Origin of the sequence: Parasphingomonas zepuensis, from assembly GCF_036663735.1 — a bacterium.
Classification (GTDB): Bacteria; Pseudomonadota; Alphaproteobacteria; order Sphingomonadales; family Sphingomonadaceae; genus Sphingomonas.
In genome coordinates, this window is sequence record NZ_JAXOJO010000001.1 from 1 (window position 1) to 227534 (window position 227534).

General features: G+C 66.0%; 216 protein-coding genes, 1 tRNA gene and 2 pseudogenes (1 of these 219 running past the window's edge). 103 read left to right on the forward strand and 116 right to left on the reverse strand.

Translation table 11 applies throughout. The annotated features are described in order from the left end of the window. Positions 1–185: 185 nt before the first annotated feature. Positions 186–1451 (reverse strand): hypothetical protein, encoded by a 1266-nt coding sequence (locus U1769_RS00005; protein ID WP_332710585.1) that lies wholly within the window; start codon positions 1449–1451, stop codon positions 186–188. A 267-nt stretch (positions 1452–1718) separates the two neighbouring features. Between U1769_RS00005 and U1769_RS00010 the strand changes: the two genes are divergently transcribed. Next, positions 1719–2717 (forward strand): hypothetical protein, encoded by a 999-nt coding sequence (locus tag U1769_RS00010; protein ID WP_332710586.1) that lies wholly within the window; start codon positions 1719–1721, stop codon positions 2715–2717. Positions 2718–2813: 96 nt separating this feature from the next. Here the strand turns inward: U1769_RS00010 and U1769_RS00015 are convergent, their stop codons facing one another. The 4 genes and pseudogenes from U1769_RS00015 to U1769_RS00030 form a co-directional block, all read right to left on the reverse strand. Beyond that, positions 2814–2996 (reverse strand): hypothetical protein, encoded by a 183-nt coding sequence (locus U1769_RS00015; RefSeq protein WP_332710587.1) that lies wholly within the window; start codon positions 2994–2996, stop codon positions 2814–2816. Next, complete coding sequence (locus tag U1769_RS00020; RefSeq protein ID WP_332710588.1) at positions 2971–3522, reverse strand: hypothetical protein; 552 nt, start codon at positions 3520–3522, stop codon at positions 2971–2973. Before U1769_RS00020 ends, U1769_RS00015 begins: the two co-directional genes overlap by 26 nt. Positions 3523–3659: 137 nt before the next feature. After that, positions 3660–5786, reverse strand: a pseudogene (gene uvrA, locus U1769_RS00025) (excinuclease ABC subunit UvrA); the annotation flags it as partial. A 237-nt stretch (positions 5787–6023) separates the two neighbouring features. Then, positions 6024–6743: pseudogene (locus tag U1769_RS00030) on the reverse strand (excinuclease ABC subunit UvrA); the annotation flags it as partial. A 183-nt stretch (positions 6744–6926) separates the two neighbouring features. Here U1769_RS00030 and U1769_RS00035 point away from each other — a divergent pair. The 4 genes from U1769_RS00035 (at position 6927) to U1769_RS00050 (ending at position 9935) form a co-directional block, all read left to right on the forward strand. Then, complete coding sequence (locus U1769_RS00035) at positions 6927–7250, forward strand: hypothetical protein (RefSeq protein ID WP_332710589.1); 324 nt, start codon at positions 6927–6929, stop codon at positions 7248–7250. Next, the gene (locus U1769_RS00040) at positions 7247–8428 is read left to right on the forward strand and encodes a hypothetical protein (RefSeq protein ID WP_332710590.1); all 1182 of its coding nucleotides are present in this window, start codon (positions 7247–7249) and stop codon (positions 8426–8428) included. The genes U1769_RS00035 and U1769_RS00040 overlap by 4 nt, the downstream gene beginning before the upstream one ends. Before the next feature lie 131 nt (positions 8429–8559). Next, positions 8560–9549 (forward strand): hypothetical protein, encoded by a 990-nt coding sequence (locus tag U1769_RS00045; protein ID WP_332710592.1) that lies wholly within the window; start codon positions 8560–8562, stop codon positions 9547–9549. Further along, a complete protein-coding gene (locus U1769_RS00050; protein ID WP_332710594.1) occupies positions 9549–9935 on the forward strand; it encodes a hypothetical protein in 387 nt (128 codons plus the stop codon). Before U1769_RS00045 ends, U1769_RS00050 begins: the two co-directional genes overlap by 1 nt. 120 nt (positions 9936–10055) lie before the next feature. Here the strand turns inward: U1769_RS00050 and U1769_RS00055 are convergent, their stop codons facing one another. Next, the gene (locus U1769_RS00055) at positions 10056–10538 is read right to left on the reverse strand and encodes a cupin domain-containing protein (RefSeq protein ID WP_332710597.1); all 483 of its coding nucleotides are present in this window, start codon (positions 10536–10538) and stop codon (positions 10056–10058) included. Further along, a complete protein-coding gene (locus U1769_RS00060) occupies positions 10535–11458 on the reverse strand; it encodes an alpha/beta fold hydrolase (protein ID WP_332710599.1) in 924 nt (307 codons plus the stop codon). Before U1769_RS00060 ends, U1769_RS00055 begins: the two co-directional genes overlap by 4 nt. A gap of 116 nt (positions 11459–11574) precedes the next feature. On the opposite strand from U1769_RS00060, the gene U1769_RS00065 reads away from it, so the two are divergent. Beyond that, positions 11575–12501, forward strand: a complete 927-nt coding sequence (locus U1769_RS00065) for a LysR family transcriptional regulator (RefSeq protein ID WP_332710601.1) — start codon at positions 11575–11577, stop codon at positions 12499–12501. Here U1769_RS00065 and U1769_RS00070 read toward each other — a convergent pair. From U1769_RS00070 to U1769_RS00085, 4 genes are all read right to left on the reverse strand, one after another. Further along, on the reverse strand, positions 12476–13015 hold the full coding sequence (locus tag U1769_RS00070; protein ID WP_332710603.1) for a DUF6265 family protein: 540 nt from the start codon (positions 13013–13015) through the stop codon (positions 12476–12478). The two genes, U1769_RS00065 and U1769_RS00070, sit on opposite strands and share 26 nt — an antisense overlap. Further along, a complete protein-coding gene (locus U1769_RS00075; RefSeq protein ID WP_332710604.1) occupies positions 13005–14882 on the reverse strand; it encodes an alpha/beta hydrolase-fold protein in 1878 nt (625 codons plus the stop codon). Before U1769_RS00075 ends, U1769_RS00070 begins: the two co-directional genes overlap by 11 nt. Before the next feature lie 98 nt (positions 14883–14980). Next, on the reverse strand, positions 14981–15721 hold the full coding sequence (locus tag U1769_RS00080) for a LytR/AlgR family response regulator transcription factor (RefSeq protein WP_332710605.1): 741 nt from the start codon (positions 15719–15721) through the stop codon (positions 14981–14983). After that, a complete protein-coding gene (locus U1769_RS00085) occupies positions 15718–16878 on the reverse strand; it encodes a sensor histidine kinase (protein ID WP_332710607.1) in 1161 nt (386 codons plus the stop codon). The genes U1769_RS00080 and U1769_RS00085 overlap by 4 nt, the downstream gene beginning before the upstream one ends. Before the next feature lie 173 nt (positions 16879–17051). On the opposite strand from U1769_RS00085, the gene U1769_RS00090 reads away from it, so the two are divergent. From U1769_RS00090 to U1769_RS00110, 5 genes are all read left to right on the forward strand, one after another. Beyond that, positions 17052–18611, forward strand: coding sequence for a tyrosinase family protein (locus U1769_RS00090; protein ID WP_332710609.1), 1560 nt, complete (start codon positions 17052–17054; stop codon positions 18609–18611). A 158-nt stretch (positions 18612–18769) separates the two neighbouring features. Beyond that, the gene (locus U1769_RS00095) at positions 18770–19273 is read left to right on the forward strand and encodes a Rid family hydrolase (protein WP_332710611.1); all 504 of its coding nucleotides are present in this window, start codon (positions 18770–18772) and stop codon (positions 19271–19273) included. Beyond that, positions 19270–20832, forward strand: a complete 1563-nt coding sequence (locus tag U1769_RS00100; protein WP_332710614.1) for a flavin monoamine oxidase family protein — start codon at positions 19270–19272, stop codon at positions 20830–20832. The genes U1769_RS00095 and U1769_RS00100 overlap by 4 nt, the downstream gene beginning before the upstream one ends. Before the next feature lie 115 nt (positions 20833–20947). Then, positions 20948–22600 carry a hypothetical protein gene (locus U1769_RS00105; protein ID WP_332710615.1) on the forward strand — a complete coding sequence of 551 codons (1653 nt, stop codon included), beginning with the start codon at positions 20948–20950 and terminating at the stop codon, positions 22598–22600. Between the two features lie 68 nt (positions 22601–22668). Then, positions 22669–24045 carry a glycoside hydrolase family 47 protein gene (locus tag U1769_RS00110; RefSeq protein ID WP_332710617.1) on the forward strand — a complete coding sequence of 459 codons (1377 nt, stop codon included), beginning with the start codon at positions 22669–22671 and terminating at the stop codon, positions 24043–24045. A 3-nt stretch (positions 24046–24048) separates the two neighbouring features. Here the strand turns inward: U1769_RS00110 and U1769_RS00115 are convergent, their stop codons facing one another. Continuing rightward, positions 24049–24681 (reverse strand): trimeric intracellular cation channel family protein, encoded by a 633-nt coding sequence (locus U1769_RS00115; RefSeq protein WP_332710619.1) that lies wholly within the window; start codon positions 24679–24681, stop codon positions 24049–24051. A 100-nt stretch (positions 24682–24781) separates the two neighbouring features. On the opposite strand from U1769_RS00115, the gene U1769_RS00120 reads away from it, so the two are divergent. Further along, positions 24782–25438 (forward strand): YoaK family protein, encoded by a 657-nt coding sequence (locus tag U1769_RS00120; protein ID WP_332710621.1) that lies wholly within the window; start codon positions 24782–24784, stop codon positions 25436–25438. 124 nt (positions 25439–25562) lie between these two features. On the opposite strand, the gene lpdA is transcribed toward U1769_RS00120, so the two are convergent. From lpdA to U1769_RS00175, 11 genes are all read right to left on the reverse strand, one after another. Next, positions 25563–26954 (reverse strand): dihydrolipoyl dehydrogenase, encoded by a 1392-nt coding sequence (lpdA, locus tag U1769_RS00125; RefSeq protein WP_332710623.1) that lies wholly within the window; start codon positions 26952–26954, stop codon positions 25563–25565. Positions 26955–27033: 79 nt separating this feature from the next. Next, positions 27034–28299, reverse strand: a complete 1266-nt coding sequence (odhB, locus tag U1769_RS00130) for a 2-oxoglutarate dehydrogenase complex dihydrolipoyllysine-residue succinyltransferase (protein WP_332710624.1) — start codon at positions 28297–28299, stop codon at positions 27034–27036. 28 nt (positions 28300–28327) lie between these two features. Beyond that, positions 28328–31258, reverse strand: coding sequence for a 2-oxoglutarate dehydrogenase E1 component (locus U1769_RS00135; RefSeq protein WP_332710626.1), 2931 nt, complete (start codon positions 31256–31258; stop codon positions 28328–28330). A 67-nt stretch (positions 31259–31325) separates the two neighbouring features. Then, on the reverse strand, positions 31326–32210 hold the full coding sequence (gene sucD, locus U1769_RS00140; RefSeq protein ID WP_332710628.1) for a succinate--CoA ligase subunit alpha: 885 nt from the start codon (positions 32208–32210) through the stop codon (positions 31326–31328). Positions 32211–32273: 63 nt separating this feature from the next. Further along, positions 32274–32564, reverse strand: coding sequence for a GIY-YIG nuclease family protein (locus tag U1769_RS00145; RefSeq protein WP_332710629.1), 291 nt, complete (start codon positions 32562–32564; stop codon positions 32274–32276). A gap of 54 nt (positions 32565–32618) precedes the next feature. Further along, complete coding sequence (gene mdh, locus U1769_RS00150) at positions 32619–33581, reverse strand: malate dehydrogenase (RefSeq protein ID WP_332710631.1); 963 nt, start codon at positions 33579–33581, stop codon at positions 32619–32621. A 132-nt stretch (positions 33582–33713) separates the two neighbouring features. After that, on the reverse strand, positions 33714–34013 hold the full coding sequence (locus U1769_RS00155; protein ID WP_332710633.1) for a hypothetical protein: 300 nt from the start codon (positions 34011–34013) through the stop codon (positions 33714–33716). Continuing rightward, entirely contained in the window at positions 34010–34336 is a 327-nt protein-coding gene (locus U1769_RS00160) for a YbjQ family protein (RefSeq protein WP_332710635.1), read from the reverse strand. The genes U1769_RS00155 and U1769_RS00160 overlap by 4 nt, the downstream gene beginning before the upstream one ends. Before the next feature lie 59 nt (positions 34337–34395). Next, positions 34396–35508, reverse strand: coding sequence for a cell division protein ZapE (zapE, locus tag U1769_RS00165; RefSeq protein ID WP_332710637.1), 1113 nt, complete (start codon positions 35506–35508; stop codon positions 34396–34398). A gap of 25 nt (positions 35509–35533) precedes the next feature. Beyond that, complete coding sequence (locus tag U1769_RS00170) at positions 35534–35995, reverse strand: PaaI family thioesterase (RefSeq protein WP_332710638.1); 462 nt, start codon at positions 35993–35995, stop codon at positions 35534–35536. An 11-nt stretch (positions 35996–36006) separates the two neighbouring features. Beyond that, positions 36007–36792, reverse strand: a complete 786-nt coding sequence (locus U1769_RS00175) for a succinate dehydrogenase iron-sulfur subunit (RefSeq protein ID WP_332710639.1) — start codon at positions 36790–36792, stop codon at positions 36007–36009. A 210-nt stretch (positions 36793–37002) separates the two neighbouring features. On the opposite strand from U1769_RS00175, the gene U1769_RS00180 reads away from it, so the two are divergent. Then, the gene (locus U1769_RS00180) at positions 37003–38151 is read left to right on the forward strand and encodes an alpha-hydroxy acid oxidase (protein WP_332710641.1); all 1149 of its coding nucleotides are present in this window, start codon (positions 37003–37005) and stop codon (positions 38149–38151) included. Positions 38152–38281: 130 nt separating this feature from the next. Here the strand turns inward: U1769_RS00180 and creD are convergent, their stop codons facing one another. From creD to sdhC, 7 genes are all read right to left on the reverse strand, one after another. Then, complete coding sequence (creD, locus tag U1769_RS00185; RefSeq protein WP_332710643.1) at positions 38282–39652, reverse strand: cell envelope integrity protein CreD; 1371 nt, start codon at positions 39650–39652, stop codon at positions 38282–38284. A gap of 109 nt (positions 39653–39761) precedes the next feature. After that, positions 39762–40322 (reverse strand): ATP-dependent Clp protease proteolytic subunit, encoded by a 561-nt coding sequence (locus tag U1769_RS00190; RefSeq protein ID WP_332710645.1) that lies wholly within the window; start codon positions 40320–40322, stop codon positions 39762–39764. Between the two features lie 53 nt (positions 40323–40375). Further along, positions 40376–41263 carry a glycoside hydrolase gene (locus U1769_RS00195; RefSeq protein WP_332710647.1) on the reverse strand — a complete coding sequence of 296 codons (888 nt, stop codon included), beginning with the start codon at positions 41261–41263 and terminating at the stop codon, positions 40376–40378. 4 nt (positions 41264–41267) lie between these two features. Next, positions 41268–41732: a hypothetical protein gene (locus U1769_RS00200; protein WP_332710649.1), complete on the reverse strand. Its 465-nt coding sequence runs from the start codon at positions 41730–41732 to the stop codon at positions 41268–41270. A 70-nt stretch (positions 41733–41802) separates the two neighbouring features. Continuing rightward, positions 41803–43605, reverse strand: a complete 1803-nt coding sequence (gene sdhA / locus U1769_RS00205; RefSeq protein ID WP_332710650.1) for a succinate dehydrogenase flavoprotein subunit — start codon at positions 43603–43605, stop codon at positions 41803–41805. Then, a complete protein-coding gene (gene sdhD, locus U1769_RS00210; RefSeq protein WP_332710652.1) occupies positions 43605–43994 on the reverse strand; it encodes a succinate dehydrogenase, hydrophobic membrane anchor protein in 390 nt (129 codons plus the stop codon). Before sdhD ends, sdhA begins: the two co-directional genes overlap by 1 nt. Before the next feature lies 1 nt (position 43995). Next, complete coding sequence (gene sdhC, locus U1769_RS00215) at positions 43996–44412, reverse strand: succinate dehydrogenase, cytochrome b556 subunit (RefSeq protein ID WP_332710654.1); 417 nt, start codon at positions 44410–44412, stop codon at positions 43996–43998. A gap of 216 nt (positions 44413–44628) precedes the next feature. On the opposite strand from sdhC, the gene U1769_RS00220 reads away from it, so the two are divergent. The 3 genes from U1769_RS00220 (at position 44629) to U1769_RS00230 (ending at position 48192) form a co-directional block, all read left to right on the forward strand. After that, positions 44629–45972 carry a methyl-accepting chemotaxis protein gene (locus tag U1769_RS00220; protein ID WP_443030193.1) on the forward strand — a complete coding sequence of 448 codons (1344 nt, stop codon included), beginning with the start codon at positions 44629–44631 and terminating at the stop codon, positions 45970–45972. 20 nt (positions 45973–45992) lie between these two features. Next, entirely contained in the window at positions 45993–47363 is a 1371-nt protein-coding gene (locus tag U1769_RS00225) for a methyl-accepting chemotaxis protein (protein WP_332713554.1), read from the forward strand. Positions 47364–47637: 274 nt separating this feature from the next. Then, complete coding sequence (locus U1769_RS00230) at positions 47638–48192, forward strand: P-loop nucleotide/nucleoside kinase family protein (protein WP_332710657.1); 555 nt, start codon at positions 47638–47640, stop codon at positions 48190–48192. On the opposite strand, the gene U1769_RS00235 is transcribed toward U1769_RS00230, so the two are convergent. Then, positions 48173–48700 (reverse strand): GNAT family N-acetyltransferase, encoded by a 528-nt coding sequence (locus U1769_RS00235; protein ID WP_332710658.1) that lies wholly within the window; start codon positions 48698–48700, stop codon positions 48173–48175. The genes U1769_RS00230 and U1769_RS00235 overlap by 20 nt on opposite strands. Before the next feature lie 107 nt (positions 48701–48807). Between U1769_RS00235 and U1769_RS00240 the strand changes: the two genes are divergently transcribed. Both U1769_RS00240 and U1769_RS00245 read left to right on the forward strand, forming a co-directional pair. After that, on the forward strand, positions 48808–49506 hold the full coding sequence (locus tag U1769_RS00240; RefSeq protein WP_332710660.1) for an SDR family NAD(P)-dependent oxidoreductase: 699 nt from the start codon (positions 48808–48810) through the stop codon (positions 49504–49506). 184 nt (positions 49507–49690) lie between these two features. Then, entirely contained in the window at positions 49691–50668 is a 978-nt protein-coding gene (locus tag U1769_RS00245) for a 50S ribosomal protein L11 methyltransferase (protein ID WP_332710662.1), read from the forward strand. Here U1769_RS00245 and phhA read toward each other — a convergent pair whose 3' ends face one another. Further along, positions 50669–51544 carry a phenylalanine 4-monooxygenase gene (phhA, locus tag U1769_RS00250; RefSeq protein WP_332710664.1) on the reverse strand — a complete coding sequence of 292 codons (876 nt, stop codon included), beginning with the start codon at positions 51542–51544 and terminating at the stop codon, positions 50669–50671. It lies immediately after the preceding gene. Between the two features lie 23 nt (positions 51545–51567). Between phhA and U1769_RS00255 the strand changes: the two genes are divergently transcribed. Together U1769_RS00255 and U1769_RS00260 are read left to right on the forward strand one after the other, a co-directional pair. After that, on the forward strand, positions 51568–52263 hold the full coding sequence (locus tag U1769_RS00255; protein ID WP_332710666.1) for a TIGR02117 family protein: 696 nt from the start codon (positions 51568–51570) through the stop codon (positions 52261–52263). Next, positions 52260–52958 carry an esterase/lipase family protein gene (locus U1769_RS00260; RefSeq protein ID WP_332710668.1) on the forward strand — a complete coding sequence of 233 codons (699 nt, stop codon included), beginning with the start codon at positions 52260–52262 and terminating at the stop codon, positions 52956–52958. Before U1769_RS00255 ends, U1769_RS00260 begins: the two co-directional genes overlap by 4 nt. A 19-nt stretch (positions 52959–52977) precedes the next feature. On the opposite strand, the gene U1769_RS00265 is transcribed toward U1769_RS00260, so the two are convergent. After that, on the reverse strand, positions 52978–53250 hold the full coding sequence (locus U1769_RS00265) for a hypothetical protein (protein ID WP_332710670.1): 273 nt from the start codon (positions 53248–53250) through the stop codon (positions 52978–52980). After that, complete coding sequence (locus U1769_RS00270) at positions 53247–54275, reverse strand: glycerophosphodiester phosphodiesterase (RefSeq protein WP_443030194.1); 1029 nt, start codon at positions 54273–54275, stop codon at positions 53247–53249. The genes U1769_RS00265 and U1769_RS00270 overlap by 4 nt, the downstream gene beginning before the upstream one ends. Positions 54276–54392: 117 nt before the next feature. Between U1769_RS00270 and U1769_RS00275 the strand changes: the two genes are divergently transcribed. The 7 genes from U1769_RS00275 (at position 54393) to U1769_RS00305 (ending at position 64658) form a co-directional block, all read left to right on the forward strand. Beyond that, positions 54393–54914, forward strand: a complete 522-nt coding sequence (locus tag U1769_RS00275; protein WP_332710671.1) for a 2Fe-2S iron-sulfur cluster-binding protein — start codon at positions 54393–54395, stop codon at positions 54912–54914. Further along, positions 54911–55876: an FAD binding domain-containing protein gene (locus U1769_RS00280; protein ID WP_332710672.1), complete on the forward strand. Its 966-nt coding sequence runs from the start codon at positions 54911–54913 to the stop codon at positions 55874–55876. The genes U1769_RS00275 and U1769_RS00280 overlap by 4 nt, the downstream gene beginning before the upstream one ends. Next, complete coding sequence (locus tag U1769_RS00285) at positions 55876–58098, forward strand: xanthine dehydrogenase family protein molybdopterin-binding subunit (protein WP_332710674.1); 2223 nt, start codon at positions 55876–55878, stop codon at positions 58096–58098. Before U1769_RS00280 ends, U1769_RS00285 begins: the two co-directional genes overlap by 1 nt. A gap of 196 nt (positions 58099–58294) precedes the next feature. Continuing rightward, positions 58295–60499, forward strand: a complete 2205-nt coding sequence (locus U1769_RS00290; protein ID WP_332710675.1) for a molybdopterin cofactor-binding domain-containing protein — start codon at positions 58295–58297, stop codon at positions 60497–60499. Positions 60500–60573: 74 nt separating this feature from the next. Further along, positions 60574–61509: an XdhC family protein gene (locus tag U1769_RS00295; RefSeq protein ID WP_332710677.1), complete on the forward strand. Its 936-nt coding sequence runs from the start codon at positions 60574–60576 to the stop codon at positions 61507–61509. After that, entirely contained in the window at positions 61506–62087 is a 582-nt protein-coding gene (locus U1769_RS00300) for a nucleotidyltransferase family protein (protein WP_332710679.1), read from the forward strand. Before U1769_RS00295 ends, U1769_RS00300 begins: the two co-directional genes overlap by 4 nt. 123 nt (positions 62088–62210) lie before the next feature. Further along, positions 62211–64658, forward strand: coding sequence for a TonB-dependent receptor (locus tag U1769_RS00305; RefSeq protein ID WP_332710681.1), 2448 nt, complete (start codon positions 62211–62213; stop codon positions 64656–64658). Positions 64659–64698: 40 nt separating this feature from the next. On the opposite strand, the gene U1769_RS00310 is transcribed toward U1769_RS00305, so the two are convergent. From U1769_RS00310 to U1769_RS00325, 4 genes are read right to left on the reverse strand one after another with little or no spacing between them, the layout of a single operon-like run. Then, positions 64699–65907: an ABC transporter permease gene (locus U1769_RS00310; RefSeq protein WP_332710683.1), complete on the reverse strand. Its 1209-nt coding sequence runs from the start codon at positions 65905–65907 to the stop codon at positions 64699–64701. After that, positions 65907–66737, reverse strand: a complete 831-nt coding sequence (locus U1769_RS00315) for an ABC transporter ATP-binding protein (RefSeq protein ID WP_332710685.1) — start codon at positions 66735–66737, stop codon at positions 65907–65909. Before U1769_RS00315 ends, U1769_RS00310 begins: the two co-directional genes overlap by 1 nt. Beyond that, complete coding sequence (locus U1769_RS00320; protein ID WP_332710686.1) at positions 66661–68049, reverse strand: efflux RND transporter periplasmic adaptor subunit; 1389 nt, start codon at positions 68047–68049, stop codon at positions 66661–66663. Before U1769_RS00320 ends, U1769_RS00315 begins: the two co-directional genes overlap by 77 nt. A 2-nt stretch (positions 68050–68051) precedes the next feature. Beyond that, on the reverse strand, positions 68052–69470 hold the full coding sequence (locus U1769_RS00325) for an efflux transporter outer membrane subunit (protein ID WP_332713560.1): 1419 nt from the start codon (positions 69468–69470) through the stop codon (positions 68052–68054). Positions 69471–69523: 53 nt separating this feature from the next. Between U1769_RS00325 and U1769_RS00330 the strand changes: the two genes are divergently transcribed. Together U1769_RS00330 and U1769_RS00335 are read left to right on the forward strand one after the other, a co-directional pair. Beyond that, positions 69524–70177: a hypothetical protein gene (locus U1769_RS00330; RefSeq protein WP_332710688.1), complete on the forward strand. Its 654-nt coding sequence runs from the start codon at positions 69524–69526 to the stop codon at positions 70175–70177. Further along, the gene (locus U1769_RS00335; RefSeq protein WP_332710690.1) at positions 70174–70641 is read left to right on the forward strand and encodes a hypothetical protein; all 468 of its coding nucleotides are present in this window, start codon (positions 70174–70176) and stop codon (positions 70639–70641) included. The genes U1769_RS00330 and U1769_RS00335 overlap by 4 nt, the downstream gene beginning before the upstream one ends. Before the next feature lie 6 nt (positions 70642–70647). Here U1769_RS00335 and U1769_RS00340 read toward each other — a convergent pair whose 3' ends face one another. From U1769_RS00340 to U1769_RS00385, 10 genes are all read right to left on the reverse strand, one after another. After that, on the reverse strand, positions 70648–72678 hold the full coding sequence (locus U1769_RS00340; protein WP_443030195.1) for an ATP-binding protein: 2031 nt from the start codon (positions 72676–72678) through the stop codon (positions 70648–70650). Between the two features lie 197 nt (positions 72679–72875). Further along, positions 72876–73232, reverse strand: coding sequence for a lysozyme inhibitor LprI family protein (locus tag U1769_RS00345; protein WP_332710694.1), 357 nt, complete (start codon positions 73230–73232; stop codon positions 72876–72878). After that, positions 73223–74215, reverse strand: coding sequence for a biotin synthase BioB (bioB, locus tag U1769_RS00350; RefSeq protein ID WP_332710696.1), 993 nt, complete (start codon positions 74213–74215; stop codon positions 73223–73225). Before bioB ends, U1769_RS00345 begins: the two co-directional genes overlap by 10 nt. 266 nt (positions 74216–74481) lie before the next feature. Then, positions 74482–76623 carry a methylmalonyl-CoA mutase gene (gene scpA / locus U1769_RS00355; protein ID WP_332710698.1) on the reverse strand — a complete coding sequence of 714 codons (2142 nt, stop codon included), beginning with the start codon at positions 76621–76623 and terminating at the stop codon, positions 74482–74484. Further along, a complete protein-coding gene (locus U1769_RS00360; protein WP_332710699.1) occupies positions 76620–77159 on the reverse strand; it encodes a 3'-5' exoribonuclease domain-containing protein in 540 nt (179 codons plus the stop codon). Before U1769_RS00360 ends, scpA begins: the two co-directional genes overlap by 4 nt. A 43-nt stretch (positions 77160–77202) precedes the next feature. After that, positions 77203–77793 carry a histidine phosphatase family protein gene (locus U1769_RS00365; protein ID WP_332710701.1) on the reverse strand — a complete coding sequence of 197 codons (591 nt, stop codon included), beginning with the start codon at positions 77791–77793 and terminating at the stop codon, positions 77203–77205. A gap of 10 nt (positions 77794–77803) precedes the next feature. Further along, positions 77804–78586, reverse strand: a complete 783-nt coding sequence (locus U1769_RS00370) for an enoyl-CoA hydratase-related protein (protein WP_332710702.1) — start codon at positions 78584–78586, stop codon at positions 77804–77806. After that, on the reverse strand, positions 78586–79008 hold the full coding sequence (gene mce / locus U1769_RS00375; protein WP_332710703.1) for a methylmalonyl-CoA epimerase: 423 nt from the start codon (positions 79006–79008) through the stop codon (positions 78586–78588). The genes U1769_RS00370 and mce overlap by 1 nt, the downstream gene beginning before the upstream one ends. Then, positions 79005–79535, reverse strand: coding sequence for a hypothetical protein (locus U1769_RS00380; protein WP_332710705.1), 531 nt, complete (start codon positions 79533–79535; stop codon positions 79005–79007). Before U1769_RS00380 ends, mce begins: the two co-directional genes overlap by 4 nt. 69 nt (positions 79536–79604) lie before the next feature. Next, a complete protein-coding gene (locus U1769_RS00385; protein ID WP_332710706.1) occupies positions 79605–81131 on the reverse strand; it encodes an acyl-CoA carboxylase subunit beta in 1527 nt (508 codons plus the stop codon). Positions 81132–81349: 218 nt separating this feature from the next. On the opposite strand from U1769_RS00385, the gene U1769_RS00390 reads away from it, so the two are divergent. The 3 genes from U1769_RS00390 (at position 81350) to U1769_RS00400 (ending at position 84524) form a co-directional block, all read left to right on the forward strand. Beyond that, on the forward strand, positions 81350–82738 hold the full coding sequence (locus U1769_RS00390; protein WP_332710708.1) for a helix-turn-helix domain-containing protein: 1389 nt from the start codon (positions 81350–81352) through the stop codon (positions 82736–82738). A 46-nt stretch (positions 82739–82784) separates the two neighbouring features. Then, a complete protein-coding gene (locus U1769_RS00395) occupies positions 82785–83516 on the forward strand; it encodes a hypothetical protein (RefSeq protein ID WP_332710710.1) in 732 nt (243 codons plus the stop codon). Between the two features lie 84 nt (positions 83517–83600). After that, on the forward strand, positions 83601–84524 hold the full coding sequence (locus U1769_RS00400; RefSeq protein WP_332710712.1) for a DMT family transporter: 924 nt from the start codon (positions 83601–83603) through the stop codon (positions 84522–84524). Here the strand turns inward: U1769_RS00400 and U1769_RS00405 are convergent. Beyond that, positions 84514–85530, reverse strand: a complete 1017-nt coding sequence (locus U1769_RS00405) for an NAD-dependent epimerase/dehydratase family protein (RefSeq protein WP_332710714.1) — start codon at positions 85528–85530, stop codon at positions 84514–84516. The two genes, U1769_RS00400 and U1769_RS00405, sit on opposite strands and share 11 nt — an antisense overlap. 118 nt (positions 85531–85648) lie before the next feature. Further along, the gene (locus tag U1769_RS00410; RefSeq protein ID WP_332710716.1) at positions 85649–85915 is read right to left on the reverse strand and encodes a hypothetical protein; all 267 of its coding nucleotides are present in this window, start codon (positions 85913–85915) and stop codon (positions 85649–85651) included. A gap of 172 nt (positions 85916–86087) precedes the next feature. Between U1769_RS00410 and acs the strand changes: the two genes are divergently transcribed. Both acs and U1769_RS00420 read left to right on the forward strand, forming a co-directional pair. Continuing rightward, positions 86088–88028, forward strand: a complete 1941-nt coding sequence (gene acs, locus U1769_RS00415; RefSeq protein WP_332710718.1) for an acetate--CoA ligase — start codon at positions 86088–86090, stop codon at positions 88026–88028. Positions 88029–88074: 46 nt separating this feature from the next. Then, a complete protein-coding gene (locus tag U1769_RS00420) occupies positions 88075–89151 on the forward strand; it encodes an AbrB family transcriptional regulator (RefSeq protein WP_332710720.1) in 1077 nt (358 codons plus the stop codon). Between the two features lie 11 nt (positions 89152–89162). On the opposite strand, the gene U1769_RS00425 is transcribed toward U1769_RS00420, so the two are convergent. The 4 genes from U1769_RS00425 to pgi form a co-directional block, all read right to left on the reverse strand. After that, entirely contained in the window at positions 89163–89447 is a 285-nt protein-coding gene (locus tag U1769_RS00425) for a type II toxin-antitoxin system RelE/ParE family toxin (protein WP_332710722.1), read from the reverse strand. Next, complete coding sequence (locus U1769_RS00430; RefSeq protein ID WP_332710724.1) at positions 89434–89676, reverse strand: ribbon-helix-helix domain-containing protein; 243 nt, start codon at positions 89674–89676, stop codon at positions 89434–89436. The genes U1769_RS00425 and U1769_RS00430 overlap by 14 nt, the downstream gene beginning before the upstream one ends. A 37-nt stretch (positions 89677–89713) precedes the next feature. Beyond that, complete coding sequence (gene gor, locus U1769_RS00435; protein WP_332710725.1) at positions 89714–91066, reverse strand: glutathione-disulfide reductase; 1353 nt, start codon at positions 91064–91066, stop codon at positions 89714–89716. Between the two features lie 86 nt (positions 91067–91152). Further along, positions 91153–92652, reverse strand: coding sequence for a glucose-6-phosphate isomerase (pgi, locus tag U1769_RS00440; protein WP_332710727.1), 1500 nt, complete (start codon positions 92650–92652; stop codon positions 91153–91155). A 140-nt stretch (positions 92653–92792) separates the two neighbouring features. Here pgi and lepB point away from each other — a divergent pair, with 140 nt between their 5' ends. The 6 genes from lepB to U1769_RS00470 all read left to right on the forward strand — a co-directional run bounded on the left by lepB (position 92793) and on the right by U1769_RS00470 (position 100666). After that, positions 92793–93644 carry a signal peptidase I gene (gene lepB, locus U1769_RS00445; protein ID WP_332710729.1) on the forward strand — a complete coding sequence of 284 codons (852 nt, stop codon included), beginning with the start codon at positions 92793–92795 and terminating at the stop codon, positions 93642–93644. Next, positions 93641–94339, forward strand: coding sequence for a ribonuclease III (gene rnc, locus U1769_RS00450; protein ID WP_332710731.1), 699 nt, complete (start codon positions 93641–93643; stop codon positions 94337–94339). The genes lepB and rnc overlap by 4 nt, the downstream gene beginning before the upstream one ends. Before the next feature lie 464 nt (positions 94340–94803). Next, positions 94804–95094 carry a PilZ domain-containing protein gene (locus U1769_RS00455; protein WP_332710733.1) on the forward strand — a complete coding sequence of 97 codons (291 nt, stop codon included), beginning with the start codon at positions 94804–94806 and terminating at the stop codon, positions 95092–95094. 322 nt (positions 95095–95416) lie between these two features. Continuing rightward, entirely contained in the window at positions 95417–96073 is a 657-nt protein-coding gene (locus U1769_RS00460) for an Ig-like domain-containing protein (RefSeq protein WP_332710735.1), read from the forward strand. A gap of 106 nt (positions 96074–96179) precedes the next feature. Continuing rightward, positions 96180–98030, forward strand: coding sequence for a hypothetical protein (locus tag U1769_RS00465; protein WP_332710736.1), 1851 nt, complete (start codon positions 96180–96182; stop codon positions 98028–98030). Positions 98031–98053: 23 nt separating this feature from the next. Further along, positions 98054–100666, forward strand: coding sequence for an RHS repeat domain-containing protein (locus U1769_RS00470; RefSeq protein ID WP_332710738.1), 2613 nt, complete (start codon positions 98054–98056; stop codon positions 100664–100666). A gap of 643 nt (positions 100667–101309) precedes the next feature. On the opposite strand, the gene U1769_RS00475 is transcribed toward U1769_RS00470, so the two are convergent. After that, entirely contained in the window at positions 101310–101969 is a 660-nt protein-coding gene (locus U1769_RS00475; RefSeq protein ID WP_332710740.1) for an arylesterase, read from the reverse strand. Between the two features lie 18 nt (positions 101970–101987). On the opposite strand from U1769_RS00475, the gene U1769_RS00480 reads away from it, so the two are divergent. Beyond that, on the forward strand, positions 101988–102692 hold the full coding sequence (locus U1769_RS00480; RefSeq protein ID WP_332710742.1) for an ABC transporter ATP-binding protein: 705 nt from the start codon (positions 101988–101990) through the stop codon (positions 102690–102692). After that, the gene (locus tag U1769_RS00485) at positions 102689–105193 is read left to right on the forward strand and encodes an ABC transporter permease (RefSeq protein WP_332710744.1); all 2505 of its coding nucleotides are present in this window, start codon (positions 102689–102691) and stop codon (positions 105191–105193) included. Before U1769_RS00480 ends, U1769_RS00485 begins: the two co-directional genes overlap by 4 nt. Positions 105194–105493: 300 nt before the next feature. On the opposite strand, the gene U1769_RS00490 is transcribed toward U1769_RS00485, so the two are convergent. Next, positions 105494–105718: a hypothetical protein gene (locus U1769_RS00490; RefSeq protein WP_332710746.1), complete on the reverse strand. Its 225-nt coding sequence runs from the start codon at positions 105716–105718 to the stop codon at positions 105494–105496. A gap of 223 nt (positions 105719–105941) precedes the next feature. Between U1769_RS00490 and era the strand changes: the two genes are divergently transcribed. Next, positions 105942–106844: a GTPase Era gene (gene era, locus U1769_RS00495; protein WP_332710747.1), complete on the forward strand. Its 903-nt coding sequence runs from the start codon at positions 105942–105944 to the stop codon at positions 106842–106844. Between the two features lie 30 nt (positions 106845–106874). On the opposite strand, the gene U1769_RS00500 is transcribed toward era, so the two are convergent. From U1769_RS00500 to U1769_RS00515, 4 genes are all read right to left on the reverse strand, one after another. Further along, the gene (locus tag U1769_RS00500) at positions 106875–107573 is read right to left on the reverse strand and encodes an NAD-dependent deacylase (protein ID WP_332710749.1); all 699 of its coding nucleotides are present in this window, start codon (positions 107571–107573) and stop codon (positions 106875–106877) included. Continuing rightward, positions 107570–108010: a DUF7674 family protein gene (locus U1769_RS00505; protein ID WP_332710751.1), complete on the reverse strand. Its 441-nt coding sequence runs from the start codon at positions 108008–108010 to the stop codon at positions 107570–107572. The genes U1769_RS00500 and U1769_RS00505 overlap by 4 nt, the downstream gene beginning before the upstream one ends. 228 nt (positions 108011–108238) lie before the next feature. Continuing rightward, positions 108239–108562, reverse strand: coding sequence for a TraR/DksA family transcriptional regulator (locus U1769_RS00510; RefSeq protein WP_332710753.1), 324 nt, complete (start codon positions 108560–108562; stop codon positions 108239–108241). Beyond that, entirely contained in the window at positions 108562–108810 is a 249-nt protein-coding gene (locus tag U1769_RS00515; RefSeq protein WP_332710754.1) for an HP1242/YdcH family protein, read from the reverse strand. Before U1769_RS00515 ends, U1769_RS00510 begins: the two co-directional genes overlap by 1 nt. Before the next feature lie 227 nt (positions 108811–109037). Between U1769_RS00515 and dapB the strand changes: the two genes are divergently transcribed. From dapB to U1769_RS00535, 4 genes are all read left to right on the forward strand, one after another. Further along, positions 109038–109766 carry a 4-hydroxy-tetrahydrodipicolinate reductase gene (gene dapB / locus U1769_RS00520; RefSeq protein ID WP_332710756.1) on the forward strand — a complete coding sequence of 243 codons (729 nt, stop codon included), beginning with the start codon at positions 109038–109040 and terminating at the stop codon, positions 109764–109766. Between the two features lie 13 nt (positions 109767–109779). Then, a complete protein-coding gene (gene nth, locus U1769_RS00525) occupies positions 109780–110442 on the forward strand; it encodes an endonuclease III (protein WP_332710757.1) in 663 nt (220 codons plus the stop codon). 3 nt (positions 110443–110445) lie between these two features. After that, complete coding sequence (locus tag U1769_RS00530) at positions 110446–110820, forward strand: hypothetical protein (protein WP_332710759.1); 375 nt, start codon at positions 110446–110448, stop codon at positions 110818–110820. Positions 110821–110873: 53 nt separating this feature from the next. Further along, a tRNA-Arg gene (locus U1769_RS00535) sits at positions 110874–110950 on the forward strand. Positions 110951–111635: 685 nt separating this feature from the next. Here the strand turns inward: U1769_RS00535 and U1769_RS00540 are convergent. Next, positions 111636–114008, reverse strand: coding sequence for a TonB-dependent receptor (locus U1769_RS00540; protein ID WP_332710760.1), 2373 nt, complete (start codon positions 114006–114008; stop codon positions 111636–111638). Between the two features lie 454 nt (positions 114009–114462). On the opposite strand from U1769_RS00540, the gene U1769_RS00545 reads away from it, so the two are divergent. Both U1769_RS00545 and U1769_RS00550 read left to right on the forward strand, forming a co-directional pair. Further along, positions 114463–115467, forward strand: coding sequence for a LacI family DNA-binding transcriptional regulator (locus U1769_RS00545; protein WP_332710763.1), 1005 nt, complete (start codon positions 114463–114465; stop codon positions 115465–115467). A 102-nt stretch (positions 115468–115569) separates the two neighbouring features. Next, positions 115570–116658, forward strand: a complete 1089-nt coding sequence (locus tag U1769_RS00550) for an alpha/beta hydrolase (protein WP_332710764.1) — start codon at positions 115570–115572, stop codon at positions 116656–116658. 169 nt (positions 116659–116827) lie between these two features. Here the strand turns inward: U1769_RS00550 and U1769_RS00555 are convergent, their stop codons facing one another. Further along, positions 116828–118417 (reverse strand): tannase/feruloyl esterase family alpha/beta hydrolase, encoded by a 1590-nt coding sequence (locus tag U1769_RS00555; RefSeq protein ID WP_332710766.1) that lies wholly within the window; start codon positions 118415–118417, stop codon positions 116828–116830. A gap of 128 nt (positions 118418–118545) precedes the next feature. Between U1769_RS00555 and U1769_RS00560 the strand changes: the two genes are divergently transcribed. From U1769_RS00560 to U1769_RS00570, 3 genes are all read left to right on the forward strand, one after another. Further along, positions 118546–119814, forward strand: coding sequence for an MFS transporter (locus U1769_RS00560; protein WP_332710768.1), 1269 nt, complete (start codon positions 118546–118548; stop codon positions 119812–119814). Between the two features lie 244 nt (positions 119815–120058). Continuing rightward, positions 120059–121681 carry a tannase/feruloyl esterase family alpha/beta hydrolase gene (locus tag U1769_RS00565; RefSeq protein WP_332710770.1) on the forward strand — a complete coding sequence of 541 codons (1623 nt, stop codon included), beginning with the start codon at positions 120059–120061 and terminating at the stop codon, positions 121679–121681. Between the two features lie 32 nt (positions 121682–121713). After that, positions 121714–122229, forward strand: a complete 516-nt coding sequence (locus U1769_RS00570; protein ID WP_332710772.1) for a DUF3237 domain-containing protein — start codon at positions 121714–121716, stop codon at positions 122227–122229. A gap of 21 nt (positions 122230–122250) precedes the next feature. Here U1769_RS00570 and U1769_RS00575 read toward each other — a convergent pair whose 3' ends face one another. Continuing rightward, entirely contained in the window at positions 122251–123255 is a 1005-nt protein-coding gene (locus U1769_RS00575) for an alpha/beta hydrolase (protein ID WP_332710774.1), read from the reverse strand. A gap of 319 nt (positions 123256–123574) precedes the next feature. Between U1769_RS00575 and U1769_RS00580 the strand changes: the two genes are divergently transcribed. Both U1769_RS00580 and U1769_RS00585 read left to right on the forward strand, forming a co-directional pair. Then, entirely contained in the window at positions 123575–124783 is a 1209-nt protein-coding gene (locus U1769_RS00580) for a glycoside hydrolase family 68 protein (protein WP_332710776.1), read from the forward strand. 2 nt (positions 124784–124785) lie between these two features. After that, on the forward strand, positions 124786–125685 hold the full coding sequence (locus tag U1769_RS00585) for an ROK family protein (RefSeq protein ID WP_332710778.1): 900 nt from the start codon (positions 124786–124788) through the stop codon (positions 125683–125685). A gap of 17 nt (positions 125686–125702) precedes the next feature. Here the strand turns inward: U1769_RS00585 and U1769_RS00590 are convergent, their stop codons facing one another. The 6 genes from U1769_RS00590 to U1769_RS00615 all read right to left on the reverse strand — a co-directional run bounded on the left by U1769_RS00590 (position 125703) and on the right by U1769_RS00615 (position 133114). Then, positions 125703–126173 carry a hypothetical protein gene (locus U1769_RS00590; protein WP_332710779.1) on the reverse strand — a complete coding sequence of 157 codons (471 nt, stop codon included), beginning with the start codon at positions 126171–126173 and terminating at the stop codon, positions 125703–125705. A gap of 136 nt (positions 126174–126309) precedes the next feature. After that, positions 126310–127293 carry a diguanylate cyclase domain-containing protein gene (locus U1769_RS00595; protein ID WP_332713562.1) on the reverse strand — a complete coding sequence of 328 codons (984 nt, stop codon included), beginning with the start codon at positions 127291–127293 and terminating at the stop codon, positions 126310–126312. 258 nt (positions 127294–127551) lie between these two features. After that, on the reverse strand, positions 127552–129867 hold the full coding sequence (locus U1769_RS00600; RefSeq protein WP_332710781.1) for a TonB-dependent receptor: 2316 nt from the start codon (positions 129865–129867) through the stop codon (positions 127552–127554). A 99-nt stretch (positions 129868–129966) separates the two neighbouring features. Continuing rightward, positions 129967–131211, reverse strand: coding sequence for an MFS transporter (locus U1769_RS00605; RefSeq protein ID WP_332710783.1), 1245 nt, complete (start codon positions 131209–131211; stop codon positions 129967–129969). Beyond that, on the reverse strand, positions 131208–131969 hold the full coding sequence (locus U1769_RS00610) for a phytanoyl-CoA dioxygenase family protein (protein ID WP_332710785.1): 762 nt from the start codon (positions 131967–131969) through the stop codon (positions 131208–131210). The genes U1769_RS00605 and U1769_RS00610 overlap by 4 nt, the downstream gene beginning before the upstream one ends. Before the next feature lie 62 nt (positions 131970–132031). Beyond that, complete coding sequence (locus U1769_RS00615) at positions 132032–133114, reverse strand: LLM class flavin-dependent oxidoreductase (protein ID WP_332710787.1); 1083 nt, start codon at positions 133112–133114, stop codon at positions 132032–132034. A 162-nt stretch (positions 133115–133276) separates the two neighbouring features. Here U1769_RS00615 and U1769_RS00620 point away from each other — a divergent pair, with 162 nt between their 5' ends. Next, complete coding sequence (locus U1769_RS00620) at positions 133277–134359, forward strand: Gfo/Idh/MocA family protein (protein ID WP_443030160.1); 1083 nt, start codon at positions 133277–133279, stop codon at positions 134357–134359. A 15-nt stretch (positions 134360–134374) separates the two neighbouring features. Here U1769_RS00620 and epsC read toward each other — a convergent pair whose 3' ends face one another. The 3 genes from epsC to U1769_RS00635 form a co-directional block, all read right to left on the reverse strand. Next, positions 134375–135319: a serine O-acetyltransferase EpsC gene (gene epsC / locus U1769_RS00625; protein ID WP_332710789.1), complete on the reverse strand. Its 945-nt coding sequence runs from the start codon at positions 135317–135319 to the stop codon at positions 134375–134377. Further along, positions 135316–136002, reverse strand: a complete 687-nt coding sequence (locus U1769_RS00630; protein ID WP_332710791.1) for an RBBP9/YdeN family alpha/beta hydrolase — start codon at positions 136000–136002, stop codon at positions 135316–135318. Before U1769_RS00630 ends, epsC begins: the two co-directional genes overlap by 4 nt. Positions 136003–136162: 160 nt before the next feature. Continuing rightward, positions 136163–136918: a hypothetical protein gene (locus tag U1769_RS00635; protein ID WP_332710792.1), complete on the reverse strand. Its 756-nt coding sequence runs from the start codon at positions 136916–136918 to the stop codon at positions 136163–136165. A gap of 170 nt (positions 136919–137088) precedes the next feature. On the opposite strand from U1769_RS00635, the gene U1769_RS00640 reads away from it, so the two are divergent. From U1769_RS00640 to U1769_RS00675, 8 genes are all read left to right on the forward strand, one after another. Continuing rightward, positions 137089–137661, forward strand: a complete 573-nt coding sequence (locus tag U1769_RS00640; RefSeq protein WP_332710794.1) for a LemA family protein — start codon at positions 137089–137091, stop codon at positions 137659–137661. A 17-nt stretch (positions 137662–137678) separates the two neighbouring features. After that, entirely contained in the window at positions 137679–139616 is a 1938-nt protein-coding gene (locus U1769_RS00645; protein WP_332710796.1) for a DUF2207 domain-containing protein, read from the forward strand. 51 nt (positions 139617–139667) lie between these two features. Further along, positions 139668–140204 carry a peptide deformylase gene (def, locus tag U1769_RS00650; RefSeq protein ID WP_332710798.1) on the forward strand — a complete coding sequence of 179 codons (537 nt, stop codon included), beginning with the start codon at positions 139668–139670 and terminating at the stop codon, positions 140202–140204. 114 nt (positions 140205–140318) lie between these two features. Beyond that, a complete protein-coding gene (locus tag U1769_RS00655) occupies positions 140319–141548 on the forward strand; it encodes an MFS transporter (RefSeq protein WP_332710800.1) in 1230 nt (409 codons plus the stop codon). A gap of 185 nt (positions 141549–141733) precedes the next feature. Next, positions 141734–142273, forward strand: coding sequence for an RNA polymerase sigma factor (locus U1769_RS00660; RefSeq protein ID WP_332710802.1), 540 nt, complete (start codon positions 141734–141736; stop codon positions 142271–142273). Between the two features lie 107 nt (positions 142274–142380). Next, complete coding sequence (locus tag U1769_RS00665) at positions 142381–144156, forward strand: vWA domain-containing protein (protein ID WP_332710804.1); 1776 nt, start codon at positions 142381–142383, stop codon at positions 144154–144156. Between the two features lie 176 nt (positions 144157–144332). Next, positions 144333–145451, forward strand: coding sequence for a tetratricopeptide repeat protein (locus U1769_RS00670; RefSeq protein WP_332710805.1), 1119 nt, complete (start codon positions 144333–144335; stop codon positions 145449–145451). A 25-nt stretch (positions 145452–145476) separates the two neighbouring features. Next, the gene (locus U1769_RS00675; RefSeq protein WP_332710806.1) at positions 145477–148350 is read left to right on the forward strand and encodes a M16 family metallopeptidase; all 2874 of its coding nucleotides are present in this window, start codon (positions 145477–145479) and stop codon (positions 148348–148350) included. Positions 148351–148359: 9 nt separating this feature from the next. Here the strand turns inward: U1769_RS00675 and U1769_RS00680 are convergent, their stop codons facing one another. Then, positions 148360–148953, reverse strand: coding sequence for a hypothetical protein (locus U1769_RS00680; protein ID WP_332710807.1), 594 nt, complete (start codon positions 148951–148953; stop codon positions 148360–148362). A 22-nt stretch (positions 148954–148975) separates the two neighbouring features. Beyond that, the gene (locus U1769_RS00685; RefSeq protein WP_332710809.1) at positions 148976–149599 is read right to left on the reverse strand and encodes a murein L,D-transpeptidase catalytic domain family protein; all 624 of its coding nucleotides are present in this window, start codon (positions 149597–149599) and stop codon (positions 148976–148978) included. A gap of 246 nt (positions 149600–149845) precedes the next feature. Here U1769_RS00685 and U1769_RS00690 point away from each other — a divergent pair, with 246 nt between their 5' ends. The 4 genes from U1769_RS00690 (at position 149846) to U1769_RS00705 (ending at position 157991) form a co-directional block, all read left to right on the forward strand. Beyond that, positions 149846–150340 (forward strand): Lrp/AsnC family transcriptional regulator, encoded by a 495-nt coding sequence (locus U1769_RS00690; protein ID WP_332710811.1) that lies wholly within the window; start codon positions 149846–149848, stop codon positions 150338–150340. A gap of 466 nt (positions 150341–150806) precedes the next feature. Beyond that, complete coding sequence (locus U1769_RS00695) at positions 150807–153797, forward strand: TonB-dependent receptor plug domain-containing protein (protein WP_332710812.1); 2991 nt, start codon at positions 150807–150809, stop codon at positions 153795–153797. A 36-nt stretch (positions 153798–153833) separates the two neighbouring features. Next, positions 153834–155432, forward strand: a complete 1599-nt coding sequence (locus U1769_RS00700) for an amidohydrolase (RefSeq protein WP_332710814.1) — start codon at positions 153834–153836, stop codon at positions 155430–155432. A 93-nt stretch (positions 155433–155525) separates the two neighbouring features. Continuing rightward, entirely contained in the window at positions 155526–157991 is a 2466-nt protein-coding gene (locus tag U1769_RS00705; RefSeq protein ID WP_332710816.1) for a zinc-dependent metalloprotease, read from the forward strand. Positions 157992–158015: 24 nt separating this feature from the next. On the opposite strand, the gene U1769_RS00710 is transcribed toward U1769_RS00705, so the two are convergent. The 3 genes from U1769_RS00710 to U1769_RS00720 form a co-directional block, all read right to left on the reverse strand. Further along, complete coding sequence (locus U1769_RS00710; protein WP_332710818.1) at positions 158016–158396, reverse strand: c-type cytochrome; 381 nt, start codon at positions 158394–158396, stop codon at positions 158016–158018. 122 nt (positions 158397–158518) lie between these two features. Then, entirely contained in the window at positions 158519–159121 is a 603-nt protein-coding gene (locus U1769_RS00715; protein ID WP_332710820.1) for an alpha-ketoglutarate-dependent dioxygenase AlkB, read from the reverse strand. Beyond that, complete coding sequence (locus U1769_RS00720; RefSeq protein ID WP_332710822.1) at positions 159121–159747, reverse strand: YbhB/YbcL family Raf kinase inhibitor-like protein; 627 nt, start codon at positions 159745–159747, stop codon at positions 159121–159123. Before U1769_RS00720 ends, U1769_RS00715 begins: the two co-directional genes overlap by 1 nt. 73 nt (positions 159748–159820) lie before the next feature. Here U1769_RS00720 and xth point away from each other — a divergent pair, with 73 nt between their 5' ends. The 3 genes from xth (at position 159821) to U1769_RS00735 (ending at position 161705) form a co-directional block, all read left to right on the forward strand. Next, entirely contained in the window at positions 159821–160600 is a 780-nt protein-coding gene (gene xth, locus U1769_RS00725; protein ID WP_332710823.1) for an exodeoxyribonuclease III, read from the forward strand. Between the two features lie 32 nt (positions 160601–160632). After that, entirely contained in the window at positions 160633–160983 is a 351-nt protein-coding gene (locus tag U1769_RS00730; protein ID WP_332710824.1) for a DUF3147 family protein, read from the forward strand. A 194-nt stretch (positions 160984–161177) separates the two neighbouring features. Continuing rightward, positions 161178–161705 carry a ferritin-like domain-containing protein gene (locus tag U1769_RS00735; protein ID WP_332710826.1) on the forward strand — a complete coding sequence of 176 codons (528 nt, stop codon included), beginning with the start codon at positions 161178–161180 and terminating at the stop codon, positions 161703–161705. A 61-nt stretch (positions 161706–161766) separates the two neighbouring features. Here the strand turns inward: U1769_RS00735 and U1769_RS00740 are convergent, their stop codons facing one another. Both U1769_RS00740 and U1769_RS00745 read right to left on the reverse strand, forming a co-directional pair. Next, a complete protein-coding gene (locus tag U1769_RS00740; protein WP_332710828.1) occupies positions 161767–162486 on the reverse strand; it encodes a Crp/Fnr family transcriptional regulator in 720 nt (239 codons plus the stop codon). Then, positions 162483–162740 (reverse strand): DUF6894 family protein, encoded by a 258-nt coding sequence (locus U1769_RS00745; RefSeq protein ID WP_332710829.1) that lies wholly within the window; start codon positions 162738–162740, stop codon positions 162483–162485. The genes U1769_RS00740 and U1769_RS00745 overlap by 4 nt, the downstream gene beginning before the upstream one ends. 263 nt (positions 162741–163003) lie before the next feature. Here U1769_RS00745 and U1769_RS00750 point away from each other — a divergent pair, with 263 nt between their 5' ends. Then, the gene (locus U1769_RS00750; protein WP_332710831.1) at positions 163004–163753 is read left to right on the forward strand and encodes a Crp/Fnr family transcriptional regulator; all 750 of its coding nucleotides are present in this window, start codon (positions 163004–163006) and stop codon (positions 163751–163753) included. Positions 163754–164034: 281 nt separating this feature from the next. On the opposite strand, the gene U1769_RS00755 is transcribed toward U1769_RS00750, so the two are convergent. Further along, positions 164035–166254: a hypothetical protein gene (locus U1769_RS00755; protein WP_332710833.1), complete on the reverse strand. Its 2220-nt coding sequence runs from the start codon at positions 166252–166254 to the stop codon at positions 164035–164037. Positions 166255–166489: 235 nt separating this feature from the next. On the opposite strand from U1769_RS00755, the gene U1769_RS00760 reads away from it, so the two are divergent. The 4 genes from U1769_RS00760 (at position 166490) to U1769_RS00775 (ending at position 170744) form a co-directional block, all read left to right on the forward strand. Then, positions 166490–168724 carry a putative bifunctional diguanylate cyclase/phosphodiesterase gene (locus tag U1769_RS00760; RefSeq protein ID WP_332710834.1) on the forward strand — a complete coding sequence of 745 codons (2235 nt, stop codon included), beginning with the start codon at positions 166490–166492 and terminating at the stop codon, positions 168722–168724. An 84-nt stretch (positions 168725–168808) separates the two neighbouring features. Next, positions 168809–169414 (forward strand): DUF4142 domain-containing protein, encoded by a 606-nt coding sequence (locus U1769_RS00765; RefSeq protein WP_332710836.1) that lies wholly within the window; start codon positions 168809–168811, stop codon positions 169412–169414. A gap of 183 nt (positions 169415–169597) precedes the next feature. Further along, positions 169598–170110, forward strand: a complete 513-nt coding sequence (locus tag U1769_RS00770) for a nuclear transport factor 2 family protein (protein ID WP_332710838.1) — start codon at positions 169598–169600, stop codon at positions 170108–170110. Positions 170111–170120: 10 nt separating this feature from the next. Beyond that, positions 170121–170744 (forward strand): pyridoxamine 5'-phosphate oxidase family protein, encoded by a 624-nt coding sequence (locus U1769_RS00775; RefSeq protein WP_332710840.1) that lies wholly within the window; start codon positions 170121–170123, stop codon positions 170742–170744. Here the strand turns inward: U1769_RS00775 and U1769_RS00780 are convergent. From U1769_RS00780 to U1769_RS00800, 5 genes are all read right to left on the reverse strand, one after another. Beyond that, positions 170738–171745, reverse strand: a complete 1008-nt coding sequence (locus U1769_RS00780; protein ID WP_332710841.1) for a zinc-dependent alcohol dehydrogenase family protein — start codon at positions 171743–171745, stop codon at positions 170738–170740. The two genes, U1769_RS00775 and U1769_RS00780, sit on opposite strands and share 7 nt — an antisense overlap. After that, entirely contained in the window at positions 171742–172905 is a 1164-nt protein-coding gene (locus tag U1769_RS00785; RefSeq protein WP_332710842.1) for an acyltransferase family protein, read from the reverse strand. Before U1769_RS00785 ends, U1769_RS00780 begins: the two co-directional genes overlap by 4 nt. Positions 172906–172938: 33 nt before the next feature. Then, entirely contained in the window at positions 172939–173595 is a 657-nt protein-coding gene (locus tag U1769_RS00790; protein ID WP_332710844.1) for an SGNH/GDSL hydrolase family protein, read from the reverse strand. A gap of 63 nt (positions 173596–173658) precedes the next feature. Further along, on the reverse strand, positions 173659–174543 hold the full coding sequence (locus U1769_RS00795) for an NAD(P)H-hydrate dehydratase (RefSeq protein ID WP_332710846.1): 885 nt from the start codon (positions 174541–174543) through the stop codon (positions 173659–173661). Continuing rightward, the gene (locus U1769_RS00800) at positions 174540–175301 is read right to left on the reverse strand and encodes a histidine phosphatase family protein (protein WP_332710848.1); all 762 of its coding nucleotides are present in this window, start codon (positions 175299–175301) and stop codon (positions 174540–174542) included. The genes U1769_RS00795 and U1769_RS00800 overlap by 4 nt, the downstream gene beginning before the upstream one ends. A 100-nt stretch (positions 175302–175401) precedes the next feature. Between U1769_RS00800 and U1769_RS00805 the strand changes: the two genes are divergently transcribed. From U1769_RS00805 to U1769_RS00815, 3 genes are all read left to right on the forward strand, one after another. After that, positions 175402–175674 carry a type II toxin-antitoxin system VapB family antitoxin gene (locus tag U1769_RS00805; protein ID WP_332710850.1) on the forward strand — a complete coding sequence of 91 codons (273 nt, stop codon included), beginning with the start codon at positions 175402–175404 and terminating at the stop codon, positions 175672–175674. 71 nt (positions 175675–175745) lie between these two features. Beyond that, the gene (locus U1769_RS00810) at positions 175746–176267 is read left to right on the forward strand and encodes an FKBP-type peptidyl-prolyl cis-trans isomerase (protein ID WP_332710852.1); all 522 of its coding nucleotides are present in this window, start codon (positions 175746–175748) and stop codon (positions 176265–176267) included. Between the two features lie 402 nt (positions 176268–176669). Further along, positions 176670–176957, forward strand: a complete 288-nt coding sequence (locus tag U1769_RS00815; protein WP_332710854.1) for a hypothetical protein — start codon at positions 176670–176672, stop codon at positions 176955–176957. 154 nt (positions 176958–177111) lie between these two features. Here the strand turns inward: U1769_RS00815 and U1769_RS00820 are convergent, their stop codons facing one another. Together U1769_RS00820 and U1769_RS00825 are read right to left on the reverse strand one after the other, a co-directional pair. After that, on the reverse strand, positions 177112–177777 hold the full coding sequence (locus U1769_RS00820; protein ID WP_332710856.1) for a phosphoribosyltransferase: 666 nt from the start codon (positions 177775–177777) through the stop codon (positions 177112–177114). Then, a complete protein-coding gene (locus U1769_RS00825; protein ID WP_332710858.1) occupies positions 177777–178403 on the reverse strand; it encodes a DNA-processing protein DprA in 627 nt (208 codons plus the stop codon). The genes U1769_RS00820 and U1769_RS00825 overlap by 1 nt, the downstream gene beginning before the upstream one ends. Before the next feature lie 321 nt (positions 178404–178724). On the opposite strand from U1769_RS00825, the gene U1769_RS00830 reads away from it, so the two are divergent. Further along, a complete protein-coding gene (locus tag U1769_RS00830; RefSeq protein WP_332710860.1) occupies positions 178725–179243 on the forward strand; it encodes a hypothetical protein in 519 nt (172 codons plus the stop codon). A 136-nt stretch (positions 179244–179379) separates the two neighbouring features. Here the strand turns inward: U1769_RS00830 and U1769_RS00835 are convergent, their stop codons facing one another. Both U1769_RS00835 and U1769_RS00840 read right to left on the reverse strand, forming a co-directional pair. Then, on the reverse strand, positions 179380–179997 hold the full coding sequence (locus U1769_RS00835; protein WP_332710862.1) for an SOS response-associated peptidase: 618 nt from the start codon (positions 179995–179997) through the stop codon (positions 179380–179382). A 384-nt stretch (positions 179998–180381) separates the two neighbouring features. Then, complete coding sequence (locus U1769_RS00840) at positions 180382–180969, reverse strand: hypothetical protein (RefSeq protein ID WP_332710864.1); 588 nt, start codon at positions 180967–180969, stop codon at positions 180382–180384. 112 nt (positions 180970–181081) lie between these two features. On the opposite strand from U1769_RS00840, the gene U1769_RS00845 reads away from it, so the two are divergent. Together U1769_RS00845 and U1769_RS00850 are read left to right on the forward strand one after the other, a co-directional pair. Beyond that, the gene (locus U1769_RS00845; RefSeq protein ID WP_332710865.1) at positions 181082–181516 is read left to right on the forward strand and encodes a hypothetical protein; all 435 of its coding nucleotides are present in this window, start codon (positions 181082–181084) and stop codon (positions 181514–181516) included. A gap of 417 nt (positions 181517–181933) precedes the next feature. Further along, positions 181934–182692, forward strand: a complete 759-nt coding sequence (locus U1769_RS00850) for a hypothetical protein (protein ID WP_332710867.1) — start codon at positions 181934–181936, stop codon at positions 182690–182692. 148 nt (positions 182693–182840) lie between these two features. Here the strand turns inward: U1769_RS00850 and U1769_RS00855 are convergent, their stop codons facing one another. Further along, positions 182841–183536, reverse strand: coding sequence for a hypothetical protein (locus U1769_RS00855; RefSeq protein WP_332710869.1), 696 nt, complete (start codon positions 183534–183536; stop codon positions 182841–182843). Between the two features lie 20 nt (positions 183537–183556). Between U1769_RS00855 and U1769_RS00860 the strand changes: the two genes are divergently transcribed. From U1769_RS00860 to U1769_RS00870, 3 genes are all read left to right on the forward strand, one after another. Beyond that, positions 183557–184180 (forward strand): hypothetical protein, encoded by a 624-nt coding sequence (locus tag U1769_RS00860; RefSeq protein ID WP_332710871.1) that lies wholly within the window; start codon positions 183557–183559, stop codon positions 184178–184180. Positions 184181–184568: 388 nt separating this feature from the next. Continuing rightward, the gene (locus U1769_RS00865) at positions 184569–185501 is read left to right on the forward strand and encodes a transferrin-binding protein-like solute binding protein (RefSeq protein ID WP_332710872.1); all 933 of its coding nucleotides are present in this window, start codon (positions 184569–184571) and stop codon (positions 185499–185501) included. A 3-nt stretch (positions 185502–185504) separates the two neighbouring features. Beyond that, entirely contained in the window at positions 185505–186803 is a 1299-nt protein-coding gene (locus U1769_RS00870) for a surface lipoprotein assembly modifier (protein WP_332710874.1), read from the forward strand. A 72-nt stretch (positions 186804–186875) separates the two neighbouring features. Here the strand turns inward: U1769_RS00870 and U1769_RS00875 are convergent, their stop codons facing one another. From U1769_RS00875 to U1769_RS00900, 6 genes are all read right to left on the reverse strand, one after another. Continuing rightward, positions 186876–187556 (reverse strand): glycine-rich domain-containing protein, encoded by a 681-nt coding sequence (locus U1769_RS00875; RefSeq protein ID WP_332710875.1) that lies wholly within the window; start codon positions 187554–187556, stop codon positions 186876–186878. Between the two features lie 239 nt (positions 187557–187795). Continuing rightward, entirely contained in the window at positions 187796–188050 is a 255-nt protein-coding gene (locus U1769_RS00880; protein WP_332710877.1) for an ACT-like domain-containing protein, read from the reverse strand. Next, entirely contained in the window at positions 188047–189123 is a 1077-nt protein-coding gene (locus U1769_RS00885; protein WP_332710878.1) for a Glu/Leu/Phe/Val family dehydrogenase, read from the reverse strand. The genes U1769_RS00880 and U1769_RS00885 overlap by 4 nt, the downstream gene beginning before the upstream one ends. A gap of 317 nt (positions 189124–189440) precedes the next feature. Then, positions 189441–189695 carry a hypothetical protein gene (locus U1769_RS00890; protein ID WP_332710880.1) on the reverse strand — a complete coding sequence of 85 codons (255 nt, stop codon included), beginning with the start codon at positions 189693–189695 and terminating at the stop codon, positions 189441–189443. 105 nt (positions 189696–189800) lie between these two features. Then, positions 189801–190151 carry a hypothetical protein gene (locus tag U1769_RS00895; protein ID WP_332710881.1) on the reverse strand — a complete coding sequence of 117 codons (351 nt, stop codon included), beginning with the start codon at positions 190149–190151 and terminating at the stop codon, positions 189801–189803. Then, the gene (locus U1769_RS00900; RefSeq protein ID WP_332710883.1) at positions 190148–190675 is read right to left on the reverse strand and encodes a hypothetical protein; all 528 of its coding nucleotides are present in this window, start codon (positions 190673–190675) and stop codon (positions 190148–190150) included. Before U1769_RS00900 ends, U1769_RS00895 begins: the two co-directional genes overlap by 4 nt. 193 nt (positions 190676–190868) lie before the next feature. Between U1769_RS00900 and U1769_RS00905 the strand changes: the two genes are divergently transcribed. The 3 genes from U1769_RS00905 (at position 190869) to U1769_RS00915 (ending at position 193119) form a co-directional block, all read left to right on the forward strand. Next, positions 190869–191180 (forward strand): hypothetical protein, encoded by a 312-nt coding sequence (locus tag U1769_RS00905; protein WP_332710884.1) that lies wholly within the window; start codon positions 190869–190871, stop codon positions 191178–191180. Between the two features lie 29 nt (positions 191181–191209). Further along, on the forward strand, positions 191210–192442 hold the full coding sequence (locus tag U1769_RS00910) for an esterase-like activity of phytase family protein (protein ID WP_332710886.1): 1233 nt from the start codon (positions 191210–191212) through the stop codon (positions 192440–192442). 431 nt (positions 192443–192873) lie between these two features. Beyond that, positions 192874–193119, forward strand: a complete 246-nt coding sequence (locus U1769_RS00915; RefSeq protein WP_332710888.1) for a type II toxin-antitoxin system ParD family antitoxin — start codon at positions 192874–192876, stop codon at positions 193117–193119. Positions 193120–193200: 81 nt separating this feature from the next. Here the strand turns inward: U1769_RS00915 and U1769_RS00920 are convergent, their stop codons facing one another. The 3 genes from U1769_RS00920 to U1769_RS00930 all read right to left on the reverse strand — a co-directional run bounded on the left by U1769_RS00920 (position 193201) and on the right by U1769_RS00930 (position 196203). Next, positions 193201–193797, reverse strand: a complete 597-nt coding sequence (locus U1769_RS00920; protein ID WP_332710889.1) for a hypothetical protein — start codon at positions 193795–193797, stop codon at positions 193201–193203. Between the two features lie 89 nt (positions 193798–193886). Further along, positions 193887–194885 carry a M28 family peptidase gene (locus tag U1769_RS00925; protein ID WP_332710891.1) on the reverse strand — a complete coding sequence of 333 codons (999 nt, stop codon included), beginning with the start codon at positions 194883–194885 and terminating at the stop codon, positions 193887–193889. A gap of 19 nt (positions 194886–194904) precedes the next feature. Further along, on the reverse strand, positions 194905–196203 hold the full coding sequence (locus U1769_RS00930; protein WP_332710893.1) for a cation:proton antiporter: 1299 nt from the start codon (positions 196201–196203) through the stop codon (positions 194905–194907). 183 nt (positions 196204–196386) lie between these two features. Here U1769_RS00930 and U1769_RS00935 point away from each other — a divergent pair, with 183 nt between their 5' ends. Then, the gene (locus U1769_RS00935) at positions 196387–196929 is read left to right on the forward strand and encodes a GNAT family N-acetyltransferase (RefSeq protein WP_332710895.1); all 543 of its coding nucleotides are present in this window, start codon (positions 196387–196389) and stop codon (positions 196927–196929) included. Positions 196930–196939: 10 nt separating this feature from the next. Here U1769_RS00935 and U1769_RS00940 read toward each other — a convergent pair whose 3' ends face one another. After that, positions 196940–198568 carry a saccharopine dehydrogenase family protein gene (locus tag U1769_RS00940; RefSeq protein ID WP_332710896.1) on the reverse strand — a complete coding sequence of 543 codons (1629 nt, stop codon included), beginning with the start codon at positions 198566–198568 and terminating at the stop codon, positions 196940–196942. Positions 198569–198796: 228 nt separating this feature from the next. Between U1769_RS00940 and U1769_RS00945 the strand changes: the two genes are divergently transcribed. After that, entirely contained in the window at positions 198797–199285 is a 489-nt protein-coding gene (locus U1769_RS00945) for a protein-tyrosine phosphatase family protein (RefSeq protein WP_332710897.1), read from the forward strand. A 13-nt stretch (positions 199286–199298) separates the two neighbouring features. On the opposite strand, the gene U1769_RS00950 is transcribed toward U1769_RS00945, so the two are convergent. Both U1769_RS00950 and U1769_RS00955 read right to left on the reverse strand, forming a co-directional pair. Continuing rightward, entirely contained in the window at positions 199299–199712 is a 414-nt protein-coding gene (locus U1769_RS00950) for a thiol-disulfide oxidoreductase DCC family protein (protein ID WP_332710899.1), read from the reverse strand. Positions 199713–199716: 4 nt separating this feature from the next. Continuing rightward, positions 199717–200631 carry a LysR family transcriptional regulator gene (locus U1769_RS00955; protein ID WP_332710901.1) on the reverse strand — a complete coding sequence of 305 codons (915 nt, stop codon included), beginning with the start codon at positions 200629–200631 and terminating at the stop codon, positions 199717–199719. A gap of 109 nt (positions 200632–200740) precedes the next feature. Here U1769_RS00955 and U1769_RS00960 point away from each other — a divergent pair, with 109 nt between their 5' ends. From U1769_RS00960 to U1769_RS00970, 3 genes are all read left to right on the forward strand, one after another. After that, complete coding sequence (locus U1769_RS00960; RefSeq protein ID WP_332710903.1) at positions 200741–201349, forward strand: FMN-dependent NADH-azoreductase; 609 nt, start codon at positions 200741–200743, stop codon at positions 201347–201349. Between the two features lie 189 nt (positions 201350–201538). Continuing rightward, positions 201539–202729, forward strand: a complete 1191-nt coding sequence (locus tag U1769_RS00965; RefSeq protein ID WP_332710904.1) for an alpha/beta hydrolase-fold protein — start codon at positions 201539–201541, stop codon at positions 202727–202729. A 114-nt stretch (positions 202730–202843) separates the two neighbouring features. Continuing rightward, a complete protein-coding gene (locus U1769_RS00970) occupies positions 202844–203320 on the forward strand; it encodes a hypothetical protein (protein ID WP_332710906.1) in 477 nt (158 codons plus the stop codon). A 15-nt stretch (positions 203321–203335) separates the two neighbouring features. On the opposite strand, the gene U1769_RS00975 is transcribed toward U1769_RS00970, so the two are convergent. From U1769_RS00975 to U1769_RS00985, 3 genes are all read right to left on the reverse strand, one after another. After that, positions 203336–204781, reverse strand: coding sequence for a M6 family metalloprotease domain-containing protein (locus U1769_RS00975; protein ID WP_332710907.1), 1446 nt, complete (start codon positions 204779–204781; stop codon positions 203336–203338). Between the two features lie 71 nt (positions 204782–204852). Then, on the reverse strand, positions 204853–205176 hold the full coding sequence (locus U1769_RS00980) for a hypothetical protein (RefSeq protein ID WP_332710909.1): 324 nt from the start codon (positions 205174–205176) through the stop codon (positions 204853–204855). A gap of 128 nt (positions 205177–205304) precedes the next feature. After that, complete coding sequence (locus U1769_RS00985; RefSeq protein WP_332710911.1) at positions 205305–205709, reverse strand: MarR family winged helix-turn-helix transcriptional regulator; 405 nt, start codon at positions 205707–205709, stop codon at positions 205305–205307. A gap of 131 nt (positions 205710–205840) precedes the next feature. Here U1769_RS00985 and U1769_RS00990 point away from each other — a divergent pair, with 131 nt between their 5' ends. The 4 genes from U1769_RS00990 (at position 205841) to U1769_RS01005 (ending at position 210077) form a co-directional block, all read left to right on the forward strand. Beyond that, the gene (locus U1769_RS00990; protein ID WP_332710913.1) at positions 205841–207343 is read left to right on the forward strand and encodes an FAD-dependent oxidoreductase; all 1503 of its coding nucleotides are present in this window, start codon (positions 205841–205843) and stop codon (positions 207341–207343) included. 85 nt (positions 207344–207428) lie between these two features. Next, positions 207429–208175 (forward strand): NUDIX hydrolase, encoded by a 747-nt coding sequence (locus tag U1769_RS00995; RefSeq protein ID WP_332710914.1) that lies wholly within the window; start codon positions 207429–207431, stop codon positions 208173–208175. Between the two features lie 2 nt (positions 208176–208177). Next, positions 208178–209173 (forward strand): SPFH domain-containing protein, encoded by a 996-nt coding sequence (locus U1769_RS01000; protein WP_332710916.1) that lies wholly within the window; start codon positions 208178–208180, stop codon positions 209171–209173. 10 nt (positions 209174–209183) lie between these two features. After that, a complete protein-coding gene (locus U1769_RS01005) occupies positions 209184–210077 on the forward strand; it encodes a hypothetical protein (RefSeq protein ID WP_332710918.1) in 894 nt (297 codons plus the stop codon). On the opposite strand, the gene U1769_RS01010 is transcribed toward U1769_RS01005, so the two are convergent. The 4 genes from U1769_RS01010 to U1769_RS01025 form a co-directional block, all read right to left on the reverse strand. After that, positions 210067–210471 (reverse strand): group III truncated hemoglobin, encoded by a 405-nt coding sequence (locus U1769_RS01010; protein WP_332713568.1) that lies wholly within the window; start codon positions 210469–210471, stop codon positions 210067–210069. The genes U1769_RS01005 and U1769_RS01010 overlap by 11 nt on opposite strands. Positions 210472–210846: 375 nt before the next feature. Beyond that, positions 210847–211260, reverse strand: coding sequence for a GFA family protein (locus U1769_RS01015; protein WP_332710920.1), 414 nt, complete (start codon positions 211258–211260; stop codon positions 210847–210849). Between the two features lie 191 nt (positions 211261–211451). Further along, the gene (locus U1769_RS01020) at positions 211452–212597 is read right to left on the reverse strand and encodes an extracellular catalytic domain type 1 short-chain-length polyhydroxyalkanoate depolymerase (RefSeq protein ID WP_332710921.1); all 1146 of its coding nucleotides are present in this window, start codon (positions 212595–212597) and stop codon (positions 211452–211454) included. A 182-nt stretch (positions 212598–212779) separates the two neighbouring features. Then, on the reverse strand, positions 212780–214891 hold the full coding sequence (locus U1769_RS01025; RefSeq protein ID WP_332710923.1) for a nuclear transport factor 2 family protein: 2112 nt from the start codon (positions 214889–214891) through the stop codon (positions 212780–212782). A gap of 247 nt (positions 214892–215138) precedes the next feature. Here U1769_RS01025 and U1769_RS01030 point away from each other — a divergent pair, with 247 nt between their 5' ends. Further along, positions 215139–217634, forward strand: a complete 2496-nt coding sequence (locus U1769_RS01030) for a TonB-dependent receptor (RefSeq protein ID WP_332710925.1) — start codon at positions 215139–215141, stop codon at positions 217632–217634. A 152-nt stretch (positions 217635–217786) separates the two neighbouring features. Then, entirely contained in the window at positions 217787–219799 is a 2013-nt protein-coding gene (locus U1769_RS01035) for a GMC family oxidoreductase N-terminal domain-containing protein (protein ID WP_332710927.1), read from the forward strand. Positions 219800–219815: 16 nt separating this feature from the next. Here U1769_RS01035 and rarD read toward each other — a convergent pair whose 3' ends face one another. After that, the gene (rarD, locus tag U1769_RS01040) at positions 219816–220715 is read right to left on the reverse strand and encodes an EamA family transporter RarD (protein WP_332710928.1); all 900 of its coding nucleotides are present in this window, start codon (positions 220713–220715) and stop codon (positions 219816–219818) included. Between the two features lie 202 nt (positions 220716–220917). Between rarD and U1769_RS01045 the strand changes: the two genes are divergently transcribed. Continuing rightward, on the forward strand, positions 220918–221163 hold the full coding sequence (locus U1769_RS01045) for a hypothetical protein (protein ID WP_332710930.1): 246 nt from the start codon (positions 220918–220920) through the stop codon (positions 221161–221163). 41 nt (positions 221164–221204) lie between these two features. Here U1769_RS01045 and U1769_RS01050 read toward each other — a convergent pair whose 3' ends face one another. From U1769_RS01050 to U1769_RS01060, 3 genes are all read right to left on the reverse strand, one after another. Next, the gene (locus U1769_RS01050) at positions 221205–221522 is read right to left on the reverse strand and encodes a hypothetical protein (RefSeq protein WP_332710932.1); all 318 of its coding nucleotides are present in this window, start codon (positions 221520–221522) and stop codon (positions 221205–221207) included. A gap of 136 nt (positions 221523–221658) precedes the next feature. Next, the gene (locus tag U1769_RS01055) at positions 221659–221793 is read right to left on the reverse strand and encodes a hypothetical protein (RefSeq protein WP_332710933.1); all 135 of its coding nucleotides are present in this window, start codon (positions 221791–221793) and stop codon (positions 221659–221661) included. Between the two features lie 68 nt (positions 221794–221861). Then, positions 221862–222902 carry a potassium channel family protein gene (locus U1769_RS01060; RefSeq protein ID WP_332710935.1) on the reverse strand — a complete coding sequence of 347 codons (1041 nt, stop codon included), beginning with the start codon at positions 222900–222902 and terminating at the stop codon, positions 221862–221864. Between the two features lie 83 nt (positions 222903–222985). Between U1769_RS01060 and U1769_RS01065 the strand changes: the two genes are divergently transcribed. Then, positions 222986–223186 (forward strand): DUF6771 family protein, encoded by a 201-nt coding sequence (locus U1769_RS01065; RefSeq protein WP_332710937.1) that lies wholly within the window; start codon positions 222986–222988, stop codon positions 223184–223186. 118 nt (positions 223187–223304) lie between these two features. Further along, on the forward strand, positions 223305–223574 hold the full coding sequence (locus tag U1769_RS01070; RefSeq protein WP_332710939.1) for a GlsB/YeaQ/YmgE family stress response membrane protein: 270 nt from the start codon (positions 223305–223307) through the stop codon (positions 223572–223574). A gap of 48 nt (positions 223575–223622) precedes the next feature. Here the strand turns inward: U1769_RS01070 and U1769_RS01075 are convergent, their stop codons facing one another. Next, entirely contained in the window at positions 223623–223814 is a 192-nt protein-coding gene (locus U1769_RS01075; protein ID WP_332710940.1) for a hypothetical protein, read from the reverse strand. Between the two features lie 396 nt (positions 223815–224210). On the opposite strand from U1769_RS01075, the gene U1769_RS01080 reads away from it, so the two are divergent. Together U1769_RS01080 and U1769_RS01085 are read left to right on the forward strand one after the other, a co-directional pair. Continuing rightward, the gene (locus tag U1769_RS01080) at positions 224211–224840 is read left to right on the forward strand and encodes a retropepsin-like aspartic protease family protein (RefSeq protein WP_332710942.1); all 630 of its coding nucleotides are present in this window, start codon (positions 224211–224213) and stop codon (positions 224838–224840) included. Between the two features lie 59 nt (positions 224841–224899). Further along, the gene (locus U1769_RS01085; protein WP_332710944.1) at positions 224900–225394 is read left to right on the forward strand and encodes an SRPBCC family protein; all 495 of its coding nucleotides are present in this window, start codon (positions 224900–224902) and stop codon (positions 225392–225394) included. Positions 225395–225437: 43 nt separating this feature from the next. Here the strand turns inward: U1769_RS01085 and U1769_RS01090 are convergent, their stop codons facing one another. Next, the gene (locus U1769_RS01090) at positions 225438–225572 is read right to left on the reverse strand and encodes a hypothetical protein (protein ID WP_332710946.1); all 135 of its coding nucleotides are present in this window, start codon (positions 225570–225572) and stop codon (positions 225438–225440) included. Positions 225573–225666: 94 nt separating this feature from the next. Further along, positions 225667–227534, reverse strand: partial view of a DEAD/DEAH box helicase family protein gene (locus U1769_RS01095; RefSeq protein ID WP_332710947.1) — the 3' portion only. It continues 883 nt past the right edge of the window; the window shows 1868 of its 2751 coding nt (coding positions 884–2751); the start codon falls outside the window, past its right edge; its stop codon occupies positions 225667–225669.

Consider the following 227534-nt stretch of genomic DNA (forward strand, 5'->3'; position numbering starts at 1 on the left):
GTCAGAAACATCCAATCCTGCATAAATCGTCATCGGTCATCCTCCTGCCGTGGAGCACCTGCCAGGCGACTCCGTACTCTGCAGGAGGATGGCTAATTCAATTACACAATGTCCCCGAATTCCTAGTGTCCCCGAATTCCGAGTGTCGCGGCCACGCCTTGAGGTTGATGCCTATCAGAACCCCCTCACAAAAACCCCTTCGCCCTCAGCTCCGCAAACGCTGCATCCAGGATCTTCCGCGACCGCGCCTGGGCGTTCTCGCTGTCGCGCATCATCACCAGATGCTTCCCGCTATAGGTGTATTCCAGCAGGCGCTTGTTGGTGGCGGTGTCCATCAGGATGAAGCGGATGTCGTAGAAGCGCCAGGCGCCCGACAGGGTGAAATTGGCGGGAAAGACGATCAGGCGGAAGCGCGCCTTGGTAGTGCGCTCGTCGGCCAGGTTGCCGCCGATGGTTTCCGCCACCGGGACGGCCCTTGAATCATCCCCCACCTGAGTCTTCGCGGCGACGAATTCGTCCTTGCCCTTGGCGCTCTCCGTATAGCGGAGGATCTTGCTGGAGATGCCGGCGGCGTTGAGCCGGGTGGTCAGATCGTCATCGAACTGATCGAGCACCTTCGGGGTATATTCATTCTGCCGAACGTCGAGGAACGAATAGACGTAGACGAAGGAGCCCGACAATTTGGCGGGGAGCGGATCGGTGCCCGGGGGCGGCGCGACTTCGGCGAGGGCGGCGGGGCGCGGCGGAATCGGGGCGTCCGAATAGAGTTCCAGCAGGTCCTTTTCCTGCGCGTAGAGATTGGCCTCGCGGTGGGCCAGCTTGTAGCCCTGGTTCGCGATATCGCGGATCGCCGTCTGGTCGAGATTGAGCAGCGGCTTCATCGACAGCTCGTAAGCGTGGACCCTGTTGATGAGGGCAACGCCGCCGGGCGTTCGCGCGAAGGCGACCTGAGCGGCTCTGAGGCGCTGTTCCTGTTGTGGAGTAACGCTCACCTGCGCGACGAGCTGCTGCATCGAATCGCCGGGGCGCACCACAAGCTTGAAGTCGCTCGCTTCCTGGACGGAAGGGGCGAGCAAACGGGCCAGGCGCGCCAGTTCGGCGGGGCTGAACTGAGCGGCCATATAGGTGCGGACCTGATCCTGGCGCGCCTCCACGATCTTCTTCATCTCGACATCGCAATGGGCGGAGGATGCCTTGACCATGCGATCGACGATGCCGGGCAGCGCCTTCTCGATTTCGGGCATGCCGGGGTCGCGGGCCAGTTGCGTGCGGAAGGCGGTGTCGCACAGCTCCCGGCTGATCGGGAGGATCACAGGACGCGGCACGAAGAAGTCGGCCATGATGTCGAGCTGCTCGGCGCGGGTGAGCGGGGCGGCGGCCGGGCGTGTCTGCGCCGGCGAGGCCACCGGCAGCGCGAGAAGAGCCCATGCTGCGAGATGCGCGAATTTCATGTGTGACGTCCCCCCGGTGGGGACTTTAGTTGAATTGGGCGCGGGCTCAAGAGGTTGGCGGGGATTTCGGGACGTTACTTGGGCGTTATGGTTTTGGTGGAGGGCTGGCCAGCTTGACGTGTTTCACCCCGCCGCCAGCCAGGGTCGTCGCCTGCTGGCCGACCTTGCGATGAAGTGACCCTCACCGTAATTCTCCTGGGTCTATGTTGCTGATTTGTTCCGATCCTGCTATCGCTTGTGCCCAGCTTGGACGGACGGGAAAGCGCAATGAAGCTAGCTTGGGCGATGTGTCTGCTGGTGTTGCTGTCGGGCTGTTCTAGCGCAGTGAAGCCGACAGCCAAGGCGACCACAGCGTCGTCGCCGTCGCCGTCAGCATCATCGCCCGCAGAGGGCGTGATCAACATTCCGGACGAATATCCCGATCCACCGATCACCATCACACCGAAGCCGGGGCACATCGCCGTGCGCTCGACGGTCCGCCGCTATGCGTTGATCGCCACTGACACCCTGCCGCGGATCGAGCCGGGAACCAACACCAGCGAGAAAATGTGGGATTGCGATGGGTGGGGTCTGATCACGCCCGCAACAGCGGGCGGCAAGGCGGCCAGGGCGCTGGGCTGGCGCGTGACGGGCGAGCAGCCGCTGGGCAGCCTCACCGCGGTGACGATCCTGCGCCATTATTATTCCATGCCCGGGGTGCCCTGCATGCCGGCGACCATCAATATCGTGTTCTACGAGGGCGATGCCGTCGTGGCGATGCTGCATCCGGCGCGCGGCTTCTGGTGGCTGGTGCCCGACGGTCTGCAACCCATGAAGGGCGGCGCGTTGCGGGTGGCGACCAGCTTGCCGGCCCCGCCGATCGGCGACCTGACCCTGTCGGGGAACGTGCTGCGTCTGGACGAGACGGCGCCGTTCGACACGGTGTGCGACGGCCATGTCCGCTTTCCGAACCTGTTTCACAAACCGATCGAGGAGGCGCGGGCGATCCTGCTGCAAGGGGGGTGGAGGCCGTATCGTCCGAACGGCCCGATCGACCGCGAGCGCAACAGCCACGAATATGTGACCTATTATCGTGAGGGCATTACCGAGATCGACACATGCGCAGTCGATAGCGTGGGACAGTGCCTGTTCTATTACAGATCGCCCCGCGGCGTGCTGCGGCTGATGACCGGCCAGATCAACGGTGAATATGGGGACCGCGTGATCGATTATGGACTGCAATGCCGCGACCGCGCCGGCAAGCTGGCGCGTGCCCCCTGGAGATGAGCGGCCGCCGCGTCTTCGGACCGTCGCGCGTGATTACGGGGGCGAGTTACTTCACCTCTGAAACGTGTGCGCCAATCGCCCCGCGCCCTTCCGCTCTCACCATTTGCCGCCAGCGTCTTCGATCGCCACGAGCAGCGCGCGCTTGCTGGCGGTGCGGCGGGTGCCGGCATTGCGGGGCATGACGGGGTTGCCCGCGGCGGCGCGGCGCAGCAGGACTTCGCGGCCGAAATCCGCGAGCGGTGTGGCGGCCTTTTCAGCCCTGGAGGATGTCGAGGCCATGATCGCCGCCGCTTTCGTATCTGATGCGGCGTTCAAGATACTCCAGATCGGCATCGGGAAACAGGCGAAGCAATATGCGTGCCTGTTCGAGCATGTCGGGCGCAGTGCCGGAAGCGAACTGACCGATACGATCTGCGATCATGTCTTCGAGCGACAGGACCGCAGCAATGCCGTCCGTATCGAGGGAGAAAAGGCGCACGCGTTCGCGCTCGGCCATCCCGTCGAGAAGGCTCGCGGACACGATCTCGAAGCCGAGATGCAGATCGGGATGAATCCAGCCACGCGTTGCCTTGCCGGGGCCGGACGGGCGGACGAAGCCGAGGCTGCGCAGTTCTTCCTCGAATTCCTCCTGTCGCGCGGTAACGATATCGAAATCGCCGGTGGCGATGGCGCTGGCCGAGTAGAGCTCTACCGCTGCGCCGCCGACCAGCACCGGGGCGGCGAAGCCACGGGCCTTCATGGCTTCGCTGGCGCGCGCGAAGAGGCGGAGGGCGGCTTCGAATTCGGGTCGGTATGGACTGGTCATCCGCTGCTTGCCCCTGCCGTTCCAATACGTCGCGTAGCCAGTACCTGAGTTCGTGTGTCCCCCTCACCCTTCCCATCGCTACGCGATGGGCCCCTTCCCTCTCCCACAGGGGGAGAGGGAGATTTTGGGAGATACTTTTACTCCGCCGCGACGCTCTGCCGCCCACGCTCCAGCAGGGGCGCGAGATAGTGACCGGTGAAGCTGCCCTTGGCCTTGGCGACCTTTTCGGGCGTGCCTTCGGCGACGATCTCGCCGCCTTTCACGCCGCCTTCCGGCCCAAGATCGAGCACCCAGTCGGCGGTCTTGATGACGTCGAGATTATGCTCGATCACCACGACCGTGTTGCCCTGATCGACCAGCGCGTGGAGCACTTCGAGCAGCTTGCGCACGTCCTCGAAATGAAGCCCGGTGGTGGGCTCGTCCAGGATATAGAGCGTCTGGCCGGTGGCTCTGCGCGACAGTTCCTTGGCCAGCTTCACGCGTTGCGCTTCGCCGCCCGACAGAGTCGTCGCCTGCTGGCCGACCTTGACGTAGCCGAGGCCGACCTCCGCCAGCATCGCCATCTTGTCGCGGATCGGGGGGACGGCCTTGAAGAATTCGACCGCATCCTCGACCGTCATGTCGAGCACGTCGGCGATGCTCTTGCCCTTGAACTTCACCTCGAGCGTCTCGCGATTGTAGCGGGCGCCGTGGCACACATCGCACACGACATAGACGTCGGGCAGGAAGTGCATCTCGATCTTGAGCAGGCCATCGCCCTGGCATGCCTCGCAGCGGCCGCCCTTGACGTTGAAGCTGAAGCGGCCGGGCTTGTACCCTCGCGCGGCGCTTTCGGGCAGGCCGGCGAACCAGTCGCGGATCTGGGTGAAGGCGCCGGTATAGGTGGCCGGGTTGGAGCGCGGGGTGCGGCCGATCGGCGACTGATCGATGTCGATCACCTTGTCGAGATATTGCAGGCCAGTGATCTTCTCATACTTGCCGGCGAGCATGCGCGCGCCGTTGAGCTCGCGCGCGGCGGCGGCATAGAGCGTGTCGATGGTGAAGCTCGACTTGCCCGAGCCCGACACGCCCGTGACGCAAGTGAAGGTGCCGAGCGGGATGCTGGCGGTGACGCCGCGCAGATTGTTGGCGGTGGCGCCGACGACGGTCAGCTTCTTGCCATTGCCCTTGCGCCGCGTCGTGGGCACCGCGACTTCGCGCGTGCCGTTGAGATAATCGGCGGTGACGCTGCCCTTCGCCTTCAGGATATCGTCGAGCGTGCCCTGGGCGACGATCTCTCCACCATGGACGCCGGCGCCGGGGCCCATATCGATGACGTAATCGGCCGAGCGGATCGCATCCTCGTCATGCTCGACCACCAGCACGGTGTTGCCGAGATCGCGCAGGCGGCGGAGCGTGGCGAGCAGCATGTCGTTATCGCGCTGGTGCAGGCCGATGCTCGGCTCGTCGAGCACGTAGAGCACGCCCGAAAGGCCGGAGCCGATCTGCGAGGCGAGGCGGATGCGCTGGCTCTCGCCGCCGGACAAAGTGCCCGAAGTGCGATCGAGGTTGAGATAATCGAGCCCGACATTGTTGAGGAAGCCGATCCGTTCGAGGATCTCCTTCAATATGCGTTCGGCGATGGCGTTTTGCTGATCGGTGAGCTCGGCCGGAATCGCGGTGAACCAAGTGAGCGCATCGACCACCGAGAGATGGGTGACCGACGAGATGTCGCGCATGCCGATTTTGACCGCCAGCGCCTCCGGCTTGAGGCGGGCGCCGTGGCACACCTCGCACGCGGCGCTGCTCTGATATTTGGACAGCTCCTCACGCATCCAGGCGCTTTCCGTCTGGAGCATGCGGCGGTTGAGGTTGCCGATGACGCCCTCGAACGGCTTGCGCACGTCGTAGGATTTGCGGCCGTCGACGAAGGTGAGCGTGACCGGCTTGCCGGCGGTGCCGTGGAGGATGATCAGCTTCACTTCGCCGGGGAGTTCCTCCCACGGCGTATCGAGGCTGAAGCCGAATTCGCGCGCCAGGCTGCCCAGCACCTGCATGTAATAAGGCGAGGGCGGATTGGATTTCGCCCAGGGCACGATCGCGCCCTTCTTGATGCTGAGCGCGTGGTTGGGGACGACGAGTTCCTCGTCGAACAGCAATTTCTCGCCGAGGCCGTCGCAGGCCGGGCACGCGCCCTGCGGCGCGTTGAAGGAGAACAGGCGCGGCTCGATCTCGGCGATGGTGAAGCCGGAGACGGGGCAGGCGAATTTCTCGCTGAAGACGATGCGGTTGTCCGGGATGCCGGTGTTCTTCATGCCGCCTGAGGGCTTCTCGGCCTGGACGAGGCTTGGGTTATCAGACGCGGCGGCCTGTGCTTTGGTCGCCCTCACCCTCCCAGCCTTTGGCTGGGCCCCTCCCTCTCCCGCTGGGAGAGGGGTTGCGCCTTCCGCGACGAAGGTTTGCGGCATTTCGCGCAGCGCGTTGTTCTTGCCCCGCTCCCCTTCGCTTAGATTTGCCACCGTCGTATCGACCAGGTCGACATAGGCTAGCCCTTCGGCCAGCTTCAGCGCAGTCTCGAAGCTGTCGGCGAGGCGGGTGGCCATGTCCGGGCCGACCACCATGCGATCGACCACGACTTCGATGTCATGCTTGTATTTCTTGTCGAGCGCGGGGGCTTCGTCGATCTCGTGGAGTTCGCCGTCGATGCGGACCCGGGTGAAGCCGGCCTTCTGCCACTCGGCCATTTCCTTGCGATATTCGCCCTTGCGGCCGCGCACGACGGGGGCGAGCAGGTAGAGCCGCGTGCCCTCGGGCAGGGCCATGACGCGGTCGACCATCTGGCTGACCGTCTGCGCGGCGATCGGCAGGCCGGTGGCGGGCGAATAGGGAATGCCGACGCGCGCCCAGAGCAGGCGCATGTAATCATAGACTTCCGTCACGGTGGCGACGGTGGAGCGCGGGTTGCGGCTGGTGGTCTTCTGCTCGATCGAGATGGCGGGCGACAGGCCTTCGATATGATCGACGTCCGGCTTCTGCATCAGCTCGAGGAACTGGCGCGCATAGGCCGAGAGCGACTCGACATAGCGGCGCTGCCCCTCGGCATAGATGGTGTCGAAGGCGAGGCTCGACTTGCCCGAACCGGACAGCCCGGTGATCACCGTGAGCGTGTCGCGCGGGATGTCGATCGAGACATCCTTGAGGTTGTGCTCGCGCGCGCCGCGCACGGAGATGTGGGTCAACATAGACCGATATGTTCCATATTTGTTCGGATGGGGCAAGAGGATGCTGCGGCGATATAGGAGCTCACGGCCCGGGTTTCGAGCGGCAGCCGCGTAACGATTTCGCGCACGGGCGTGATGGCCGTCACGCGGTGGGGGGCCCGGTCCGGTTCATGGATGGCCGTCAACCCATGACAGGAGGAATCCATGGCCGACGTTAAACTCGATGTGAAAGTCTCGAACCTCGAAAAGGTGAAGGGATATGCGTTCGTATTCCGCGGCAAGCCGGTGAGGATCACCAGCGGTAAGGGCACCATCACCTGGGACGACACGGAGACCGAATGGCTGAGCTGGCATATGGTCGGCGACCCGGGCGGCACCATGGACGTCGAGGTGTTTCGCGATGGAACGGTCATCAGCAAGCGCATCGGGTCGAAGATCCCGAATTCCCGTCCTGCTGGTTTCGACGAGATTCCGATCCCTCAGATTTTCGCAGGCGCTGCCACTTCCGCTCCGGATAGCGAAAAGTGAAGGCCCGGCTCGGTATCGCGGCGTGTGCGTTGCTGTGCATGCCTGGTCAGCTCCCCGCACAACAACGTTCAAGTGGCGAGGCTCAGGTCGCCGCGCGCGACAGCGACGGCGTGACAGGCTCACAAAAAATCGCAGGCGGTGTCGCGAACGGGCCCACCGACCGTGCACTGGGCAGCAGCATTGTGCCACAACTTCAACTGACCGCGAGCGCGGACGAGAAGCGCGTGGAGTTCGCCTGGAGTTTCGCCCGTTCGGAAACGGCGACGACGGATCGCCTTTTCTACGACCAATTCACGTTCAAGGTCGCGACCGAACTCGACAAAGACGATACCAAGACCACCCTGCTCGACCTTGACGGGTTTCCCGGCGGCACCGAACTGAAGTTGAACTACACGCGATTCAGCGGCGCAATTTCGTATCCGAAACAAGGTTTGCAGCGGCAGTTGGACGACGAAGCAGTCAAAATCGCGCAAAAACGTTGCGAAGAAAAATATTCGGGCGGCCCGCCCGCCACGATTGCCAAGAACTGCGACTTTGCCGGCGGCCGCCTCCAAAACGAATCCAAGAGCTCGCTTATCGAGACATACGCGCCTGAGTTGTTCGACCGGACGTACGCCTTTTACTATCCCAACACGCCCTTCCGCTTCTACGGCGTAGAAGCTGGCGCCAATCAGGACATCTACAAATATCTCGACCGGAACACCTTCACCGTCAAGAAGGCTTCAAAATACGGTTTCAGCGCAACCGTATTCGGAGGGTTCTTGTGGATCAACCATTCCAGCTCGCTCACCGCGTCGTTCACCTACGCCCGACGCTATGAAGCTCAGGCCCCGGTTTCTTTATGCCAGGCGATCAACGCGACCCAGACTCAATGCCTGACTGCACCGGATGGCGCGCCCGCAACATCGCGTAGCGCCGTTTTCACGGTCGACGGCCGGAAGAGCTTCGGTTTCGAGCCGGGCGCGCGCCACTACGCCATCGCGCCCAGTGTCAGTTATGATGTCAAAAACCGCGTGTTCGGGGTGGATGTACCCTTTTATCTCGCGAGCGATGGCGAAGGAAAATTGCGAGGCGGAGTGCGTGTTGGCTATGTCAACGCTCCCAAGATCGGCGGCGGCCGCGAGGACGACGCCACGATCGCGCTATTCGTGGGCGTGCCTTTCTCGCTTTTCCGATAATCCCCGGATCCTTCAAAATACGGAGTTGTACCGCCGATGCCGCCAATCCGGTGGCATCGGCACACCGCGACCCTAGCCCGGCGGCGGATTTTGGATCAGCCTGAGCGCCTCATCGGGGGCGGGGGAGAGTCATGGACGCATTATGGGCGCATCACCGGACGGTACTGGCCGTCGGCATCGCCGCCACCCTCACCGGCTGCATCAACACCGCCTATCGCGATTCCATCGGTGAGTTCGGCACGCTGACCAAGGCGTCGGTCGCGGTGCAGGATCAGCGGCTGACGGCGCTGGCGGCGGCGGAGAGCGAGCGCATCCATCAGGCTCTGGCGGACAATCATGTCGATCTGCGCCTCTCGCCGCAATGCGCGCAACTGCTGCTTGCGCCCGATCCGAGCGCCACGGCACCGCCCGCGCCGTGCACGCTGATCGACGCAACCGGCAAGCCGATCGAGAAGATCCCCACCTATTCCAACATCAAGGCGCTCGACCAGGCGCTGTCGGACTATGCCGACAACCTGATCCTGCTCGCCGCGGACACCACCGAGGACCAGGCGGCGTTTTCCGACTCCGTGAACGGGCTCGCCACCTCGCTCGGCAATCTCGACGGCGCGATCCGCAAGGCGACGGGCGCGGCGCCGGGCAGTTCAAGCGCGAAGATCGGCGCCATCGCCGCGGTGGTGGCCAAGGCGGGCGGTCTGCTGCTGGCGGCGGAACGGGGACGCGTGCTGAAGAAGATCATCATTGCGGGCGACACGCTGGTGCAAGAGGCGACCGCGATCCTGTCCGACGTCGACGACCGGCTGAACCTCTATGACGGCACCGCGCTGCTGCAGGCGGCGCTGGCCGCGCAGGCGGAGGCATCGCGCCTTGCCGCAACCGGTGCGCCGCCCGATCAGGTGCGGGCCTCCCAGGACGCGCTGTTCGCGCGCGTCGCCGACTTCAACGCGCGCAGCATCGAACAGCAGCGCTATCTCGCGATCGGCAAGGCGCATGCCGGGCTCGCCCAGGCAGCGCGGACCGGCAACACGATCGATTTCGAAGCGGCGATCAGCGCAGTGATCGATCTGGCCAGCGTCACGCACGGTGCCGTCCAGGCGCTGAAGACGAAGGAGGGCGAGTGATGGCGACTCAGCTCAAGACGCTCGGCGCCTGGGCGCAGACGCGCAACACGCTGGTGCAGGACCTGACCATGTCGATGCAGGTGCTGCAATCGGCGCCCTTTTCGGACGACCCAGACTCCGATTTCCAGAAGGCGACCGCGACCGATACCCAGATCCTCGAAGCGTTGCGGCGGCATGCCGTGCTGGGCATCGAGCAGATCGACGACGCGATCGCGGCGGGGCCGCTGGTGGAGCAGATCAACGCACTGTCCAAGGCAGCGAAGAAGGAGGCCGACCGGATCCAGGCGATCGCCCGCACGATCGACGATATCGCAGGCGCGGTGGACAAGGTGACGGGGGTGGTGACGAAATTCGCCGCCCTGCCCTTCATCGGCGGTTCTGGCTGAGCCGTCAGGCTGCGGCTGATGGCATCGAGCGGCAGTTCTCTACTGTCGAGAAGAACGGTGCTTCGACAAGCTCGGCACGAACGGGAGAGGGGACCATCCGCAAGCCTCGGGGCACAGGATTCAGGGTGTGGCAGACGCCTCGACATAGCGCGTGTCGGTGGGCCCGATGCCGGTGATGTAGAGCGTCACCGGCGTGGCGCCGGTGTGGGCGAAATGGGGCGCGTCGGCGGCCTCGGCGTAGAAGCTGCCGGGCGGGAGCGGCTTGAACGCCGCATCGTTCGCCACCTCGCCATAGCCGAAATACCAGGTGCCGGAGACGACGGTGGCGGTGCGATCGTCGCGGTGGCGGTGGGCGGCGATGCGGGTGTTGGCGGGGACAGTCAGCGCGATGGTGTAGAGGCCGGGCCTGGTCGGATCGCCGGACAGGATGCGGGTGCGGATGCCGGCCACGCCGGAGGTGCCGGCGCCCGCCTCGATCGCGGGCAGCGCGGCGATGTCGGCGGGCGCGAGGCGGAGTTGTCCCTCCCCCTGCCCCGCCCCGTTCTGGGCCGCGGCGGAGAGCGGGAGCAGGGCCGCGGCGAGCAGGAGGAGGCGCGGGATCATTTCGCGGGGGCCAGGAAAGCGCGGACCGCGGTGACGGTGGCGCCGGGGTTTTCCTCCATGATCCAGTGGCCGGAGCCGGGGATTACGCCTTCCGTGACGTTCTCGGCACCGGCGCGCATCACCACGGCCATGGTCAGGCCGAAGCTCTTCTCGCCGCCGAGCGCGAGGACCGGCATCTTGAGCTTGCCGTTGGCGGCGAGCCAGGCGCGGTTGTCGATCGCGTCCTGATCGAAAGCGGCGAACTGGGCGAAGCCGGAATGCATTGCGCCGGGCAGGGCGTAGAGCTTCGCATAATGCGCGCGCGAGCCTTCGGTGAAATGCTTCGGATCAGCGGAGAATTCGTTCCAGAAGCGATCGAGGTAGATGCGCTCGCGCCCGGCCACCAGCCGCTCCATGTCCGGCCCGCCGAAGCGGAAATGCCAGAGCAGCGGGTTCTTGAGGATCTCCTCCCACGGGCCGACCCCGGGCACCGGCGCGTCGATCAGCACGAAGCGCTTCACCCGATCGGCATGAAGCTCGGCAAAGGCATAGCCGACCATATTGCCGATATCGTGCGTGACGAGATCGACCTGGCCGGTGACCTTTAGCGCATCGAGCACGCCGAGCACGTCGCCTGCCTGGTTCTTCTTGTCGAAGCCGCCGGCCGGTTTCGAGGACAGGCCGAGGCCGCGCAGATCGGGCACGATCACGGTGTGGTCGCGCATCAGATCGGCAGCCAACGGCGCCCACATGTCGCCGGTCTCGCCATAGCCGTGGAGCAACACGACCGCGGGGCCCTTGCCGCCGACGCGGACGTGGATGGTGGCGCCGTTGCTGGCGATTTCCTGGGTGTGGAAAGCGACGGGATAAGGCGGCACCTGCGCGGCGGCAGGCGCGGCCATCACCAGAGCTGCGCCGGCGAGCATCAAGGAACGAAGCATATATTTTCCCCTGTCGGGAGCGCCGGTGGCGCCCCTCTTCGAGGGTGAAAATGATGGCAATCTATCGTTCGGACTAGTAGGATTAAGCTGACTCTTGTGTCCGGGAATCCCGAACGATGCTGAAGCTTGACGGCCTTGCCGCGTTCACCGCGATCGTCGAGGCGGGATCGATCAGCGCAGCGGCGCGGCAGCAGGGCCAGGCCAAGTCCGTGGTGAGCGAGAGGCTGGCCGAGCTGGAGCGGACGCTGGGCACAAGGCTGATCCAGCGAACCACGCGCAAGCTGACTTTGACCGAGGACGGCAACACCTTCCTGCCAAGAGCGCAACAGATCCTGTTCCAGGCGCGCGAGGCGACGGCCGAGATGGCGGCGCGGCGCGGCACGCTGGCGGGGCCGCTGCGGATCTCTGCGCCGGTCGGGTTCGGCATCCTGCATCTCGGACCGGCGCTGAACCGGTTCCTGCGCGACCATCCCGAGATCGACCTGACGCTGGAGCTGGACGACCGGTTCGTCGATGCGGCGGCCAGCGGGTTCGATGCGGTGATCCGGCACGGGCCGGTGGGCGATACGCGGCTGGTCGCGAAACGGCTGGCGCGGACGCGGCGCGTGCTGGTCGCCGCGCCAGCCTATCTGGCGGAAAAGGGGCATCCGACCGCGCTGGCCGAGCTTTCGGGGCACAAGGGCATCCTCTACGCCTATCGCGACGCCGACTGGCGCTTCGCTGGCGCGCAGGGCTGGACGGTGCTGCGGCCGCGCGCGGCGCTGCGCGTCAATAACGGGCTGGTGATGCGCGACGCGGCGCTGGCCGGGCTGGGCATCGCGCTGCTGCCGACCTTCTTCGTGCACGAGCAGCTGGCGAGCGGCGCACTGGTTGAAGTCGCGGTCGGATGCGCGGCGGAGGGCGCCGAGCTGTTCATCGCCTATCCGCGCGACCGCAGCGCCTCGACCAAGATCGCCGCGCTGACCGCGAGCCTGAAGCGCAGTTTCGGCGATCCGCCTTATTGGGACCGGGCTAAGATCACCCCTTCCGGCGGAACGGGATGACCAAAGTGGCGCGCTCGACACTGCCCGAGCGATCGAGGAAATAGACGGTGAAGCTGTCCGGCCCGGTGCGCAGGAAAGTGATGCCGTCGAAATAATAGCCGGCGCCGTCGCGGGCGAGCAGCGGGCGATCGACATAGGCACTCTGAGCTTCCCATCCGGCGAGCGCGGGCGTGAAATGCTTGACCCGGACCGAGAGCGACCCGCCGGTTTCGACGAACACGCTGATCTCGTAGAAGAGCACGCCCTGCGGATTCACTGCCCGCACGAAGCCGGGCATATGGCCGAACGCCGCCGACAGGATGACATGCTCGACCGGCCCTTCCGGCATCGCGCCGATCCAATGGCCTTCGATCCATGCCATGTCGGCGATCGTCGCGGGCGGCGGCGACCGGCGCGGATCGCGCAGGCGGATCATCGCCCGCGGATCGGTTTGGGCGAAGGCGGACGCCGGCGCGGCAAGCACTGCGGCGAGACCGCACAGGATCGTGCGCCGTGCGAGACCGTCAGCCGACATGATCGTGCGTCCCGATCTGGCGCAGCATCCTGAGCGAGCCGTCAGCGCCCTGGCGCCACAGCCGCAGCCCCCCGCCCTGCGTGACGCCGGAGGACCCGCCGGCCCGCCAGGCGACGCTGAACTTGCCATATTCCAGCACATAGCCGCCGAAATCCTCGAAGCCGGTATTCCAGACGCGTACTGAATCGAACGTCACGCCGCGGCCGGCATTCACATAGCCAGCCAGATACGGGCGGATCTCTTCGATCCCGATCCTGGGCTTGTTGGCGAACGGCATGAACACCCCGTCATCGGCATAGAGCGCGAGCTGCGCGGCCACGTCATGATCCTGCACGGCGCGTGCATTGGCGCGGTTGCGGGTATCGAGCCGGGCGGCGAGCGCGCTGGCCGGCGCCGTCGGGGGCGCTTCAGCCGGCATCGCGACCACGAAGGATGCCGGATCGGGCAGCGGCCGGAAATAGCCGCGGACATCGGCCTTGAGCTTCAGCAAGCCATCCGGCCCGGGGCTCCAGACATTGATGTACTTGCCGCGCTCCTCCTCGAAACCGCGCCAAGCAATGGTGAAGGTGCCGGTCTCGACCAGGACGCCCCGGCCGAGATCGATCACGTCTTTCATCACCGGCACATAGTCCGTCACCCGGCGGCGGCCGAGCATGGCGCGCTGATAGGTGGCGATCCGGGCGCTGCCGTACAATGCGGGCTGATATTCCGGCATGCTGATCGCATCTGGCAGGTACAGGGCGGCGAGCGCGTCTGCATCGCCGGCGATCATCGCCGCGCCGAGCCGCCCATGCGCGGCAACGACGCGATCGCGTGGCGTGGTCGGCGGGCCGAACAGCAGGTGCCGGGCGAAGAAGGGCAGGACGTCGGTATAGACGCGCCCGTCCTCGCCCCAATGCCGGTCGCGAAAGCCGCCGGCATGCTCCTCCGCTTCGTGGGGCACGCCGAATTCGGTCAGCAGGTGCGACAGCGCCTGGTTGCCGGCGATGTGATCGGCGATGGTATCGCCGCGGCCCCAGTCGATCTTCAGGGCACGGAGCGACTTCAGATTGTCGGCATAGGCAGGGACGAGGGACGTCAGGTCCATGCGTTCGTGGAACCGCGCCATGACGGCGCTGTCCACCACGAGCCGACCATCCACACGCCGCGCCGGCGGATCGAAATAGAGCGGCGAGCGATCGGGGTTCGGCGAGAAGGCCTGGTAGATCGACGTGAAGATCCGCGAAAAGCCGTCATCGCCGAGATCGTCGAGCGACCGGGCGCGGGCAAGCAGATCGAAGTTCGGGCGGCTATAGCTGGTCTGGACGCCGGGCCCAGTACCGACCGCCTGCAGCGCATAGACCGCGCCGAAGACTTCGGGGTGGCGCATGCCGAAACGGATCGCACCATAGCCGCCGACGCCGTCCCCGACGACGCCGCGCGAATCCCGGGCGGCCAGCGTGCGATATGTCCGGTCGACCCAGGGCACGAGCTCGCGCACCATGAAATCCTCCCAGTTCCCAGTCGCGGAGGAATTGACGTACCAGGAGCTCCCCGCCGGCGTGGCGAAATCTGCCGTCACCACGATCACCTCGCCGATCACGCCGGCGCCGATCGCCTGGTCGAACAGGGCGCGCGCGTCGTGGCTGGCGAAGGGCTCGCGATGATCCTCGAAGAAGTGGTTGAGGTAATAGACCACCGGGAAACGCCGCGATCCGTCCGCATAATGCGGCGGCAGATAAACGGTGACGTTGCGCAGCGGGGCTATGCCGATCCGGCTCGCGGCGAAGCTGGTCGAGGGGAGCTGGGCCGTAACCAGCCGGCTCTGGGCGTGGGCCGGAGCCGCGAACAGCGCCAGCAAGAGGCAGAGAAACAATCGAACACGCATGGCCACCCTCCCGCTATGATGCAGCGCCACTGGGCAGGGACGAGCGTTCCGCGGCAAGGCGTCGTCGCCAGGCGGGACCCTGGGCTCGCCCGGCGGGATCAGCGCGCGAGGTAGCGGTCGATCGGGGCGCGATAGCGCCGGCTGAGCCGCAGCTCGGCACCGCACGTCAGGCGCAACAGCGCATCGCCGTGCGTGGCTGGGCGGAGCTCGGCCAGCCGGTCGAGCCGCACGATCGCCGAACGGTGGACGCGGGCGAACGCGGCCGCCGGCAACCGCGCCTCGAGCGAGGCGAGCGATTCGTTGAGCAGGGACGCCCGGCCATCGGCATGGACCTCCGCATAGTCGCCCGCCGCCGCAATCCAGTCGATCCGGTCGAGCGGGATCAGCCTGATGCTGCCATGCGCACGCACGACCAGGCCGGGCGGATCGGGCAGCCCGCCCAGCATCGCCCCGAGCCGGGCGGCGCGCGGCGTGTCGCTGGCGAGCCGGCGGCGCACGCGCTCCAGCACGCGGCCGATGCGCAGATCGTCGAACGGCTTGAGCAGATAATCCAGCGCCTCCACCTCGAACGCGCGCACGGCATGTTCGTCATAGGCAGTGACGAACACGGTGAGCGGCATTGCCTCGAGCCCAACCGCCGCGATCACGTCGAAGCCCGTCATCTCCGGCATCTGCACGTCCAGGAACACGAGATCAGGCCGCAACGCCTCGATCGCCGCGACCGCCGCGGCGCCGTGCCCGGCCTCTGCCACCACCTCGAACCCGCCATGCGCGGCCAGCGGCGCCGATACGGCGCGGCGGGCGAGCGGCTCATCATCGACGATCAGCGTGCGGATCATCGCGGGACCCGGATCGTGACGCTGAAGCCTGCACCCGGCGCCGTTTCGACGGCGAGCGACTGACGATCGCCATGGAGCTGGCGCAGCCGGCGGCGTGCATTGCCGAGCCCGACGCCCTCGACGATCTCCCCTGCCCCCTTGCCGTCGTCAGCGACGACCAGCCGCAAGTCCGCGCCATCCAGCCCGGCCTTGATCGTCAGCGTGCCGCCGGCGACGAGCGGCGCGATGCCGTGCCGCACGGCATTCTCCACCAGCGGCTGGAGCAACAGGCTCGGCACCGGAACCGCCAGCGCCTCGGGTGCGATGCGCCGGACGATGCGCAACCTCGAGCCCAGCCGTGCCTGCTCGATCGCCAGATAGGAGTCCGTGAATTCAAGTTCCTCGGCGAGCGCGCCGCGCTGCGCCCGGTGCTGATCGATCGACAGGCGCAGCAGATCGCCAAGCCGCGCGATCAGCCGCTGCGCCATCACCGGATCGTCGGGCACCAGCGCCGAAATCGCGTTGAGCGCGTTGAACAGGAAATGCGGCTGGAGTTGCGCGCGGAGCGCCGCCGTCTCGGCCTCGGCCAATTGAGTTTCGAGCCGGGCGGCGGCGACCTCCCGGTCGCGCAGCGTGCGATAGGCGCGGGCGCCGAGCACGATGCCGACGATGATCGCGTAGATCATCAGCTGCACATGCACGCTGCTGGTGAGCTTGAGCAGAAGCAGATCGCTGCTCCACGGCGCCCAGGCCGCCCGGCCATAGACCATCGCGTTGAGCGAGGCGTAGAGCGCCGAATGCAGCACCGCGACGCACAGACCAGCGCCGAGATGGATCGCGAAAAGCAGGGGAATGCGCCGTTCGTTCGCGAAACGCCGCGCCACTGCGACCACCAGCGGCGTCAGCACCGCCCAGGCGGAATACCAGGCGATGCCATTGCCGAAGGCGGGCAGCCAGGGTTGCGGCGTGCCGGCGGTACGCCCGGCGACATAGCTCTGCACCGAGGTGATCAGCGCGATGACCAGCCAGATGAGCCAGATGCCGGCGAACCGGACGAGGCCCATTGCCTGGGGCCCAAATCGGTTGGCCAGCGCGGTCATGGGCGAATGATGCCCGATCGGCCGGGCACTGGATAGGCCCGCGCCGAGCCCGGCACCGATCATGAGGCGAACGGCCATTTCCTTCGATATGGGTGCAGTTGATGGCGACCGATTTCCCCAACGGGCGTAGCATTGATCGGCATATTCTTGAACCGGCGAGTCGTCGTTCAAGATAAGCCGTCGTCCCCAATAATGGACCTGACGGCGCGCGTCGGCGTGTGTTCAGAACATAATAGAGGGAGTGTCGGGAAATGTCTTATATGGTAAAGGCTCGGCTTACGGCTCTCCACGGCGGCGCCGCGATGTTGCTCGCCATCGGTAGCCTCGCGCAACCGGCCGCGGCGCAATCCGCGGCTCCAACGGGCAAAAAGATCCAGAAGGCGCGGATCACGCCAGGGCGTTTTTTCATCGCTCAGCGCAAATCGATCCTGCAGCTGACCGCGCACGAACTGGCCAGCCTGCGCAAGGGCGTGGCGCAGATGAAGGCGTGGAACAGCGAACCGCGCGGCAGCGCCAATTACCGGCGGAGCTGGATCTACTGGGCGAACATGCATGCCTATTTCGGAACCGGCTGTGCCAATGTCTCCGGGCTGAGCGCCGCGGGCATGAGCGGGCTCACCGCCCAGGCGAAGAGCAATGCCGACGAGAACGCGACCTGGTGCACCTGCCAGCACGGCACCGTCCAATTCCTCACCTGGCACCGCATGTACCTCTATTATTTCGAGAAGGTTCTCCAGTCGGCGGCGGGCGACCCCAATTTGCGGCTGCCCTTCTGGGATTACGAAGGCAATGCGCAGATGCCGGCCGCCTATCGCGAGCAGAAATACATCAACGCCAATGGCCAGAGCGTGGCGAACCCGCTCTACATCCCCAATCGCCAGGCGCAGCTGAACGCCGGCACGAGCAATCTCGCTGCCTCGGTCGTATCGACCACCAACGCGATGCAGCAGACCAGCTACAACCCGTTCAACAGCGCGATCGAACAGACGCCGCACGGCGCGGTGCATTGCGCAGTCGGCGTCGCCAATTGCCCGACCGGTTACATGGGCGCGGTGCCGGCGGCCGGAAACGACCCGATCTTCTACACCCACCACACCAATATCGACCGGCTGTACGAATGCTGGCTGAAGGTGAACCAGGCGGCGCGGCTGCCGAGCAATCCGTCACAACTTGCCCAGACCTTCAACTTCATCGACGGCACCGGTGCGCTGGTGACGCGGAAGGTGGGCGACATGCTCACCACCGCGCAGCTCCACTATAGCTATGCCGCCGGCGGCGGCTGCCCGGCGACGCTGAAGATCAAGCTTCCGACCCTCTTGCTGCAGGAGCGGCCCTTGCGCGTCTATCAGGTGACCGGCGCCACCCCGCTGCGGCTCGGCACGACCGTGGTGCCGTTGAAGATCGCGCCTGATGTCCGCAAGGACATGCTGGGGGCAGCGCCCCGCAACGGCGAGACGCCGCGATCGGTGCTGGTGATAGACGGCCTGGCCTATGACGAGGCGCCGGGCGTGCTCTACGAAGTCTATATCCAGGGCAGTGGCGGCAAACGCGTGCTGCTGGGCGTGATCAATTTCTTCAACCTGACGGCACCGCATGCCGGCCATGACATGGCCGGCATGGCCGCCAATGCGCCCGACGACCAGAAGACGTTCGACGCGACCGAGGCGCTGAAGGCGCTGGGCGGAACCGACACCGCGCTGGTGATCGAGCCGAGCAGCGGCGTGACGGGCACCAGCCCCGACGCGGCCGCCAAGCAGATCAGCCCGCGCGCCAATGTCCGCTTCCGCTCGGCGCGGATCGAATTGCGGTAAGACGCCGAATTCCGGCGGCGGGCGGCCTTTTCCGGCTTCCGCCGCTGGTTTTTCCAATCACTGCGCCCGTTCCGGCGGACGATCCGGCAAGTTTCGCCGCCCTCTTGTGAATGACGCAGTGCAGCATACACTGTTTCAGGCGACTCGGGGGACAAGACATGGCGGGATCGATCTTCAGGCGTTGTTTGGCGAGCGGAGCGGGCGGACTGCTGCTGGCGGCATCCCCGGCCACCGCGCAAATCGTCCATGACGGCGCACCGACCGCGGCAATCGCCGGTTCGGTTACGGTGCCGCCCGGCGCGACCACCCTTTATGTCAGCGGCCTGCTGCCCGATCCGATCGCTGGCATGGCGGAGAGCGATCCGGGCCGCTGGGGCAATACCGAGGTCCAGTCCCGATCCGTCTTCGCCAAGATCAAGACAGCGCTCGCCGCGCACGGCATGGCGCCGGGCGATGTGGTGATGATGCGGGTCTATCTGGTTGCGCCGGCCGGCGCGACGACCATGGATTTCGCCGGGATGATGACGGCGTACAAGGAAGTGTGGGGCACCGCCGACCAGCCGCTCAAGCCGGCAAGGGTGACGGTTCAGGTGGCGGCACTCGCCGCCCCGCAATTCCTGGTCGAGGTGGAAGTGACCGCCGCCAAGCTCCCCGCGAAATGACAACGCGCCGGGCCTTCCTCCACGCGATGGGAAGGGCCGGCGGTTACAGCGCAGTGTTCCTGTCGATGCAGGCGATGGGCCTGCTGGCGACGCGCGCATCGGCCGAAACCAGGCTCGTCGCGCTGCCGCCGGGATCGGGCAAGGGAAAATCCGTCGTCATCCTGGGTGCGGGGATCGCGGGGCTCGTCGCCGCTTACGAACTGGGCAAGGCGGGATACACGGTGACGGTGCTGGAGGCACGCGGGCGCGTCGGCGGGCGCGTCTGGTCGATCCGCGGCGGCGACCGGATCGAGCAGATCGGGCGCGAGGACCAGATCTGCACCTTCGAGAACGGGCATTATTTCAACGCGGGCGCGGCGCGCCTGCCCACCGCGCACACCGTGATCCTGGGCTATGCCAAGCAATTCGGCGTGCCGATCGAAGTGATGGTCAACGTCAACCGCTCGGCGCGGCTCGATTTCGGCGGGCGCACGGTGACCGAGCGCCAGGCAGTGAACGACACCAAGGGCCGTTTCGCCGAGCTGATCGCCAAGGCGCTCGACCAGGGCGCGCTCGATGGCCAGGTGACGCTGGCGGACCGGGCCAAGCTGCGCGCCTATCTGGAGCAATGGGGCGCGCTCGATCCCAAGGGCGTGTACCGCGGATCGGACCGCTCCGGCTTCTCCGACAATCCCGGGGGCTATGCCAATCCCGGCGTGCCGATGGACCCGCTGACGCTCGACCAGATCATGGCCGACGGGTTCTGGGGCGGCGGGCTGACCTTCGAGGAGACGTTCGACCAGCAGGCGCCGATGTTCCAGCCCGTCGGCGGCATGGACCAGATCGCCCGGGCGATCCATGAGCGGGTGAAGGATGCCGTGCGGCTCAACACGCCCGTGAAGGCAGTGCGACCGACCGCCAGGGGCGTGCGCATACTGCTGCAGGATGGCGGCGCGGTGACGGCACATTATTGCCTGTGCACCCTGCCGGCGACGATGGTGAAGCAACTCGACATGCCGCTGTCGGCGGCGAAGAAGGCGGCGCTGGCCAACACCGTCTATATGCCATCGGCGAAGGTCGCGTGGGAGAGCCCGCGCTTCTGGGAGGAGCAGGGCATTTATGGCGGGCTGGCCTTCACCGACGCGCCGAGCCAGCTGATCTGGTATCCGAGCGGCGGGTGGAACAGCCCGACCGGCATCGTGATCGGTGCTTATGCGGCGGGTGGGCTCGGCGATGCATCGGCCTTTTCGAACCTGCCGCATGCCGAGCGGCTGCAGGTGTCGCGCGCGGTGATCGAGCGGATGCATCCGGGCAAATCGGCGCTGCTGACCAAGGGCGTGACGGTGGCGTGGAACGAGACCCCGTGGAGCGGCGGCATCGCCGCACGCTGGACGCCCGAACAGCGCAAGACCGATTATGCGGAGCTATGCCGGCCGGAGGACCGCATCTTCTTCGCCGGCGAGCATCTGAGCTATATCGGCGCGTGGCAGGAAGGCGCTGCCCTTTCAGCCCATGAGGCGATGGCGCTGCTCCACACGCGCGTCGTCGCCGACCGGCTGACCGAACGACAGGTGGCCTGAGGCTGGCAACTGGCCCCGGCCGAGCCGAAACCTCCGATGAACCACGCACCCAGAGCAGGTTAAGGCGCGTTGTGCGACTTCTGGCGCAGATTCACTGCCAGAGGAGGCATTCGCCATGGCTGGAAAAACCCGTATGTTGCTGGGCGCAGCAAGCGCCGCCGCACTGACCCTTTCGCTCGCCGCCTGCGGCCAGCAGGGGCGGCAGGCGACCATCGACGACCAGGCTACGGCCAACCAGACGGTCGCCGCCTTGCCGCCGCTGCCCGACGTGCAGCCGCTCGCCGCCGGGCCGGCTGCCCCCGTGCGCCGGGCGCCCGCGCTTGCCGCGCTGCCGCCCGTCGAGCGGCTCGGCTATGCCGATGCGCCGGACGATCAGCGCTATGCGTGGATCGACCGCGCCGACTGGATCAGCGACACGATCGGCGATGCGCCGCCCGATTATTATTTCGACTATGACGGCGTCGAGCCCTGGGCATGGGAGACGGGCAACGACTATTCGACCTATGCCGAGCCGATCGACGGCGGATATCGCTATTATTATTACGAGCCGGATGCGGACTATCCGTATCTCGTGCGCGATCCCCAGTACAGTTACGGCTATCGCGGCGGGCGGATCACGACCGTCTATGGCCGCGACGGCCGGCTGATCTCCGGAGCGGACGCTGCCCGACAGGCCGAGGCAGCCTCGCGCTATTATGCCCGGGCTCGGGCACTGCGCCGGGCGGCGGCCGAGCGCCCGCGCCGCGGCGTGGCGGCGGCGCAATGGGCGCAGCGCCGGCCTGAAATCGCGGCGGCCCGCACCGATTGGCGCGACGCGCGGCAGCGCGTGCCCGACTGGCAGGCCTATCGCCAGCGCAATTCGGCCGAGGACAGCCAGCGCCTGCAACCCGAGCGGGCCCTGCGCGAACGCGCCGCGCAGCGCTTCGCCACCTGGCAGCGTGAGGGCCAACCGGACCGACCGCCCCAGCTTTATACGCCGGAGCGGACCGGGCGCGACGAGCGGCCTCGCCAGCAGCAGGCGCGGCAGATAGCGGAACAGCAGCGCGCTCAGGCAGCGGCCCAGCGCGATGCCGCGCTTCAGCAGGATGCGGCCCGGCAGCAGCAGGACGCAGCGCGGCAGCAGGCGCGCCAGGCCATTGAGGCGCGCAACGGGCAGGTGCGCCAGCAAGCGCAGCAGCAGCAGCAGGTCCAGCGCCTGCAGCAACAGGCCGAACGACAGCGGGCGCGGCAGCAGGTGGCGCAGCGGAGCGCGGAGCAGCGCCAGCAACAGCTGAACCAGCAGCGCGACGCCCAGCGCCGGCAGGCCGAGCAACGCCTGAACCAGCAACGCGTCTCGCGGGAACAGCAGGTGCAGCAGCGTGCGACCCAGCAACGTGCCCAACAGGCGGTGCAGCAACGGCAGCAGGCGGAGGAGCGCGCGGCCCAGCAGCGTGTCGCTCAGCAGCAGCGGGCTGCACAGCAGGCGCAGCAGCGCCAGGCCCAGCAAGCCACGCAACGTGCGGCGCAGCAGCAGGCCACGCAACGCGGCCAGCAGCTGCAACAGCAACGCGAGGCACAGCGCCGACAGGCCGACCAGCAACGCGCCGTCGCCCAGCAGCAGGTGAAGCAACGCCAGCAGGCGCAGCAGCAAGCGGCGCAGCAACGCGCGGCACAACAGGCCGCCCAGCAGCAACAGCGCGCTGCTCAACAGGCTCAACGGGCGCAGCAGCGCGCGGTGGCTCAGCGGCCGCAGCCGGGCCAGGGCAACGGCAGGGATCACAATCGCTGACGTCCGCCGCAGTTGAAGGAGGCCCGTAACGGTGTAGAGATGGCCACCCTTTCCCAGCGGGGTGGGCCGTGATCGATCGTCGCCATTTCCTGGGCAGCGCCGTCGCATCGGCGGCGCTGTCCGCCACCCCCGCCCTCACCCTTGCCGAGCGCGCCGACTGGCACGCCCTGGCGCAGGACGTCCGCGGCGAGATGGCCTGGGCATGGGCCGAATATCGCAAACAGGCCTGGGGTCAGGACGAGATCAGGCCAGTCTCGGGCACCAGCAAGTCTTTCCTGATCCCCGGCCAGACGGTCGGCCTGTCGATCGTCGAGGCGCTCGACACGCTGTGGCTGATGGGCCTCGATGCCGAGCTCGAGGACGGGGTGCGCTGGATCAAACAGTCGCTGCGTTTCGACCTGGATGGCGACGCGCAGGTGTTCGAGGCGACGATCCGGCTGGTCGGCGGGCTGCTCTCCGGCCATCTCGCGACCGGCGAGGCGAAGCTGCTCGAACTGGCACAGGACCTGGCGACGCGGATGATGCCCGCGTTCGACACGCCGACCGGCATGCCGATGCGCTACGTCAATCTCCGCACCGGCAAGACCCGCGATCCGTTGAGCTTTCCCGCCGAGATCGGCGGGGGCCTCGCGCCGGAGTTCGTCACATTGTCGAAGCTTACCGGCGAGAAGAGATTCGGCGAGGCGGCGATCGACGCGATGCTCACGCTCTATGGGAAACGATCGAAGATTGGGCTGCTCGCCGATACGATCGACGTGACGACCGGCGCCTGGACCACGCGCATTGCCACCATCGGGCCGCCGACCGACAGCTATTTCGAATATCTGTGGGACACGTGGCTGCTGACTGGGGACACGGGCCTGCGCGATGCCTATCGCAGCTGCACCGCGGCGATCCTGACGCATCTTGGCGACCGGACGACGGGCGATTTGTGGTTCGCCAATGTGGATTTCGAGACCGGCGAAAGGCTCGATCTGGTGCAGAGCGAGCTGTCCGCTTTCTATCCCGGGTTGCTGCGGGAGGGCGGCAAGCCCGGCGAAGCCAGGGCGGCGATGCGCGGCTGGGAGAAGGCGCAGGACAGGTTCGGCGTGCTGCCGGAAGCGTTCGATCCGAGCGACTGGTCGATCAAGTCGAAGGGCAATGCGCTGCGCCCCGAACTGGTCGACTCAGCCTTCACGCTGTGGCTGCACGATCGCGACGAGCATTGGCGGCACGTCGCGCGCACGCACTTCCTCGCCATGAAGCGGACGAGCAAGGTGGCCCATGGCTATTCCGGCCTGAGAGACGTCACCGCGCCCGGCGCGTGGAACGATGCCTGCCCGGGTTATTGGTGGTCCGAGCAGATGAAATATTACTGGCTGATCTTCAGCGACTGCCCGCGCTTCGACTATCGCGACAATTATCTGTCGACCGAGGGCAATGTGCTGAAGGGCCTGAAGCGATAGGCATTAACGCCGGCCACGATAGCTGGGCAAAGCGAGCTTCCAGTGGATCGCGGCAGCGCGCAGGCTGAAGCCTGCAGCCGCTGCCACTACGGCCGCAGCGAAGGCGGGAAAGCCGAGCGAGACCAGGGCGACGTGCAATCCCGCGGCAAGCGCGGCCGCCGTCACATAAAGCTCCGGGCGCATCAGGATCGAGGGCTCGCCGGCCAGCACATCGCGGATGATGCCGCCGACACAAGCCGTCATCACGCCCATCAGGGCGGCGGGAACCGGCGGCACGCCGAAGGCAAGCGCCTTGGCCGCACCGAACACGGCATAGGCTGCGAGGCCCACCGCATCGAGCCAGTCGAGCGCCTTGTCCTTCCACCAGGCCTGCGGGGTGATCCATACCAGCCCGGCGGCCGCAAGGCAGACAGCCGCGACGAGGGGATCATGCACCCAGAAGACCGGCGCGCCGATCAGCAGATCGCGCACCGAGCCGCCGCCCACGCCCGTGATCAGCGCGAAGAAGGCAGCGGTGACGAGCGTCTGGCCGCGCCGGGTCGCGGCGAGCGCACCGGTGGTCGCGAACACCGCGATGCCGAACAGGTCGAGCCAGGGGAGGATCGATCCGAATTGCCAGGGCGCGTGGGGAAGCATCGCCCTTCCCTATCGCCAGCGCGCGCGCCGCGCAAAGCGGGTCTGGAGATTCGCCGCGCGCTGCGACATAGCGGGGGTCATGCACAGCTATCGCCCGCCGATGATCGCCCTTGCCATCTGCCTCGCCGCGCTTGCCGGTTTCGTCGATGCCCTCGCCTTTTCCAGCCTTGGCGGTTTCTTCGCCTCCTTCATGAGCGGCAACACGACCCGGCTCGGCGTTGCCTTCGCGACCCAGCGCCATGACGAAGTGCGGATGGCGGGCGCGCTGCTGCTGAGCTTCGTCAGCGGGGTGATGATCGCGACGGTGATCGCGCGGCGCTGGGCGAAGCACGCCCAAGCGGCAGTGATGATCGCGGTGACCCTGTTGCTCGCTCTTGCGGCGACGATCATGCAGTTCGCGCCGAACACCAAGGCGCTGCTGCTGCTCGCCGCGGCGATGGGCGCGGAGAATGGCCTGTTCCTTCGCGACGGCGAAGTGAGCATCGGCCTGACCTATATGACCGGATCGCTCGTCCGCATGGCGCAACGCCTGGCCGGCGCGCTGATGGGCGATGCGGAGCGCTGGACGTGGGTGCGCTATCTGATGCTGTGGGTGGGCTTCGTCAGCGGCGTGGTGATGGGCGCGCGCTGTTACGGCGCGTTCGACAATGGCGCGCTGTGGCTGGCGACCGGTGCGGCGGCGCTGCTGACGGTCGTGGTCGCGGCGATGAGTCGCAGCAGGGAGACGGCCGGACCCTGGGGCGTGCGGGCGGTTTAAGCCAAACACTGTTCCCCGGCGAAGGCCGGGGCCCAGTTGGGAAGGCTGCGGTAATTGAGCGCCGCGCTCGCCATGATCGTCTCCCAACTGGGCCTCGGCCTTCGCCGGGGAACAGCAGGAAACGTCAGATGTGGATCGGCTTGCCCAGCACCGCCATCGCGGCTTCCTTGATCGCTTCCGAATGCGTCGGATGGGCGTGGCAGGTATAGGCGATGTCCTCGGAGGTAGCGCCGAACTCCATGGCCTGCGCGGCCTGGGCGATCATCGTGCCGCCGACCGAGGCGATGACCCAGACGCCGAGCACCCGGTCCGTCTTCGCGTCGGCAATCACCTTCACGAAGCCGTCGGGCTCATGGTTGGTCTTGGCGCGCGAATTGGCGAGCATCGGGAACTTGCCGACCTTCACCTCGCCGCGCTCCTTCGCCGCTTCCTCGGTCAGGCCGACGCCGGCGATCTCGGGGTTGGTGTAGACGACGCTCGGGATCACATCGTGATTCACGATGCCGGTGAGCCCGGCGATGTTCTCGGCGACCGCGATGCCTTCGTCCTCAGCCTTGTGCGCGAGCATCGGGCCGGGGATGACGTCGCCGATCGCCCAGATGCCGGGAACCGACGTCTGGAAACGGTGGTCGGTCTCCACCTGGCCGCGCTGGTTGGTCGCGAGGCCGGCCTGGTCGAGGCCAAGGCCATCGGTGTTGGGCCGGCGGCCGATCGACACGAGCACCGCATCGGCCTCGAGCGTCGTCGCTTCGCCGCCCGCGGCGGGCTCAAGGGTGAGCGTCGCGGTGTCACCATTGACGGCCACGCCGGTGACCTTGGTCGAGAGCCTGAACTCAATGCCCTGCTTCTTGAAGATCTTGTTGGCTTCCTTGCGGACTTCGCCATCGAAGCCGGGCAAGATCTGGTCGAGGAATTCGACGACGATCACCTTCGCACCGAGCCGCCGCCAGACCGAGCCGAGCTCCAGCCCGATCACGCCGCCGCCGATCACGACCATCTGCTTCGGCACGGCGGGCAGTTCCAGCGCGCCGGTCGAATCCACCACGACCTTCTGGTCGATCGTCACGCCGGGCAGCGGGGTGACCGACGAGCCGGTGGCGATGATGATGTTCTTCGCGCGGACCTCACGGTCGCCGACCTTGACGCTGTCCTTGCCGGTGAAGCTGGCATAGCCCTTCAGCCACTCGACCTTGTTCTTCTTGAACAGATATTCGATGCCGCCGGTAAGCTGCTTGACGGCGTCCTTGCGCTGGCCGTGCATCGTCTCGAGATCGAGGCTGGTCTCGACCTTGACGCCAAGCTTGGCGAGCCGGCCGGAGACTGCCTCGTCATACAGGTCCGACGCGTGCAGCATCGCCTTGGACGGAATGCAGCCGACATTGAGGCAGGTGCCGCCAAGCGTCTCGCGGCTCTCGACGCAACCGGTCTTGAGACCGAGCTGTGCTGCGCGGATCGCGGCGACATAGCCGCCCGGGCCCGAGCCGATTACCAGGACGTCGAAATCATAGTCAGCCATGTGGCACCTTTATGTACCCCCGCGACGGCGGGGGTGCGGACTGGGCTCCCGCCTTTGCGGGAGCACAAGCCCAATATGGTTAGAGGTCGATCAGGATACGAGTGGGATCCTCGATCGCGTTCTTCAGCGCGACGAGGAACGTCACTGCCTCGCGGCCGTCGATCAGGCGGTGATCATAGCTGAGCGCGAGGTACATCATCGGGCGGACCACGACCTGGCCGTCGCGGACGACCGGGCGGTCCTCGATACGGTGAAGGCCGAGCACTGCCGCCTGGGGCGGGTTGATGATCGGGGTCGACATCAGCGAGCCGAACACGCCGCCATTGGAGATGGTGAAGGTGCCGCCCTTCATCTCTTCCATCTTCAGCGTGCCGTCCTTGGCACGCTTGCCGAAATCACCGATGGTGCGCTCGATCCCGGCGACCGAAAGCTGATCCGCATCGCGCACGACGGGGACGACCAGACCGCCCGGGCCCGATACCGCGACCGAGATATCGACATAATCGTGATAGACGATCTCGTCGCCCTCGATCGAGGCGTTGACGCTGGGCACGTCCTTCAGCGCGAGGCACGCGGCCTTGGCGAAGAAGCCCATGAAGCCGAGCCGGACGCCGTGCTTCTTCTCGAACAGATCCTTGTACTTGGCACGCGCCTCGATCACCGCCGTCATGTCGACGTCGTTGAAGGTGGTGAGCATCGCGGCCGTGTTCTGCGCTTCCTTGAGGCGCTTCGCGATCGTCTGGCGCAGGCGCGTCATGCGCACGCGCTCTTCCTTGCGGCCAGTCGAGGCGGCGACCGACGGCGCGACCTGCGGCACGGGCGACGGGGCGGGCGCGGCCGCCGGAGCCGGCGCTGCCGAAGCCGCAGCGACGACGTCATCCTTGGTAATGCGGCCGTCCTTGCCGGTGCCCTTGACCGTGGCGGGATCGACGCCGTGTTCGAGCACGGCGCGGCGGACCGACGGCGAGAGCGCGGCGGGGCCATCGCCTTCGCGCAGGCGCGGCTGCTCGCCCGGACCTGGGCCAGTGCCGTCCTTCGCCTTGTCGCTGAGATCGGCGTTACCGGTCGTCGCACCCGCGACTGGCGTTGCTGCGGCGGGAGCCCCGTCGGCAGCGTTGATCGTCGCGATCATCGCGCCGACATTCACCGTATCGCCCACCTTCACGGCCTGCTCGCCCATGATCCCGGCCACGGGCGACGGGACCTCGACCGAGACCTTGTCGGTCTCGAGGCTGGCGATCGGCTCGTCGACGGCGACGGGATCGCCGGGCTGCTTCAGCCATTCGCCGAGCGTTGCCTCAGTGATCGATTCGCCCAGGGTGGGGACATTGACTTCGGTTGCCATCTTCTCTTCCTCGTTCCGCTGGGCGGACTTATGATTTGCGCGTGCGGCGGATTTCTTCGCGGACGTTATGGCCGAGCGCATCGGCGATCAGCGCGGCCTGCTCCATCTGGTGACGCTTCATCAGCCCGGTCGCGGGCGACGCGGCGGAAGCGCGGCCCGAATAATGCGCGCGGCCCGTTTTGGCGCCCGCCTCGATCAGGCATTCCTCGATGAACGGCTCGACGAAGCTCCAGGCACCGTTGTTCTTCGGCTCTTCCTGGGCCCAGACGACATCCTCGAGATTGGGCAGCTTCTTGAGGCGCGCCACCAGCGGCTCGCTCGGGAAGGGATAGAGCTGCTCCACGCGGACGATCGCGGTGTTCTTGTCGCCCGCCGCGTCGCGTGCCTCCATCAGGTCGTAGGCGACCTTGCCGGTGCACAGCACGAGGCGCTTCACATCGGCATCGGCCGGGGCCGAGGGATCGCTGAGCAACCGCCGGAAATGGCTGTCGCCGACGAAATCCTCCGCCTTGCTGACCGCCAGCTTGTGGCGGAGCAGCGACTTGGGCGTGAAGATCACCAGCGGCTTGCGGAAACCGCGGTGCATCTGCCGGCGCAGCAGGTGGAAATAATTGGCCGGCGTGGTGCAGTTCGCGACCTGCATATTATCCTGCGCACACAGCTGCAGGAAGCGCTCGACGCGGGCCGAGCTATGCTCCGGCCCTTGCCCTTCATACCCGTGCGGCAGCAGCATCACCAGGCCGTTGGCGCGCAGCCACTTGGCTTCGCCCGACGCGATGAACTGATCGATCATGATCTGCGCGCCGTTCATGAAGTCGCCGAACTGCGCCTCCCACAGCACCAGCGTCTTCGGATCGGCCAGCGCATAGCCGTACTCGAACCCGAGCACGCCATATTCGCTCAAGGGGCTGTCGAGCACCTCGAAGCGGCCATGCTCGATCTGCGCGAGCGGGAGATATTTATGCTCGTCCTTCTGGTCGATCCACACGGCATGTCGCTGGCTGAACGTGCCGCGGCCCGAATCCTGCCCGGACAGGCGGACGCCGTACCCTTCCGACAGCAGCGACCCGAAGGCGAGCGCTTCGCCGGTCGCCCAGTCGAAGCTCGCGCCGGTCTTGAACATCTCGCGCTTGGCATCGATCACGCGGCCGAGCGTCTTGTGGATGGTCAGATCACCGGGAACGGTGGTCAGCGTGCGGCCGAGCGAATCGAACAGCTTGGTCTCGATCGCGGTCTCGACGTTGCGGCGGGCATGCTCGGCATCGGCCGGAGCGTGCAGGCCGGACCAGCGCCCGGCGAACCAGTCGGCCTTGTTCGGCTTGTAGGAAGCGCCAGCCTCGAACTCGTTTTCGAGCAGGCTGGTGAACTGCGCGATATTGTCGTCGATCCATGCACGATCGACCACGCCCTGCTGGATCAGCTTGGTGCCATAGACTTCGCTGACCGGCGGATGGCTCTTGATGCGGTCGTACATCAGCGGCTGGGTGAAGCTAGGCTCGTCGCCCTCGTTATGGCCGAAGCGGCGATAGCACCACATGTCGATCACGATGTCGCGGTGGAAGCGCTGGCGGAACTCGATCGCCATCTTGGTGGCGAAGGTGACGGCCTCGGGATCGTCGCCATTGACGTGGAAGATCGGCGCCTGGACGCCCTTCGCCACATCCGACGGATAGGGCGAGGAGCGGGCGAATTGCGGGCTCGTCGTGAAGCCGATCTGGTTGTTGATGACGAAGTGGATGCAACCGCCGGTATTGTAGCCGCGGATCCCGGAGAAGCCGAGGCATTCCCACACGATGCCCTGGCCGGCGAAGGCCGCGTCGCCATGGATCAGCACAGGCAAGGCCGTCTTGTGCTCGGCCAGGTCGTTGGTGATCGTCTGGATCGCGCGGACCTTGCCCAGCACGACCGGATCCTCCGCCTCGAGATGCGAGGGGTTGGCGACCAGCGACATGTGAACGCTGATCCCGTCGAACTCGCGGTCGGTCGAGGTACCGAGATGGTATTTCACGTCGCCCGAACCGGCGACGTCATCGGGATTGTCGGAGCCGCCGCCGAATTCGTGGAAGATGATGCGGAACGGCTTGGCCATCACGTTGGTGAGGACGTTCAGCCGGCCGCGATGCGCCATGCCGAACACGATCTCGCGCACGCCGAACTGGCCGCCATATTTGATCACGCTTTCCAGCGCGGGGATCATGCTCTCGCCGCCGTCGAGCCCGAAGCGCTTGGTGCCGACATATTTGCGGCCGCAGAATTTCTCCCACTGCTCGGCCTCGATCACCTTGTTGAGGATCGCCTTCTTGCCGAGGGGCGTGAACTCGATCGCCTTGTCCTTGCCCTCCATCCGATCCTGGAGGAAGCGGCGCTCCTCCACGTCGGAGATGTGCATATATTCGAGACCGACATTGCCGCAGTAATTCGCGCGCAGCGTGTCGACGATCTCGCGCACCGTCGCCCATTGCAGGCCGAGCGTGCCGCCGAGATAGACCGGCCGATCGATGTCGTCGTCGGAGAAGCCGTGATATTCGGTCGTGAGGTCGGCCGGCCGCTCATGCTTCGAAAGACCGAGCGGATCGAGATTGGCGGCGAGATGGCCGCGCACCCGATAGGTGCGGATGAGCAGCATCGCGCGGATCGAATCGCCGGCGGCGCGCAGGATCGCTTCCTGCGAGGGCGCGGCGGCCGGAGCAGCGGGCTTGGCGCCGCCCTTGGCGGGCTTCGGCGCCGGCTCCATCTGAGTCGGATCGAGCGCCGCCGTCAGATCGTCGGTCGAGGAAAGCGGCCAGCTGTCCTGTTCCCAGCTCGGGCCCTGCGAGGAACCTTCCAGCCCCTCGAACCAGGCGCGCCACGACGGTTCAACGCTGTCAGGCGACAGTTTGTAGCGTGCGTAGAGCGTCTCGATGAAGGCGGGGCTCACCCCGCCTGCAATCTCCGCGAAATCCTGACCTTCATAGCCCATCTGGCTGTTCCTCGGCGCATCCCTGGGGAGGTGATGCCGCTTTGTCCCCGCCTGAGGCGGGGGTTGGTTAACCCTTCAACACCGACAACAAAGTGGTGCCCAGTTCCGACGGACTGTCCGCCACCTTGATCCCTGCCGCTTCCATCGCCGCGATCTTGTCCTCGGCGCCGCCCTGGCCGCCCGAGACGATCGCGCCGGCATGGCCCATGCGACGCCCCGGAGGCGCCGTGCGCCCGGCAATGAAGCCGGCCATCGGCTTGGAACGGCCGCGCTTCGCCTCGTCGCGGAGGAATTGCGCCGCTTCCTCTTCGGCCGAACCGCCGATTTCGCCGATCATGATGATCGACTGAGTCTCCGGATCGGCGAGGAACAGCTCGAGCACATCGATGAAGTTCGTGCCGTTGACCGGATCGCCACCGATGCCGACCGCGGTCGTCTGGCCGAGGCCTGCATTCGACGTCTGGAACACGGCTTCATAGGTAAGCGTGCCGGAGCGGCTTACAACGCCGACCGAGCCCTTCTTGAAGATGCTGCCGGGCATGATGCCGATCTTGCACTCACCCGGGGTCAAAACGCCCGGGCAGTTCGGGCCGATCAGGCGCGACTTCGAACCGCTCAGCGCGCGCTTCACCTTGACCATGTCGAGCACCGGAATGCCCTCAGTGATGGTCACGATCAGCGGCACTTCGGCGTCGATCGCCTCGAGGATCGAATCCGCGGCGAAGGGCGGCGGCACATAGATGACGGACGCAGTCGCGCCGGTCTTCGCGACGGCCTCGGCGACGGTGTCGTAGACCGGCAGGCCAATATGCTCGGTACCGCCCTTGCCCGGCGTGACGCCACCGACCATCTGCGTGCCGTACGCCAGCGCCTGCTGCGTATGGAAGGTGCCGGTCTCACCGGTCATTCCCTGGGTGATGACCTTGGTGTTCTTGTCGACGAGGATGCTCATTCGATTCTCTTCCTCATTGTTCCCCGGCGAAGGCCGGGGCCCAGTTGGGAAAGCGGTAGTGGCTCACGCGATGGTCTCGAACAGGTCTTCCCAGTCGGGATTGAATCCTTCGATCTCGCGCAATTTCCAGGCCCGCTTCCATTCCTTCATCTGCAGCTCGCGCTGCCGCGCTTCTTCGATGGTGTCATAGGCGTGGTACCAGACCAACGTGTGACACCGATATTTCTTCGTGAACCCTTCGACGAGATCGTTGCGATGTTCCCAAACCCGCCTGGGAAGGTCACTCGTCACGCCGAGATAGATCGTGCCGTTTTTCCTGCTCGCCATGATGTAGACGAAACCGGCTTTCTCCATCTCCGGGGTTCTCCCAACTGGACCCCGGCCTTCGCCGGGGAGCCGCTAAAACCGTCAGGCGAGGCTTCCGTCGATCGCCTTGCAGGCGACCAGCAATTCCTTGACCGCCTCGACCGAGACGTCGAGATTGTTCTGCGCCTCGGCATCGAGCTTTATCTCGACGACCTTCTCGACGCCGCCGGCGCCGATGATCACCGGCACGCCGACATAGAGATTGTCGACGCCGTACTGGCCGGTCAGGTGGACCGCCGCCGGGAGCAGGCGCTTCTGATCGTAGAGATAGGCTTCGGCCATCGAAATCGCCGAGGTGGCCGGTGCGTAATAAGCGGAGCCGGTCTTGAGCAGGGCGACGATCTCGCCGCCGCCCGAACGGGTGCGCGCCACGATCGCGTCGATGCGCTCCTGCGTCGAGAAGCCCATCTCGATCAGGTCGGGGACCGGGATACCGGACACGGTCGAATAGCTGATCACCGGGACCATTGTGTCGCCGTGGCCGCCGAGGACGAAGGAGGTGACGTCCTTGACCGAGACCTTGAATTCTTCGGCGAGGAAGTGGCTGAAGCGCGAGCTGTCGAGCACGCCGGCCATGCCGACGACCTTCTCATGCGGGAGGCCGGAGAATTCGCGCAGCGCCCAGACCATCGCGTCGAGCGGGTTGGTGATGCAGATGACGAAGGCGTCGGGCGCATTGGCGGCAATGCCCTCACCCACGGCCTTCATGACCTTCAGGTTGATGCCGAGCAGATCGTCGCGGCTCATGCCCGGCTTGCGGGCGACGCCGGCGGTGACGATGATGACGTCGGCGCCCGCGATATCGGCATAATCATTGGTGCCGGTGATCTTCGCGTCGAAACCCTCGACCGGGCTGCACTGGCTGAGATCGAGCGCCTTGCCCTGGGGCACGCCCTCGACCACGTCGAACAGGACGATGTCGCCCAGGCCCTTGAGGGCAGCGAGGTGGGCGAGCGTGCCGCCGATGTTGCCGGCGCCGATGAGCGCGATCTTCTTGCGGGCCATTCTTCGTCCTTTCGGAGGGTATAATGCCGCGCGCGCGGCGAAACTGGGCGGCGGCTTAGGCCCGTTTTGCCGGTGGGGCAACCGCTAAAGGACGGTATTTCTGTCTTTTAATGCGAATGCTTCGCAAGTGCATTAAGATGGTGGAGCACCATCGGGATCGACATAGCGGCGCGCGCCGGTGCCCTCATTATACCAGACCGTCACTGGCCGGCCGCTGGCATCGTCGACGAACCGCTCGCCCGTCTCGCGCCACGCGCCGCCGGTCGGCCTCGCCTCCGCAGCGCCGTAGCGGCGGCGCTCGAACAGGATGCCGGCGAGCACCAACGCTGCGAAGATCAATGTCGGCCACACCGCCGGATCGACCACAACGCCGATCAGCGCTGCCGTAAACAGCAGCATAGCGACCATCAGGACGAAGGTGCGCAGCATCATTCAGGCGCGGGATCGAGGATCACGGCGGTGCCATAGGCGACGACCTCGTTCATCGCCTGGGCGATCTCGCCCGAATCGAAGCGCATCATCACCACTGCGTTCGCGCCCATCAGCGCGGCGTTGGCGACCAGCCGGTCGATCGCGTGGCGCCGCGTATCCTCGACCAGCCTGGTATATTCGGGAATCTCGCCGCCGATGATCGAGCGCAGGCTGGCGGTGATGTTGCCGCCTATACCGCGGCTGCGGACGACGACGCCGAACACCTGGCCGAGCGTGGCGCGGACGGTGTGGCCGGGGACATTCTCCGTAGTGGTGACAAGCATCGCATTCCCTCCATGGCCTGAGCGAATGATATCAGCCCGGTGCGCCATGGCGAAAGGATTCAGTTCGCGCCGTGGCCCAATTCGAGATAATCGTCGGAGCGCATCTCCTCCAGCCGGCTGATCGTGCGCTCGAATTCGAAGCGGCCATCGCCCTTCTCGTACAACTCGCCCGGCGGCGCATCGGCGGCGGCGAGCAACTTCACCTTATGTTCGTAGAGCGCATCGATCAGCTGAACGAACCGCGCTGCCTCGTTGCGGTTTTCGGGACCGAGCTTCGGGATGCCGACCAGGATCACGGTGTGGAACCGGCGCGCGACCGCGAGATAATCGGCCGAGCCCCGCGCCTCCCCGCACAGGCGCTTGAACGAGAAGACCGCGACGCCCTTCAGGCTCTTGGGCACATGCAGCGTGCGCCCGCCGCCGACCGGCAATTCCTCGGACGGCACATGCTCGCGATCCTCGGGGGGATAATCGGTCAGGCGGAAAAAGGCGGCGGAGAGCTCCGCGGTCGCCACCGGGCCGTTGGGCACGAGCCAGGTTTCGACCTGGCCGAGCCGGTCGCGCCGATAATCCACCGGGCCGTTCAGCGCGAGCACGCGCATGCGCGACTCGATCAGTTCGATGAAAGGCAGGAAATGTTCGCGGTTGAGCCCGTCCTTGTAGAGATCGCGCGGTGGGCGATTGGACGTCATCACCACGGTGACGCCGTGGCGCAGCAGTTCCGAGAACAGCCGCGACAGGATCATCGCATCCGGGCTGTTGGTGACCATGATCTCGTCGAAGCAGAGGACCTTCACTTCCTCGGCAATGGCGGCGGCGACGGGGGCGATCGGGTCGCCCACTTCCTTCTCGCGCTCCACCCGCAGCCGCGCATGCACGTCGAGCATGAATTCGAGGAAGTGGATGCGCCGCTTCCGCCGCATGTGAATGCAGCCGAAGAACAGGTCCATCAGCATGGATTTGCCGCGTCCGACCCCGCCCCACAGATAGATGCCGGCGGGCGCCTCCGGCCGGCGGCCGAGCGCGCGCCACAGCACGCTGCCGCGCTTCGGCGCCGCCTCGAGTTCGGTGGCGAGCGCATCGAGGCACCGCGCGGCCTCGGCCTGTTCGGGATCGGGCTTCAGTTCGCCGGCGGCGACCAGCGCCTGATAACGGGCAAGGACGTTGGGCATCAATGGGCGCGAACGGGTAATGCGGTCATTGCTTCGGCACCGATTTGCGGATGGTGGCGGAGAAGCTCATGATCTTCTCCTCGCCCTGCACGATCAGCCCGCGCAGGAACAGCAGCCGCCCGGTCTCGCGCAGCAGCTCGACCTGGGCCTCGATCGGCTCGCCGATGCGGCCGCCGCCGATGAATTGCGTGGAGAGATCCAGCGTCACCGCCGATGCCGCCGTGATCAGCCCGAAGCTGCGCGACGCGGCGAACAGCGCGACGTCGATGAAGCCGAGCAGCGTGCCGCCATGGACATTGTTGCGCAGGTTGGAATGGCGCCGCTCCGGCGTCATGCGGACGAGGGCGATGCCGCCCTCGATCCGCACCATCATCGGGCCGAGAAAACTGTTGTAGCGCGACGGATCGGTGAAGCCCCACCGCATCCAGCCCGGATGATCGGGATGCTCCTCATAGATGAAGGTCGCGAGCGGACTCGAATCGGTCACCGATGCAGGCCTCAGACGACCCGCTCGGCTTCCATCTTCTTGATCTCGGCGATCGCCTTGGCCGGGTTGAGACCCTTGGGGCAGACATTCGCGCAGTTCATGATCGTGTGGCAGCGATAGAGGCGGAACGGATCCTCCAGCTCGTCGAGCCGCTCGCCGGTCATCTCGTCGCGGCTGTCGGCGAGCCAGCGATAGGCCTGCAACAGGATCGCCGGGCCGAGGAACTTGTCGCTGTTCCACCAATAGCTCGGGCAGGCCGTCGAGCAGCAGGCACACAGGATGCATTCGTACAGGCCGTCCAGCTTCTCGCGGTCGGCCGGCGACTGGAGCCGCTCCTTGCCCGAGGGCGGCGGCGTGACGGTCTGCAGCCAGGGCTTGATCGAGGAATATTGCGCGTAGAAATGGGTGAAATCGGGGACCAGATCCTTGATCACATCCATGTGCGGCAGCGGCGTGATGCGGATATCGCCCTTCACGTCCTCGATCGCGGTGGTGCAGGCGAGGCCGTTCTTGCCGTCGATGTTCATCGAGCAGGAACCGCAAATGCCTTCACGGCAGGACCGGCGGAAAGTGAGCGACGAATCCTGTTCCGACTTCATCTTGATCAGCGCGTCGAGCACCATCGGGCCGCAATTGTCGAGATCGATCTCGAACGTGTCGTAATGCGGATTCTCGCCGGCATCGGGATCGTAGCGGTAGATCTTGAAATTCTTGATCCGCGTCGCTTCGGCATCTGCCTTGTGGACCTTGCCACCCTTTTTGGGTCGGCTGTTCGGGGGCAGTCTGAATTCGGCCATGCCTGAAAGTCTCCGGCGGAAACGAAATGGTGCGTCGCGGAAAGCGGCTATGCCTTTCGGCGCGCGCGTGCAACCCTTTGGCGCAGCCCGTGTCGTCGGAAAGACGCGCGATTGCAAATTTCCGGAACGGGGCAAGAATCATCGCCACGTTGCGGATGGCAGACAAGAATCGTAGGGCAAAGCCCAACATATGAACGAACAGGGCAAGATATGAGATTGAGCGATTGCCACAATGTCGAGGATTTCCGCACCCTCGCCCGCAAGCGCCTGCCCGGCCCTGTCTATCATTATATCGACGGCGCCGCCGACGACGAGAAGACCAAGGCACGCAACACCGAGGCGTTCGACTCGTGCGACCTGGTGCCGAGCGTTCTGGCCGGCGTCGAGACGATCGACATGAGCACCACGGTGATGGGCCGCAAGATCGACATGCCGCTGTTCCTGTCACCTACCGCGTTGCAGCGCCTGTTCCACTGGCATGGCGAGCGCGGCGTGGCCCGCGCGGCGGAGAAATTCGGGACCTATTTCGGCATTTCGAGCCTGGGCACCGTCAGCATCGAGGAGATCGGGCGCACGATCAGCACGCCCAAGATGTTCCAGCTCTACATCCACAAGGACAAGGGCCTGAACCACGCGCTGGTAGAGCGGTGCAAGGAAGCGAAGTTCGACTGCATCGCGCTGACCGTCGACACGATCGTCTCGGGCAATCGCGAGCGCTGCCTGCGCACCGGCTTCACCTCCCCGCCGAAACTGACGCCGGCCTCGGCGCTCAGCTTCGCGACTCACCCGGGCTGGACGCTCGACTATCTGTTCCGGGAGAAGTTCGAGCTGTCGAACCTGAAGGATCATGTGTCCGAGGGGACCAATGTCGCGCTGTCGGTAGCGGATTATTTCAACAAGATGCTCGACCCGTCGATGGACTGGAAGACGGCCGAGGGCGTGCGCGCGCAATGGGGCGGGGAATTCTGCCTGAAGGGGATCATGTCGGTCGAAGACGCGCGACGTGCCGTCGATATCGGCGCGACCGCGATCATGGTGTCGAACCATGGCGGGCGGCAGCTGGATGGCAGCCGCGCGCCGTTCGACCAGCTGGCCGAAATCGTCGATGCGGTCGGCGACAAGATCGACGTCATCTGCGACGGCGGGATCCGGCGCGGCAGCCATGTGCTGAAGGCGCTGAGCGTCGGTGCGAAGGCGTGTTCGGGCGGGCGGCTGTATCTCTATGCGCTGGCCTCGGCCGGGCAGCCCGGCGTCGAGCGCGTGCTCGGGCGGCTGCATGACGAAATCGAGCGCGACATGAAGCTGATGGGGGTAAAATCGGTCGCGGACCTGACGCGGGGAAATCTGCGCTGGCGGTAAAATCCCTCTCCCAACGGGAGAGGGAGGGAGCGCGTAGCGCGGAAGGGTGAGGGTGACCACGCCAGTCGCCCTCACCCCGCGCTGCTGCGCAGCTTGCCCCTCTCCCGCCGGGAGAGGGGAAGAAGAGCGCTCACTCTGGAACCGGCTCCCCCACCTCCGGGGCCCTGCCCCAGTCGATGCTCCGCGTGAGGTACATCACCGCAGCAAGGGCCACGAAGAGCGTCACCGATCCGGCGAGCAGCGCCATGTCCTCGAGGCTGAGCAGCACGTACAGCACGCCGTAGAGCGCGGCGATCAGCGCGCCGATGAACAGGCTGCGGCGCCAGCTGCCGAGCACCGCTGCCGAATAGGCAGTGAGCAGGTTGACGATCGCGCCGCCGGCAACGGCATAGGCCGGGGTGAAGCCGATCACTTCGGCAAAGGCCAGCAGCATCACGAAGAACAGCACCAGTCCCGATCCGACCAGGCCATATTCGATCGCCGACACCTTCACGCCGCCGATCACGTCGAACATCAGGAAGGCGAGGAAAGTGAAGCCGACGAACAGGAAGCCGTATTTCACCGAGCGGTTGACCTGGCTGTAGAGATCGACCGGGGTGACCAGATCGACGCGCGCCTCGTGATCGCCGGAAGCGGCCTCCGGCAGATCTCCCTTGCCACGGTCGGATTCGACCAGCGCGCTGCCGAGCGCGAGGTTGCCGACCCGCCATGTGGCGGTAAAGCCGGTGCCGGCGAGCGTCTTTTCAGCGGGCAGGAAGCCGCCCTGGAAGCTCGGGCTGCGCCAGGAGGATTGCACGTGCCAGCGCGTATCGCCGCCGCCCGGCACCAGCGCGAGCGAAGCGTTGCCGCGCACCGCATAATCGAACGTCGCGCCGACCGGCCGGCCGCGCAACTCGCCGGCGTCGAACCAGGCGAAGAAGCCCGACCCGCCTGTTTCGCGCATGCCGTTGCCCGGCTGGAGCGAGAGCGGCTTGCCGCTGATCGTTACCGTCGGCGGGGGGCCGAACAGGCCGCGGGCATCCTTGATGCCGAAGCGGATCTGCGCCCGATCGAGCGCAAGCGTCTCCGGCGCGATGCCGAAGCGCTGCAGGTCGGCCGGCAGCGAGAAGCGCGCCGAGCCGCGATTATGCGCCTCATACACCACCACATCGTAGATCGATCGGTTGCGCACGCTTGGCTTGAGATCGGTCCTGAGATCGGTCGTATCGGGCGACAGCGTCAGCTCGTGCCAGCTGGTGCTGGTCTTGGTCACCTGTTTCGTGCCTTCGGTGACGACTTCGCTGGTCTGTTTCGAATAGGGGATGACGAGCACCGGCCCGGCAATGACCTGCGGCCCGCCCCAGCCCTGTGCGATCGATGCCTGGGCCGTCGCCGACTGTTCCTGGCGATCATAGACGAGCAGGTAGACAGCGAAGATCGGGATCGCGAGCAGCGCGCCGATGAGGAGCGGCAGCAGCAACTTCATCGCGGGCGTGCGTTCGGACGCATGAAGAGCGGACATGGTTTGACCTCCCTTTTAGGAGATCTTCAGCTAGCGGCGGGCGGGGGCGAAGGCCAAAGCGGATCGGGAGGAGTGACTGTGCAGAATGGGTGCAGGCACTCCGTCCGGTTCAGATCACGTCCAGCACCAGCCCCAGGTCGCGCGCTTCCTCGGCCTCGATATACCAGTTGGCCGGGGCCTTTTCGCGCAGGTCCTCGAAATCGACCCGGCTGCCCTTCACGATATCGCGGAAGCCTTCCTCCTCGATCAGGATCGAATGCTCGATCTCGTGGAGGGTCGCCTTGAGGCTGGCGATGCACATGCGCAGCGGACCGTTGATGTTGAGCTGCTTCGAGATGATCCGTTCGTGGATCATCAGCCGCGTGTGGCGGGTGAGGAAGCGGCGGTCGACCGGGAAGGCGGCCATGAAGGTCGCGCCGGCGGAATAGACCGCGACCTTGCCGAGGAACAGGATCTCGCGGCCGTCATGATCCTCCAGCAGGCGGATATCGTCGGCCATGGTGCGCGCGACCTCCGGATCGCCGCCGAGCGTGGTCAGCGCGATGACCAGCGTCCCCTGCTCCGGGCAGGCATCGAGCTGCTGGCGGAAGCTCTGGTACATGAACTGGTCGACCGGGCCGGACAGGCGGATGTGCGGCTTGGCGAGAAGCGGGTATTTGGCGTCTTTCATGCCGCGCGTAACCGAGCGCGGCTGGTGATGTTCCGCAGGCGTGACGAAATAATTCAGCAGACCTCGGCAGTGTTGGCGGGCAAGGGGCCGGGCGGAACGCGCGCGTCGCTCAGGTAAAAGGGGTCGGCCGGGATATGGTGCGACGCGCCATAGGCCTTGCCCAGCGCGGCATGGAGCGCCGGATCATAGGCCGCGAGATCGGCGTCGGACAGGATGCGGCGCCCATCGAAGATCGCTATACGGTTGGAATTGAACCAGAACTGGCTGCCCTCCGCCCAATATTCGCCGATGCTGGTCGAGGCATATTCGCGCTTCCATTTCCCCGCCTTCAGCGCGCCCGAATAAGCCCGCTCGACCTCGGCATAGAGCAGCGGATCGGCGCGTTTAATCGCGTCGAGCACGGCATGCGAGAATTCGTGGAGGAAGATCGTCTCGCCATAATAGCGCGAGGCGCGCTGTCCGAGCAGGTCCTCGGTAGCGCCACTGGTCAGGCGCCCCGCCATGCCCCGCGCGCGGGCGTTCCAATAAGCGCGGTCAGTGAGGCGGCCGATGCGCTCGTCATAATGCTTGCGCTCGCAATAGGTGAGGCGCGGATCGTCGCGCGCCGGTTTCTTCCAATGGCGCTGTTCGGGCAGGTCGAGCGTGCTCTCATCGGGCGCCATGATCGCGACGCGGACGCGCTCGGCGACCAGGACGCGGGCGAGATCGGGGCGGTGCGCGAGCATAGCCTCGACGATCGCCTTCGCCGCAAGCAGCGCCTGATCGGGGACCCTGGCCGAGGACAGGATCGGGATGCCACTGGCATCGACATATCTGGCGTAAAAGGGATCGACGCCAAGCGAGGCCGGCGGCGCCATGACTGGTTCCGCAATGGACGTCGACACGATGGCAACCACGGCCAGAAACAGATGCCGGATCATCGCGCTAACGAACCGATTCACATCATCATGGTATTTGCGCGCCGGCGCTGCCTGCCCGTGCGATCTCGGCTCTTTCCCGGATGCCGCTGCCCAGGTTCAAGGATCGCATCCACGATCTATCGGCTTTACCCGACAGCGCATCGAGCGTCACGAAATAGACGGGTTGATCGTCTTTCGGTCTCGGGACCACCATCTCACCGGGGCGGAGCGGCACTGCCTGCAGTTTGCACTGTGCTCTGATGCCAATATACATGTCGTTGGTCTTGATGCAGAACGCACCGGTGATGGCAAAACGATCCGCAGAATGCTCTTGGGCCGTCTCTGCGATGAGCTTGAGCATTTCCGGAAACAGCGTGAGGTAGCTGTCTCCGTAAATCAATCTGTTAGTGCTCGCCCCCGCCCAGATCAGGCGGAGCGCCGGCTTGTAGGAGATTTCCAGCGTGTCGCCGTTGCCAGTCTTGATACGACGGGCCTCTGCGGGATGAGCCAACCCGCAGAAAGCTGAAATGCAGATGGCAAGGGCGCAGGCTCTGCTCCATTTGCCTGACGCCCATGGCACTTCAGTAAACCCGCTTCTTCGGCTTGATATAGTCGATATCGTCAGTGAGCGTGTAATCGTGGACCGGGCGATAGCCGATGTTGGTCGCGCCGCCGGTGCCCGCCCAGCCGGTAAAGGTCGCCGTGGTGTGCTTCATCCAGTTCGCGTCGTCGCGCTCCGGGAAATCCTCGTTGACGTGCGCGCCCCGGCTTTCCTTGCGGTTGGCCGCCGAGTTCATCGTCACCACCGCCTGCGCAATGAGATTGTCGAGCTCAAGCGTCTCGACCAGATCGGTGTTCCAGATCAACGAGCGATCCTCGATGCCGATATCGGTCATCCGCTCATAGGTCTTGGCGATCTTGCCGACGCCTTCGTTGAGCAGCTCGTCCGAGCGGAACACGGCGCAATGCTTCTGCATGGTGCGCTGCATTTCGAGCCGCACCTCGGCGGTGGGCGAGCCGCCCTTGGCATTGCGGAAATGATCGAGCCGGCCGAGCGCCAGTTCTTCCGAGCCCTTGGGCAGCGGGTTGTGCGAGGTGTTGGGCTTGAGCGTCTCCTTGAGGCGCAGGCCGGTCGCGCGGCCGAACACCACGAGATCGATCAGCGAGTTGGAGCCGAGCCGGTTGGCGCCGTGGACTGAGACGCAGGCCGCTTCGCCGACCGCGAACAGGCCGGGCACGACGGTATCCGGGTTGCCGTCCTTCAGCTGGACGACCTCACCATGATAATTGGTCGGGATGCCGCCCATATTATAGTGCACCGTCGGGGTGACGGGCAGAGGCTGGCGGGTCAGATCGACGCCGGCGAAGATCTTGCCGGTCTCGGTGATGCCGGGCAGCCGCTCGTGCAGCACCTTGGGATCGATATGGTCGAGATGGAGATAGATATGATCCTTCTCCTTGCCGACGCCGCGGCCCTCGCGAATCTCCATCGCCATCGAGCGCGACACGACGTCGCGTGAAGCGAGATCCTTCGCGGATGGCGCATAGCGCTCCATGAAGCGCTCGCCCTCGGAGTTGGTCAGGTAACCGCCCTCGCCGCGCGCGCCCTCAGTGATGAGCACGCCGGCGCCGTAGATGCCGGTCGGGTGGAACTGGACGAATTCCATGTCCTGCAACGGCAGTCCCGCGCGCAGCACCATGCCGCCGCCGTCACCCGTGCAGGTATGCGCCGAGGTCGCGGAGAAATAGGTGCGGCCGTAACCGCCGGTGGCGAGCACCACGGCATGGCTGCGGAAGCGGTGGATCGATCCGTCGTCCATGCACAGCGCGATGACGCCGCGGCACTGGCCGTTCTCCATGATCAGATCGAGCGCGAAATATTCGACGTAGAAATCCGCGTCATACTTCAGGCTCTGCTGGTAGAGCGCGTGGAGCATGGCGTGGCCGGTGCGGTCCGCAGCGGCGCAGGTGCGCTGGGCGGGGGGCCCCTCGCCCATGTTCTGCATCATGCCGCCGAACGGGCGCTGATAGATCTTGCCTGCATCGGTGCGGCTGAACGGCACGCCGGCATGTTCGAGCTCATAGACGGCGGCGGGCGCCTCGCGGACCATATATTCGATCGCGTCCTGGTCGCCGAGCCAGTCCGAACCCTTCACGGTATCGAACATGTGCCAGGTCCAGTGATCCGGCCCCATATTGCCGAGGCTGGCGGCAATGCCGCCCTGCGCCGCGACGGTGTGGCTGCGCGTCGGGAACACCTTGGTGATGCAGGCCGTCTTCAGGCCGCTCTCCGCAATGCCCATGGTTGCGCGCAGGCCCGATCCGCCCGCGCCCACGACCACCGCATCATAAGTGTGGTCTATGATCTTGTAAGCGTCCGACATCAGGCGGCGACTCCGGCGGTGAAGGCGATCCTGAGGATCGAGAAGATGGCGATCGCGGCAGTCGTGATCACGAAGAAGTTGAGGGCGGCCATGGCCGCGACGCGGGCCTCGCCATGCGCATAATCCTCGATCAGCACCTGCAGGCCGAGGCGGAAATGGTAGAACACCGAAAGGATCAGCAGGGCCAGCGGGATCGCGACCCAGGCCGAGGCGATCCAGCCCTGCACGGTGGCGGCATCATAGCCGGGCAGCCGGGCGACCGAGATCACCAGCCACAGCATCAGGAACAGGTTGGAGCCGGCGGTGAGCCGCTGGTTCCACCAGTGATGCGTGCCCTCCTTGGCGGAGCCGAGGCCGCGGACGCGACCGAGTTCAGTGCCGTTGCCCATCTTATTTGCCCCCCAGGATATAGGCCCAATAGAGCGCGGTGAGAACGACCGAGACGATCATGGTGGACCAGGCGCCGATCCGGTTGCGCTTCAGCTCGAAGCCGGCACCGGTATCCATCACGAGATGGCGGATACCGCTCGCCATGTGCTGGAATAGCGACAGGGTCAGCCCGATGCCGATGATGTAGCCGAGCGCGTTCAGGCTGCCATCGGCATAAGTGAAGGTGTCGATGAAGACGGCATAGGCTTCCTTGCCCGACGCCAGCGCCGCCAGCCACCACACCAGCAGGAGCGTGCCGACCGTCGCCATGCCGTCGCCGGTGGCGCGGTGGAGGATCGAGACGGTCATGTGGACGCCCCATTTCCACGCCGTCAGATGCGGTGAAATCGGTCGGGCGGGGTTACGTGCGCTAGCCAAGGCAGGAAATCCTCTCGGACGAATGTGGCGCCGTATTAGTCCGCATGTGCTGCGATGCAAGGCGGATTGGTCGCGGACGGCCGGGGACAATCCGCAGTTTCGCCGGGAATCGGCCCGCCGCCTAACCACGCCTTAACCTAATCGGGCTAACCCGGCGGCGACCGCATCGCAGCGGAGGATCGCCTGTACGGAGTATCGCCCTTGATCCCCAGTGACTTGCCCGCACCCGGCACGATAGCCGCCAAAGTAGATATCGCGGCAAGGCTGCGCGTGTTCGACGTTGACGGATCGCTCGCCGCGGCGAGTCGCGCGGCGTGGCGGGTGATCGAGCCGGGCGTCCAGGCGATTTCGGCCGGCTATTGGGAGCAATGGCTGCGCTGCTTCGCCGACGACCGGGTGTGGTCGCAGCACGAAACCGAAAAGATGATCGAGATCGGCTGCGTATTCCTGCGCAACCGCTTCCTCGACACGACCGGCCGCGCCTGGATCGAGTCGATCGAGCGGTCAGTTGCGGCCGCTTATGTCGGCGGTGTCTCGCCGCTCGCCTTGCTGTCGATGATCAATGCCAGCGACCGGATCGCGCTTGGCGTGATCACCAAGGCAGTGGCCGGCGACGATGCGAAGCTGCCCGAGCTGATCGATACGCTGATGCGGCTCTCCGCGATCGAGGGCGAGATCACCGTCGCGATCTACAATCTCTATCGCGAGCATCTCGCCCAGGACGGGCGCGACACGCTCGCCGCCGATTTCCGCGACGGCATCGCCACGATGGTGGAGGCAGCGACTCAGGAATCGGGCGCGCTCCGCGGGCAATCGATCCGCACCTCGGCCGCGGCGCGGGGCATGCTGGTCAAGACGTCCGAAGTCGCCGCCGCGGCCGAGCAATCGGCGATGGCGATGCGCGAGGCGGCGCGTACTTCGGCCGGCCTGATCCGGGCGATCGAGGACGCCCGCGCCGAGGTCGAGGTGGCCGCCGAGATCGCGACGCGCGCATCGGGCGAGGCCGGCGCCGCGGTCGGCATGTCCGAAGCGCTGTCCGATCACGCCCAGTCGATCGAATCGATCCTGGGCCTGATCCGCGACATTGCCGGCCAGACCAATTTGCTCGCGCTCAACGCCACGATCGAGGCGGCACGGGCCGGCGACGCCGGGCGCGGCTTCGCGGTCGTAGCGCAGGAAGTGAAGTCACTCGCCAGCCAGACGGCGCGCGCGACCGACGACATCGCCGCCAAGATCGCGGCGATCCAGTCGGCCACCCGCTCGACCGTCGAGACCAATGCGTCGATCAAGTCGATCGTGTCTGAGGTGCAGGAGAGCGCCGGCCGCATCCGCGTGGCGATGGAGACCCAGGCGCAGACCGTGACCGCGATCACCGCCGCCGTCGACGAGACTGCGCTGGCCGCGGATTCGATGTCCAACACGATCGCGACGATCCGCGAGGATACCGAGAATGTGGCGAGCGAGATCGAGCGTGTCGGACAGGGTTTCGATTCACTGGATGGTAGGCTTGGCACGCTCAAGAACAGCGCGGGCGCATTCGTTGCGAAGGTGGCCGCGTGAGCAGGAGGGAAGAAGGACCGATGGCGCAGGAGAATGCCGAGATCATTGGGGGCTGGAGCGGCGATTCGCGTTCGATCGCAGAGCATATCGCCGAATATGACTGGGACCGGACGATCGCTCCCGGCGCGGCGGAGATCGCGCGCCTGATCAAAGGCAGCGAGGAAAGCATCGCCACGGAATTCTGGGAGCATTATCTCTCGTTGCCGGCGACCGCGCATATCCGCCAGCATTTCGACGCCGAGCGGATACGCAAGCGCGTCGCGAAGAGCGCCGCTTACACGCAGGCCAAATATAAGGGCGTGCTCGACGATGCCTGGATGATGATGGCGTTCCGCCACGCCGCGGATTCGCACAAGCACAACATCCCGCTGCCAGCGATGCTCTCGGCGATGGGCCGGGCGCACAGCCGCACGCTGGCGGTGATCGCCGAGAAGGTGGGCGAGGACGAGGCGAAATTCCGCCGGCTCGCCGACGTGATCCAGCGGCTCGGCCTGGTCGAGGCCAATGTCATGGCGTTGCATCTCGCCGCGCGCGACGTTGAGCGTGCGCGCGACGAGCGGCGGACGCGATCGGCACAGTTCAGCGAGAGCATCGCGCATTCGATCGAGGGCGCGGCATCGCTGGGCAATACCATCCGCGTCCAGGCGCAGCGCGCCTCGGCTTCGGCGCGCGGCATGCTGGGCAAGACCTCCGAAGTCGCCGCCGCGGCCGAGCAATCGGCAATGGCGATGCGCGAAGCGGCACGCACCTCGGCCGGCCTGATCCGCGCGATCGAGGAGGCACGCAGCGAGGTGGAGGCGGCGGCCGACATCGCGACGCGCGCCTCGGGCCAGGCGAGCCTGGCGGTAGGCATGTCCGAAACGCTGAGCGGCCATGCCCAGTCGATCGAATCGATCCTCGGCCTGATCCGCGACATCGCCGGGCAGACCAATCTGCTCGCGCTCAACGCGACGATCGAGGCGGCGCGCGCCGGTGACGCCGGACGCGGCTTCGCGGTGGTCGCGCAGGAAGTGAAGTCGCTCGCCAGCCAGACGGCGCGCGCGACCGACGACATCGCCACCAAGATCGCGGCGATCCAGTCCGCCACGCGATCGACCGTCGAGACCAACGCCTCGATCAAGGCGACCGTGACCGACGTGCAGGAAAGCGCCAACCGCATCCGGTTCGCGATGGAAGCGCAGGCGCAGACCGTCACTGCGATCACCGCCGCCGTCGATGAGACCGCACTGGCCGCGGATTCGATGTCCAACACGATCGCAACGATCCGCGAGGACACCGAAAATGTGGCAAGCGAGATCGATGCGCTGGGCCGGGAATTCGGCGAGGTCGACGACCGGCTCAACGGGCTGAAGGGCGCGGCGGACAATTTCTCGGCGAGTGTCGCGGCTTAAGCGAATCCTCCGAGAGTTCCTCCAGTATCCGGCGATGAGAAAGGTGCGGCCGGATTTCTCGCCGCGTCTGAAGGGATAGGCCAGGGTTCGCCGCGGTTGAATCGAGCAACGCGGCAGTGTCGCGTCGGGAGTGTCATGCGGTCGCTGACATTTTTTTGGCAGATGTTGTACAATGATCTGTACAATGTTTCGGTCGGGGTTTGGTCAGGAGGCATCATAGAGATTTTTGCGATGACCCATTGCGGGCGTTCGCGGTGAACCCCAAACCGGTCGCATGATCATCAGCCTCAACGGATGGCCCGGTGTCGGCAAACTGACCATCGGCCTGGAACTGGCGGATCTGCTGGGCGCGCGCCTGCTCGACAATCATAGCATGTTCAATGTCGCGATCGCCCTCACCGACTATCCGAGCCCGGCTTATTACGCGGCGGTCAGCGCCGTCCGGGACATAGCCTTCGACTATGCGCGGGCCCTGCCGACCGGCACGCCCCTGATCCTGACCGGCGTGAACGCGACGGGCGGGCCGAGCGGCTTTGCCGAAACGCATTGGCGCGCGATCCGCAACCTCGCGCATGACCGGGGCGTGCCGCTGCTGTCCGTCACGCTCGAATGTCAGGCCGGGGAGCGGGCGCGTCGCGTGGCTGAACCCGGACGGCGCACCAGCCGAAAGCTGCGCGACCCGGCCATCCTGGAGCGGCTGACGGCCAATCGCAGTCTGTTCGATGACGGCGCGGACTATCGACTGACCGTGGATACGACGTCAGCCGATGCGAGAGCCTGTGCTGCCAGGATATCATCCTGGATCGGCGTCACGATAGCTGCAGCTTGAGCATCTTCGCTCCGTCGCTCGCCATGAGCCCGATCTCGTAGCGCCACACGTCGAGCTCGAACACGCCCGCCGACGTGGACAGCTGGCTGGTCATCACGCCGGCACGGTGCCAGCCGAGCTTTTCGTAGAAGCGCGCGGCGCGCTGATTGCCGATCGCGCAGGCGAGCCATGCCGTGGTCGCGCCGCTGCCGCGCAACCGTGCAAGGGCATCGGCCATCAGCGCCGGGGCGACGCCCGTGCCGCGCGCATCGGCCGCGACGTAGAACTGATCGAGCTCGTTGCCCTTGAGCAGCGCGAAGCCGGCGAGCGCCCGGGACCGGACCGCGACGCGCACCAACGGCAGGGCGTTGGCGAGCCGTTCGCGGAAGCTCGCCAGGGTCCGCACCCGCGCGAGCGCCGCCGGCAGGATATCGGCATGGGCATCCTGCCAGCCGGCGAACCACAGCTGCGCCAGCCAGTCCAGGTCCGCCGCGGCGGCATCCCTGATGGTGATCTGATCCTCTGCCACGATGGCGAGGCTATCTGCGCGACGCGCGCGTTTCAATCGTGGCATGCAAGCTCCGGCGTCTCCAACAGGGGTGACGCCGCCGGGCGAGCGGCGCTATGTCGCGCGGCATGATCCATATCCTCCTCACCGGCAGCAGCCGCGGCATCGGTGCGGCGATCGCGACCGCGCTCGACCGTCCCGACATCAAGCTCGTCGGGCATGGCACCGCGAGCGGCATTCCCGCCGACTTCGCCGATCCCGCAGCGCCGACCGCCCTGTGGCAGGCGGCGCTGGAGCGGCTCGACGGGCGGATCGACGTGCTGATCAACAATGCCGGGGTGTTCGAGGCAAATCCGCTCGACCGGCCGCATGACGCCTGGGTGGCCGACTGGGAACGGACGATGCGCATCAACCTGACCGCGTCCGCCGAGCTGTGCCGGCTGGCGGTGCGCCACTGGCAGGAGCGCAAGGCGAGCGGGCGGATCGTCAACATCGCCAGCCGCGCCGCCTATCGCGGCGATTCGCCGGCGCACTGGCATTATGCCGCGTCCAAGGCCGGCATGGTGGCGATGACCAAATCGATCGCGCGCGGCTACGCGGCCGAGGGCATCCTGGCCTTTGCGGTATGCCCGGGCTTCACCATGACCGGCATGGCCGAGGACTATCTGGCGAGCCGCGGCGGCGACAAATTGCTGGCGGACATTCCCCTGGGTCGGGTTGCGGCGCCGGAGGAAGTGGCCGAGACGGCGCGCTTCCTTGCGCTGGACGCGCCGCCCTCGATGACCGGCGGGGTGATCGACGTCAACGGCGCGAGCTATGTGCGATAAGGGATTTCGCCTGATTGGGTTATCCGTGGACATTTCACCCAGCCCGCCTTTCTTCTGCCCGGGCGAAGGTCGGGTCCAGTTGGGCGGATCCTGAAATGCAGTGCGACACCCGTTTCGTTCTGTCCCCCGACGGGGCCCCGGCCTTCGCCGGGGAAGCAAGTTAAAAAGAGAATGGTGGCGCGTCATGGCCGATAGCTGGAAACTCACCTTGCCCTGCACCCGTGCCGAGGCGGAGGCGATCGACGTCGATTTTCCGGCGCTGGCGATGCTCGATCCGCCGCCGGTGCTGATGACCAGCGAAGAGGTGATGGACGACGCGCAGAGCTGGCGGCTCGACGCCTATTTCGAGAGCGAGCCCGATGCCGCGACGATCGCCGCGATCCGCGCGCTGGTGCCGAGCGCGGCGCGCAGCAAGGCGCGGGCCGAGCGAGTGATCGAGCAGGACTGGATCACGCTGAGCCAGGCGGGGATCGAGCCCGTCCATGCCGGGCGCTTCTACGTCCATACCGATGCCAATCGCGGCACGCCGCCGCCGGGGACGCATGCATTCCGGATCGAGGCGAGCCGGGCGTTCGGCACCGGCCAGCACGAGACGACGAGCGGCTGCCTGGGGACGCTCGATGCGCTGAAGCGGCACGGCGCAGTGTTCCGCAACATCGCCGATATCGGGACGGGCACCGGCCTGCTGGCTTTTGCGGCGATGCATTTGTGGCCGCGGGCCTATGCGACGGCATCGGACATCGATCCGGCATCGATCGACGTGACGGCGGAGAATGCCGACCTCAACGGCGTGGCGCTGGGCCGCGGCATGGGGCAGCTGGCGCTCGCGGTCGCATCCGGGCTCGATCATCCGCTGATCGCGCGGCGGGCGCCGTACGACCTGATCGTCGCCAATATCCTGGCCGGACCGCTGATCGCGCTGGCCCCGGCGATCGGCGCCGCGCTCGCGCCGGGCGGGACTTTGGTGCTGGCCGGGCTGCTCGAAGGGCAGGCGAAAACGGTAGCGCGCGCCTATCGCCGCGAGGGGCTGTGGCTGGCGGGGCGGACCATGCTGGGCGAATGGCCGACCCTGCGGTTGCGCAAGCGGCAGCTGCTTGGCTGGCGGCGGCCGGTGCGGGATAGTGGGAAAGAGGCGGAGACGCCGGGCTTCGGGAGCTGGTGACTAGAGGGCGGCTGCCTTCTCTCGAGCGTAGTCCTGGGTGCCATGAGTCAGGACGAGATCTTCCGGCAGGATCTGGGCGACGGGCACGTCGGGTTGCGCCATTATATCCTTGTAAAGCGGGGCGAAATCGGTTTCGACGGTGGCGCGGAGCAGTTCGTCGAAGCTGGGGATCACGAAGTAATTCTGTTGGAAATCGTCGATGCGATATTCCGTGCGCATGACCCGCTTCAGATCGAAGGCGATGCGGTTCGGGCTTGGATCGTCGAGCGCGAAGCGGGTTTCGGCGAAGCTCGATACGATGCCCGAGCCGTAGATGCGCAACCCCTCCGGCTCGGCGATCAGGCCGAATTCGACCGTGTACCAATAAAGCCGGGACAGATGCTGGAGCGCGCCGAGCTCCAGCGCACGCTGGCCGCCGCGGCCATACGCGGCGAGATAATCGGCGAACACCGGATCGGCCAGCATCGGGACATGGCCGAACACGTCGTGGAACACGTCCGGTTCCTGCAGGTAATCGAGCTGATCGGGACGGCGGATGAAATTGCCGGCGACGAAGCGGCGATTGGCCATATGATCGAAGAACACGTCATCCGGCACAAGCCCGGGCACAGCGACGACCTGCCAGCCGGTCAGGCCCATCAGCCGTTCGGACAATTCCTCGAAATCGGGGATGCCGGGCTTCGACAGTTTCAGCACGTCGAGCCCGCGCAAATAAGCCTCCGACGCGCGGCCGGGGAGGAGCTTCGCCTGGCGATCGAACAAGGTATCCCACACCGCATGTTCCGCCGCGCTGTAATGCGCCCAGTCCTGCGGGACCGTCCAGTCAGCCGCGGCGCCGGCGGGAGGACGATCGAGAACATGCGTATCGTCTGTCATCGAAATACCATATCACACTCGCGATGCGGCCGAAAATCCATCCCGCCCGAACGGTCGCAAAGCGCGCCGGCCTGGTCGCGGCGGGGCTGATCGCCCTGCTGATCGTTTATGCAACGGCCGGGATGATCGGCGGATCCATTCCATCCAACACGGGCTGGACGCAGGCGGCGACGGGCGTGCGCATCTATGTCCAGAGCAATGGCATCCATACCGGGATCGTCGTGCCGGTGGTGGCGGACGGGGTGGACTGGCGCGATGTGGCGCGCGCCGAAGACCTGCGCGATCCGCGCTATGCGGCGTATAGCCATGTCTCGTTCGGCTGGGGCGACCGCGGCTTCTATGTCGAGACGCCGACCTGGGCCGATGTGAAGCCGCTGACCGTGCTGGCCGCGGCGGTGGGCAGCGAGCGCACGGTGCTGCATGTCGACCATTTGCCCGAGCCGCGCGTTGACGCCGATACCCGCGCGATCACGCTGCGGCCCGAGGAGTATCGCCGCCTTGCCGATTTCATCCGCGCCACCTTTCGCAGCGAGAACGGCCAGCGGCCGGCGCATCAATATGGCTATGCCGGTTACGATGCGTTCTACGAAGCGCGAGGCCATTATTCGGCGATCCGGACCTGCAACGCCTGGACCGGCGAGGCGCTGCGCCATGCCGGCGTGCGGATCGGCGCCTGGACGCCCTTTCCCGTGACCGTGCTAGGATGGTTCGCCCAATGAACGACACCAGACCACCCTCCCCGTGGCTATGGGCGGCGGAAGTGCCGCGCGGTGCCTATGGGCTGGCCGAGTTCTTCTGGCGGCGGCGAGCGCTCGCCACCGGGCCGAAGGGCGATGGGCGACCGATCCTGATCCTGCCCGGGCTGGTCAATGCCGATCGCTCCAACTTCGCACTGCGCGGTTATCTCAACCGGCTCGGCTACCGTGCCTATGGCTGGGGGCTCGGTCGCAACTATGGCAGCCGGGCGATCGGCCCCGAGGGCGAGAAGCTGTTCGCGCGGATCCGCGAGATTCATGACGAGACCGGCCAGCCAGTGACGCTGATCGGGGTAAGCCTGGGCGGGATGATGGCGCGGCTGGCGGCGCACCGCGTGCCGGAGCTGGTGCGCGAAGTGATCACGGTGAGCTCACCTTTCGCGGGATCGCCGCGCGCGACCAATGTGTGGCGGGCGTTCGAATGGCTATCCGGCGAGAAGATCGACGATCCCCATGTGCTGGCGATCGGCGAGGAAGTGGCCTCGCCCCTGCCCGTGCCGACCACCGCGATCTGGAGCGCGAGCGATGGACTGGTCGCCGGCGCGATCTGCCAGGAACCCGGTGCGCGCAACATCCGGGTGCGCAGCAGTCATATGGGCGTGCAGGTGCGGCCCGAGGTGCTGCTGGCGATCGCGAAGGTTCTGGCGGGCAAGGAATAGAGGGCGCCGCCTGGCGTCGTTAGTCCCGGTCCCGCTCGCGATCGCGGTCGCGCTCTTCTTCGCGGCGGGCCTTGCGGTCTTCCCTGGCGCGCTTCTCGTCAGCCTTGCGTTGCTTGCGACCGGCGTTGCGATCGGCTTCGTCCTGGCTGGTGGTCGCCCAGTCGGCACCCTGGCTTACGATCTTGACCGGGGCGGTCACGACGCTGGCGACGGTGCGCACGCAGCCCCCGGCGAGCAGGGGGAGGAGCAGCATCGCCGGCAACAGGAACTTGCGCATGATCGTTTCTTTCACTTGGCCCGGGCATCCCGCGCTTCGACGCCGATAGCGGTGAAATCGGTGAAGAAGCCATCGATGCCAAGATCGAGATAACGCCGAATATCGTCCGAAAGACGGCCATGACCGCGCGGATTGATGCCCGTGCGCAACGACGCGGGCAGGAAGAAATTCTCTGCGCGGAAAGTCCAGGGATGGACGCGCAGGCCAGCGGCATGGGCATCCGCGACCAGAGTGGAGGGCGGCGCATCGCCCTTGATGATCATGTCCTTGCTTGGACCGATGCCGTACGCATAGGCCGCAATCGCCTTCAGCCCGGCGGGCGTGGCCATCTCGGCATAGCTGGACGCGGCACCATCGGCGGGCGCGCCGGACGCATCCATCAGCTGGATCAGGCGGATGCCGGTAAGCTTATGCAGCGCCTTGAGATTGTTGACCTCGAACGACTGGATGAACACCGGGGCGCTCGCATCCTTCCAGCCGGCGGCGTTCAGCTGTTCGACGAGCTTTTCGTTCGTCGGCAGGCCGATCGAGGCGAAATAGCTCGGATGCTTGGTCTCGGGATAGACGCCGACAGTGCGCCCGCCGACCGAATATTGTTTCGCCAGCGCGATGATCTCGAGAAAGGTCGGGATTTCGAACTGGCCGTCATATTGCGCATTGTCGGGGCGGAGCATCGGCAGCCGCTCCTTCGCGCGCAGCGTCTTCAGCTCGACGAGGGTGAAGTCCTCGGTGAACCAGCCGGTGTGCTTCTCGCCGTCGATCACCTTGGTCGTCTTGCGGCCGGCGAATTCGGGATGCTTCGCGACGTCCGTCGTGTCGGTGATGTCGTTCTCGTGCCGCGCGACCAGCACGCCGTCCTTGGTCGGCACCAGATCGGGTTCGATGAAATCGGCGCCCTGTTCGATCGCGAGCCGATAGGCAGCGATGGTATGTTCGGGGCGCAGCCCGCTGACGCCGCGGTGCGCGATCACGATAGGGGGCGAAAGCGGGGTCACCGGCGCGGTCTGCCCGATCGCGCCGGCGGGCGCCAGCACGAGCAGGCTGGCGACGATATTTCGCGATCGTAACGACAGACGAAAAAGTTTCACTATGCTATCCATTCCCGGAAACCATCCTTACCCGACGCGTTACCCCACCAAGCCAGAAGGGGCGATTCCATGCAGTTCACGATCAACGGCCAGCAGCGCGAAGCCGAGCCGGATATCCGCGCTTCCCTGCTCGATCTGCTCCGCGAGCATCTCGCCCTGACAGGCACCAAGAAGGGCTGCGACCATGGCCAGTGCGGTGCGTGCACCGTGCTGGTGAACGGCCGGCGGATCAATTCGTGTCTCACGCTGGCGGTGATGCACCAGGATGATGACATTATAACGATCGAAGGACTGGGCAGCGCCGACGCGCTGCACCCGATGCAGGCGGCGTTCGTGAAGCATGACGGATTCCAGTGCGGTTACTGCACGCCGGGGCAGATCTGTTCGGCGGTCGGCATGCTCGACGAAGTGGCGAAGGGCTGGCCGAGCCATGTCAGCGTGTCGCTCGACGATGTGGCGCTGAGCGAGACGGAGATATCGGAACGGATGAGTGGCAATCTCTGCCGCTGTTCGGCCTATCCCAATATCGTCGACGCCATTGCCGAAGTGGCAGGACTCGAACCCGCCAATCGCGAGGTGGCCGGCGCATGAAGACTTTCGCGTATTCGCGGGCGGAGTCGCCCGAGGCCGCCGTCGCGGCCGGCGGCCGGTTCATTGCCGGCGGCACCAACCTGCTCGACCTAATGAAGCTGCAGATCGAGACGCCGGACCGGTTGGTGGACATCAGCCGGCTCGATCTCGCCGAGATCGAGGTGCGTCCCGATGGCGGGCTGACGATCGGCGCGCTGGTGCCGAACAGCGATCTCGCCGCCGACCCGCGCGTGATCGCGGGCTATCCGGTGCTCAGCCGCGCGCTTCTGGCGGGGGCATCCGGCCAATTGCGCAACAAGGCGTCGACCGGCGGCAATCTGCTGCAGCGGACGCGCTGCTATTATTTCTACGATACCGCCATGCCGTGCAACAAGCGCGAGCCCGGTTCGGGCTGCTCGGCGCAGGGCGGGTTCAACCGCATCCTCGCGATCCTCGGCACGAGCGAGCAGTGCATCGCGACTCATCCGAGCGATATGGCGGTGGCGATGCGGGCGCTCGACGCGACGATCGTGACGCTGACGCCGGACGGCGACCGGCGGCGGATCGCGATCGGCGACTTTTATCGCCTGCCCGGCGACACGCCGCAGATCGAGACGGTGCTGCATCCGGGCGAGCTGATCACGCATGTAGAGCTGCCGCCGCCGCCGGAAGGCAAGCAAGTGTACCGCAAGGTGCGCGACCGGGCATCCTACGCCTTTGCGCTCGTCTCGGTCGCCGGGATCGTCTCGGTCGAGGACGGCAAGATCGCGTCGGCCGCGCTGGCGTTCGGCGGGCTCGGGCCGATGCCGTGGCGCGACCCGGCAGTCGAGGCAGCTTTGATCGGCCAGGCGCCCTCGACCGCTGCCTTCGAAGCTGCGGCGGATGCGCTGCTGGCGGACGCAAGGGGTTACGGATCGAACGACTTCAAGATCCCCCTTACCCGCCGCACGCTGATCGCGTGCCTGCGCGACCTGACCGAGTGATGCCCGGGCGCGATGCCCTGACCATGGACCAGCCGGTTCCGGCGAGCCTGCTCGACACCGGCGCGCAAGGCCTGATCGGCGCGCCGATCGAACGGACCGAGGGGCGGCTCAAGGTTTCGGGCAGCGCGCCCTATTCGGCCGAGTATGATTTTCCCGGCCTGGTCTATGGCGTGCTGATCGGTGCGCGGTTCGCGCGCGGGACGGTGACGGCGATCGATGCGTCGGTCGCGAAAGCGATGCCGGGCGTGATCGACGTGGTCAGCGACCTCAACACCTTCCTGCGCAACCCACAGCAGGCCGGCACGCCCAAGGCGCCCACCCAGGGCGTGCGCGACGTGCGCTATGCCGGGGAGATCGTGGCGATCGTCGTCGCCGAAAGCTTCGAGCAGGCCCGCGATGCCGCCGCCGCCGTGCGCGTCGAGCATGAGCCAGTCGCGGGCCGGTTCGATTTCAGGCAGCATCGCGCCGAGGCCGACCGGCCGGCCGACCGGCTGGTCCCGGCGCACAGCACCCAAGGCGATGTCGATTCGGCGATGCTGAAGGCGCGCTTCACGGTCGACCGGATATGGACCACGCCGAGCCAGAGCAGCGCGGCAATGGAGCCGCACGCGTCGATCGCCGCCTGGGAAGGCGACCAGCTGACCCTGCACGGCTCCTATCAGGTGGTTGCGCATAACCGCCTGCAGCTGGCCGACGCGCTTGGGGTGAAGCCGGACAAGGTGCGGCTTGTCGCGCGCTATGTCGGCGGCGGATTCGGATCGAAGCTGGGCATCGCACCAGAGACCGTCGCGGCCGCGCTTGCCGCGAAGCAGGTCGGGCGCCCGGTAAAGGTGGTGATGACCCGGCCACAGGTGTTCGAGACGACCATTCGCCGTTCCAACACCGAGCAGCGCCTGCGGCTTGGCGCCGACGAGCAGGGCGTGCTGACGGCGATCGGCCATGAGACCTTGTGCAGCAACCTGCCGGGCGAACCCTATTTCGAGCCGGCCGGGGTCGCGACGCATTTCCTGTATGGCGGCGAGAACCGGCACATTACCCACGATGTAGTCCGGCTCGATCAATTGCTGGCCGGATCGATGCGCGCGCCGGGCGAAGGCAGCGGGATGCTGGCGCTCGAAAGCGCGATGGACGAACTGGCCGAAGCCGTCGGCATCGACCCGGTGGAACTGCGCAAGCGCAACGATCCGGCCGTCGATCCGGAAAGCGGCGTGCCTTTTTCCACGCGGCAGCTGACGCGCTGCCTCGACGAGGGCGCAGCGCAGTTCGGCTGGGACCGGCGCGATGCGACACCGGGCAACCGGCGCGAGGGCGAATGGCTGATCGGGCTCGGCGTGGCCGCGGCGGCGCGCAGCAACCTGTTGCGGCCATCGATCGCCCGTGTGGCGATCACGCCGGCGGGCACGGCGATCGTCGAGACCGACATGACCGATATCGGCACCGGCAGCTACACCATCCTGGGGCAGATCGCGGGCGAGCTGCTGGGTCTGCCGATCGACCGGGTCGACGTGCGGCTGGGCGACAGCGACTTTCCGCCGGCCGCGGGATCGGGCGGATCGTACGGCGCGACCTCGAGCGGGTCCTCCGTCTATCTCGCCTGCGAGAAGCTGCGTGTGCTGCTGGCCGAGGCGATGGGCTGCCCGGAGGACGCGCTGACCCTGAAGGACGGGTTCGCCATCGCCGACAATCGCAGCGTCGCGATCGGCACGCTGGCCGGCGACGGGCTGACGGCGACCGGCGAGATCGCCCCGGGCAGGCAGGCGAAGGACACCCGCCAGGCAGCCTATGGGGCGCATTTCTGCGAGGTCGGCGTGAACGCGATCACCGGCGAAGTGCGCGTGCGGCGGATGCTGGGCGTGTTCGCGGCGGGGCGCATCCTCAATGCGCGCACCGCGAGGAGCCAGGCGATCGGCGGCATGATCTTCGGCATCGGCGCGGCGCTGACCGAGGACCTGATCCACGATCCGCGCAACGGCAAGGTCGTGAACCGCGATCTTGGGGAATATCACGTGCCCGCCCATGCCGATGTGCCGCATATCGACGTGACGTTCCTGCCGGAGCGCGACGTGCACGCCAACCCGCTCCACGCCAAGGGCATCGGCGAGCTCGGCATCTGCGGCGCGGGCGCGGCGGTGGCCAATGCGATCTACAATGCCTGCGGCGTGCGCGTGCGGGACTTTCCGATCACGCTGGACAAGCTGCTGGCGGGATTGCCGGATCTATGACTTCCGTACGTATCGGCGCCCTCGTCCCGCCAAAACCTGCTTCCCCGGCGAAGGCCGGGGTCCAGTCGGGGGACAGAAGCAACAACGCGCACCGCGCTGTCGCAACCGTTCCGTACCTGGACCCCGGCCTTCGCCGGGGAAGGGCAAGTGTTCGAGGCACCTATCGAGACGGGCCCGTAGCGCCCGGAGGCAAACCATGACCGATTACAAGATGGACGCCGATCATCCCGGCCTCGCGCTCGATCGCGGGGTGCAGGACGTGCTGGGCAGGGGCGTGGAGCGCGTCGAGGGTCTGCTCAAGGTGACGGGCACGGCGACCTATGGTTACGAGCACCAGATCGAGAATGTCGCTTACGGCTTCCTGATCACCGCCCCGGCCGCGAAGGGCAAGGTGACCGGGTTCGACATCGCCGCGGCGCGTGCCCTGCCCGGCGTGATCGACATCATCGTCGACGACCAGCGCATCCCGCGACAGGCGGCGGCCTTCGCGCCGGCAGCGAACGGCAATGACGCGATCGACCACTGGGACCAGGTGATCGGCGCGGCGATCGCCACCAGCTTCGAGGCGGCACGCGATGCCGCGCGCACGGTGCGAGTCAGCATCGAGCCGGAAGACGGGCGCTTCGATACGCAGGCGCATGTCGCCGAGGCGAGCGGCCCGCCCAAGGATTCGCGCCTGCAGGACATGGCGATGGGCGATATCGATGTGGCGATGGCCGAGGCCGCCGCCAGCATCGACCAGGTCTATGCCACGCCGAACCAGGTCCATGCCGCGATGGAGCCGCACGCGTCGATCGCGGTGTGGGAGGGCGAGAAGCTGACGCTCTATTCGAGCCTGCAGATCCTGAACGCTTCGAAGAAGATCCTCGCCGGGGCGATCGGCATCGATCCCGCGAACGTCCGGATCGTCTCGCCCTATATCGGCGGCGGCTTCGGCGGGAAGATGCTTGGGCCGGAGGCAGTGATGGCCGCGATCGCCGCGCAGCGGATCGGCCGCCCGGTGAAGATTGCGATGAGCCGGTCGCAGCTGTTCCACAATGTCTATCGCCGCACCGATACGCATCAGCGCATCCGCCTCGCCGCGGATGCCGATGGCAAGCTGACCGCGATCGGGCATGACAGCGTGGTGAGCCAGGGCCCCGACGGCGGCTTCATGGAGCCGGTCGCGCTCGGCACGATCTCGCTCTACGCCGCGCCGGTGCGCAAGATCAGCCACAAGGTGGTGACGCTCGACATGGTCATGGCGGGCGCGGTCCGCGCGCCGGGCGAAGCCGTCGGCATGCTCGCGCTGGAAACGGCGATGGACGAAATGGCCGAGCAGCTTGGCCGCGACCCGGTCGACTTCCGCAAGCTGAATGATCCTCAGGTCGATCCGACGACGGGCGCGCCCTTTTCGACCCGGCGGCTGGTCGAATGTCTCGACGAAGGCGCGCGGCGCTTTGGCTGGGCAAGGCGCCAGGCGACGCCCGGATCGGTGCGCGAGGGCGAATGGCTGATCGGCATGGGCATGGCCGCGGCAGTGCGGATCAACCTGCTGGTCGATTCCGAAGCGCGGGTGACACTCGGCACTGACGGCCGCGCCACGGTCGAGACCGACATGACCGATATCGGCACCGGCACATACACCATCCTCGCCCAGATCGCGGGCGAGTCGCTTGGGCTGCCGGTCCACTGCGTGGACGTGCGGCTGGGCGACACCAATTACCCGGCCGGCGCGGGATCGGGCGGATCGTTCGGCGCGGCCAGCGCCGGATCCTCGGTTGCTCTCGCCTGCGAGGATATCGTCGCCGAGCTGGCGAAGCGGATGGAAACCAGCCCGGAGAACATGACGCTGAAGGACGGCCACGCCATTGCCGGCAATCGCCGCGTCGGACTCGACGCGCTGGTCGGCGACGCGCCGCTGATTGCGACGGGCAAGATCAGCCAGGGCAAGAATGCGCGGTCTTTCAGCCAGGCAGCGCACGGCGCGCAGTTCGCCGAGGTGGCCGTCAACGCAGTGACCGGCATGGTGCGGGTACGGCGGATGCTCGGCGTGTTCGAGGCGGGGCGCATCCTCAACGCCCGCACCGCGCGGAGCCAGGCGATCGGCGGGATGATCTGGGGCATCGGCTATGCGCTGATGGAAGGCGCCGAGATCGACCAGCGCCACGGCCAGTTCGTGAACCATGATCTCGGCGAATATCATGTGCCGGTGCATGCCGATGTGCCGCATCTCGACGTGCATTTTATCGAGGATATCGACCGGCACGCCAACCCGATCGGGGCCAAGGGGCTGGGCGAGCTGACCATCTCCGGCGCGGGCGCCGCAGTGACCAACGCGATCTACAATGCGTGCGGCGTGCGCGTGCGGGAATTCCCGATGACGCTGGACAAGCTGCTGGCGGGGTTGCCGCCGGTATGAAGCGCCCCATCTACCCTGCGTGCGCTGCTCAACAACCGTGACGTCGCCCGACGTCAACGGATCCGGGATATCCAATGGCCGATAACGACACAGTCCTTGCCGCAGCCGCCGCCTGGAAGGGCGCACCGATGGCGATCGCCACGGTGGTATCGACCTGGGGATCGGCGCCGCGGCCGCGCGGCAGCCATATGCTGGTCAATGCCGATGGCCGGTTCGAGGGATCCGTCTCGGGTGGATGCGTGGAGAGCGACATCCTCGCCACCGCTGCCGAGGTGATTGCGGGCGCGCCGTTCCAGGTGAAGAATTACGGCGTGGCGGACGCGGCGGCCTGGGAAGTCGGCCTGCCCTGTGGCGGCGAGATCGCGGTGATGGTGCAGCCGGTATCGGCAGAGGGCTTCGATCCGGAATTGTTCGACCGCATCGCCGAAGCGCGCGACGCGGGCAAGGCGCTCACCATCGCGACGGACCTGGCGACCGGGCACAGCGACGCACGGCCGCTCGAGACCGGATCGGCCTTTCTCAACCGCTATGACCCCCCGCGCCGGCTGCTGATCGTCGGCGCGGTGCAGATCGCGCAGGCGCTGGCCGGCCTGGCGCGGGAACTCGGCATCGATACGGTGGTGATCGATCCGCGCGCCCGCTTCCTGACCGAGGAGCGTTTCCCCGGCGTGACGCTCGACGACCGCTGGCCCGACGAAGCCGTCGCCGCTTATGTGCCCGGGCCTTCGACCGCGGTGGTGACGCTGAGCCACGATACCAAGATCGACGATCCGGCGCTGCTGGCGGCGCTCGCCGCGCCGACCGCCTATGTCGGCGCCCTGGGATCGCGGCGCAGCCATGCCGCGCGGCGGGAACGGCTCGCGGCGCAGGGGGTTGGCGCAGCCGAGCTCGACCGGATCGACGCGCCCGTCGGGCTCGACATCGGCGCGATCGGCCCGGCCGAGATCGCGCTGTCGATCGCCGCGGCGATGGTGGGTGCGTTCAACCAGCGGGACGGCAAGCCGGCATGATCAGCGTCGAGAAGACCATGCTCATCCTGCTCGCGGCCGGCCGATCCGAGCGGTTCGGCGATATCGACAAGCTGGAGCAGGAATTCCTCGGCCATCCGCTCGCGATGCACGTCGTGACGGCGTTCGAGGACGTTCCGTTCCAGTCCCGCCTGGTGGTGAAGAACGGCACCGACCTGGATTTCGGCAGCCGCGGCTACCGCGTTATCCATAATGACGAGCCGATGATCGGCATGTCCCGCTCCGTGAAGCTCGGCGTGGAATGCGCGAAGAGCGATGGCGCCGAGGCCGTGCTGATCGCCCTGGCCGACATGCCGCGGGTGACGGCGGCGCATGTCTATCGCCTGCTCGACGCAGCGGATTCGCACGATGCGGTGGTCGCGTCGAGCGATGGGGTGAACCCCTGCCCGCCCGCCATCTTCGCGGCGGGGCGGTTCGATTCGCTGCTGACGCTAGAGGGCGATGCCGGCGCGCGCGACCTGGTACGCGCGGGCAGGCACGTCGTGACATCGCCGGCCGAACTGATCGACATCGATACGCCAGAGGACCTGCAGCGGTTGCGGAGCCTGGTGCGGCCGTAGCGTCACAGCGCGTCGCGACTGGGAAATCCGGGCTTCGACTTCCCCAAGATTCACTTTGTGGCCAATCCCGATCATTCCTATCAGTATGATGGGGATTAAAACAATCGGACCAAAGGGGGCCTCATGTCTTTAAGCTCGATCACGCTCATGCTGCTTGCCAGCACCGCTTCCGGTGCGATCACGGAAACGCCGGCGGTGGCAGCCAAAACCCCGCAGGTAACCCCCGGTGAAGTCGAGCGGACCCCGCAGGACGTCCAGCGTACGTCGGCAGCTTCCGACATCGTCGTCACGGCGCGCCGCCGGCAGGAAGCTGTGCAGGACGTGCCGATCCCTATTTCCGTCGTCGGCGTGAAGGAGCTGGACAGCACCGGCAGCTTCAACATGCAGCGCCTCCAGCAGCTTCAGCCGACGCTGCAATTCTATTCGACCAACCCGCGCAATTCCGCCGTCAACATCCGCGGCCTCGGCGCGCCGCTCGGCCTGACCAATGACGGCATCGACCAGGGCGTCGGCGTCTATATCGACCAGGTCTATTTCAGCCGCGTCGCGGTCGCGACGCTCGACTTCCTCGACGTCCAGCAGATCGAAACGCTGCGCGGACCGCAGGGCACGCTGTACGGCAAGAACACCGTCGCCGGCGCGATCAACATCACGTCCAAGGCGCCGAGCTTCTCGCTCGAGGGCCGCGCCGAGGTCTCGATCGGTAACCTCGCCTTCAAGCAGGCCAAGGCATCGATCTCGGGCCCGCTCAGCGACACCGTCGCCGCCCGCATCGGCATTTCGGCGACCAGCCGCCGCGGCACCATCTTCAACGTGGCGACCGGCAATTACGTCAACGAACAGGACAATATCGGCATCCGCGGCGCCCTGCTGTGGAACGCCGCCGACAATCTCCGCTTCACCCTGTCGGGCGATTACAACCGCCAGGATCCGGAATGCTGCGCGCAGATCTTCGTGCGGGTCGGCTCGACCCAGCGCCCCGCCAGCCGGCAATATGATCAGCTGTCCGCCGCGCAGAATTATGTCGTGCCAAGCCGTAACGCGTTCGACCGGCTGACCGACGTCGATGCGGATCTGAACGCGCTGAACGTGCTGGGCGGCGCATCGCTGCGCGGCGAACTCGACCTCGGCTCGGGCACGCTCACCTCGGTCACTGCATGGCGCTTCTGGGATTGGGGCCCGGCCAATGACCGCGATTTCACCGGCTTGCCGATCACCACCCTGTCGCAGAACCCGACCAAGCAGAACCAGTACACCCAGGAACTCCGCTATGCCGGCAAGGGCAACGGCTTCGATTATGTCGTCGGCGCCTTCGCCTTCTACCAGGACATCCACACGACCGGCGTGCAGCGGCAGGGCCCGGCGGCCAGCCGCTGGCTGATCAATCCGAACACCCCGCTTCTGGCGAACGACCCGACCGTGCTCGACGGCCTGACCGCGAACAACGATATCCGCCTGAAGAACTTCAGCGGCGCGGTGTTCGGCAAGCTCAACTGGGATGTGACGGACAAGTTCACGGTGTCGCCGGGCGCGCGCGTCAATTACGACGACAAGGTCGGTTCCTATGTCAGCATCGTGCGCGACGCGCAGGGCAATCTGGTGCCCTATAGCGGCGGCACCGCCCGCCAGGCAGCGCAGCGCGACGCGATCCAGCCGCAGTCCTTCACGGACGAAACCTATCGCGCGTGGAACCTCACTTATGATCTGACCTTGTCCTACAAGCCGACGCGCGACGTGCTGGTGTATGGCACCTATGCCCATACGTTCAAATCGGGCGGCCTCAACCTCAACGGCGTTCCGGTGGTGAACGGTGTCGTCCAGACTCAGCTGGCCCAGGTCGACCCCGAAAAGGTCGATCACTTCGAGCTTGGGCTGAAATCGCAGTTCTGGGATCGCAAGGCGACGTTCAACGTCAGCGCCTTCTGGACCGAGATCAAGGACTATCAGGCTGTCGTCAACAACAGCTCAACCTCGACCCTGCGCGGGTACCTCGCCAATGCCGGCAAGGTGCGCGTGCGCGGCGTGGAGGCCGATTTCTCGATCCGACCGTCCGACCGTCTCAATCTCTACGTGAACGGCGCGTACACCGACCATGAATATGTCGACTTCAAGAACGCCCCCTGCCCGCCCGAGCTTTCGGGCGGCGGCAGCGGCGCGGTGATCGGCGCGCCGGGCGCACCGGGCACCAACAGCCCGACGGTGTGCGACATTTCCGGCCAGTGGCTGCCGGGCATCTCGAAGGTCGCCTTCTCCTATGGCGGCGAATATAATGTGCCGGTCCAGATCTTCGGCGCAGACGGCAAGGCCTATCTCGGCGTGGATGCGAACTCGCGGTCGAAATTCTCGTCGAACGCCTCGCGCTCGATCTATACCGACATCGACGGCTACACCCTGGCGAACGCCCGCATCGGCTTCCGGACCGACAGCTTCAACATCTTCGGCTGGGTCCGCAACGTCTTCGACAAGGATTATTACGAGATCCTGGCGACGACCCCGGGCAATACCGGCCTGATCGCCGGCAATGTCGGCGACCCGCGCACCTATGGCATCACGCTCGGCGCCAGCTTCTGAGCTTCATGATCCTCCCCATGCACGGCATGGGGAGGATTTCTCATTCGTGGCGGAGCGCGTCGATCGGGTTGAGCGATGCCGCCCGGCGCGCCGGGAAATAGCCGAATACCACGCCGATCACCGCCGAGATGCCGAAGGCGACGACGTTGATCTGCGGCACGAAGATCCAGCTGACCTGCATCAGCGGCGCCAGCGCGAGGATCGCGACCTGTGCGACGATCAGGCCGATCAGCCCGCCGAGGCAGGACAAGGCGACCGCTTCCACCAGGAACTGCAGCAGCACCTCGCGCGCGACCGCGCCGATGGCGAGGCGGATGCCGATCTCGCGCGTCCGCTCCGTCACCGAGACGAGCATGATGTTCATGATCCCGATGCCGCCGACCAGCAGCGAGATCGCTGCCACCGCGGTGACGATGCTGGTCAGCAGGGTGGTCGTACCGGTCAGCGTGTCGGAAATCTGCTTGGTATCGAAGATGTTGAAATCGTCGGTCTTGCTGCCGGAGATGTTGCGGCGCTCGCGCAGCAGATCCTCGATCCCGGCCTGGACGGTCGCGGTCGAATAGGCCTCGTTGACGCCGACCAGGATCAGCCGCACGTCGCGGCTGCCAGTGAAGCGGCGCTGCACTGCCTTGATCGGCATGATCACGATATCGTCCTGATCGCCGCCGAAGCCGGCCTGGCCGCGCGTCGAGAGCACGCCGATCACGTCGCAGGAGATGCCGCCGATGCGCATCCGCGTGTCAACCGCACGGCCGCCGCGATAGAGATTCTGGCTGACCGTGCTGCCGATGATGCACACGGCCTTGCCGGCCTGTTCCTCGGCCGGCGTGAAGACGCGGCCGGCGGTGAGCGGCCATGGCTGGACGTCGAAATAACCGGTGGTGGTGCCGTTGATCGTGGTCGACCAGTTGGCACCCTCATAGATCGCGGTGGCGGTCGATTGCGCCTGGGGCGCGACCGCGGTGACGCCGGCGATCTGATCCTTGATCGCAGTGACGTCCTCCGGCTTGAAATCGGGCGGACGCGGTCCGCCGCCGCCACGGCCGAAGCCCTGGCCGGGCCGGACCTGCAGCACGTTGGTGCCGAGCGCGGAGATCTGTTTCTGCACGGCGGCGGTGGTCGCCTGGCCGAGCGTGACCATGGTGACGACCGCGCCGACGCCGATGATGATGCCGAGCGTCGTCAGGAACGAGCGCAGCTTGTGCCGCAGGATCGAGCGGATCGCGAGGAGGAAGGTCGTGCCGAGCATTACGACACCTTCTCCCCTTCATGGTGCTGGCGATCGATGCGTTCGACCAGCCCGTCCTTGAAATGGACGATGGTGCGCGCGAAGGCGGCCATGTCCGGTTCGTGGGTGACCATCAGCACGGTGATTCCGGCATCGCGGTTGAGGCCGCTGAGCAATTCCATGATTTCGACCGAACGCTCCGAATCGAGGTTGCCGGTGGGCTCGTCGGCGAGCAGCACATCGGGCGACGTGACGATCGCGCGGGCGATCGCAACGCGCTGCTGCTGGCCGCCCGAGAGCTCTGCGGGCGTGTGGTCCCACCATTTATCGAGCCCGACCTTTTCGAGCGCCGCCATGGCCGCGTCGTAGCGCTGCTTCTTGGGATCGCCGCGATACAGCAAAGGCAGCTCGACATTTTCCAGGGCGGTGGTGCGGGCGAGCAGGTTGAAGCCCTGGAAGACGAAGCCGAGATAGCGGCGGCGCAGCAGCGCGCGCTGATCGCGGCCGAGCGTCTCGACATGATGGCCGCGGAACAGGAAGGTGCCGGAGGTCGGCACGTCTAGGCAGCCCAGGATGTTCATCGTGGTCGACTTGCCCGAGCCGGACGCGCCCATCACCGCGACGAAATCGCCCTGCTCGATATCGAGGTCGACGCCCTTCAGTGCCTTGAACGCGGTCGCGCCCTCGCCGTAAACCTTGGTGACGCCGCGGAGCTGGATCAGCGGGCCCGCACCGTGCGGTGTGCGCTGTCCATTCGCGATCGTGGCGGTTGCATCACTGGCCACTGCGCTGGCCGCCCGCTGCACCGCCCGCACCCGAGCGCCGGCGCTGGCCGCCGCTCGCCGCACCATTGCCGGTAAGCTGGCCGGTGATCACGACATCGCCGGCCTTCAATCCGCCGCCGATCACTTCAGTCATGCTGCCATTGGTCACGCCGGTGGTGATCTCGACCGGGCGGGGCTCACCGTCGGCGCCCTTCACATAGACGGTCTGCTTCGCGCCCGTGCCGATGGTCGCGGTGCGCGCCGCGCCCCCACCCCCGCGGCGTCCGCCGCGCGGGACGAGCGCACCGGCGATTCCACCGCTGGCGGATGCGCTCGGCGTGGTCTCGGTCGGCTTGAAGCGCAGTGCCGCATTGGGGACGAGCAGAACATTGTTGCGCGCGTTGGTGACGATATCGGCGGTTGCCGTCATGCCGGGGCGCAATTGCTGATCGGCATTGGCGACGCTGAGCGTGGCGGCATAGGAGACGACCTGCGCCGTGGTAGTGGTCGTCGTGGTGCTCGACTGGGCGCTCAGGTTCGAACCGAGATCGACCCGGGTGATCGCCGCAGGGAAAGTCTTGCCGGGGAAGGCATCGACGGTGAACGTCGCATTCTGCCCCTGCTTGACCTCGCCGACATCGGCCTCGTCGATCGCGACCTCGAGCTTCATCGTCGACAGATCCTGCGCGATGACGAACAGGGTCGGCGTGTTGAACGACGCGGCGACGGTCTGGCCCGGCTCGATCTGGCGGGCGAGGACCACGCCGTTGACCGGTGAGCGGATCACGGTCCTGGTCAGCTGAGTCGTGTTCGAGGACAAGGCGGCGCGCGCCGAGACGGCGTTGGCCTGAGCCGCGCGCAGATTGGCAACCGCGCGGTCACGGTCGGCGATGGCCTGTTCCATCTCCGTCTTGGCGGGAACGCGGCCGCCCGACAGGCGGCTGACCTCCTGAAGGCGGGCCAGCTGGGCGTTGGAATAGGATACTGTCGCCTGGTTCTGGCCAACCGTCGCCACCGCGGCATCGAGCGCCGCCTTGCTCTGATTGACCGTATCCTGGAAACGCGACGGATCGACCAGGGCAAGCGGCTGCCCCGCAACGACGCGGTCGTTGACGTCGACGACCACCTTGGTGACCAGGCCGGACAGTTCCGAACCGACCTCGATCTGGTTGATCGGGGCGAGCTTGCCGGTCGCCGAGACGGTAACGGACAGCGATCCCCGCGCGACCTGCTCAGTGGCGTATTCGCCCTTGGCCGGGCCGGCGAACCAGCTCCGCGCGAGCAGGAGGAGCAGGATCACGCCGATGCCGACGAGCACCCATTTGACATAACGCTGCCACGCGGGGGCGGGCTTAACCCCGAGAAAGTCGTCGATATTGCTGCTGGTCGGATCGGCCATGATCATTCCTGGGGAATCTGGGCCGCTGGGGCCGCGGGTATGGTGGTGCTGTCCCAGCCGCCGCCAAGGGCGAGATAGAGCTGGACGAGTGCCTGGGCCTGATCGGCCCGGGCGTTGGAAAGACCGTTCCGTGCGGACAGCAGGGAAGTCTCGTTGTTGTTGAGCGTCGTGATGTCGGTCAGGCCCGCGCGATACTGGCTGCGCGACAGGATCGCGCTGTTGTTCGCGGCGTCGAACGCGATGGCGAACTGCGCCTGGCGGTCCTTGGCCGCCTGAAGCGCGGTGAGCGCGTTCTCGACATCCTCGAGCGCGGTCAGCACGGTCTGCTTATAGGCGGCAAACGCTCCCTCGGCCGCCGCCTCCTGCGAGCGTACCTGTGAGCGCGTACGCCCGCCATCGAAGATCAGCTGGCTGAGGCCGGCGAACAGGCCGCCGGTGATGATGCTGGTGAGGTTGCCGATCGACGCGGCCGCCGTGCCGATATTCCCGGTGATGCCGAGCGCCGGATAAAGCTGCGCTTCGGCCACGCCGATCTGCGCGGTGGCGGCGGCGAGCCGGCGTTCGGCCGCGCGCACGTCGGGGCGCTGGCGCAGCGCGTCGGCGGGAATGCCGACCGCGAGCGTTGCGGGGCCCGTCGGGATCGGCGCGGTCGCCGCCAGCTCGGCCTTGAGCGCGCCGGGCGCCTGCCCGGTCAGCACGCCGAGCCGGTTGACCGCCGACTGGTAGCTTTGCTCGAGCGAGGGGATGGTCGCCGCCGTCTGCGCGCGCTGGGCACGCGACTGCTCGACATCGAGCGAGGAGACCAGCCCGGCCTGCACGCGGAAGCCGCTGATCTCGAGATTGTCGTCCTGGATGACCAGCGAGTTGCGCGCGATGGCGAGGTTCGCCTGGGCCTGGCGCGCGAGGATGTAGTTGCGCGCCGCCTCGGCCGCGATCGAGGTCTGCACCGTGGCGAGATCATAGCCGCTCGCCTGATAGCTGCCGCGCGAGGCCTCGATGCCGCGGCCGATGCCGCCGAACAGATCGGCCTGGTAGGAGACGTCCGCGCCGACCGAGAAATTGTCGCGGTCCCCGACAGTGTCGAACAGGCTGCGGTTATAGCCGCCCGAGCCCGATACGCTCGGCAAACGTTGCGCGCGCGACTGGACCAGCGATTCGCGCGCCTGACGCAGCCGTGCCACGGCCTGGGCGATATCCAGGTTCCCGCTGCGCGCCCGATCGACGATCGAGATCAGCAGCGGATCATTGAAGCTGGTCCACCATGTGGAAATATCGGCCGGCGCGCCCGCCGGTGCCGGCGTCGAATAGCCGCCCGGCACGCCAAGCTTGCCGGGCGCGGGCGGCGCATAATCCGGCCCCACCATGCAGGCCTGAAGCGGCAGGGCGACGGTGAGCAGCAAAAAGATGCGGTTGCGAAACATACGGCTCAAATGGCTAGCGAGCCGGTTTGGGTCCACCGAAATATTGTCGCAATTTGTCGCTTAGGCTGGTCACGCCTGCAAAATTCATGCTTATCGACCATGTGCTATTGCGCGTTGGTTCGACGATTTTGCGAGGCCGGCAAAAGGATATTGCATGTGGGCGGGCGATTATGATCATTGCGGTATTGGCGATGTTTGCTCTGTTGCAGAAACAACCCGCGACAAGTGAGGTACCGACCGCGAATATCTCGATTCCGTCAGCTGCCGAGGCCGGGCGGATGATCCCCGCCGGCACACCGGTCCAAATCGAGATTACCGAGGAAGTGAAATCCCGAACGGCGAAGATAGGGGATCATTTCGCCATCCGATTGGCGGCCCCTATCGTGGTCGACGGAACGACGATCGTGCCGGTGGGAACACTCGGCACTGGAGAAGTCATCCATGCCTCGCATGTGCGCTTCATGACGAACAGGCCGGGCGAGTTGATCGTCGCAGCGCGGTATCTTGACCTGGGCAACGCGCACCTACCCTTGCGCGGCTTTCGTATCGACCGATCCGGCGCCTCCGGCACCGTGTTCAGCACGGTGGGCCCCATTGCGATAGCGCACAACGTGGATATTCCCGCCGGTGCCATCGCGGTTGCGAAGGTCGCTACCGATTTCATCGTACCGGCACATGCCGCCGGACAACTGGAGACCCGCAAATGAACCTTGGCATGCTCGCGATCCCGATGCTGATCCTGGGCGTCCCCGCTGCGGCGCAAATGGCGGCCGGCGATGGCGCCTCACAGCAGGCGCCCCGGATCGCCGGAATGTTCGATCCGGCACCAGCGGACAAAGGCCAGATCATCTTCTGGCGGCCCGGCGGCTTAGGCCCCGGTTGCACGGTGCGCGAGGGCCAGGCTTCAAGCGAGATCCGGCTCTCCAAGCTTACGAGCAATCGCTATTTCGTCCATCTGGCGGAACCGGGTATCCATCACTATTGGGCGAAAAACCTGGCGAAGGACGACATCAATCTTGAGATCGAACCCGGTGAAACCTATTTTGTGAAGTGCGAGATCGCGATCGGAATGATGGCGAGCACCCCCAATCTATCGCCTTCCAACGCCAGCGAGTTTGAGAGCTACAAAGACAAGGGCAAGCTCAGGCCAATGGACATCCCTGCACCTTAAGCTCCGCTATTCCATCTCCAGAATTACGGCGTCCACTGCGAGGCTGTCACCGGGCGCGGCGTTGATCGTCTTTACGCGCCCGGTCTTTTCGGCGCGCAGGATATTCTCCATCTTCATTGCCTCGACTACCGCGAGCGGCTGGCCGGCCTCGACCTTGTCACCGGCCGCGACGTCGAGGCGCATCAGCAGGCCCGGCATCGGCGCGAGCAGGAATTTCGAGAGATCGGGCGGGATCTTCTCGATCAGATGCCGCGCAAAGGGCGCGACATGCGCCGGCAGGACGCGCGCGCGGTGCGCGGCGCCGCGGGTGGTCAGGCGGAAGCCGGCGGATACGCGGGCGATCTTCACGATCAGCAGTTCATCGCCGATCTCGGCCTCGATCACGCGGTCGCCCGGCGTATATTCCAGCGCGATCTCCAGCTCCTCGCCGTCGACGGTGATGCCATCGGTCGAGATCGCCACCACATGATCGGCAACATCGATCCGCACCACCCAGTCCGACGGCGGCTGCAGGCGCCTGCCGAGCTGGCCGTCGACGCGGCGCGCTCGATCCGCCTCGGCGGTCGCGGCAAAGGCGGCGATGGCGGCGAGGTTGCGGATAAGTTCGGGCGACGCCGGGGCGCCGTGGAAACCATCGGGATATTCCTCGGCGATGAAGCCAGTGGTCAGCGCGCCTTCGCGGAAGCGCGGGTGCTGCATCAGCGCCGAGACGAAATCGAGATTGTTGCCCGGCCCCTCGATCTCGAACGCGTCGAGCGCAGCAATCTGCGTGTCGATCGCCTCTTCGCGCGTGGGCGCCCAGGTGATCAGCTTTGCGATCATCGGATCGTAGAACATCGAGACTTCGCCGCCCTCGCGCACGCCGTCATCGACGCGGACATAGGCTTCGACCCCCTCACCGTTCGTTTCGAGCGAAGTCGAGAAACCTGCTCCTGCCGCCTGCTTCTCGACGTCGCTCGAAGCGAACGGAAGATAGGGTGTCTCGGTACTTGCAGGAGGGTTATACCGCACCAGCCGCCCGATCGACGGCAGGAAGCCGCGGTAGGGATCCTCGGCATAGACGCGGTTCTCGATCGCCCAGCCAGTGAGCGTTACGTCGTCCTGCGTGAAACCGAGTGGCTCGCCCGCCGCGACGCGGATCATCAGCTCGACCAGATCGAGCCCGGTGATACATTCAGTGACGGGATGCTCGACCTGGAGCCGGGTGTTCATCTCGAGGAAGTAGAAACCCTTGCCCGAGGTGTCGGCACCCGAGACGATCAGCTCGACCGTGCCCGCGCTGAAGTAGCCGACCGCGGCCGCCAGCGCGACGGCCTGCTCGCCCATCGCCTTGCGCATCTCCGGCGTGACGAAGGGCGACGGCGACTCCTCGACGACTTTCTGGTGGCGGCGCTGGATCGAGCATTCGCGCTCGCCGAGATAGACGATGTTGCCGTGCTGATCGCCCATCACCTGGATTTCGATATGGCGCGGGCTCTCGATGAACTTCTCGATGAAGACGCGGTCGTCGCCGAAGCTGGCGAGCCCCTCGCGCTTGGTCGCCTCGAAGCCTTCGCGCACGTCCTGCTCGCCATAGGCAAGCCGCATGCCCTTGCCGCCGCCGCCGGCCGAAGCCTTCATCATCACGGGATAGCCGATGTCCGATGCGATGCGCACGGCATGCTCGGTATCGTCGATCTCGCCGAGGAAGCCGGGCACGACATTGACGCCCGCCGCCTTGGCCAGCTTCTTGGATTCGATCTTGTCGCCCATCGCCGCGATGGCGTTTGGCGGCGGGCCGACGAACGCGATGCCGGCCTCGGCGCAGGCCCGCGCGAAACTTTCGCGCTCGGAGAGGAAGCCATAGCCCGGATGGATGCAGTCGGCGCCGGTTTCCTTCGCGGCGAGCAGGATCAGCTCGGCCTTGAGATAGCTCTCATTGGCGGGTGCCGGCCCGAGGCGGACGGCCTCGTCAGCCATCAGCACATGCGGCGCGCGGGCATCGGCGTCCGAATAGACCGCGACGGTGGCGATCCCCATCTTCTTGGCGGTGCGCATGACGCGGCAGGCGATCTCGCCGCGATTGGCGACCAGGATTTTCTTGAACACTTCTTACTCCCCTCCCGCGTGCGGGAGGGGCTGGGGGTGGGCGCCCGGCCTCTCGCAAACGGTACAGTTCGAGGTGAGCGCGAGCCCACCCCCTGCCCCCTCCCGCAAGCGGGAGGGGAATAGAATCATTTTAGGGTAGCCGCCCATCACCGCCGCCACATCAGCGACTTGAGCTGCGCCGTGCGCGCGGAGGTCAGCCGCGTCTTGCAGCCGGCGATCGTCATCGACTGCATCGATCCACCGGCGAACTCGCCGCCCTCGATCACGCATTCGGTATCGCGGAACTTGAGCCAGGCGCGCTGGCTTTCGAGCAGCGCCGCCGCGTAGCCGAAGCCGCCGCCGCGCGACCTGTCCTGCGCGTCGCGGCCTTTCATATAGGCAAGCGTCGCCCTCCAGACGCGCGTCATCTCGGCGTCGGCACGGGTGTAGGCCGAGCCCGCAGACTGAGTCATCTGGGCCTGGGTCTGCGGGGCTGCGATCAGCAGCGCGAGGGTCAGCAACATGTCTTTTCCTTCCGCATCGGTTCTTCGCCTTCCATCGGCACGAGGCCGAGCTTGGCGAACAACGCCGCGTCGGCGCCACCGCCGGCATTGCCGGTGGTCAGCAGCTTTTCGCCGGTGAAGATCGAATTGGCGCCAGCCATGAAGCACAATGCCTGAGTCGCCTCGCTCATGCTTTCGCGGCCGGCCGAGAGGCGGACCATCGACAGCGGCATGGTGATGCGGGCGACCGCGACCGTCCGCACGAATTCGATATCGTCGATCTTCGCCAGCGGGGTGTCGGCCAGCATGTCGCCCAGCACGGTGCCCCTGACCGGCACCAGCGCATTGATCGGCACGCTCTCCGGATGGCGCGGCAGAGTCGCCAGCGTGTGGACGAAGCCGACCCGGTCGGCGCGCGTCTCGCCCATGCCGACGATGCCGCCCGAACAGACATTGATGCCGGCGCCGCGCACATGTTCCAGCGTATCGAGCCGGTCCTGGAAGGTCCGCGTCGTGATGACCTCGCCATAATGTTCGGGCGAGGTATCGATATTGTGGTTGTAATAATCGAGCCCCGCGCGGGCGAGCTGGTGCGCCTGATGCGGCTCGAGCATGCCGAGCGTCATGCAGGTTTCAAGGCCCATCGCCTTCACGCCCTCGACCATCGCGATCACGGCGCCCATGTCGCGGTCCTTGGGGTTGCGCCAGGCGGCGCCCATGCAGAATCGCTGCGAGCCGGAAGCCTTGGCCTCGGCCGCGGCCGCCAGCACGGCCTGCACCTCCATCAGCTTTTCCGCCTTGAGCCCGGAATCGGCCGAAGCCGACTGGGAGCAATAGCCGCAATCCTCCGGGCAGCCGCCGGTCTTGATCGACAGCAAGGTGCAGAGCTGCACTTCGCCCGCCGCGTGGTGCGCGCGGTGGACCTCGGCTGCGCGGAAGACGAGGTCGGTGAAGGGGAGATCGAAAAGGGCTGCGATTTCCTGGCGGGTCCAGTCGTTCCTCAAAAGCCCCTCCCCTTCAGGAGCATCGCCGTAGCCCTGTCCCCCGGACAGGGCCAAGGACGGCGATGCTGGGTTGGGGTGGGGCAGTGCCTCATACGCCGCTGTCTCGGTGAGACGGATAGGCCCCACCCCAAACCCAGTGGCTTCCGGCGATCGGGTCGGGATTGCCCCCGGCAATCCCTCAATCATGCCGGGGGCATGATTGACCCGATCGCCGGAAACCACTCCTGAAGGGGAGGGGCTTAGTTGGCTCAAGGTCATACCTTCACTCATTCAGCAGCTTCCTCGATCGGGGGCAGATTATGCCCCAGCAATTTCAACACATCGCCGGCGGCATTCACCAGATTGGTGCCGGGGCCGAAAATCCCCTGGACGCCGGCGTCGCGCAGATACTGATAATCCTGCGCCGGGATAACCCCGCCCGCGATGACCTTGATGTCGCCCCGGCCCGCCTCGCGAAGGTGGCCGATCAGCTCGGGGATCAGCGTCTTGTGTCCCGCAGCGAGCGACGAGGCGCCGACCACGTCGACGTCCGACGCGATGGCGAGATCGGCGGCTTCCTTCGGCGTCTGGAACAACGGCCCCGGCACCACATCGAAGCCGAGATCGCCGAACGCGGAAGAGACCAGGTTCGCGCCGCGATCATGCCCGTCCTGCCCCATCTTGGCGACGAGCAGGCGCGGCTTGCGGCCCATGCGATGCGTCAGCGAACTGACCCCGTCGAGCAGGCCGAGCCAGCGCCGGTCGAACTCGTGCGCGCCGCCGTAAATGCCGGAGACGGGCGTGGGGTTGGTGCCGTAGCGCCCGAACACATCCTCCATCGCCTGGCTGATCTCGCCGAGGGTGGCGCGCTGGCGGGCGCATTCCACGGCGAGACCGAGCACGTTCTCGTTGCCGGCGGCGCCATCGCGCAAGGCATCGAGCGCGGCGCGACACTTCGTCTCGTCGCGGCCCGCCTTGGACTTTTTGATCCGCGCGATCTGCGATTCCCGGACGGCAACGTTATCGACGTCGAGGATGTCGATCCAATCCTCTTCGGCCAGCTTGTACTTGTTGACGCCGACGATCACGTCCTCGCCCATGTCGACGCGCGCGGCGCGCCCGGCCGAGGCTTCCTCGATCATTGCCTTGGGCCAGCCCGCCGCAACGGCCCTGGCCATGCCGCCTTCGGCCTCTACCCGCTCGATGATCTCCCAGGCCTTGTCGTACAGTTCCTGAGTCAGGCTCTCGATATAATAGCTGCCGCCGAGCGGATCGACGACATTGGTCATGCCCGTCTCTTCCTGGATCACGATCTGCGTGTTGCGCGCGATCCGGGCGGAGAAATCGGTGGGCAGCGCGATTGCTTCGTCGAGTGCGTTGGTGTGCAGGCTCTGCGTCCCGCCCAGCATCGCGGCCATCGCTTCGATCGTGGTGCGGATGACGTTGTTGTACGGGTCCTGCTCGGTGAGCGACACGCCCGATGTCTGGCAATGGGTGCGCAGCATCTTGGAGCGCTCGTCCTTCGCGCCGAGATCGGTCATCACCCGGTGCCACAGCTTCCGCGCCGCGCGCAGCTTCGCGACCTCCATGAAGAAGTTCATGCCTATCGCGAAGAAGAAGCTCAGCCGCCCGGCAAAGGCATCGAGATCGAGCCCCGAGGCCATCGCCGCTTTCGCATATTCGCGCCCGTCGGCGATGGTGAAGGCAAGCTCCTGAAGCTGCGTCGCCCCGGCTTCCTGCATGTGATAGCCGGAGATCGAGATCGAGTTGAACTTCGGCATGTGGCGCGAGGTGTAGCCGATGATGTCCGAGATGATCCGCATGCTGGGCTCGGGCGGATAGATATAGGTGTTCCGGACCATGAACTCCTTCAGGATGTCGTTCTGGATCGTGCCGTCCAGCTGCTCCTGAGGGACGCCCTGCTCCTCGCCCGCGACGATGAAGAAGGCGAGGATCGGGATGACCGCGCCGTTCATCGTCATGGACACCGACATCTTGTCGAGCGGGATGCCGTCGAACAGGATCTTCATGTCGTCGATCGTGTCGATCGCGACCCCCGCCTTGCCGACATCGCCCGTCACGCGCGGATGATCGCTGTCGTATCCCCGGTGCGTGGCGAGATCGAACGCGACCGACAGCCCCTTCTGCCCCGCGGCAAGGTTGCGGCGGTAAAAGGCGTTGGACGCCTCGGCGGTCGAGAAGCCGGCATATTGCCGGATCGTCCAGGGCCGCCCGGCATACATCGAGGCCCGCACGCCGCGCGTGAAGGGCGCGAAGCCGGGCAGGCCCGGGTCGATATCGGCCGTGTCCTCGGCGGTGTAGAGCGGCTTGACCGCGATGCCCTCGGGCGTCTGCCAGGTCAGGTCCTTGCCCTTCACCTCCTTCGCGGCGGCGGCGCTCCAGGCGTCCAGGGTTGGATTATCGGTCATCGTAATTTGTCCAACTGATCATGCTGGCGAAGGATGCTGACGAGCGCCTCCGCGTTGCCCTTCGCATCGTTCAGCGGATCGTGATCGTGCGCCGTCTCGCGCAACTTCTTCCACCCCTGAGTATTGCCGAAGTTCCGGGTAAGGCCGGCATAGAGATCGCCGATGCGCCGCGCCGAAAATCCGAACGGATTCGCGATGCCGGCAGCTGCGAAGCCGTGATTGATCCATTGCCAGTCGAACGCCGGATTATCCGACCAGAACACGACCCGGTCAGCGCCGAGCGACGTCAGCCAGGCGTCGAACGATCGCATCGCGTCGGCCAGGGTCTGCGTCGCCTCGGCAAGATGGCGGTCGTGTGTCATACCAATCGAAGCATAGGCAGCCTCGACATGCGTGTCCGAATAAGGGTGAATCGTCTCCGACCGCCAGCCACGCGCCAGATCCGGCTCAGCGACGAACGCGCCGAAGCAGATCATGCTGCCATGGCAGGGGCATGGCACGGAAGACTCGCAATCGACGACCACATGCGCCTTCATGACGGTGCCCTCCGCAGGACCCGGAGGCGGGATTTGCAGCGCATCACGCAAGCTCTTCCATTGCCGTCCAGCCGAACAGCGATTCCGAAAGATCGGTCGTGAACGCATGGACATTGCCGCCACCGGCATTGCCACCCTCGGCGGCCTGATCGTGGCGGCGATCGATCGCGTCGCGCGCAATCGCACATTTCAGCAGGGTGCCGACGCCGCCATGGCCGACGAACAGGGTCGTCTCCGGCCGATCCGCCAGCGCCCTGCGCACCGCGTCCAGGATCCGCTGCTGCGCATCAATTGCACGTTCCCAGCCGCGGATGGAATCGTCCGGCTCAGCGAAGAACCGATCGGCAGTCGCCTCGAATTCCGCAGGCGGCAGGAAGCCGGTCGCCGAGCGGTCATTCTCGTGCATGCCCGCCGCGACCTCGACCGGCCGGTCGATCATCGCGGCGATGATCTCGCTCGTCTGCACTGCCTTGCGCTCATCGCTCGACACGATCCGCTCGATGCCGGCGAGCCATTGCCTGCCCTGAAGCGCGCGCAACCGATCGCGCCCCGGCCCGGACAAGCCCCAATCGGGCACCGGCACATCCGGATCGACCCTGACCTGCGGGTGGGAGAGATAATAGGCGATCGCCATCGGCCTGTGCCTACGCCCCCCGGAACGCCGGCTTGCGCTTCTGCAGGAAGGCGATGCCGCCCTCCATCGAATCCGCCGAACCGCGCGCGGCACGCTGGTTCTCGGCTTCGCGCACCATCGCGGTCGCGTAATCGACCTCGAGCGCATGAGCGAGGCCGCGACGCATCAGGCCGAGCGCCACCGTCGGCCCAGCCGCCAGCCGTTCGGCCAGCGCGAAGGCCTCGCTGTCGAGCGCATCGTCCGCCACCAGCTTGTGGATCATGCCCCAGTCATAGGCCCTGGCCGCCAGCACCCGCTCGCCGAGCATCATCATCTCGGTCGCGCGTGCCTTGCCGATCAGGCGCGGCAGCATCCAGCTCGCGCCGCCATCGGGGACGAGGCCGATATTGACGAAGGCCTGGAGGAAATAGGCCGTCTCGCCCGCCACGCAGAAATCGGCGGCGAGCGCGAGGCTGCAGCCGATGCCGGCGGCCGGCCCGCGCACTGCGCTGACCACCGGCACGCCGAGATCGGCGACCGCCGCGATGGTGCGGTTATAATGATTGGTCAGCGCCTGATAGGTCGCCTCGCCCGGATTGTCCGAGCCGAGCGCACCGCCCGCGACATCCGCGCCGGAGCAGAAGGCGCGACCGGCACCGGCAAAGAGCACCGCGCGCGCACCGTCGAGACTGGAAAGCGCGTCGGTCAGCTCGTCGAACATCGCCGGCGGGGCAGCGTTCAGCCGGTCCGGACGGTTGAGCGTGAGGACGAGGACGTCGCCACGCCGTTCGCTCAGGATATGCTCATAGGCCATTAGTGGCTCCCGTCCTTCGGCGTTTCCATGATCTCGGTCAGCACCCCGCCCATGTCCTTCGGGTGGACGAAGAAGATCGGCGTGCCATGCGCGCCGATGCGCGGCTCGCCCAGGATGCGGGCGCCCTTGCCCTCGAACCAGGCCTTGGCTTCGTGGATGTCGGGCACCTCGTAGCAAAGGTGATGCTGCCCGCCCGCCGGGTTCTTCGCGAGGAAACCGTTGATCGGCGAGCTTTCGTCATAGGGCTCGATCAGCTCGATCTGCGTGTTGGGCGTATCGACGAAACACACCTTGACGCCCTGCGCCGGCAGATCGAACGGGGTGTGGATCTTCGTCGCGCCCATCACCTCGCGATAGAAGACGATCGACTGCTCGATCGACGGCGTCGCGACGCCGACATGGTTGAGGCGGCCCAGGATCATTGCGGCGCAGGCGCAGGCGCGGGCGCGCGTGCGGGCACCTGGCCCAGAACATAGCCGCATGCTTCAAGCACCTGCTTGATCGGCGCTGCGCTCGGCGGGCCGGACAGAGTCGCCAGTATCGGTTGATCCTGCGGATCGATGATACGAATCTTGATCTGCTTCGCCCGGGCTATCGCGGCGGAGAGCGTGGTGACGATCGCCTCGTCACGGACAAGGGTCGCACGGCCCGGAAACTCCCAGTTCGCCCCCAAGGCCGGCTCACCGTCGATCTGGATCGACACTGGCCGATCCGTCGCGGCGGCGAAGGGCTGGGTCGGCAGGAACTGGATGGATACGATACCCTCGCCGGCATGGTCGCAGCGAACGGTCAGACGACCATTGCCTTCGTTCGAACTCGCCGAGACCGAGCCTGACTTCAGACCGGTGGTGGGATCGGCCCTCAGACGCGGTGTCCAGGGCGCCACCGGAGCAGCGGGAGTCGGGGCGGGGGCGGCAGCCTGAAGCGCCAATGTGAGGAAGAGGATCATTCGTCACCTGTCATTGATCGGGAGTCGCAACCTGCGCCCAAGGCGATGGGCGGCGCAACCGGCCCGTCGTCAAAGCGGAATATTGTCGTGCTTCTTCCACGGATTTTCGAGGCTCTTGCCGCGCAGCTTGCGCAGGCCGAGCGCGATCCGCCGGCGCGTCGAATGCGGCTGGATCACCTCGTCGATGAACCCCTTCGATGCCGCCACGAACGGGTTGGCGAAGCGCGCCTCATATTCGGCGGTGCGTTCGGCGATCTCTTCCCGGCTCTTGCCGCGGAAGATGATCTCGACCGCGCCCTTGGCGCCCATCACCGCGATCTCGGCGGTGGGCCAGGCATAGTTGAGATCGCCGCGCAGATGCTTCGACGCCATGACGTCATAGGCGCCGCCATAGGCTTTCCGCGTGATCACGGTGATCTTCGGCACGGTCGCCTCGCCATAGGCGAAGAGCAGCTTTGCGCCGTGCTTGATGATGCCGTTCAGTTCCTGCGCGGTGCCCGGCAGGAAGCCCGGCACATCGACGAAGGTGACGATCGGGATTTCGAACGCGTCGCAGAAGCGCACGAAGCGCGCGGCTTTCTTGGACGAGTTGATGTCGAGGCACCCGGCCAGCACCATTGGCTGGTTGGCGACGAAACCGACCGTGCGCCCCTCGATCCGGCCGAAGCCGATGATGATGTTGGCGGCATGAGTCGGCTGAATCTCGAAGAAATCGCCTTCGTCGACGGTCTTCCGGATCAGTTCGTGCATGTCGTAGGGCTGGTTGGCCGAGGCCGGGATCAGCAGGTCGAGGCTCTCCTCGATCCGGTCCCAGGCGTCCGAGGTGGGCCGTTCCGGCACCGCTTCGCGGTTCGAGGCTGGAAGGAAGTCCACGAAGTCGCGGGCCGCGCGCAACGCTTCGATGTCGTCATCGAACGCCACGTCGGCGACCCCCGACTTCGTGGTATGCGTCACCGCTCCGCCCAGTTCCTCCTGCGTGACGATCTCGTTTGTAACGGTCTTCACTACATCCGGGCCGGTGACGAACATGTAGGAGCTGTCCTTCACCATGAAGATGAAGTCGGTCATGGCCGGGGAATAGACGGCGCCCCCGGCGCATGGCCCCATGATGAGGGAAATCTGCGGGACGACGCCCGAGGCGAGCACGTTGCGCTGGAACACCTCGGCATAGCCGCCGAGCGAAGCGACGCCCTCCTGGATGCGCGCGCCGCCCGAATCGTTGATGCCGATCACCGGCGCACCGACCTTCATCGCCATATCCATGATCTTGCAGATCTTCTGCGCATGCCGCTCACTGAGCGAGCCGCCGAACACGGTGAAATCCTGGCTGAAGACGAAGACGAGCCGGCCGTTGATCGTGCCCGATCCGGTGACGACACCGTCACCGGGAATGGTCTGTTCGGCCATGCCGAAATCGACGCAATTATGCTCGACATACATGTCGAGCTCCTCGAACGATCCCTCGTCGAGCAGGACATGCAGCCGCTCGCGCGCGGTGAGCTTGCCCTTGGCGTGCTGCGCGGCGATGCGCTTCGCGCCGCCACCCATGCGGGCGGCTTCGCGCCGGCGTTCAAGCTCCTCGATCGTCGACGACATTCGGCACTCCGCGATGGGGTGGGCCTCTCTTTCAAGGTGCGGCCAGTTTTGCAAATGTGAATTTGCGAAGTTGCGAAGGCAGGTTTTGCGAACTATCCGGAATTCCCCGTCCGTTCGGGCTGAGCTTGTCGAAGCCCTGCACTTTCTTCGTCGCGAAGAAGTGCGGCCCTTCGACAAGCTCAGGGCGAATGGAGAGGAGGCACTTCTTCGGAGCTCGAATGTCCCGCACCCCTCGTCTCTATGCCGGAGAACAGCTTCGCGCCCTGCGCCGCGGCGCGGGCCTCAACCAGGCGGCGATGGCGGCGCGGCTGGGCATTTCCGTCTCCTATCTCTCCCAGCTCGAAAGCGGCGACCGGCCGCTGACCCCGGCCGTCACCGCAGCTTTGCGCAGACGGCATCCGGGTGCGCTGATCGAAAGCGAGGCGCCGGCCATGCGGCTGAGCGGGCTGACCGCGGCGCTCGGCGATCCAGTCCTGCCCCCAGCCCCTTCGCCCGACGCGATCGCGCGACTTGCCGAGGAGCGGCCCGAGATCGCCGACCGGATCATCGCCCTCCACGCCGCCGTGCGCGCCGCCGAGGAACGGCTGCAGATGGTCGAGGAGAGCATGACCTCGGGCATTTCGGGAGCCGGCGGGCGCATGCCGTGGGAGGCGGTGCGCGACTGGTTCCACATCGCCGGCAACTATGTCGATCCACTCGACCGGGCGGCCGAGGCGCTGGCCGAGACGCTCGGTCCGGACGAGACTGCGCTGGTTGCGCGGCTTGCGGGACACGGCATCGCGATCGTCGCGGCGGCCGACGATGCGGCGGCGCTGCGCGCATTCGACCGGCAGCGCGGCACGCTCACGCTCAACGGCGCGATGCCGCCCGAGAGCCGCCGCTTCCTGATCGCGCACCAGCTGGTCGCGATAGAATTCGCAGGCGCGATCGAGGAGATCGTCGACACGGCATCGGTTTCGAGCGTCGAGGCGCGCAACCTGTTGCGGATCGGCCTGGCCAATTATGCGGCGGGCGCGCTGACAATGCCTTATGCCCGGTTCCGCGCGACCGCGCGGGCGATGCGCCACGACATCGACCGGCTGTGCCGCCGCTTCGGGGTCAGCTTCGAGCAAGCATGCCACCGGCTCTCGACGCTGCAGCGGCCAGGGGCGGAGGGCATCCCCTTTTATTTCTGCCGGGTCGACATGGCGGGCAACATCACCAAGCGCCATTCAGCGACTCGGCTGCAGTTCGCCCGCTTCGGCGGCGCCTGCCCGTTATGGATCGTGCACGAAGCCGTCGCGATCCCCGACCGGATCGTCGTCCAGCATGCCGAGGCGCCGGACGGGGTGCGCTATGTCTCGATGGCCAAGGGGCTGGTCAAGCCATCGGGCAGCTTCACCCGCAGCCCGCGCCGCTACGCGGTGACATTGGGCTGCGAGGCCGAGCATGCCGCCGACTTCGTTTATGCCGACGCGCTCGACCGGACTGCGCCGCCGATCCCGATCGGCATCTCGTGCCGGCTCTGCCCGCGCGACGATTGCGACCAGCGCGCCTTTCCGCCAGCGGATCGCGACATCGCGGTCGATCCCGATATTCGCGGCAAGGTGCCTTACCGCGTCGTCTGAACGGCTTCCCCCCGCGCCCGCGATTTGGCACAACGGGGCGATGTGCATGGATCATCTGCCGGACTGGCCCCAACAAGGGCGCGAACGCATCATCGTACCCGCCCCCGTCGCCATCATCGGCACCGGCCAGTCGACCGGCGAGCATGAGGCGCTGGCAAGGCTCAGCCCCGATACGGTGATGATGATGGGCGACAATCCGGCGCTGCCGCGCATGCCCGAGGCCCCGACGTTGCTCGATTTCTTCCGGCTGCGCATCACCGGCATCACTGCCCGCCATTTGCTGACCTCAGCGCAGCGCGCGCTGGAGGACGGACAGGAAGAGAAGATCGTCCTGGCCTGCCTGCTCCACGACATTTCCAACGCCTGTCTGATCCGCTCGGACCATGGCTATTGGGGCGCCCAGATGATCGCGCCCTATGTCGACGAGGAAGTCGCCTGGGCGGTGCAGCAGCACCAGGCGCTGCGCTATTTCGCCGACGAATCGGTGGGCTATGCCTATCCCGAAAGCTATCACCGCTTCTTCGGGCCGGATTATGTGCCGCCCGCCTATATCCGGCAAGAGGCAGAGGCGGCGCGGGCGCATCGCTGGTATATGAGCGCCCGGCTGGTGACGCTGTACGACCTTTATTTCTTCGACGAGACGCCGACGCCGGACCCCGAATTCCTGACTGACGTGATCGGCCGGAACTTCCGCCAGCCGAGCCAGGGGCTCGGTTTCGACGGATCGCCGACCGCCCATATGTGGCGGACGATGATCTGGCCGAACAACTTCCTGTAGCGGCCGTCCGCTCGACTCTGGCCGAACCGTCCCGCGTGCGATAACGGCTCGGGCCTTCACGGGTCGCGGAAAAAACACAGCCATATGCAAGACAAGTCCGCGATTCGCCGCCGCTCCCTGCACGCCTATCTGTTCCTCGTCATCGTCATGGTGCTCTGGGCCGGCAATTCGATCGTCGGGCGCGCGGTGCGGGACGATATCCCGCCCTTCACCCTCGCCCTGGTGCGCTGGGCCGGGGCGGCCGCGATCCTGTTCCCCTTTGCCTGGCGACGGCTGCGGGCCGATGCGCCGGCGCTCCGCGCGCAGTGGCGGGCGGTGCTGATCCTGGGGCTGCTCGGTGTCGCTGCCTTCAATGCCCTGCTCTATTCGGGCCTGCACCATACCACCGCGAGCAACGGCCTGTTGATCCAGGCAGCGGTTCCGGCGCTGGTGCTGCTGATCGGCCGCGTGATCTTCGGGGAGCGGGCGCGCTCGCTGCAGATCGTGGGCGTCATCGCGTCGACCATCGGCGTCGGCTGGGTGGTGTCGCAGGGCGAGATCGACACGCTGCTTCACCTGAAGCTCGGCGCGGGCGATGCGCTGATCCTCGGCGCGACGTTGGTGTGGTCCTTCTACACGGCACTGCTGCGCCTGCGGCCGGATGTCGACCCGCTGAGCTTCCTTGTCGCGACCTTCACGATCGGCGCGCTCGCGATGCTGCCGCTGGCGGTGCATGAATGGCTGAACGGCGCGACGGTCACCTGGCGTCCCGCCACGTTCGGCGCCTTCGCCTATGTCGCGGTGCTGCCCTCGATCATCTCCTATTTCCTCTACAATCGCGCGGTCGCGACGATCGGCGCGGGGCGGGCGGGTCAGATGATCGCGCTGTTGCCGCTGTTCGGCGCAGTGCTGGCCGCCCTGCTACTCGGCGAACGGCTGCACACCTTCCATCTGTGGGGCATGGCCTGCATCGTCGCGGGCATCGTGCTTGCAGCGATCGCCGGGCGGGAGCGCCCCGTCAGACCTTGACGATGCCCCGGTCGATCAGGCTGCGGGCGGTATCGACGATCGAATCCGCCGCCGGGCGGGTCCGCCAGCCGAGCACTTCGAGAGCATGGTCCGAGCTGACCGCACGCGTCCGGCCGAGTTCGCCGGTGACCTGGCGGATGCTCGAATCGAACAGCGCCATTAGCTTGATCACGAAATCCGGGATGGCGCGCCTGGGCAATTTTCGCGCCTCCGGCCCGAGCCGCTCCCGCAGAATCTCCCCTACCTCGCGTATCATCATGAACGGCCCGGCCCCGATGAACCGCTCGTTCGCGATACCCGGCGCAACGAGGGCGCGGACATGCAGATCGGCAAGGTCGCGCACATCGACCACCGCTAAGCCGAGCCGCGGAAAACCGGGCATGGATCCGTCGATCAACCGCTTCACGAATTCGATCGACGCCGAAAAATCATCGCTCATCAGCGGCCCGAGCACAGCCGACGGATTGACCGTGCAGAATTCCATCGCGCCGCCATTGGCCGCCATCCAGTCCCGCGCCGCGCGCTCGGCGATCGTCTTCGATTTGATATAGGCGCCGAGCCCCGGCGCAGTGACGTCAGTCCAGTCGGCCTCGGTAAAGGTCCGCTCGGCGCCTTTGTGGCCATAAGCGATCGCCGCCACCGAAGAGGTCATCACGAAGCACCCGACCCCGGCCGCCGCCGCGAAGCGCAGCGCCCGCAACGCGCCGTCGCGCGCCGGCGCGATCAGTTCGTCCTCATGCTTGACCGCCTTCACCGGGAAGGGCGAGGCGACGTGCGCGACATGGCTGCAGCCCGCGACTGCCTCGGCCCAGCCGGCATCGTCCGTCAGGTCGGCGGCGAAGAAGCGGATCGACGATCCGGCGATACCGAGCGCAGCGCGCACCTCCGCCTCGCGTTTGAGCGAGCGGATCGTTGCGTTGATCTTCCAGCCTTCGGCCGCAAGCTGGCGGATCAGATAGCCGGCGATGTAGCCGCTGCCGCCCGTCACCAGGATCGTGCCCGTCATGAACCGCCCTCCCCGCTTTCAGGCGAAAGATGTATCCTGAGTACATTGAGATGGAAGTCGCGCCAAGATGGGTCACCGAGCGCGGCCCTTAGTCCCAGTCGAGGTCTACCGAGTGATCCTATAAGGGAAGCTCGTGAATCTCAGGCTGGCCGAAATAGCTCGTGCAGACATACCCGCGCGCTTCATAACCGCGCCGCATATTTTTGCCGACGAACTCCGTTGCCGAGCGAGAAACGCCGCAACGGGAACTGTACGTCAATCGCGTTACGCGTTCGCCATAACCGGCTTCGACCAATGCCTCACCTGTCGCACCAAGGTGCCACATGCCATGTGCGACCTTCGCGCCCGATAGCGTGATCAGGCCCAGAACGATGCCACCGGCCAACCGCCAATTCATCGCCCCTCCAAAAAACCGCCTCGACTATCTCCATATTCTCTTTTTGTTCTCCAGGCCAGTCACAGGGTATCGCTTTCGGGACCAGGCAATTCGCTCTCCATGACACACGGGCTTGCAATCCCCCGCCCCCCCGGCAAAGAGAGCCGCGCAGGAGAAACCCATGTCCGATCAGACGCTCTATCCCGTGCCACCCCAATGGGCGAAGCGCGCGCGCGTCGATGCGGCCGGATATGACAAGCTGTACGGCCGTTCGCTCGCCGATCCGGGCAGCTTCTGGCTCGAACAGGCGCGCCGGCTCGACTGGATCAAGCGGCCGGAGATCGCCGGCGACTGGTCGTTCGGCGAGAAGGATTTCCACATCCAGTGGTTCGCCGACGGCAAGCTGAACGTCGCGGCCAATTGCCTCGACCGGCACCTCGCCAAGCGCGGCGACCAGACCGCACTGATCTGGGAGCCCGACGAGCCGAGCGAGGAGCCGCGCCGCTTCACCTATCGCGAGCTTCATGCCGAGGTCTGCCGCTTCGCCAATGTGCTGAAAGCCCAGGGCGCGAAGAAGGGCGACCGGGTCACCATCTACATGCCGATGATCCCGGAGGCGGCGTTCGCGATCCTGGCCTGCGCACGGATCGGGGCGATCCATTCGGTCGTGTTCGGCGGCTTTTCGCCCGAAGCGCTGGCGGGCCGCATCACCGATTGCGACAGCGCCTTCCTCGTCACCGCCGACGAGGGCCGGCGCGGTGGCAAGCGCGTGCCGCTGAAGGCCAATGTCGATGCCGCCGCGGAGCGCGCGCCGGCGCTGAAGACCGTCATCGTCGTGCAGGCGACCGGCGGCGCGGTGACGATGCACGAGGGTCGCGACCTCTGGTATCACGAGGCGGCCGAGGGCGTGAGCGATCGCTGCGTGGCCGAGCCGATGGGGGCCGAGGATCCGTTGTTCATCCTCTACACCTCGGGCTCAACCGGACAGCCCAAAGGCGTGCTCCACACGAGCGGCGGTTATCTGCTCTGGGCGAGCCTGACGCATGAGCTGGCGTTCGATTACCGGCCCAGCGATGTCTGGTGGTGCGCTGCCGATATCGGCTGGGTCACCGGCCACAGCTACATCCTCTACGGCCCGCTCGCCAACGGCGCGACGACGCTGATGTTCGAAGGGCTGCCGACCTGGCCCGATGCGAGCCGCATCTGGCAGGTGGTCGACCGGCACAAGGTCCACACCCTCTTCACTGCCCCCACTGCGCTGCGCGCGCTGATGAAGGAAGGCGACGACTATGTGACGAAGACCAGCCGCGCGTCGCTGAAACTGCTTGGCACTGTCGGTGAGCCGATCAACCCGGAGGCGTGGCGCTGGTATCACGACGTGATCGGCGAAGGACGCTGCCCGATCATCGACACCTGGTGGCAGACCGAAACCGGCGGCGCGATGATCGCGCCGATGCCCGGGGCGACCGACCTGAAACCCGGCAGCGCGACCAAGCCGATGCCTGGTGTCGATCCGCAACTGGTCGACACCGAAGGCGTGGTGCTCAACGGCGCGACCGAGGGCAATCTGGTCATCGCGCGAAGCTGGCCGGGGCAGATGCGCAGCGTGTGGGGCGACCATGCGCGTTTCTTCCAGACGTATTTCACGACCTATCCCGGCAAATATTTCACCGGGGACGGCGCCCGGCGCGACGAGGACGGCTATTGGTGGATCACCGGCCGGGTCGACGACGTGATCAACGTATCCGGCCATCGCATGGGCACGGCCGAAGTTGAATCGGCGCTGGTGCTGCATCCGATGGTGGCCGAGGCAGCGGTGGTCGGCATGCCGCACGACATCAAGGGCCAGGGCATCTACGCCTATGTCACGCTCAATTCAGGCGAGGCACCGTCCGACGCGCTGCGCGCCGAGCTGATCAAATGGGTCCGCAGCGAGATCGGCCCGATCGCCGCGCCCGACGCGCTGCAGTTCGCGCCGGGCTTGCCCAAGACCCGTTCCGGCAAGATCATGCGCCGCATCCTGCGCAAGATCGCCGAGGGCGACGTCTCCAGCCTGGGCGATACCAGCACGCTGGCCGATCCGGCGGTGGTCGACGATCTGGTGGCGAACCGGGTGAGCTGACGCCACGCCCTCCGCGCCGGCGTGGAGGTTGAGAAGAAAGACCAGCATGCCGCCCGAACCCGCCCGTCCCGCCTGGCCGCCGGCTGCCCGCTGGGCGCTGCTGCTCGGCCTGTCGGCGGCGTTCGCCGGCGTGCTCGAGGCGGCGCACCTGCCGGCCGGGCTGCTGCTCGGGCCGATGATCGCCGCGATCATCGTCGCGGTGCGCGGCCATGGCGTGAGCGTCCCATCCTCGGCATTCCAGGCGGCGCAGGCGTTGGTCGGCCTGCTGGTCGCCGGAGCGTTCGACGCAGGGATGGTGACGACGGTGATCGATCACTGGCCGGTCTTCGTCGCCACCACGGCGGCGACCCTGGCGGTGAGCGTCCTGCTCGGCTGGCTGATCGCGCGGCTCGGCTGGCTGCCGGGTAGCGTCGCGGTGTGGGGCTGCATGCCGGGCGGGGCGGCCGCGATGGTGCTGATGGCGCAGTCCTATGGCGCCGAATGGCGGCTGGTCGCGGTGATGACGTACAGCCGCGTGGCCGTGGTCGCGGGCGCCGCCTCGATCGTCGCGGCGCTGGTGGGCGCACATGGCGGCGCGCACAGCCCGACCGCCGACTGGTTCGCGCCGGTCGATCCGATCGCCTGCGCCACGACGCTGGCGATCGCCGCGGTCGGCGGCTGGGCCGGCGTGCGGCTGAAGCTGCCGGCGGGCGCGTTGCTCGGCGCGCTGATCCTTGGGGCGGGGCTCAGCCTTGCCGGGCTGGGGCGGCTCGAACTGCCGGGCTGGCTGCTCGCGCTGAGCTATGCGGTGGTCGGCTGGCGCATCGGGCTGCACTTCACCCGCGACATCGTGAAGGCGGCCGCGCGCGTGCTGCCGCGCATCCTGCTCTCGATCCTGCTGCTCGTCGCCTTCTCGGCCGGGCTCGGCATGCTGGTGTCGGTGTTTGGCGGTGTCGACCCCGTCACTGCCTATCTCGCGACGAGCCCCGGCGGGATGGACTCCGTCGCGATCATCGCGGCATCGACCAAGGTCGACGTGCCCTATGTCATGGCGTTGCAGGCGCTGCGTTTCTTCGCGTGCCTGTTGCTCGGCCCGGCGCTGGCGCGCTTCGTGGCGAAGCGGCAGGGCGAGGTGCCCGGATAGGGTTCAGCGGATCATGCCATCCGTATCCATCGAGTGGTGCAGGATGCGGAAGATGCGCACCACCTCCCATCGATCTCATAGAAGATGCGGTGCCGCCGATAGGACAGACAGCGCACATCCTTGCCCGCGTGTTCCGCCGGGCGGCCGATCCGGGGATTTTGCACCAGCCGGTCGAAACTGTCGTGGAAGCCGAAATAATAGTCGGTCGCCACGGGATCCCCGAAGCGGATTGTACTGTAGGTAAGTATCTCGTCGAGATCGTTCTCGGCCGCAGCGCTGACCTCAAGCCGCGTCACGTCGCTTCCGATTGTCGTCGTATATTTCCTGAAGCGACCGCGTCCCCGGGCCGGATGCACGTCCCACTTCGATCGCCGCCTGTAGCCTGGCCAGTTTCCCGGCCTCGTCCTGATCCTGCTGGATCAGTTGCTGAAGATAGTCTTCGACGCTCGCGAACGCGCCCGTCTCGACCCGGGTCAACACCGCTGCGAGCTCTTCCTCGGTCAGGTCGATCTTCATCTGCGCCATGGCCGAATCCTATCATTCGCGCCGAGGCCGGACAAGATCACCGCAGTAGCACCAGCTCCTCCGCCATGGTCGGGTGAAGGGCGACGGTCTGGTCGAAGGCATCCTTGGTCAGGCCGGCTTTCACCGCGATCGCCGCGGCCTGGAGGATCTCCGGGGCGTCCGGACCGATCATGTGCAGGCCGAGGATCTTGCCCGTCTCGCTGTCGCAGATCATCTTGTAGAGCGCGCGCTCGTTGCGCCCGGCCAGCACGTTCTTCATCGGGCGGAAATCCGAGGTGTAGACCTTCACCGAGCCGAACTTGTTCTTGGCCTGGCTCTCCGTCAGGCCGACGCCGGCCATCGGGGGATGGCTGAACACCGCCGCCGGCACATTCTCGTAATCGACGCGGGTCGGCTTGCCGCCGAACAGCGTGTCGGCAAAGGCCTGGCCCTCGCGGATCGCGATCGGGGTGAGCTGGATGCGGTTGGTGACGTCCCCCACGGCATAGATGCTGTCGCAGGTCGAGCGGTTGTCGGCATCGACCACGACCGCGCCCTTCTCGTCGAGCTCGACGCCGGCGGACTCGAGGCCGAGGCCCGTGGTGTTGGGATCGCGCCCGGTCGCGAACATCACGCAATCGACCTCGATCGGCTCATGGCCCGACATGCTGACCTTCAGGCTGCCATCCTCGAGCTTCTCGATGCCCTGGAAATCGGCGTGGAAGCGGAACTCGATGCCCTTGGTCAGCGAAATCTGGAGCAACCGATCGCGGATCTGGTCGTCATAGCCGCGCAGGATCACGTCCGTGCGGTTGCTGAGCGTCACATGCGCGCCCAACTGATGGAAGATGCCGGCGAATTCGTTGGCGATATAGCCGGCGCCGGCGATCAGGATTCGCTTGGGCACGGCCTCCAAGTGGAAGGCCTCGTTCGAGGTTATGCCAAGCTCGTGGCCGGGACATTTGGGCACGGACGGCGTCGCGCCCACAGCGACGAGGATCGTCTTCGCGGTGACCTCGCGGCCGCTGCCGAGCAGGATATTGTGCGGGCCGGTGATCGTCGCGCGATCCTGGATGATCTCCACGCCGTTGTTGACCAAAGTGTCGGTATAGGCGCCGTTGATGCGATCAACCTCGTCGAAGACGTTCTTCGTCAGCACTTTCCAGTCGAACTCGCATTCCGGCACCTTCCAGCCGAAGCGCCGCGCATCGGCCAGATCCTCGGCGAAATGCGCGCCGTAGATCAGCAGCTTCTTCGGCACGCAGCCGCGGATGACGCAGGTGCCGCCGACGCGATATTCCTCGGCCACGGCGACCCTCGCGCCATGCGCCGCCGCGACGCGTGACGCGCGGGTGCCGCCGGAGCCGGCGCCGATGACGAACAGGTCGTAGTCGTAAGTGGCCTCGGCCATCATGATCTCCAAAGCGCGGCCGTTTGCAGGCCTGAAAAGAAGTGTTTCGATGACCCCGGATCAGGTCCGGGGCCGAACGGTCGGGATCAGCCTTCGCCGAACGCCCGCTTGATCAGGTCTTCGGTCGAGGCGTCGAACTTCTGGTCGCCCTCGCCCGCGGCCTTGGCCATTTCCTTGCCGAGCTCGACCCCGAACTGATCGAACGGATTGATGCCGAGCAGGGTCGCGTTCACGAAAGTGCGCTGTTCGTAAAAGGCGATCAGCGCGCCGAGCGTGCGGGCATCGAGCACGTCGAGCAGGATCGTCGAGCTGGGCCGATCGCCCGGGTAGCTGCGGGCAAGATCGGCGTCATTCGCACGCCCCTTCATCAGCGCGGCACCCTGCGCGAAGGCATTGAGCAGTAGCTGGCGGTGATGATCCTCGGCCAGCGTGTCGCCGGACTCGATCACTGCGACGAACTCGACGGGAACGAGATGCGTGCCCTGGTGGAGCAGCTGGAACACGGCATGCTGCGCATCGGTGCCGACGCCGCCCCAGGTGATCGCGGCGCTCGGCCGGCCGAGCGGCTGCCCGTCGACCGTCACGCCCTTGCCGTTCGATTCCATCTCGAGCTGCTGGAGATAGGAGGGGAGCAGCCGCAGCCGCTCGTCATAAGCGAAGGTCGCGCGGGTCTCGGCACCGCGGACCTGAGTGTAATAGAGATCGGCAAAGGCAGCGAGCGCCGGGGCATTCTCGCTGAGCGAGGAAAGGCGGAAATGGCGGTCCATCTCGGCCGCGCCGTCGAGCAGCTCCTCGAAACTGTCCCACCCGAGCGCGATCGCGGCGGGAAAACCGATCGACGACCAGAGCGAATAGCGCCCGCCGACGCTTTCCATGAAGGGCAGCACACGCGTTTCATCGACGCCCCATTCGATCGCCTTGTCGGGCGATGCGGTGAGCGCGATCACCCGGCCATAGGGATCGTCGACCCCATTTTCCTGCATCCATTCCAGCACGCTTTCGGCGTTGAGCATGGTCTCGGTGGTGGTGAAGGTCTTGGAGGCGACCACCAGCAGGGTGGCGGCGGGATCGAAACGGCTGAATGCTTCCTCGAGCGCGACGCCGTCGACGTTGGAGACGATCGCAGTATCGTAGCGGCGGGATTCGCGGCCGAGCGCATCGACCAGCAGATCCGGGCCGAGCGCGGAGCCGCCGATGCCGACATGCAGGACGTGGCGGATCGGCCCGAGCGCCTCGGCCTCGATCGCGTCAATCAGCGCGCGCATGCGGGCGTGGAAAGTGCGCGCGAGGCTGACATCCTCAGCCTTGCCCTCGCCGCGCTCCGCCGTGTGAGTCGCGGCGCGGCCTTCGGTGACGTTCACGATCTCCCCGGCGAACAAGGCCTCGCGCTTGCCGGCCAGGTCCTGCGCCTTCGCCAGCGCCTCGAACGCGGCAAGGGCATCAGCGGTCAGATGCGTCTTGGACCAGTCGAAATGCAGCCCGGCGACGTCGAGGCTGAACCGACCGAGGCGATCGGGATCATCGGCGAAGAGCGATTCGAGACGAGGCGACGGCAGGGCTTCGATCTTGGTCCAGTCGGCAGGCATGGATTCGTCTCCGCTAATCATGGCGTCAGGTAAGCGTGCCGGATCGATTCCGCCACTATGAACATGGTGGGGAACATATGTGACGTCACGAGCGGGCGTGCGGCTTGACGCCCCGCCCCGGCCACCGCAAACCGCGCCGCATGGCCGATACCGACGACATGCCCGCAACCGATCCCTCGCCCGCGACCACCGCCGCGCTGGCGAAGCCGAAATCGGAGACGCGCGATACCCTGATCTTCCTGGTGAAACTGGTGCTGGCGGTGCTGATCTTCCGCAGTTTCATCCTGTCGCCGTTCAACATCCCGTCGCAATCGATGCTGCCGCGGCTCTATGTCGGCGATTACCTGTTCGTCTCGAAATGGAATTACGGGTATTCGCGCCATTCGCTGCCGTTCAGCGTGCCGCTGATCCCCGGGCGGATCCTCGGCCGCGATCCGGCGCGCGGCGACGTCGTCGTCTTCCGCGGACCCGGCGGCGACCATGACGTGATCAAGCGCGTGATCGGCCTGCCCGGCGATACCGTGCAGATGCGGAACGGCCAGCTGATCCTGAACGGCACCGCGATCCCCAAGGAGCGCATCGCCGACTTCACGATTCCGATCACGCCGAACTATCCGGCGGGCAGCGAGTGCCCGGCCGAGTTCCTCGACGCCGATGCGCAGGGCAAGCAGATCTGCCGTTACCTGCAGTTCCGCGAGACGCTGCCCAACGGCAAGAGCTATAACGTGCTCGACCGCGGGATGAGTCCGGGGGCGGACGACACCCAGGTTTATGCCGTGCCGGCCGGCACCGTCTTCGTGATGGGCGACAATCGCGACGACAGCGGCGACAGCCGGTTCGATCCGCCGATGGGCATGGGTTATGTCCCGATGGACCGGATCGAGGGCAAGGCGCTCGTCTCCTTCTTCTCGACCGACGGCTCGGCCAGCTGGCTGCTGCCCTGGACCTGGTTCACCGCGGCGCGCTGGTCGAGGATCGGGGAAGGCTTTTGAGCGGCGCGCGGCCCGAAACCGGGCCGGGCGGCGACCTCGCCGGGTGGATCTCATCGACCTTCGGCCACCGACCGGGCGCGCTGGCCGGCTATGAGCGCGCGCTGACTCATGGCAGCCAGGCCGCGGCGAATTACGAGCGGCTCGAATTCCTGGGCGACCGCGTGCTTGGCCTGTGCATGGCGGAGTGGCTGTTCGAACTGTTCCCGGGCGAGCCGGAAGGTGCGCTGTCCAAGCGGCTCAACGCGCTGGTGACGGGCGCGGTGTGCGCCGATGTCGCGCGCGGGCTGGGGGTGAGCGCGCAGCTTAAGCTCGGCAAGCAGGCGCGCGACGATGGGGCGGCCGACAGCGACAATGTGCTGGGCGACGTGATGGAGGCGCTGATCGGCGCGCTCTATCTCGATGCCGGGCTGGAGGCCGCGCGGGCCGCGATTCGCAATGCCTGGGGCGACCGGGTGAAGATCCAGGGATCGGCTGCGCCGCAGCACCCCAAATCCGCGCTGCAGGAATGGGCCGCGGCGCATAACCGGCGCACCCCGGCCTATGAAGTGATCGAGCGATCCGGCCCGCACCACGCGCCGCGCTTCACGGTGAAGGCCTCGATCGGCGCGCTGGCCGAGGCGATCGCGACGGGCAGCTCCAAGCAGGAGGCCGAACGGCTGGCGGCGCAGGCGCTGCTGGAGAAATTGCCGCGCTAGCACCGCGTGGCGGCCGCAAGTAACGGGACCGGCCCGATACTGTCGGACTGCAAGTAACCGGGGACTTTTGTGAGGCCACGTCGACCCGTTTTTTGCGGTCGCTTTATTTGGCGCCTTCAGTCGATGGACTGTATTGGTGGTCCGCATGTGCCGCGGTGGGCGCCGAACATTGCACGGACGGCGTTCGAATAGGTCGGAAAAATCGCGAAATACTTCCCGATTTATGAGAATGGGTCGACGATTAGCCGGCTTGTCTGGTACGTGCATGCCGATCCCGATCCTTTACAGGAGCGCCTCCGGGAACGGAAAAGCGCGACCGCGCAGGATAACCGAGGTGGCGAGGCGAATTGAATCGGGTGATCGGACCGCACCGGCCGCTTTTAACGATTTACTCACGGATACCGCGCTATCCCGTTGGCGAGGGTGGGAAATCTATGGCGTCGAGGGCATCGCACTATCGCACCGTGGCAGCAGCGTCGCTCGAGCGGCGCGCCGAACCGCGCTATCCGGTGCATATCAGCCGGGCGACGGCCCGCTCGCGCGGCCGGGAAGCAACCGCGACCCTGTGCGATATCTCGACCTATGGCTGCCGCCTCCAGGCATCCGTGAAGCATCCACCGGGTGAGCGGCTCCTGCTCAAGCTCAACGGCAGCGCACCGCTCGCCGCGACCGTGATCTGGAGCGAGGGCGGCCGCATGGGATGCCGCTTCGACGAATCCCTGCCGCGCGAGATCATGCGGGAGCTGATTGCTTAACTGGCGTGAGGAGAAGCAGCCGGAAATGCAACTGCCAAGGCCGGCATGTGACCGAGTGGACAGTCGGATATCGCGCTGAACCAGACGGCGGCACGGAATTACAATTCAAGGATTGCGCCAAAGCGGCACCATGAGTTGTGCCTGCCTGCCGCCATGATTCTCGTAAAACATCTCCGCCGCCGATTAATCCAGCAAACAGAGTCGTTTAAAGAAACCGAATCCGATCTATCTGTCCTGCCTGGCAATTGACGACTCAGGCCCGATAGCTGAACCTTGACTGATTGTTCGGGCTGGACTCGGGCGACGGAGGAGGGATAGCCGGATGCCAGCACGTTGGTTGCTGCTGTGCGGAGTAGCACCCGCGGTGCTTGTTGCCGGAACCTCGGCGCGAGCGTCCGAAAACACCATTTATACCTATGACGCCCTTGGCCGCCTGGTCACGACTAATCGTGCGGGCGGCCCCAGCGGCGGGGTGACGATGGCGACCTGCTTCGATCCGGCAGGCAACCGAACACAATATTTCGTCGGAACGAGCGGCGCGCCAGCCTGCGCGACGTCCATTTCGACGCCCACACCCACGCCCACGCCGACACCCACTCCTGTGCCGACCCCGACGCCCACTCCAACCCCTACACCAACCCCCACTCCAACGCCGACACCGACGCCGACCAATCTGCCGCCAGTCGCGGTGGCGGACTCATTGAGCCTGCGTTGCTGGACAAGCGCGACGGCGAACCTGACGGCGAACGACAGCGATCCGGACAACAATGTGCCGCTTTCGCTGCAATCCGTCACGGGCGGATCGGATACCGTGGCGACGGTCATCAGCAGCACCTCGGTACAAGTTGACGCGGGGGACAAGGGCACCGCGACTTTCAGCTATGTGGTCCGGGACAGTCTGGGCGCGGCATCAACCGGCACGCTTACGGTGCATATTACCGGGCCGACACTGACGTGCAGCGGAGGTGGCGCCGAGTGATGCGTTCCGCTTCAAGCTTTCAATCCATATGTTGGCGCGATGCTCTAAGAGCGAAATCTAATATATATAATAACTCAATACGGGAACCATTATCTTCGGGACCGAAATGATGATTTCAATTAGGACTGCACCCAAATTTGAGCGGTATTTTATATCGGAACGTCTTCCGCTATGCATCAGCGGATTTTGTCGAATTTCGATCCTGCTCGCCGCTTCGATCAGCGCTCACACCCTGGCTCAACTACCGCCGCCGCCCAAAGGCCCGCGGATCGACGCAAATGGCGTAGATGTGAAGACTGGTAATCCAGTTTATTCACGTGCCGAACTGGACATCGGTCCACCGGGGGAGAATGGACTGCATTTAGCGCGATATCTGAGTGGCGGGATCTTTCGGGACTCTTTCGACAGCACATATCTTGATAACAACATCATGGATATACCCGAGTCGATTAGCGCCTCTTTTGGTCCGACTGGAGACAGCTTCGGAAGCTTTGGTGTCTCACCCGGCGCATTTATATTCTCCGAATCTTCGGGACCCATCTATAAGCAAAAAAATGGCACAAAGGTAACATTTGGCCTGTTGATATGGGATCAATATGGCGCGTTCGGTGATAACTCCGAGCAAATATACCGTTTAGCGACCTCTGTATCTTACGGAAATGGTGTAGTTTGGACTATTCACTACAAAGTGATTCCACAAACATATTATCCGGTCTTTCGTATTCAGTCTGTAACGACGAACACCGGATATCAAATCAAATTCACCTATGAGAGCAATAACGTCTCTCAGGGCTGGTGGGGCAGACGGGTATCCGCGAAGGCAATCAACAATTCCATAGAATATTGTGATCCGGATGCGGATAGCTGTGCGCTATCGCATCCATGGCCGACCGCATCCTACGCTTACACCTCAAGTGGTTCACCCACAGCACCTCCGGTCATCGGTACGACATCGGTTACCGACGCAACGGGTGGCGTGACGGTCTATCGCAGCACGAGTGGCCCATCTTCGACCTTGTCGATCACCAATCCGGACAGCGCGGTCGAAAGCATTAAGTATCTATTCAGCTATTTGCCAAATTGTGTGCAAAACCCAAACATTCCGAACTTCGCGCTCTGCTCCATGGGGTCAGACTATCGTGTGACGAGCGCGATCCTTCCAGATAAAACCACGAACTACGCATACAATATATCCGCCGGCTTGGTTACCTCTACGGAGCCCGGCGGAATAGTAAATCGGTATTATTCTCAGAACACACTTCGCGACGGAGAATATGCTCTTGTTCAGTGGATCGACCCGCTTAACCACGTTTATAATTTCCAGGTAAATCAGGATGGCCTGGAAACGCAGGCGCAGTGGCCGGAGCTCAATTATGTGAGTTCTACCCGGGACGCAGCCGGCAATGTGCTGGATGAGACTGCCTACCCTAAGCCGTCGGGTGGACCCACTCTCGCGCGCCATCAGACCTTTGATCCGTGCACTGCATCTTCAATGACGTGCGACAAGCCAAGGACCATTACCGACCCGCGCGGAAACGTGACGGCGATGCAGTATAACGCAAATGGCCAGATGGTGTCGGAGGTTGGCCCGCCGGACTCGCACAACATCCGGACAGTGAAGCTGTTCACTTATGCTGACCTCTATGCCTATGTGAAGAATAGCGCCGGATCGCTAGTGGCGGCGGCGAGCCCGGTCTCGATGTTGACGAGCGAGACGATGTGCGAGGGAGCGCCCGGCAGCAGTGCCGCGGCCTGCTCGACGGCACCGGCCGCTGTCAAGGTCGTGACGACCTATGAATATGGGGCCGCCGGGACGCCAAACACGCTCCTGCGCCGCGCCAAGGTGGTGGATCAGGGACCGGGCAAGCTCAATCTGCGCACCTGCTACAGCTATGATGATTACGGAAACAATATCTCGGAAACGGCGCCGCGCGCCGGCCTGACGAGCTGTCCATGAGCAGTTTCGGGAGAAGCGGCACAATGTGCAAGATGCTGATTCGCGCCGTCGCCGCTTTGCTGCCGCTGGCATGGCCGGGCGCGGCGATGGCGCAGTCGACAGCGTCGCCGTTCACCGCCGGCCATCGCTACGACAAGATGCAGCGATTGACGGGCGAGATCTCCCCCGACCCCGACGGGGCAGGCCCACTGCACCATGCCGCTGTGCGCAACAGCTACGACGCGGCGGGGCGGCTTATCCAGATCGACACGGGCGAACTTGCCGCGTGGCAGCCGGAATCGATCGAACCGAAGGACTGGATAGGCTTCACCGTCTTCAAGTCCGTGAAGACGGCATTTGATCCGATGGACCGCAAGGTCACCGAAAGCACCGTCACGACAAGCGGGTCAGGCGACCTCACCTATATCCTGACCCAGTATAGCTACGATGCCGTTGGCCGGCTCGAATGTACCGCCGTCCGAATGAACCCGGCTGCCTTCGCCTCGCGGCCGGCGAGCGCCTGCGCGCTCGGTGTCCAAGGGAGCTACGGCCCGGATCGGATAACTAGGCTGGTCTATGATGGCGGGGGCGAGGTCATCCAGATCCGCAAGGCCTTTGGCACCCCGCTTGAGCAGGTCTACGCCGGCTATGGCTACACAACGAACGGTAAACAGCAATATGTAACCGACGCCAACGGCAACCGTGCTCAATATGACTATGACGGCCAAGACCGCCAGATCCGCTGGCGTTTCCCGTCTACGACCGTCGCCGGCAGCGTTAGCGCCAACGACTATGAGGAATATGCCTATGACGCCAACGGCAACCGTACGAGCCTGAGGAAGCGAGACGGGCGGACGCTGACCTACGGCTACGATGCGCTCAACCGGATGACGTCGAAGCTGGTCAGCGGCGCCTGCGTCGCCGGGTATGCCTGCACCACCCCGCCTTCCTGGGCGGTGCGCGATGTCTATTATGATTACGACATCCGTGGGCTTCGACTCTCGGCGCGCTTCGACAGTGGCGCGGCCGGCAGCGACGGGGTGACCCAGGCCTATGATGCGGTCGGGCGGATGACCTCGAGCAATATCAGCATGGCGGGGTTCAGCCGGACGCTCGGCTATCAATATGACGCCGACGGCAACCGCACCCGCCTGACTCATCCCGACGGTGTCTATGTCGATTACAATTATGACGGGCTCAACCGGATGACCAACGCCGCCTGGCATACGGCGACGGTCGCAACGGTGCCCTTCCTGACGATCCCCTATGATCCGCAGGGGCGGCGGACGGCCACGCTCCGCGGCAGCAGCGGCACCAGCTATGGCTATGATCCGATCTCGCGGCTCGCATCGGAGAGCCAGTCCTTCGCCAGCGGCAGCGCGAACGCCACCACCAGCTTCGGCTATAATCCGGCGAGCCAGATCGTCAGCCAGGGCCGCTCGAACGACGCCTATGCCTATGCGGGCTATGTCGCCGGGACAACGGGCTATGTTGCCAACGGGCTCAACCAATATGTCACGGTCGGTGCCGGCACGCTGGGCTATGATTCGAACGGCAATCTGGCATCGACCGGCGGGACGAGCCTCACATACGACGTCGAGAACCGGCTCGTCGCGGCGGCGGGAACGCTGACGACGACGATGGTTTACGACCCGCTCGGGCGGCTGTTTCAGACCTCTGGTGGGGCATCAGGCACGACCCGCTTCCTCTACGATGGCGATGCGCTGGTCGCTGAATATGACGACTCGGGCGCGACGATCGCGCGCTATGTCCATGGCCCGCTGGAAGACGAGCCGATCCTGGCGGATGGCGGTAGCGCAATGGACTGTTCGCAGACGCGCTTTCTGCACAGCGATCATCAGGGCTCGATCGTCGCGCAGGCCGATTGCTGGGGCAATCCGACCGCAATCAACACTTATGACGAATATGGCGTGCCCGGCTCGGGCAATATCGGCCGGTTCGAATATACCGGGCAGGCCTGGCTGCCCGATCTCGGCATGTATTATTACAAGGCGCGGATCTATTCCGCGCGGCTGGGACGGTTCCTGCAGACCGATCCAATCGGCTACAAGGACCAGATGGATCTCTATGCCTATGTCGGCAATGATCCGGTCGACGGGCGCGACCCCAGTGGAGAACTGGACGGTAGTTCCGCCGCCGCAAGAGCTCTTTTGGCTGCGCTCGAGACCGATGCAGCTGGGGGCGGCCCCGAGAACCCTCTCGCCGACATTGCCGCTATTGCTGTCGGCGTCGGTGTTTTCATATACATAGAACACCAAAATGCGGACGGGGATCGCGCGCGCGCGGCAAGAACAGACGCGGCTCGCGGCATTGATCGAAGCGCATCCCCGCCCCGAGCACAAAACGGCGTTTCTACGCTGAAGCCTGGCCCTAATGCAGGTCCAGGAGTACCGGCTTCCGGTCCACGGGCCACAGCCGCTGAGCGTCGAGGGGTAAACGCTGAAGGCAACGCACGGGGCTGTCACACATGTGGCGCTCGCACCCCGGGCACAAGATCAGGAAATTGGATCCCGGACCATCAACAATCTACTGCGCTGAAGCCAGCTGGTGCTTCGCAACGGCTTTACCCACATTGTGATGCGTGTAGTCGCCGACAGGCGGGAGAAGTGACTGCGGCAGTGAGAAAGCGGGACTAGAAATAAAATGCTATACACCTGCGTAAAGAGCTATACCGTTCCAAACGGCGTACTTTTTGTCTACGATCAAAGTGAAAATCTCGTCGTGCCAGACGATACAGGTGCGTCGGCCATTCAAGTGACGAAGAACTGTCTATCTATTTGGACAATAGGAGAATATGATGGGGAAGTCGATATTATTCTAACTGATGACGGCCGACGCGCAGTCGGCGAAATGGTATTTTCTGGGCATATTCAGACTTCAAGTCAGATATTGTCCATAAATAGATCAGATACGAAAGTAATTTGTGAGATAAGTGTCGCTTCTTCGATAACGGAGCTTCGCATATTTGCTGAAAACTTCCCCTACGCGACGCGCGTAACCTGCATAGTTGCCTAAATTTTAATGAAATATTCAATATAAATAATTTCAATCAATGCCAGAAGAGTCCCCGGACATTGTGTAATTGAATTACCAACGTGCGCGGCTTACGCCCCACGGTGAGACTCTCAAAGCGCTGATTTTCTCATTCGTTGCAGCGAGTAAGGGGAGGCTCACGATGGCGCCAGCGATTGGAGTTCCAGCCAACCATTCTATAATGCGGGATCTTCTATTACGGCGGCGACAATACTCGGATACGGTCAAGAAATGCCGTCGCCCCCCTCATCTCAGCAACCCCGCCACCTGCGGCGCAATGCCGCGCACGACCACCTCGACCCCGCGCGGATTGGGGTGCATGCCGTCGGCCTGAAGCAGCGGGCGCTGGGCGGCGACGCCGGTGAGGAAGAAGGGGTAGAGCGCGGCGCCGTGCTTGCGGGCGAGCTGCGGGAAGATCGGTTCGAACTGCGCGGCATAGGCCTTGCCCATATTGGGGGCGGCGCGCATGCCGGCGACCAGCACGCGGATCTGGCGGCGTTTCAGCTCGGTGAGGATCGCATCGAGGTTCGCGCGGGTCTGGGCCGGGCTCAGGCCGCGCAGCATGTCGTTCGCGCCGAGCTCGACGATGACGAGATCGGGCTTGCGCTTCAGCGCGTTCAGCACCCAGGCGAGCCGCGCCTTGCCGGCCGCGCTGGTATCGCCCGAGACGCTGCCGTTGCGAACCTGGACCTTCACCCCACTCTTGCGCAGCGCCGCTTCGAGCCGCGCGGGAAAGGCCTGGGCCGGGGCCAGGCCGTAACCGGCCATCAGGCTGTCGCCAAAGGCAAGGACGAGCTTGTCCTGCCCCTGCGCGCTCGCCGGCGCGGCCAGCAGCACCGCCCATATCAGCGCGAGCGCTTGGAGAACCGATCGTGCCACGCCATATGCCATATTCCTGCGCTTCATTCGGATCATCCATCAGCCATGACAGACCAGCATATCGCGATCCGTGCGCGCGATGTCACCCTCGCGCTGGGCAAAGGGGAAGCCCGGGTCGAGATATTGAAGGGCATCGACCTGGAGATCGCGGCCGGCAGCAGCGTCGCGCTGCTCGGCGCATCCGGTTCGGGCAAATCCTCCCTGATGGCGGTGCTGGCCGGCCTGGAGCGCGCGACCGGGGGGACGGTGCATGTCGCCGGGGCCGATTTCGGCGCGCTGAACGAGGACGAGCTGGCGCTGGCGCGGCGCGGGCGGATCGGCATCGTGCTGCAGGCCTTTCATTTGTTGCCGACGATGACCGCGCTGGAGAATGTCGCGGTGCCGCTGGAGCTGGACGGCGTGGCCGATGCGTTTGCGCGGGCCGAAAGCGAGCTGAAGGCCGTCGGGCTGGGCCACCGGCTCGGCCATTATCCGGCGCAGCTTTCCGGCGGCGAGCAGCAGCGCGTGGCGATCGCCCGCGCCATCGCGCCGCGCCCGGCGATCCTGTTCGCCGACGAGCCGACCGGCAATCTCGACGGCACGACCGGCACCTCCGTGCTCGACCTGCTGTTCGCGCGGCGCGGTGAGACCGCGACGACCTTGCTGATGATCACGCATGATCCGGCCCTGGCCAAGCGCTGCGACCGGGTGATCGAGATGCGCGACGGCCTGATCGCCGCCGACAGCCGGACGGCGAGCGCGGCGGCGTGAGTGCCGGCAATATCGCACTGGCCTGGCGGCTGGCGCTGCGCGACCTGCGCGGCGGGCTGGGCGGATTGCGGCTGCTGGCGGTGTGCCTGTTCCTGGGCGTCGCGGCGATCGCCGGGATCGGCAGCCTTTCCTCCGCGCTGACCGGGGCGCTGGCGACGCAGGGACGGGAATTCCTGGGCGGCGACATCGCGGTAAGCCTGTCGCAGCGCCGCGCCACACCGGCCGAACATGCCGCCATCGCGCGGCTCGGCACGATCTCCGAAAGCGCGAAGCTCAACGCAATGGTGGCGCGAGCCGATGGCGCGCGCGCGACGCTGGCCGCGCTGAAGGCCGTCGATGCGCGCTATCCGCTGGTCGGGAAGCTGACGCTTGCGCCCGGAGCGCTGGCCGCGCGGCCGGGCGGCATCGCGCTCGATCCGGCGCTGGCCGGGCGGCTTGGCGTGCGCGTGGGCGACACGGTGCGCGTCGGCGAGGCGGCGTTGACCGTCACCGGCCTGATCGCCGACGAGCCGGACGAGATCGGCGAGGGCTTTCGCCTCGCCCCGCCGGCAATGATCGACATGAGCGCGCTGGCCGCGACCGGACTGATCCAGCCGGGCAGCCTGTACGACTGGCGCTATCGCATCGCGACGCGGCCCGGCATCGACGCGACCGCGGCGGCGAAGCAGCTGACCGAGGGATTCCGCGAAAGCCGCTGGCGCGTTCAGGACAGCAGCGACGGGGCGCCCGGCGCGCGGCGATCGATCGAACGGATCGGCCAGTTCCTGACGCTGGTCGCGCTGACCGCATTGGTGATCGCCGGGATCGGCGTGGGCAATGGCGTGGGCGCCTATCTCGACGGCAAGCGGGGCGCGATCGCCACGCTGAAGACGCTGGGTGCGGATTCGCGGCTGATCGTGCGGATTTTCCTGATCGAGATCGCCCTGGTCTCGGCCGCGGCGATCGGGCTGGCGCTGGTGCTCGGGGCGCTGGTGCCGATGATCGTCTCGGTGGTGGCGGGCTCCGCCCTGCCCGTGCCGCCGCGCATCGGCCTCTATCCCGGGCCGTTGCTGCAGGCCGCGGCGTTCGGCGCGCTCGTCGCCTTTGCCTTTGCCCTGCCGCCACTGGCGCGGGCGCGGCGGATCGGGGCGACGGCGCTGTTCCGCGGTGCGGTCGAGGGACGCGGGCGAATCGCCGCCCCGGTAATTGCCGGTGCGGGCGGCGCGCTGGCGGCGGCCGCGGCACTGGCGATCTTCACCGCGCGCGATCCGGGGTTCGCGGCGAGCGTGCTGGGGGCGGCGGCCGGGCTGGTGTTGCTGCTCGGCCTGCTCGCGCTCGGCATCCGCGCGATCGCGGCGCGGCTGCCGCGATCGCGCCGGCCGCTGCTTCGGCTCGCCATCGCCAATCTCCACGCGCCCGCCGCACAGACCGACCGGCTGGTGCTGGCGCTGGGGCTTGGCCTCACCCTGTTCGTCACGCTTGCGGTGATCCAGAGCAACCTGGCCGGGGCGCTGCGCAGCACCGTGCCGCAGCGCGCGCCGAGCTTCTTCGTGCTCGACGTGCCGGCCGACGGAATCGACCGGTTCGGCGACATCGTGCGTGGGGCGGCGCCGGGCGCCGATATCCGCGCGGTACCGTCGCTGCGCGGGCCGGTGGTGGCGCTGAACGACAAGCGCGTGGCCGACATGAAATCCATTCCCGAAGGCGCGTGGATCCTGCGCGGCGACCGAGGCCTCACCTTCGGCGCGGATCTGCCGGCCGGCAACCGCATCACCGCCGGGCGCTGGTGGGCGCGCGACTATGCCGGGCCGCCGCTCGTCTCGATGGATGCGGAGGCCGGGCGGCTGCTCGGGCTGAAGATCGGCGACAGCATTACCGTCTCGGCGCTCGGCGTCGAGCTGCCGGCCAGGATCGCCTCTTTCCGGGAGATCGACTGGGGCACGATGGGCTTCAATTTCGTGCTGATCTTTTCGCCGCATGCGTTCGACGGCGCGCCGTTCAACTATATGGCGACGGTGACGGTGCCGGCGCCGCGCGAGGCAGCGGTCAATAGCGCGGTGACGCGGGCCTTTCCGTCGAGCAGCCTCATCCGGGTGGGCGACGTGATCGCCACGGTCGGCGCGCTCTTCGGCCAGCTCGCCACGGCGGTCGCGGCGGCGGCGGCGGTGGCGATCGTCGCGGGCATCGCCGTGCTGGTCGGCGCCGTGCTCGCGGCGCGGCAGGCGCGGGTCTATGATGCGGTGCTGCTCAAGCTGCTCGGGGCGACGCGGCGGCAGATCCTGCTGGTCCAGGCGACTGAATATGCGCTGCTGGCGATCATCGTCGCGCTGGTCGCGCTCGGCATCGGCGCGGCGGCGGGGTGGTATGTCGTGACGATGCTGTTCGAGCTGCCCTGGGCGCCGGACTGGGGCGTGGTGCTGGCGACGCTGGCGATCGGCACCGGCGTGATCCTGGTGATCGGGCTGCTCGGCTCGCTCCCCGCGCTTGCTGCACGGCCGGCGCGGGCGCTGCGCTCCCTGTAATTCTCGCGGATTGACGAAAAATGGCCCGGCACGCGGGCGCCGGGCCAAAGGTTATGCCGTGCGCTAGGGAGCCTCGGCAGCCGCCACTCTAATTCCTATCTACTCGATGGGATATATAGTCCTGCTTGGGTCTGCGACAGACCGGCTTGGGCGTGAGACGAGATTGCGGCGCGCAATGGGCGCGGGCTGATACGATCATGAAAAAGGCCGCGCATCCCGGTCGGGAAGCGCGGCCTTTCGGTTCGGCGACGCCCCTGGAGGGCGTCGGACCGGAGCGTCGGCGCGGGGCGCCGGCGTTCCTCAGTTGCTGTTGGAAACGTTCCCAACGGTGTCGAGCGCAACAGCATTGTCGACGGCGGTGAGGTTCGCGTCGATCACGGCGGCGTTCTCTTCCAGGATCGGCTCTTCGCTGTTCAGCGTGACTTCGTTGGTGATCGTCGTGTTCTCGGTGGTGGTGGTCTTGCTGCAGGCAGCGAGGCCGAACGCGGCGACGGTGGTCAGCGACAGGATAACGAGCTTCTTCATGATTATACTCCGTGGCGATTCGGACCGGCGCCCGGACGCGCCCCACGCTCGTCCTCCCCGGCCCGACCAATCGGCCTTTCCTATGTCGCAATTCCGACAGATTTAATAGGAGAAAAAACACGGACATGGGCGCGCTTTCGACAAACCGTGCCGAATCGGTGTAAGGGGCGCCCTTCCCCATTCGCGGCCGCCCAGCTGGTCGCGTTGATCACCTGAGGCAATCATGACCGAATCCCAGACCCATTGCGGCCTCGTCGCCGTGGTCGGCGCGCCCAATGCCGGCAAATCCACCCTCGTCAACGCGCTCGTCGGCCAGAAGGTCGCGATCGTCAGCCCCAAGGCGCAGACGACGCGCGCCCGGCTGATGGGCGTCGCGATCGAGGGCGAGACTCAGCTGCTGCTGGTCGACACGCCCGGCATCTTCGAACCCAAGCGGCGGCTCGACCGCGCGATGGTTTCGGCGGCCTGGGGCGGGACCGAGGGTGCCGACGTGATCGCGCTGGTGGTCGATGCCAAGGGCGGGCTTGGGCCCAAGGTGATCCCGATCGCTGAATCGATCGCGGGACGCTCGGAGCCGAAATATCTGATCCTCAACAAGGTGGATCTCGCCGACAAGGCCAAGCTGCTGCTTCATGCCGAGCGGCTGAACGGAATCGTCGATTTCGCCGAGACCTTCTTCATCAGCGCGACGACCGGCGACGGGCTGGCCGAGCTGAAGGCGACCTTCGCCAAGGCGATGCCCGAGGGCCCGTGGCATTTCCCGGCCGACCAGGTATCCGACGCGACCGAGCGCAGCCTTGCCTCCGAAGTGACGCGCGAGCAGCTCTATCTACAGCTCCATGCCGAGCTCCCCTACGCCAGCGCGATCGAGACGGAGCAGTATAAGGAGCGCGAGGACGGCTCCGTCGAGATCCACCAGCAGATCCTGGTCGAGCGGCCGACCCAGCGCGCGATCGTGCTGGGCAAGGGCGGCGCGCGCATCAAGGAAATCGGCGGGCGCGCCCGGACCGAGCTGAGCGCGATCATGGGCAAGCCAGTGCATCTGTACCTGCACGTGAAGGTGAAGCCGGGCTGGGACGACGAACGCGACATCTATCGCGAGATGGGCCTCGACTGGGTCGACTGATCCTTCCTCCCCGGCGGACCGGGGAGGAACTCAGGCGAGCAGTTCCTCCACCCAGGCCGGCACCAGTTCGCCGGCCGGGCCGAGGCGGGTCTCGTGAAAATAGGCGCTGCCGGCGGAGGGATCGAGGTTCATCTCGAGTGTGCATGCCCCGTGATAGCGCGCCGTCTGGACGAAGCCGGCGGCGGGATAGACCGCCCCCGACGTGCCGATCGAGACGAACAGATCGGCCTCCGCCAGCGCCCGTTCGATCCTGTCCATCGCATAGGGCATCTCGCCGAAGAACACGATGTCGGGCCGCAGCGCCTGCGCACCGCAAGCGGCGCAGACGGTGCGGGGCGGGAGGTCGCCGCGCCATTCGACCCGCGACGTGCACGCCGCGCACAGGGCCGAGTTCAGCTCGCCATGCATATGCAACAGCCGCGCCGCGCCCGCCCGTTCGTGCAGATCATCGACATTCTGCGTGACGATCAGAAGCGCGCCCGGCCACGCCGCATCGAGCCGCGCCAGCGCGCGATGCGCGGCATTGGGCACCACCGTTGCGAGCGCCGCGCGCCGCGCATCGTAGAAGCGGTGAACGAGATCGGGATCCTGCGCGAGCGCCTCGGGCGTGCAGACGTCCTCTACGCGGTGCCCCTCCCACAGGCCACCGGGCCCGCGAAAGGTGGCAATGCCGCTTTCGGCGGAAACGCCGGCGCCGGTGAGGATGACGATGTTGTGGATGTCGCTCATCGATCGGGTTGGATGGTTGTGCTGTCGCCATTCCAATAGAGATAGAGCTTGTCCCACCATTGGCGTGATATCGGCCCCAACCAGCGCTCAAAGTCACTGGCCCGAACGCCGTTAGGCGACCGGAAACCGCGATCTTGTCCGCCCAAGGCGTTCTGGATGCTTTCAAGCAGGCCCATGCTCGCAGCTTCAGCGACATAGGTATCGCCACGGATATGCCACTGCTCGACAACCTTGAACACGGCTCCGAAACTCCCGGTCTCGCCAGCGCCCAACCGCTCGATCAAATGCTCCGCAAGCGAGCTGAGCGCCAAATAATAGGGCGGATCAGTCTCCGATCCCCATTCGGCTTCAAACTCCTCCCACCTCAACCGGAAGAATCGGTCTGCGGACAACAGCGGCGTAAACATATTCGAGGCTGTTATGGTGGAGGTGGTCATACTTCACCATCCACCTGTAAGGCCACCATCGCAACCACACCCCGAGTATGGCTTGCATAATCGATTATGGGTTGCCCTTATCCTCGACGCGGCGCCCCTCCCACAGGCCGCCGGCCCACGGAAGGTGGCGAGGCCGCTTTCGGCGGAGACGCCGGTGACGACGACGTCGGGCATGTGCCGACGGTCGAAGCACGCGGTCTCCGCCCAAGCCCTCCTGCCCGCCCGCCTTCAACTACCGCTGGCGCAGGCGATGCAGGTGACGGCGGTGGGCAGCGCTTCGAGCCGGGCCGGGGCAATCGGCGTGCCGCAGCTGACGCATTCGCCATAAGTCCCGTCCGCGATTCGCCCCAGCGCGGCGCGGATTGCGACGATTTCGGCGAGCGCCGCCGTCTCGACGGCGTCCTCGGCCTCGTCGTCCTGGCGCGCGACGGCCTGTTCGGCGAAGTCCGCTTCGAGCGGCTGCGCCATCTCGGCCTCGATCCGATCGATACGGCTCTGCAGCGCGGCGAGCCGCTCGACCAGCGCCTGGCGGACGTTTTCGTGCGCGGCCATCACGCCGCCTTGTACTGCGCGATCAGCGCCGCGATTTCGTCCAATGCGGTGAGCCGCAGCTTCTTCAGTTCCTCGGCGCGGTCGTCCGATGCCGGATCGAGCCCGGCGTCGATCCGGTCGATTTCTTTCTGGAGCACATGCTCCTGCTCGGCGAGCGCGCGGAAATGGGCGTTCTCCTGCTTCAGGGCCGTGAGTGCGGCGCCGTCGGCGGGAAAAAGCGCGTGGAGATCATGTCCGGGGGTGCTCATATCGTTCCTCATCCTGTTCGTTGCGGCCAGCATAGCGCGCGGCACTCGCGGCGATTTGCGTTCAGTCAAACGCCGTCGGCAAACGTTTACCATGGTCGGGCGAGGAGAAGGTTTGCCCCGCGCGAAGGCCTGTCCTAAGTCGCCGCTGTGTGGCATTTCGCCGCCGGCCGCACGGCATCGGACCGGGCGTGCCAGACCAGAAGATGTGACCTGGGGAGCCTGAAGCAATGACCGCGATCGGAATTATCGGGAGCGCGGGGCGCATGGGCCAGGCGCTGTCGGGCGTCGTCTCCGATCTCGGCGCGACGCTGGCGGGCGGGATCGATGCCGGCGGCGATCCGGCGGCGCTGGCGCAGGCAGCCGACGTGCTGGTCGATTTCTCGGTGCCGGCCGCGCTCGAGGCGAATCTGGCCGCAGCGGTGGCGGCCGGCACGCCGATCCTGGTCGGCACCACCGGCCTCAGCCTCACGCATCATGCGCTGATCGACGCGGCGGCGGAGAAGATCGCGGTGCTGCAGACCGGCACCGTCTCGCTCGGCGTTACCCTGCTCGCGCGGCTGGTGCGCGAGGCTGCGGCGCGGCTCGGCACCGACTGGGACATCGAGATCGTCGAGATGCACCACCGCCACAAGGTCGATGCGCCGTCCGGCACTGCCCTGCTGCTCGGCGAGGCGGCCGCGGCCGGGCGCGGCATTCCGCTGGCCGAGGCCAAGGTGACGGACCGGGCCGGCCTGACCGGGGCGCGGGCCGAAGGCACGATCGGCTTTGCGAGCCTGCGCGGCGGATCGGTGGCGGGGGACCATCAGGTGGTGTTCGCCGGCACCGGCGAGCGGATCGAGATCGGGCACCGCGCCGAAAGCCGCGAGATCTTCGCGCGGGGCGCGATCACCGCCGCGCTGTGGCTCGCCGCCCGGCCGGCCGGGCGCTATCAGATGGCCGAGGTGCTGGACCTTTGAAGAGGCTGCACCTTTGAAGAGGGCGGACGTCGTCGCGTTCTTCGCGCGGCTCGCGGCGGACGATCCGCACCCGGAGACCGAGCTCGAATATACCAACCCCTTCACGCTCGTCGTCGCGGTCGCGCTGTCGGCGCAGGCGACCGATGTCGGCGTCAACAAGGCGACGCGCGCGCTGTTCGCCGAGGTCGACACGCCCGAAAAGATGGTCGCGCTGGGCGAGGAAGGGCTGAAAAAGCACATCAAGACGATCGGCCTGTTCAACACCAAGGCGAAGAACGTCATCGCCCTATCCGAAAAGCTGATCGCCGATTTCGGCAGCGAGGTGCCGGCCAACCGGGACGCGCTGGAGACGCTGCCCGGCGTCGGGCGCAAGACCGCGAATGTGGTGATGAACGTCGCCTTCGGCGCGGAGACCTTTGCGGTCGATACGCATATCTTCCGCGTCGGCAACCGCACCGGCCTGGCGCGCGGCAAGACGCCGCTGGCGGTCGAACTGGTGCTGGACAAGGTCGTGCCCCAGCCATTCCGGCTGCATGCTCATCACTGGTTAATCCTGCACGGCAGATATGTCTGCAAGGCGCGCACGCCCGAATGCTGGCGTTGCGTGGTGCGGGATCTGTGCGCCTATAAACCCAAGACGCCGCCCCCGAAGCGCGGCGCCCCAGCGGAGGCGTGATTCATGCAGAGGATCATGATTGCCCTTGCCGTTCTCGCCATCGCCGCGCCGGGCGCCGCGAAGGACCGCAACCGAATTCCCGCGGCCGAGCCGACAGGCAAGCCGCAAAGCTGCATCACCACGAGCCGCATCGGCCAGAGCCATGTGCGCAACGACTGGGTGATCGATTTCGAGATGCGCGACGGCAGCATCTATCGCAACACCCTGCCGGCGGCGTGCTCGGGCCTGACCTTCGACCAGCGCTTCGCCTATCGGACGAGCATCGGCCAGCTCTGCTCGGTCGACACGATCACCGTGCTGCGCGGCGACGGGCTCAGCCAGGGCCCGACCTGCGGCCTGGGCGAATTCCAGCCGATAAAGCTCGTCGCGAAGCACTAGATGCGGAAACGGCTGGCGCCGGCGCGCAGGCTTTGCTAGGCGCCTGCGGCCAGGCACCCGTAGCTCAGCTGGATAGAGCGCTGCCCTCCGAAGGCAGAGGCCACTGGTTCGAATCCAGTCGGGTGCACCATTTTTCAATGACATAGCGCCTGGCGCCTAAAACTCGTCAAATAAGTGGCGACGGACTGGGGCGGCCTGGCGTGGTCACTAGACTGCGATTCGCACCCGCTGATCCCTCGGGAAGCGACGCGCGCATGCTCCGTTTGTTCTTGAGATTTTGACCCGATTGTGTCGCCGACGGTGGCTTTGCACGGTCGCTTTTACAGATTGCGGTCCCGGCACTCCCACACTTCTTCCCAATCACCGCGATCGTCTGCCTGGGCATGGTGCCAGCCTCGTATTGGGCGGTCCAGAGATGTCTGTTGACCGCTTCTGGCGCGATAGCTCGAGAAAGACGTCGGCGGGACCTGGGCCGGTGGTGGCTAGACAGCTTTAGGTAGGCGACATGCGAAAACTGTCGGCCCGGCCGTCCACGGTGCACGGCCGCTCGCGACCCGTCTCTGATCCGCCTCGGGACTTCGTCAGCCGCGATGCGGTGGTCATCGCCACCAAGCTTTCGGCGGGAATGCGAAACCACACGTGGCCTGGCGACAGCCATATTGCATCCGAATCTGAGCGAATCCTCGATCCGGTTGCGGCCTGGCGCCAGGCCGGCGCCTATCGACTATTGGGGTGCGTCTTTCGATCGGACCGGAGCAGGCGCAACAGCGCCTGCTCGCTCACCCGATATCAGTCCTGGAGCCAGTACACCTTTTTCAAAAGTTCATGCCCAGACGCACGCCGTAGGTGCGTGGCGGATCGTAGCTGGCCACCGTCGAACTCCAGACCGTGACCAAAGCATTGGCAACACGATTGTCCTCAACGTTGTTGACGAACCCGGTGATGGAGAACTGCCCACCTTCAACTTCATAGCGCAGGTTGAGATCGGTCTTGGTGTAAGATGCGCGACGGCTCTGGCTGTAGTTCTGGATATCGCTGAAGGTGCGTGACTGTACGTAGAAATCGACGCTCGGGGTCAGCGTCCCAAAACCCGGGAGATCGAAGATGTGGGCATAGCTCGCCCGCGCCGACCATTCCGGCGCGTTCGGCAATTCATTGCCGGATACGTCGATCGTGACATTCACCGGCAACTCGGCGTTCTTCAGGGCGGCGGTCGCAGCATTATAATTGCCGCTCGCGGAATTCAGATTGTCCGAGGCGGTCGGGAACGACCGGATCTTCGCATCGAGATACGAGACATAGCCGCTGATCCGGTCGCGGCTGGTCGGCTTGATCGTCGCTTCAAATTCCAGGCCGCGCAGCCGGGCCGTCGCCGCATTGGTCGTCACCGCCGATACCTGATTGGTCAGCGGGTTGCGCACGATGCTCGATACCTGAAGGTCCTTATAATCCATGTTGAACGCGGTCAGCGCAAGGTACAGCTTGCCGCCGATCAGCGAACTCCGCACGCCGGCCTCATAATTGGTGACCGTCTCGGGACGATATTGTCGGTACTCCGGCGCGTTCCCGCTCGCCTCCAGGCCGCCGCCGCGAAATCCGGTGCCGACGGTGGCATAAACCAGGGTGTCGCGTGTCAGCTCGTAATTGACGCCCGCCTTCCAGCTCACGTTCGAGAACTTCGCTTCGGGTCGGTTAGTGTCGTCGGACAGTGCATATACGAAGGGAATGCCAGGACAGGTCGTCGGCGTGATATTGGCAAGGGTCACCGTGTCGCCCGGACACACCAGCTCGATGTTGCGCTGGTTCACCTGCTCCCAGGTTGAGCGCACGCCGCCGATGATTTTCAGTCCCGGTGCGACTTCGAGCGTGCCCTGGCCGAACACGGCCTGCGATTTCGTCCCCTGACCGCGATAGGAGGTCACGACGTCGACGCCGCTGATGGTCGTGATGTTATTGCCCGTACCGGCGACCTTCGGGGTGTTGAATATGCTGCCGAACGGGGCCGGCGCCGTGTCACCGGCGTGCAGCAGACGCGTGCCCGAAGGTTGCTTGTCCTGATAGAGGAAGCCGCCCAGAACGAGGCTGAGCGCCCCGGCCCTGAAGTTGGCGTTCAGTTCATGCGATTGCGTGTTGGTACGGCGGTTGATGCTCTGCTGGCTGAAAACCCCGGTCGCCGCGTCGACGCCATTGTCCTTGAGCACCGAATAGCCGGCCAGATAGGTAAGCGAGAGCGACTCGGTCGCATCCCAGGTCAGACGCGACCGCGCAGCATAACTGACCAGATCCATGCGATTGTCGGTAACCTGGTCCAATCCCGGATTGATCGTCTCATCGTAAATCGTCTGCATTGGCCCGAAGGTGCCCGCCGCGATGTTCGCGTTCGGATAGAAATTCCGGCTGCGCATATAGGATAGCGGAACCGTGCCCTTATTTTCTCCATAGTTCAGCGAGAGCCGCCACGTCAGGCGATCGCTGAGATTCAGCAGGGTGGTCACCCGGATCGCCGCGAGATCGGTCTTGTTGTACTTGTCGATCGCCCGGTAACGACCGCCAATACCATCATCGACCTGCCGAAATGCGGATACGCGCACCCGAAGCGCGTCGCTCACCGGAAGATCGACCGCAACGCGGGCGCGCACTCCATTGAAGCTGCCATACTGAAAATCCCCGTCGAACCCGAGCGTCCTGCCCGGGTCGGCGGTGTTGATGTTGACGACACCGGCCGTCGCGTTCCGACCATAGACCGTGCCCTGCGGACCGCGCAGCACCTCGATCGATCCGACGTCGAACAGGCCCAGCGACAAGGTCGCCGATGAGGGGTCGTAGATGCCATCGATCTGGGTCGCGACGGTCGAATAGCCGCTGAAGCTGTTGTTGCTGCCGATACCGCGGATCGCGAAACCGTTCTGGCTGGCCTGGAGATTGGGTACGGTCGTGGTGAGCGCCGTGGCGGAATTGATCCCTTGCCGCGTCAGACTATCCTGCGACACCACGCTGATCGCGACTGGCGCCTTGGAAAGCCGTTCCGACGTCTTCTGCGCGGTGACGATGATGTCGCCCGTATCGCCCTCCGCGGTCGCTGGCTCGTCCTGCGTCGGAACCGCCGGCACCGGCGCCGTTTGGGCGAACGCGGCGCATGGCAGCGAGCAAAGGAAGGTCGTGGCAAGAATCTTGGTGATTGTCTTCATGGTAACATCCCCTGTGGTTCTGATTTGTTTTTAAGAAATTCGCTGCGGTGAGGGCCCTGGGGCCTGCGCGCCTTGTGGTTCCGCGCCGGCCATCATAGCGGCCCTGCCGCAGCCCCCCTCGTGCGCAAGGAGGGGCCCGACAGTCGTCCGCTTATGTTCAGTCTGGCCCTCAGCGCCTTCACCGGCTCACTCTCCCGCATTTTCTCCCATCTCGATTATCCAGCGAAGCAATCGATTGCAAGCTATATCACAAACGATTGCAGGCCGCAGGGACGTGGGTCACGGGCTCGCTGCCCTCGCGGCTGTGATCCAACGACCATGCGCGTGGGAACGATGCGGGCAGCGTTGCCATGAGGGTGCGATGACCGGGCCGCTGGCCGCGTCCTGCAACCGCTCACTTGTTGCAATGCGGTTGCAGTAAACGTATCGCGACGGTGTTTCAGGGAGACAAAGGTTGTCCGGCAAGATCCGAACTATCTACGATCTGGCCAAGCTTGCCGGGGTTTCGCCGGCAACCGTATCCCGTGCGCTCGCCGGCAAGGACGTGGTGAATGCCGAGACGTCGGACCGCATCCGCAAGCTGGCGGAAAAACATGATTTCCGGCCGAGCGCGCTGGCGCGCAACCTGCGCACAAAGCGGCGCGGAGCGATCGGCGTGGTCGTGCCGCTGGGCCATGATCGCGGACAGCATCTTTCCGATCCGTTTTTCATGACGCTGATCGGCAGCCTCGCCGACGAGCTGACCGAGCGCGGATTTGACCTGATGCTGTCCCGCGTGATTCCCAACCAGGACGACTGGCTATCGAAATTGATCGATGCAGACCGGGTGGACGGGTTCATCATCGTTGGACAGTCGGACCAGTCGAGCGTGCTGGACCGGATCGCCCTTACCTATCTGCCGATGGTCGCGTGGGGCGGCTTCATCCAGGGGCAGATCCATTGCTCGGTCGGTACGGACAATTTCCTTGGCGGGCGGCTGGCAACGCAACATCTGATCGACCGCGGATGCCGCAAGATCGCTTTTCTGGGGAATACCCAGGCGATCGAGCCGTCGCTGCGGCTCGAGGGGGCGAAGGCGGCAATCCGGGCACGGGAAGGGATTGTCCTGATGGACACGCCCACGCATTTTGCCTCTGAAGTCAGTGGGTTGGATATAGACAGCTTCCTGAGCCAGATCGACGTTCCTCCGGACGGGATTTTCGCTGCGTCGGACCTGATCGCGCTGACGGCGATCCAGGTGCTGGCCACCCGCGGCCTGTCGGTGCCGGGGGACGTGAAGGTCGTCGGGTTCGACGACCTGTATCTGGCGCAAACCAGCGCACCGCCCCTGACGACCGTGCGCCAGAACATCGCGGCCGGCGCCTCCCATCTCGTCGACAGCCTGATGAAACGCATCGCCGGCGAGGTCACTGGATCAGTCATCCTCAGCCCTGAGCTCATCGTGCGCGGATCGACCTGATCCGGCAAGGCCGACCGTTCCCTGTTGACTTGCAATCGATTGCCAATACGGTGCCGGGCAGGCCCCGATGGCGAACAAGGGCGAGTGAATCAGGAGAGTTGCATGAACAGGAAGACGATGGCCCTTGGCGGAGCGACCTTGCTGGCGCTTTCGCTGGCCTTGAACGGCGTCCAGGCACGCCCCCAGACACCGGCGGCCGGCGCCGCGTCACAGGACGACGCCGAGGCGTTACGTCCGATCGCTCCGGAATTGCGGGAAGCCGCGCGCAAGGCAATCGGCTTTTCCAAGCTGATGGGCACAATCAACGAACAGTCAGTGCTCGCGTCGCGGAAGGACGGCAGCGGAGGACCGCCCGCGCCTGAGCGCCTCGCCGACGTGCCGGTAACGGAACAGTCCATCCCTGGCGCGAAGGGCGCGCCCGATGTGAAATTGTTTGTCATCAACGCCAAGGCCGGTACCAGCCGCCCCGGCATCCTGCACACCCATGGCGGCGGCTATATCCTCGGCAGCGCTGCGGGCGACGTCCGCCGCCTTCAGGAACTGGCGCGCGATCTCGACTGCGTGATCGTCACCGTCGAATACCGCCTCGCTCCGGAAACCGACTATCGCGGGTCGATCGAGGATAATTATGCCGGCCTGCGCTGGATGTACGGAAATGCGGCCCAGCTTGGGCTCGACCGCAGCCGGATCGCCGTGACCGGGGAAAGCGCCGGCGGCGGGCACGCCGCGCTGCTCGCCATCACCGCGCGCGACCGCGGCGAGATCCCCATCCTGTTCCAGGCGCTGGTCTATCCGATGCTCGACGACCGCACCGGCGGCGCGGTGCGCATGCCGCCCCACATCGCCACCGTCGGCTGGAGCGCGTCGGAAAACCAATATGGCTGGCGCGCCTTTCTGGGTCAGCAGCCGGGCACCGCCAAGGTTCCGGCACGCGCCGTCCCTGCCCGTACCGAGAATCTCGCCGGCCTGCCGCCTGCCTTTATCGAAGTCGGCGGCGTCGATCTCTTCGTCAGCGAGGACATCGATTATGCGCGCCGGCTGAACGAGGCAGGCGTCCCGACGGAGTTGCTGGTCGTCCCCGGCGCGTTCCATGGCTTCGACCAGCTCGCGCCGGAAAGTCCTCAGGCCGCCCAGTTCAACCGCGCGAAAATCGATGCGCTGCGCCGTGCATTCGACCGGGCCGGGAAATAGGGGGGCCGCCGGTAGCCCGTGTTCAGGGCATGGAAGTCGGGCCGACGATCGGGCTTTGCTTCCGCGCGACCCTGCAGTGATTCAGGCGTACTGACCCCGGCATGCTTGCCGGATGACGGGCGGGAAGGCGCAGGCCCTCCCGCCCGTTTTCGTCACGATAGCGGCGCGTTCAGCTGAGCGGGGCCCGGCATTCGAAGCTTTCGGGCTTGGTCACGTCACCGCCGACATAATGCGCGTAGCTCGGATGAGGACACATCGGCCGCTGCTCCCTGGCAGGCGATTTCCGCGCGGCGACCACCGATGCGGGCGCCTTGCCCTGCTCGACCCATTCAACGACGGGCCCGAGCAGATCGAAAGTGTCGAACGCATTGCCGCCGGCGCAATGTGCCATGCCGGGCACCATGTAGAACCGGCTCGCCGCGTCCCAGGCCGGGCCGTTCGCTGTTTTGGCGCGTTGCCAATAGTCCCAGGTCGCAAGTGCCGAGAACCAGGGATCGCTGACCCCGTGATAGAACAGGATCTTGCCGCCACGCCCCAGGAAGGTGTTGAGATTGGTCCAGACATGCGTGTCGGTCAGCCGCTGGACGCCGTCGGCGCGGATCGCCTGGACACGCGCGTCGAGATCGATCGTCAGGTCGCGCGGCGCCGGGCCGAACACCCCGGGCGCGCCGGTGGGAAGATAGCCCGGCAGCGGCCCGGAGGAATCGACGATGCCGGTATCGTAAGGGACTGGCGCATAGATCGGATAGCCCGCGGCGTCTTTCGGCCCTGCAAAGGCGCGATCCAGTGCCGACACCTGGGCCTTGCTCAGGCAGCCCTCGGCCTTGCCGGTCTTGCACTGCAGCTTGGCAGGCTGAAAACGGCACTGCGCCTGATTCATGATCATGCCGTCGGCAAGCCCATCCAGCCTGTCGCATTGATCCAGCATTCCCTTCAGGATCAACTGGCGATCCGGGGCCGCAAAGATCTGCGAGACGATCGGCAACCCGTCCTTGTCTCGCGGAGCTGCCTGGTTGAACTGAACCGCCGAATAGGCGATCGCGAGATTGGAATCGCCCGTGCGCATCGCCGGGGCCCCGGCCACGATCCCGTCGAACAGTTCGGGATAGCGCTGGGATGCCAGCATGGCCTCGCGCCCGCCGGTCGAGCATCCCGCCATATAGCTGTGGTCGATCGGCTTGCCGTAATAGCCCGTCGTGATCGCCTTGCCGGCGATCGTCACGGTCCGCACCGATGCCTCGGCGAAATCCAGCGCCGCGCGCTGGTCCGCCATGAACGCGCCGTCGAACACCGCGCCCTTGTGCCCGCTGTCATGGCTGATGACCGCGAAGCCGCGTGCCAGCGCCGGGGTATCGCCAGCCGCGATATTGCCCAGCGGCGGCGGGACGCTTCCGTTCAGGCCTCCCCCGCCCTGCAGCAGGAAGCGGCCATTCCAGATGTCCGGCAGGGCAAGCGCGAAGCCGATGCCATACGCTTTTCCGGCCGCGCCGGTTCGTGCGTTGATCATGCCCTCTACGCGGCAATGAGCCGGGATGCCCGAGGCCAGGGGCGGACCGAAGCCGCTGGGCACCGTACCGGGTGCCGCGGCATCGACATGGGTGGCCGCGCTGATCTTGACGCCATCGCCAAGAGATTGCCCGACCAGCGCCGCGCAGCGTGCCGCGGGTGCGGCAGTGGCGGCCGCGTCGGCTCGGCCGGTGTCGGATGCCGTTGCCGATGTGAGCACGATCGCGCCCAAGCCCAAGGTAATAATTCTCATGTTTTTCCTCTCCCGCCGTTCGTACCACAGTAGCGCGGCTTCATAGCCGTTCGCAATCGATTGCGTTTGAAGCGCAGTACCGCGATAAGCACAGTTGCCGTTTCGGCCGAAAGATAGCGGAGAGCATGATGGAGAGCCAAGCCCCAGCAGGATCGGCAAGCGGAACCGCGCTGCTGAAATGGCTGGTCTTCCTGATGTTCGCCATGTTCGCCATGACCACGGACTCGGTCGGCACCGTCATTCCCGAAGTCATCCGCGAATTCGAGCTTGGGCTGACGGCCGGTGGCTCGTTCCAATATGCCACCATGTCGGGAATCGGCATTTCCGCCATCGCGCTCGGATTTCTGGCGGATCGGATCGGGCGCAAGGCCACGATCCTGCTCGGCCTGTGCCTGTTCGGCGCCAGCTCGGCCCTTTTTGCGGCGGGCCACGCCTTTCTGTTCTTCGTGTCGCTGCTGTTCCTGTCGGGGCTCGGTATCGGCATCTTCAAGGCGGGCGCGCTGGCGCTGATCGGCGATCTGTCGCGCTCGACCCGCGAACATGCCGCCACGATGAACCTGATCGAGGGCTTTTTCGGAATCGGCGCGATCGTCGGCCCGGCGATCGTTGCCTATATGCTGCACACCGGCGCCGGCTGGAAATGGGTCTATCTCATTGCCGCGATGCTCTGCGCCCTGCTGGTGCTCGGGTCGGTATTCGCCCGATTTCCAAAGCCGGTCGTCACCCGCGCGGTACCCGCCCGTCCCAGCGCGGCGATCCGCATGGCGGGCGATCCGGCTGCGCGCTTCTTCGGCACGGCGCTGATGCTGTATGTCGGCGCCGAAGCGGCGATCTATGTCTGGGCGCCGACCTATCTCGCGGGCTATTCGGGATCCTGGACCTGGCTCGCCGCTTATGTCGTGTCGATCTTCTTCGTGCTGCGCGCGGCGGGGCGTTTCCTCGGCGTGTGGCTGTTGTCGCGGCTCGACTGGGCCACCGTGCTGGCCGTGTGCAGCGCGGCGATGGCGCTGCTCTTCTGGATCGCCGTGGCGGGCGGGCGCGAGGTGGCGATCTTCGCCCTTCCCGCGACCGGGTTATTCATGTCGGTTCTCTATCCGACGATCAATTCGACCGGGATCAGCTGCTACGACAAGGGGCGCCACGGCTCGATCGCGGGCCTGCTGCTGTTCTTTACCTGCGTCAGCGCGGTGTTTGCGCCAATGGCGATGGGGGCACTGGGCGACTGGCTGGGCGACAGCGCCTACAGCCTGGTGCTGGGCGCGGTGTTCGCCAGCCTGCTGACGGCGCTGTGCGGCTGGAACCTCGCCCGCAAACCCTTTGCGGCGATGCTCGCCGCGCGCGACATCGCCGATTATAGTCAAGTAAGCCAAGGCATCGCGCCGGTATCGCAAATTTGAAGCACCAACCTGACGAACAAGCCTATGTTTCGGGCCAGTCCGGCAACAACGCGTTTTATGGCGCGCCGCGCGAGTTCGGCGTGCGTCTGTCGACGAGGTTCTGACCATGCATTGGATATATTTCGCGGGAGCGGCATCGCTCGGCGCTCTGGGTGCTGCGCTTTCCGGTTCTTCGTTTCTCGCTCCCGCCGGGCAGCAGGATATTTCCCCGTTATCGGAACGGTGCGCCGGCCTCGGCGACGCGATGGCTCAGGCCTGGCCCGAAAAGGGCACCAGGATCACCGCCAGCATCTTCCGATCGGCCGGGCCCGCCCCGGCCCAACCCGGTCCGCCCGGCATAGCGCCGCCGGCGGTAAATCTTCCCGCCCATTGCGACGTGACCGCTACGATGCACGAGCGCCAGGGCGTGGACGGAGCGCACTATGCGATCCGCTTCCACCTGCGCCTTCCCCAGGATTGGAACGGCCGCTTCTTCTTCGAGGGCGGCGGCGGGACCAATGGGGAGCTGGGCAGCGCGATCGGCCGGCTTTCCGGAGATGCGAAGCCGGCGCTCGTTCAGGGCTATGCCGTGCTGTCGCAGGATTCGGGGCACGACAATGCCGTCAACAGCGATCCGAAACGGGGTGGTCCGACCGCCTTTGGCTTCGATCCACAGGCACGGGCGGATTATGGCCGCAGCTCGCTGGAGCCGGTGACGCTCGCCGCCAAGGCACTCGTCGCACGCTTCTACGGAAAACCGCCACAATACAGCTATTTCGTGGGATGCTCGAAGGGCGGACAGGAGGGCATGGCGCTCGCCCAGCGCTATCCCGAGCTTTACGACGGCATCGTCGCGGGTGCGCCGGGCTTCGCCCTGCCCCGCGCCGCCCTGGCCGAGGCATGGGATACGCAGCAATTCGCCAGCGTGGTGAAGGCCAAGGGCGAAGCCGTCACCCTCGCCTCGCTGGCCGCGTCGTTCAGCGACGCCGATCTCGGCCTGGTACGCAAGGCCGTGCTCAGTGCGTGCGATGCCGATGACGGCCTGGCCGACGGAATCGTCGGGGCTCATGGCCAGTGTACCTCGGCCCGGGTGCTGCCCGTGCTCAAGCGCAGCCAGTGTTCCGGCGCAAAGCAGGACGGCTGCCTTTCGGCCGCTCAGATCGGTGCGCTCGAACGCGTCCATGAAGGACCGCGGACCTCTGCCGGCAAGCCGCTTTATGCCAGCTTCCCATGGGATGCCGGCTGGTCCGATCTGGGCTGGCGCATCTGGAAGACCGGTTCGGCCGACGGCCGTATCCCGTCGATCAACGTGATGATGGGCGGGCCTTCGCTGGCGACGACCTTCACCGTGCCGCCCAAGGCGCCGGGAACGACGCCCGATGCGTTGCTCGCCTATCAGCTCGGGTTCGATTTCGACCGCGATGCCGGGGCAATCTACGCGACCGGCCATGGCTTTACGCGTTCGGGCTGGCAGGACATCAGCGCGCGCTCCGGCGATCTCGCTGCGTTCCGCAAGCGCGGGGGCAGGATGATCGTCCCGCACGGTGTCTCGGATCCCGTCTTCTCCTTCAACGACACGATCGCCTGGTGGAAAGAGGTCGATCGCGCGGCCGGGGGCAAGGCAGCACAGTTCGCCCGCGTCTTCCCCGTCCCGGGGATGGGCCATTGCCAGGGGGGCCCGGCGACCGATCGCTACGACGCTTTCGGCGCGCTGGTTCGCTGGGTCGAACAGGGACAGGCGCCGGAGCGGATCGTCGCGACGGCCGGCCCGATGTCCCCATGGAACGGCCGCAGCCGTCCGCTCTGCCCCTATCCCCTCGTCGCCGTGCCCAAGCCGGGAACGACGGACGGCGAAAAGGCCGAGAATTTCGTCTGTGCGAAACGCTGAAAAAGGTACGAAAAATGAAGATCGGCAACCCTATGATGCAATCGTTGGGCGTGCTCGCGACGCTGGTGCTGGCACCCGCGGCACAGGCGCAACAGGCCGCTCCACCGGCCGACACGGCTCCCGGGCTCGAACTGGCGTTCGAGGAGATCGTGAAACTGGGGCCGCCCGTCCAGGTCGGCACCACCGCCCGGGGCGGCCGCACCATCATCCCGATCACAGGGGGTAGTTTCTCGGGCCCGAAGGTTCGCGGCGAGGTGATGCCCGGCGGCTGGGACTGGCAATTGCTGCGCGCCGATGGCTGCACCGAACTGGAAGCGGATTACATGCTGCGGACGCATGACGGCACCGTGATCAACGTCGTCAACAAGGGCGTTGCCTGCCCCCCGGCCGCGGGCGAAGCCCCGGCCGGCGTACGCACGGTGGCCGTGTTCGAGGCGCCGATCGGCGCCTATGACTGGATGTCGAAATCCGCCTTTGTCGGGATGCTCGTGCCCTATGAGTCCCCCGATGGACCCGCAGTGAAGATCCGCTTCTACCGCGTCCGCTAACGGCGACCGCCCGGGCGCCGCTTAGCCGGTCGACGCGAAATGCCGATCGAGCCAGGCGGCGAACAGCGCCGACCATTGGCCGCATGGCTTGTCCTTCGGGCCAAGGCCGAAGCCATGTCCGCCTTCCTCGAACAGATGCACTTCAACCGGCCGCTTGGCGGTGCGCAGCGCGCGCATCATGGCCAGGCTGTTCTCGACCGGGACCGCGCTGTCGTCGAGCGCGTGGACCAGGAAGACCGGCGGCGTTTGCGGCGTGACATGGTCCGCAGGCGACCGGCGCGCGATCAGGTCGGCGCCGGGATGTGGCCCCAGCAGGCGCATCGCGGATTCGGCATGCGTGACCGGCGCGGTGACGCTGATCACGGGATAGACCAGGGCCATCGCTATTGGTCGCGCGTCGAGCGCGTCCGTGGCGTCGCGCGGGCGATAGACCGGCTCCGCAAAGCCCGTTGCGAGCGTGGCGGCGAGATGGCCCCCGGCCGAAAAGCCGATAGCGGCAACGGCGGCGGGATCGAAACCGTAGCGGCCGGCCTGGGCGCGAATGACGCGAACCGCGCGCTGCGCGTCCTGGAGCGGCACATCGGCCCGATCGCGCCATCCCTCGTCCGGAAGGCGATAGGTGAGCACGAACACCGTATAGCCAAGCGCCGTCATGGCACGGGCGAGATCAAGGCCTTCGTTGAGGATCGATACGAAAGTGTAGGCGCCGCCCGGGATCGACAGCAGAGCACGGCCGTTGGATTTTTCTGGCCGGAAGACACGGAGCGTCGGGCGCTCGACATTGCGTACCCAGACAGCGGGCCAGCCAGCCGGCAATTCCCTGGCGCGGTAGCCGGTCGTCGGCGGGCCGTCCGGCCACAGCGCGAGCTGTTCGGCCTCAGTCCAGGCCGGCGGCGGTGGCGGCAGTTTGGGGAATTCCTGTGCCTGGGCAATTGAACCGAGACCCAATCCCGCCAGCGCGGCACCGCCGGCGAGGAATGATCGCCGCCCGATCCCGAACTCCAGTTGCTCAAAATCCGACGTCATAGTGCCTTTCTCCAGCCGCCATCACTTTGCGCAGCATGGCGATGAGACCCGTTGCAGGGGGCGAATTCAAGCTCAATCTACAATCGATTGTGCATACGAGAATATTGAACGGCATTAACTGTCTGGATGGGACGACGCAGATGGAGATTGCCGGTCGGCTATGAAGCCGCCAGTCGCACCATTGCGGGAAACGCTATAAAAATGTTGTGCAATCGATTGTGAGGACAAGCGTTTGCCGATAGGGAGATGTACGAAACCAAGGGGAGGATAACGTGGTCGGTCAAACTGGCGCAAGCGCCACTGGGAGGCAGGCAGCTTGGTGGCGAATTGCCATGACGCCGATCGTCCCAGCTTCCGCTATGCGGCGGGCGGCCCGTTGACCAAGTCTCGTTGGTTGACCGAGGATGCCGCAGGTCGCGGCACCCCCAGCGCCTGGACGGCAGAGCACCTCACTATCGTCGGCACCCGTGCGCACGATGCTGCACCGCTAATAGGTGACAACGATGTCGTACGCATAACGCCGGATCTCGATATCTGGGACGCATGGCCCATTCAGGACGCTGACGGGACGCCATCAGTGCTGGAGGACGGAAAGACCTTGTGGATGGCCCTGGGCGCCCCGCAATTTAGCGATCCCGAAGAGCGCCACGGCCATGCGCGGATTCACTTGCTGCTGCGGGACGCGGTCAGTTGGACTCATCTCGGCGCGGCCCTTCCCGATGGCTTTTCTCCCGGCAGCCGCGAATGGTCGGGTTCGGCGGTGCTCGGCCCGGATCGGAAGGCGCTGACCCTGTTCTTCACCGCGACCGGGCGCCGCGGCGAGCCGACACCGACGTTCGAGCAGCGGATCTTCCGCGCCAGGGCGACATTATGCCGCACAGCCGACTCCTGGCAGCTCGTCGACTGGCATGCGCTCAGCGAGATCGTAGCGCGCGATCCGGCCCGTTACATGGCCAGCGACGCTGGCGAAGGCGCAGTGGGCACGATCAAGGCATTCCGGGATCCGGCCTATTTCCGGGATCCGCTTGACGGCCGCCACCATATCTTCTTCGCGGCCTCCCTGGCTGGCTCGACCTCGGCGTTCAATGGCGCGGTGGGCTGGGCCGTTGCGCGCGACGACGATGCCGAAAGCTGGGAGATCCGCCCGCCCCTCATCAGTGCCGACGCGCTCAACAACGAACTCGAGCGGCCGCACGCGATTTTTCACCAGGGTCTTTATTATCTGTTCTGGTCGACTCAGCGCCACGTCTTCAATCCCGATGGTCCGACCGGCCCGACCGGCCTGTACGGCATGGTGTCGGAGCGGTTGCAGGGGGGCTGGGCGCCGCTGAACGGCACCGGTCTGGTGTTCGCAAACCCCGTCGAGGCGCCCAGGCAGGCTTATAGCTGGCTGGTGCTTCCCGACCTTCAGGTGACGAGCTTCATCGACGCGTGGGGCAGCGACGCTGAATCCAGGCGCTTCGGTGCGACCTTCGCCCCCATGCTGCGCCTCCGTCTCGACGGAGCGAGCGCCGGTCTGGCGGCGTAGCCATGCCGGCATTTTTCACGGGGATCGAACTCGGCGGCACCAAGGCGATCGCGCTGCTGGCCGAGGGCGACCGGATCGTCGATCGCAAGACGATCCCGACCACCGATCCCGACACGACCCTGGGAGCGCTCCGCGCGCAGGTCTGCGAATGGCAAGAGCGCGCGCCGATCGCGGCGCTGGGCATTGCGTCCTTCGGCCCGATTCAACTTTCCGAAACCCGTCCGGACTTCGGCCACATCCTCGCGACGCCGAAACCGCGCTGGTCCGGCGCGCCGATAATCCCGCTGCTGACCCATGGTTTCACCTGCCCTTGGCGGATCGACACCGATGTGAACGGCGCCGCTCTCGCCGAATATCGCTGGGGCGCCGGCGTCGGCTGCGACAGCCTGTGTTACATCACGATCGGAACCGGGTTGGGCGGCGGCGTGCTGGTCGCCGGCCAGCCGGTGCACGGTGCGATGCACCCCGAGATCGGACATCTCCGGCTCCGGCGGGCGGCAAACGATTCCTTCGCAGGCGCCTGCCCGTTCCACGGCGATTGCATCGAGGGTCTGGTCTGCGGCCCGGCGCTTCACGCGCGGTTCGGCATGGATCCCGCGACTGTGCCCGACTCTCACCCCTTATGGCGCCACGTCGCGGCGGATATCGCTGAACTGTGCGGCACGATCCTGCTCACCACGTCAGCGCAGCGGATCCTGTTCGGCGGCAGCGTGATCCTGTCGCGCCCCTTCCTCCTGCCCTGGGCCCGGGCGCTCGTCGTGGAACGGCTCGGCGACTATCTGCCCTTTCTGGACTGCGATGCCGCGGAGCTTATCCTTCAGCCCGCCGGGCTCGGCGTCGATGCCGGCCCGTTGGGGGCGATCGCCCTGGCGCAGACCGCCCTGGATCGCGCCGCGGGCTGACTCGCGGAGACGCGCGCCTATTTCGTATCGACCTTCTCGATCAGATCGAGCAACCCGTCGACGATGGCCGTCTCGGCGCAACCCGGCTTCAGTCGCGATGAGACGACTTCGAACGTGTTGTAGCCGAACGCCGCATCGTTGGGGATGTAGCCGGACCCCGCCATACCGTTTGTCAGCGTCGTCATCATGCTGTGCTTGAAGGGAGACTCCCGCTTGAAGCGTTGGGCGATGGTGGTGAAGACTTCGCCGTCAACGCCGCCGATCACGGTGTCGCCGATCTTGAGCAGGCTCAGGCGAAGGCCGATCGGATCGGCATCCTCATAGGTGCCCGGATGGCCCGCGCGCCCCTTGTCCAGCCGTTTGCGGCCCGGGCAGGTCACCGTCTGCTGTGCGCCGCGAATCCGGGGGCTCATCACCGGGCGTTCCAGGCTGGCGCGAGCAACATGCAACACTTCCTCACCGAGCATCTGACCCATCGAAAGGACCATCTGCTTTTGCTGGTTTCATCAGCCTGGCGACCTGGGGATCATTGCGATCCGTGCCGGTGCCGCCCGGCGGCATCGCGTTACTGATATCCTCGCCGCGCTTGGCGTAGTCGGCGCCCCGCAGGCACCCGGCAACGCCTTAGTTGGCGACCCGCCACGTGTCGCGGTGCGGTGCGGGTTCGTACAGGGCGATGCCGCCGCCCTTGCGCTTGATCCCTATCAGCGCCTCATCGGCATGAGCGATCAGTTCTTCGAGATCCTGGCCATGATCCGGGTGCACCGCGTAGCCGACACTGGTTCCGATCGAAAGAGTATGGCCGAGAATGGTATAGGGATCGGATATGGAGCGAGCGATCCGGCGGGCCAGCAAGTCCGCTTCGCTCCGGTGCTGCGCGCTCATCTGCAGGACGACGAATTCGTCGCCGCCAACCCTGGCTGCCACATCGCCCGTCCGAAGGAGTCGGCGCAGCCGATCCGATACGGCCTGCAGAAGCGCGTCTCCCACGGGATGGCCAAAGGTGTCGTTGACGGCCTTGAAGCGATCGAGGTCGAGGCAGTGCACGGCAAGGATGCCATCGCGGGCCTTGCTGGCGAACTGGGCGTCGAAGGCCTCGCGCAACGACAGACGATTCTCCAGCCCGGTTAGCGCGTCGGCCCGTGCCAGTGTCGCAAATGTGCGGCGTGCGGTGATCTCCGTGATGGCGGCGCCGTAGTTTCGCATCATGCTGTGGATGCCGCCCGCGAGAAACAGCAGAAGCAGCGCCCCGACGCCGATATAGGTCGTATCGGGCGTTGTCAGGGCAACGACGCTCGTCGGTACTGCCGCCACCGCCATGCTCGAAATCGAAATTGCGGGACGCAGGAAGACGCCTGCGGCAATGCCGGCCGCATAGCCGAACAATAGCCCGACCACGAGCATATGCGATTCGGCGCTGCTCACCTGGAATGCGCGCGCGCTGAACGCGCCGAAGGCGGCGGCAAACGCCAGATAGGGGATCGCGAACACGCGCTCGACATGGCGCGCGCCGGCCAGATCAAGCGCCTCGCTGCACGCGCGGCCACGATAGAGAAGCAGAACGCCAAGCCGCATCGCCATAGCGAGACCGCCGAGCACGAGCAGCACGGTCAGCAACGGATCAGGCCTGTCGAGCGCGACATGGGTGCCGACACCGAGGAACGCGACCGCCATGATCACGCTCGGCGTGAGTGTCTCGTAGAGCGAGCGCACGGTAACGATATAGGTCCCGTGAGGGAGAATCTTGGGCTGATCGACCATGGCGTCCCCTCAGCGATACCTCAGCGGGCAGCAGGGCGCCAGCTACTGAATCCGGCACGCAGGACGGCTGAGCCGGCGGTCCATCACCGCCGACTCCTCACCGGATCAGAAGTCCTTGCGCAGCAGCAGCCCGGCATAGCGTTTGTCGTCGCGCGGGACGAAACGCACGGTGCCCGCCGCGCTGCCATTGCCGAGGAAGCTCGAATAGGACGTGTTCGTGATGTTCTTCACATAAGCACGCACCTGCCAGCCCGAGCTGCTGGACAGCACGGCGACGCTGGCGTTCCAGATCGCGATGGCCGGCTCGATCGTGTTCTTCGTTTCCGACAGCGAATATTGCGTCTTGCTGCGGAATGAGAGGTCGCTCTGGAGCTCCAGGTTGAGCGCATCGGTCACCGGGAAACGATAGGTGGCGTTGCCGTACAGCTTCACCTTGGGGGCGAACGGCAAGGGCTGGCCATCGATATTGCAGCTGACCGCGGCACCGACCGGGCAGTTGAAATTCACCACCTTGGCATCCGTATAGGCCGCCGACAGATCCACGGTGAAGCCCTTGGTCGGCCGGAGCGTCACATCCGCCTCGGCGCCGCGCGAGCGGACCGAACCGGCGTTGATCAGGCGCGTCACCTGCAGCCCGCCGACCGTATCGGCGAAGTTCGCCTGATAGCCGTCGAAGCTCGTCGAATAGACTGCAAGGGCATAGCTGAAGCTGCGATCCGACGTGTTGCCCTTGATCCCGGCTTCGTAGGAGTTGGACGTTTCCGGCTGCAGCGGCACTTCGTCGAGCGGCAGGACGGCGGTGCCGACCAGCTGCGAGCGCATGTTGAAATAGACGTTGTAGCCCGGCCCCTTATAGCCGCGCGAATAAGTGAAATAGGTCTGCGCATTCTGCCCGAGATCGAGCTGGAGGCCGAGCCGGTAGCTGTCGCCACGCCGGCTCGTGGAGCCGGTCGCGTTGTGATAGCCGCGAATGCCCGGCCGATCGACCGCCGGCGCCGCCGCCCCGAGATTGGTCGGATCGTTGGTCGAGGTCCGGACGTGGTAGAAGTCGACATCGTCCCAGGTCGAGCGATAGCCGGCGATGCCGCGGAAGAAGCTGGTGAAGTTGACGTTGGCTTCACCGAACAGCGCGTAATTGTCGTTGGTCACGCCGTAATTGGCGACGCCCACCGTGGTGAGCGGCCCGGGCAGGGTCGTGATCGTGCGCTGGTAGCGTTCATCGGTATCCGCATGGAGATAATAGGCGCCGAGCACATAATCGATGAAGCCCTGCTTCGGCGACGTGAGGCGCAGTTCCTGCGAGAACTGGCGGGAATCCACATCGCCGAAATCCTCGCCCTGCGGGAAGCCGACCGCGAGCGTCGAGATGCCGTCGAAATCCTGATGTTGATGGTTCAGCCATTTTCGATAGGCCGTGATCGAGGTGACGTGATAGTCGCCAAGCGCGAGTTCGCCGGTGAGCGACGCGCCGAAATTCTTGTCGCGAACGTCCGAATCGAAGGACGAGGAAATGGTGCGATTGTCGCGCGACGGCACGACGCCGGCACCCGCGAGCAGCCCGGCGAGCGCCGTGGAATTGGTGACGACATTGGTCGGATAGGCCGTCTGCGAGGTCGATGCGTAGATCGCGGTCGGCACGGTATCGCGCGACTGGAGATAATCGCCGATGACGGTGAATTTCAGATCGTCGTTCGGCGTGAAGATCAGCTTGCCGCGGCCGCCATAGCGTTCGAAGCCGTTCACCTCGTTACCGGTGACCAGATTGCGGACGTTCCCGTCCCATTTGGTGTAGAGGCCGCCGACCAGAGCAAGCAGCTTGCCCGGGATGACCGCGCCGGAGACACCGGCCTTCAGACGATATTCCTCGTCGCTCGTGATGCCCGCCTCGCCGAACGCGCTGAACTGCTCGGTCGGATTGCGCGTGACGATGTTGATGACGCCGGCCGACGCGTTCTTGCCGAACAGCGTGCCCTGCGGCCCGCGCAGCACTTCGACTCGCTCGACTTCGCCCAGGTCCAGCGTCGACTGGCCCGGGCGCGTCAGCACGACGCCGTCGAGCACGGTCGAGACCGACGGCTCGACGCCCGGCGAGGTAGTGATGGTGCCGACGCCGCGGATGAAGACGGTGCGATCCTTGTTCGATGCGCCTGCGCGGAACTCGACCGACGGGACCGAGGTCGCGATCGACTGGAGATTGTTCAGCTGGCGCTCGGCCAGCGATGCTCCGCTGATCGCCGTGATGGCGATCGGCACGTCCTTGACCGATTCCGAACGATAGCGCGCCGTCACGACGATATCGTCGCTGGCGCCTTCGGGGGCCGCCGCGTCGGGCGCTGCCTGTGCCCAGGCCATCTCCGGCACCAGCGCGCTGCTGGTCGCGAGCAGCATGAAAGCAATGAATTTCGAGCGCCGGTCGGCCATCGATCTACCCTTTATCTGTTTTCCTGCCTGCCCATTACCCTACCAACTTAGTGGGAAAAGAAAGTTTTCCTTCCCCGGCCCGAAGCCCCGCCCCGCGGATCAACGCCCGGGCAAAGCGACTGACGGGCCGATCCGCCGGATCCGCGGCAACAGCATGTGGATCCAGCCAAGCGCCAGAAGATAGGAGATGCTGGCGAAGGCGAACAGGGGGCCGTAGCCAAGGCCTGCCGCCAGCACGAGCCCGGCGATCTTGGCGATCGCCATGCCGCCGAGATTGCCGCAAAAGGCCCCGAAGCTGGTGACCCGCCCGACCTTCGCGTGCGGCGTCACATCGGCGATCAGCGCGAACAGGCTGGTGGAAAAGCCCTGATGCCCGGCCAGCGCCAGCGCCAGCAGCGCGACCGCCAGGCCATAAGTGTCGACATGCAGCGCGAGCGATACCGGAACCACGCAGAGCGCCGAGACGAACATCACGCTCTTGCGCACCCGGTTCTCGCTCCACCCGCGTCCGAGCAGTGCGCTCGAAATCGCGCCGGCGCAGAGCGAGCCAACCGCCGCGCCGGTATAGGCGATGGCGAGCGGCGGCCCGAGCGCGGTACCGCTCAGGCCGAACTGCCGGTTGAAGAAATCGGGCATCCAGAACAGCATGAGCCACCAGGTCGAATCCGACAGGATCTTGCCGACCGCGATCGCCCAGGTCCGCCGCTCAGTGAGGATCGGCCCATAAGTTTCGACCGGCGCGCCGGCATCGGGCGCGACTTCCGGCTCGGCACCGAAGGTAAGGCCACGTGTCACCAGCAACCAGATGCCGGCCCATAGCAACCCGGCAACGCCCGCGGCGACGAACGCCGCGCGCCAGCCCCACAAGGCGGCGACGGCGGGAATGAACAAGGGCGTGACGATCGCGCCGATGCTGTTGATGCCATTCAGCAACCCGAAGCCGCTCGATCGCAGCCGGGGCGGGAAGATCGTCGCGATCGTCTTTACCCCGCTCGGCGTGCCCATCGCCTCGGTCGCGCCCAGCGCCACGCGGCACAGCACGAACTGCGTGAAGCCGCTGGCCCAGCCGTGCAGCATGGCGGCGAGACTCCACGCGGCGACGCCGACCGGATTGGCCCATTTCACGCCGAGCTTGTCGACGATCGTGCCGGTGAAGAGGAAAGCGACGGCCGCAGCGCCCTGGAACCAGGCGGCGAGCGTTCCATAATCATTGTCGGACCAGTGCAGATCGGCGCTGATGACCGGCTTCAGGATCGAGATGATCTGCCGGTCGACGAGGTTCAGGATGCCCGCGGTGAGGATCAGTGCGAACAACAGCCAGCGGCGCCGCGGCGACATGGTCATGCGACGGTGACCTGCTCGCCATTCTGGAGAACCCGCACCGCATTGCGCCGAAGCTGACGCGTGCCCGGATTGAGCATCGCCTCGGCCGTATATTGCGCGAGATAGACTCGCCTTGGCGCAGCGCTGCGATTGGCGCCGGTGGCGTGGAGCAACAGGCTGGAAAAGGCGACCACGCTGCCCGCGGGGACCTCGATCGCGACGCCGTCCTCCTCGGTCGCGACCGCCAGATCGTTGGTTGCGGCCTGCCGGTCATGGGTGCGGATGCCGTCCAGATGGCTACCGGGAATGACCCGGACCGTGCCGTTTTCGACGGTCGCATCGTCGAGCGGGCACCAGCAGGTCAGATAGGGCAGATGATCGGGCGGCCCGCCATTGCCGACGACATAGCCCGAATCCTGATGCCAGCTGAAGGCGAGGCCTCGATCTGGCCCCTTCACGACATATTGATCGAAGAAGAAATAGGCGTCGGCACCCAGCGTCGCCCGGCAGATCTGCGCCATCGTCCGGCTGAACAGCATGCGGCGCAGCGACGGCTGCTCGCGCTGGCATTCGTTCGCGAAATAGCGCGTCCCGCGATGACTGAGCCCAAGCGCATCGACGCCGGCCGCATCCATCCGGGCATCCTCGCGTGCTACGAAATGATCGCATTCCCGCCGCAGCAAATCCAGCAGCTCGCCCGCCAGGACGCGCGGGAACACCGCATAACCATCGCGCGCAAAACTCTCGGCCTGCGCCGCAATCGCCTGATCCGTCTCCATGCCGCGACGCTATGCGGCGGCCTCGGCCTTGGCCAGCGCAGATTTTCTATGCGGCGGATCGCCTATGCTATGACGAGCGGCCCGTGATCGAGGCGCGGCAGGACGTGCCGGGCGAACAGATCGGCTTCGGCGCTGTGCGGGTAGCCGGACAGGATGAACGCATCGATGCCGGCGGCGCGGTACGCCTCCAGCTTGGCGAGGACCTGATCGGGATCGCCGACGATCGCCGCGCCGCACCCCGATCGGGCGCGGCCGATGCCGGTCCACAGATTATCCTCGACATAGCCTTCGCCGCCCGCCGCCTCGCGCAGCTCGGCCTGGCGCCGCACGCCGGCAGACTGGGAATCGAGCGACTTGGCCCGGATCGCCGCGCCGGCAGCATCGTCGAGCCGCGACAACAGGCGATCCGCCGCATCCCGCGCCGCCGCCTCGGTCTCGCGCACCACGACATGCACGCGGTAACCGAAACGCAGGCTGCGGCCGGCCTTGTCGGCACGGGTCCGCAGGTCGGCGATCGTCTCGCGCACTGCCTCCATCCGGTCGGGCCACATCAGATAGACATCGGCGCCTTTCGCGGCCGCCTCGCGCGCATCTTCGGACAGCCCGCCGAAGTAGAAAGCCGGCGCGCGGCCCGAAACCGTGCCGATACGCGCCGGATCGAGCTTCAGCTTCCAGAAGTCGCCGTCATGATCGAGCGGCTGGCCGTCCAACAGCGTGCGCAGGATGTGCATCGCCTCGACGGTGCGCGCGTAGCGCGGCGCGCTCGCCAGCGATTCGCCGGGCAACTCGCTCGAGATGATGTTGATCGTGAGGCGCCCCTGCCCGTCCGCACCCGCGCCTAGTATGCGATCGATGGTGGCGATCTGGCGCGCGAGCTGAGGCGGCCAGCTCTCGCCGATCCGCACTGCCATCAGCAGCCGGATGCGCCGGACCAGCACGGCGATCGCCGCGGCAAAGGCGGTCGTGTCGATGCCCAGCGCATAGCCCGACGGCAGCAGGACATTGTCGAAACCGCCGCTTTCGGCCTGGAGCACGATGTCGCGGCAATGCTCCCAGCTCGATTGCAGCTTGGGATCGGGCACGCCCAGAAATTCGTAATCGTCGTCGCACAGCGCCGAGAACCAGCTGACTTCGCACGAACTCATGGCACATATTCTCCGATCGATGCTTCCGGCCCGACGCACCATTCGCCCTTGAAGCGCGCCATGCCCCATGCCAGCGGGGAAACGGAAGTCCCGCTCCTGCAGAGCGGGCGCGATTCATTACCACGCGCGAGCATGCGCGCTCATGGCACAAGGGACGACAAGGTGGGAGAGCTTATCCGTTATGGCATCGTCGGCACCGGAATGATGGGGTGCGAGCATATCCGCAACATCCGGTTGCTGCCGAACGCCGTCATCACCGCAATCGCCGATCCGGTCGAAACGTCGCTGGGCTGGGCCGATGCTTCGCTCGGCGACGCACGGCCGCAGCGCTTCCGCTCGGCGGAGGAGCTGGCGGAAAAGGGCGAGATCGATGCGGTCGTGATCGCGTCGCCCAACAACACGCATCGCGAGACCATCGTGCCTTTGTTCGAGCGCGGCGTCGCGATCCTGTGCGAAAAGCCGCTGGCGACCACGCTCGAGGATGCACGGTGGATCGCCGACCGCGCGGCCAGCCACAGCGCGCCGGTGTGGACCGGCATGGAATATCGCTACATGCCGCCGGTCGCGCGCTTCATCGCCGATGTCCATGCCGGCCGCATCGGCCGGCTGCAGATGCTGGCGATGCGCGAACATCGCTTTCCCTTCCTGGTGAAGGTCGGGGACTGGAACCGCTTCTCGCGCAACACGGGCGGCACGATGGTCGAGAAATGCTGCCATTTCTTCGATCTGATGCGGCTGATCGTGCAGGCCGAACCAGTCCGCGTGTTCTGTTCGGGCGCGATGGACGTGAACCACCGCGACGAACTGTATGAAGGGGAGCGGCCCGACATCATCGACAACAGCTACACCGTGGTGGACTTTTCCAACGGCGTCCGCGCGCTGCTCGATCTTTGCATGTTCGCTGACGGCGCCGAGCATCAGGAGGAGATCGTCGCGACCGGCGATTCGGCACGGCTCGACGTCATCGTTCCGCCCGGCGACATCATCTTTTCGCCGCGGGTCGGCTTTCGCGCCGACAAGGCAGTGGTGCGGGAGACGGTCGAGGTGGACGAAACCGCTATGGCGGCCGGATCGCATCACGGCGCGACCTTCCATCAGCACGAAGCCTTCGCGCGGGCGGTCCGCGGCGAAGGGCCGGTCGAAGTGACGGCGGACGATGGCCTGCGCGCGGTCGCGATCGGCGTCGCCGCCGAGATCAGCGCGCGCGAGCACCGGGTCGTCGAGATGGCTGAACTCGGGCTGTAAGTCCGGCGATCGGCGTCATTCGCCCGGTCGTCGCGGGCGGATCGCCGGTTCGGCGGCCTCGACCACGCTGTCGGGCGGCACGTCGCGCCGCAGCCAGACATTGCCGGCGATACGCGAGCGCGCACCGATCGTGACTGGTCCAAGCAGGACGGCACCGGCGAAGATCACGACATCGTCCTCGATCGCGGGATGGCGGCGCGTGGCGGCCCCGTCCCTGTCCTCGCCGTGCGCCTCGCTCGCCGCGACCGGCTCGCCGCCAAGCGTCACGCCCTGGTACAACCGGACGCGGTTGCCGATCCTGGCGGTCTCGCCGATCACGATTCCCGTCCCGTGATCGATGAAGAAGCTGCGCCCGATTTGCGCCGCTGGATGGATATCGATGCCGGTCTCGGCATGCGCGACTTCGGCGATGACGCGCGCGACCAGCGGTGCACCAAGCTGATGCAGCCGGTGCGCGAGCCGGTGATGGATGATCGCCGCCAGCGACGGATAGGACAGTAGCACCTCGTCCACGCTTCGTGCGGCCGGGTCGTTGGCATAGCCCGCCTCGACATCCGCATCGAGCAGCCGCCGGATGTCCGGCAGGCTCGCCGCGAACGCCCCGATGATGCGCTCAACCTCGAGCCCCTCCTCGACGCTGGCGATCCCGGGACGGGCGATCCGCAACTCGATCGCAATCTGCGCGCCGAGCTGCGACAGGATCGATTCGAGCGTTGCCTCGACCCAGCGATTCTCGTTGCCGGCGGTGAGCTCGGGCGGCCCGAGGCGCAGCGGAAACAGCGCAGTCCCCAGCTCGCGCAGGATTCGGCGCAGTGTCTCGCGTGACGGAAACTGAATCCCGCGCTCGGCATGGCGCGCATGGGCGGCACGCCAGTCGAGCCGCGCCTGCTTCAGCCCGTCGATCACGGTGCCGAGCCCGCCCGGAAAGGCGATCGTGGCCAGGCTTGTGTCGTCGGTCATCTCGCGCCCTGCTCTGCCGGCAGGTGCTGATCGCCTCGCCGGTCGCGTTGGGGCACCGTGCCGGAGTCGCGCGCCAACGCCGCCACGCGTTCCGCCAGCACGGCGCGCGTGCAGTCGCTCCGGGCGTCGCCCGCGAGGATCGACAGCAGCTGCTGCCCCTGCGGCCAGTTGCCAAGGCCGGACGCGGCGTTGATATGCCCGAGATCCCCGACATCGACGAGGAACGCGCCCCACAGATCGGCCATCGCGCGCGCGCTATCGATGCTCGCATAAGCGTCGCCGCGGCTGGCGACGAGCAGCGTGGGGAATGGCAGGATCACCGCCGGCGTCGGGCTGAACCGTGCGATCCTGGGATCGACATCGGCCCGATCCGCGTCGGGCGGCGCGACGAGCAGGGCGCCCTTGACGCGCGAGAGGCCGCTCGGGCCAAGCAGCCTGGCCCACCAGGCTACGGCATGGCAGCCCAGGCTATGCGCCACCAATACCACGTCGCCCCGCGCCTCATGGACGGCCTGATCGATGCGGCTGATCCACACGTTGCGGATCGGATCGTCCCAGCAGCCAAGCTCGACGCGGTGGCAATCGGGCCGCTCCCGTTCCCACGCGGTCTGCCAGTGATCCGCCCCCGAATTCCACAGCCCGGGAATATTGAGCACGATCGGACGGGACTGTTCCTTCGGCATAAGCCACCCATGGTTACGAGCCGGTTTTCTGGCCCGGACTTATAATCCATCAATTTGATAGGAATTAAAGCGAAGAAAAGTTAGGCTCTGCCAAATGCAACCTTGGCTGCCGCTGGCGGTCGCGCCTTAACCTCGATTGCACGAGCTTGGGGCTTGGCGTTCAGGGCCTGGTCCGCTTGAATCGCATGGCCCCCTCGGGACGGTGAAGGGTCAGGCTGTCACCCTCCAGTTCCGCCTGCACGCCGGTTAGGTCGAGCACGCCGAAATCGTTCGGAGTCAGCAAGAATGTCGCGATCCTTCCCGGATCGGCACTGAGGGGCAGACGTTCGGACCGCAGCCTGTACGACGCCATGCTGAACGTGACGAACCGCGGCTTCCTTTTTTCGTCCGAAGGAAGCGACCAGGGGCCTCCCGCCAGATAGGATTCGAGCGGATCGCCCGTTTCGAATTCGATGCTCAGGTCAACGCCAGGCACGTCCCGGCCATTCGGACCCACAACGCGTATCGCGAATGGTTGGTCGGGCGCCGCATCGATCCGACCGGCGGTGATCACCGGGGCCACTGGCCGGGGGTCGCTGATCAACTCGATCCGGTTGCCCGCAACTTTCCACCGGCCCTGGGCCTGTTCATCCAGCGAGCCCACGGTCAGGCCATATCGGAAACTTCCGTCCGGGCTGAGGCGGATGCCCGCGACGAGCTCCATTTCCGAGTGAACATAGTCTCCCGCCACCGCGGCTGGCGTAGCTGGATCGGCCGCCTTCGGCGCCTCCTGCGACGACACCGGCTGGGCGATGGCGGAACAAGCCGCGACCGCCGCACACGCCACGCTGATTAATCGGCCAAACGCGGAATGCAGCATCCGGGATTCTCCTGAAACTTGGGCCATGCGGCGTAGCAGGCCGCCCTCGGACGTCAAATCGGCCAGACGACCGGCTGCGCGGGGCCAGGGGATGGTGGCGAGCGCTCGCTCATTCGGTCGAAGCGGTCGCGCCTGGCGGCAGGCGGATGTTGGATATCCGCTGCCGACGCGGTATCCCCGCGGACCAACGGCCGCCCGGCGTCGGTGCGATCTTTCCGGGAGCGAATGTGACCTATACTGCTTTGTGGATCGCGCTAGCCCTCGTAGCGCTGACCGGCCTCCTCTTCATCCTGATCTACAACCGGCTGGTGCGCGCTCGTGCGCTCGTGCGCGAGGGGTGGAGCGGGATCGCCGTACAATTGCGGCGCCGTGCGGATCTCGTCCCCAATCTGGTTGCGACCGTACAAGGCTATGCCGCGCATGAACGCGATCTGCTCGACGACGTAACGGTCCATCGATCGGACGCGGTGAAAGCCGCCCGCCCGGAGGATGCCGCCCGGGCCGACGCGGCCCTGGGCGGCATGCTCGGCCGGCTGATGGCGGTTGTCGAAGCTTATCCCGAGTTGAAGGCCGATACCAATTTCCGCGCCCTTCAGACCGAGCTCTCCGCGATCGAGACGGAACTGCAAAGCGCCCGGCGCTACTACAACGCCACCGTGCGCGATCTGAACACGCGCATAGCGTCCTTCCCGGATCTGCTCGTCGCCGGTCCGCTTGGCTTTCGCGAGGAACAATTCTTCGAGGATGCGGATCCCGCCATCGCCAGCGCCCCGGCAGTCCGTTTCGACGGCGCGCGCTGAGCGTGCGGATCCTGCCCGTGTTGATCGCAGCGCTCGCGCTGCTGGTTGCCGTGCCGGCAAGCGCCGAGGAACGGATCACCGATTTCGTCAGCGACGTCACCGTGCGCGCGGATGGCGCGCTGGACGTGGTCGAGACCATCCACATCGTCTCCGAGGGGAACGAGATCAAGCGTGGAATCCAGCGCGATTTCCCCACCCGCTATCCCGGTCCAGGGGGACGGCTGGTCACCGTCGGCTTCCGGGTGCTGGAGGTGGCGCGCGACGGCCGCCCCGAACCCTATACGCTACTCGGCATGGACAATGGCGAGCGAGTGCGTATCGGGCGCGCGGAAACGCTGCTGACGCCCGGCGAGCATGTCTATCGCATCCATTATCGCACAACCCGCCAACTCAGTTTCTATTCCGATGTCGACGAGCTTTACTGGAATGCCACCGGCAATGGCTGGACCTTCCCGATCGAACGCGCAGAGGCAAGGATCACCCTGCCCGCGGCAGTGAAATTCGGGAAGCGGGCTTTTTATACCGGTGAACAGGGCTCAACCGCCGCGGACGCGGAAGTGGTGGAGGAGCGGCCGGGCCGGATCGTCTTTCGCACCACAAGGCGGCTGGAGGCGACGGAGGGGCTGACCGTGGCTGCCGCATGGCCCAAGGGCGTAGTCGCTGCGCCCGGCGTGCTGGACAGGCTCGGCTGGTGGTTGGCCGATTGGGGTGCGATGCTGCTCGCGGCCATCGCCGTGATCGCCATGCTCGTTTATTGGGCGCTGGCCTTGTGGCGGGCGCGGCGTCACCCCGATCCGCGCCCGCTCGTACCGCTGTTCTCGCCGCCCGATGGGCTCTCCGCGGCCGCGGTGCGCTATGTCTGGCGCAAGGGTTTCGACGACCGCACCTTTTCCGCGGCGGTGGTCGATGCCGCGGTGCGCGGCCGGCTGCGGATCGTCGACGGCGTCGCGAAGGACGGCGATGCCGAGCAGAGACTCGAGCGGATGGACGGCGCCGCTGATCTTCCTCCAGCGGAAGAGAAAATGACCCGGCTGCTGTTCAAATCGCGCAAGTCGGTGGTGCTGAAACGGGCCAATCACGCCTTGCTGACCGCCGCGCGCCGCGGCCTGGCGCAGGAACTCGAGGCGCAATACGGCGAAGGCCGCACCTTTACCGAGGAACCCCGCGATAGTCTGATGGGATGGATGCTTATCGGCGGCCTGATGCTGGCGGTGGCGGTGATAGTGTTGCTGGGCAATCCGCGGATTTCGCCCTGGATACTGCCCGGACTCGTCAGCGGCATGCTCGTCGGCCGCCTGCTTCTGTTGCTGCTGGCCCGCCAGCGCCGCGGGAAGCTCGGCAAGGGCGTGAAGATCCTGAACTGGATCGTCACTGCGCTGATCTGGCTGGCCATGGTCTTGCTGGGCTGCACGCTCGTCTTCCTGGGTCTCGCCGGCGGCAACCCCCTGCCCCTGCTCATTCCGCTGCTCGCCATTCCTTTCCTGCTGGTCACCCGTGCGTGGCTGGTGGTGCCCACTCCGGCCGGCTGGGCGCTGCGCGACGGCATCCGCGGCTTTCGCCACTATCTTTCAGTGGCGGAGGAGGACCGGCTGGACACACTCAACCCGCCGGAAAAGACCGCGGCGCTGTTCGAACGCTATCTGCCCTATGCCATGGCGCTGGAGGTGGAGAATCGCTGGGCGAAACGCTTCGCCGATGTCATGGCGACGGCCGGCGTGGACGGCCGCCCCAGCCCAGCGAGCGACTGGTATGTCGGGAATTCCGCGCGATCCTGGTCGGATTCCGGCGCCCTCGCCACCGCGATGGGCGCCGCGCTGACCTCGACCATCGCTTCGGCCGCAACCTCGCCCAGCACCTCCAGCAGCAGTTCGAGCAGTAGCAGTAGTTCAAGCGGCTCCTCCGGCGGCGGTTCCTCCGGTGGTGGCGGCGGTGGCGGCGGGGGATCTGGGTGGTAGGGAGCGGCTTTGTGCGACTATCGTACGCAGCCGACAACCGGGACGACAGGCATGATCCGCGAGATATTGAAGATGGGCGATCCCCGGCTCTTGCGCGTGGCGAGGCCGGTCGAGGATATGCATAATCCGGCGCTGAAGGCGATCATCGCGGACATGTACGAAACCATGTACGCCGCAGATGGCGTTGGACTGGCGGCGCCGCAGATCGGCATCGACCTCCGCCTGATGATCTTCGGTTTCGATGCGAACCCGCGCTATCCGGATCAGGCGCCGGTGCCGGTCACGACGCTCATCAATCCGTGGCTCGACATATTGACTGACGAAACCGAGGACGGTTGGGAGGGGTGCCTGTCGGTACCCGGCATGCGCGGCCTCGTCCCGCGCGCCACGCACATCCGGTATGGCGGCACACTTGAGGACGGCGGTGAGCTCTCCCGCGAGGTCGAAGGATTTCACGCCCGCGTATTCCAGCACGAATTCGATCATCTGAACGGCGTGCTCTATCCACAGCGCATCACCGACATGACTCAGTTCGGCTTCATCGACGCGCTGTTTCCGGACAGCGCGCTGGCCGCGCTCGAAGGGTGAGAATATTCGGCGCCAATGAAATAGGGTTACAGCGGTAGCCCGACGTCGTTTCGCCGAAACACGGCCCCAGCGTATGTCGGCCACCGGGACGCTTTTGGGATCGGGCGGGAAGACATGACGGACAAAGGTCGAGGCAACGCAGCAACCTGGCTTTTCTGTGCATTGGCGGCGCTGGTGGAGGGTTACGATCTTCAATCGGCCGGCCTCGCCGCGCCGCGGATGGCGCCGGCATTCGGCCTGGCCCCGGGTGAACTGGCATGGGTGTTCAGCAGCAACACCATCGGCCTGTTGTTCGGCGCGCTGATCGGCGGGCGGCTGTCGGACCGGATCGGTCGAAAGGCGCTGCTGATCGCATCCTTGCTGACCTTCGGCGCCTTTTCGATCGGGACCACGCTGGCCTCCGGCCTGTACGGCCTGATCGCGATGCGGTTCCTAACCGGCATCGGCCTTGGCGGCGCGTTTCCCGCGCTGATCGCCCTGGTGGCGGAGACCGGCCGCCCAGACAGCCAGGCGGGCCGCGTGACCATGATCACCGCGGGGATGCCGTTGGGCGGCGCGTTGGCGGGCCTGCTGGTCCTTTCCACAAGCCGGGACTGGACATTCCTGTTCCATGTCGGCGGCGTCGCGCCGATCCTGCTCGCCGTCGCGGGGGCCTGGTTATTGCCGGCCGCCCCGCGCAAGGCCGGGGGCGCCCATGATGACGCCCGGGACGACATGGCCGGGCTGGCCGAGACCTTGTTCGGAGAGCGGCGTGCCACGGCCACCCTGGCCTTGTGGACTGCCTCGTTCGCGACTCTGCTGATTCTGCATCTGCTGCTCAACTGGCTGCCCACGCTGATGCTGGGGCGGGGCCTGGGCCGGTCACAGGCGCTGGGGGCGGCCTTGGCCTTCAGCGTCAGCGGCGCCGGCGGCGCGCTGCTGCTCGGCCATCTCGCGCGGAGCGGCACCCGGCCATGGCTGCTGGGCGCCACCTATGGGGCCATGGCGGTAGGACTGTTCGCGCTGGCCGCGATAACCGGTGCGGCACCGATGATCGCAGCGGCCGCCTTTGTCGGTTTCTTCGTCGTGGGCGCGCAATTCCTCCTCTACGGCCTGTCCGCCACGCTCTACCCGGCGGCGCTGCGCGGTTCCGGCGTGGGCGCCGCGGTGGCCTTCGGGCGCCTCGGCGCCATCGCGGGACCGTTGCTTGCCGGTTTCGTACTGAGCCTGCAGGCGGGTGCGTCAGCGGTTCTTCTCGCTCTCCTGCCATTGGCCGCTATCGCCTTCCTCGCGACGGCGATGCTGCCCGGCGCATCCGGGCGGTACCGGATCATCGCACCTCGCACTGGCGTTAGCGGAGGCTAGCCGGCCGGAAGCCCCTTCCGCGATTTTCGCCGGCCTGCGCTCGGCTGGCGATGGCGTCGCCCGCCCGAATGGTGCAGGTAGCGTGGCAGATGGGGCTTTGGGGCGACGGTCTTTCTATGAGGATGCAGGGTCGCGCTGCGGTGGCGGAGCGAGCGCCGGGCCCCGATCGGGATCGGCCGTGACGCATGGCGGATTTCGGCGACGATCCGGATTCCGACCTTCTCGCGGCCGCGATCGCCGGCAATCGCGACGCGTTCGGCACGTTGCTGCAGCGGCATTATAACCGAATCCACGGCCTCGCCTGGCAGCTGACCGGATCGCGCGCCGATGCCGACGATATAGCCCAGGATGTCTGCTGCACGCTCGTCGAGAAAATCGGGACGTTCCGGGGCGAGGCGAAATTCACCACCTGGCTGTGCGGCATCGTGTTCAACGCGTGTCGCGATCTGCGCCGCCGCCGCCGTTCGTTCAGCGGCTTTGCCGACCGGCTCGCGGTGGTGACTGGCCTGGCACGCGGACCTGACGGGCGCGATCTGCACGACGCGATGTGGCTGAAGAGTGCGATCGCCCGGCTCAAGCCGGTCTATCGCGATGCCGCGGTGCTCGTCGCGGGGCAGCAGCTGACGCATGCCGAAGCCGCCGTCATCCTGGGCGTTGCCGAGGCGACCATTTCCTGGCGCATGCACGAGGTGCGGCGCATGCTCTCGGCCGGCGGGGCCGACTGACCGGAGACCTTTTCAAAAAAAAACGCGATCGGACCCAAGGATATGCCGTCGGCGCGCGTCGCAGGGACATGCGGACGATTTTGCCCGCACGTCAGGGAGAGTTTTTCATGCCCCGTCCATACCATAGGGTCGCCACCGGGGTGGCCGTCCTGCTCCTCGTCTCCTGCTCCCGGTCCGGAGTCGACGAGGCGCCATCGTCGGCGTCGCAAACCGCCGCCCCGTCATCCGAGGCGGACATCGTCGTGACCAGTACGCGCAGGGAGGACTATCAGGCAGCACCGGCGCAGAGCGTCCAGGCCATGTCCCACGCCGAGGTGGCCGCGCCGCCGCCCCCGCCTCCGCCTCCAGCCCCGGGCATGAAAATGCAGCGGATGGCGATGCCTGTCATCGCGCCGCAGGGCATCATGCCGATGCCCGAACGCCATCCGTATCTGCCGATGCCGTACCGCGACACCGGCCGCGACCGCTTCACTGCCGTCGCGGAGAATCCGTTCAAGCTGGTCAAAAGCGAGCCAGTCTCGACCTTCTCGATCGATGTCGACACCGCTGCCTATTCCTTCGTGCGCGCCTCGCTCAACCAGAACGTCCTGCCCCAGCCGGCTGCGGTGCGGACTGAGGAGATGGTCAATTATTTCCCCTATGATTATGCCGCGCCGCGCACCGCGCAGCAGCCGTTCAGCACCAATGTCGCTGTGTTTCCCAGCCCGTGGACGGCCGGCCGGAAGCTCGTTCGGATCGGCATCCGCGGTTATGATATCCAGCACGCCACGCGCCCCCGCGCCAATCTCGTCTTCCTGATCGACACATCGGGATCGATGAACGCCCAGAATAAGCTGCCGCTGGTCAAGCAGTCGCTGGCCATGCTGCTCGACCAGCTGGACGGCGATGACAGCGTCGCGATCGTCACTTATGCGGGCTATGCCGGCACCGCGCTCCAGCCGACGCCGGCCAGCCAGAAGGACCGGATCCTGGCCGTGATCGACCGGCTTGGTGCCGGGGGCAGCACTGCCGGCGCCGAGGGCATCCGCCAGGCCTATGCGCTGGCCGCGCAGAATTTCGATCCGCACGGCGTCAACCGCGTGATCCTGGCGACCGATGGGGATTTCAACGTCGGCATCACCAACCAGGACGAACTCACGGGCTATATCGAGCGCGAGCGCGGCAAGGGCGTGTTCCTCTCGGTGCTCGGCTTCGGCATGGGCAATTACAACGATGCGCTGATGCAGGCGCTGGCGCAGAACGGCAACGGCGCCGCCGCCTATATCGATACCGTCAGCGAAGCGCGGAAGACGCTGGTCGACGAGGCGAGTTCCACCCTGTTCCCGATCGCCAAGGACGTGAAGATCCAGGTCGAGTTCAACCCGGCGGCCGTCGCCGAATATCGCCTGATCGGTTACGAGACGCGGATGCTCAACCGCGAGGATTTCGAGAATGACAAGGTCGATGCCGGCGATGTCGGATCGGGCCAGACCGTCACCGCGCTCTACGAGATCGTGCCGGTCGGCGGCCCGCGCGCGATCGGCGCGTTGCGCTATGCCAGGCCGGAACCGGCCAGCGCGCAGGGCACGGAGATCGGCTTCGTCAAGATCCGCTACAAGCTGCCCAAATCCGATACGAGCCGCCTGATCTCGACACCGATCGATCGCAAGGCGGAAGTAGCCCGTTTCGAGGATGCACCGCGGGATGCGCGCTTCGCCACCGGCGTCGCGGCCTTTGCCGAGTTGCTGCGCGGCGGTCGCCATACCGGCAGCTTCACTTATGGCGACGTGCTGCGCATCGCGACCGCGGCGCGCGGCGAGGACAGCTTCGGCTATCGCTCGGAGTTCATCCAGCTCGTTCGCGCGGCCAACAATGCGCGTTCGATGGCCAGCCTGGAGCGTTAGAACGGGCCGGCCCTGCCGTCGTCACGATGGCGGCGGGGCCACGCGCCGATCGTTCGACCGGCGCCGAATATTGGGTATAAGCTTGGCCGATGCAGTGCCATTTCCCACCTCGTACGCGATCAGCGCTCCTTCTTCGGAAGCACGCGATCGGCGCCGGCATGCGCGGGTAAATGGCGATGGATGACGATATCGCCCTGTCGCTGCCCGAGCCGCCCCCGCCCCGGCCGGCCCGTCGCGACGCAGCGATCGAGGCAGCGATGCGCCGCTTCGATGGGGAGACGCCGCCGGCCACGCGCCCGGCGCGCGTGGCAGGGTCCGGCTGGTGGCCGAAACTGGGCCGCCCGCAAATGGGCGTGCTGGTATCCGCGATGGTGGTCGCGGTGGTCGGCGTTCCGATCGCGCTGCTCTCGATCGACGAGCGTTTTCCCGCCGAGACCGAGCAGCCGCAGCCGGTCCAGCGCGGCGCGGCGCCCTCGCCCGCCGCGCGGGTCGTGCTACCGCCGACATCCCCCGCGCTTCCACCGTCGGATACGGCGCCTCCCGTCCGAACGCCGGCGGCACCCGCCCCATCGCGGGAGAAAGCCGAAGACGCGTCCGACCTCATCACGACAGCCGCACCGGAGATGGCTGCTCCGCCGCCCCCGCCCCCTCCACCACCGCCGCCTCCTCCGCCGCCTCCCCCGCCACCGGCCCCAGCGCCGGTGATGCAGGCGGAACAGAGCTTTGTCGCCGACATCCAGATAAAAACGCGGCGCGCAGAAGCGCGCCTGCAGGCGCCAGCTGCCACGCCTCGGCCGACGCCATCGGCTGCGCTGGCCAATGATGACTCGGACATAGTGGTGACCGGAACGGCGATGCGCCGCCCGGTGCGGCGAGGCGACTGGGATGCCTGCACCGTCAACGATCCGCTGCGCCGGCTGAACAGCTGCAAAAGGCTGGTCGATCCCGGCGCAAAGGGCCCGGCCGGGCGCGCGGGCGCGCGGCTCGCCGACGGCCTGTCGCTCGCGTGGCAGGGCAATCTCGACGGCGCGATCGGCGCATTCGACCAGGCGATCGAACTTCAGCCGCGCCTCGCCTTCGCCTATCTCAACCGCGCCCTTGTCCGGCAGCGGCAGGGCGATATCGATGGCGCCATCGCCGATCTGGACCAGGCGGTGCGTTATGCGCCGACAGCGGCGCGCGGCTATTATCAGCGCAGCGTGATGCTGCGACAACGCGGCGACACCCGCCGGGCCGAACGGGACGAGGAGCGTGCGATCGCGCTCGACCCGGATTATGACGCAGTGGTGAAGTGAGCCGGCATTGAAGATATTGCGATCGATGCACGGTCCATTGCTGCTGCTCGCCGCCGCCCTGCTCGCGGGGCCGCTGTCGGGTCAGGCCAGGTCAGGCGCCCGCACGGTTGCGGCGATCCAGCCGGTGCCGTCGTCCCAGCCCTGGGCGCACATCGCCAGCGACCTGCCGGTCGATCCCGATCTCCGCACCGGCACCTTGCCCAATGGCATGCGCTATGCCCTGCTACGCAACGCCACGCCGCCGGGCCAGGCGTCGCTGCGCCTGCGGATCGATGCGGGTTCGCTGATGGAGCAGGACGATCAGCGCGGCCTCGCCCATTTCATGGAGCATATGGCCTTCAACGGCACGACCAACATCCCGAAGACCGAGCTGATCCGCATCCTCGAACGGCTCGGCCTCGCCTTCGGCGCCGATCTCAATGCCGCTACCGGCTTCGACCAGACCTATTACCAGCTCGAACTGCCGCGCACCAATGACGAGACGGTCGATACCGCGCTGCGCGTGCTGCGCGAGCAGGTGTCCGAAGCGACGATGGCCGACAGCGACATCGCGGCCGAGCGCGGCGTGATCGCGGGAGAGGAGCGGCTGCGCAATTCGCCGGCGCAACGCGTCTGGCAACAGCAGCTCGGCATCCTCGCCCGGGGGCAGAAGGTCGCGACGCGTTTGCCGATCGGCGACATGGCGATCATCGCCACTGCCCCGCGCGAGCGCTTCGTCGACTTCTATCAGCGTCATTACCGGCCATCCCGTGCGACGCTGATCGCAGTCGGCGACTTCGATATCGCCGCGATCGAGACCAAGATCCGCACGGTGTTCGCCAGCTGGCAGCCCAGCGCGCCGGACGGCCCCGAACCCGATCTCGGCACGGTCGCGCCACGTGGGCCGGAGACGCACGTGACGGTGGAGCCGGGCGTGTCATCCGGCATTTCGCTGGCCTGGACCCGCCAGCCGGACCTGCGACCCGACACTGTCGCCAATCGCCGACAGGACCTGATCGAAGGCTTGGGGCTGGCCGTGCTGAACCGGCGCCTGTCAGAACTCTCGCGGATCGACGACGCGCCCTTCCTGAGCGCCGGTGCCAGCGACTCTACGCTGTTGCGTAGCGTCGGCATCGCCACGATGTCCGCCCAGTTCGTCCAGGGCAAATGGCAGCCGGCGCTCGCAACGATCGAGCAGGAGCAGCGCCGGATCGTCCAATATGGCGTGTCCGAGGCGGAACTGCAGCGCGAGGTCACCGGCTGGCGCACCGCCCTGCAGAATGCCGTGAAGGGCGCGACCACCCGCACCACGCGCGGCCTGGCCGGCGCTATCCTCGGCACGGTCAACAGCCGGGAGGTGTTCACCACGCCGCAGACCGATCTCGCCTTATTCGAGGCGACGGACGGCCTCACCGCCGAAACAGTGAACGCCGCGCTGAAGCCGATGTTCAGCGGCGCCGGCCCGCTGACCATGGTCACGTCGCCCGTCCCGATCGAGGGCGGCGAGGCGGCTGTGGCGGCCGCCCTGCAGCGGTCGCGCGCGATCGCGGTCGCCGCGCCGCCGGCGGTCGACAAGCGCGCCTGGCCCTATACCGATTTCGGCAAGGCCGGCCTGGTCGCGAGCCGGCGGGACATCCCGACGCTCGGCACCACCATCGTCACCTTCGCCAACGGCGTGACGCTGACCGTCAAGCCGACCAGCTTCAGCCGCAATTCGATCCTCATCAACCTGCTGACCGGCATCGGCGAGCAGAATTTCTCGCCCGACACGCTCGATCCGCGCGCCAGCACGATCGGCGGCCTGCAACCAGGCGGGCTGGGCAAGATGACGGTCGACGAAATGAGCCGGTCGCTCAACGGCCATGTCGTCGGCGCCGGCTTCTCGACGCTGGGTGACCGATTCCTGCTGAACGGCGCGACGCGGCGCGAGGACCTGCAACTCCAGATGCAGCTGATGACGGCCTATCTCATCGATCCTGCCTTTCGCAGTCAGGCATTCGAACAGATGAAGGCGAATTATCCGGCGATGTACCGGGCCAGCCTGGCGCGGCCGTCAGGCGCGTTCAGCGTGCAGGCCAGGGAATTGCTTGCCGGCGGCGATCGCCGCGCTGCCTTCGTCCCGCCCGAGATCATGGCAGGCTGGTCGATGGATGCGGTGCGGCCGGCGCTGAAGGCGCTGCTGGCGAGTGGCCCGATCCGCATCACCATGGTCGGCGACACGACCGTCGACGACGCGATCGCAGTGACGGCCGCCACCTTCGGCGCGCTGCCGCCGCGCCCGGCCGCCGGCCCACCCGCGCCGGGCGCCGCGGAACGCCGCTTCCCCGCGCCCACCCCGACGCCGCTCCGGTTCAGGCACACGGGACTGGCCGAACAGGGCCTCGGCTATATCGCGTGGCCGGCGACCGACATGATCGACGATCGCAGCGAGGCGCGGCGGATCGAGGTGCTCACCGCGGTGCTCGAACTGCGCGTGCTCGAAGAGATCCGCGAGCGCCAGGCGCTGGCCTATGCGCCGGACGTCGCCGCCAGCTATTCGGATACCTACAAGGGCTACGGCACCATCGCCGTCCAGGCCGAGACGGCGCCGGGGAAGTTGCCCGCCTTCTTCGCTGCGATGGACGCCATCGCCGCGAACCTGCGTGACACGCCGATCAGCGAGGACGAGTTGAAGCGCGCGCGCGAACCGCTGATCGAGGCATCCCGGCGCGGGCGCAACACCAATGGCTGGTGGCTCAACCAGCTGACTCATATCGTCGACCGGCCGCATTATGTCGCGCAGACGCTGACCGCGATCGCCGAGTTCGAGGCAATGACGCCCGCCGATATCCAGGCACTGGCACGGCGCTATCTCCGGCCGGAGACGGCGTGGAGGGCCGAGGTGACGCCCGATATCGCGGCAAAAACGGCTGCCAGATAGCGGGATCGCCTATCCGGTGCGGCCGAGCGCAATGGCCGATCCGGTGAAGGGCAGCACCAGATCATAGCCGGCCGGGGGCGGCACGATCGGCGTCTCGCCGGCGGTGCCGAACTGCGTGACGCCAGGGGCGAGATGGTCAGCGAGATCGTGGCGGCGACCGCCAAACTCGAACGGCGTGCTGGCGATCAGCCGCGCGGTGAACACATTGGTACCGATCAGCTGTACCGTCGTCTTGCCGTCCGGTCCGGTGACCGTCGTGCCGACCACAAGCGTCGCGCGGCGGAAAATGGCGATGCGCTCGCCCAGCGCGAAGGACGCGGGATCGTCGAACGTCCCGGCCGGGCTGCGTTGCAGGTAGACCGAGAATTCCCCGACGGGATCCACGCCGAGCGACAGCCCGCCATTATCGACCCCATGCGCCTTGAACGGCGTGGCGGCGAAGGTGAAATGCGCCGTCGTCTCGCTCCGCTTGCCGTCGAACAGCGGGATGCCGGAGAAGGGCAGGTGCAGGAAATAGCCATAATCGGCCAAACTGCCGTCAGCCGTCGCGTAGAAGCGGCCGGTCACGTACCAGGCGAGTTCGGCGGGAAGCAGAGCGGTCATGCGGCGATCCTGCGGTTGGGGGTCAGAGCTTGGCGGAAAACAGCATGCGGCCCGGCCCGAGCCGGTCGAAGACATGATCGAGTTCAAGTTCCCCGACCGTGAAGCAGCCATCGCTGCGGCCAAGCACCGGCTGGGCCAGCAGGATATCGGAATTCGCGTACCAGGCCGAATGGATGATGATCGCGCGGCTTTCGGCGTTGCTGTTGGTCGGATCGAGGCCGATCAGCCGCTGCGACGCGCCATGTTGGCCTACATAATAGTCCGACGTCAGGAAAACCCCTTCCGACGATGCGTTCGATCCGTCGATGTTCGAGAAGCTCTGCAACCAGCCGGTATGCTCCGGATCGGATCCTTTTCCGTGCGCCACCAGGAAGGATGTCGTCGCGCCATTGGCGAGATCGACCAGATACAGCCGCGGCTGAAATGACGGCGCGGTGAAATCGGCGATGCCGATCCGATCGCGCATGGCGATGCTGCCGCCATGCCGTTCGAGCGCGGCCAGCGATTGTGCCAGCAGGTCGGGACGGACGCGGCACGGCGCAGTGATCGGCGGGAATTCGTCCTGCGCGCGGGCTGGCGCGCCGAGCAGTTCAGGCAGAAGCATCGACGCGGCCAGCGCCCCGGTCGTGCCCACAGCCTGTCGCAAGAATGCGCGCCGCGATGGCGCCGTTTCCCCTGATCGCACCGTCATGTCCCAAGCTCGATCACGGAACGATGATAGCAGAGTCCAGCGGCTGATGCGATCACTGCCAGTGCGCCCGCCCGCCGTGTCGATCGCCCGATTCGGCACAAATCGGCATCGCATGATCTAACAACGGCATTGTCATTTTGTGGTGTTTTTGTACACGGCAGCGGCACAATTTGTTCAATCACTGCGTAAGGGGCGCAATATATGACCGATTCGGGCATAGCCGATATCGATGCGATCGACTACCGCATCCTCCGTGAACTGGCGAGCGACGGGCGCGCATCCGACGTCGCGCTCAGCGAGCGCGTACATCTTTCAAGCACGGCGGTCGCCCGGCGGCGCAAGATCCTGGAGGAACGTGGCGCCGTGCGCGGCTATTCGGCGGACCTCGATATGGCCCGGCTTGGCTTCGGCATCGTCGTGGTCGTGATGATCGAATTGCGGTCGCAGGCGGAGAATGTGCTGATGGAATTCGAAACTGCGGTCGTGAAATGCCCGTCAATGTCCTATTGCAGCTTCGTCTCGGGCAATGTCGATTTTCTCATGATCGTCCATGTGAAATCGTTCGAGGATTACGATCGGGTGTATCGCAGCGAGCTCTCCATGCTGCCGCACGTCGCCAAGATTCGCAGCAGCTTCGTGATGCGCGAAGTAGCCCAGCGGGCCGTGCCGCCGGTCCTGTTGTCCGGACCCGCCTGACGGCCCGATTCCGCCGATTCGGACCGAATCCGTGCTAATATGGGAATCCGGCCAGCTGACCGTATGCCGCGCCTACAATCTGTCATAAATTGCCGAACGGCGCAGGAATCGCCGCAAATAATGAAATCAGACGCCTGAAAATAGCGACATCCCCCAAGACAATTCTGCTAATCTTTCGACAGGCAAGCTCCACCAGAGAGCTGCCGTCCAAGGGAGAAACCATCAAGCAAGCCAGGGACCCGGCGCTGACGCATCCGTCAGTGCCGCGGGAGAATTGCATCCTGGTTACATGGTTAAGATAGTGTTTCGATCATAACACTGTTCTTGAAGAACAGGTTAAAGGGAGAGGTTGCCCAGGGAGTAACAACAATCGGGGGCGACCATGACGACTCTATTCAGCGCAAATACTTGTTCCGGCCGCAGCCTTTTCAGGCAGTATAGTCTTTCGAGCGTCGGCATTTTGGCCTTGGCCATTGCCGTCCAGCCCGCCATCGCCACTGCGCAGACCACGCCCGTCGCCATGACGAGCGCCGAGGAGGCGGCGCCCCCGCCGGCCGCCGAGCCGAGCCTGGCCGCGCAGGAGCTGGAAGCGGAGACGACTGGCGACATCACCGTCACCGGCACGCGCATCGTGCGCGACGGTTATAGCGCACCGACCCCGGTCAGCGTGATCAGTACCGAGGAAATCAACCGCGAGGCGCCCGCCAATATTTCCGATTTCGTGAACACGCTGCCGGCTGTCCGCGGATCGGGCACGTCGGCGAATTCCAACGGCGCGCTTTCGAACGGCGGCGCCGGCATCAACACCGTCAACCTGCGCGGCCTGGGCGCGAACCGCACGCTGGTGCTGGTCGACGGGCAGCGCTCGGTCCCGTCGACGAACACCGGATCGGTCGACGTCAACACCATCCCGCAGGCACTGATCGAGCGCGTCGAAGTGGTAACCGGCGGCGCATCTTCCGCTTATGGCTCGGACGCCGTTTCAGGCGTCGTCAACTTCATCCTGAACAAGAATTTCACCGGCCTCGAAGCCGAATATGAGCACGGCGTCACCACGTATGGCGATGCCCCGAACCACAAGGTGAGCCTGACGGCCGGCACGTCGTTCGCCGACGGCAAGGGCCATATCACCGTTTCGGGCGAATATTTCACGCAAAAGGGCGTCCACACGGTTGACCGCGACTGGAACAACACTGGTTTCTTCCGCGTCAACAACCCACAATATATAAAAGCGGCCTGCGAAGACACCTCTGCCGCGACGACCTGCTATCCCGAATACCTTGTCACCTCGAACGCCGGCGTCTCCGGCTTCGCACCTGGTGGCCTGATCACTGGCGCGACTCGCGCCAGTGACGGCCTAGCGGCGACCGGCGCGACCCTCGCCGCCGTACGGGGCATATATTTCGGATCGGTCAACCCCGCGACCGGCTATGGTTCGATCAACCATCTGAATTTCGGTGCTATCGGCGGCCAGTGGATGGTCGGCGGCGATCGGGAAATCACCAGCGCATCGCACACTGGTTCGGCAACACTGCAGCCGTCCGAAAAGCGCCAGTCCGCCTTCGGCCGCCTGAGCTATGAATTCTCGCCGGCACTGCACGTGTTCGGGCAGTTTGCCTATAGCCGGTACCGCGGGCAAAGCTATTATCAGCAGACCGCCAGCACCGCGGTCAGCATCAAAAGCGATAACGCCTTCCTCTCGCCCGAAGTCAAAGCGCTGATGGCGACAAATGGCCTGTCGGCGGTCACGGTTGGTGCCGGTAACGTGTTCATCGATCCGCAAGGCTCGGATAACACACGCGAAGTCTTTCGCTACGTTGCCGGCGCGGACGGCGAATTCGATGCGCTTGGCCGCAACTGGAAATGGGATGTCTATTATCAGCGCGGCATGACCAAGACTAAAGAAGGGCTGACCAATGCCTGGCTCAGCCAGCGCTACACCGACGCAACCGATGCCGTAGTTGTTACGGCGGCAAACCGCGGTACGTCGGGCCTGGCGCTCGGCAGCATCGTTTGCCGGACGTCGCTGACCGCCCCGACGAACGGCTGTGCCCCGCTCAACGTTCTCGGTGTGGGGGTTCCGACCCAGACAGCAGCCATAAGCTACATCACGGGCGGCAACCGAAGCCCGCTTCGCAACCAGCGGCTTACGCAGGACGTCGCCGCGTTCAACTTCTCGACCAACAGCTTGTTCGAACTGCCGGCCGGTCCCGTATCGCTCGCCTTCGGCGGCGAGTGGCGCAAGGAAGGAATCAGCGGTTCGGTCGATCCATTCTTCCAACCCGGCCGGGATGCCCAAAATAATCTCGTCGGGACCTGGCTTTACGGCAACTTCCTGGTGAACACCGGCACATACAATGTGAAGGAAGCCTATCTTGAAACCGTGATCCCGATCATCGATGGCATGGATTTCAACGGGGCGGTCCGCGCCACCGACTATTCGACGTCGGGCACCGTAGCGACGTGGAAGGCCGGCCTCACCTGGCAGGCCATTGACGATATCAAGCTACGCGGCACCATCTCGCGCGACATCCGCGCGCCCAATCTCGCCGATCTATATGCTCCCGGTGGCGGCGCCTCCAACTCGGTCGCTCGCCCTGGCAACGCCTCAGATCGCTTGATCACCTCGAACCTCGGCAATCCCAATCTAGCTCCCGAAGTTGCCAGGACCTACGGGGCTGGCGTCGTCTTCACGCCTACCTTCCTGCCGGGCTTCGCCGCATCGGTCGATTATTACAATATCGAACTAAAGGGCGCGATTTCGTCCTACGGCATCCAGACGATCGCCGATCAATGCTATCAGCAGCAGATCGCTCAGGCCTGTAACGCAATCATCAACGCCAATGGTCGCGGGTTGGACACCGACATCATCAGCATCGAGGTCATCCCGCAGAACTTCGTCAGCATCAAGAGCAGCGGCATCGATTTCGAGGCAAGCTATCGCCGGCCGATTGGCCCAGGCACTCTGTCATTGCGCGGACTCGCCAGCTACGCGATCGCACAGAAAACCGCCAATTTCGTGGTCGCCGAGACCGACGCTGCAGGCCAGAATACGGGTGGCCTGCCTAATTGGACATACCGCTTCTCGGTTGGATACGACTTTAGCTCGGGCTTTGGCGTACAAGCCATTGCTCGGGGCGTGTCGAGTGGCGTTTATGATAACAACGCCATCGTCTGCGACACGAATTGCCCGGCTTCCAGCGCAGACTTCCGCACGATGAACCTCAATTCGATCCCTGGCGCGACCTATTTCGACATGAACGCGAGCTACAAATTCGAGGTCGCGGGTGCCAAGTCGGAAATCTATTTCTCGATCCGCAACCTGTTGAATACCGATCCGGTCCTGGTCGCCAACGGCCCGACGGGCGACAACACCGAAGCCTATCCGCAGACCAACCGTGCCCTGTACGACGTGCTTGGCCGGGTGTTCCGCCTGGGCGTGCGGTTCAAGATCTGATCTTTTTAGAACAAGAAAATCGAGGATGATGTTTCGATGAAGAAGATGCTTGGCCTTACGGCCGCCCTGCTATCCACCGCGCTGTACGTTCCCGCCGCTCATGCCGAGGCCAAGCCGGCGCTCAAGGCGGCGGCGGCGGCTAATGTCGATGCTCACGCGAAGCTGATCCAGGAGATGGTCGATTCCATCTACAGCTTCGCCGAGCCCGGTTTCCAGGAGTTCAAGACGTCCGAATACATCACCGGCATCCTCGAAAAGGAGGGCTTCAAGGTCACCCGCGGCGTGGCCGGCATCCCGACCGCCTTCACCGCGACCTGGGGCGAGGGCGGCCCGCTGATCGCGCTGGGCAGCGATATCGACGGGCTGCTCGGCCTGTCGCAAATGCCGGGCACGCCGAAGATCACGCCAATGGTGCCAGGCGCGCCGGGGCATGGCGAAGGCCATAATTCCGGCATGCCGCTGATCGTCGCCGCGGCGATCGCTGCCAAGGACGTGATGATCAAGAACGGCATCAAGGGCCGGCTGATGATCTGGCCGGGCGTGGCCGAGGAACTGCTCGCGACCAAGGCCTATTATGTGCGCGAGGGCCTGTTCAAGGATGTCGACGCCTCGATCTTCACCCATGTCGGCAATCGTTTCGGCACCGGTTACGGAGAGATGGGCAATAACGGCATGGTCTCCGTGGAATATACCTTCCACGGCAAGACCTCGCACGCGGCGGGCGCGCCCTGGGCCGGGCGCAGCGCGCTCGACGGCGTCGAGGTGATGGACATTGCGTGGAACATGCGCCGCGAACATCTGCCGCTCACCCAGCGCTCGCATTACGTCATCACCAATGGCGGCGGACAGCCGAACGTGGTGCCGGGCGAAGCATCGGTCTGGTATTATTTCCGCGAGCAGACCTTCGATTCGATCCGCAAGCTCTACGAGACGGGCAACACCATCTCCGAAGCAGCGGCGATGGCGACGGGCACGACGGTCACGCGGCGCGTGCTCGGCTATGCCGCCCCCAATTACGGCAACAAGCCGATGGCCGAGGCCGCCTATGCCAATATCAAGGCCGTCGGCATGCCGAAATGGTCGGCCGACGACCAGGCCTTCGCCAAGGCCGTGCAGGTCTCCAACGGCCTTAAGCTCCAGCCGCTGTTCGACACGATCGCCCCGCTCTCCACCCCGGAAACGCGCGGCCCCTCCAATGGCGGCGGCTCCGATGACATCGGAGACATCATGTGGACGGTGCCGACCATCACCATCGGTTTCCCCTCCAACGTGCCCAGCACGATCGGCCATAACGTGACGGCGGCGATCGCGATGGCGACCCCGATCGCACACAAGGGCGCGGTGGCGGGCGCCAAGGCAGTGGCGATGACGGTGCTCGATCTGATGACGACGCCGAAGCTGATTGCCGACGCCAAGACCTATTTCAACACGGTCCAGCAGAAGGACCAGAAATATGATCCGGTGCTGACCGCGGCCGACAAGCCGGCGATCGACCTGAACACCCAGCTGATGGCGCAGATGCGCCCCCAGATGGAGAAATTCTACTATGATCCGGCCAAGTACAGCAGCTACCTCGAGCAGATGGGGGTGAAATATCCCGCACCTGCCTCGCCGCCCCCTCCGGCGACGAAGTAGCGGCTTTCGGGGAGGCGGCGTCGGCACGCCGTCGCCTCTCCGACCCCTCCCGGCTGCGGCCGGCGAACGACATCATGAAATCGGGACTGGTCAATGAACAAGGCGAAGCTGCTCACTTCCTCGCTCGGCGCGATCTGCCTGGTCGCCCTTGCCCTGCCCGCCACCGCGCGACCGGCCGAACCGGCAAAGGGCGTGGCGCTGCCGCAGCGCGCCGACGGCTTCGTCCCCTTCTTCTTCGACAGCGCCAAGGGCCGCGTGCTGATCGAGATCCCGGCATTCGACGAGGACGTGCTCTATTATGTGTCCGCCGCGACCGGCGGCGGCTCCGTCGAGCTGCCATTCGATCGCGGCGTGGTGGATAGCGCGGTGATCCGCTTCCAGCGTGCCGGCGGCAAGGTGCTGGTGACCGAGCGGAACCTGCGCTTCCGCTCGCTCTCCGGCGATGCAGCGCATGCGGCAGGCGTGGAGGATTCCTTCCCGACCTCCACGCTCGCCGCTTTGCCGATCGAATCCGACAGCGGCGGCCGCGTCGTCGTCGATGCGACATCCTTCTTCATGCGCGACGCCGGCAATGTCGAAGCGCAGCTGCGCCGGACGAACCAGGGCAGCTTCAAGTTCGATGCCGGCAAGAGCGTCTTTTATCCAAAGCGCATGAAGGCGTTTCCGGACAATACCGAGATCGAGACGGTCGCGACCTTCACTGCCGACAATCCCGGCGCACTGGTGAGCGGCGTGACGCCCGATCCGCGCCTGCTGACGATGCGCATTCACCACAGCTTCCTGCGCGCGCCGACCGGCTATACCCCTCGCGCAGCCGATCCGCGCATCGGCGTGAGCGCGATCCGCTTCCAGGATTATTCCAAACCGTTCAGCGACGGGCCGGAGGAAAGCTGGATCACGCGCTGGCGCCTCGAAAAGAAGGATCCCACGGCCCCGATCAGCGATCCGGTCAAGCCGATCACCATCTATTTCGATCCGGCCATCCCGGCGCCGATCCGCCACACGATGAAGCAAGGCCTGTTGTGGTGGAACAAGGCCTATGAGGCGGCCGGTTTCAGCAACGCGATCGTCGCGCTCGATGCGCCGGCCGACATGGACCCGATGGACATCCGCTATTCCTATGTCCTGTGGATCAACCGCGACGAGCGCGGCTTTTCCAGCGGCGGCACCTATCGCGATCCACGCACCGGCGAGATCATCGGATCAAAGGTGCGGATGGACACCCACCGCATCCGCACCGTCGGCAATTACTGGGACACCTATAGCGGCGGCCTGCCCGCCGACGGCAGCGGCATCACCATCGCCGATCCCAGCCTGCTGAGCGAGGACACGATGGCGACGATGCCGGCCGGACAGCGCGACATGGTGCTGCTGCGTCAGGCGCTGCTCACCGCGCACGAGCTTGGCCATGCCCAGGGCTTCGGCCATAATTTCGCGTCGAGCCTCAACGACCGCGCCTCGGTGATGGAATATCCCACGCCGCGCGTGAAGGTGGTGAACGGCAAGCTGGATCTCAGCGAATCCTTCCAGAAGCAGATCGGCGCCTACGACACCTATATGGTCCGCTACGCCTATACGCCGCTGCCGGCGGCGTCGGAAAAGGCGGGGCTCGACGCGATCGTCGCGGACATGCGCGCCAAGAAGATCCTCTACGTGCCCGACACCGATCCGCGCTGGACCTGGTATGACGACCGCGCCACGCCGACCGAGAATCTGAGCGAGGCGCTGGCGGCGCGCTCGATCATGATCGCCAATTACGGGCAGCAGATGCTCAAGACGGACGAGCCGGTCGGCTCGCTGCGCAACATCCGGCTGTGGATGGCCTATCTCCATCACCGCTACGCGATCGAATCCGGCCTGAAATATGTCGGAGGCCAGTTCACCAACATCGTTGTCAAGGGCGAGACGCTGCCGGCGACCGAGTTCATCCCGGCCAAACTGCAGCGCGACACGCTCGGCCTGTTGATGGAGGCGATAGAGCCGAAGAACCTCGCCCTGCCCGAATCCCTGCTGGTGCAGCTGACGCCAGATCCGGGCAACAATCTGGAGGATCTGTCGACTGACGACGCGTTCGATCAGTTGCGCGCCGCGCGCATCCTTGCCGGCATGGTGGTCGAGCCGCTGTTCGACGCCGCGCGGTCGGCGCGCATGGTCGCGCTCGCCGCCCGGCAGCCCGATACGCTGACCTTCCCCGAGCTGGTCGACACGGTGCTCGCCCACAGCTGGAGCGCCGGGTCCGACGCCACGCCGTCAGCCCGCGCGCTGCGCCGCGTGACGCAACAGGTCGCGCTGGAATCCATGATGATGCTGGGCGGCAGCGACGAAGCGGCGCCCGAAGCGCGCGCCTATGTGCTCGACAAGCTCGCCACTCTGGCAACGACGCTGAAGACCCGCGCCGGGGCCGATGCGCTCACCAGCGCCTATTACCGCCAGACCGCACGCGACATCGGCCATTACCTCGAGGACCCGAAGGCCAATGCGCCGAAAACGGCGACGCCCGCCTGGGGCAAGGGGCCGCGCTCGCGCTTTCCGCAGCCGCCGGGGCCGCCACTGGGCTGACCCCGCTCGGCTGCGGCGCAGACGCTACTTCTTTGCGTTCTGCTTGAGGAAGGCGATGACGTCCGCCTGGTCCTGCGGCTTGGGCAGGCCGATGAAGATCATCTTCGTGCCCGGCACCGCCTGGCGCGGCGCCGCGAGGAAGGCGGCCAGCGTCTTGTCGTTCCACACGATGGAGGATGCCTTCATCGCCGGCGAATAAGCGAAGGTGGTGACGGCCGCCGCCTTGCGGTTGACCACGCCGCGCAGATTGGGGCCAAGGCCGCTCTTCCCGGTCGGATCGAGGCTGTGGCACGCCGCGCATTTCTTGAACACCAGCGCGCCCGCTACCGGATCTGCCGGCGGCGCGGCCGATGCCGCGGTCGAGCCGGCGAGCAATGCGATTACGGTCAGGCCAAGATATTTCATGCGGATCCTCTCATACGCCTTGTCGATCCCGCACTCGCTTATTCCAGTTGAACGGAGGATGAGCGGCGATAGGGACTTGATCCCTTAAAACGATGCTTTGCCATGGTTGCAACGCACAATGATCACGACCGTTCGATCGCGCGCATGCCCTTCGTCGACAGGCTCCGAAAGGTGACCGACCAGCGCCGCTCCGCCATCGCCGCGATGCTGTGTTCCCAGCCATGCCGCGCCTCGCCGGAGAGATGATAGATCGAGCGCGGCGCGATCGGGAGCGCCGCACGATCGAACCCCGCTTCGCGCCGCCGCCGCAACCGCAGGACGGCAGGCGCCTCGAGCGAGATGCCGACGACATGTTCGAACACCGGCCGGTCGCGATGCCAGCCGATGCCGGCGCCGGGATCGTAGCGCACGACCAGCGACTGGACGAGGTCGTCGACCGCCAGCCCGGCAAACTCGGCGGCCCGGGCGCGCAGCGACAGCAGGAAATCCGGGATCGGCTCGGTCGGCCCGAAACTCGCATCGTCGAAATCATAGCGCCAGCCGAACGACGCGGTCAGCCGCTTGCCGGTCCACCCCTGGAAACGGAACGGCGTCACCTCGATCGCATCGAGCGCGGCGACGAGCGCGCGCTCCTCCTCCGGCGTGACGATATCCGGCGCATAGGCCAGCCCGTGCGGCAGGCCAGCCGGCACCGGCACGCCAAACAGGTCGCTCTGCGCCGCCATCACGCCGGGGCCGCGCCGCCGAAGCTCGCTGACCCGAGCGGCGCTTCCTCGCCGCGCGAATAGGTGCCGGTGATCACCCCCGCCGCCAGCACATGGCCCCGGATCGCCTCGACAATCGCCGACCGCCCCGGATTGGCGTCGAGCGCCGGGGTGCCGGCAAGCGCGAAGAGCTGGAAGACATAGTCGTGCGAGCCGTGCCCGGTCGGCGGATCGGGCGGCAGCCAGCCTTGCGCGAAATAGCTGTTGCGCCCCACGTCGCGCCCGTCGGTTGCGCCGGCCCCGTCCGCCGCGATCGCGCCTTCGGCCAGGCGCCGCTCATCAGCCGGCATGTCCCAGATCAGCGCATGAACCAGCGGATTGAGCGACGGCGCATCCGCATCCTCGACGATCAGCGCCAGGCTCTCGGTGCCTGCAGGCACCTCCCCCCAGACCAGAGGCGGGGAGACCCCGGCCCCGTCGGCGGTGAATCGCTCGGGCAGGCGCGCGCCGTCCGCAAAGGCCGGGCTCGACAGGTCGATCGACGCGCCGGTCAGGCCAAGCGCCGGATCGGCGACGGCAAGCCGGCCGTGGCCGGCGCGCACGCCGTGCAGCATCCGTCCCAGCCAGTGCGGCACATGTTCGAGCATCGCTCCCCTCCTTCGTGCGTTAACGTGCACAGAAGAACCCGCGGGCGTCGCGAGGTTTCCACGGGGCACATCGATGAAGATCGCGACCTATAACGTAAACGGCATCAATGGCCGCCTTCCCGTCGTGCTGCGCTGGCTGGCGGAACGCCAACCCGATGTGGTCTGCCTGCAGGAGCTGAAGGCGCCGCAGGAGAAATTCCCCATCGCGGCGATCGAGGCCGCTGGCTATCACGCCATCTGGCACGGCCAGAAAAGCTGGAACGGCGTCGCCATCCTCAGCCGGGTCGGTCCGCCGGTCGAGACGCGGCGCGGCCTGCCGGGCGATCCGGACGAGACGCAGAGCCGCTATATCGAGGCGGCGGTGAACGGCGTGCTCGTCGCCGGCCTCTATCTGCCAAACGGCAATCCCCGGCCCGGCCCGAAGTTCGAGTACAAGATGCGGTGGTTCGACCAGTTGATCGGCCATGCCGCCGAACTGATGGCCAGCGGCATGCCGGTGATCATCGCCGGCGACTTCAACGTGATGCCGACGGAGCGCGACGTGTACAAGCCGGAGCGCTGGCTCGACGATGCGTTGTTCGCGCCCGAGGTCCGCGCCGCCTTCTTCCGGCTGATCGACCAGGGCTGGACCGATGCCTTGCGCACACTCCATCCCGACGATACGATCTACACCTTCTGGGATTATTTCCGGAACGCCTACGCCCGCAACGCCGGACTGCGCCTGGATCACCTCCTGCTCAGCCCGACGCTCGCCCCCCGCCTGCTGGCCGCCGAAGTCGACCGCGACGTGCGTGGCTGGGAAAAGAGCAGCGATCACGCGCCGGTGTGGGTGGAGATCGCCGACGCACCCTAGGCGCGCGGTGTGCGGTCTTATAAACTGGCATCATGCTCTATCTCGCGATCAAGGCGCTCATTTCCGGCATCATCATCGCCGCCGTTTCGGAGATTGCGAAGCGCAGCCCTGGCTTCGGTGCGCTCGTTGCGTCGCTGCCGCTGGTCTCGGTGCTCGGCATGATGTGGCTGTGGCACGACAAGCCAGACGCCGCCATCATGGCGGATCACGCCAGCGCCACCTTCTGGTACGTGCTGCCGTCGCTGCCGATGTTCCTGCTGATCCCGGCGCTGTTGCGCCAGGGCGTATCCTTCTGGCTGGCGTTGCTGGCCGGCTGCGCGCTCACCATCGCGCTCTATCTCGCGATGATATGGCTAGGCCCGCGCTTTGGGCTGCGCCTGTAGCACGCGCGCCTGCAGGCGCGCGGTGAGTGCGCGCTAAAAATCGGACTAACGTACGTTAATCTTTCCCTTTTCAGGCGAGAAAGAAGGAACGGCGCTGTGTTGCACGGGTTGGAGAAGCTCTTGCGACGTTCCCCGCCCGGCGCCTTCGTCACTCGGAACCGGCAGGCGCCGGGCACTCATTGAGGAGTGCAGCCATGGTTGACGTAATCGAGCGAACCGACGTGATCCGCAAACTGTTCGTGATAGGCCTGCGCGATGCGCATGCCGTCGAGCATCAGGCGCTCGCGCTGATGGACCGGCAGATCAGCCACCTCGCCAATTATCCCGAAGTCGAGCAGCGGCTGCGCGAGCATCGGGTGGAAACCGAGCAGCAGATCAAGCGGCTCGACGAGATCCTCGCCATGCTCGATGAAAAGCATTCGGCGATCAAGGACACGGCCTTGAGCATATCCGGCAATCTCGCAGCGTTTGCGCACATGCTCGCCCCTGACGAGATACTGAAGAACAGCTTCGCCAATTTCGCTTTCGAAAATTTCGAGATCGCCAGCTACAAGGGGCTGATCACCATCGCCGAGGCGGGTAATTTCGGCAACGCAGTCCCGTTGCTGGACGCCACCCTGCAGGAAGAAGAAGCCATGGCCGCGTTCTGCGATCAGTCGCTACCCACCATCGTGAACCGGTATCTGAGCCTCCGCGCCGCCGGCGAAACGGCGAGTCATTGAATCCTGCGCCCGGGCGGACTCCCCGCCCGGGCGACGGGCCAAAGATGACCGCAAGGTCCGGCTACATCGGCCGTCGCTCGAGATAGAGATAGGCCGGATCGAATTCGGCGACCTTGCGCAGGCCGTCACGGTCGAGAATCTCCACCCGGCCCTTGCTGATACTCACCAGACCCTGCTCGCGCAGTTGGCGCAACGTGCGATTGACGTGGACCGCGGTCAGGCCGAGGCACTCCGCCAGATCGACCTGTGTGAGTCTGAGGTCATAGCCGCTGTCGTCCGCCAGCCCGACCAGGCCGAGGCGCACCTGCAGTTCGCACAGAAGATGCGCCGTCTTGGACAGCGCAGTGCGCCGGCCCAGCGACAATTCCCACTCGCGGTGGATCGCGGCATCGAGATTGGTCGTGAACCAGTAGATCCGCGCGAGGTGGGGATGCTCCTCCGTGATGCGCGTCAGCCGTTCATGTGGCACCAGCGCGATCCGGCAAGGCGACAGCGCCATAATGTTGTGATCGAGCCGCTTCAGTGTGAAGCTGTGCAGATCGACGAAATCCCCGGCGACGTGCAGTTCGGTGATCTGCCGTTCTCCGTTGCGCAGATCCTTGTAGCGGCACATCAGCCCGTCGAGCAGCATTGTCGAGTTCGACAGCAGGTCGCCCGCACGGATGATCGTCTTCCGGGCGGCAACCTCGTGCGCGCTTCCGGCGGCTTCGCGGATCACCCGCTCCTCCTCCGCGCTGACCTCGTCGCGGGCGCGCAACTTGCGTAGATGCTTGTCGATCATTGGTTCGGCGCGCGCGGCGGCAGCACGTCGACTGCCTCCGAAAAGGCGACGACGAGGATCTGCACCCCCGCTTCGTCGAGGATCTCGAGCCGCCCGTTCAGGTCGAGCGCGCCTGAATCTACTTCACTCGCCAGAATCGAGCGGATATTCGCCAGCGCGGCGGCGTGCGCCTCCGCCGGCCCGGCAAAATCCTGTCCCTCCTCGTCGGGGGTCAGGCCGTCGCCATTGTGAAGGTGGAAATAATAACGTGCCATGAAGGGCCGAACGCCGGAGCGACGGTTTCGCTCCTGCGGCCGGTCGCCGTGGCACCCCCCCGTCGACAACAAGCCGAACGACCTATCCTATCAAAAGTTAAGTTATGGAAATTATTGAAAGAAAACCCACCACGACCTGACCAGAAAACAACATTTGTTTTCGATTTCCGACGTCACGTGTTAAGGACCGTCTATCGCCGGTAGGTTAAGCCCGGGTACGGCGACTGAGAGATGCGTGAGCTCCCGCCCAACGGAGAGCCCACATGTCATCCGACGACTCGATACAAAACAAGATAGTCCGAAAGCTCCAGACGAGGGCGTCGCTCGACGATGCGGATCGCGCGGCCATCATGGCGCTGCCCTTTGTCGAGCGTGTCTTCGAGGCGCCGGCCTATATCCTGCGTGAGGGCGAGCCGGCCCGAAAGCATTGCAGCTTCATCATCTCTGGCCTCGCCTTCCGGCAGAAGCTGGCGGCGACCGGCGCGCGGCAGATCGTCTCGCTGCACATGACGGGCGATTTCCTCGATCTCCAGCATCTGTTCCTCAACCGGGCCGATCACAGCGTGCAGGCGCTGAGCCGGCTCGTCACCGCCGAAATCGAACGATCCGCGCTACGCGATCTGGTGCAGCAGCATCCGGCGATCGGCAACGCGATGTGGATCGACGGGCTGGTCGATGCCTCCATCTCGCGCGAATGGATCCTGAATGTCGGCCGCCGCGACGCCAGGGCGCGCGTCGCGCATCTGCTATGCGAGGTGTCGTTGCGCATGGAAGCCGCGAAGATGACCAATGGCGCCGGCTATCATCTGCCGCTGACTCAGGAGCAACTGGGCGATGCGGTCGGGCTGACCAGTGTGCACGTCAACCGCACGCTGAAGGCGCTGGCCGAACAGGGGCTGATCATACGCGACCGGCGCCATATCCGCTTCGACGACATTGATCGGCTACGCGCCGCGGCGGATTTCAGCGCGCTGTATCTGCATCTCGACCAGAACCTGCCGATCCCGTTCTAGCAATATCGGGAATCGCCGGCGGCCCGGCCGCGGTACGGCGCTCATATTCTGCGGCCAGCCGGCGATGGGCCAGCGCTACGACATTTTCCGTGCAGCCCTCGGCGATCTCGCGCTCGCGTAGCGCGCGTTGCCGGAAATAGCTGTAATCGTCCCGTTCGGTCATCAGCGACTCCATCGCCCGCCCCGGCTCTGGAACACCAACCCTACATAGCGAAAACTCCGCTTTCGTTAAAGCATGTTAACGATCACATGGCGGGGCTCGCCGATACCACCAATCCGGTTCAATCCCAGCTCAGCACCAGCCGCCCGTTTGCCGGCACGACATAGTCGATGCGGTCGGCCGACACCGATTTCGGCCTGATCACATCGCCTCCCACCGTCACCACCCGAGTCCTGGGCAGCTTGCGGCGCTTGACGCGGACCAGGCTGAGCGCGGCAAGGCAGGTATCGCCCCCGTCGAAGGAGATCGTCATCGCATGGTCAGCCGTCCGTTCGCGCGCGCGGATGAAATGATTGGCGTGGAGCAGGAAGGGCGCGTCATCGACCTGATGGAAGGACCGGGTCGCAAAGACGAAGGCCGCGCCGGCGCCGTATATCTCCTGCCCGACCTGCCCGGCCGGCTGGCCGTCGGGATAGAGATCCTCGAGCGGGAAGGAGAGCGCCCGGTCGATATGACCGTTGCGGATCTCGGTCGCCAGCATCTCCTTTGGCAACGCATCCGGATAATAATACCACGCCCGGTCGAGCGCATATTTGCAATATTCCGCTACCAGCATGCGCACCGCCGGTTCCAGATCCGGCCCGCTGTCATCGAGATAGCGCTCGAACGCAGCGAAGCTGTCGAAGCATTCGTAGATCGCCATGTACGGCGCATCCTGCAGGCAGGTGACGCCCAGAAAATTGCGGTAATGCTTTGCGAACGCGATCTCCGATTCCCAGATCTCGCTGTTGTGGAAGAAACTCGCCAGATAGACATAGCTCTGGTCGAGGTAGCGCTGATCGTCGGTTATCCGCCACAGCCGCATGCACGCAGCCGCGCCCCAGGCCGTCAGGTTCGCCTGGTAATTGAGATTGAAGCGCCGGCCCATCGCCGCCTCGATCGCAGCGCGCGCTTCCTGCAGATACTCGTGATTGTCGGTCAGTTCATAGGCCTGGAGCATCACCCAGGCATAGATGCCGCCGACATCGGTCTGGCCGCGATCGTCCCCGGCCTTCTCCGTAATCACCGTGAAGTCGGTGACCTTGTACATGATCGGCCAGTCATAGTTGAAATGCCGCGCGGCCTTCACGCCGAAATCCACCGATTTCAGGAACAGCCGGCGCATCGCCTGATCGCCGTGCAGCGCCAGCCGGCCGAGATTGAGCATCGGATGGTAGAGATACCAGCTGTCGACGGCATCCTTGTCCTTGTCCTTGCCGACGTTTGGCAGATAGCGCCGCAACGTTTTCAGTTTCGGGTCGTAGAACCGGCTCAGCCCAGCCTTGAATTCGGCTTCGAGCGGATGCGGCGTACCATGCCAGCAGCCCCAGTCATGGATCGCCGAGAGCAGTGACATCTGCACCATGATGTCGGGATATTCGGCCCCGGTATAGGGATGCACATAGCGGTGGCCATAATGGCGGATCGTAGCATCAGGCGCTTCGTCGAGGTCCCGCAGGGTCAGCTCGGCCCGGGCGATCCAGTCGCGATACTCGGTAATGGGCAGATCGAGCTGCTGATAGGCGACCCCGAGCATCTGGAGAAACTGCCGCGCCGATTCCGCTTCGGACGGCGGCCCGTCGTGCCGGAAGACCAGGATCGCGTCGGATAGCGTGACTTTGACGCCGGCCGGCAGCGGTTCGGTCGGCGGCGTGCCGCTCTGCGGCGGGGTGGGCGGAAGATAGCCGAGCTCGGGCCAAACGCCCCCCACCGCCCCATCCGGCTTCGTGCCCGTCGCGAGATAATAGGGGTTCATCGCCGTGAGGTTCTGGAAATAGAGGATGTTGCCGAACGCTGGTTCGTCGATCCGGAAATAGAGCAGGCCGCTGTTGAGCCCGCGCTGAGACGCCTCGACATGGCCGACCGCCCCGGCCGGATCGTCCAGCGCATCAAGCGGATAGAGATCGCGCGGCAGGAACGGGACGAGCAGCGGCACCGCCGGCGTGAGTTCGACCGTGACCCGGATATGCTCAAGTGCGTCGCCACCCGAACGCACCACGATTTCATGCAGACCGAGCGCGCTCGTCACCTTCAGCCGGGCTGCCTCGCCGTCGACGATCTTCTCGACGCTGCACTCGAAGTCGCCCTCGGGCACGAACGCCGTCCGCACCGCCAGCCCGCCCTTCCCCTCGCGCCGGATCAGCGCCCACACCGAATCCCCGGTCGCGCGCAGCTCGACCATGAGGCCGCCTGCAGCGAAACGCGTGAGGCGGCGGCTGCTCCCCGTCTTCAGCGCCTGGCGCAAGGCAAGCGAGAAGGGTGTCAGGCCGGGCAGATCGCGGGCTTCTATAAGGGCGGTCATCGGTCTTCCTTTCAGGCGCGAAAACCGGCCTTGCCCGCTTCCGTTCCGCCAGATCGCCCGGTGTCGCAATAAAATGACTATTCCGGCTACGAAACGACTCCCATCAGCAGTTGCGCGAAGGTTTCGTTAGCGTTTCGAATATATTTAGGTTGTCAGCCGTCCGATCGGAGATGGCATGGGAGGGATCGCGTTGAATCGCACAAGCGTTCGCTCTCTCGACTATGCCGGAAAGGCCATGGTCCCACCTGCCGCACAAGGGGGGCCTGCCGCGCCAACCCTGCCGAATACTCAAGAATCGATTCTGTATCGCATCCTTCTGCTCGCTACCGAAGCGGTCGGCGCGCCGATCGGCTTCATCAGCCTCGCCGCCGCCGGGCGGCAGCTGGTGCGGGTGCAGGTCGGAATCAACGGGCCGTTGCGCCCCGCCGACGCGCTGCTGCCGGCCCGCCTGATCGACCGCGCCGAACCGATCGTCATCGGCGATCTGCACGCAGCCGAATGGCGTGGCCTGGTCCCCGCTTCGGGGCTGCCCGGCGCGCGCTTTGTCGTCATCATCCCGTTCGGCGAGTCGGGCGGGCCCGATGCGGGGACGCTGTGCATCCTCGACACCGTCCCCCGCGACGCCCCCGGCGAGCAGACGATACGCCTGCTCACCGGCTTGGCGGCGCTCGCCAGTGCCGAGCGCTGGCCCGGGCAGCGGTCCGTCGCGATGCGTGGATCGCTTGAGGGTGGATCGCTTGAGGAAAGTGGGAAGCGCAAGTCGACCGAGGCCGCTCTCGCGGCCAGCGAGGAACGGCTGCGGTTCGCGGTGCAGGCGGCACATCTCGGCGTTTGGGACGTCGACCTGACGACCGGCGAGCGGCGCTGGTCCGATGAGCTGCTGGCGATGGTCGGCCTGCCGCCGAACACGGAGCCGAGCATCGCGACCGCGCTTGAGATCATCCATCCCGAGGATCGTTCCAAATTCCAGTCCGTCGTCACTGCTGCGTCCGGCGACCTCCTTCCCGTCGAATTCGAGGTCGCCCTGCGCATCCACCGCCACAACGACGGGGCCGTGCGGTGGCTCAAGACCACCGGATGGAAATCGGTGACCGGCACTGGAAATATCAACCGGCTGATCGTGACCGTTCAGGACGTGACCGCGGAGCGCGACGCGGAGGAACGCATCCGCTGGGCGGCGACGCACGATCCGCTGACATTGTTGCCCAACCGGCTGGCGGTGCAGCAGGAACTGGACAGCGCGATCGCGCTGGCGAGAGCCGCGCACGGCCGGATCGGGCTGATGCTGTTCGACGTCGACAATCTCAAGCGAATCAACGACACGCTCGGCCATGACGCGGGGGATGCGTTGCTGCGCGTGTTCGCGCGGCGGCTGATCGATGTCGCGCCGCCGGGCGCGACGATCGGCCGGCTGGGCGGCGACGAGTTCGCGATTCTGATGCCGCTGCAGGGCACGGCGGATGTCGAGAGCTGCGCCGCCGCGCTGATCCGGCGACTGCGCGAGCCGTTCGTGTTCAACGGCCGGACGCTGGATTGCGCGGCCAGCATCGGCGCCGCGATCTTCCCCGATCATGGCACGAACCCGACCGAGCTGCTCAAATCGGCCGATCTGGCGCTCTACACCGCAAAGACCGGCGGCCGAGGCCGCAGCCAGCTGTTCCGACCGGAGATGCGCTCGGACCTGCAGCGCCAGTTCTCGATGATCAACCTGGCGAAGGACGCCCTGGCGAACGGGCGGGTCGAGGCGTTCTACCAGCCCAAGATCGATCTTCACACGCACGCCCTGGTCGGCTTCGAAGCGCTGTTGCGCTGGCGGGATCCGCACGGCGCCACCCATTTGCCCGCCGACATCACCGCGGCGTTCGAAGATTCGGACCTGTCGATCGAGCTGACCGACCGTATCCTGGACAAGGTGACGGCCGATCTGCGGCGCTGGCTCGACCAGGGGTTCGATCCGATCTCGATCGCGGTGAACACCTCCGCCAACGACTTTCGCTACGACAATTTCGCCGAACGCGTGCTGGAATGCCTGGCGCGACGCAACCTGCCGCCGCAGCGGCTCGAGATCGAGGTCACCGAGACGGTGTTTCTGGGCCGCAGCGCGCCGTTCGTCGAGCGGGCGCTGCGCCTGCTGAGCGCGGAAGGCATCCGCATCGCGCTCGACGATTTCGGCACTGGCTACGCCTCGCTCAGCCACCTGAAGCACTATCCGGTCGATGTGCTGAAGATCGACCGCAGCTTCATCAGCAACCTGGAACACAGCCCGAACGATGCGGCGATCGCCGACGCGGTGATCGCTCTTGGCCGCAACCTCGGCATCAGCGTCGTCGCCGAAGGGATCGAGACCATGGCTCAGGCGCGGCACCTGCGGCAGCGCGGCTGCGCGGTCGGCCAGGGCTTTCTGTTCGGTCATCCGGTACAGGCCGGGGCGACCTTCCCGGCCTGGCGCGACCGGCTCTTTCGCGGCTGACGCGGGCCGCCGGCCGGGCCGCCGCGGGGAACGCGCCAGCGCGCCGGGCGTTCGAGGCGCCTGTACCCACCGGAGAGGATTCCCATGAAAGCACTTCCGATCGCCAGTCTCGCCGCGCTCGCCCTTGGCCTTGCCGCCTGCGGGCCGAAGACAGAACAGGCCGCCGACAACGCCGTCGCCGACACCGGCAACGCGCTGACCGATGTCGGCAACGCCGCGTCCAACGCGATCGACGCGGCCGGCGCCGCGATCACCCCAACGCCGACCGGTCAGGGCTTTGTCGACGCAGCGGCGAAGAGCGACGCATTCGAGATCGCGGCGGCGAAACTGGCCCTGACCAACGCGTCTTCGGCCAAGGTGAAGGCCTTCGCCAGCGACATGATCAAGGCGCACACCGAATCCACCGCCAAGATCAAGGCCGCGGCCTCCGCCGCCAGCCCGGCGATCATCCCCGACGCGACGCTCACCGGCGATCAGAATGACGATCTGGCCGAGCTGCGCGGGCTGACCGGCGCTGCGTTCGACAAGGAATATATCGACGGCCAGGTCGATGCGCATGAAGATGCGCTGTCGCTGATGCAAAGCTTCGCCAAGGACGGCGCAGTGCCCACGCTGAAGACAGCGGCCGGCGAGATCGCCCCGAAGGTCAAGAGCCATCTCGACATGGCCAAGGCGCTCGACACCGATTGACCCGACCAGCGCCCGGCCAGCGCCCTTGCGGCGATGGCCGGGCGGCACCTCCCCGTCCGCGTCGATCAGGCGCGGAACTGGCAGCCGGCCCGTGCTGGCGGTTGCAACCTCGCGGCATTCTTGATTGAACGAAGCGCCAGCCGCTGAGCGACTCGGGCGGGGCAGACCGTTGGGGAGAGTTGAATGAGAGCTTCGATCCGGATCGGCGCCGCTGCCGCACTGCTGCTGGCCAGTCCGCTGGCCAATGCCCAGGCGCTGAATGCGCCGGTCACCGCTCATCCCGATCCGGAATCGCTCTTCACCAGCCCCGATCCCCGGCTGAACGCGAACAAGCAGGTGGCGCTGAAGATCGTCAAGGAGTTGCTCGAGGCCGGCCAGTGGGACCGCGCGCCGCTGTATCTCACCCGGGAATATATCCAGCACAATCCGCTCGCTGCCTCGGGCCTCGACGCGGTCATGACCTTTTTCGTCAAGGTCGCCAAAGTGAAGCCGAAGCCCATTCCGGAAAAGATGAAGACCAAGGTCGTCGCGGTGACGGCCGAGGGCGATTATGTGACGGTCAGCTTCGTGCGCGAGCTGAAGGACCCGAAGGACCCGTCCCGCACCTATACCACCACCTGGTTCGACATGTGGCGGTTCAAGGATGGCAAGGCCGACGAGCATTGGGATCCCGCCACCCTGCCGCCCGCCGGCTGAGGCGACTGACATGGCCTATGGCTTCCTCGATATCGCGGTAACCCCCGGCGTGCGCGCCGCCCAGGCGACGATGGGCGTCGACCATTTATGGACTGACTTCAAGGGCCACCGGGAATTCGACCGGTTCACGGACAACGAGGCCGCGTTCCTGGCCGATCGCGACAGTTTCTACATGGCGACCGTCTCGGAAACCGGCTGGCCCTATGTCCAGCATCGCGGCGGTCCGCGCGGATTCCTGAAGCTGGTCGATGACCGGACGCTGGCCTTTGCCGACTATCGCGGCAACCGCCAATATATCAGCCTCGGCAATCTCGGATCGAGCGACCGCGCCTGCCTGTTCCTGATGGACTATCCCCGCCGCGCGCGGCTGAAGATCTATGCCCATGTCGAGGTGCTTGCGCTCGATGCCGATCCGGCCCTGACCGAGCTGGTGACCGTGCCCGGATATCGCGCCAATCTGGAACGCGTCTTCCGGCTGAAGCTGGCGGCGTTCGACTGGAACTGCCCGCAACACATCACGCCGCGCTTTACCGAGGCCGAGATTGCCGTGGCGACGCAGCCGCTCCGCGACCGGCTGACCGAACTCGAGGCGGACAATGCCGATCTGCGCCAGCGCCTCGCCGAGCTTCAATAGGTCAGGCAGATCTTGCCGAAGTGATCGCCGCTCTCCTGATGCGCGAACGCCCTGGCGATGTCCGCAAGGCCGAAGCTGCTGTCGATGACCGGGCGGATCCGGTTCACTTCCAGGGCGCGGACGAACTGCTGCTGATCCCAGCGGCTCCCGACGATCAGCCCACGGAGCCGGGCCTGGCGCGCCATCAGGAACGCCGTCGGAATATCCCCGGTGAAGCCGGTCAACACCCCGATCAGCGCGATATGGCCGCCGATCGCGATCGAGCCGATCGATTGCGGCAAGGTGCCCGGCCCGCCGACTTCCACGACGTGATCGACGCCGCGCCCGCCGGTCAGGTCCCGCACCGTAGCCGACCAGGCCGGAGTCGAGCGGTAATTGATGAGGTGATCGGCCCCGAGTTGCTTGGCGCGCTCCAGCTTCTCGTCGGAGGACGAGGTCTGGATGACGGTCGCGCCGGCGGCCTTGGCGAGTTGCAGCGCGTAGATCGAGACGCCGCCGGTGCCGAGCGTGAGCACCGTGTCGCCGGGCCTGATGCCGCCATTCACGACCAGCGCGCGCCATGCCGTGAGGCCGGCGGTGGTGATGGTCGCCGCTTCCTCGAAGCTCCAGCCGGCGGGCGCGTGGGTGAACCACGATGCCGGCGTCGTCACTGCCTCACGGGCATAACCGTCGATCCCGTCGCCGGGCGTGCGGGCGAAATTGTCGGTCGCGGCGGGGCCGGCCTGCCAGTCGGGGAAGAAGCAGGAAACCACCATGTCCCCCACCGCGAATTCAGTGACGCCGTCGCCGACCGCTTCGACGCTTCCGGCGCCGTCCGACATCGGGATGCGCCCGTCCTCCGACGGCATCCTGCCCGTGACCACGCTGTAATCGTGGAAGTTGAGCGAGCTGGCGCGGAGGCGCACCCTGATCTCGCCGGGCCCCGGCTCAGCCGCATACGCCATCTCCACCAGGCGCAACCGATCGAGACCGCCGGGAGCTTCGATGCGAATGGCCTTCATGGGGATCCCTTTCCTGAGTCGGGCAGCGGCCGGCTGTAGCCAAAGCGACTGCGGCTTCCAAGCGGACCCGCGACCGGCCGGCGCCACAGCCGGCTGGCCGGTCCGAACCAGACCGCGAAACGGCGATCGGCCCACCAGGCGATGGCCATCATGGCGAGCAGGAACACGAGCCCAACCGCGACGCCCGGCTGCGGGAGGCCGGCCCTGCCCAACGACCATTCGACATAGATCGCGGCCGGGGCGTGGAGCACGTAGAGGGGATAGGAGATGCGGCCGAGCAGGTGCCAGCCGCGGCGCAGTTTCGGACCCGGTTCGATCATCGTGCCGAGGAACACCAGGGCCGGCATCAACAGGGTGATCGCGAGCAGCGGATACCAGGCGCCGAGCGGGGGGACCATGAGGATCGCGGCGGCCAGGAGGAGGATCGCGGCGGACCCGGGGGACGAAATGACGGGCCGGCAGGGCAGGTGAAACAGCACTATTCCGAGAGTGAAGGAATAGGTGACGCGGACGAAACCGGTTGCGAAATGGGACCAGTTATGACCCTCGTCCAGGGCGTGGCCGGTGAGGGACATTTCCAACAGGATCGCCCCGGAAAGGACCGCGACGGCGACGAGGCGGCGGGGGGTGAGGAAGCGGTGGACGACGGCGTAAAGGGCGTTGATCGCAAGTTCGAAGAACAGCGACCAGGCGGGCGGGTTGAGCGGAAAGATCTCGCCGTTCCAGCTGTAGAGCGACGGCAGCATCACCAGGCCGAAGAGCAGGCAGGCGGCCAGCACGCGCGCGTTCAGCTGCGGATCGGTGCCGCTCAGCCAGCACAGGACGCCCGCGCCAAGCCCGAGCAGGAGCCCGGCCAGATAAAGCGGGTAGAGCCGGATCAGGCGGATGCGCATGAACGCGCCGGGCGTCAGCCCGTCGGCCAGGCGGCGATCATAGGCGCTGGCGACGACGAAGCCGCTGATGACGAAGAACAGATCGACCGCGAGCCCGCTGTTCGGGAAATCCCAGCCGGGAAAGAGCGCCCCCGCATGGCGCATCGCGACCAGCGCCGCAGCGATACCGCGGATACCGTCGAGCGTGGCATAAACATGTTTGCGGGGGGCATGCTTGCCGGAGCGAACGGCGGTGTCTGTACCAAAGGGGGCTGAGGCGGCGCGCATGGCCACTGATACCGGGGCCGTATTAAGGATCGATTAGGGGCGATCGGCGCCGGGACAGTGGCGCTCGACATTCTCGCGCCACGCCGCGGCACCGGCCGCCGTCGGGTGCAGGCCATCGCCGGTGTCGATCGCGATCGACGGCGCAAAGGACACGCCACGGCGGATCGCCAGCGCGCGCAAGGCGCGGTTCTTCGCCGCGAGATCGGCGCTGTCGATCAGGCCCGAGGCGAGCTTGCCCGGCTCCACCGCGGGGGCCGCGACCAGCTCGACGCGGTCCTTCGGCAGCGCGTCGAGGAGCTGCCCATAAGCGCCGATCCACGCTTCCGTCGGCACCGCCCGGCCCACCGCCGCATCGTTGGTGCCGATGGCGAGGATGATCCGCGTCGGCTGGAGGATCGGGACCAGAGTCTTCGCCAGCGGCGCGAGATCGCGCAGGGCGGCGCTGGAGATGCCGGCGTTGAATGCCGCGGGGCCGCACACCTCCGGATGCCAGGCGCGCTCGACGATGCTGTCGCCGACGATCAGCGTCATGCCCTTCGGCGCGACGCGCGCCTGCTCGGTCAGGATGAAGCCGCGCCCGGCGATATAGGTGGCGAGCTCGTTCGGCGCGTGGCGGAGGCGCCAGCCCAGACCCAGCGCCACCAGCGCGAGCAAGGCCGCGAGATACACCCAGATGCGGACGCTGCTCATGCGCGCGTTATGGCGATGCCGCGCGCGCCGGTTCAAGCAGATAATAGTCGGAAGCCCGGCGCGTCACGCGCGCGCCATCAGCCCCGGAATATGCGGCAACAGATCGCGCGCGAGGAAGCCGAGCGGGCCGATCGCCGCGCTGGCCGCCCGCCCCGCCTCCCCGTGCAGCCACACGCCCCAGCCGGCGGCCGTCACCGGATCGGCGCCGCGCGCGAGCAGCCCGCCGATGATGCCGGCGAGCACATCGCCCGAGCCCGCGGTGCCAAGCCCGGGCGCGCCGCCGCCATAGTGCAGCGGGGCCGCCGCGTCGCCGGCCGCGACGATCGTCTCCTCCGCCTTGAGCACCACCACGGCATCGAAAAGCTGGGCCGCATCGATCGCGGCCGCTTGCGGATCGCGCGCGATATCCTCCTTGTCCTGGCCGGTCAGCGTGGCTAACTCGCCGTGATGCGGGGTGAAGACGACCCGGCCGCCCCTGCCCTTCAGCATGTCGGCCCGGTCGGCCAGCGCGGTCATCGCGCCGGCGTCGAGCAGGACCGGCGTGTCCTCCCCCGCCGCCCCGAGCAGGGCCTCGACCAGCGCCGCGGTCTGCGGGCGGCAGCGCATGCCGGGGCCGATAATCAGCGCGCCGCAGGAGCCCGCGGCGTCCTTCAGCGCCTCCAGCGCGCCACCGGCGATCTCGCCCGTCTCGTCTTCGGGCAGCGCGATCACCGCGGCTTCGGGGAAGCGCACGCCGAGCGGCACCGCAACCGGGGCGACCGTCGCCAGCTGCACCTTGCCCGCGCCGGCGCGCAGCAGCGCCTCTCCGGTGAGCAGCAGCGCGCCGGGCACGAAGGCCGATCCGCCGATCACCAGCGCGCGGCCGCGCTCTTCCTTGTCCATGCCGTCGCCGATCGCGGGCAAGGGGTGGGCGGCGCGCCACTGCGCATCGATCGGGCAAGGACTCATCCGCGCGCCGCCACCACGGGATCGTCGGCGCGCGTCACCGGCACCGCGGCATCCTCGACCGGGACGGTATAATTATAGCGTTCGAGCACCATGCCGCCGGTGCGGCCGCGGTGCGGATCGAAGCGATATTCGGTGACGCCGCAATTGGCGACATCGCCCTCGGCATCGATCGCGAGGATCGCTTGCTCGTCGAGATGCTCGATGACGTAGCGCAGGCACAGCACCACGACCTGGTGCGCGACGATCATCACGCGCTCGCCGGGATAATGGAGCGAGATGGTATCGAGCACCGAGCGCAGCCGGGCGATGACGTCGCACCAGCTCTCCCCGCCGGGCGGCCGGTGATAGAATTTGCCGAGGATGCGGCGGAACTCGGCCTGATCGGGGAAGACCCTGGCCACGCCGGGCGTGGTGAGGCCATCGAGGATGCCGAATTCCTTCTCGCGCAGCCGCTCGTCGCCGCACAGGGGCTCGTCCGCGGCGACGCCGCCGGCTTCGCGGATCAGCTCCGCCGTGCGGATCGCGCGGGCATAGGGCGAGACGAGCACGGCCTGGGGCCGATCCTGTTCGGGCATGGCGGCGAACCAGCGGCCGAGCGCCAGCGATTGCTGCTCGCCCAGATCGCTGAGCGGCACATCGACATCGCGCCCGGCGACGGCGATGCGATCGAGCATCGCGGCATGCGCGGCATCGCGCGCGACATTGCCGGCGCTTTGCCCATGGCGGACGATCCAGAGTTTTTCGGGCCAGCGGATCATGCGGCGGAGGAACGACCGCGCGGCGGTTTCGATCCGTGGGGCGGTATTCCGTCAGGTCGTGCGACGTCGTATAGTCGCGCCGCAAGACCGGAGCCCTACCATGACGATCAGCATCCGCGACCCGCAGGCCGATGCGCTGGCGCGCAGGCTCGCGCAGATCGACGGGACCAGCATTGCGGACGCAGTCGTGACGGCGTTGCGGGAAGCGATCGATACCCGGATGCGGCGGGAGACAGCTTCCGAGACGGCCGGGAAAATCCTTGCCCGGCATGGCCTGTCCTTCCGACCTGATCGCGCGCCAGTGCCGGCGGGCGCCTATCACGATCTGGATGAGGATCTGGCGTCGATCCGAGGGGCGCGGACCGACCAATGACGCAATTCCCCTGCGCGCGCGGCGCGCTATAGAGCGCTTGCCGCGATCGGGGCGGCGATGGGGAGACGATGATGGGTTCGACGATCTGGGCGGCAGCGGCGGCGGCGATGATGGTGGCGTTTGCCCCGACGGCTGTGGCGCAGGACGCGCCCGATGCGGTCAACAGCCAGGATGTGGGCTGGCACAACCGGCAGATGCTGTATCTGCTCAGCCTGAAGGAGAGCGACGGTTGGCATTATACCGCCAGCGGGCTGCGCTATCGCCGGATCAAGGCCGGCGCCGGGGGTAGAGATGGGGCCGGCGCGCCGCATCCGGCGCCGACCGACCGGGTGACGATCCATTATACCGGCACGCTGATCGACGGGACCGAATTCGACAGCTCGGTCGGCCGCGGCGCGCCCGTGACCTTCCCGCTGCCGCGCCTGATCCGCGGCTGGCAGGAAGGCGTGCCGCTGATGGCGGTGGGCGACACGTTCGAATTCGCGATCCCGCAGAACCTTGCCTATGGGACGAAGGCGACGGGGCCGATCCCGGGGGGCGCGACGTTGCTGTTCACGATCGAGTTGTTTGGGACGGTGCCGGCAGAGGGGTGAGTGTGGGGATGTCGGGAGTTGGAAAGACCCAATGACGGGCATCGAGCCCTTTTCTACCGTTCCCCGGAGCGGCATCCCTTCGCCTTAATCTCCATGCCGCTTCAGGCGTCTCCAGCACCGAGTCGTGGGACGCGACTTGGCCACTTTCAGATACGAGTAAGGAATATAGACAACCGCCATTTCTTACTTCGCACGGGGTGCAAAGCATGGCAGCTATGTACGCATCAAATAAATGGGGGGGTAGCTATGGCATTGATCAAATGTGAGGAGTGCGCGCGCGAGGTCTCCGATAAGGCGCCAGCTTGCCCCGGATGCGGCGCTCCAGTGAACATTTCAGAGACGACTGCCACGGCACCTGACTCGGTTTCTTTCCAGGACGGGCGTTTTCGGGGCACTCGCGCCATGGTCCTCGATCTGGCGGTTAAGGCAGTCCAGGCGGCGCGTTACAAGGTGGATCAGATCAACGACGGCGCCGGGGTTGTTGGCTTTACTACGGGAATGACGATGGGCTCATGGAGTGGAGTTTCCGGGTCTATCGTTCTGTCGGAAACTGAGCCATTTACGTTCCAGGTCACGGGCACCGGGAAGCAGAACGTGCGCGGCGGACAGATTATCGCACTTGATCTTTTTGGCGAGTCGAAAGCCAAGGTTGAGAAAGTCATCCGTGAGATGCAGCGCCTCGCTGGCTGACACGCTAACTTGATCCATTAAGCCGTGCGTAATTCGGCGACGGTTCGATTCAAGGGGGGGGGTGACGGGCTGAAGTCTAAGTTCGCTAATTAGTAACTGTCGCCGTAACCCCCCGTCATCGAGTGAGTCGATGGTCACCATGATGATCGATCAGTCAGAAGTCGAAATCAAATAGGCTGGTGGTCTGCATTTCTTCCGTTTGGACAGCGAACATGTTGTCTGGCTGCTCCCATACGGTGCGTCCGATAACGAACGCATCTTGCACTTCCACGCCATGCTCCGCGAGAAATCGCGCGGCGGCTTTCAGGTGGCCGCCGGTCGTACAAACATCGTCCAGAAGCACCACCGAAGGCGGCAGCTGGCAATTTGCCAACCGCAAATGCGCTTGGATTGCTCCCGCGTTGCGCGTGCCGCCGCCACCCGCGCTCTTCTGCAATGGCTCATCGAAATACAGGACCGGCGTGGACACGAAAGCACCGTTCTTAGCCCGGATCGCTTCAGCGATCCTGCGCCCGGTGAACACCGCGTTCGGATTGACGTGCGATGACGATGGAATAGGGATCACCGCCGCGTTTTGATATCCCGCTTGGCTGATCTTGTTGGCCAATGCACCCGCAACGGCGTTCAACGCCCGATTGCGACCGCTGACCGTATTATCGATGCGGATGGTTGAGTTGCCAGTTTTTATATCCGAGTAGCCCTTAAAATCCTCATGCTTTATCGCTTTGACGAGGTTCCGTGCTGCCCAGTCCTCCTTGCGGAACTTGGTTGTCCAAGTTTCGCTGTTTCCGCGATAATAGCATAGACCATGAAGGCGCATCACAACCCCTTATAGACCCGCTCGACCAATTCGGCAGTGCTTTCCAGCACTATGCACTTTTCATAGCTACGGAATTTTGATGGCCATTCAAGACGCGGGTCTTCGGCAACGCTCTTAGAGATGCCCAACCACCGACCAAGGCGCACGCATTCGGAAGCTTGGTGGAGCGTGCCTGACGTCTCTGATGCCTCGATGATCACACTGGCGTCAGAGATAGCGGCCATCGTTCGATTTCGCGCGGGGAAGCTTGACGGGAACGTCCGTTCCCCAATCGGAAACTGCGAAATCAGAAGGTGGTCACGGTAGATTTCCTCTTGTAGTCGCGCGTTTTCTGCCGGGTATGCCTTATCGATCGGTGTTCCGATCACGGCGATCACCTGTCCTTGATTGTGGATTGCAGATTGCAGCGCCATCGCGTCCACACCCGCCGCCAAGCCGGACACGACAACAATACCTTGGTCCACCAACTCGCGGGCAAACTTGCTCGCACGCTTGCGGCCAATTTCGCTTACGTCGCGCGTTCCGATGACAGCGATAGCGCGACGTTCGACCAAATCGATATCGCCCGCATACCAAATCGGCAGGGGCGTTGCGTCAGGGCCTTTGCCACGATCAAGGAAGCTCATTTGCTTCGGTTCAAGCTGCCCGCGATTGGAGCGGCTAAGGATCTCTCGTAGATCAGTCTGCCGAACGTCTTCGGGCGCGTGATAACGAGGTCCGCGCATTCGTGCCGGTGTCTCCCTTTCCATCACATACGCGCCCATTGCTCCCCCAACACGATGATTCGCGTCGGTCGATCTTAGAGGTTGTATTCCGATCATCAACCGGGCCCGCATTATCGTTGCAGTCGGCTGCCAAATAGAACAGACAGCGAACGCGTGCAAGAACTGTTCTGGCAGGCCGTGGTGATCTAATTCTCCGGGGAGGACGAGACGTGCAGGACCGATATGGCTAGCTGGCTCGCAACGACCATAAGCGTGATCACCGGTGGCGTCTTGACGATGTTGGCGGCGTGGTTGGCTGACCGACGCTTGACGGAGCGGGACCGTGAGCGCCGACGTGAGGAACAGCGCGAACGATTGGCGACACGCCGCACTGATTTCCAAAGGCAGACGCTGTTAGCCCTTCAGGAAGCTTCGCAGAAGCTGCTGCGCAACACAGGCGCATCGCTCCATCAGGACGTTGTGGCACACCGGACGACGGGCAAGTGGCAGCGGCAGCGGCTTCCGGACGATCTATCCAACGATCATCTGCGACTGATTACGGAAACCATGTTGCTCGCCAGCCGAGTTCGCGACGACGAAGTCAGAGCATTGGCTGATCGGCTTCGGTCCCAAACCGCAGTCGTTGGGATATCGAGCGGTGAAAGCGAGGCGCAGAACCGGATGATGGCTGCTGCCGATACGCAAGGCGCGCTGATCCAGCGGATTGGCGAAATTGTGCGTGGGCTGGACGAAGCCGACTAACGTCAAGTCCAGCTTGATCCGTCGCGGACCGGCACAGCTAGACACTAGCGGTTACGGAATTGTCCAGCGTTTGGTGAGTGGTCAAATGCGCAATCGGCAAGCGGGGCGGTATTATCAGTCATACTTTCTCGTTTTTCTACTTTACTGACAATAGCTGACTAGGGAATGCGCACGCTAAGCCTAAGGCCTCGTCGATCGGCGCTTGTAGCCACCGATCAAAATCTTCGTCATGCAAAATTACCGGTATCGCCTTTGGATGGATAGCGCCCACTATGTGCACTGCCGCCGCTTCCTTCTCCGCATCCGGATCAGTGGAATAGCCACACGTCAAAAACGCGAAGCGCGGTCCGGTGTCGGTGGGACGCCATACGCCTGCAAAAACTCCAATTGGACGAGAGGGGATTGAGAACCAATGCTTGGTCTTCTTACCGGTTACCGGGTCAGGCTCTACCGACCATTCCTGAAATTCGGTGAATGGAACCAGACAGCGGCGCTCCGGATTCTTGAGTGCTGACCTCCAGAACGACGACCCATAGTTGCGAACGTTGACCACCTCTTTCTGGCCGGGCTGCCAATGGGGAAAGCCCCATCGCATGCCAGTGAGTGATCGGGTCCCTTCAGCCGACGTAACCACCAGCCCTTCGCGACTGGGGGATACGTAATCCTTTTCTAGATCCTGCCGCCAATCATCATTAGCTTCGAAATACGCGACTATCTCCGCTCGCGTTACCTTGAGATTGTAGAGGTTGCACATGAGTGAACCATACCTCAACTTTCATTGTTGGGAAGTGCGTAAGCCTACGACCGATAGCGGCTAACTGCCCTCTTCCATGCCCCCTCATCAGGAAAGGGCAGCCCGTGGTTCTCGGCCTCATCCCGCACAAGCTCTAGCTTAGCCGCCTTTACCCGCTTCCGCGTTATCGCGGCACAACCACGGCACCAGAAGCGCTTCCTTGCCTCGACCAATGAGTCATCCCATCCACGACTTTGGAATAGCCACCAAAGCTGATGCGCGTCGAAGACTGAGCTATGCAGGCAACGCGCGCAGGAAACTTTGACCCGATATTGCCAAGCCGCTGCCTCAAAAATGTGAGTGGCGACCTTTAAGCCATCTTTGTAACGGGCCACGCACCGGCAGCTAGTAGGGCATATCTGTTAGGAACTCGACAAGCTCGCCAAACACGGCTGGATCGAATCCCGGCAACCCATCGGTGTAAACCACAGGGGTTCGTGCAGCGGCTTCAAGCACCGCGCCCTGGTATGCAGCTTGCTGGGGGTCGTGGGCATCACGCCAACGGCAAAGCGCTACTGCCCGCGCTGCCAGAGCCGCACCCGCCAATGGTGCCTTAAGGCCATGCTCCTCGACGCACTCGTTAGCCGAATATGCCGAGAAGACGCCCGCGTAGCGCATGTCCTCAGGAATGGCAGACACTACCCGCGCCACCCAATCCAAGTGAGCTTTGGCGATTGGGACCGCGTCGATCTCACGTTGCAGGTCGATTGGTACCGGTGGGGCTAGGACGGGGCGGCCCTGCGAGTCAGCCTCAATGGGTAGCCCTATAGTGGTGGCAACTGCGATAGCTGCCTGCTCTCGCGCCTCATGCCGAGCCCGTTGTTCTTCCAATGTAAGGTGCGACAGGTCCACGAAGCGCGGCGGCACCCCGGCATTACACAGCGCCTCGCTCCAATCGAAGCCATCGGGCTCCTGTCCGTCATACAGTTCCATGTGTCGTCTCCAAGCTCGACTCGGCTACGAGTCGCCATTGGCACCATAAGAACATAACTAGAACAAATTGCAAGATTGGCTAGGTTAGGTTCCCATCGATTCGGAGCCAACCATGCGACATGTCGCCACGGACGAACTCGCCTATCTCATCTTCTCAGGCTTAAGGAGTTGGACCCCGAGCATGAGAAGCGATCTAGCCAGGGGCACTAGCATTTCCATCTACGAGCGGGCAGCGGAGCGGGTTGTGAGGGCCTTCTACAAGTGCGTCTTTCAGTCGGAAGAAGGTGGTCCCACGCTCTCCAACGACGAGTTAACAGCTATGGTCGCCAGCCTCGCTAAAGGGCTGCCCAAGGGGCGGAAGCAGGCGATAGCGAGTAGCAACCCCAAGGAGAGTAACCCCGCCCGCCGTGCTACAGCAATCGAATGGGCAGCGGTTTTAGACAACCTCTGGATAACCCGAGATTCCCCAGCATTGGGCTTCCCCTATCCGCCACTCGATGGGAAGCCGCTACGTATCGTGTACGAGGAAGTTAAGCCGAATGAATAGCTGGATCGCGCTTGCAACGGCCGCAGCAATAGCTGGGGTAGGGCCTCAGCAAGTAGCTTGCCGGGTAATAGACGGTGATACCCTCAACTGTGCGGGAGAACGAGTCAGGTTGCTTGGGATCGACGCCCCCGAGCTTCCGGGTCATTGCCGGCTAGGGCGGGCCTGTGTGCCCGGTGATCCGGTTGCAAGCGCCCGCAGCTTGGAACGCGCGGCAATGGGACCCCTTAGGATCAAGCGCGTTGGGATAGATCGATATGGGCGGACCTTGGCGCTTGTCGCGGGCAAGCACGGCGATCTATCATGCTGGCAATTAACCCGTAGGCAGGCGGCCTATCGGTCCGATTGGGACAACGACAACCGGCTTGCGCAAGTTTGCGACAAAACAGGGCAAATATGGGCGGATATTAGGGGGAAGAAATGAGATGGTTCGGGAGCATCGCCACAGCATTAATATTATTGATACTTACCACGATCTTAGCAGGCTACCTTGAACCAATTGTTAAAGCCATCTTCCCTCAAAGGGCGATAATGGCGGACATACAGCTTAGCCGGTGGATGGAGCGCCCAACCAAAGTCGGAATCGAGGAAGAAAAACCTTCAGACGACGCTCGGGAAAATCAAAGCCGGCACGATACCTTTTTCAATCCCGACATTTACAAATTTATGTCGATGGAGTTGCTGAATAAAGGCGACACCATAGCAGAGAACGTCCACTTTAGGTTGGAAGATGGATCACGACCGGATACCTTAATAGTTACGGATGACGGTAATAAGCGACAATTCATTACTGGCAAGAATGACATACCTATTCCAAATATTAAGCCAGGAGAAAAGGTGAGAGTCTACTTGTGGGCTACATACTCGTTCAGCACTCTATTGACGCCGGATTCTTTGAAGTCATACTCTAGTGTTGGACCGTTTGAAACAAGTTACGCTACTCCTAGTGGTGGAACTTATTATGGAACAAGTACTTCGCCATTTTATGATTTTCTAGATACATGGGCCCCATTAGTTGGCTTTTTTGCGGCGATTGGACTAATAATTCTTTTTTCCGTAGCGATTCACATGCAGGAAAAATATATGAGGGCTCTATTAAGCGACCAATCATTCTACGATAAACAAAAATTAGAATATGATGCTGACCCGAAGAAGTTCGTTCCCAGCTTAAAGGGGTAGGCACGGTCTAGTTACAATGGATCATTTCGGCGCCTTAACGGCGTGACACTGATATGGATTACGAGGAAAGCGCGATGGTCGAACCAGCATCAAGGCCGGTCCCGCGACTAGCTCCGCCGTCCTTTCCGCGGTCAGCCAGGCCACCTCATTACGCCTCCACGTCGATTTCGACTGTGCAGGCGCGCCATTTCGGTACCTGGACGCCGGCAATCCGGATGGCGGCCTTTCGGGTGCCACCAAGTGGAACCCCTTGAAACAGGGAACGCCGATGTATCAGACCTCGCGGTACGTATGCGCAGGCGGCAAAATCGATCTGGGCTTTGGCGATCTTGTGCTCAAGACTGAGACGCCCGAAGCGTTCGCCCGCGCGTTCCTCAAGCGTCGATCCGAAAAGAACTGACCCTTTCGCCATGATCGTCCCCCAACTGGACCCCGGCCTTCGCCGGGGAAGCGGAAGGTGGAAGAAGCGCGCGCGACTGTTCGCGTTGGCCATCACCGAGCAGGAAGGACGGCCCTTCGACAAGCTCAGGGCGAACGGAGGTGGTGGGTCGGGCCAGCCCGCAACGCTCCATCCTGGCAGCTCGAAGACCGGCGCCATCTCCTCGACCAGCAGTTGCGGGGGGAGCGTCTCCGCCGGGATCTCCGCGCTGTGCGCGTCGATGCCGGTCGTTTCGATCTGGATGGCGATCTGCCCGGCATAGCGCCGGACCGGCGCGAAGCCCGGGACGAGCGCGCGTCGTGCGCACTGGCTGACGCCGGAACCGATCGGCCTGGTGGTTTGCCGCCCGGCAGCTTTCCGCCCTACAGAGCTGCCATGGGCCCGAAAATATCCTTCATCCGGCACGTCGGACGGCGTCGCGACGGGTGAGCGATACCGGCACTCTGTTCGCCATGTCCGGCCCACTCTGGACCATCGCCAAGACGCTGACCGCGACCATCGTCGCGTGCGTCCTGGTCCTTGATGCGAACTGGATGGCGGCGATCCTGCGTTCGGGGATCGCGGCCGCACCGCCGCCGCTGTTCAGGGCGCCGATCCGGATCGAGGGCGGCTGGCGCCGGGCGCTCTATCTCGCTTTGGCTGTCCTGATCATCGTGCCGATGTTCATGCTGCCGTTCATGGGCATTCAGCGCCTGTTGCCATCATCGACGACCGGCATCATCCTTGCCGCTCTCGCGGTGTCGATCGCGCTCATCTTCCTGGCGGAAGCGACCGGCCGCTTGCTGATGGGCCGCGGCGCGGCGGCGATGACGGCCTTCCTGCTGATCGCACCCTATCTGGTGTCCGGGCCGGTTGGCTGGATACGGTATTCTGTCGTCGTCGCGACGATGCTGGCGATCGTCCTTTTGCTGTTCGTGGTCGCGGCGATTCACAAGGCGTTTCTCCTGTACCGGCCTCGTTCGCGATTTGGCGCCGGGCTCCGCCTGATCGTCGATGCCGCCCTTGGCGTTACGGTGATCGTCGCTACCTTCTGGCCTCGCTTTGGCTGATCGCACCCCGCGAACCAGCCGGCAGCTTTCGGGCCTGTCGCGAGGCGATTCTGTCACCGCCGCAGCCACCGTCGCTACCATCGCAGCCCTGGCTTTGGCGACCTTGCGCTCAAGACGGAGACGCCAGAAGCATTCGCCCGCGCGTTCCTCAGGCGTCGATCCGAAAAGAACTGACCCTTTCGCCATGATCGTCGCCCAACTGGACCCCGGCCTTCGCCGGGGAAGCAGAAGGGGGAGCTCCTGGGCGCCCGCTGGCATCCCCTCAATCCCCGTACCGACATAATAGTGCGGTTTCCGCGACGATCGGCGTGCAGCGATTCCCCAATACCCCGGCTTTACAAATTTATAGGGATCGATATCCTACCAACCTGAAAAGAGGGGAAAATATATGCGTGGGATCGTCGCTCCTTTGGCGTTGCTTTCAACGGTAGCTCTCTCTGCCTGCGGCGGGGGCGGCGGCGGAGGCCTCAGCTCGACACCCCCGCCCCCGCCGGCCGCGCAGACCAACAGCTCGCTGGCTTCGCTCCAGTTCAGCGAGACATTTGCCTTCTCGCCCACGGGCGTGATTCAATATTCCATCACACGGCCGGCGGGCGCCGCGACTTCGCGGACATCCACTCCCGTCAGTACGTCCGATGCGGGCCAGGTCCGCTACGATGCCGGCGCGGCCTCCTACACATTGGTCGGCTCCGTCGTGCCGCAGGTCACCTTCAGCTCGGGCGACAGGGTCGCCGCCTCGTCCAATGCGACGGTCACCGCCTACCAGAAGACCAGCGGTTCGCGTCAGGACAATTTTGCGTTGTTCAATCCCGGCAGCGGCAATCCGACATTGGCGCTGACCTATGTCAGCTACGGCGCCCAGCAGAGCATCACTGACCGGGGCAGCTCGATCGACGTGGACACGGCCTTCTTCACTTTTGGCGTCGCAACCGCTGCATCGGATATGCCGCGCACCGGCACGGCAAGCTACCGGACGACTCTGGACGGCCAGTTCGCGGATCCCTCGGGCGTCTACGCGCTCGGCGGTACCAGCAGCCTGACGGCTGACTTTGCCGCCGCTACGGTCGCGTTTTCGATGACGCCGGTCGGCACCAACGTGGTCAGCGGGGGCACCAAGACCTTCGGCACCCAGACGGTGAACGCGGCGATCCAGTCAGGCACCAACCGCTTCAGTGGCAACGGCACCGCCAATGCCCAGGGCTATCGCGCCGGGCTTACCGGTGCCTTTTATGGCCCTCAGGCAGCCGAGGTGGGCGGCGTGTTTTCGATCGTCGGCAATAGCGGCTTCGGCACCGGCGCCGTCGTCGGCCGCAAGAACTAGGCCGTGCTCGTTCCCGCCTGGCTCGCCTTGGCGGGCCAGGCGGTGGCGCAGTGCAACGGACAGCCCTGCGTTACCGGCCTGTCGGCGCAAGCCTTGTTCGCGATCGCCGCGGAACACGTCGCCGCGGGCCGGACCGCGGAGGCGATCGCGATTCTTCGCGCGCTCGCCGGGGATCCGAACGGCGAGTATCGTGCCGAAGCGCGGTTTCGCCTCGCGCAGATCCACGAACGGCTTGGCGATCGTGCGGCGGCGATCGCCCTTTATCGCGCGATCCTTGCGGAAAAGCCCGATGCGAACCGCGTACGGCTGGATCTTGCGCGGCTTCTGGCGCTGACCGGCGACGAGGCGGGGGCGCGGCGCGAGCTGCGCACGGCCGGGGCCGTCGGCCTGCCCGACGACGTTGCCCGTGCGGTCGACCAGTTCGCGACCGCGCTGCGGTCTCGCCGGCCAGTCGGCGCCACCTTCGAAATCGCGATCGCGCCCGACAGCAACATCAACGCCTCGACCAGCCGCAACACGATCGAGACGGTGATCGACGATCTGCCGCTCAGCCCCTCCGCCCAGGCGCGTTCGGGTGTCGGCCTGGCGCTGTCGGGCCAGGGATTCTGGCGAGCGGCGCTTGGCAAGCAGGGCTGGCTCACCCGCCTCAGCGGCCGTGCGGACCTGTATGGCAAGCGCCGCTTCAACGACGTCTCGGCCTCTCTCGCCTCAGGCCCGGAATTCCAGATCGAGCGCATGCGCGTGCGGCCCGCGGCCCTGGCGACGCGCCGCTGGTACGGCGCCGATCCCTATTCCAAGGGATATGGCGGGACGCTCAACCTGTTGCGGCCGATCGGGCGAACCGCGCAGCTGGAACTGGAGACGACGATTGCCGCAAACGACTTTCGCGTCGATCAGCAGGACGGCACTTTCTACGATGCCAGCCTCTCCCTGGACAAGGCATTCGGTTCACGCCTGAGCGGGCGTATCGGCGCGCGCATCAACCGGCAGGATGCGAACGACCCCGGTTATGCGCTGACCACCGGCGGCCTCGACCTGCTCGCGGCGCGGCGCATCGGGCGCAGCACCGTGTTCGTTCAGCTCTCCGGATCGCGCACCGTGGCCGATGCGCGGCTGCAGCTGTTTCCGGAAGCGCGCCGCGACTGGCGGCTCGACGCGACGGCGGGCGTGCTGCTGGGCCGCTGGCGCTTCCAGGAGCTGTCTCCGGTGATCCGGGTCACGCGATCGGAAAGCCGATCGACCATCGGGCTTTACGATTTCAAGCGCACCCGCATCGAGTTCGCGCTTTCCCGCGAATTCTGATGGCTGCGTGCAACGACTTCCCGCTTCGGCTGAGCGACCAACCGGCGGCGTCCGCCCGTTGCGAGGCGATTTTCACCCACCGCCACATCCTCCGCCGCAGCCCCCGCCGCAACCCCCGTCGCCACCGTCGCCACCATCGCCAAAACTGAAGTCCGCGGTGCAGCCGTCGGAACCGGGCCTGGTGCGGCGGCCGGACCTGCGGGTGTTCCATGAGGAAGACAGGAGCATAAGGACGATGACCACGCCGATCGACAGCACCGCGGCCAGGCCCTGCATTGCGGCAAGGCCGGCCACCGCCAGTCCGGCGGCACCCGGCCCGATCCATCTCGCGATCCTCGCGTCGAGAAGGATGGTCCTTGTCAGATCCACGCGCTGGAACCGGGCGGAGAAGCGTTCAGCGGGTGCGGGCCAGATGTCGGCGGGCGGCGTGGTGCCGAAGGTGGCGCGGTAGAGTTCAAGGGTATGGCTGTATCGGTTGCGATACTGCTCCCGATGCTCCGGGCCGCCGGCCGTCGGTTCGTGATGCATGTCGCGCCCGACGATATCGCGGCACAGGCCGTGCCAGTAGTCCCGCGTGTACACCATGTGCAGATGCCACGCCTGGTCGACCGCATCCGAAGGCGTAAGCTGCTCGTCGCTCAGGGCCATAAGGGCAAGGAAGCGGCGATATTCCCGGGCGACCCGGACCGCAAAGGCTCCGGTCCATCCGTTCTCTGCGGCCAGCCTCCCTTCGAAGCTCAGGGCCGCATCCATCTGGCCTATGGCCAGGGTTTCGATCCTCCCGATGAGGACCCCTCGCGCCAGATGCGCGGAGCTGTTCTTTTCCATCTCCCACTAACTTAGTATGAAATTGTTTCAATATTATGAAGGGCAGTCCGCGGGGGAGCAGAAGACGACGCGAGCGCGTCTGTCGGCGCCGCCCTCACCGAGCAAGAAGGGCGGCCCTTCGACAGGCTCAGGGCGAACGGGGGTGGTGGGCCGGGCCCGCCACCCTACCCCGGCAGCTCGAAGACCAGCGCCACCTCCTCGACCAGCAGTTGCGCGCGGAGCGTCTCGGCCAGGATCTCGGCGCCGTGCGCGTCGACGCCGGTGGTTTCGATCTGGATGCCGATCTGCCCGGCATAGCGCCGGACCAGCGCGAAGCCCGGGACGAGCCCGCACCGCGCGAACTGGCCGAAGACGCGCGGCACGAGTTCGGGATCGTCGATGCCGCGCAGCTTGTACCGCGCGACCGCCTCCGCCGTCATGACGTGGCCAGCGCCTCGGCGCGCGCCGGGGCGCGGCCGCGCGCGATCGTGGCGCGGGCCAGGCGATCGGCGGCGAGGTTCACGGCGATGCCGGCCTGGTCCGCATCGGCCCATAGCCCGCGCAGGCGATCGGGGATGGCATCGATGCGCGCCGAGACCTCAGCCTCGCTCCAGCCGAGATATTCGGCACAGACATTGATGATGCCGCCGGCATTGGCGACATAATCCGGCGCGTAGAGGATGCCGCGATCGGCCAGCAGCGCGCCGTCCTCCGCGCTGCCGAGCTGGTTGTTGGCGGCGCCGCAGACGATCGCCGCGCGCAGCTTCGGGATGGTCCGCGCGGTGAGCACGCCGCCCAGCGCACAGGGTGCGAAGATGTCGCAGCGCGCCTCCAGCACGCCGGCGAGCGAGGCGATGTCGGCGCCGGTTCGCGTCGCGACCGCGGCGGCGACGGCGGAGCGCGGCTCGGCGACGATCAGGCGGGCGCCGGCCTGGTGCAGCAGCCCGGCGAGCGCCGCGCCGACCGAGCCGAGGCCCTGGATCGCGACGGTGCACTCCCCGACCGGCCGACCGAGCCGGTGTTCGGCGGCGGCCTGCATTGCGCGGAACACGCCGAGCGCCGTCCAGGGCGAAGGATCGCCGCCGGGCTGGCCGGGGCGCGGCGGCAGGCCGGCGACGTGGCGGGTGTGGCGGGCGACCTCCGCCATGTCGCCGACGGTGGTGCCGACATCCTCCGCCGTGACATATTGGCCGCCGAGCTGCTCGACTGCCTCGGCAAAGGCGCGGAACAGGGCGACGCGATCGAAATCGCCGTCGGGCCGGCGCAGCACCGCCTTGCCCCCGCCGAGCGGGAGGCCGGCGAGCGCATTCTTGTAGCTCATGCCCTCGGCGAGGCGGAGGGCATCGCCGATCGCGGCGGCGGGATCGGGATAGGTCCATAACCGGCAGCCGCCGGCGGCCGGGCCGAGATTGGTGGAGTGAAGGGCGATGACGCCGTCGAGGCCGGTGGCGGAATCGTGCAGGCGAACGAGGTGTTCGGGCGGATGCGCATCATGCGCATGTCGAAAGTCCATGGAGATACTCCGGAAAACCTGAATCTGTTGAGGGGCGTGGCGGATGCGTCCCGCGCCAGCGCCCAGACCTGTGGGTCAGATCGAGAGGATCTGCCCGGTCGTAATTCGGGTCCGGATCATAAGTCGAGTCGACATGCAAAGAGTGGCGCGGCGCATGCGGGCGAGCGGAAGCAGGGCGTGAACCGCCCGTTTCCCCAGCGCTGCATCCTGGCCGTGCATCGAACGCGTCTCCGTTTGCGATCGTGATCGCTGCGCCTGCCTATACGGGGCGGATGAAAAAATCCCCAACAATTTTCACATCAGGCGCGAATCTCGGATCAGGCCAGGAGATTCTCGCCGGTTTCCTCGATCGGTTCGGGCACGACGAGCTGGGCGTGGGCATCGTGATGCACCTGGTGGCGGCCGAAGGCGGTATGCGCCGGCCAGCCCGGCATCAGATGATTCCACCACGCCGCGCCGAGGATCATCGGGGCCTGCCACAGATACATGGTCTGCAGCATCAGATCGAATGGCGCGTGATCCTGTTCCGGTCCGGACCCGTGTGCGGGGCTCTCAGGCGTGGGGGCAGGCATGCGATTCCTCCTTCGCTCGGCGCATCGCTGAGGACGGCGTGGCGCCTGGATTAACCATAGCACAGGCCGGAGGGCGGCGCAGCCCGGCGTTGCGGCAAGGCGCGCTCAGCGCGCGGCGGGCTTGGCCGGGCCGTCTGTCGCGACCTGCATCATGCCATTGTCGTGCAGGATGACGACCCAGACGCGGCCATCCTCGCACTGCGCCGTCCAGGCCGGGCGCCCCTCGACCGGCGCGCGGCGCGTCGAGCCGGAGACGGCCTGGCAATCGCTGCCGGCATCCTCCAGCGCGCGGTAGAAGACGACATCGCGCTGCTTCGGCGCGAGCGCCTCGATCCGCGCGAGATAATCGGTCTTGTCGGTCGGGCTGGGGCTCGGGGTGGGGGCCGGCTGCTGCGGCGCGGGCTGGCCGCAGGCGGCGAGCGCCAGGAGCAGGCTTGCGGGCATCAGCATCTTCATCGCGGCGACTCCGTGGTTGATGCCGCCTGTGTCGCAGGAATCGGCGCTGCTGGCGAAGACGAAAATGCGCAGGCGCGGTTCCGGCCGCCCGGATGCGCGGCGGCGAAGCGGCGCCAGGCGATATCGACCGGGATCGCCGCAGCGCAAAGCGCGGCGCGGCGGGCGTTCCGGCCCCCGCCCTCCGCCGCAAGCCGGGCCGAGATCCAGGCATCGCGGCGCGCGGCGAGCAGTTCCCACAGGGCGGCACACGCGCCGCCATTGCCGCGGGTGCGCCAGCCGAGCGCGTAGGATCGATCGGGGCAACGCTCGAAGAGGGTGGCGACGGTGCCGATATCGCCGCCCACCGCCCCGGCACCGAGATCCGGCCGATCGTGGCGCAGCGCGTCCAGCCGGGCGGCGGCGGCATCCAGATCGCGCAGGATCTCGAACAGGACCGGGATGGCGGGATCGTCGGTCCAGGCGGCATAGCCTGCCTGGCGGCGCGTCGCCGGGTGACATGCGCGAAGGGGATCGGTGCCGGCCATGCTGTCCTCCCTGAAGAGCAGCCGCAATCGCCCGATTCGCGTTAAAAGTGAATCGACCGATCTTGCTTTCCATCAATGCGTGGCACAGGCTCGGCGCTATTGAGCCAAGCATTGTCGATCGGGGGGTCGTAGGCAGCACAACGATAGGGGTCGTGGGTTGCCGCGTTCTATTTTCAGGAGGAAGCGGCGCGCCGTGCCGCTGGCCTTCCTGCCGGGCGCGGCGCGCGGGCTCCACGGGGCGGCGCGCAAGGCGATCGACGGGGGGCGCTATCTCATCTTCACGCCGGTGGCCGACGGGCGCGCGGTGCTGTTGCTGCGCACCAGCCCGCCGCTGATCGCGTCCGTGCGGCGGCAGAACGATGCGGGCGATGCGATGCTGATCGTGGAATGGGTGCGCGTGGCCGGGCCTGACCACCGCGAGCATCTGGCCGCCGACCGGTTCGACGAGGCTTGCGCCGATGCCGCGCCGGCGGCCCTGCCCCGCGACCGGACGGCCGCGACCTGATAGGGCGTTCCCGATCGGAAGGCTTTGCGATGACTGATTCACTCCGCGCCACGCGCCTCGCTTATGTCGACGAGCTGCTCGGCTCGCTCGATCTGCCGGGCGGCACGCTACGCGTTACGCGCGGGCTCGGCTCCGGGCTGGCGCGGCGTGCCGGCGACGCGGTGGAACGCGTGTGGGCGATCGGGGACCGCGGGCCCAATCTCAAGCTGCCGTTCGCCATCGAGCGCTATGGGCTCGAGCAGTTGCGGCGGCATGCCGGCCTGGCGGGCGCCAAGCTGATGCCCTTTCCCGGCATCGGGCCGGCGATTTCCGAACTCCACGTATCGGATGGGCGGGTGGCGTGCGTCCGGACGATTCCGCTGCGCGATCGGAGCGGCCGGCCGCTGTCGGGGCTGCCGGTGCCGGGTCCGTTCAGCGAGCCCGCCTTCGATCTGGCCGCCGCGCGGCTCGCGCCCGATCCGTCCGGCGCCGATACCGAGGGCATCGCCGCGGCGGCGGACGGCAGTTTCTGGATCGCGGACGAATATGGCCCCTCGCTGCTGCACGTCGCGGAGGACGGAACGGTGCTGGCCCGGCATGTGCCGCGCGGAAGCGGGGCGGCCTTTGCTGGCGCCGATTATGCAGTGGTCGAGTCGCTCCCGGCGATCGCCGCGCACCGGCAGCTCAATCGTGGGTTCGAGGCGCTGGCGCTCTCGGTCGACGGCACCCGGCTCTATTGCGCGTTCCAGAGTCCGCTCGCCCATCCCGACGAAGCGGCGCATCGCCGTGCGCGCCATGTGCGGCTGTGGGTGATCGATACCGCGACGGGCGCGGTGACGGCGGAGTTTCTCTACCGGCTCGACAAGCCCGGCAGCTTCCGGCGCGACTCGGCGATCGGCGATGTCGACCGGGCCGACCTGAAGCTGTGCGACATCGCAGTGATCGCGCCCGGCCGGCTGCTGGTGCTCGAGCGGGGATCGGCGACGGCCAAGCTTTATGCGGTCACGCTCGATGAAACCGGCGCGCTCGATCCGAACGAGCGCGATATCGCGACTCGGCCGACGATCGAGCAGCGCAGCGCCGCCGGGGACTCCCTGCCCGCGCTGGCCAAGACCCTGATCTTCTCGACCGACGACCATGCGGAGATCGGCGCCGACCTGGAGGGCATCGCCCTGCTGTCGCCACGCACGCTGCTGCTGGTCAACGACAATGATTTCGGGGTGGACGGCGTGGCGACGCAGTTCTGGCACATCGATCTGCCAGATGGGACCAAGCTGGAATGAAGTAGCGGGGGAGAGCGCCCTTGGCTGCTCGATCCCCCGCGCTGTCGTTTCGCCAGTGCCGGTCTTACCGGCGGCTTTCCGCTCCTGCGCGTTTCTTTTATCGTCAGGCGATACGACGGCGAGTCCTCATAGCCGATTCGCGGACAAAAAAAAGGCCGGTACGAGACCGGCCGTGAAAGTTTTAGGAGAGGATGCCTGAAAGGCACAGTCGTTGTGCACTGCAGCAGATTTCCTCGCAAGTGCAAATATTGCATTGCGGCATACATAAAGTGCAACTGGTAGCGTTACCACTGTATGCCAGGGCTCCTAACGGCGGCGAGCGTGCTCTCTAGTGACCTCACAAGGGATCGATCGATGAGTCCAAGCCCCGCCGCCGTTGTGACAACTCGGTGTATTCATATATAGTGAATTTGAATATAGGAGGTAGCCGCATGGCAAATACGAGTCTCAGCCTGGGCGAACATTGGGAAGTCTTCATTCGCAAAGAGGTCGGCAGTGGGCGGTACGGCTCGGCGAGCGAGGTTGTCCGGGACGCCTTGCGGGCGCTGGAGGAGCAGAAGATGCGGCTCGACACGCTGCGCCTGCATTTGGCCCAGGGCGCGGCGCAGGCTCGGAACGGCGATTTCGTCGAAGATTATTCGGCCGATCGCATCATCGCGGCTCTGGACGAGGAATGACGCGATCGTTTCGCGTCACCCCGCGCGCGTTCGAAGACCTCAAGACGATCGGTCGTTACACACTCCGCCAATGGGGCGAAGCTATTGGTCCGGCAGCCTGGTGAAGTCGGAGATCCAGTTCACCTCCCAGTTCCGGCCGCCATCGTCCGAAAAGGCCTGCTCGATGCGGAAGCTGGTGGCCGCCATGTTCGAAAAGATGAAGCGCACCAGGATGGCCCGGCCGTTCAGCGCCTCCTGATTGTAGAACAGCCCGCGCCCGTTCGCGAAGCTGCCGACCATCGGCGCGCCAAGCTCGCTGTCGGCGCTGTTGGCCCAGCGGATCTTCCACTGGCGTGCGCTGGCGTCATAGAGGCGCAGGCTCATGCCCTGGATCCGCCCGGCCGGGCCAGCGACAGCGAGCTCGCCCAGATTGGCCTGGCCGCCCCACACCGGCCGCACCACCGACAGGCCGTCATACTCGACCCATGTGGTCGATCCGGTCAGCGGTTTCAGCCGCCGCGCGACATGCGCTTTCCACCGGCCGAACTCGAAATCGAAATCATGCGCGCCGTCGCGCAGCTCGGGCGCGGCGCGGGCTTCTGGCCGCGGCATCTGGGCCGGCGCGATGCCCGGCAAGGCGACGAGCAGGATGGCCGGCAACACCAGTCGGTAGTGTCGCGCAACAGGATCGATCGTCATGCCCTGTCCTCCCCGTTTTCCGGCCCGTGCCGCAGCGTCAGTCTAGCCGAGACGCGCACCCGGACAAGGCCGAGACACCCCGACGCGGACTAGCGCATTACCCTTATCGTCCGGTCCAGCCCCGCAACCAGCCGCGCAAGCCGGTCATAGTCGATCTTGTCGGGCGTGTCGGCGAGGCTGTGATAATGGGGGTAGCGGAACGGGGCGGTGTCCGTGACCATCAGCGCCGGCATGCCCTCGCCGGCAAAGGCCCAGTGATCCGACCAGTCGACGCCCTGGATGAAACCCGGCGCGGTCCCGCCGACACTCGGGAAGCGCGCGACCGAGCGAAACGACCCGACCGTCCGGCGCACGAAGCCGCGCGACCCGGTGGTGCCGACAAACGCGACGAAATTGCCGGTATCGGGATAGAGCTGCGCAAGCGGCCAGGGATAATGCTGGCTGTGCGGCCGATCGCTGTAATAGCCGATCGTCTCCAGGCTGATCATGCCGAGCACCGGCTCCCCGGTGCGTTTCAGCTGCGCGGCATAGACGACGCTGCCCATCAGCGGAGTCTGAAACCAGGGCGGCTCCTCATTCACGAACAGCACGAGTCGCAGGCGGAGCGCCGCCTTGCCGCGCAAATCGGCCAAGGTGCGGGCCAGCTCGATCACCGCGGCGGTGCCGGTCGCATTGTCGTTGGCGCCCGGCGCCTCATAGGCGCTGTCGTAATGTGCGCCGATCACCAGCGTCTCCGCGTCGGGACGGGCGGGATCGACCACCACCTCGATATTGCGGACGCGTTCCCCGCCGGCGCTGAACGACTGGCGGCGCACGGCATAGCCCATCGACGCCAGCGCCCCTTCGATATGGCGCGCGGCGCGTTCGAGCTCGATCGGATGCTCGACATTGTGCGGCGTGCTGGCGATGGCGACGACATGCCCGCGCAGGCGCGTGGCGAGGCGCGCCTCGTCCACGGTGAGCGGCGGGAGCGGGCCGTCATGGGAGACGCCGGGCACCGCCGTCATCCAGAGCAGCGCGACGACCGGCAACGCGAAGAGCGCGGCGATGATCGCCAGAGCAACTAGCCTGGCCCGAATGTCGATCATCGTCGCCCCCCGTGGTCGGCTAGCGCGGTACCGGCACTGCGGACACGTCGTCCACTTCATTCAGCCCGCCGAGGTCGCCACGCTCGCGCGCCTTGCGGCCGTAGACGAGCTCGAACAGCGGCGAGGCCATCAGGGTCGTGACGATCGCCATCAGCACCAGCATCGAGAACAGCGCCGGGCCGATGATGCCGCGCTGCAGGCCGATATTGATGATGATCAGTTCCATCAGTCCGCGCGCGTTCATCAGCGCGCCGATGCCGAGCGCGGTCGGATTGTCCTGGCCCGTCAGGCGTGCGGCGGCCCAGCAGGCGCCGCCCTTGGCGAGGATCGACGCGGCGAGGATCACCAATGTCACCGCCAGCAGCGAGAGATTGTCGACCATGGTGAGCTGCGTGTTGAGGCCGGAAAAGACGAAGAAGGTCGGCAGCAGCACGACCACCGCGAAAGGCTCGATCTGGCGCTTCAGCTCGTCGGCGAAGAAGCCGCGCGGGATCACCGTGCCGAGGATGAAGCCGCCGAACACGGCATGGATGCCGATCGAATCCATCGCGAAGGCCGAGGCCATGAACAGGATCAGCGTGAAGCCCATCAGGTTGGGGTTGATCCGCCCTTCCCGCTCCGCGATGCGGCCGAGCGGGGCGAGCAGGCGCGGGCCGAAGATCAGCATGAAGGCGACGAACGCCACGCCGCCGACGATCGCCTTGATCGCCACGCCGGGGCCGTCGCCGAAGCTCGCCAGCACCACGGCCAGCACCGTCCAGGCGCCGGCATCGTCGATCGCGCCGGCGGAGAGCGAGAGCGTGCCCAGCGGGGTGCCGCTCAGCCCGCGCTCATGGATGATGCGGGCGAGCATCGGAAAGGCCGTGATCGCGATGCACGCGCCGATGAACAGGGTCGCCTGGACCTGCGTGATCTGCGGCGCGAACAGGCCGGGAATGCCGATCAGCCACGGTGCCAGCAGCACGGCGACGAGGAACGGCGCGGCCATGCCCGAGAGCGATACGGCCCCGGCGCTGCGCGCGTTGCTGCGAAAATGCCGGGCCTGGAAGCCAAGGCCGACGATGAACATGTAGAGGCCGACGCCGAGCTGCGCGACGACGAACAGCACTGCCTTCGATTCCTTGGGGAAGATCGCCGCCTGAAGATCGGGCGCGAGCAGGCCGAACAGCGACGGGCCGAGGATGACGCCGGCGATCATTTCGCCGACCACCTGCGGCTGGCCGAGAAAGCGCTTCGCCAGCCAGCCGACGCCGCGGCAGGCAGCGATGATCAGCGCCATCTGCAGGAAAAAGGCAATGCTGAGCTGCGCTGGCGTCATGCTGTCCACCCCTTCGTCGTTCGCCTGTTCCGGCGAATCTCCCCAGTGACAACGCTGCCACCGGGGCCATGCTGATCTGGATCGGCGCGCGTTGCAAGAAGGATGTGAACGCTAACAGCAATGTGGATTTGCCGATCCCGCGGCTTTGTGCTGGATGCGCAACGTTTCGAAAAGGGGCCGTCCATGTTCAATTTCCAGCCGGTGCTGTCCGGCGACCTGCTCGTTCTCCGGCCGCAGGTGCCGGAGGATTGGGACGCCTTGTTCGCGGTGGCGGCGGATCCAGCCATCTGGGCGATGCACCCGATGCGCGAGCGGTATCGCGAGCCGGTGTTCCGCGCCTTTTTCGACGAAGCCCTGGCCGATCGCGGCGGGCTGGTCGCGGTCGACCGGGCCAATGACACCGTCTTCGGCTTCTCGCGCTATTCGGAGCGGTTCGCCGAACCGGGCGAAGTGGAGATCGGCTGGACCTTCCTCGCGTGCGACCGCTGGGGCGGCGGGTGGAACCGCGAGATGAAGCGGCTGATGCTGACGCACGCGTTCGGGACGTATGAAACGGTCATCTTTCGCATCGGCGAGGACAATCTCCGATCGCGCCGGGCGGTGGAGAAGATCGGCGGCGTGCTGACCGACCGGGTGCAGGAATATCGGATGGGCGACGCCGTGATCCGCCACGTCACCTATGCGATCGCGAAGGCGGATTTCGCCGCAGGGCCCTTGCTCAGCTGAACGGGGGTGGTCAGGCGTCGGGAAGCAGCCACCCGTCATAGTGCACGACCAGCCCGATCAGCGGCAGCGCGATGGCAACGTCGAAGCGGAAACGATCGCCGTCCTGCCATTCGCGGGCCTGGATGCGCGGGGCGAGCGCCAGCGGCAGAGGGATGCCGAGGCAGGTCCAGCGCCGCAGCACCATCTCGAGGCCATCCGTGTTCGAGGGCAGATCGAAGTGGAAACGCAGCGGGCCGAAGCGTTCGACCAGGCGCACACCCCGCTGTCGCAGCCGGCTGGTGAAGGCGTGAGGACCGAACCGGCGCGTCCAGGTCTCGACGCCGTGTTGCTCGGCAAAGGCGACGTGCAGCTTATAGCTGCCGGTCGGGGGGAAGCGCATGATTGCCCCGATCGCCCGCGCGAGCAGGCCGGTGCCGCGCTCGACCCGCCCCTGCCCTTGCGCCCCGCCGTCGCGGCAGACCGAATGCAACGCGCGGGCCGCCTCGGGCAGCGCATCGAAGGCTGGCCCCATCACCCGCCGATAGAGCGGCGGCGGCAAACGACGCTCGACCGTTGCGTGGCGGATCGCGAGCTGGGCGAAGATCGACTCGAACTGCGCGAGATCGAGCAGCGACCCGGCATCGCGCGCGCCGGCGGGGAGCCGGCCGGCCAGTATTTCCTCGGCGAGCAGGGCAGCGGCCAGCGTCGGGATCTCGGGGCCGTCGCCATGCTGAGCGATCAGCGTCCAGCGGCGCTCGACGAAACCCTCGCTATCCTCCCCGGTCAGGTGGACCGACATGGCGGAACGGTCGCTGGTAAGGATGCTCGTCAGGCGTTGCAGCGGGAGCAGCAGCGGCGCGAGCGGGACCGCCGACAGGCCGAACCACCTGATCGGCCAGCTCAGCAGCCACAGGCCGAGCGTCTGCAGCGAAATCTCGGTGCCGGCGCGGAAGGTCACCGCCGGGCGGCCTGGGAGCATGGCGGGCAGCAGATCGAGATCGGGCACTTCGGCCAGCGCGACCCAGCGGCCCCGTATTTCGGGCACGCCCGTAACGGCAAAGCTCTCGCGCCGCAGTTCCTGCCAGCCCCAGCCGCGCGTCCAGCGGCGGTTGCGCCACAGGCGGACCGGCCGCCCGACATAAGAGAGGATCGCGGCCGCGACCGAAGGGCCGGCCGTCGCGCGGTTGGAGGCGCTGATCGCGACCTCGACCTGCGTTACGCGCGCCGTGCCCGCGGCGAGATGCCGCGCCACCGCGCCGGACAGCGCCGGCACGCTCGATGCGCCCGCGACGACGGCGACACCGGCCTCCCGCGCCGCGGCATCGAGCGCACCGATGCCCGTCACGAAGGCGCGCCCGTCGGCGAGATCGAGATAGGGCACGCCCGCTTCGATACAGGCGAGCGGCACGCGATAGTCGCTGTGCTGGAACGGCCCGGCCGCATCGATCAGCAGGTCCGGGCGCTGCGCCGCCAGCAGGGCGGCGACATCCCCTTCCCGGTCGGCGACCACCGGCTCGGTACCGGGCAGTCCGGCGCAAAAGGCGCGCGCCTTCTCCGCATTGCGGCCGGCGACGAGGATATGATAGCGCCGTCCAGCCAACCGGCGCGCCAGCCGCGCGCCGAAGCCGCCATATCCCCCGAGAATCAGAATCCGGCTCACGCCGACGCCTGTAGTACGCCAAGCGTTAAATCGAACCGACATTCGTGCGGCAGTCTGTTCCCCGGCAAAGAGTTCCGGACGGAGAGGTTGTCGTAACGGCGCGCGGCGCTTCATCATGATCGTCCCGCCAACTGGACCCCGGCCTTCGCCGGGGAACAAAGAGAAGATGAAGCGGGCGCGTCGGTTGGCGCCGATTCAACCCTTACCGCTCCAGCCTCAGGAACCTGCATGGCATCCGACATCTACTGGATCGAGCACCCCTTTGCGCAGCGCATCGCGATCGCCGCGCGACCGCGCGCGGGCGACTGGCTCGAGGACGAAATCGACCATTGGTTTAGCGCGGGGATCGGCCTCGTCGTCAGCCTGCTCGAACCGGATGAGGCGGCTGAGCTCGGCCTTCAGCGCGAGCGCGCCCTGTGCGGTGCGCGCGGCATCGCGTTCCTGTCCTTTCCGATTCCGGATCGCGGCATGCCCGATCGCCGGGACGCGCTGACATTCCTGCGCCAGATACGCGAAGCGGGGAGGCCAGTCGCATTTCATTGCCGCGCCGGCATCGGCCGATCCGCGTTGATGGCCGCGGCGCTGCTGGCGCTTGACGGACTTGATGCGGAAGGTGCCTTCACCCTGATCCGTTCGGCGCGGGGCGTCGCCGTGCCGGATACCGAGGACCAGCGCCGCTGGGTGGCGGATTTCCGAGACCGGCTGGCTGGCGCGTGATAGCCCTAGCGGCTCAAAGCACGCGTCGCGCCTGCTCCGGCGTCGGCAGCCAGCAGGTCTCGCGCCGGCCGAACAGCCGGTAGCGATTCCGCGCGACCCAGCGATAGACCGGATCGCGCAGGGCGCGCGGCACCAGCCGCAACGCCGCCGCGGCGCGCCATGGCCAGCCGAGCCCGGCATAGATGGCGATCACGGCGTCACTGTTCAGGCGTACGCTGTCGCCATCGACCAGGATGATCGTTTCCGGATCGGCGGGATCGATGCCGAAGCGCCGGAACAGGGCCGCGCCCACTTCGCCCTGCATGGAAGCGAGGCGGAAATGGTCGCGCCGGTCATGCTTCAGCACGAACTGTGCATTGGCCGAGCACAGCACGCACGCCGCGTCGAACACGATAACAGGATGCGGGGGGATGGGATGATCCGCCATTGCCTCAATGCCCGCCGGGGCATCGGGCGACCGTATCCTTCAGCCGCTCGATCAGCCAGCGTCCGGCGGGCCCGGGCGGCGTATCCTTGCGGTGGACCGCGAGCATCGGCAGCAGATTGCCCTCCGGCCAGCCATCCTCCAGCACCAGCTCGACCAGCCGCCCCTCGGCGAGATCGGCCTGAACCAGCGGCTCCGGCATGCTGCCCCAGCCAAGGCCAGCGCGCAGGAATTCATGCTTGGCGCCGAGATCGGCGATGCGCCACGTCCTGGGCGAAAGCACGCCGAACTGCTTGCCGCGCGACAGATCCGACCGATCGGTGAGGACCAGCTGGACATGCTCGGCAAGGTCGGCCCGGGGGATCGGGCCGGTGCGCTGGGCCAGCGGATGTTCGGGCGCCGCGACCATCATCAGCGGGATCGACAGCAGCCGTTCCTGCACGAAGTCCTCCGGCACGAGCGGCAGGGTGCCGACCACGGCAAAGGCCGCCCGCCCCTCGGCGACCGGCTCGATCACCGCGCCCAGCGCCTCGACATTCACGCGCAGCGGCGTGTGGGGAAAGGTCGCCTGGAAATCGCGCACCGCGTGCGCGAAGACGAAGATCGGGAACATCACGTCGACCGCCACCGCCAGCTCCGCCTCAAGCCCGCCGGCGAGATCGCGCGCGCGCGCCTTGAAGGCATCCATCCGCCCGGCCACCGCCTGCGCCTCCGGCACCAGCGCGGTGCCGGCATCGGTCAGCGCCGGATAGCGCGCGCTGCGATCGAACAATTGCACGCCGAGTTGCCGTTCAAGCGTGCCGAGCGTCTGGCTGACGACCGACTGGGCGCGCCCGAGCCGGCGGCCGGCGGCGGAGAAACTGCCTTCCTCCACCGCGGCGAGGAAGGTGCGCAGCTGATCGAGCGAGACGGCATCAAGCATCTATCGTAAATCCATATACTATGCATCGTAACATATAGGCTTTTACGCTACACGGCGAGTCCATATCTGGCGCTTCGCAACCTCCTCTTCGTTGCGAAGGACCCAGATCATGAAGCTCCTCCATGTCGATTCAAGCATTCTCGGCCCCGGATCGGTAAGCCGCCATTTGTCGGCGTCGATCGTCGCCCAGCAGCAGGCGCTGCATCCCGATATCGAGATCGTGCGGCGCGACCTGGCGACCGACCCGGTCGATCACCTGACCGGCCTGCATCTGGCCGCGGCGCAGGGCGCCGTGCCCGAGACCGGCGCGCTGCAGCAGGACGTGGCGGCGGGCCAGGCAGCGCTGGAGGAATTCCTCGCCGCCGATATCGTGGTGGTCGGCGCACCGATGTATAATTTCGGCATCCCCAGCCAGCTCAAGGCATGGATCGACCGGCTCGCGGTCGCGGGCCGCACCTTCCGCTATGGCGCGAACGGCGCCGAAGGCCTGGCCGGCGGCAAGACGGTGATCATCGCCTCCTCGCGCGGCGGCTTCTACGGGGCCGACACCCAGGCGGCGTTCCTCGACCATCAGGAAACCTATCTGCGCGGCGTGTTCGGCTTTTTCGGCGTCACCGACATCCGCTTCATCCGCGCCGAAGGCATCGCCATGGGCGAGGCCCAGCGCCAGCAGGCGATCGACAGCGCCGAGGTGGAAATCAGCAAGCTCGCTGCCTGACGCATGGGAGATCGCTGGCGGGATCGGCCCGCCAGCGGCTCCACGTCCGCAAACTCACGGAAAAGACGCCGGTAAAAGCCCCACGGCCCTTCCCCGCTCTTGCGGCGCAGCCGATCTCCTGCAATAAGTCTGAGTAATTAATGCCGCGCCGAAAGCGGACATGGACTTAGTTTCAGGGGGGATAGTCTGATGAATCGCGCCGTTGCCGCAATGTTGGCCGCCATCGTAACCGGCACCGTCGGCCAGGCTTCGGCCCAGACCGCCGCGCCGGCCCAGACTCCCGCGCCGGCCGCGATCGTGGAGGATTTCAAGCCATCCTCCGTGAACCAGCCGGGCCAGCAATTTCCACAGGTCAATTCGCAGGGCCATGCCCGTTTCCGCATCGTCGCGCCCGAAGCGCAGAGCGTGAAGGTGAGCCTCGGCCTGGGCGGACGCGGCGGCACCGTCCTGACCAAGGCGACGGACGGATCCTGGACGGGCACGACCGAAGGTCCGCTCGACGAGGGATTCCATTATTACCACCTGACCGTGGATGGCGGGACGTTCAACGACCCGGGCACGTTGAACTTCTACGGATCGACGCGCTGGGAAAGCGGCATCGAGATTCCGGCGCATGACGCGGATTTCTATGCGCTGAAGGACGTACCGCATGGCCGGGTGTCCCAGATATTGTTTCCGTCCCCCAGCACCGGCACGCAACGCCGCGCCTTCGTCTACACGCCGCCGGGTTACGAGAAGAACCAGCGCGAGCGCTATCCGGTGCTGTATCTGCAGCATGGCTGGGGCGAGGACGAGACCGCCTGGGCCAACCAGGGCCATGCCAATCTGATCATGGACAACCTGATCGCCGCCGGAAAGGCGCGGCCATTCATCATCGTGATGACATATGGCATGACCAACGAGGTGCGGCCCGGCGGCCTGGCCAGTTTCGACATCAAGCCATTCAGGACCGTCCTGGTCGACGAACTGATCCCCTATATCGACGCCAATTTCCGCACGCTTTCCGACCAGCGCCATCGCGGTATGGCGGGCCTTTCCATGGGCGGTTTCGAAACCAAGCTGATCGCGCCCGCGAACCTCGACACATTCGCCTATATCGGCCTGTTGAGCGGCGGGACCTTCTCGCTCGACGACGTCAACAAGACGCCGGGGTTCAGGGAGAAGGTCAAGCTGACCTTCGTCAGCGCGGGCAGCCGGGAACTGGAAGGCGGTCGCGGTGGCCCTCCGGGCGGGCCGCGCGTTGATCCGCGGGCGAACGCCGAGGCGCTGAAAGGCGCAGGCCTCAACAGCGTCTTCTATGTCTCGCCCAATACGGGGCATGAATTCCTGACCTGGCGGCGGAGCCTGCACGAAATGGCGCCGCTGCTGTTCCGCGACTGAGGTCGCGGCGCACGCCATCGGCACGGCTCCCTAGCCGCGGCCGGCACCGCCGTGCTAGCGCACCGCCAGACTTCGACGCTGCCGGATGGCAGCGCCGATCCTGGGAATTGGTATATGCGTGCGTGTCTTGTTCTGGTTCTGGCAGCGGCAATGCTCACCGGCTGCGGCTCGGGGGCGCCCGATGCGGAGACTGACGTGGGCGACGGCAATAGCGGCATCCCGCCCGCCGCGATTCCCGCCGATCCGTTCCTGGCGCCGCCGCCGAACGCAAACGCGGCCACCGCAATGCGCGATACCGACGGCGCCAACGGCCCCATCCGCTTCAGCTGTACCAACGGCCTGACCGTGATGGTCGATCACGATCTCGCCTGGGATGTGATGCGCCTGACGATCGGGGGGAAGACGTTCGAGCTGCACAACATCCTGTCCGAGACGACGACCAGCAAATACCGGTCGGACACCGGCCGATCGCCCGGCAAGAGCCTGATGTGGTGGAGCGACGGCGATCGGGCGCAACTGATCGAAGGGCCCACGACCGCGCCGCCGGATTCCGCCGAGCAGCAGAGCGCGGCGTGCCGCAAGGCCGGCTGAACGGGGCCCGCCCCGTCAGCCGATCGTCACGTCGATGCTCATCTTCGGATCCCCGGGCATTCCGTTCACCCGGATCGTGACGCCCGACCAGCGATTGCCGGGCATGTTCAGCGGTGGCGTAGTCTCCTTCCCGGCCGCTCTCTTGTCGCCGAGCGGATAGAGATCGGTCTGGTCGCCGCGGTTCGGACTGTTGAAGATCTGCGCCATATCCCGCCGGCCGTCGGCCTGGATCAGCTCGATCGCCAGCCTGTTCTCGTCGTTCACGTTGGTGATCGCCTCATCGACGACATAGATCGCGATCCCCTCATCCGGCAGGAACGCGTCCTGCCCGCCGCGGCGGCGATATTCGACGACGATATATTGCGTCTCCGTCATCACGCCGGGATTGCGGATGACGACTGCGCCGCCGCCTTCCGCCGCCGGCTCCAGCACGATGCCCGGCGTGGTTTGCTCGACCAGTTGAGGCCTGATCCAGCCATGGAACATCCGCAGCATGCCGTTCGGGAAGGTCGGGGTGAGCCCGCCATCGCCCCACGAGCCCGAGGCCATCAGGCAATAGTCGCCAAGGCCGTTCGACCGGAAATTGGCCACGCGGCCGGTGTCGTAATAATCCGCCCAGCGCGCGGCGAGATGACCCCATTCATGGGCGCAGACGCCGACATGGCAATCCTCGGGCACGGTCAGATAGGTGCTGGCGCGCACGCCGTTTCCGATAGGGACCCCATTGTCCGGGATGACCCATTTGTGGCTCCAGATATCGTTGCGGCCGCTGGTCGTCTCGGCGCCGCGGCCGGCATGGATGACGAACAGGGCAGTGATCGTGCCTTCCCCCAGAACGTCATAGCCGCTCAGATCGACGCCGGCGGCGATCGCCGCCTGCACCGCGTCGCGGGCCATGCCCTGCGCGTTTCTCGGGAAATTCCCGTCCATCCCGGAACTGCCATCGGCATAGAAGGAGACCGGGTTCGGCAGGCGGAACCATCCGAACACCTTCCCGGTCACGTCGATCCCGGCGCCGGCGCCGTTCCAGCCGCTCACCTTCCGGTAATAATCGCGCATGCTGCCGGTCGGGAACACCTTGCCGGTGCTGAACAGCATCTGTTCGAAATAGGCGCTGCCGAGATCCTCCTGATGCGTCAGATCGGGGAAATCGACGAGCAGCACCAGCGTCCGCACCTCGCCGTGCAGCTGCGTCGGCGGCCGATCGATCTTCTGGGCGTGAGGATTGAGCGGGCCGGTATCGGTCGCCCCATCGTCGAGCCCGCGATATTTGGCGCCGCGCCGGTTGGAGCGCCAGACCGCGAGATATTGGTCGAACGTCGTTTCCGAAGGCAGCCGCCCTTCGGCGATCAGCGCGAGATAGCGCGCGTGCAGCCGGGAAAGAAGATAGGGCGATGGCGGAACCTGGCAACGGTCCCTGCAACAGGCATCCGCACCAAAGGGAGTCACGGCATGCAGCATCTTTTCCTCCTTCGGGAAAAGGGGAGTGTGCGGCCTTTCGCTGCGGCGCTCGACGCCGCTGCGAAAGGCGATCAGGCGTTCGGGGCGGGGGCGAGCAAGCCGGCAAGGGCGCCGATCGCGGCGGACCCGATGGCGATGATGCCGTCCGGGATCTTGTCGTGGCCGACGATCATCACGATCGCCAATTGAGCGAGGATCACCAGGATCACGCTGGCGCCGAGCACGATCACGGTCGCCTTATAGACGAACGTATCGGGGATCCGCGCATTCTCCACCGCCTCGATCCTGGCGTCGTCCAGCACCTGCTGGACCCGGGCCGGATCGCCCGCGACCGCGAGATCGCCGACGCGCTGCGTCAGCGCCGCGTTGTAGCTCTCGAACAGCTTGTCCGTCATTGTTCGTCCCCTCGGATGAATGCAACCGAGCCCGGGATAATCCGATTTGAGCTGGGCACGCGTGACGGCCGTCACAGCCGCGGGCGATCATTGCATCGAGGAGCGTGCCCGGTGAGGCCGACCGCTGCTCAGGCGCCCGCCGGGCTGTCCGGCGCGGTGATATCGTCGGCGAATTTACGCATCAGCCGCACCAGTTCGGCGATGTCCCGTTCCTCCCAGCTTTCGAAGATCGAGCGGCCCATGCGATCCCGGGCAAGGTCGACGGCGTCCGTCATGGTCTTGCCCCTGGGCGTCACCACCGCTTCGCGGACGCGCCGGTCCGCCGCGCTCGCCTGACGTTCGACCAGGCCCAGGGTTTCCAGCTTGGCGACCTGGCGGCTGACGGTGGTGTAGTCGCGCCCGACCCGGTCGGCGAGATCGACCACCCCGATCGGGCCGCGCCGCTCGATGCCGACCAGCAATGGGAACAGTGCGCCATCGAGCGCGATGCCGGCCTCCCGCACCATGCGCTCGTCGCCCTGGGGGCGGTTCATCACCCCGACAATATCGATCAGCGCCCCGTGCAGAATCCGGATCTGATCCGATATATGTGTATCTTGCACATTTTTTCTTGACGACATGCTGGTCCTCCTAATATGTGCATAATACACACATGGAGGTGGCGATGACAGAGGATTGTACCGACATATTGATCTGCGGAGCCGGCGCGGCCGGGCTCGCGCTGGCGATCGATCTGGCGCGCCGGGGCGTTTCGTTCCGGCTGGTGGAGCAACGCAGCGAACCGTTCAGCGGATCGCGCGGCAAGGGCATCCAGCCGCGCAGCCAGGAGATTTTCGAGGATCTCGGCATCCTCGACCGGCTCGTCGCGGCGGGCGGGCCCTATCCGCCGCAACGCGAATATCGCGACGATGGCAGCCACGCCGAATCCGCCGTGATGGAGCTCACCGATCCGACCCCGGCCGAACCCTATCACATGCCGCTGATGGTGCCGCAGTCCATGACCGAGGCCATCATGCGCGACCGGCTGATCGAGCTGGGGCACCGGCCGGAATTCGGCTGCACGCTGACCGGCTTCGAGCAGGACGCGGCCGGCGTGACCGTGCAGCTGGCCGGCCCGGCGGGCGCGGAGACTCTGCGTGTACGCTATCTCGTCGGCGCGGACGGCGGGCGCAGCTTCGTGCGCCAGGCGCTGGACATCGGCTTTCCGGGCAAGACGCTCGGCGTGCGCGCCATTGCCGCCGATGTCCTGCTGAGCGGGATCGATCACGCGGCCTGGCACCGCTTCAACGGGGATTCGATGGTGCGGCAGATATCCTTCTGCCCGCTCGCCGGGACCGATTTGTTCCAGCTGCAGGCGCCGATCCCGCTCGACGGCGAAGCTGACCTGTCCGTCGCCGGCCTGAATGCGATGGTGCGCGACCGGACCGGCCGCGACGATATCCGTATCGATTCGATCGCCTGGGCATCGGCCTTCACCATGAACGCACGGCTGGCCGATCGGTATCGGGTGGGCCGCGTGTTCCTGGTGGGCGACGCAGCGCATGTCCATCCGCCCACCGGCGGCCAGGGCCTGAACACCAGCATGCAGGATGCCTATAATATCGGCTGGAAGCTGGCGGCGGTGCTGCGCGGTGCGGCGGATGCGCTGCTCGACAGCTATGAGGAGGAACGCCGGCCGATCGCCGCTGGCATGCTCGGCCTGGCGACCAGGCTGCTGGAAGCCAGCGGCCGGGGCGAGATGCGCCGCGGACGCGAGGTGCACCAGCTCGACCTTGGTTATGCCGAGTCGTCGCTGGCGCTGGAACGGCCGGCGCGGACCGGTGGGCTGCTGGCGGGAGACCGCGCGCCGGATGCGCCGGTCCTCGGCGCCGCCGGCCAGCCGAGCCGATTGTTCACGCTGTTCGCCGGCCCGCACTGGACTCTGCTGGGGCGGGACGTCGCGGACGAAGTGCCGGCCCGCCCCGGCCTGCACATCCACGATATCGGCGCGCGCGGCGACCTGGTCGATTGGGACGGGCATGTCGAGCGCGCCTATGCGCTGGCCCCCGGCGGCAGGGTGCTGATCCGCCCGGACGGCTATGTCGGGGCGATTATCGGCGCGGGCGAGAGCGCCACTTTGGAGGCGTATCTGGCGCTGGTGGGACTTGGCCTGGAGCATGAGAGATAGGCGACCCGGGCGGCATTATGGGGCGGCTTGACACTTATATCCGATTCGCGCATAACTAAGATGCGAATTGCATATAAGGTGTCGCGTGGACGAATCGACCTTTCTCCAGGCCTATGATCCAACGGTCTATGAACCGCTTTCAGTGGCGGTCGACCTCGTCCTGATGAGCGTGGTCGATGGGGCGCCCGCCGCCTTGCTGGTGCGGCGTGCGGAACATCCGCATCTCGGCCGCTGGTCCCTGCCGGGCGGGTTCGTGAAGCCGGACGAAAGCCTGGACGACGCCGCGCACCGCGTGCTCGCCACCCGCGCGCATATGGCGGGCGCCTATGTCGAGCAGCTCTACAGCTTCGGCGCGGTCGATCGCGATCCGCGCATGCGCATCGTCAGCATCGCCTATTTTGCGCTGCTGCCGGCCGATCGCTTCGCCGCCGCGCTGAAGGCATCGCCCGATCTCATGCTGGCGCGGATCGCCGTGCCCTGGCCGGGCGAGACTGGCGGGCCGGTGACGGCGCAATCGCCGGACGGCGATCCCCTGCCGCTTGCCTTCGATCATGCCGACATCCTTGGCCTCGCCATGCTGCGGCTGCGCGGCAAGCTCGATTATTCGGCGGTCGCCTTCGCCCTGCTGCCAGAGCTGTTCACGCTGCGCGCGCTGCAGGACGTGCATGAGGCGATCCTGGGCATGCCCCTCAACAAGCCCGGCTTTCGCCGCCGCATGCTCGATCGCGGCTGGCTGGAGGCGACCGGCGCGCGCGAGACCGGCGCATCGTTCCGGCCGGCCGAGCTGTTTCGCTACCGTCCCACCGAACCCACCAATCCCCGGGGAGAATGATCATGGCGTATATTCGGAACTTCGGCTTCTTCGCCCAGCTGCGCAGCGATGCCAGCAACCATGTGATCCGGTATCGCAACGGCCACATGCGGCAGAGCGGGCGCGGGCTGGTCTTCTGGTTCAGGCCCGAAACCGCGAGCCTGGCCGAGCTGCCGATGGACGATCGCGAAATGGCGCTGTTCGTGAAGGGCCGGAGCAAGGATTTCCAGACGGTCGCGGTGCAGGGCACGCTGACCTGGCACGTCACTGATCCCGTCCTGCTGGCGAGCCGGGTGGATTTCACCATCGGGGTGTTCAACGGCGTGCTGAAGGGCGAGCCGATCCAGCAGATCGAAACGCGGCTCGCTGGCCTGGTCAACCAGGCGGCGCTGCAATATCTGGCGCAGGAGCCAGTGCGGGCGCTGCTCGATGCCGGGCCGGAGCCGTTGCGCAAGGCACTGGAAGCGGCGCTGGGCGGCGATCCGGCGCTGGCCGAGATCGGCATCGCGGTCGCCGCGATCCGGCTGACCAACCTCGCGCCCTCCAGCGAGTTGGAACGGGCGTTGCAGACCCCGACCTTCGAGGCGTTGCAGCAAAAGGCCGACGAAGCGACCTTCGAGCGCCGCGCGCTTGCCGTCGACAAGGAACGCGCGATCGCCGAGAACGAACTGGCCAACAAGACCGAGCTGGCCCGGCGCGAGAAGCAGCTGATCGCCGAGGAGACCGGCAATGCGCGCGACCGCGCGACCGGCCTGGCCGAGGCGCAGCAGATCGAGGCGGCGGCCGAGGCCGAGCGGATCCGCACCGTGGAAAGCGCCCGGGCCGAGGCCGAGACCGCGCATATCGCGATCTATCGCGACCTGCCGCCGGGCGTGATGCTTGGCCTGGCCGCGCGCGAACTTGCGGGCAAACTCGACACGATCGAGCATCTGAACGTCACGCCGGACCTGCTCGCGACGCTGATGGGCGAGTTCCGCCGCGAGGCGACCGCGCTGCCCGCGCCGCAGCCCGCCGCCTGAGGCCGGGGCGATGTCGACGATCACGCCCCGCGCCGTCTTCGTCACGCGCGAGACCGATTACGAGCTGCTGCTCGCGCGCCACGCGACGCGCGAGCAGGCGCGCTTCTTCCTGAAGACGCGCGGGCAGCGACTGGAGGATCTCGAAGCGCGTCACGACCAGCTCCACGCGGCGCTGCGCGCGGCGCGCGCGGCGGTGCCGGACACCTGGCGGCAGGCGCTGGTGCAGCGCGCCGATCTCGACCGCTTTCTGTTCGGGCCGGAGGATGCGGTGGTCGCGGTCGGGCAGGACGGGCTGGTCGCCAATGTGGCGAAATATCTGACCGGCCAGCCGGTGTTCGGGATCAACCCGGCGCCGGACCTGTATGACGGGGTGCTGGTGCGCGTGCCGATCGGGCGGCTCGGCCGGTTGTTGCCGGCCGGAATCGCGGGCGGTGCGGCCGCCGAACACCGCACGATGGTCGAGGCAGCGCTCGATACGGGCGAGAAGCTGCTGGCGCTCAACGAGATCTTCGTCGGGCATCGCAGCCACCAGTCGGCGCGCTACAGCCTGGCGGCGGAGGACGGGCGCGAGGACCAGTCGTCGAGCGGGCTGATCGTCGCCTCGGGCACGGGCGCGACCGGCTGGGCCCGATCGATCATGGAAGCGACGCACCAGCCGTTCGCAATCGGCGTCGAGGAGCGCGCGGTCGCCTATTTCGTGCGCGAGCCCTTTCCCAGCGTCTCGACTGGCACCGCGCTCCGCGCCGGCCGGCTGAGCGCTGCGCCGCTCGCGGTCACGTCGCGGATGAACGACGGCGGGGTGATCTTCGCCGACGGGATCGAGCAGGACTTCCTCGCCTTCGACTGGGGCCGGCTGGTGACGATCGGCCCGGCGGAACGGTCGCTCAACCTGATTACCGGCTGAGCGGCGCCGAACCGGGCCGGGGCGGCAACCGGAAATAGAGCGCGTATTTGAGGCTTTCGGCGATCCGCGCCGCCTTGTCCTGCAGCGCCGCCGCCTTTGGCGCCGACAGCATCTCCGCCGTGACCGCCGCCCAGAGCGCGAGCCAGCGATCGAACATCACCGGCGTGATCGTCGCGAGATGCTTCAGATGGGCGGCCACGGGATTGCCCTTGTAGCGGCCCGTGGTGAGCATAACCGACGACCAGAAGGCGACCAGCCGCCCGAGATGATCCTCCCAGTCGTCGATCGCCGATTCGAACACCGGGCCGATCAGCGCGTCCTGCCGCACCCGCGCGTAGAAGGCGGGCACGAGCCGCGCGAGATCGGCTTCGGTCGGGGTCACGATATTGTCCATCGCACCGCCTTGCCGCACCGGGCGCACCGGGATCATACGTAATATCCCGTATAGGGCCGGAGCGGCCATGCCTCTCGCGTCGGCCGGGAAAATATGCGACGATGGCTCAGCTCAGAGAAGAGGGCCGCCGGATGACAGTTGCGCGAAACCTGCCATCGCCACCGGGCTCACCGCTTTCCGCCAACGGCCGGCAATGATCCCGGCGATCATCACTTTCGCCATCATCGCGGTGCTGACCAGCGGCGTTGCCCTGATACTGCCGATCGTCCGGGATAACCTGGGACGATCGAGACGGCGACGGCGATCCAAAGGTAGGAAGAGAACCCACGCACCCCGGGCGCGGCTGGATATCGTCGGCGATCCGGAAAGCCGGGATCAATCCGGCATGGTCGCGAACACCGTCAGCCCCGGCGGCAGGACGACCCATTCGGGGCGGTCGCGATCGAACAGGGCGATGGACGGGCTGAACGAGGAAGGATCGTCGAGCGATCCGGCATAGATGGTGTGCGACGCGTCCTGGCCGACCACGCCGCCGAACACGAGGCTGCCGCATGAAGGGCAGCGATTGCGCACTGCCTCCCCACCGCGAAACGCCGTCGAGCGGACCTGCACCGTCGCGCCGGTGAAGCGCAAAGCGGTCGCGGGAAAGCCCATGAACGGGATGAAGCCCGAGCCCGAGGCCCGGCGGCAATCGGCGCAGCAGCAATAGCCGGCATAATCGGGCGCGCGATCGGCGGCGTAGCGCACTGCGCCGCAGAGGCAGCCGCCAGTGATGAGCGCATCCGGCATGGCGGCAGTTTACGGGCGGGATATGGCCGGGGCAAGCCAAGGCGGCATTGGGTGACTCGCCTGATCAATCACCTCTTCCCGTTCGCCCTGAGCGTGTCGAAGGGCCGTTCTCTCTTCCGCGGAAAGAGAAGAGCGGGCTTCGACACGCTCAGGGCGAACGGGGTTGGTGGATCGACCCGATCCAAGGCATGCTAGCGCATCAACCCCGCGGCGCGGAGCGCGTCCTCGATCACCTTCTTCACGCCCGACGCATCGGCCTGGACCGGGATCGGCCGGGGCCGGGCGGCAGCGCGCAGGGGTGGCGTGGCGGGCTTGGCGCGGGCGGCGGGCGCGGTGGCGGTGGCGGGCGCGACCTTGGCGGCGGGTGCTTTGCGCGTCTTCACTGCCCCGGCGATGCCCCAGAAGCTGGCGATGTGCCCGGTCGAGCAGACGCCGACATCGAGCATGTGCGGCATGGCCGCGCCGCAGCCCGACACGTCCGGGGCGACCGGGGTGCCGTGGCCCATGCCGGCGATGGCATGCGCTTCGATGACGGGCCGGCCGGCCTTGTCCTGCCACACGCGGCGCTGATGACGGCCCTCCACCTCGCTGTGCGAAGGCGCGGTGCCGAGGCCGTGGAGCGGCAGCCACTGTGCCACGATATCCTCCATGTTGGAGACGGCGACCGTGTGGTCGGCCGTGCCATGCCAGACAGACAGCGCCGGCCAGGCACCGTCATGGTCCGAGGCGCGGCGGACGCGATCGGCCAGTTCGGGCCCTGCCGGGCCGCCATGACCGCGCATGCGATCGAACGCCTGGGGGATGGTCGTGGCCGAGCCATAAGGCAGGCCAGCGACGATCGCCCCGCCGGCGAACAGCTCCGGCCGGGTGGCGAGCATCACCGCCGTCATCGCGCCGCCGGCCGACAGGCCGGTGACGAACACGCGCGCCGAATCGAGATCATGCTCGGCCAGCATCTGCGCGACCATCGCCGCGATCGATTCGGCCTCGCCGCCCTCGCGGGCGATATCCTCCGGCACGAACCAGTTGAAGCACAGGTTCGGGTTGTTCGAACGCTGCTGCTCCGGATAGAGCAAAGCGAAGCCGTGGCGATCGGCCAAAGTCGACCAGCCCGAGCCATGATCATAGCCGGCCGCATCCTGCGTACAGCCATGCAGCACCACGACCAGCGCGGCGCCGGGCTTGAGGTTCGCGGGCAGATATTGGCGCGCGCGGAGCTGGCCCGGATTGGGACCGGTAAAGGCCATGTCGGCGAGGCGATCTCGGCCGACACGGACGGGCGCGGCGCCGGGATGGGCGGCGGCGAGCCGCTTGATGGTGTCGGAAAGCGTACGCATGAAATCGGGTCCCCCGGGGGGCGGACGAATCGTCCGCACGTTACCAACGGCTCATAGCGACTATTGTTGCTGCAGTGCACAATAAACCTTGCCGGCACGTTACGGGATATGGCTGGCGATCCGATTTACCGTTCGGTGGCCGATGGGAGACCACTCCGGAAAATCGGACACCACCACCCTGCTCAGCGCGCGACTTCCACCCCATCGATTTCCGGTCCGTTCGGCGGCATCTGATAGCCATGCCGGGTCATGCTCGCCTGCGGCATCTGAACGCAGGGCACGCAATCGGGCCAGTAATTGTCCGGCACGCGGCCGCTCACCGGATTGCGGTAGTGAAACCACATCGGCAGGATGCCCGGCCAGGTGATCGTCTTGCCGGTGCCGCCGCGGAACCCCTCCTCGCGACGGCCGAGCGCAGTGATCGGGATATCGGGCGGGTATTTGCGGAACAGCGCGCTCGGGCTCGGTGCAGTGCCCTCTTTCGGGTCCTTCGCCGCGGACCAGCCGGTTTTCCAGTCGACCGAGAAGAAATAGGGCTCGTCGATGGTCAGGCTCCACAGCCGCCAGATGCCGTCCTCCAGCACGAACTGGTCGTTGGGATACATGCCGCCGTGGAAACCCGCGGCGTAGAATTGCCCTGCCCTGCTCGGTTCCTTCGACGTGCGCGGCTGGAACAGGCGCGTGCGCAGATTGGCCGAGCGGGCATCGTGCGAGACATGAATCACCGGCTGGGTGCGCCAGTGATAGGAAATGCCCGGGCGCGTCTCCGGCGGCGGCCCCCAGGTGGCGTTGACCGCCCCCATGATCCGGTCGCGCCCGAGATAATAGCCGACGAAGGGCGACTGCTTGTTGCCCTTGACGGCGAAGATCGCGCCCATCTGCGGCCACTGAAAATCGTCGATATAGAGCCCATAGGCTGACGAGACGTTCTCGACGGCATCATAGGCGAGCGAGCGCTGCAGGCGGCGGCGCGCATCGGCCAGCGTGGAGGCGGCGGGCGCGTGGATCGCCGCACGTGAGGCTGCAGGCGCAGGGCCGAGCAACGCAGGAACCTGGACGCGCCGCGTGCCCTTGCCCCAGCCAACATAATAGTCCGCGCGGAGCAGGGGGACGACGCGCAGCTCGCTGAGCTTCCACAGGCCGTCTTGCTTGACGAAGCGATTGCGGAAGACGCTGATCTCCCACTCGGCCGTGCCCTTGTCGGCATCGCCGAGCATGCCGAGCTCAATGCCCCTGCTCTCCGCTTCGCGCCCGCCGGGCAGCACGCGCACGATCGTGTCGAACAGCGGGCGATCGTTGAGTTCGCCGTGCCGCAGCCCGGCCGGCCCCATGCGCGCCAGCGCACGTCGCACGCCGGCCTGCCCGCGCTGGGTGCCGGACGCGCCGATCTCCGCCACGGCATCGGGCGCGAAGAGATCGACGACATCGTCCCACATCTTGCGATCGACATAATAGCCATAGGCGTTCTGGACGTTGCGGACTGCGTCCTCGTCATTGAGGGCGAGGATGCGGCGCTGGATTTCGGCCAGGCTGGCGCCGGTCTTCCGCGCCGGGCCCGAAGCCGGGGGCACCGGAACGCCCGTCTGGTCGGGGGTGATGCGATAGGGGACCACGGGCAGGTCCCGCCCGCCGATATTGGTCCAGCCCTCGGCATAGCCACCCTCGAACTGGGGGAAATAGCGGGCGGTGGCGATCCGCCAGCCGCGCGGGCCGCGGACATAATCATTCTCGTAAACGCCGCCTTCGATGCGCGCATTGCCCTGGCCGTCGCCCAGCAGCGACAGGCTCATCCAGCGCCCCTGCGCACTGGTGCCGTCGGCCGAGAGCGTCACGAGCGGCTCGTCGATCAGCTCCGTCGCGAGCGTGCCGGGCCGCCCGCCATGTCCGCGCTGACCGAGCCAGGCGGCGATGGCGCCCTGCCCCGCGATGCGCTTGCCGCCCCACTCGATCCGCCCGCCCGTCACGAACAGCGCCGCCATGTCGCGCCACTGCCCGGCCTGTCCATATTGGGCATAGGCACGCTGCAGGTCCTTCACCGCGCGCAGCGATTCGACACGCTGGACGTCGCGCGCCAGGCGATCGACGCTGTCCGCCGCTGGCGTGCCGGGGCGATCGATGGGCGCCGGCACCGGGCGCTGCGAGGGACTGGCGCCGGCCAGCATCACCACCAACGGGGCCAGCGCCCATTTGCGCATCTGCGCCATCATCCTCACCCCTTTTTCGTTGCCCGGCAGCTTCACGCAGCGCGGCGCGCGATGGCAAGGCCCGACGAAGGGCAGTGCCGTTTTCGACATGACATTCGGCCCCATTGGACAAGTGCCTTCTTCCGATCCCGGCCAGAGGGGATGCGGGCAGCAAATCGATTCGCCGGGCAATAACCCGACAAGAAATCGGCAGCTGAACCCGAAAATGGGGAGAGGGGCTATGACAGGCTTGAGCCAATTGGCTGGCGCAGTGCGTGCCGAAACGTCGCACGCGTGTGCTCATTCCGGGGCGGAGCGCCCTGGCACATCATCATTCGCATTTCTAAGCAGGGCATTGTTGGCGTCGGCATCGATGCTGATCATGCTGCCCGCGGCGCAGGCCCAAACGCCCGCCCAGGCCCAGGCAGCGGAAGAACCCGCGCGGGACGGCATCGAAGACATCGTCGTTACGGCGACGCGGCAATCGACCAACCTGCAGGACACGCCGATCGCCATCACCGCGGTCACCTCCGACGCGCTGCAGGAACGCGGCATCACCAATATCGCGGATCTCACCTCGGTCGTGCCGAACGCGCAGTTCCGCCGCGTGCAGGGCGCCTTCGGCCCCGGCGTCTCCGCCTTCATCCGCGGCATCGGATCGGGCGACACCAGCCTGGCGGGCGAGCCGGCGGTCGCCTTCTATATCGACGACGTCTATTATCCGCTGCTGCTCGGCGCGAATTTCGATCTGCTCGACATCGATCATATCGAAGTGCTGCGCGGGCCGCAGGGCACGCTGTTCGGCCGCAACTCGCTGGCCGGAGCGGTCAACGTCGTCGGCAAGCAGCCATCGGCGACAGAAACATCGGCCTATGCCGAGTTCACCGTCGGCACGCGCAACCGCACCGATCTGCGCGCCGGCTTCAACCTGCCGATCGGCGAAAACGCCGCGATCATGGTGTCGGGCCTGTCGAAGGAGCGCCGGGGCTATCAGCGCCGCCTCGATTTCACCTGCGAGATGAATCGCCGCGGGACGCCAGCGCTTGCCGGGACCTTCCCGATCGGCAATCCGCTGCAGGCGGGCACGCCCAATTTCAAGGCGGACGATTGCACGGTCGGCTATCTCGGCGGCGAGGATGTGCGCGCGGTGCGCGGCAGCTTCATGTGGCAGCCGGCGCCCGGCGTTAAGCTGACGCTCAACGCCGATTATATCCGCGACACCTCGGAGAATGCGGCCGACACGGTGGTCGATGTCGATCCGGCCCGCGCCAACAACAATATCAAGACGGCGGCGGCCTATTACGGCCTGGTGGTGGACAGCCGATTCATCACCGGCGATCCCTTCACCACCTATGTCAGCTATGCCGATCCGATCCCGGCGGGCACGATCATCCCGACCAACACCTATTATAATGGCACCACGGTAAACGGCCGCCCGACCCGTGGCGGATCGGTCATCCCGCCGCACAACAACCTCACCAACTGGGGCCTGTCGGGCAAGCTCAACTGGGATCTGGGCAATGATATCGATCTCACCACGGTGCTCGGCTACCGTGTGCTCGACGAGATCCACACCTTCGACACCGACGGCATGCCGATCGCGGTCGAGCATGTCATCAACGATATCCGGCAGAGCTATTTCACGGCCGAGATGCGCCTGTCCGGCAAATCGGCGCTGATCGACTGGGTGGTCGGCGGCTTCTATTTCGATGCGGCGGGCGTGCAGCACGCCAACATCATCTCGCCCAGTTCGGGCGGCCAGCGCACGATCTTCACCACCTATGATCCGACCAGCAAGGCCGTGTTCGCCAATGCCACGGTCCGCCCGTTCGGCGAGCGGCTCGGGATCGTGGTCGGCGCGCGCTATTCTGACGACAAGAAGGTGGTGAAGTTCACCAACCTGGCCGACATCACCCCCGTCGCCTCCGACATCCGGTTCAACGTGACGCCGGAACAGCAGAAGTTCAGCTGGAAGGCGGGCGTCAATTTCCAGGCGACCAGCCGGGTGCTCGTCTATGCGTTGGCCGCGACGGGCAATTCGCTGCCGGGCTATAATCCGCGCCCGCTGCAACCATCGCAAGTCACCCAGTTCGACGGCAATGACAGCGTCGCCTATGAACTGGGCGCGAAGCTCGATCTGTTCGATCGCCGGGTGCGCCTGAATGCCGCCGCCTTCTACACCGATTTCAAGAACCGCCCGTCCTCGATCGGCGGTGCCGAAGCGCAGCTGACTCAGCAATCGCAGCCGCTGGCGGGCAACCAGGTGCTCATTCCGCTGCCGGGCGGTCCGCCGGGCTCGACTCAGTGCGGCACGGCCACCGTGCCTGCAGGCACCGGCATCGTCTGCATCGGCCGCACCTATTATCGCAACCTGCCGGCAACGGTGCGCGGCGCGGAGCTTGAATATACGATCAACCCGATCGACCGGCTGGTCGTCAACGGATCGGTCGGCTGGTCGAAATTCATGGCGGACGATATCAGGGCGCGCGCGGTCAACCGCCGCCAGTTCAATCCGTTCTGGACCGCCAATGCCGGCGTCCAGTACGAGATCCTGGCCGATGCGATCGGCGGATCGATCACCCCGCGGCTCGACTGGACCTACGAATCGAGCCAGGTGGTCAGCGGCACATCGACCAAATACAACCACCTGATGCCCGCGCGATCGCTGTTCAACGGGCGCATCGCCTATGCCAACACCGATCATGATTTTACGATCGCGGCCGGCGTCACCAACCTGTTCAACAAGGTCTATTATCGCAACGTGTTCGATTACCAGGGCATCGGCTTCCCGCAGACCGATGCGCAGCCGGCGCCGCGCCGCGAATGGTATCTGACGCTCGGGAAGCGGTTCTAAGGGGGCCGTTGGGCGGCCGGCACCGTTATAACCATAACGGTTGAAAGTCCCGTCGGGACGCCGCCGCCCAAATTGCCCCGATCGACCGGCTCGCCTACACTCCGGCGGCGCCGACCTGCACCACGGGGTCCCGCTTGTTCCGGGGGATTCCTATGCGCAAGCCGTTCAACCCGATCGAAGCCGCCATGCTGAAGGCGCTGACCGAGGCGCTGTTCCACGGCAGCGAGATGGTCATCACGGCCGACCAAGTGGTCGACAATCTCCAGCGCCAGTTCGCCCTGTTCCACGGCAACAAGCCGCGCGAGATCGCACTGTCGCTATGGCTTTTGTGCTTCGTGCTGGGCGGCCCGATCTTCCTGATCGCCGGCCCCGCCTGGCGCGCGCGGCGGGTCGAGCGGCGGCTGGGCCGATCGAGCAACAACCTCATGCAGGATCTCGCCCGCATCCGGGGCGTCATCTATGCCGGCTATTACGGCCATTGGGAGGGCGTCGACCAGAACGACAACCGGGCCAACCCGGTGCTCGCGCAGATCGGCTTCACCCTGCCCGCCCATCGCACCCGCGGGGCCGGTGAAGTCCCGATCGGCCTGTTCGACGGGCGAGACCTGCGCCATGACGATTTCGTCGGCGAAGACGATGTGCCGGAGAGCGCCGGCGTGATCGTCATCGGATCCGGCGCGGGCGGCGCGGTGGCAGCGGCGACGCTCGCCGCGCAGGGGCATGACGTGCTGGTGATCGAGGCGGGGCCGCATTACCCGTCCAGCCGCATCACCCATGAGGAAGCGCGCATGACCGCGCGGCTGTTCGTCGACGGCGGGCTGCAGAACACGCGCGATCACGACATCGTCGTGTTCCAGGGGCGCTGCGTCGGCGGATCGACCGTGATCAACAACGGCATCTGCCTGCGGGTGCAGCAGCCCGGCCTGGTCCATGCCGGCGCGGACAATGTCTTTGCGCGCTGGGCCTCGCTCGGCGCGCCGGTCGCCGAAGCGCGCTTCGGCCTCGCTTATGAAGCGGTCGAGCGCCGGCTGGGCGTCGAGCCGGTCGGCCCCGGGACCGGGCGCAACAATGGCACGCATCTGCTGCGCGGCTGGGCCGCTTATGCCGCCGCGACCGGCGATCCGCACGACGCGGCCGCGCCGGCGACGTGGTTCAGCAAGAATTACGGCCCCCGCAGCATCGGCGCCGACTGCGCCTATTGCGGCTATTGCAACACCGGCTGCCCCTACGGGCGCAAGCAGGGCACGGCGCAATCCTTCCTGATCGATGCCCGGCGCGACGGCGCGCGCATCCTGGCCGAGGCCGAGGTGAGCCGGATTCGCTGGAAGGACGAGCGCGACGGTGCCGGGCGGCGCATCGCCGAGGGCGTTGAACTGGTGCTGGAGGACGGCCGCAAGCGCTTCGTGCGCGCGACCAGCGGCGTGGTCGTCGCGGCGGGGGCGATCGCCTCCAGCCGCATCCTCGATCGTAGCGGGATCGAGGGCACGGGCACCGACATGTCGCTGAACGTCTCCTGCCCGGTCGTCGCGCGCATGCCGGGCGACACGCCGCTCAATGCGTGGGACGAGGACCAGATGACGACCTATGTCGATCGCGGCGACTTCCTGCTCGAATCGCATTTCCAGCCACCGATGAGCATGTCGACGCTGATGCCCGGCTGGTTCGGCGACCATGCCCGGCGGATGCGCAATTATGGCCGGCTCGCCTCGGCCGGCGTGCTGATTCCGGCCGACCGGTGCGGACGCCTCATCAAGGGCGGGCTGCATTTCAAACTGCGCCGCGACGTCGAGCTGCCGCTGCTGCGGCGCGCGCTGGCGACCTTGGCGCGGGTGCATTTCGCGGCCGGCGCGGCCGAGGTCTATCCAGCGCTCGCGCGCGGCCAGGCGCTCCGTCCCGACCAGGATGTCGACCGTTTCTTCGACGATGCGATCCACGAGGCCGACGACGTCACCCTGGCGAGCTCGCACCCGCAAGGGGGCAATGGCCGCAACGCCGATCCCGCCCGGGGCGTGGTCGATCTCGAATGCCGCGTCCATGGCACCAGCAACGTGATCGTCACCGATGCCAGCACCTTCACCAGCTGCATCCGCGTCAACGCGCAGCTGACCACGATGGCGATGGCGCGCTACGCGACGGCCGGCCGGAATCCCTTCGCCGTAATGTGACGGGCGGCCTGCACAATCACGCCCGCGCGGCGCGCACGACATCGACCGCATAGACCGCCAGCCCGGCCCAGATCAGCGCAAAGGCAGCGAGATCGTGCGGCCGCAGATGCTCGCCGAACACCAGGATCGCGAGCAGGAATTGCAGCGTCGGCGCGATATATTGGAGCAGGCCGAGCGCGGTATAGGGCATGCGCCGGGCCGCCGCGGCGAACAGCAGCAGCGGCGCCGCGGTGAGCGCGCCGACAATGATCAGCAGCACATCGGTGCTCACGCCCTGATGGCCGAAGGCGCCGGTGCCATCGGCCTGAGTCATCAGCACCAGCACGAGCGCGAAGGGCGCGAGCAGCAGGGTTTCGATCAACAATCCGCCCAGCGCGTCGATCGCCGCGACCTTGCGCAGCAGGCCGTAGAATCCGAAGGTCAAGGCGAGTTCGAGCGAAATCCAGATGCTGCCGCCGTTCGACACCGCCATGATCGCCACGCCGACCGCCGCCAGCGCGATCGCCGCGCCCTGGATGCGGCGCACCCGCTCACCCAGCACCACCACGCCGAGCACGACATTGACCAGCGGATTGATGAAATAGCCAAGGCTCGCATCGAGCACATGCCCGTTCTGCACCGCCCAGATATAGACGAGCCAGTTGGCGCCAATGAGCAGAGCCGTGGCGGTCAACAGCAGCAGCGTACGGCGGGTCACCGCGGCGATGATGGCCGGCAGGCGCCGGAACAGCACCGCGACGACGACCAGCAGGAACGCCGACCACAGCACGCGGTGCGCGAGGATCTGCGCCGCCGGCACATGCTCGAGCAGCCTGAGATATAGCGGCAGCAAGCCCCACAAAGTGTAGGCGGCGATACCGAGGAACACGCCGGTCCGGGCCGGCGGCGACGCAGGGGAAGATGGGGAATCAGTCACGCGGCTGGCCGTTAGCGTGGAAACGGGAAGGCGGCTCACACAATTCCGCTTTGTCGCGCAGAAGGGTTCCCTCACCGAACTCCCGTGTCAGAGCGCTTCGGGCCCGCAATATTCCGGAGTAGGCTGCACCGGGCGAATCGGGTAGCGGGCACCGCGCGGGTGCCAGCCACGAGGCCGCACGACCGCTGAAACGAGGATTGTGATGAACTCTCTATCGCGCGCCGGGTTCGGCTCGGCCGCCGTAACCACTCTTGCCCCGCAGCGCCGGCGCCCGGCGCCGCTTGACCGCGCCGAAGCCGATCTGGCCGCCAGGCTGATCGAAGCGCTGATCGTGGCCGACGCGCTGGGCCTGACCGAGGTCGGCATCAGGCTCGATCAGGCGCTGGTCGAGCTTACCGGGCTCGGTTTTCCGATCGACGGCGTCGAACTGGACGCACCGGGGCACTGAACGCTCGCCGGCTGTAGAATAAGAGCCGGTCAGGCTGGCCGTCATGCTCTCCGCGCTGGCGATCGCGCTCGTCGGATCGATGCCTCAGCAGCAACAGCATTGAGCGAAACCGCGCGCAACGCGCGGCCGCGTTCCGCCAGCAGTGCCGCTATTTCAGCGCCTTCGTAGCGGAAGGGCGGCTTGCGGCGCTCCGGAAAGGAAATGCGCATCCGCCCGATATCGGTGGCGAAACCGGCCGCTATGGCATCGAGCACGCGGGTCAGCGGCCCCTGCGCGACGACCTGCAGATCGCCACTGGCCTTGTCGGTGTCGCGCGGTCGCATTGCGGCGACCGAATCTTCATTCCATGAAATGTCCAAGCGCGCCTCCCGTGCAATGACACAGGCATCGGCCCATCCTGGTGGCACCGCAATGATATGGGTCAAGTTAACGCAGAATGCGCGGCGATCTTCTTGCGGTGCAAAGGAGGAGCTAAGTGTTCGGCGCCGAAGGTCTTCAGGCGATGAACGCGATCAGCGCAGCCCAAAGAGCGATCGAGACGAGGACCATGATCAAAAAGGCGACGCCGCCGGGAAATCCGTGATTCTCGCGGGTCAGGTCAGGTGCCGGAGCCTGTATTACTTTGGCCATTTTGGCGCTCTCCAACGTTTCTCGTTACTTCAATCAATGCATGAGCGCGCCTTGAGTTCCGCAGCCGTTCAGCGGGGGTGTTCGCGAGTGCGCGGCACCACCTCGAGAATGGCGTCGCCGGGTTCGAGATGGCCGGCCTCGATTTCCCAGAAACCATAAGCGCGATCGTTGCGGTAGATGCGCACGCCGAGCCCGGTGCCGATCAGCGCGAGCGGCTTGCCCACCTCGTCGGCGGTCACGGCACGTTCGTGCAACGCGACGGCACCGTCCGCGGCGGCGAGATCGGCCATATAGTCGGCGATGTGCGGCCCGTGCGTCGAGCCGGCGAGCAGCAGTCCGGCAAAGCTCGCCGGGTTGATGACGGTGGTTGCGCCGGCCTGACGGGCGAGCGCTTCATTATCCTCCGATCGGATCGCGACGCTGATCGGCACGTCGGGCGCCAGGCGGCGGGCCGTGAGCACGATCAGGATCGAGGTATCGTCGCGCCCGGCCGAGATGATGATGGCGCGCGCCTTGTCGATCTTCGCTGCCTCGAGCGTCAGGTTGCGGGTGGCGTCGCCCTCGAGCACGGTCGCGCCGCACGCCTCGGCCAGGTGCAGCGCGGCGGGGCGTTCGTCGATGACGACGATGGTATCGGCACCGTGGCCGCGCCGGATCAGCTCGCACACGGCCTCCGCCCCGCTGGTGCCATAGCCGGCGACCACGATATGGCCATGCAGATGCCGCTGGATAACGCTCATACGCCATTTCTCCCAGACGCGCTTGAGGAGGAAATCATAGGCCGTGCCAAGGAAGATCAGCCACACGAACAGCCGGATCGGCGTGACCACGAACGTATCGAACATCCGCGCCTGCGGCGTGACCGGCACGATATCGCCATAACCGACCGTGGTGATGGTGATCATTGTGAAATAGAGCACATCGCTGAAGGTGATCACCCCGTCGACATGGTCGCGCAGCCCGTCCCGGTAGAACCAGTGCACGGCGAGCGCGATGCAGATCAGCCCGATCGCGAGCAGGACACGCCACACCAAAGACAGCCAGACAGGCGTCCGGCTTTTCCGGCGCAGGCTCAAAAAGCTATCCTGATAGGACGGGCCGCGCAGCATCAGCCCGTGTAGCGCGGCGACGTGGCAAGAAGAAGCTGGATTGCGCGCTTTGCTATGTTCCCGTTTTGATCTAGTTTGCCCGCATGAGCCGATTCGCCCCAGACCTCGTCCCCGCCGACCTGATTCCGGTCATCCTCGCCGCGCCGGCCTGGGCCAGGATCGGCATCACCGTACGCGATCCGCGGCTGCGCGAACGGGCGGCGGAAACGCTGGCGCGGAACATATTGGATGAACTGGGCGGCGGACCCACCCAGGACGCGAACCAGTTGCCGCTCGCGTTGTAACTGCCTGCGCCGGATTGAGGAACGCGCCGCGATTCCGGTCGTTCTGCCTATAGGTCAAGGACCCCGGCGCGCCCCGCCAATTGCCTCGCGCGCTGTCCACCAATGAGGGAGAGCAAGCATGAGTCTCATTATTCTCTTGATCGTCGGCGGCGTGATCGGCTGGCTGGCCAGCATCCTGATGCGCACCGACGGGCAGCAGGGCATATTCCTGAACGTCGTGGTCGGCATCGTCGGCGCAGTACTCGCCGGCTTCCTGGTGTCGCCGCTGCTCGGCGTGCCGCCGATCACCAGCGGCGGATACAGCATCGCGACGATCCTGGTGTCGCTGCTCGGCGCGGTCGTGCTGCTCGCGATCGTCAATCTGGTGCGGCGCGGTTCGGTTCGTTAACCGCCGTTCGCAAGAGGCGCGGGGCGGCTGCAGCCGCCCCGTTGCCGTTCAGACGGCGAGATAGCTGCGCGCGACATAGAGGAACAGCGCGGCCGACAGCGCCGCAGAGACGCCGCAGCACAGATAGCCGATGTAGAGCAGGATTGGCGGATGCGGCCGCTTCAACCGGTTGTTGAGGCTGGCGCCCGACAGCACGAAGCTCGTCAGGAGGCCAAAGGTGAAGGCAATCGATTCGAACATGTGATTGTCCCGCTCGTGAAACAGCCGCGGGCCCCCGCCCCGGTCAAGCCCGCCAATCACAGGCGGCTGGCCGTATCAAGCGACGTGCGCCGCCGGATCGACGAAACGCGGCGAAGGCGCGACGGACGGGAATTTCGGGAACGCGAGCGCAGGGTGCGGGAACGAAAGACCAGGCCGAAGGATGCTGTCCGATCCGGCCTGGTCTTACCCCCGTCAGGTGTGAGCCCAATGCGGTTGCGGGCGATATACGCACCAACCCGTTAAGCGGTTCCCAATAAATTGCGCAGTTTAGTCGGCCAGGCTCATATCTGACGGTGGTCGATATTCGCGGTCAGGCTTCATACATGGGCTGGGGGCCATACCCTCCACCCCCGGCACGGTAACTGAAGAGGCACGATGACTCCCGATCTCGGCGGCACCAATGTGCTGTATCTCCTGCTGGCCGGGCTGATCGTCGCGGCGGTGATCGGGCGTCGCATGTCGGTCGTGCGGACGCTGACCACGCTGGTCGTGTGGGGCATGCTGGGCGCGATATTGGTGATGCTGATCCAGGATCGCGGGCGCTTCGATCCCTATGTCGCCAAGATCGCCGGACTGTTGCAGACTGATCGGCAGGAAGTCGTCGGCAAGGAAGTGCGCATCCGCATGGCGCGCGACGGGCATTTCTGGGTGCGGGCGCGGATCGGCGGGGTCGAGCGGCGCATGCTCGTCGACAGTGGCGCGACCGTGACCGCGCTGTCGGAAGATACCGCGGTAGCTGCCGGAATCGCGGTGAAGCAGGCGGCCTTTCCGGTGGTGCTGCGGACGGCCAATGGCACGGTCAATGCGCAGACCGGCACGATCCCCGAACTGCGCTTCGGCACGATCGTCGCGCGCGAGCTGGCGGTGGTCGTTTCCCCCGCGTTCGGCGATGTCGACGTGATCGGGATGAACTTCCTGTCGCGGCTCAAATCCTGGCGAGTCGAGGGCGGTACGCTGATCCTGACGCCGAACCATCCCCAGCCAGTGAAGCAAGGCGACACCTAAGCCGCCTTCCGCCCGGCCGAGAAGCGCCATAGACCGGCGCGACACCGCCTGGAGGAAGCATGATCGCCCGCGCCCTTGTTGCTGCCCTGCCCGCCCTGCTGATCGGAACGGCCGCCCCGGCGGCCGAGGCCGATTATGTCGTGATCCGCAAGGAAATCCTGGTCGATCGACCTGCCGACGCGGTGTGGCGGCGGATCGGGGATTATTGCGCGATCGCGGAATGGCTGAAACTGACGTGCGAGATCAGATCGGGCAGCGGCGATGTCGGCACGGTGCGGCGGCTCAACGGCGTGACCGAGGAACCGATGATCGCGCGCACTGCCCATTCCTACACCTATGGCCAGACGGCGGGCGGCATGGCCGGCTTCGCCTATCACGGGACGCTGGCGGTCGAGCCCGCCGGCCCGCGCCAGTCCAGGATCATCTACACGCTGATCTACGATTCGGCGCTGATGCCGTCCGATGACGTGCGCAAGGCGCAATATGAACGGATAGGACCGCGTTTCCAGGGCGCGATCGAGACGATGAAGGCGCTGGCCGAGGCAACGCCATAGAACGCCTCGCCCGCTCCCCGGAGGGAGCGGGCGGCGGGCGCCGTTAGAAGGGCGAGGCGCCGATATATTTCAGCAGGCCAAGCACCAGCAGCAGCAGGGCGATGGCGGCGATGATGTTCGCCACGTTGATGCTGCTCTTGGCGACCACCACTTTTTCGTCGCTGTTGATCTCTGCCATGATGAGTCCTTCCTGTTGGCCCGGCGGCAATGAAGGCACCGGCTGTTTATCCGCCTGCCCAACGCGCGAATGCGTGATAGTCTCCCCCGCCGCGTTATCGCCAGGCCGACTGGGTATCGACAGTTCGGCGGAAACCAGCGGCAAGGGACCCGGCCCGCGCTCGAAGTAGCGTCCGCCGCCCCATGGCCGTGCGGGTATAGACAAGCGAGCCCCGGCCGACCCGCGCCTTCCAGCGCGCTGCAAAAATCTCGGCGCTCTCCTTGCGCTGGCCGAGCACCGTCGGCACCGCATGGAAATCGACGCGCAGCCAGCGGCCGAGCCAGCTTTCCCGCACCAGCAGGTACCGCGGATTCTCCACTGGCCCCAGAATCTCCGCCAGCGCATCAAGGAACAGCCGTTCGACTACGCGTTCCGCGCCGAGCAACGTCACCAGCCGCTCACCCTTGAACGAGCGATCTACGACGATTTCGTACGCGCCCGACCAATCGATCAGGCCCGCCGCCTCGAAACTGTCGAGCAGCGCCAGCCCGACCTGATCGATGCTGCGCTCGAGCGATCCGTTGCGAACCAGCAGCCATGCCGCTTTCGCAAGATGGGGCAGGGCGTAGAGCAGCGTCAGCCCGGCAAAGAGCATCACCAGCCCACCCAGCCCGGTCGCGCTCGCGTTACGCAACGCGTTGCCCGCAGAAAAGATCGCGCCGCCGATCCCCGAGAGCACGAGATATTCCAGCGTATCCGCAACCGCGAGCATACGGGGCGCGTAACGCGGGCGGCTGACCTGCCGCATCGTCCGGCGATCCTCCGTGCCCCCGATAGCCCGCTGCCATTTGTCCGCGACTGCGCTGCGGTCAGCGGCATCGGCCAGCATCTCGGCATCCAGTTCGGCGACTGCCGCGGCATCCCATGATCGCCCGGCCAGTCCAAGCCGATCCATCCCGCTTTCGATCGTGTCGCTTATGCCGCGGCCGATCCCGGCGAAGGCGCGGAAGCGGCGCTTCATCAATTCCATATCGGGCCCGAGCGCGCGCCCGATCGGATCGCCGGACGGGATCTCGGCGCTCCAGTCAAAGCTACGCCGCGCGGCTGCCGCGATGCCCGGGGCGTCGGGCACGATGGTCGCAAGGTGCCAGATATTGGCCACTTTGGCGGGATCGGCCGGATCGGTCCGGATCGCCCGACCCCGCATCTGGTTCGACATCATGTAGGAGCCGACATTGCTCGCCAGCACCAGCGTGTTGATCGACGGCGCGTCCCACCCCTCCCCCAGCAGCGCCTGGGTGCCGGTGAGCAGGTTGATCGCCCCCATCGCGAATAGGCGCGTAATGACCGCGACGATGCGATGGCCGTCCGCACCGGCAATACGGACGCGCACATAGCCAGGGCATCCGGGGAGTGACGAGGTGCGCACTGCTTCAGCCGCGACGCCGCACCACGCAGCCGCCTCCGCCAGAGCAGGCTCGGCTCCCGCCGGTATGATGACCAGGGAGCCGCTGACCACGCCGAGCCGCGCCGGGATGCCGGCGAGCCGTAACGTATCGAAGATCGAGGCGACCCCGAGCTTGGCCGGTTCGGGCCGCAGCCCGTCGCCGCGCGGCAGATCACCCTCGCGCACCAGATCGATCAGGACGACCATACGCAACCGCTCGCCCAGGGATTCAGCCTCCGCCCGCGCGATCGCGACGATGCTGTCGAGCTTGGCCAGGCTGTTTGCCATCAGCGTGAACAGCGCGCCGCTTTCACCGATCCGGACATGCCCGCCCTCGATGGCGCCCAGTCGCTGGAGATCGGCCTTCAACCCATCGAACCACGGAAAAGAAGCGAACGCCTCGCGATGCGCGAACAGCACGCCATCCAGCAACGTTTCCATCCAGCGCGGCGAAAGCGGTGGCACATCGCCGCGCCGGACGCCGAGCAATGCCAGTGGCGCGCGTGGCGGCCGCCGCCCGGCAGCCCGCAGGAAGA

Excerpts from the sequence above, each read along its gene's own strand:
- U1769_RS00610 (WP_332710785.1), bottom strand. The coding sequence starts at position 131,969 with ATGGAGACGGATCAGGCGATTGCGGCGCAGGCCGAGAGTTTTGCGCGC.
- odhB (WP_332710624.1), bottom strand. The coding sequence starts at position 28,299 with ATGGCAACCGAAGTCAATGTCCCCACCCTGGGCGAATCGATCACTGAG.
- U1769_RS00335 (WP_332710690.1), top strand. The coding sequence starts at position 70,174 with ATGAACCTTGGCATGCTCGCGATCCCGATGCTGATCCTGGGCGTCCCC.
- U1769_RS00255 (WP_332710666.1), top strand. The coding sequence starts at position 51,568 with ATGCGGCCGAAAATCCATCCCGCCCGAACGGTCGCAAAGCGCGCCGGC.
- U1769_RS00755 (WP_332710833.1), bottom strand. The coding sequence starts at position 166,254 with ATGACCGCCCTTATAGAAGCCCGCGATCTGCCCGGCCTGACACCCTTC.
- U1769_RS00780 (WP_332710841.1), bottom strand. The coding sequence starts at position 171,745 with ATGAAGGCCATTCGCATCGAAGCTCCCGGCGGTCTCGATCGGTTGCGC.
- U1769_RS00320 (WP_332710686.1), bottom strand. The coding sequence starts at position 68,049 with ATGGCCGATCCGACCAGCAGCAATATCGACGACTTTCTCGGGGTTAAG.
- U1769_RS00060 (WP_332710599.1), bottom strand. The coding sequence starts at position 11,458 with ATGCTTCGTTCCTTGATGCTCGCCGGCGCAGCTCTGGTGATGGCCGCG.
- U1769_RS00985 (WP_332710911.1), bottom strand. The coding sequence starts at position 205,709 with ATGAACCGCCCCCAGGGCGACGAGCGCATGGTGCGGGAGGCCGGCATC.
- U1769_RS00630 (WP_332710791.1), bottom strand. The coding sequence starts at position 136,002 with ATGCCGAAGGAACAGTCCCGTCCGATCGTGCTCAATATTCCCGGGCTG.
- U1769_RS00490 (WP_332710746.1), bottom strand. The coding sequence starts at position 105,718 with ATGAAGAAGCTCGTTATCCTGTCGCTGACCACCGTCGCCGCGTTCGGC.
- U1769_RS00900 (WP_332710883.1), bottom strand. The coding sequence starts at position 190,675 with ATGGCCGGCACCGATCCCCTTCGCGCATGTCACCCGGCGACGCGCCGC.
- U1769_RS00310 (WP_332710683.1), bottom strand. The coding sequence starts at position 65,907 with ATGCTCGGCACGACCTTCCTCCTCGCGATCCGCTCGATCCTGCGGCAC.
- mdh (WP_332710631.1), bottom strand. The coding sequence starts at position 33,581 with ATGGCCCGCAAGAAGATCGCGCTCATCGGCGCCGGCAACATCGGCGGC.
- U1769_RS01035 (WP_332710927.1), top strand. The coding sequence starts at position 217,787 with ATGCGCAAGCCGTTCAACCCGATCGAAGCCGCCATGCTGAAGGCGCTG.
- U1769_RS00945 (WP_332710897.1), top strand. The coding sequence starts at position 198,797 with ATGGCATCCGACATCTACTGGATCGAGCACCCCTTTGCGCAGCGCATC.
- U1769_RS00005 (WP_332710585.1), bottom strand. The coding sequence starts at position 1,451 with ATGAAATTCGCGCATCTCGCAGCATGGGCTCTTCTCGCGCTGCCGGTG.
- U1769_RS01000 (WP_332710916.1), top strand. The coding sequence starts at position 208,178 with ATGGCGTATATTCGGAACTTCGGCTTCTTCGCCCAGCTGCGCAGCGAT.
- U1769_RS00605 (WP_332710783.1), bottom strand. The coding sequence starts at position 131,211 with ATGACCATGTCGCCGCGGCGCCGCTGGCTGTTGTTCGCACTGATCCTC.
- U1769_RS01060 (WP_332710935.1), bottom strand. The coding sequence starts at position 222,902 with ATGCTGCGCGGCCCGTCCTATCAGGATAGCTTTTTGAGCCTGCGCCGG.
- U1769_RS00035 (WP_332710589.1), top strand. The coding sequence starts at position 6,927 with ATGGCCGACGTTAAACTCGATGTGAAAGTCTCGAACCTCGAAAAGGTG.
- U1769_RS00400 (WP_332710712.1), top strand. The coding sequence starts at position 83,601 with ATGCAAGACAAGTCCGCGATTCGCCGCCGCTCCCTGCACGCCTATCTG.
- U1769_RS00670 (WP_332710805.1), top strand. The coding sequence starts at position 144,333 with ATGGATGACGATATCGCCCTGTCGCTGCCCGAGCCGCCCCCGCCCCGG.
- U1769_RS00560 (WP_332710768.1), top strand. The coding sequence starts at position 118,546 with ATGGAGAGCCAAGCCCCAGCAGGATCGGCAAGCGGAACCGCGCTGCTG.
- U1769_RS00960 (WP_332710903.1), top strand. The coding sequence starts at position 200,741 with ATGAAGCTCCTCCATGTCGATTCAAGCATTCTCGGCCCCGGATCGGTA.
- U1769_RS00385 (WP_332710706.1), bottom strand. The coding sequence starts at position 81,131 with ATGTCGTCGACGATCGAGGAGCTTGAACGCCGGCGCGAAGCCGCCCGC.
- U1769_RS00795 (WP_332710846.1), bottom strand. The coding sequence starts at position 174,543 with ATGAGTCCTTGCCCGATCGATGCGCAGTGGCGCGCCGCCCACCCCTTG.
- U1769_RS00370 (WP_332710702.1), bottom strand. The coding sequence starts at position 78,586 with ATGGCCTATGAGCATATCCTGAGCGAACGGCGTGGCGACGTCCTCGTC.
- U1769_RS00920 (WP_332710889.1), bottom strand. The coding sequence starts at position 193,797 with ATGACGATCGATCCTGTTGCGCGACACTACCGACTGGTGTTGCCGGCC.
- U1769_RS00990 (WP_332710913.1), top strand. The coding sequence starts at position 205,841 with ATGACAGAGGATTGTACCGACATATTGATCTGCGGAGCCGGCGCGGCC.
- U1769_RS00785 (WP_332710842.1), bottom strand. The coding sequence starts at position 172,905 with ATGCGCGCCGCCTCAGCCCCCTTTGGTACAGACACCGCCGTTCGCTCC.
- U1769_RS00530 (WP_332710759.1), top strand. The coding sequence starts at position 110,446 with ATGCAGAGGATCATGATTGCCCTTGCCGTTCTCGCCATCGCCGCGCCG.
- U1769_RS00045 (WP_332710592.1), top strand. The coding sequence starts at position 8,560 with ATGGACGCATTATGGGCGCATCACCGGACGGTACTGGCCGTCGGCATC.
- gor (WP_332710725.1), bottom strand. The coding sequence starts at position 91,066 with ATGGCCGAGGCCACTTACGACTACGACCTGTTCGTCATCGGCGCCGGC.
- U1769_RS00090 (WP_332710609.1), top strand. The coding sequence starts at position 17,052 with ATGTCTTATATGGTAAAGGCTCGGCTTACGGCTCTCCACGGCGGCGCC.
- U1769_RS00555 (WP_332710766.1), bottom strand. The coding sequence starts at position 118,417 with ATGAGAATTATTACCTTGGGCTTGGGCGCGATCGTGCTCACATCGGCA.
- U1769_RS01065 (WP_332710937.1), top strand. The coding sequence starts at position 222,986 with ATGAGCCGATTCGCCCCAGACCTCGTCCCCGCCGACCTGATTCCGGTC.
- lpdA (WP_332710623.1), bottom strand. The coding sequence starts at position 26,954 with ATGGCTGACTATGATTTCGACGTCCTGGTAATCGGCTCGGGCCCGGGC.
- U1769_RS00800 (WP_332710848.1), bottom strand. The coding sequence starts at position 175,301 with ATGATCCGCTGGCCCGAAAAACTCTGGATCGTCCGCCATGGGCAAAGC.
- U1769_RS00050 (WP_332710594.1), top strand. The coding sequence starts at position 9,549 with ATGGCGACTCAGCTCAAGACGCTCGGCGCCTGGGCGCAGACGCGCAAC.
- U1769_RS00550 (WP_332710764.1), top strand. The coding sequence starts at position 115,570 with ATGAACAGGAAGACGATGGCCCTTGGCGGAGCGACCTTGCTGGCGCTT.
- U1769_RS00055 (WP_332710597.1), bottom strand. The coding sequence starts at position 10,538 with ATGATCCCGCGCCTCCTCCTGCTCGCCGCGGCCCTGCTCCCGCTCTCC.
- epsC (WP_332710789.1), bottom strand. The coding sequence starts at position 135,319 with ATGACCGACGACACAAGCCTGGCCACGATCGCCTTTCCGGGCGGGCTC.
- acs (WP_332710718.1), top strand. The coding sequence starts at position 86,088 with ATGTCCGATCAGACGCTCTATCCCGTGCCACCCCAATGGGCGAAGCGC.
- U1769_RS00280 (WP_332710672.1), top strand. The coding sequence starts at position 54,911 with ATGAAGACTTTCGCGTATTCGCGGGCGGAGTCGCCCGAGGCCGCCGTC.
- U1769_RS00095 (WP_332710611.1), top strand. The coding sequence starts at position 18,770 with ATGGCGGGATCGATCTTCAGGCGTTGTTTGGCGAGCGGAGCGGGCGGA.
- U1769_RS00875 (WP_332710875.1), bottom strand. The coding sequence starts at position 187,556 with ATGGATGCGGCCCTGAGCTTCGAAGGGAGGCTGGCCGCAGAGAACGGA.
- U1769_RS00305 (WP_332710681.1), top strand. The coding sequence starts at position 62,211 with ATGTCTTTAAGCTCGATCACGCTCATGCTGCTTGCCAGCACCGCTTCC.
- U1769_RS00975 (WP_332710907.1), bottom strand. The coding sequence starts at position 204,781 with ATGCTGCATGCCGTGACTCCCTTTGGTGCGGATGCCTGTTGCAGGGAC.
- U1769_RS00910 (WP_332710886.1), top strand. The coding sequence starts at position 191,210 with ATGACTGATTCACTCCGCGCCACGCGCCTCGCTTATGTCGACGAGCTG.
- U1769_RS00575 (WP_332710774.1), bottom strand. The coding sequence starts at position 123,255 with ATGACGTCGGATTTTGAGCAACTGGAGTTCGGGATCGGGCGGCGATCA.
- U1769_RS00805 (WP_332710850.1), top strand. The coding sequence starts at position 175,402 with ATGACGATCAGCATCCGCGACCCGCAGGCCGATGCGCTGGCGCGCAGG.
- U1769_RS00790 (WP_332710844.1), bottom strand. The coding sequence starts at position 173,595 with ATGAGCAGCGTCCGCATCTGGGTGTATCTCGCGGCCTTGCTCGCGCTG.
- U1769_RS01080 (WP_332710942.1), top strand. The coding sequence starts at position 224,211 with ATGACTCCCGATCTCGGCGGCACCAATGTGCTGTATCTCCTGCTGGCC.
- lepB (WP_332710729.1), top strand. The coding sequence starts at position 92,793 with ATGGCCGATACCGACGACATGCCCGCAACCGATCCCTCGCCCGCGACC.
- U1769_RS00740 (WP_332710828.1), bottom strand. The coding sequence starts at position 162,486 with ATGATCGACAAGCATCTACGCAAGTTGCGCGCCCGCGACGAGGTCAGC.
- U1769_RS00460 (WP_332710735.1), top strand. The coding sequence starts at position 95,417 with ATGCCAGCACGTTGGTTGCTGCTGTGCGGAGTAGCACCCGCGGTGCTT.
- sucD (WP_332710628.1), bottom strand. The coding sequence starts at position 32,210 with ATGAGCATCCTCGTCGACAAGAACACCAAGGTCATCACCCAGGGAATG.
- U1769_RS00955 (WP_332710901.1), bottom strand. The coding sequence starts at position 200,631 with ATGCTTGATGCCGTCTCGCTCGATCAGCTGCGCACCTTCCTCGCCGCG.
- U1769_RS00100 (WP_332710614.1), top strand. The coding sequence starts at position 19,270 with ATGACAACGCGCCGGGCCTTCCTCCACGCGATGGGAAGGGCCGGCGGT.
- xth (WP_332710823.1), top strand. The coding sequence starts at position 159,821 with ATGAAGATCGCGACCTATAACGTAAACGGCATCAATGGCCGCCTTCCC.
- U1769_RS00680 (WP_332710807.1), bottom strand. The coding sequence starts at position 148,953 with ATGACCGCTCTGCTTCCCGCCGAACTCGCCTGGTACGTGACCGGCCGC.
- U1769_RS00665 (WP_332710804.1), top strand. The coding sequence starts at position 142,381 with ATGCCCCGTCCATACCATAGGGTCGCCACCGGGGTGGCCGTCCTGCTC.
- U1769_RS00540 (WP_332710760.1), bottom strand. The coding sequence starts at position 114,008 with ATGAAGACAATCACCAAGATTCTTGCCACGACCTTCCTTTGCTCGCTG.
- U1769_RS00970 (WP_332710906.1), top strand. The coding sequence starts at position 202,844 with ATGCGTGCGTGTCTTGTTCTGGTTCTGGCAGCGGCAATGCTCACCGGC.
- U1769_RS00890 (WP_332710880.1), bottom strand. The coding sequence starts at position 189,695 with ATGCCTGCCCCCACGCCTGAGAGCCCCGCACACGGGTCCGGACCGGAA.
- U1769_RS00915 (WP_332710888.1), top strand. The coding sequence starts at position 192,874 with ATGGCAAATACGAGTCTCAGCCTGGGCGAACATTGGGAAGTCTTCATT.
- U1769_RS00735 (WP_332710826.1), top strand. The coding sequence starts at position 161,178 with ATGGTTGACGTAATCGAGCGAACCGACGTGATCCGCAAACTGTTCGTG.
- U1769_RS00230 (WP_332710657.1), top strand. The coding sequence starts at position 47,638 with ATGATCATCAGCCTCAACGGATGGCCCGGTGTCGGCAAACTGACCATC.
- U1769_RS00565 (WP_332710770.1), top strand. The coding sequence starts at position 120,059 with ATGGCTCAGGCCTGGCCCGAAAAGGGCACCAGGATCACCGCCAGCATC.
- U1769_RS00590 (WP_332710779.1), bottom strand. The coding sequence starts at position 126,173 with ATGGTCCTTTCGATGGGTCAGATGCTCGGTGAGGAAGTGTTGCATGTT.
- U1769_RS00065 (WP_332710601.1), top strand. The coding sequence starts at position 11,575 with ATGCTGAAGCTTGACGGCCTTGCCGCGTTCACCGCGATCGTCGAGGCG.
- U1769_RS00830 (WP_332710860.1), top strand. The coding sequence starts at position 178,725 with ATGGCTAGCTGGCTCGCAACGACCATAAGCGTGATCACCGGTGGCGTC.
- U1769_RS00010 (WP_332710586.1), top strand. The coding sequence starts at position 1,719 with ATGAAGCTAGCTTGGGCGATGTGTCTGCTGGTGTTGCTGTCGGGCTGT.
- U1769_RS00345 (WP_332710694.1), bottom strand. The coding sequence starts at position 73,232 with ATGTTGCTGACCCTCGCGCTGCTGATCGCAGCCCCGCAGACCCAGGCC.
- U1769_RS00895 (WP_332710881.1), bottom strand. The coding sequence starts at position 190,151 with ATGAAGATGCTGATGCCCGCAAGCCTGCTCCTGGCGCTCGCCGCCTGC.
- U1769_RS01090 (WP_332710946.1), bottom strand. The coding sequence starts at position 225,572 with ATGGCAGAGATCAACAGCGACGAAAAAGTGGTGGTCGCCAAGAGCAGC.
- U1769_RS00770 (WP_332710838.1), top strand. The coding sequence starts at position 169,598 with ATGAGAGCTTCGATCCGGATCGGCGCCGCTGCCGCACTGCTGCTGGCC.
- U1769_RS00380 (WP_332710705.1), bottom strand. The coding sequence starts at position 79,535 with ATGATCCTCTTCCTCACATTGGCGCTTCAGGCTGCCGCCCCCGCCCCG.
- U1769_RS00865 (WP_332710872.1), top strand. The coding sequence starts at position 184,569 with ATGCGTGGGATCGTCGCTCCTTTGGCGTTGCTTTCAACGGTAGCTCTC.
- U1769_RS00020 (WP_332710588.1), bottom strand. The coding sequence starts at position 3,522 with ATGACCAGTCCATACCGACCCGAATTCGAAGCCGCCCTCCGCCTCTTC.
- U1769_RS00390 (WP_332710708.1), top strand. The coding sequence starts at position 81,350 with ATGTCCCGCACCCCTCGTCTCTATGCCGGAGAACAGCTTCGCGCCCTG.
- U1769_RS00075 (WP_332710604.1), bottom strand. The coding sequence starts at position 14,882 with ATGCGTGTTCGATTGTTTCTCTGCCTCTTGCTGGCGCTGTTCGCGGCT.
- U1769_RS01025 (WP_332710923.1), bottom strand. The coding sequence starts at position 214,891 with ATGTCGAAAACGGCACTGCCCTTCGTCGGGCCTTGCCATCGCGCGCCG.
- U1769_RS00965 (WP_332710904.1), top strand. The coding sequence starts at position 201,539 with ATGAATCGCGCCGTTGCCGCAATGTTGGCCGCCATCGTAACCGGCACC.
- sdhD (WP_332710652.1), bottom strand. The coding sequence starts at position 43,994 with ATGGGCAACGGCACTGAACTCGGTCGCGTCCGCGGCCTCGGCTCCGCC.
- U1769_RS00810 (WP_332710852.1), top strand. The coding sequence starts at position 175,746 with ATGGGTTCGACGATCTGGGCGGCAGCGGCGGCGGCGATGATGGTGGCG.
- U1769_RS00480 (WP_332710742.1), top strand. The coding sequence starts at position 101,988 with ATGACAGACCAGCATATCGCGATCCGTGCGCGCGATGTCACCCTCGCG.
- U1769_RS00600 (WP_332710781.1), bottom strand. The coding sequence starts at position 129,867 with ATGGCCGACCGGCGCTCGAAATTCATTGCTTTCATGCTGCTCGCGACC.
- U1769_RS01010 (WP_332713568.1), bottom strand. The coding sequence starts at position 210,471 with ATGGACAATATCGTGACCCCGACCGAAGCCGATCTCGCGCGGCTCGTG.
- U1769_RS00135 (WP_332710626.1), bottom strand. The coding sequence starts at position 31,258 with ATGGGCTATGAAGGTCAGGATTTCGCGGAGATTGCAGGCGGGGTGAGC.
- sdhA (WP_332710650.1), bottom strand. The coding sequence starts at position 43,605 with ATGTCGGACGCTTACAAGATCATAGACCACACTTATGATGCGGTGGTC.
- U1769_RS00815 (WP_332710854.1), top strand. The coding sequence starts at position 176,670 with ATGGTCCTCGATCTGGCGGTTAAGGCAGTCCAGGCGGCGCGTTACAAG.
- U1769_RS00950 (WP_332710899.1), bottom strand. The coding sequence starts at position 199,712 with ATGGCGGATCATCCCATCCCCCCGCATCCTGTTATCGTGTTCGACGCG.
- U1769_RS00775 (WP_332710840.1), top strand. The coding sequence starts at position 170,121 with ATGGCCTATGGCTTCCTCGATATCGCGGTAACCCCCGGCGTGCGCGCC.
- U1769_RS00880 (WP_332710877.1), bottom strand. The coding sequence starts at position 188,050 with ATGACGGCGGAGGCGGTCGCGCGGTACAAGCTGCGCGGCATCGACGAT.
- U1769_RS00465 (WP_332710736.1), top strand. The coding sequence starts at position 96,180 with ATGATGATTTCAATTAGGACTGCACCCAAATTTGAGCGGTATTTTATA.
- U1769_RS00820 (WP_332710856.1), bottom strand. The coding sequence starts at position 177,777 with ATGCGCCTTCATGGTCTATGCTATTATCGCGGAAACAGCGAAACTTGG.
- U1769_RS00475 (WP_332710740.1), bottom strand. The coding sequence starts at position 101,969 with ATGAAGCGCAGGAATATGGCATATGGCGTGGCACGATCGGTTCTCCAA.
- U1769_RS00655 (WP_332710800.1), top strand. The coding sequence starts at position 140,319 with ATGACGGACAAAGGTCGAGGCAACGCAGCAACCTGGCTTTTCTGTGCA.
- U1769_RS00980 (WP_332710909.1), bottom strand. The coding sequence starts at position 205,176 with ATGACGGACAAGCTGTTCGAGAGCTACAACGCGGCGCTGACGCAGCGC.
- U1769_RS00515 (WP_332710754.1), bottom strand. The coding sequence starts at position 108,810 with ATGAGCACCCCCGGACATGATCTCCACGCGCTTTTTCCCGCCGACGGC.
- U1769_RS00145 (WP_332710629.1), bottom strand. The coding sequence starts at position 32,564 with ATGGAGAAAGCCGGTTTCGTCTACATCATGGCGAGCAGGAAAAACGGC.
- U1769_RS00765 (WP_332710836.1), top strand. The coding sequence starts at position 168,809 with ATGAAAGCACTTCCGATCGCCAGTCTCGCCGCGCTCGCCCTTGGCCTT.
- U1769_RS00180 (WP_332710641.1), top strand. The coding sequence starts at position 37,003 with ATGAGATTGAGCGATTGCCACAATGTCGAGGATTTCCGCACCCTCGCC.
- U1769_RS00430 (WP_332710724.1), bottom strand. The coding sequence starts at position 89,676 with ATGGCGCAGATGAAGATCGACCTGACCGAGGAAGAGCTCGCAGCGGTG.
- U1769_RS00730 (WP_332710824.1), top strand. The coding sequence starts at position 160,633 with ATGCTCTATCTCGCGATCAAGGCGCTCATTTCCGGCATCATCATCGCC.
- U1769_RS00325 (WP_332713560.1), bottom strand. The coding sequence starts at position 69,470 with ATGTTTCGCAACCGCATCTTTTTGCTGCTCACCGTCGCCCTGCCGCTT.
- U1769_RS01020 (WP_332710921.1), bottom strand. The coding sequence starts at position 212,597 with ATGCGTACGCTTTCCGACACCATCAAGCGGCTCGCCGCCGCCCATCCC.
- U1769_RS00840 (WP_332710864.1), bottom strand. The coding sequence starts at position 180,969 with ATGGAACTGTATGACGGACAGGAGCCCGATGGCTTCGATTGGAGCGAG.
- U1769_RS00295 (WP_332710677.1), top strand. The coding sequence starts at position 60,574 with ATGGCCGATAACGACACAGTCCTTGCCGCAGCCGCCGCCTGGAAGGGC.
- U1769_RS01085 (WP_332710944.1), top strand. The coding sequence starts at position 224,900 with ATGATCGCCCGCGCCCTTGTTGCTGCCCTGCCCGCCCTGCTGATCGGA.
- U1769_RS00675 (WP_332710806.1), top strand. The coding sequence starts at position 145,477 with ATGCACGGTCCATTGCTGCTGCTCGCCGCCGCCCTGCTCGCGGGGCCG.
- U1769_RS00570 (WP_332710772.1), top strand. The coding sequence starts at position 121,714 with ATGATGCAATCGTTGGGCGTGCTCGCGACGCTGGTGCTGGCACCCGCG.
- phhA (WP_332710664.1), bottom strand. The coding sequence starts at position 51,544 with ATGACAGACGATACGCATGTTCTCGATCGTCCTCCCGCCGGCGCCGCG.
- U1769_RS00340 (WP_443030195.1), bottom strand. The coding sequence starts at position 72,678 with ATGCGCACCGCCAAGAAGATGGGGATCGCCACCGTCGCGGTCTATTCG.
- U1769_RS01055 (WP_332710933.1), bottom strand. The coding sequence starts at position 221,793 with ATGGCCAAAGTAATACAGGCTCCGGCACCTGACCTGACCCGCGAGAAT.
- U1769_RS00715 (WP_332710820.1), bottom strand. The coding sequence starts at position 159,121 with ATGGCGGCGCAGAGCGACCTGTTTGGCGTGCCGGTGCCGGCTGGCCTG.
- U1769_RS00080 (WP_332710605.1), bottom strand. The coding sequence starts at position 15,721 with ATGATCCGCACGCTGATCGTCGATGATGAGCCGCTCGCCCGCCGCGCC.
- U1769_RS00225 (WP_332713554.1), top strand. The coding sequence starts at position 45,993 with ATGGCGCAGGAGAATGCCGAGATCATTGGGGGCTGGAGCGGCGATTCG.
- pgi (WP_332710727.1), bottom strand. The coding sequence starts at position 92,652 with ATGCCTGCCGACTGGACCAAGATCGAAGCCCTGCCGTCGCCTCGTCTC.
- U1769_RS00315 (WP_332710685.1), bottom strand. The coding sequence starts at position 66,737 with ATGGTGCGGCGAGCGGCGGCCAGCGCCGGCGCTCGGGTGCGGGCGGTG.
- U1769_RS00070 (WP_332710603.1), bottom strand. The coding sequence starts at position 13,015 with ATGTCGGCTGACGGTCTCGCACGGCGCACGATCCTGTGCGGTCTCGCC.
- U1769_RS00925 (WP_332710891.1), bottom strand. The coding sequence starts at position 194,885 with ATGATCGACATTCGGGCCAGGCTAGTTGCTCTGGCGATCATCGCCGCG.
- U1769_RS00365 (WP_332710701.1), bottom strand. The coding sequence starts at position 77,793 with ATGGCGATCGCCTATTATCTCTCCCACCCGCAGGTCAGGGTCGATCCG.
- mce (WP_332710703.1), bottom strand. The coding sequence starts at position 79,008 with ATGATCCTGGGCCGCCTCAACCATGTCGGCGTCGCGACGCCGTCGATC.
- U1769_RS00105 (WP_332710615.1), top strand. The coding sequence starts at position 20,948 with ATGGCTGGAAAAACCCGTATGTTGCTGGGCGCAGCAAGCGCCGCCGCA.
- U1769_RS01005 (WP_332710918.1), top strand. The coding sequence starts at position 209,184 with ATGTCGACGATCACGCCCCGCGCCGTCTTCGTCACGCGCGAGACCGAT.
- U1769_RS00500 (WP_332710749.1), bottom strand. The coding sequence starts at position 107,573 with ATGAGCGACATCCACAACATCGTCATCCTCACCGGCGCCGGCGTTTCC.
- U1769_RS00760 (WP_332710834.1), top strand. The coding sequence starts at position 166,490 with ATGGTCCCACCTGCCGCACAAGGGGGGCCTGCCGCGCCAACCCTGCCG.
- U1769_RS00930 (WP_332710893.1), bottom strand. The coding sequence starts at position 196,203 with ATGACGCCAGCGCAGCTCAGCATTGCCTTTTTCCTGCAGATGGCGCTG.
- U1769_RS00700 (WP_332710814.1), top strand. The coding sequence starts at position 153,834 with ATGAAGAAGATGCTTGGCCTTACGGCCGCCCTGCTATCCACCGCGCTG.
- U1769_RS00615 (WP_332710787.1), bottom strand. The coding sequence starts at position 133,114 with ATGAGTTCGTGCGAAGTCAGCTGGTTCTCGGCGCTGTGCGACGACGAT.
- U1769_RS00470 (WP_332710738.1), top strand. The coding sequence starts at position 98,054 with ATGTGCAAGATGCTGATTCGCGCCGTCGCCGCTTTGCTGCCGCTGGCA.
- U1769_RS00085 (WP_332710607.1), bottom strand. The coding sequence starts at position 16,878 with ATGGCCGTTCGCCTCATGATCGGTGCCGGGCTCGGCGCGGGCCTATCC.
- dapB (WP_332710756.1), top strand. The coding sequence starts at position 109,038 with ATGACCGCGATCGGAATTATCGGGAGCGCGGGGCGCATGGGCCAGGCG.
- U1769_RS00245 (WP_332710662.1), top strand. The coding sequence starts at position 49,691 with ATGGCCGATAGCTGGAAACTCACCTTGCCCTGCACCCGTGCCGAGGCG.
- scpA (WP_332710698.1), bottom strand. The coding sequence starts at position 76,623 with ATGACCGATAATCCAACCCTGGACGCCTGGAGCGCCGCCGCCGCGAAG.
- U1769_RS01070 (WP_332710939.1), top strand. The coding sequence starts at position 223,305 with ATGAGTCTCATTATTCTCTTGATCGTCGGCGGCGTGATCGGCTGGCTG.
- def (WP_332710798.1), top strand. The coding sequence starts at position 139,668 with ATGATCCGCGAGATATTGAAGATGGGCGATCCCCGGCTCTTGCGCGTG.
- U1769_RS00690 (WP_332710811.1), top strand. The coding sequence starts at position 149,846 with ATGACCGATTCGGGCATAGCCGATATCGATGCGATCGACTACCGCATC.
- U1769_RS01075 (WP_332710940.1), bottom strand. The coding sequence starts at position 223,814 with ATGTTCGAATCGATTGCCTTCACCTTTGGCCTCCTGACGAGCTTCGTG.
- U1769_RS00405 (WP_332710714.1), bottom strand. The coding sequence starts at position 85,530 with ATGACGGGCACGATCCTGGTGACGGGCGGCAGCGGCTACATCGCCGGC.
- U1769_RS00175 (WP_332710639.1), bottom strand. The coding sequence starts at position 36,792 with ATGGCCGAATTCAGACTGCCCCCGAACAGCCGACCCAAAAAGGGTGGC.
- U1769_RS00585 (WP_332710778.1), top strand. The coding sequence starts at position 124,786 with ATGCCGGCATTTTTCACGGGGATCGAACTCGGCGGCACCAAGGCGATC.
- U1769_RS00825 (WP_332710858.1), bottom strand. The coding sequence starts at position 178,403 with ATGAGCTTCCTTGATCGTGGCAAAGGCCCTGACGCAACGCCCCTGCCG.
- U1769_RS00745 (WP_332710829.1), bottom strand. The coding sequence starts at position 162,740 with ATGGCACGTTATTATTTCCACCTTCACAATGGCGACGGCCTGACCCCC.
- U1769_RS00835 (WP_332710862.1), bottom strand. The coding sequence starts at position 179,997 with ATGTGCAACCTCTACAATCTCAAGGTAACGCGAGCGGAGATAGTCGCG.
- U1769_RS00160 (WP_332710635.1), bottom strand. The coding sequence starts at position 34,336 with ATGCTTGTCACCACTACGGAGAATGTCCCCGGCCACACCGTCCGCGCC.
- U1769_RS00705 (WP_332710816.1), top strand. The coding sequence starts at position 155,526 with ATGAACAAGGCGAAGCTGCTCACTTCCTCGCTCGGCGCGATCTGCCTG.
- zapE (WP_332710637.1), bottom strand. The coding sequence starts at position 35,508 with ATGCCCAACGTCCTTGCCCGTTATCAGGCGCTGGTCGCCGCCGGCGAA.
- creD (WP_332710643.1), bottom strand. The coding sequence starts at position 39,652 with ATGTCCGCTCTTCATGCGTCCGAACGCACGCCCGCGATGAAGTTGCTG.
- U1769_RS00710 (WP_332710818.1), bottom strand. The coding sequence starts at position 158,396 with ATGAAATATCTTGGCCTGACCGTAATCGCATTGCTCGCCGGCTCGACC.
- U1769_RS00190 (WP_332710645.1), bottom strand. The coding sequence starts at position 40,322 with ATGAAAGACGCCAAATACCCGCTTCTCGCCAAGCCGCACATCCGCCTG.
- U1769_RS00015 (WP_332710587.1), bottom strand. The coding sequence starts at position 2,996 with ATGGCCTCGACATCCTCCAGGGCTGAAAAGGCCGCCACACCGCTCGCG.
- U1769_RS00285 (WP_332710674.1), top strand. The coding sequence starts at position 55,876 with ATGCCCGGGCGCGATGCCCTGACCATGGACCAGCCGGTTCCGGCGAGC.
- U1769_RS00420 (WP_332710720.1), top strand. The coding sequence starts at position 88,075 with ATGCCGCCCGAACCCGCCCGTCCCGCCTGGCCGCCGGCTGCCCGCTGG.
- U1769_RS00935 (WP_332710895.1), top strand. The coding sequence starts at position 196,387 with ATGTTCAATTTCCAGCCGGTGCTGTCCGGCGACCTGCTCGTTCTCCGG.
- U1769_RS00240 (WP_332710660.1), top strand. The coding sequence starts at position 48,808 with ATGATCCATATCCTCCTCACCGGCAGCAGCCGCGGCATCGGTGCGGCG.
- era (WP_332710747.1), top strand. The coding sequence starts at position 105,942 with ATGACCGAATCCCAGACCCATTGCGGCCTCGTCGCCGTGGTCGGCGCG.
- U1769_RS00660 (WP_332710802.1), top strand. The coding sequence starts at position 141,734 with ATGGCGGATTTCGGCGACGATCCGGATTCCGACCTTCTCGCGGCCGCG.
- U1769_RS00120 (WP_332710621.1), top strand. The coding sequence starts at position 24,782 with ATGATCGCCCTTGCCATCTGCCTCGCCGCGCTTGCCGGTTTCGTCGAT.
- U1769_RS00155 (WP_332710633.1), bottom strand. The coding sequence starts at position 34,013 with ATGATGCTGCGCACCTTCGTCCTGATGGTCGCTATGCTGCTGTTTACG.
- U1769_RS00275 (WP_332710671.1), top strand. The coding sequence starts at position 54,393 with ATGCAGTTCACGATCAACGGCCAGCAGCGCGAAGCCGAGCCGGATATC.
- U1769_RS00720 (WP_332710822.1), bottom strand. The coding sequence starts at position 159,747 with ATGCTCGAACATGTGCCGCACTGGCTGGGACGGATGCTGCACGGCGTG.
- U1769_RS01045 (WP_332710930.1), top strand. The coding sequence starts at position 220,918 with ATGAACTCTCTATCGCGCGCCGGGTTCGGCTCGGCCGCCGTAACCACT.
- U1769_RS00845 (WP_332710865.1), top strand. The coding sequence starts at position 181,082 with ATGCGACATGTCGCCACGGACGAACTCGCCTATCTCATCTTCTCAGGC.
- U1769_RS00115 (WP_332710619.1), bottom strand. The coding sequence starts at position 24,681 with ATGCTTCCCCACGCGCCCTGGCAATTCGGATCGATCCTCCCCTGGCTC.
- U1769_RS00290 (WP_332710675.1), top strand. The coding sequence starts at position 58,295 with ATGACCGATTACAAGATGGACGCCGATCATCCCGGCCTCGCGCTCGAT.
- U1769_RS00885 (WP_332710878.1), bottom strand. The coding sequence starts at position 189,123 with ATGGACTTTCGACATGCGCATGATGCGCATCCGCCCGAACACCTCGTT.
- U1769_RS01015 (WP_332710920.1), bottom strand. The coding sequence starts at position 211,260 with ATGCCGGATGCGCTCATCACTGGCGGCTGCCTCTGCGGCGCAGTGCGC.
- U1769_RS00505 (WP_332710751.1), bottom strand. The coding sequence starts at position 108,010 with ATGACCACCTCCACCATAACAGCCTCGAATATGTTTACGCCGCTGTTG.
- U1769_RS00260 (WP_332710668.1), top strand. The coding sequence starts at position 52,260 with ATGAACGACACCAGACCACCCTCCCCGTGGCTATGGGCGGCGGAAGTG.
- U1769_RS00850 (WP_332710867.1), top strand. The coding sequence starts at position 181,934 with ATGAGATGGTTCGGGAGCATCGCCACAGCATTAATATTATTGATACTT.
- U1769_RS00300 (WP_332710679.1), top strand. The coding sequence starts at position 61,506 with ATGATCAGCGTCGAGAAGACCATGCTCATCCTGCTCGCGGCCGGCCGA.
- U1769_RS00360 (WP_332710699.1), bottom strand. The coding sequence starts at position 77,159 with ATGAAGGCGCATGTGGTCGTCGATTGCGAGTCTTCCGTGCCATGCCCC.
- U1769_RS00510 (WP_332710753.1), bottom strand. The coding sequence starts at position 108,562 with ATGGCCGCGCACGAAAACGTCCGCCAGGCGCTGGTCGAGCGGCTCGCC.
- U1769_RS00750 (WP_332710831.1), top strand. The coding sequence starts at position 163,004 with ATGTCATCCGACGACTCGATACAAAACAAGATAGTCCGAAAGCTCCAG.
- U1769_RS00395 (WP_332710710.1), top strand. The coding sequence starts at position 82,785 with ATGGATCATCTGCCGGACTGGCCCCAACAAGGGCGCGAACGCATCATC.